This is a genomic window from Variovorax fucosicus, assembly GCF_030316825.1.
Classification (GTDB): domain Bacteria; phylum Pseudomonadota; class Gammaproteobacteria; order Burkholderiales; family Burkholderiaceae_C; genus Variovorax; species Variovorax fucosicus.
This window is the reverse complement of record NZ_JASZYU010000005.1, coordinates 120,001-345,627: the sequence shown is the minus strand read 5'-3', so window position 1 is coordinate 345,627 and position 225,627 is coordinate 120,001. Positions and strand designations below refer to the sequence as shown.

212 protein-coding genes, 2 tRNA genes, 2 rRNA genes, 1 pseudogene and 2 riboswitches (2 of these 219 cut by a window edge) are annotated in these 225,627 nt (G+C 66.8%); of the genes and pseudogenes, 91 read left to right on the top strand and 126 right to left on the bottom strand.

Annotated elements, in window-relative coordinates; all coding sequences use genetic code 11:
• Both QTI05_RS26710 and argH read right to left on the bottom strand, forming a co-directional pair.
• Positions 1-786 carry the 5' portion of an amino acid ABC transporter permease gene (locus QTI05_RS26710; RefSeq protein ID WP_286621500.1) on the bottom strand. It extends 105 nt beyond the left edge of the window, so the window shows 786 of its 891 coding nt (coding positions 1-786); it begins with the start codon at positions 784-786; the stop codon falls past the left edge of the window.
• A complete protein-coding gene (gene argH / locus QTI05_RS26705; protein ID WP_286621498.1) occupies positions 783-2,240 on the bottom strand; it encodes an argininosuccinate lyase in 1,458 nt (485 codons plus the stop codon). The genes QTI05_RS26710 and argH overlap by 4 nt, the downstream gene beginning before the upstream one ends.
• A 97-nt stretch (positions 2,241-2,337) precedes the next feature.
• On the opposite strand from argH, the gene QTI05_RS26700 reads away from it, so the two are divergent.
• From QTI05_RS26700 to QTI05_RS26690, 3 genes are read left to right on the top strand one after another with little or no spacing between them, the layout of a single operon-like run.
• On the top strand, positions 2,338-3,312 hold the full coding sequence (locus QTI05_RS26700; RefSeq protein ID WP_286621495.1) for a LysR substrate-binding domain-containing protein: 975 nt from the start codon (positions 2,338-2,340) through the stop codon (positions 3,310-3,312).
• 38 nt (positions 3,313-3,350) lie between these two features.
• Complete coding sequence (gene lhpI / locus QTI05_RS26695) at positions 3,351-4,313, top strand: bifunctional Delta(1)-pyrroline-2-carboxylate/Delta(1)-piperideine-2-carboxylate reductase (RefSeq protein ID WP_286621494.1); 963 nt, start codon at positions 3,351-3,353, stop codon at positions 4,311-4,313.
• Positions 4,314-4,356: 43 nt separating this feature from the next.
• Entirely contained in the window at positions 4,357-5,034 is a 678-nt protein-coding gene (locus QTI05_RS26690; protein WP_286621491.1) for an FHA domain-containing protein, read from the top strand.
• 10 nt (positions 5,035-5,044) lie between these two features.
• Here the strand turns inward: QTI05_RS26690 and pcaF are convergent, their stop codons facing one another.
• Genes pcaF through QTI05_RS26675 form a run of 3 tightly spaced genes read right to left on the bottom strand, consistent with a single transcriptional unit; the run spans position 5,045 to position 7,628 of the window.
• Positions 5,045-6,250: a 3-oxoadipyl-CoA thiolase gene (pcaF, locus tag QTI05_RS26685; RefSeq protein WP_286621489.1), complete on the bottom strand. Its 1,206-nt coding sequence runs from the start codon at positions 6,248-6,250 to the stop codon at positions 5,045-5,047.
• A gap of 23 nt (positions 6,251-6,273) precedes the next feature.
• The gene (locus QTI05_RS26680; RefSeq protein ID WP_286539362.1) at positions 6,274-6,930 is read right to left on the bottom strand and encodes a 3-oxoacid CoA-transferase subunit B; all 657 of its coding nucleotides are present in this window, start codon (positions 6,928-6,930) and stop codon (positions 6,274-6,276) included.
• On the bottom strand, positions 6,927-7,628 hold the full coding sequence (locus tag QTI05_RS26675; protein WP_286539364.1) for a 3-oxoacid CoA-transferase subunit A: 702 nt from the start codon (positions 7,626-7,628) through the stop codon (positions 6,927-6,929). Before QTI05_RS26675 ends, QTI05_RS26680 begins: the two co-directional genes overlap by 4 nt.
• Positions 7,629-7,746: 118 nt before the next feature.
• Between QTI05_RS26675 and QTI05_RS26670 the strand changes: the two genes are divergently transcribed.
• Together QTI05_RS26670 and QTI05_RS26665 are read left to right on the top strand one after the other, a co-directional pair.
• A complete protein-coding gene (locus QTI05_RS26670; RefSeq protein ID WP_286621487.1) occupies positions 7,747-8,544 on the top strand; it encodes an IclR family transcriptional regulator in 798 nt (265 codons plus the stop codon).
• Positions 8,541-9,170, top strand: coding sequence for an ABC transporter ATP-binding protein (locus QTI05_RS26665; RefSeq protein ID WP_286621485.1), 630 nt, complete (start codon positions 8,541-8,543; stop codon positions 9,168-9,170). Before QTI05_RS26670 ends, QTI05_RS26665 begins: the two co-directional genes overlap by 4 nt.
• 21 nt (positions 9,171-9,191) lie before the next feature.
• Here QTI05_RS26665 and QTI05_RS26660 read toward each other — a convergent pair whose 3' ends face one another.
• Both QTI05_RS26660 and QTI05_RS26655 read right to left on the bottom strand, forming a co-directional pair.
• Positions 9,192-9,635, bottom strand: coding sequence for a type II 3-dehydroquinate dehydratase (locus QTI05_RS26660; protein WP_286621482.1), 444 nt, complete (start codon positions 9,633-9,635; stop codon positions 9,192-9,194).
• A 20-nt stretch (positions 9,636-9,655) separates the two neighbouring features.
• Positions 9,656-10,663 carry a TRAP transporter substrate-binding protein gene (locus QTI05_RS26655; protein ID WP_286621481.1) on the bottom strand — a complete coding sequence of 336 codons (1,008 nt, stop codon included), beginning with the start codon at positions 10,661-10,663 and terminating at the stop codon, positions 9,656-9,658.
• A 163-nt stretch (positions 10,664-10,826) separates the two neighbouring features.
• On the opposite strand from QTI05_RS26655, the gene QTI05_RS26650 reads away from it, so the two are divergent.
• Both QTI05_RS26650 and QTI05_RS26645 read left to right on the top strand, forming a co-directional pair.
• The gene (locus QTI05_RS26650) at positions 10,827-11,609 is read left to right on the top strand and encodes an IclR family transcriptional regulator (RefSeq protein ID WP_286621479.1); all 783 of its coding nucleotides are present in this window, start codon (positions 10,827-10,829) and stop codon (positions 11,607-11,609) included.
• Between the two features lie 2 nt (positions 11,610-11,611).
• Positions 11,612-12,073 carry a ribonuclease HI family protein gene (locus QTI05_RS26645; protein WP_286621477.1) on the top strand — a complete coding sequence of 154 codons (462 nt, stop codon included), beginning with the start codon at positions 11,612-11,614 and terminating at the stop codon, positions 12,071-12,073.
• Positions 12,074-12,088: 15 nt separating this feature from the next.
• Here the strand turns inward: QTI05_RS26645 and QTI05_RS26640 are convergent, their stop codons facing one another.
• The 5 genes from QTI05_RS26640 to QTI05_RS26620 form a co-directional block, all read right to left on the bottom strand.
• Positions 12,089-12,481 carry a RidA family protein gene (locus QTI05_RS26640; protein WP_286621475.1) on the bottom strand — a complete coding sequence of 131 codons (393 nt, stop codon included), beginning with the start codon at positions 12,479-12,481 and terminating at the stop codon, positions 12,089-12,091.
• Positions 12,482-12,568: 87 nt separating this feature from the next.
• Entirely contained in the window at positions 12,569-13,300 is a 732-nt protein-coding gene (locus QTI05_RS26635) for a ribonuclease activity regulator RraA (RefSeq protein WP_286621474.1), read from the bottom strand.
• Between the two features lie 4 nt (positions 13,301-13,304).
• A complete protein-coding gene (locus tag QTI05_RS26630) occupies positions 13,305-14,303 on the bottom strand; it encodes a Bug family tripartite tricarboxylate transporter substrate binding protein (protein ID WP_444812968.1) in 999 nt (332 codons plus the stop codon).
• A gap of 14 nt (positions 14,304-14,317) precedes the next feature.
• A complete protein-coding gene (araD, locus tag QTI05_RS26625; protein ID WP_286621472.1) occupies positions 14,318-16,060 on the bottom strand; it encodes an L-arabinonate dehydratase in 1,743 nt (580 codons plus the stop codon).
• Positions 16,061-16,306: 246 nt separating this feature from the next.
• On the bottom strand, positions 16,307-17,338 hold the full coding sequence (locus tag QTI05_RS26620; protein ID WP_286621469.1) for a LacI family DNA-binding transcriptional regulator: 1,032 nt from the start codon (positions 17,336-17,338) through the stop codon (positions 16,307-16,309).
• 87 nt (positions 17,339-17,425) lie between these two features.
• Between QTI05_RS26620 and QTI05_RS26615 the strand changes: the two genes are divergently transcribed.
• The 10 genes from QTI05_RS26615 to QTI05_RS26570 all read left to right on the top strand — a co-directional run bounded on the left by QTI05_RS26615 (position 17,426) and on the right by QTI05_RS26570 (position 26,734).
• On the top strand, positions 17,426-17,860 hold the full coding sequence (locus QTI05_RS26615) for a DUF1841 family protein (protein WP_286621467.1): 435 nt from the start codon (positions 17,426-17,428) through the stop codon (positions 17,858-17,860).
• Positions 17,861-17,966: 106 nt separating this feature from the next.
• Positions 17,967-18,887, top strand: a complete 921-nt coding sequence (locus QTI05_RS26610) for a MurR/RpiR family transcriptional regulator (RefSeq protein WP_286621465.1) — start codon at positions 17,967-17,969, stop codon at positions 18,885-18,887.
• A 244-nt stretch (positions 18,888-19,131) separates the two neighbouring features.
• Complete coding sequence (locus tag QTI05_RS26605) at positions 19,132-19,587, top strand: hypothetical protein (protein WP_286621463.1); 456 nt, start codon at positions 19,132-19,134, stop codon at positions 19,585-19,587.
• A gap of 81 nt (positions 19,588-19,668) precedes the next feature.
• Positions 19,669-20,451 carry an enoyl-CoA hydratase/isomerase family protein gene (locus tag QTI05_RS26600; protein WP_286621462.1) on the top strand — a complete coding sequence of 261 codons (783 nt, stop codon included), beginning with the start codon at positions 19,669-19,671 and terminating at the stop codon, positions 20,449-20,451.
• Between the two features lie 2 nt (positions 20,452-20,453).
• Complete coding sequence (locus QTI05_RS26595; protein WP_286621461.1) at positions 20,454-22,643, top strand: acetate--CoA ligase family protein; 2,190 nt, start codon at positions 20,454-20,456, stop codon at positions 22,641-22,643.
• A 22-nt stretch (positions 22,644-22,665) separates the two neighbouring features.
• Positions 22,666-23,481, top strand: coding sequence for an enoyl-CoA hydratase-related protein (locus QTI05_RS26590; protein ID WP_286621459.1), 816 nt, complete (start codon positions 22,666-22,668; stop codon positions 23,479-23,481).
• A gap of 79 nt (positions 23,482-23,560) precedes the next feature.
• Positions 23,561-24,007, top strand: coding sequence for a MaoC family dehydratase (locus QTI05_RS26585; RefSeq protein ID WP_286621457.1), 447 nt, complete (start codon positions 23,561-23,563; stop codon positions 24,005-24,007).
• A 23-nt stretch (positions 24,008-24,030) separates the two neighbouring features.
• On the top strand, positions 24,031-25,335 hold the full coding sequence (locus tag QTI05_RS26580) for a dicarboxylate/amino acid:cation symporter (protein WP_286621456.1): 1,305 nt from the start codon (positions 24,031-24,033) through the stop codon (positions 25,333-25,335).
• 1 nt (position 25,336) lies between these two features.
• Positions 25,337-26,239 (top strand): amino acid ABC transporter substrate-binding protein, encoded by a 903-nt coding sequence (locus tag QTI05_RS26575; RefSeq protein ID WP_286621453.1) that lies wholly within the window; start codon positions 25,337-25,339, stop codon positions 26,237-26,239.
• Positions 26,240-26,302: 63 nt separating this feature from the next.
• Entirely contained in the window at positions 26,303-26,734 is a 432-nt protein-coding gene (locus tag QTI05_RS26570; protein ID WP_286621451.1) for a cupin domain-containing protein, read from the top strand.
• A 53-nt stretch (positions 26,735-26,787) separates the two neighbouring features.
• Here the strand turns inward: QTI05_RS26570 and QTI05_RS26565 are convergent, their stop codons facing one another.
• The 8 genes from QTI05_RS26565 to QTI05_RS26530 all read right to left on the bottom strand — a co-directional run bounded on the left by QTI05_RS26565 (position 26,788) and on the right by QTI05_RS26530 (position 34,116).
• The gene (locus QTI05_RS26565; RefSeq protein ID WP_286621448.1) at positions 26,788-27,759 is read right to left on the bottom strand and encodes a MurR/RpiR family transcriptional regulator; all 972 of its coding nucleotides are present in this window, start codon (positions 27,757-27,759) and stop codon (positions 26,788-26,790) included.
• A complete protein-coding gene (locus QTI05_RS26560; protein WP_286621446.1) occupies positions 27,719-28,777 on the bottom strand; it encodes a C45 family autoproteolytic acyltransferase/hydrolase in 1,059 nt (352 codons plus the stop codon). Before QTI05_RS26560 ends, QTI05_RS26565 begins: the two co-directional genes overlap by 41 nt.
• Position 28,778: 1 nt before the next feature.
• Positions 28,779-29,507: a glutamine ABC transporter ATP-binding protein GlnQ gene (glnQ, locus tag QTI05_RS26555; protein ID WP_286621444.1), complete on the bottom strand. Its 729-nt coding sequence runs from the start codon at positions 29,505-29,507 to the stop codon at positions 28,779-28,781.
• Positions 29,504-30,160, bottom strand: a complete 657-nt coding sequence (gene glnP / locus QTI05_RS26550; RefSeq protein WP_286621443.1) for a glutamine ABC transporter permease GlnP — start codon at positions 30,158-30,160, stop codon at positions 29,504-29,506. The genes glnQ and glnP overlap by 4 nt, the downstream gene beginning before the upstream one ends.
• Before the next feature lie 22 nt (positions 30,161-30,182).
• Entirely contained in the window at positions 30,183-30,932 is a 750-nt protein-coding gene (gene glnH, locus QTI05_RS26545; RefSeq protein ID WP_286621442.1) for a glutamine ABC transporter substrate-binding protein GlnH, read from the bottom strand.
• 221 nt (positions 30,933-31,153) lie between these two features.
• Positions 31,154-31,795, bottom strand: a complete 642-nt coding sequence (locus QTI05_RS26540; protein WP_286621440.1) for an aspartate/glutamate racemase family protein — start codon at positions 31,793-31,795, stop codon at positions 31,154-31,156.
• A gap of 17 nt (positions 31,796-31,812) precedes the next feature.
• Positions 31,813-32,718: a transporter substrate-binding domain-containing protein gene (locus tag QTI05_RS26535; RefSeq protein WP_286621438.1), complete on the bottom strand. Its 906-nt coding sequence runs from the start codon at positions 32,716-32,718 to the stop codon at positions 31,813-31,815.
• A 57-nt stretch (positions 32,719-32,775) separates the two neighbouring features.
• Positions 32,776-34,116, bottom strand: a complete 1,341-nt coding sequence (locus tag QTI05_RS26530) for an aspartate aminotransferase family protein (RefSeq protein ID WP_286621435.1) — start codon at positions 34,114-34,116, stop codon at positions 32,776-32,778.
• A gap of 123 nt (positions 34,117-34,239) precedes the next feature.
• Between QTI05_RS26530 and QTI05_RS26525 the strand changes: the two genes are divergently transcribed.
• Positions 34,240-35,109: a MurR/RpiR family transcriptional regulator gene (locus QTI05_RS26525; RefSeq protein WP_286621433.1), complete on the top strand. Its 870-nt coding sequence runs from the start codon at positions 34,240-34,242 to the stop codon at positions 35,107-35,109.
• Positions 35,110-35,179: 70 nt separating this feature from the next.
• Here the strand turns inward: QTI05_RS26525 and QTI05_RS26520 are convergent, their stop codons facing one another.
• Complete coding sequence (locus tag QTI05_RS26520) at positions 35,180-36,157, bottom strand: LysR substrate-binding domain-containing protein (protein WP_286621430.1); 978 nt, start codon at positions 36,155-36,157, stop codon at positions 35,180-35,182.
• A 115-nt stretch (positions 36,158-36,272) separates the two neighbouring features.
• Between QTI05_RS26520 and pcaH the strand changes: the two genes are divergently transcribed.
• Positions 36,273-36,998 (top strand): protocatechuate 3,4-dioxygenase subunit beta, encoded by a 726-nt coding sequence (gene pcaH / locus QTI05_RS26515; protein WP_286621428.1) that lies wholly within the window; start codon positions 36,273-36,275, stop codon positions 36,996-36,998.
• 11 nt (positions 36,999-37,009) lie between these two features.
• A complete protein-coding gene (gene pcaG, locus QTI05_RS26510; RefSeq protein ID WP_286622390.1) occupies positions 37,010-37,618 on the top strand; it encodes a protocatechuate 3,4-dioxygenase subunit alpha in 609 nt (202 codons plus the stop codon).
• A 72-nt stretch (positions 37,619-37,690) separates the two neighbouring features.
• Here pcaG and QTI05_RS26505 read toward each other — a convergent pair whose 3' ends face one another.
• Complete coding sequence (locus QTI05_RS26505) at positions 37,691-38,371, bottom strand: c-type cytochrome (RefSeq protein WP_286539382.1); 681 nt, start codon at positions 38,369-38,371, stop codon at positions 37,691-37,693.
• A gap of 149 nt (positions 38,372-38,520) precedes the next feature.
• Here QTI05_RS26505 and QTI05_RS26500 point away from each other — a divergent pair, with 149 nt between their 5' ends.
• From QTI05_RS26500 to QTI05_RS26470, 7 genes are all read left to right on the top strand, one after another.
• A complete protein-coding gene (locus QTI05_RS26500; RefSeq protein ID WP_286539383.1) occupies positions 38,521-39,375 on the top strand; it encodes an AAA family ATPase in 855 nt (284 codons plus the stop codon).
• Positions 39,376-39,386: 11 nt separating this feature from the next.
• The gene (locus tag QTI05_RS26495) at positions 39,387-39,629 is read left to right on the top strand and encodes a hypothetical protein (protein WP_286539386.1); all 243 of its coding nucleotides are present in this window, start codon (positions 39,387-39,389) and stop codon (positions 39,627-39,629) included.
• 2 nt (positions 39,630-39,631) lie between these two features.
• The gene (locus QTI05_RS26490; protein WP_286621425.1) at positions 39,632-40,237 is read left to right on the top strand and encodes a GNAT family N-acetyltransferase; all 606 of its coding nucleotides are present in this window, start codon (positions 39,632-39,634) and stop codon (positions 40,235-40,237) included.
• Positions 40,238-40,243: 6 nt separating this feature from the next.
• Positions 40,244-41,431, top strand: coding sequence for a vWA domain-containing protein (locus QTI05_RS26485; RefSeq protein ID WP_286621424.1), 1,188 nt, complete (start codon positions 40,244-40,246; stop codon positions 41,429-41,431).
• A gap of 167 nt (positions 41,432-41,598) precedes the next feature.
• Entirely contained in the window at positions 41,599-42,453 is an 855-nt protein-coding gene (locus tag QTI05_RS26480) for a 2OG-Fe(II) oxygenase (RefSeq protein WP_286621421.1), read from the top strand.
• 63 nt (positions 42,454-42,516) lie between these two features.
• The gene (locus QTI05_RS26475) at positions 42,517-44,415 is read left to right on the top strand and encodes an autotransporter assembly complex protein TamA (protein ID WP_286621419.1); all 1,899 of its coding nucleotides are present in this window, start codon (positions 42,517-42,519) and stop codon (positions 44,413-44,415) included.
• Between the two features lie 8 nt (positions 44,416-44,423).
• Positions 44,424-48,491, top strand: coding sequence for a translocation/assembly module TamB domain-containing protein (locus QTI05_RS26470; protein ID WP_286621416.1), 4,068 nt, complete (start codon positions 44,424-44,426; stop codon positions 48,489-48,491).
• Between the two features lie 28 nt (positions 48,492-48,519).
• On the opposite strand, the gene QTI05_RS26465 is transcribed toward QTI05_RS26470, so the two are convergent.
• Positions 48,520-49,617 carry an acyltransferase family protein gene (locus QTI05_RS26465; RefSeq protein WP_286621414.1) on the bottom strand — a complete coding sequence of 366 codons (1,098 nt, stop codon included), beginning with the start codon at positions 49,615-49,617 and terminating at the stop codon, positions 48,520-48,522.
• Positions 49,618-49,784: 167 nt separating this feature from the next.
• On the opposite strand from QTI05_RS26465, the gene QTI05_RS26460 reads away from it, so the two are divergent.
• A tRNA-Arg gene (locus tag QTI05_RS26460) sits at positions 49,785-49,859 on the top strand.
• Positions 49,860-49,905: 46 nt separating this feature from the next.
• On the opposite strand, the gene QTI05_RS26455 is transcribed toward QTI05_RS26460, so the two are convergent.
• From QTI05_RS26455 to QTI05_RS26435, 5 genes are all read right to left on the bottom strand, one after another.
• Positions 49,906-51,558 carry a tannase/feruloyl esterase family alpha/beta hydrolase gene (locus QTI05_RS26455; protein WP_286621412.1) on the bottom strand — a complete coding sequence of 551 codons (1,653 nt, stop codon included), beginning with the start codon at positions 51,556-51,558 and terminating at the stop codon, positions 49,906-49,908.
• Between the two features lie 162 nt (positions 51,559-51,720).
• Entirely contained in the window at positions 51,721-52,401 is a 681-nt protein-coding gene (locus tag QTI05_RS26450) for a Crp/Fnr family transcriptional regulator (RefSeq protein WP_286539395.1), read from the bottom strand.
• A 98-nt stretch (positions 52,402-52,499) separates the two neighbouring features.
• Complete coding sequence (locus QTI05_RS26445) at positions 52,500-55,595, bottom strand: efflux RND transporter permease subunit (protein WP_286621411.1); 3,096 nt, start codon at positions 55,593-55,595, stop codon at positions 52,500-52,502.
• Positions 55,592-56,707, bottom strand: coding sequence for an efflux RND transporter periplasmic adaptor subunit (locus QTI05_RS26440; RefSeq protein WP_286621409.1), 1,116 nt, complete (start codon positions 56,705-56,707; stop codon positions 55,592-55,594). The genes QTI05_RS26445 and QTI05_RS26440 overlap by 4 nt, the downstream gene beginning before the upstream one ends.
• 85 nt (positions 56,708-56,792) lie before the next feature.
• Positions 56,793-57,410, bottom strand: coding sequence for a TetR/AcrR family transcriptional regulator (locus QTI05_RS26435; RefSeq protein WP_286621407.1), 618 nt, complete (start codon positions 57,408-57,410; stop codon positions 56,793-56,795).
• 107 nt (positions 57,411-57,517) lie between these two features.
• Between QTI05_RS26435 and QTI05_RS26430 the strand changes: the two genes are divergently transcribed.
• The 4 genes from QTI05_RS26430 to QTI05_RS26415 all read left to right on the top strand — a co-directional run bounded on the left by QTI05_RS26430 (position 57,518) and on the right by QTI05_RS26415 (position 61,197).
• The gene (locus QTI05_RS26430; protein ID WP_286622388.1) at positions 57,518-58,981 is read left to right on the top strand and encodes an efflux transporter outer membrane subunit; all 1,464 of its coding nucleotides are present in this window, start codon (positions 57,518-57,520) and stop codon (positions 58,979-58,981) included.
• A gap of 209 nt (positions 58,982-59,190) precedes the next feature.
• The gene (locus tag QTI05_RS26425; protein WP_286539400.1) at positions 59,191-59,652 is read left to right on the top strand and encodes a hypothetical protein; all 462 of its coding nucleotides are present in this window, start codon (positions 59,191-59,193) and stop codon (positions 59,650-59,652) included.
• Positions 59,653-59,678: 26 nt separating this feature from the next.
• The gene (locus QTI05_RS26420; protein WP_353505973.1) at positions 59,679-60,038 is read left to right on the top strand and encodes a DUF4124 domain-containing protein; all 360 of its coding nucleotides are present in this window, start codon (positions 59,679-59,681) and stop codon (positions 60,036-60,038) included.
• 142 nt (positions 60,039-60,180) lie between these two features.
• Positions 60,181-61,197 carry an exostosin domain-containing protein gene (locus QTI05_RS26415; protein ID WP_286621405.1) on the top strand — a complete coding sequence of 339 codons (1,017 nt, stop codon included), beginning with the start codon at positions 60,181-60,183 and terminating at the stop codon, positions 61,195-61,197.
• Here QTI05_RS26415 and QTI05_RS26410 read toward each other — a convergent pair.
• The 8 genes from QTI05_RS26410 to QTI05_RS26375 are packed head-to-tail and all read right to left on the bottom strand — an operon-like array spanning position 61,189 to position 68,106.
• Positions 61,189-62,475 carry an MSMEG_0569 family flavin-dependent oxidoreductase gene (locus tag QTI05_RS26410; RefSeq protein ID WP_286539405.1) on the bottom strand — a complete coding sequence of 429 codons (1,287 nt, stop codon included), beginning with the start codon at positions 62,473-62,475 and terminating at the stop codon, positions 61,189-61,191. The two genes, QTI05_RS26415 and QTI05_RS26410, sit on opposite strands and share 9 nt — an antisense overlap.
• A 26-nt stretch (positions 62,476-62,501) precedes the next feature.
• On the bottom strand, positions 62,502-62,786 hold the full coding sequence (locus QTI05_RS26405; protein ID WP_286539407.1) for an MSMEG_0570 family nitrogen starvation response protein: 285 nt from the start codon (positions 62,784-62,786) through the stop codon (positions 62,502-62,504).
• A gap of 23 nt (positions 62,787-62,809) precedes the next feature.
• Positions 62,810-64,006, bottom strand: a complete 1,197-nt coding sequence (locus QTI05_RS26400; RefSeq protein WP_286621404.1) for an MSMEG_0565 family glycosyltransferase — start codon at positions 64,004-64,006, stop codon at positions 62,810-62,812.
• Positions 63,999-64,985, bottom strand: coding sequence for a sll0787 family AIR synthase-like protein (locus QTI05_RS26395; RefSeq protein WP_286539409.1), 987 nt, complete (start codon positions 64,983-64,985; stop codon positions 63,999-64,001). Before QTI05_RS26395 ends, QTI05_RS26400 begins: the two co-directional genes overlap by 8 nt.
• Complete coding sequence (locus QTI05_RS26390; RefSeq protein ID WP_286539411.1) at positions 64,982-65,539, bottom strand: MSMEG_0567/Sll0786 family nitrogen starvation N-acetyltransferase; 558 nt, start codon at positions 65,537-65,539, stop codon at positions 64,982-64,984. Before QTI05_RS26390 ends, QTI05_RS26395 begins: the two co-directional genes overlap by 4 nt.
• 3 nt (positions 65,540-65,542) lie before the next feature.
• Complete coding sequence (locus QTI05_RS26385) at positions 65,543-66,613, bottom strand: MSMEG_0568 family radical SAM protein (protein ID WP_286541391.1); 1,071 nt, start codon at positions 66,611-66,613, stop codon at positions 65,543-65,545.
• Positions 66,576-67,622 carry a Nit6803 family nitrilase gene (locus QTI05_RS26380; protein WP_286539412.1) on the bottom strand — a complete coding sequence of 349 codons (1,047 nt, stop codon included), beginning with the start codon at positions 67,620-67,622 and terminating at the stop codon, positions 66,576-66,578. The genes QTI05_RS26385 and QTI05_RS26380 overlap by 38 nt, the downstream gene beginning before the upstream one ends.
• 1 nt (position 67,623) lies before the next feature.
• On the bottom strand, positions 67,624-68,106 hold the full coding sequence (locus tag QTI05_RS26375) for an MSMEG_0572/Sll0783 family nitrogen starvation response protein (protein ID WP_286539414.1): 483 nt from the start codon (positions 68,104-68,106) through the stop codon (positions 67,624-67,626).
• A gap of 314 nt (positions 68,107-68,420) precedes the next feature.
• On the opposite strand from QTI05_RS26375, the gene QTI05_RS26370 reads away from it, so the two are divergent.
• On the top strand, positions 68,421-69,842 hold the full coding sequence (locus QTI05_RS26370) for an aminotransferase-like domain-containing protein (protein WP_286539417.1): 1,422 nt from the start codon (positions 68,421-68,423) through the stop codon (positions 69,840-69,842).
• A 261-nt stretch (positions 69,843-70,103) separates the two neighbouring features.
• Here the strand turns inward: QTI05_RS26370 and QTI05_RS26365 are convergent, their stop codons facing one another.
• From QTI05_RS26365 to QTI05_RS26340, 6 genes are read right to left on the bottom strand one after another with little or no spacing between them, the layout of a single operon-like run.
• Positions 70,104-70,850, bottom strand: coding sequence for a lysophospholipid acyltransferase family protein (locus tag QTI05_RS26365; RefSeq protein ID WP_286621400.1), 747 nt, complete (start codon positions 70,848-70,850; stop codon positions 70,104-70,106).
• Positions 70,851-70,856: 6 nt separating this feature from the next.
• Positions 70,857-72,131 (bottom strand): dihydroorotase, encoded by a 1,275-nt coding sequence (locus QTI05_RS26360; RefSeq protein ID WP_286621399.1) that lies wholly within the window; start codon positions 72,129-72,131, stop codon positions 70,857-70,859.
• Positions 72,128-73,090 (bottom strand): aspartate carbamoyltransferase catalytic subunit, encoded by a 963-nt coding sequence (locus QTI05_RS26355; protein WP_286621394.1) that lies wholly within the window; start codon positions 73,088-73,090, stop codon positions 72,128-72,130. The genes QTI05_RS26360 and QTI05_RS26355 overlap by 4 nt, the downstream gene beginning before the upstream one ends.
• Positions 73,090-73,587, bottom strand: coding sequence for a bifunctional pyr operon transcriptional regulator/uracil phosphoribosyltransferase PyrR (gene pyrR, locus QTI05_RS26350; protein ID WP_286539423.1), 498 nt, complete (start codon positions 73,585-73,587; stop codon positions 73,090-73,092). Before pyrR ends, QTI05_RS26355 begins: the two co-directional genes overlap by 1 nt.
• On the bottom strand, positions 73,584-74,015 hold the full coding sequence (ruvX, locus tag QTI05_RS26345; protein WP_286539424.1) for a Holliday junction resolvase RuvX: 432 nt from the start codon (positions 74,013-74,015) through the stop codon (positions 73,584-73,586). Before ruvX ends, pyrR begins: the two co-directional genes overlap by 4 nt.
• 31 nt (positions 74,016-74,046) lie before the next feature.
• On the bottom strand, positions 74,047-74,646 hold the full coding sequence (locus tag QTI05_RS26340; protein WP_286539425.1) for a YqgE/AlgH family protein: 600 nt from the start codon (positions 74,644-74,646) through the stop codon (positions 74,047-74,049).
• Here QTI05_RS26340 and QTI05_RS26335 point away from each other — a divergent pair.
• Positions 74,645-76,144 carry a cryptochrome/photolyase family protein gene (locus QTI05_RS26335; RefSeq protein WP_286621392.1) on the top strand — a complete coding sequence of 500 codons (1,500 nt, stop codon included), beginning with the start codon at positions 74,645-74,647 and terminating at the stop codon, positions 76,142-76,144. The genes QTI05_RS26340 and QTI05_RS26335 overlap by 2 nt on opposite strands.
• A gap of 33 nt (positions 76,145-76,177) precedes the next feature.
• Here QTI05_RS26335 and QTI05_RS26330 read toward each other — a convergent pair whose 3' ends face one another.
• The 6 genes from QTI05_RS26330 to QTI05_RS26305 form a co-directional block, all read right to left on the bottom strand.
• The gene (locus tag QTI05_RS26330) at positions 76,178-82,261 is read right to left on the bottom strand and encodes a FimL-related protein (protein ID WP_286621390.1); all 6,084 of its coding nucleotides are present in this window, start codon (positions 82,259-82,261) and stop codon (positions 76,178-76,180) included.
• Positions 82,262-82,283: 22 nt separating this feature from the next.
• On the bottom strand, positions 82,284-84,350 hold the full coding sequence (locus tag QTI05_RS26325) for a methyl-accepting chemotaxis protein (protein WP_444812971.1): 2,067 nt from the start codon (positions 84,348-84,350) through the stop codon (positions 82,284-82,286).
• A 280-nt stretch (positions 84,351-84,630) separates the two neighbouring features.
• Positions 84,631-85,194: a chemotaxis protein CheW gene (locus QTI05_RS26320; protein ID WP_286621387.1), complete on the bottom strand. Its 564-nt coding sequence runs from the start codon at positions 85,192-85,194 to the stop codon at positions 84,631-84,633.
• A 2-nt stretch (positions 85,195-85,196) separates the two neighbouring features.
• Entirely contained in the window at positions 85,197-85,562 is a 366-nt protein-coding gene (locus QTI05_RS26315) for a response regulator transcription factor (protein ID WP_286539431.1), read from the bottom strand.
• Positions 85,562-85,960 (bottom strand): response regulator, encoded by a 399-nt coding sequence (locus tag QTI05_RS26310; RefSeq protein ID WP_286539432.1) that lies wholly within the window; start codon positions 85,958-85,960, stop codon positions 85,562-85,564. The genes QTI05_RS26315 and QTI05_RS26310 overlap by 1 nt, the downstream gene beginning before the upstream one ends.
• A gap of 83 nt (positions 85,961-86,043) precedes the next feature.
• The gene (locus tag QTI05_RS26305; protein ID WP_262073550.1) at positions 86,044-86,214 is read right to left on the bottom strand and encodes a rubredoxin; all 171 of its coding nucleotides are present in this window, start codon (positions 86,212-86,214) and stop codon (positions 86,044-86,046) included.
• Between the two features lie 111 nt (positions 86,215-86,325).
• Here QTI05_RS26305 and thiD point away from each other — a divergent pair, with 111 nt between their 5' ends.
• The gene (thiD, locus tag QTI05_RS26300) at positions 86,326-87,291 is read left to right on the top strand and encodes a bifunctional hydroxymethylpyrimidine kinase/phosphomethylpyrimidine kinase (RefSeq protein ID WP_286621385.1); all 966 of its coding nucleotides are present in this window, start codon (positions 86,326-86,328) and stop codon (positions 87,289-87,291) included.
• A gap of 124 nt (positions 87,292-87,415) precedes the next feature.
• Positions 87,416-88,702, top strand: coding sequence for a glutamate-1-semialdehyde 2,1-aminomutase (gene hemL / locus QTI05_RS26295; protein WP_286621383.1), 1,287 nt, complete (start codon positions 87,416-87,418; stop codon positions 88,700-88,702).
• 112 nt (positions 88,703-88,814) lie between these two features.
• Here the strand turns inward: hemL and purH are convergent, their stop codons facing one another.
• The 3 genes from purH to dusB are packed head-to-tail and all read right to left on the bottom strand — an operon-like array spanning position 88,815 to position 91,727.
• Positions 88,815-90,401 carry a bifunctional phosphoribosylaminoimidazolecarboxamide formyltransferase/IMP cyclohydrolase gene (gene purH / locus QTI05_RS26290; RefSeq protein ID WP_286621382.1) on the bottom strand — a complete coding sequence of 529 codons (1,587 nt, stop codon included), beginning with the start codon at positions 90,399-90,401 and terminating at the stop codon, positions 88,815-88,817.
• Positions 90,402-90,411: 10 nt separating this feature from the next.
• The gene (locus tag QTI05_RS26285; RefSeq protein ID WP_056577757.1) at positions 90,412-90,648 is read right to left on the bottom strand and encodes a Fis family transcriptional regulator; all 237 of its coding nucleotides are present in this window, start codon (positions 90,646-90,648) and stop codon (positions 90,412-90,414) included.
• 26 nt (positions 90,649-90,674) lie between these two features.
• Positions 90,675-91,727, bottom strand: coding sequence for a tRNA dihydrouridine synthase DusB (gene dusB / locus QTI05_RS26280; protein WP_286621380.1), 1,053 nt, complete (start codon positions 91,725-91,727; stop codon positions 90,675-90,677).
• 188 nt (positions 91,728-91,915) lie between these two features.
• Here dusB and QTI05_RS26275 point away from each other — a divergent pair, with 188 nt between their 5' ends.
• Positions 91,916-92,386 (top strand): YqaA family protein, encoded by a 471-nt coding sequence (locus QTI05_RS26275; RefSeq protein ID WP_286539443.1) that lies wholly within the window; start codon positions 91,916-91,918, stop codon positions 92,384-92,386.
• Between the two features lies 1 nt (position 92,387).
• Here the strand turns inward: QTI05_RS26275 and QTI05_RS26270 are convergent, their stop codons facing one another.
• The gene (locus QTI05_RS26270) at positions 92,388-93,062 is read right to left on the bottom strand and encodes a glutathione S-transferase (RefSeq protein WP_286621379.1); all 675 of its coding nucleotides are present in this window, start codon (positions 93,060-93,062) and stop codon (positions 92,388-92,390) included.
• Positions 93,063-93,204: 142 nt separating this feature from the next.
• Positions 93,205-94,296: a redox-regulated ATPase YchF gene (ychF, locus tag QTI05_RS26265; RefSeq protein WP_286621378.1), complete on the bottom strand. Its 1,092-nt coding sequence runs from the start codon at positions 94,294-94,296 to the stop codon at positions 93,205-93,207.
• 189 nt (positions 94,297-94,485) lie between these two features.
• Here ychF and QTI05_RS26260 point away from each other — a divergent pair, with 189 nt between their 5' ends.
• From QTI05_RS26260 to rbsD, 6 genes are all read left to right on the top strand, one after another.
• Positions 94,486-95,439 (top strand): sugar ABC transporter substrate-binding protein, encoded by a 954-nt coding sequence (locus QTI05_RS26260; RefSeq protein WP_286621377.1) that lies wholly within the window; start codon positions 94,486-94,488, stop codon positions 95,437-95,439.
• Between the two features lie 118 nt (positions 95,440-95,557).
• Positions 95,558-97,141, top strand: a complete 1,584-nt coding sequence (locus tag QTI05_RS26255) for a sugar ABC transporter ATP-binding protein (RefSeq protein ID WP_286621376.1) — start codon at positions 95,558-95,560, stop codon at positions 97,139-97,141.
• A 21-nt stretch (positions 97,142-97,162) separates the two neighbouring features.
• Complete coding sequence (locus tag QTI05_RS26250; protein WP_286621374.1) at positions 97,163-98,155, top strand: ABC transporter permease; 993 nt, start codon at positions 97,163-97,165, stop codon at positions 98,153-98,155.
• 1 nt (position 98,156) lies between these two features.
• Entirely contained in the window at positions 98,157-99,173 is a 1,017-nt protein-coding gene (locus tag QTI05_RS26245) for a LacI family DNA-binding transcriptional regulator (protein ID WP_286621372.1), read from the top strand.
• Between the two features lie 5 nt (positions 99,174-99,178).
• On the top strand, positions 99,179-100,123 hold the full coding sequence (rbsK, locus tag QTI05_RS26240) for a ribokinase (protein ID WP_444812970.1): 945 nt from the start codon (positions 99,179-99,181) through the stop codon (positions 100,121-100,123).
• Positions 100,120-100,518, top strand: a complete 399-nt coding sequence (gene rbsD, locus QTI05_RS26235; protein WP_286539453.1) for a D-ribose pyranase — start codon at positions 100,120-100,122, stop codon at positions 100,516-100,518. Before rbsK ends, rbsD begins: the two co-directional genes overlap by 4 nt.
• 22 nt (positions 100,519-100,540) lie before the next feature.
• Here the strand turns inward: rbsD and QTI05_RS26230 are convergent, their stop codons facing one another.
• The gene (locus tag QTI05_RS26230) at positions 100,541-101,422 is read right to left on the bottom strand and encodes an MOSC domain-containing protein (RefSeq protein WP_286621369.1); all 882 of its coding nucleotides are present in this window, start codon (positions 101,420-101,422) and stop codon (positions 100,541-100,543) included.
• Between the two features lie 76 nt (positions 101,423-101,498).
• On the opposite strand from QTI05_RS26230, the gene QTI05_RS26225 reads away from it, so the two are divergent.
• Genes QTI05_RS26225 through QTI05_RS26215 form a run of 3 tightly spaced genes read left to right on the top strand, consistent with a single transcriptional unit; the run spans position 101,499 to position 105,197 of the window.
• Complete coding sequence (locus tag QTI05_RS26225; protein ID WP_286621367.1) at positions 101,499-102,617, top strand: FAD-dependent monooxygenase; 1,119 nt, start codon at positions 101,499-101,501, stop codon at positions 102,615-102,617.
• 25 nt (positions 102,618-102,642) lie between these two features.
• Complete coding sequence (locus QTI05_RS26220; RefSeq protein ID WP_286621365.1) at positions 102,643-103,368, top strand: DsbC family protein; 726 nt, start codon at positions 102,643-102,645, stop codon at positions 103,366-103,368.
• Complete coding sequence (locus tag QTI05_RS26215) at positions 103,368-105,197, top strand: M61 family metallopeptidase (protein ID WP_286621363.1); 1,830 nt, start codon at positions 103,368-103,370, stop codon at positions 105,195-105,197. Before QTI05_RS26220 ends, QTI05_RS26215 begins: the two co-directional genes overlap by 1 nt.
• On the opposite strand, the gene QTI05_RS26210 is transcribed toward QTI05_RS26215, so the two are convergent.
• On the bottom strand, positions 105,198-105,662 hold the full coding sequence (locus QTI05_RS26210) for a CopD family protein (protein ID WP_286621362.1): 465 nt from the start codon (positions 105,660-105,662) through the stop codon (positions 105,198-105,200).
• A gap of 98 nt (positions 105,663-105,760) precedes the next feature.
• On the opposite strand from QTI05_RS26210, the gene QTI05_RS26205 reads away from it, so the two are divergent.
• Entirely contained in the window at positions 105,761-106,540 is a 780-nt protein-coding gene (locus tag QTI05_RS26205; protein WP_286621360.1) for an enoyl-CoA hydratase, read from the top strand.
• A gap of 5 nt (positions 106,541-106,545) precedes the next feature.
• On the opposite strand, the gene QTI05_RS26200 is transcribed toward QTI05_RS26205, so the two are convergent.
• Positions 106,546-107,775, bottom strand: coding sequence for a hypothetical protein (locus tag QTI05_RS26200; RefSeq protein WP_286621358.1), 1,230 nt, complete (start codon positions 107,773-107,775; stop codon positions 106,546-106,548).
• On the bottom strand, positions 107,772-108,425 hold the full coding sequence (locus QTI05_RS26195) for a sigma-70 family RNA polymerase sigma factor (RefSeq protein ID WP_286621356.1): 654 nt from the start codon (positions 108,423-108,425) through the stop codon (positions 107,772-107,774). The genes QTI05_RS26200 and QTI05_RS26195 overlap by 4 nt, the downstream gene beginning before the upstream one ends.
• 125 nt (positions 108,426-108,550) lie before the next feature.
• On the opposite strand from QTI05_RS26195, the gene QTI05_RS26190 reads away from it, so the two are divergent.
• Positions 108,551-108,627 (top strand) — tRNA-Met (locus QTI05_RS26190).
• 54 nt (positions 108,628-108,681) lie between these two features.
• Here the strand turns inward: QTI05_RS26190 and QTI05_RS26185 are convergent.
• Positions 108,682-109,920: an FRG domain-containing protein gene (locus tag QTI05_RS26185; RefSeq protein WP_286621354.1), complete on the bottom strand. Its 1,239-nt coding sequence runs from the start codon at positions 109,918-109,920 to the stop codon at positions 108,682-108,684.
• A 109-nt stretch (positions 109,921-110,029) separates the two neighbouring features.
• Positions 110,030-110,896: a UDP-2,3-diacylglucosamine diphosphatase gene (locus QTI05_RS26180; protein WP_286539465.1), complete on the bottom strand. Its 867-nt coding sequence runs from the start codon at positions 110,894-110,896 to the stop codon at positions 110,030-110,032.
• A 94-nt stretch (positions 110,897-110,990) separates the two neighbouring features.
• On the opposite strand from QTI05_RS26180, the pseudogene QTI05_RS26175 reads away from it, so the two are divergent.
• Positions 110,991-112,697: pseudogene (locus QTI05_RS26175) on the top strand (lysoplasmalogenase family protein); the annotation flags it as partial.
• Here the strand turns inward: QTI05_RS26175 and dmeF are convergent.
• The 3 genes from dmeF to ruvB form a co-directional block, all read right to left on the bottom strand.
• Positions 112,650-113,660 carry a CDF family Co(II)/Ni(II) efflux transporter DmeF gene (dmeF, locus tag QTI05_RS26170; protein WP_286621352.1) on the bottom strand — a complete coding sequence of 337 codons (1,011 nt, stop codon included), beginning with the start codon at positions 113,658-113,660 and terminating at the stop codon, positions 112,650-112,652. The pseudogene QTI05_RS26175 and the gene dmeF sit on opposite strands and share 48 nt — an antisense overlap.
• Positions 113,661-113,712: 52 nt before the next feature.
• Positions 113,713-114,204 (bottom strand): hypothetical protein, encoded by a 492-nt coding sequence (locus tag QTI05_RS26165; protein WP_286621350.1) that lies wholly within the window; start codon positions 114,202-114,204, stop codon positions 113,713-113,715.
• Positions 114,205-114,314: 110 nt separating this feature from the next.
• On the bottom strand, positions 114,315-115,370 hold the full coding sequence (ruvB, locus tag QTI05_RS26160; protein ID WP_286621348.1) for a Holliday junction branch migration DNA helicase RuvB: 1,056 nt from the start codon (positions 115,368-115,370) through the stop codon (positions 114,315-114,317).
• Between the two features lie 82 nt (positions 115,371-115,452).
• Between ruvB and QTI05_RS26155 the strand changes: the two genes are divergently transcribed.
• The 7 genes from QTI05_RS26155 to QTI05_RS26125 are packed head-to-tail and all read left to right on the top strand — an operon-like array spanning position 115,453 to position 121,955.
• Positions 115,453-116,073, top strand: coding sequence for a CDP-alcohol phosphatidyltransferase family protein (locus QTI05_RS26155; protein ID WP_286621346.1), 621 nt, complete (start codon positions 115,453-115,455; stop codon positions 116,071-116,073).
• A gap of 55 nt (positions 116,074-116,128) precedes the next feature.
• A complete protein-coding gene (locus tag QTI05_RS26150) occupies positions 116,129-117,889 on the top strand; it encodes a bifunctional alpha/beta hydrolase/class I SAM-dependent methyltransferase (RefSeq protein WP_286621345.1) in 1,761 nt (586 codons plus the stop codon).
• On the top strand, positions 117,886-119,223 hold the full coding sequence (locus tag QTI05_RS26145) for a phosphatase PAP2/dual specificity phosphatase family protein (RefSeq protein ID WP_286621344.1): 1,338 nt from the start codon (positions 117,886-117,888) through the stop codon (positions 119,221-119,223). The genes QTI05_RS26150 and QTI05_RS26145 overlap by 4 nt, the downstream gene beginning before the upstream one ends.
• Positions 119,216-119,650 carry a hypothetical protein gene (locus QTI05_RS26140; RefSeq protein WP_286621343.1) on the top strand — a complete coding sequence of 145 codons (435 nt, stop codon included), beginning with the start codon at positions 119,216-119,218 and terminating at the stop codon, positions 119,648-119,650. The genes QTI05_RS26145 and QTI05_RS26140 overlap by 8 nt, the downstream gene beginning before the upstream one ends.
• A gap of 31 nt (positions 119,651-119,681) precedes the next feature.
• Entirely contained in the window at positions 119,682-120,371 is a 690-nt protein-coding gene (locus QTI05_RS26135; RefSeq protein WP_286621342.1) for a lysophospholipid acyltransferase family protein, read from the top strand.
• 10 nt (positions 120,372-120,381) lie between these two features.
• On the top strand, positions 120,382-121,335 hold the full coding sequence (locus QTI05_RS26130; RefSeq protein ID WP_286621341.1) for a phosphatidate cytidylyltransferase: 954 nt from the start codon (positions 120,382-120,384) through the stop codon (positions 121,333-121,335).
• Complete coding sequence (locus QTI05_RS26125; RefSeq protein WP_444812967.1) at positions 121,323-121,955, top strand: YdeI/OmpD-associated family protein; 633 nt, start codon at positions 121,323-121,325, stop codon at positions 121,953-121,955. The genes QTI05_RS26130 and QTI05_RS26125 overlap by 13 nt, the downstream gene beginning before the upstream one ends.
• Before the next feature lie 14 nt (positions 121,956-121,969).
• On the opposite strand, the gene ruvA is transcribed toward QTI05_RS26125, so the two are convergent.
• Positions 121,970-122,542: a Holliday junction branch migration protein RuvA gene (gene ruvA / locus QTI05_RS26120; protein WP_286539482.1), complete on the bottom strand. Its 573-nt coding sequence runs from the start codon at positions 122,540-122,542 to the stop codon at positions 121,970-121,972.
• A gap of 39 nt (positions 122,543-122,581) precedes the next feature.
• Positions 122,582-124,570 carry a serine protease gene (locus QTI05_RS26115; protein ID WP_286621338.1) on the bottom strand — a complete coding sequence of 663 codons (1,989 nt, stop codon included), beginning with the start codon at positions 124,568-124,570 and terminating at the stop codon, positions 122,582-122,584.
• A gap of 195 nt (positions 124,571-124,765) precedes the next feature.
• Here QTI05_RS26115 and QTI05_RS26110 point away from each other — a divergent pair, with 195 nt between their 5' ends.
• Positions 124,766-125,713 carry a PhoH family protein gene (locus tag QTI05_RS26110; RefSeq protein ID WP_286621337.1) on the top strand — a complete coding sequence of 316 codons (948 nt, stop codon included), beginning with the start codon at positions 124,766-124,768 and terminating at the stop codon, positions 125,711-125,713.
• An 8-nt stretch (positions 125,714-125,721) separates the two neighbouring features.
• Positions 125,722-126,171, top strand: a complete 450-nt coding sequence (gene ybeY / locus QTI05_RS26105; RefSeq protein WP_286621336.1) for an rRNA maturation RNase YbeY — start codon at positions 125,722-125,724, stop codon at positions 126,169-126,171.
• 4 nt (positions 126,172-126,175) lie between these two features.
• Here ybeY and dtd read toward each other — a convergent pair whose 3' ends face one another.
• Together dtd and QTI05_RS26095 are read right to left on the bottom strand one after the other, a co-directional pair.
• Positions 126,176-126,613, bottom strand: a complete 438-nt coding sequence (dtd, locus tag QTI05_RS26100) for a D-aminoacyl-tRNA deacylase (RefSeq protein ID WP_286621335.1) — start codon at positions 126,611-126,613, stop codon at positions 126,176-126,178.
• Entirely contained in the window at positions 126,610-127,560 is a 951-nt protein-coding gene (locus QTI05_RS26095) for a cation diffusion facilitator family transporter (RefSeq protein WP_286621333.1), read from the bottom strand. Before QTI05_RS26095 ends, dtd begins: the two co-directional genes overlap by 4 nt.
• An 84-nt stretch (positions 127,561-127,644) precedes the next feature.
• Here QTI05_RS26095 and QTI05_RS26090 point away from each other — a divergent pair, with 84 nt between their 5' ends.
• Positions 127,645-128,130, top strand: a complete 486-nt coding sequence (locus tag QTI05_RS26090; protein WP_286621331.1) for a FecR family protein — start codon at positions 127,645-127,647, stop codon at positions 128,128-128,130.
• On the top strand, positions 128,127-128,735 hold the full coding sequence (locus tag QTI05_RS26085) for an OmpA family protein (protein WP_286621330.1): 609 nt from the start codon (positions 128,127-128,129) through the stop codon (positions 128,733-128,735). The genes QTI05_RS26090 and QTI05_RS26085 overlap by 4 nt, the downstream gene beginning before the upstream one ends.
• An 18-nt stretch (positions 128,736-128,753) precedes the next feature.
• Here QTI05_RS26085 and tyrS read toward each other — a convergent pair whose 3' ends face one another.
• Positions 128,754-129,986, bottom strand: a complete 1,233-nt coding sequence (tyrS, locus tag QTI05_RS26080) for a tyrosine--tRNA ligase (RefSeq protein WP_286621329.1) — start codon at positions 129,984-129,986, stop codon at positions 128,754-128,756.
• Between the two features lie 158 nt (positions 129,987-130,144).
• Between tyrS and QTI05_RS26075 the strand changes: the two genes are divergently transcribed.
• Complete coding sequence (locus tag QTI05_RS26075) at positions 130,145-131,494, top strand: M23 family metallopeptidase (RefSeq protein WP_286539497.1); 1,350 nt, start codon at positions 130,145-130,147, stop codon at positions 131,492-131,494.
• Between the two features lie 23 nt (positions 131,495-131,517).
• Positions 131,518-132,645 (top strand): anhydro-N-acetylmuramic acid kinase, encoded by a 1,128-nt coding sequence (locus QTI05_RS26070; protein ID WP_286621328.1) that lies wholly within the window; start codon positions 131,518-131,520, stop codon positions 132,643-132,645.
• An 84-nt stretch (positions 132,646-132,729) separates the two neighbouring features.
• On the opposite strand, the gene erpA is transcribed toward QTI05_RS26070, so the two are convergent.
• From erpA to rplM, 3 genes are all read right to left on the bottom strand, one after another.
• The gene (erpA, locus tag QTI05_RS26065; RefSeq protein ID WP_213957393.1) at positions 132,730-133,095 is read right to left on the bottom strand and encodes an iron-sulfur cluster insertion protein ErpA; all 366 of its coding nucleotides are present in this window, start codon (positions 133,093-133,095) and stop codon (positions 132,730-132,732) included.
• Between the two features lie 115 nt (positions 133,096-133,210).
• Positions 133,211-133,603: a 30S ribosomal protein S9 gene (rpsI, locus tag QTI05_RS26060; RefSeq protein WP_286539500.1), complete on the bottom strand. Its 393-nt coding sequence runs from the start codon at positions 133,601-133,603 to the stop codon at positions 133,211-133,213.
• A complete protein-coding gene (gene rplM, locus QTI05_RS26055; RefSeq protein ID WP_286539501.1) occupies positions 133,600-134,070 on the bottom strand; it encodes a 50S ribosomal protein L13 in 471 nt (156 codons plus the stop codon). Before rplM ends, rpsI begins: the two co-directional genes overlap by 4 nt.
• A 185-nt stretch (positions 134,071-134,255) precedes the next feature.
• Between rplM and QTI05_RS26050 the strand changes: the two genes are divergently transcribed.
• Positions 134,256-135,203 (top strand): 23S rRNA (adenine(2030)-N(6))-methyltransferase RlmJ, encoded by a 948-nt coding sequence (locus QTI05_RS26050; protein WP_286621327.1) that lies wholly within the window; start codon positions 134,256-134,258, stop codon positions 135,201-135,203.
• A 1-nt stretch (position 135,204) separates the two neighbouring features.
• On the opposite strand, the gene QTI05_RS26045 is transcribed toward QTI05_RS26050, so the two are convergent.
• From QTI05_RS26045 to ahcY, 4 genes are read right to left on the bottom strand one after another with little or no spacing between them, the layout of a single operon-like run.
• On the bottom strand, positions 135,205-135,888 hold the full coding sequence (locus tag QTI05_RS26045) for a septal ring lytic transglycosylase RlpA family protein (protein WP_286621326.1): 684 nt from the start codon (positions 135,886-135,888) through the stop codon (positions 135,205-135,207).
• Positions 135,885-136,709 carry a methylenetetrahydrofolate reductase [NAD(P)H] gene (metF, locus tag QTI05_RS26040; RefSeq protein WP_286539504.1) on the bottom strand — a complete coding sequence of 275 codons (825 nt, stop codon included), beginning with the start codon at positions 136,707-136,709 and terminating at the stop codon, positions 135,885-135,887. The genes QTI05_RS26045 and metF overlap by 4 nt, the downstream gene beginning before the upstream one ends.
• Positions 136,687-137,502 (bottom strand): TlyA family RNA methyltransferase, encoded by an 816-nt coding sequence (locus tag QTI05_RS26035; RefSeq protein ID WP_286539505.1) that lies wholly within the window; start codon positions 137,500-137,502, stop codon positions 136,687-136,689. The genes metF and QTI05_RS26035 overlap by 23 nt, the downstream gene beginning before the upstream one ends.
• Positions 137,503-137,512: 10 nt before the next feature.
• Complete coding sequence (ahcY, locus tag QTI05_RS26030) at positions 137,513-138,952, bottom strand: adenosylhomocysteinase (protein ID WP_286539506.1); 1,440 nt, start codon at positions 138,950-138,952, stop codon at positions 137,513-137,515.
• 80 nt (positions 138,953-139,032) lie between these two features.
• Positions 139,033-139,100: riboswitch (S-adenosyl-L-homocysteine riboswitch) on the bottom strand.
• Positions 139,101-139,255: 155 nt separating this feature from the next.
• On the opposite strand from ahcY, the gene QTI05_RS26025 reads away from it, so the two are divergent.
• From QTI05_RS26025 to QTI05_RS26015, 3 genes are all read left to right on the top strand, one after another.
• Positions 139,256-140,455 carry a hypothetical protein gene (locus QTI05_RS26025; protein WP_286539507.1) on the top strand — a complete coding sequence of 400 codons (1,200 nt, stop codon included), beginning with the start codon at positions 139,256-139,258 and terminating at the stop codon, positions 140,453-140,455.
• Positions 140,456-140,549: 94 nt separating this feature from the next.
• Positions 140,550-142,178, top strand: a complete 1,629-nt coding sequence (locus QTI05_RS26020) for a peptide chain release factor 3 (protein ID WP_286621325.1) — start codon at positions 140,550-140,552, stop codon at positions 142,176-142,178.
• A gap of 171 nt (positions 142,179-142,349) precedes the next feature.
• Complete coding sequence (locus tag QTI05_RS26015) at positions 142,350-143,138, top strand: HAD family hydrolase (RefSeq protein ID WP_286622387.1); 789 nt, start codon at positions 142,350-142,352, stop codon at positions 143,136-143,138.
• Positions 143,139-143,151: 13 nt separating this feature from the next.
• Here the strand turns inward: QTI05_RS26015 and QTI05_RS26010 are convergent, their stop codons facing one another.
• The 3 genes from QTI05_RS26010 to uvrA form a co-directional block, all read right to left on the bottom strand.
• On the bottom strand, positions 143,152-144,123 hold the full coding sequence (locus QTI05_RS26010) for a tripartite tricarboxylate transporter substrate binding protein (RefSeq protein ID WP_286621323.1): 972 nt from the start codon (positions 144,121-144,123) through the stop codon (positions 143,152-143,154).
• 90 nt (positions 144,124-144,213) lie between these two features.
• Entirely contained in the window at positions 144,214-145,257 is a 1,044-nt protein-coding gene (locus tag QTI05_RS26005; protein WP_286621322.1) for a histone deacetylase family protein, read from the bottom strand.
• A gap of 47 nt (positions 145,258-145,304) precedes the next feature.
• Positions 145,305-151,109 (bottom strand): excinuclease ABC subunit UvrA, encoded by a 5,805-nt coding sequence (uvrA, locus tag QTI05_RS26000; RefSeq protein WP_286622386.1) that lies wholly within the window; start codon positions 151,107-151,109, stop codon positions 145,305-145,307.
• 188 nt (positions 151,110-151,297) lie between these two features.
• On the opposite strand from uvrA, the gene QTI05_RS25995 reads away from it, so the two are divergent.
• Positions 151,298-152,410 (top strand): ABC transporter substrate-binding protein, encoded by a 1,113-nt coding sequence (locus QTI05_RS25995; protein WP_286539514.1) that lies wholly within the window; start codon positions 151,298-151,300, stop codon positions 152,408-152,410.
• Positions 152,411-152,441: 31 nt separating this feature from the next.
• Here QTI05_RS25995 and QTI05_RS25990 read toward each other — a convergent pair whose 3' ends face one another.
• From QTI05_RS25990 to QTI05_RS25920, 15 genes are all read right to left on the bottom strand, one after another.
• Positions 152,442-152,597, bottom strand: a complete 156-nt coding sequence (locus QTI05_RS25990; RefSeq protein ID WP_286621321.1) for a hypothetical protein — start codon at positions 152,595-152,597, stop codon at positions 152,442-152,444.
• 159 nt (positions 152,598-152,756) lie between these two features.
• Positions 152,757-154,451: an MFS transporter gene (locus QTI05_RS25985; RefSeq protein WP_286539517.1), complete on the bottom strand. Its 1,695-nt coding sequence runs from the start codon at positions 154,449-154,451 to the stop codon at positions 152,757-152,759.
• 153 nt (positions 154,452-154,604) lie between these two features.
• Positions 154,605-155,246 carry a 2-hydroxychromene-2-carboxylate isomerase gene (locus tag QTI05_RS25980; protein WP_286539518.1) on the bottom strand — a complete coding sequence of 214 codons (642 nt, stop codon included), beginning with the start codon at positions 155,244-155,246 and terminating at the stop codon, positions 154,605-154,607.
• Positions 155,243-155,476: a DUF1289 domain-containing protein gene (locus QTI05_RS25975; RefSeq protein ID WP_286621319.1), complete on the bottom strand. Its 234-nt coding sequence runs from the start codon at positions 155,474-155,476 to the stop codon at positions 155,243-155,245. The genes QTI05_RS25980 and QTI05_RS25975 overlap by 4 nt, the downstream gene beginning before the upstream one ends.
• Before the next feature lie 14 nt (positions 155,477-155,490).
• A complete protein-coding gene (locus tag QTI05_RS25970; protein ID WP_286539520.1) occupies positions 155,491-155,979 on the bottom strand; it encodes a YbaK/EbsC family protein in 489 nt (162 codons plus the stop codon).
• Entirely contained in the window at positions 155,979-156,899 is a 921-nt protein-coding gene (locus QTI05_RS25965; protein ID WP_286621317.1) for a hydroxymethylglutaryl-CoA lyase, read from the bottom strand. The genes QTI05_RS25970 and QTI05_RS25965 overlap by 1 nt, the downstream gene beginning before the upstream one ends.
• Before the next feature lie 21 nt (positions 156,900-156,920).
• Entirely contained in the window at positions 156,921-157,847 is a 927-nt protein-coding gene (locus QTI05_RS25960; RefSeq protein ID WP_286621314.1) for a 2-hydroxyacid dehydrogenase, read from the bottom strand.
• 21 nt (positions 157,848-157,868) lie between these two features.
• Positions 157,869-159,872, bottom strand: coding sequence for an acetyl/propionyl/methylcrotonyl-CoA carboxylase subunit alpha (locus QTI05_RS25955; protein ID WP_286621313.1), 2,004 nt, complete (start codon positions 159,870-159,872; stop codon positions 157,869-157,871).
• Positions 159,865-160,536, bottom strand: coding sequence for a DUF4126 domain-containing protein (locus QTI05_RS25950; RefSeq protein WP_286621312.1), 672 nt, complete (start codon positions 160,534-160,536; stop codon positions 159,865-159,867). The genes QTI05_RS25955 and QTI05_RS25950 overlap by 8 nt, the downstream gene beginning before the upstream one ends.
• Positions 160,533-161,327: an enoyl-CoA hydratase/isomerase family protein gene (locus tag QTI05_RS25945; protein ID WP_286539527.1), complete on the bottom strand. Its 795-nt coding sequence runs from the start codon at positions 161,325-161,327 to the stop codon at positions 160,533-160,535. The genes QTI05_RS25950 and QTI05_RS25945 overlap by 4 nt, the downstream gene beginning before the upstream one ends.
• Positions 161,324-162,490 (bottom strand): hypothetical protein, encoded by a 1,167-nt coding sequence (locus QTI05_RS25940; protein WP_286621310.1) that lies wholly within the window; start codon positions 162,488-162,490, stop codon positions 161,324-161,326. The genes QTI05_RS25945 and QTI05_RS25940 overlap by 4 nt, the downstream gene beginning before the upstream one ends.
• Positions 162,487-163,584: a dienelactone hydrolase family protein gene (locus tag QTI05_RS25935; protein ID WP_286539529.1), complete on the bottom strand. Its 1,098-nt coding sequence runs from the start codon at positions 163,582-163,584 to the stop codon at positions 162,487-162,489. The genes QTI05_RS25940 and QTI05_RS25935 overlap by 4 nt, the downstream gene beginning before the upstream one ends.
• A 62-nt stretch (positions 163,585-163,646) precedes the next feature.
• Complete coding sequence (locus tag QTI05_RS25930; protein WP_286621308.1) at positions 163,647-165,266, bottom strand: carboxyl transferase domain-containing protein; 1,620 nt, start codon at positions 165,264-165,266, stop codon at positions 163,647-163,649.
• An 82-nt stretch (positions 165,267-165,348) separates the two neighbouring features.
• Positions 165,349-167,013: an AMP-binding protein gene (locus tag QTI05_RS25925; protein WP_286621306.1), complete on the bottom strand. Its 1,665-nt coding sequence runs from the start codon at positions 167,011-167,013 to the stop codon at positions 165,349-165,351.
• Positions 167,014-167,023: 10 nt separating this feature from the next.
• A complete protein-coding gene (locus QTI05_RS25920; RefSeq protein ID WP_286621304.1) occupies positions 167,024-168,196 on the bottom strand; it encodes an isovaleryl-CoA dehydrogenase in 1,173 nt (390 codons plus the stop codon).
• 129 nt (positions 168,197-168,325) lie between these two features.
• On the opposite strand from QTI05_RS25920, the gene QTI05_RS25915 reads away from it, so the two are divergent.
• Positions 168,326-169,390 (top strand): AraC family transcriptional regulator, encoded by a 1,065-nt coding sequence (locus QTI05_RS25915; protein WP_286621302.1) that lies wholly within the window; start codon positions 168,326-168,328, stop codon positions 169,388-169,390.
• Here QTI05_RS25915 and QTI05_RS25910 read toward each other — a convergent pair.
• From QTI05_RS25910 to QTI05_RS25895, 4 genes are all read right to left on the bottom strand, one after another.
• On the bottom strand, positions 169,345-169,821 hold the full coding sequence (locus tag QTI05_RS25910) for a phage tail protein (protein WP_286621300.1): 477 nt from the start codon (positions 169,819-169,821) through the stop codon (positions 169,345-169,347). The two genes, QTI05_RS25915 and QTI05_RS25910, sit on opposite strands and share 46 nt — an antisense overlap.
• Positions 169,818-170,267: a phage tail protein gene (locus tag QTI05_RS25905; protein WP_286539541.1), complete on the bottom strand. Its 450-nt coding sequence runs from the start codon at positions 170,265-170,267 to the stop codon at positions 169,818-169,820. The genes QTI05_RS25910 and QTI05_RS25905 overlap by 4 nt, the downstream gene beginning before the upstream one ends.
• An 81-nt stretch (positions 170,268-170,348) precedes the next feature.
• Positions 170,349-171,197 (bottom strand): PA4780 family RIO1-like protein kinase, encoded by an 849-nt coding sequence (locus QTI05_RS25900; protein WP_286621298.1) that lies wholly within the window; start codon positions 171,195-171,197, stop codon positions 170,349-170,351.
• A gap of 34 nt (positions 171,198-171,231) precedes the next feature.
• Positions 171,232-171,876, bottom strand: a complete 645-nt coding sequence (locus tag QTI05_RS25895) for a hypothetical protein (RefSeq protein WP_286621296.1) — start codon at positions 171,874-171,876, stop codon at positions 171,232-171,234.
• Positions 171,877-172,047: 171 nt separating this feature from the next.
• Here QTI05_RS25895 and QTI05_RS25890 point away from each other — a divergent pair, with 171 nt between their 5' ends.
• On the top strand, positions 172,048-172,305 hold the full coding sequence (locus QTI05_RS25890) for a hypothetical protein (protein WP_286539547.1): 258 nt from the start codon (positions 172,048-172,050) through the stop codon (positions 172,303-172,305).
• 25 nt (positions 172,306-172,330) lie between these two features.
• Here QTI05_RS25890 and thiC read toward each other — a convergent pair whose 3' ends face one another.
• From thiC to QTI05_RS25830, 12 genes are all read right to left on the bottom strand, one after another.
• Positions 172,331-174,214 (bottom strand): phosphomethylpyrimidine synthase ThiC, encoded by a 1,884-nt coding sequence (gene thiC, locus QTI05_RS25885; protein WP_286621294.1) that lies wholly within the window; start codon positions 174,212-174,214, stop codon positions 172,331-172,333.
• Positions 174,215-174,286: 72 nt separating this feature from the next.
• Positions 174,287-174,399: riboswitch (TPP riboswitch) on the bottom strand.
• A 29-nt stretch (positions 174,400-174,428) separates the two neighbouring features.
• Positions 174,429-175,130 (bottom strand): HAD family hydrolase, encoded by a 702-nt coding sequence (locus tag QTI05_RS25880; RefSeq protein ID WP_286621293.1) that lies wholly within the window; start codon positions 175,128-175,130, stop codon positions 174,429-174,431.
• A 21-nt stretch (positions 175,131-175,151) separates the two neighbouring features.
• Entirely contained in the window at positions 175,152-176,102 is a 951-nt protein-coding gene (locus QTI05_RS25875; RefSeq protein WP_286621292.1) for a rhodanese-like domain-containing protein, read from the bottom strand.
• Between the two features lie 23 nt (positions 176,103-176,125).
• The gene (locus tag QTI05_RS25870; RefSeq protein WP_286621291.1) at positions 176,126-176,920 is read right to left on the bottom strand and encodes a DUF3047 domain-containing protein; all 795 of its coding nucleotides are present in this window, start codon (positions 176,918-176,920) and stop codon (positions 176,126-176,128) included.
• A 156-nt stretch (positions 176,921-177,076) separates the two neighbouring features.
• Positions 177,077-177,499, bottom strand: a complete 423-nt coding sequence (locus QTI05_RS25865; protein WP_286539556.1) for a YchJ family protein — start codon at positions 177,497-177,499, stop codon at positions 177,077-177,079.
• A gap of 8 nt (positions 177,500-177,507) precedes the next feature.
• Positions 177,508-178,638, bottom strand: a complete 1,131-nt coding sequence (locus tag QTI05_RS25860; protein WP_286539557.1) for an acyl-CoA dehydrogenase family protein — start codon at positions 178,636-178,638, stop codon at positions 177,508-177,510.
• 19 nt (positions 178,639-178,657) lie between these two features.
• Complete coding sequence (locus QTI05_RS25855; RefSeq protein WP_286539558.1) at positions 178,658-179,287, bottom strand: pyridoxamine 5'-phosphate oxidase family protein; 630 nt, start codon at positions 179,285-179,287, stop codon at positions 178,658-178,660.
• Complete coding sequence (locus tag QTI05_RS25850) at positions 179,284-180,534, bottom strand: glutamate carboxypeptidase (RefSeq protein WP_286621289.1); 1,251 nt, start codon at positions 180,532-180,534, stop codon at positions 179,284-179,286. Before QTI05_RS25850 ends, QTI05_RS25855 begins: the two co-directional genes overlap by 4 nt.
• Positions 180,535-180,557: 23 nt before the next feature.
• Complete coding sequence (locus QTI05_RS25845; RefSeq protein ID WP_286621287.1) at positions 180,558-181,742, bottom strand: acetyl-CoA C-acyltransferase; 1,185 nt, start codon at positions 181,740-181,742, stop codon at positions 180,558-180,560.
• Positions 181,743-181,765: 23 nt separating this feature from the next.
• The gene (aceK, locus tag QTI05_RS25840) at positions 181,766-183,586 is read right to left on the bottom strand and encodes a bifunctional isocitrate dehydrogenase kinase/phosphatase (RefSeq protein WP_286621285.1); all 1,821 of its coding nucleotides are present in this window, start codon (positions 183,584-183,586) and stop codon (positions 181,766-181,768) included.
• 18 nt (positions 183,587-183,604) lie between these two features.
• Complete coding sequence (can, locus tag QTI05_RS25835; protein ID WP_286539565.1) at positions 183,605-184,333, bottom strand: carbonate dehydratase; 729 nt, start codon at positions 184,331-184,333, stop codon at positions 183,605-183,607.
• 41 nt (positions 184,334-184,374) lie between these two features.
• Positions 184,375-184,779 carry a MerR family transcriptional regulator gene (locus tag QTI05_RS25830; RefSeq protein WP_286539567.1) on the bottom strand — a complete coding sequence of 135 codons (405 nt, stop codon included), beginning with the start codon at positions 184,777-184,779 and terminating at the stop codon, positions 184,375-184,377.
• A gap of 103 nt (positions 184,780-184,882) precedes the next feature.
• Here QTI05_RS25830 and QTI05_RS25825 point away from each other — a divergent pair, with 103 nt between their 5' ends.
• Together QTI05_RS25825 and QTI05_RS25820 are read left to right on the top strand one after the other, a co-directional pair.
• Positions 184,883-185,947, top strand: coding sequence for an MBL fold metallo-hydrolase (locus tag QTI05_RS25825; protein ID WP_286621284.1), 1,065 nt, complete (start codon positions 184,883-184,885; stop codon positions 185,945-185,947).
• 9 nt (positions 185,948-185,956) lie between these two features.
• Complete coding sequence (locus QTI05_RS25820; RefSeq protein WP_286621283.1) at positions 185,957-187,270, top strand: leucine-rich repeat-containing protein kinase family protein; 1,314 nt, start codon at positions 185,957-185,959, stop codon at positions 187,268-187,270.
• A gap of 24 nt (positions 187,271-187,294) precedes the next feature.
• On the opposite strand, the gene QTI05_RS25815 is transcribed toward QTI05_RS25820, so the two are convergent.
• The gene (locus QTI05_RS25815; RefSeq protein ID WP_286539571.1) at positions 187,295-187,999 is read right to left on the bottom strand and encodes a GNAT family N-acetyltransferase; all 705 of its coding nucleotides are present in this window, start codon (positions 187,997-187,999) and stop codon (positions 187,295-187,297) included.
• Between the two features lie 125 nt (positions 188,000-188,124).
• Here QTI05_RS25815 and QTI05_RS25810 point away from each other — a divergent pair, with 125 nt between their 5' ends.
• Genes QTI05_RS25810 through QTI05_RS25800 form a run of 3 tightly spaced genes read left to right on the top strand, consistent with a single transcriptional unit; the run spans position 188,125 to position 192,168 of the window.
• On the top strand, positions 188,125-188,754 hold the full coding sequence (locus tag QTI05_RS25810; protein ID WP_286539572.1) for a response regulator: 630 nt from the start codon (positions 188,125-188,127) through the stop codon (positions 188,752-188,754).
• On the top strand, positions 188,747-190,573 hold the full coding sequence (locus tag QTI05_RS25805; RefSeq protein WP_286539573.1) for an ATP-binding response regulator: 1,827 nt from the start codon (positions 188,747-188,749) through the stop codon (positions 190,571-190,573). Before QTI05_RS25810 ends, QTI05_RS25805 begins: the two co-directional genes overlap by 8 nt.
• 38 nt (positions 190,574-190,611) lie before the next feature.
• Positions 190,612-192,168 (top strand): phospholipase D family protein, encoded by a 1,557-nt coding sequence (locus QTI05_RS25800; RefSeq protein WP_286622385.1) that lies wholly within the window; start codon positions 190,612-190,614, stop codon positions 192,166-192,168.
• On the opposite strand, the gene QTI05_RS25795 is transcribed toward QTI05_RS25800, so the two are convergent.
• From QTI05_RS25795 to QTI05_RS25785, 3 genes are read right to left on the bottom strand one after another with little or no spacing between them, the layout of a single operon-like run.
• Positions 192,169-192,813: a YceI family protein gene (locus QTI05_RS25795; protein WP_286621281.1), complete on the bottom strand. Its 645-nt coding sequence runs from the start codon at positions 192,811-192,813 to the stop codon at positions 192,169-192,171. It abuts the gene before it with no gap.
• 31 nt (positions 192,814-192,844) lie between these two features.
• The gene (locus QTI05_RS25790; protein ID WP_286621279.1) at positions 192,845-193,426 is read right to left on the bottom strand and encodes a YceI family protein; all 582 of its coding nucleotides are present in this window, start codon (positions 193,424-193,426) and stop codon (positions 192,845-192,847) included.
• Complete coding sequence (locus tag QTI05_RS25785) at positions 193,423-194,013, bottom strand: cytochrome b (protein WP_286622384.1); 591 nt, start codon at positions 194,011-194,013, stop codon at positions 193,423-193,425. Before QTI05_RS25785 ends, QTI05_RS25790 begins: the two co-directional genes overlap by 4 nt.
• Before the next feature lie 58 nt (positions 194,014-194,071).
• Here QTI05_RS25785 and QTI05_RS25780 point away from each other — a divergent pair, with 58 nt between their 5' ends.
• Positions 194,072-194,998 carry a LysR family transcriptional regulator gene (locus QTI05_RS25780; protein WP_286621277.1) on the top strand — a complete coding sequence of 309 codons (927 nt, stop codon included), beginning with the start codon at positions 194,072-194,074 and terminating at the stop codon, positions 194,996-194,998.
• On the opposite strand, the gene cuyB is transcribed toward QTI05_RS25780, so the two are convergent.
• On the bottom strand, positions 194,995-195,744 hold the full coding sequence (gene cuyB / locus QTI05_RS25775; protein ID WP_286621275.1) for a cysteate racemase: 750 nt from the start codon (positions 195,742-195,744) through the stop codon (positions 194,995-194,997). The two genes, QTI05_RS25780 and cuyB, sit on opposite strands and share 4 nt — an antisense overlap.
• A 5-nt stretch (positions 195,745-195,749) precedes the next feature.
• Positions 195,750-196,658, bottom strand: a complete 909-nt coding sequence (locus tag QTI05_RS25770) for an amino acid ABC transporter substrate-binding protein (RefSeq protein ID WP_353505972.1) — start codon at positions 196,656-196,658, stop codon at positions 195,750-195,752.
• A 180-nt stretch (positions 196,659-196,838) separates the two neighbouring features.
• Here QTI05_RS25770 and QTI05_RS25765 point away from each other — a divergent pair, with 180 nt between their 5' ends.
• A complete protein-coding gene (locus tag QTI05_RS25765; RefSeq protein WP_286621274.1) occupies positions 196,839-197,609 on the top strand; it encodes an SDR family oxidoreductase in 771 nt (256 codons plus the stop codon).
• A gap of 3 nt (positions 197,610-197,612) precedes the next feature.
• On the opposite strand, the gene QTI05_RS25760 is transcribed toward QTI05_RS25765, so the two are convergent.
• The 5 genes from QTI05_RS25760 to glyQ are packed head-to-tail and all read right to left on the bottom strand — an operon-like array spanning position 197,613 to position 202,932.
• Positions 197,613-198,533, bottom strand: a complete 921-nt coding sequence (locus QTI05_RS25760; protein WP_286621272.1) for a M48 family metallopeptidase — start codon at positions 198,531-198,533, stop codon at positions 197,613-197,615.
• A gap of 11 nt (positions 198,534-198,544) precedes the next feature.
• Positions 198,545-199,279 (bottom strand): lysophospholipid acyltransferase family protein, encoded by a 735-nt coding sequence (locus tag QTI05_RS25755; protein WP_286539585.1) that lies wholly within the window; start codon positions 199,277-199,279, stop codon positions 198,545-198,547.
• Between the two features lie 4 nt (positions 199,280-199,283).
• A complete protein-coding gene (gene gmhB / locus QTI05_RS25750; protein ID WP_286539586.1) occupies positions 199,284-199,868 on the bottom strand; it encodes a D-glycero-beta-D-manno-heptose 1,7-bisphosphate 7-phosphatase in 585 nt (194 codons plus the stop codon).
• 13 nt (positions 199,869-199,881) lie between these two features.
• On the bottom strand, positions 199,882-202,014 hold the full coding sequence (glyS, locus tag QTI05_RS25745) for a glycine--tRNA ligase subunit beta (protein WP_286622382.1): 2,133 nt from the start codon (positions 202,012-202,014) through the stop codon (positions 199,882-199,884).
• Positions 202,015-202,023: 9 nt separating this feature from the next.
• Positions 202,024-202,932, bottom strand: a complete 909-nt coding sequence (glyQ, locus tag QTI05_RS25740; RefSeq protein WP_286539588.1) for a glycine--tRNA ligase subunit alpha — start codon at positions 202,930-202,932, stop codon at positions 202,024-202,026.
• Positions 202,933-203,194: 262 nt separating this feature from the next.
• Between glyQ and QTI05_RS25735 the strand changes: the two genes are divergently transcribed.
• Genes QTI05_RS25735 through QTI05_RS25725 form a run of 3 tightly spaced genes read left to right on the top strand, consistent with a single transcriptional unit; the run spans position 203,195 to position 205,798 of the window.
• Positions 203,195-204,154 carry a diacylglycerol/lipid kinase family protein gene (locus QTI05_RS25735; RefSeq protein WP_286621270.1) on the top strand — a complete coding sequence of 320 codons (960 nt, stop codon included), beginning with the start codon at positions 203,195-203,197 and terminating at the stop codon, positions 204,152-204,154.
• Positions 204,151-204,987, top strand: coding sequence for a metallophosphoesterase family protein (locus tag QTI05_RS25730; RefSeq protein ID WP_286621269.1), 837 nt, complete (start codon positions 204,151-204,153; stop codon positions 204,985-204,987). Before QTI05_RS25735 ends, QTI05_RS25730 begins: the two co-directional genes overlap by 4 nt.
• Positions 204,977-205,798 carry a phosphatase PAP2 family protein gene (locus QTI05_RS25725; protein WP_286621267.1) on the top strand — a complete coding sequence of 274 codons (822 nt, stop codon included), beginning with the start codon at positions 204,977-204,979 and terminating at the stop codon, positions 205,796-205,798. Before QTI05_RS25730 ends, QTI05_RS25725 begins: the two co-directional genes overlap by 11 nt.
• A 6-nt stretch (positions 205,799-205,804) precedes the next feature.
• Here the strand turns inward: QTI05_RS25725 and QTI05_RS25720 are convergent, their stop codons facing one another.
• Complete coding sequence (locus QTI05_RS25720; RefSeq protein WP_286621265.1) at positions 205,805-206,872, bottom strand: asparaginase; 1,068 nt, start codon at positions 206,870-206,872, stop codon at positions 205,805-205,807.
• 158 nt (positions 206,873-207,030) lie between these two features.
• Here QTI05_RS25720 and QTI05_RS25715 point away from each other — a divergent pair, with 158 nt between their 5' ends.
• From QTI05_RS25715 to QTI05_RS25675, 9 genes are all read left to right on the top strand, one after another.
• The gene (locus tag QTI05_RS25715) at positions 207,031-207,714 is read left to right on the top strand and encodes a TetR family transcriptional regulator C-terminal domain-containing protein (RefSeq protein WP_286621264.1); all 684 of its coding nucleotides are present in this window, start codon (positions 207,031-207,033) and stop codon (positions 207,712-207,714) included.
• Between the two features lie 141 nt (positions 207,715-207,855).
• Positions 207,856-208,443 carry an NAD(P)H-dependent oxidoreductase gene (locus tag QTI05_RS25710; RefSeq protein ID WP_286539597.1) on the top strand — a complete coding sequence of 196 codons (588 nt, stop codon included), beginning with the start codon at positions 207,856-207,858 and terminating at the stop codon, positions 208,441-208,443.
• Between the two features lie 356 nt (positions 208,444-208,799).
• Entirely contained in the window at positions 208,800-210,056 is a 1,257-nt protein-coding gene (locus QTI05_RS25705) for an amidohydrolase family protein (RefSeq protein ID WP_286621262.1), read from the top strand.
• A gap of 16 nt (positions 210,057-210,072) precedes the next feature.
• Positions 210,073-210,951, top strand: coding sequence for a creatininase family protein (locus QTI05_RS25700; RefSeq protein WP_286621260.1), 879 nt, complete (start codon positions 210,073-210,075; stop codon positions 210,949-210,951).
• A gap of 77 nt (positions 210,952-211,028) precedes the next feature.
• Entirely contained in the window at positions 211,029-212,033 is a 1,005-nt protein-coding gene (locus QTI05_RS25695) for an ABC transporter substrate-binding protein (RefSeq protein ID WP_286621258.1), read from the top strand.
• A gap of 13 nt (positions 212,034-212,046) precedes the next feature.
• On the top strand, positions 212,047-212,877 hold the full coding sequence (locus QTI05_RS25690; RefSeq protein ID WP_286621256.1) for an ABC transporter ATP-binding protein: 831 nt from the start codon (positions 212,047-212,049) through the stop codon (positions 212,875-212,877).
• Positions 212,874-213,677, top strand: coding sequence for an ABC transporter permease (locus tag QTI05_RS25685; protein WP_286539604.1), 804 nt, complete (start codon positions 212,874-212,876; stop codon positions 213,675-213,677). The genes QTI05_RS25690 and QTI05_RS25685 overlap by 4 nt, the downstream gene beginning before the upstream one ends.
• 10 nt (positions 213,678-213,687) lie before the next feature.
• Positions 213,688-215,049 (top strand): FAD-binding oxidoreductase, encoded by a 1,362-nt coding sequence (locus QTI05_RS25680; RefSeq protein ID WP_286621255.1) that lies wholly within the window; start codon positions 213,688-213,690, stop codon positions 215,047-215,049.
• On the top strand, positions 215,046-215,507 hold the full coding sequence (locus tag QTI05_RS25675) for a RidA family protein (protein WP_286621252.1): 462 nt from the start codon (positions 215,046-215,048) through the stop codon (positions 215,505-215,507). Before QTI05_RS25680 ends, QTI05_RS25675 begins: the two co-directional genes overlap by 4 nt.
• On the opposite strand, the gene lnt is transcribed toward QTI05_RS25675, so the two are convergent.
• From lnt to QTI05_RS25655, 4 genes are all read right to left on the bottom strand, one after another.
• Positions 215,492-217,066, bottom strand: coding sequence for an apolipoprotein N-acyltransferase (gene lnt / locus QTI05_RS25670; protein WP_286621251.1), 1,575 nt, complete (start codon positions 217,064-217,066; stop codon positions 215,492-215,494). The genes QTI05_RS25675 and lnt overlap by 16 nt on opposite strands.
• Complete coding sequence (locus QTI05_RS25665; RefSeq protein ID WP_286539609.1) at positions 217,063-217,941, bottom strand: CorC family transporter; 879 nt, start codon at positions 217,939-217,941, stop codon at positions 217,063-217,065. The genes lnt and QTI05_RS25665 overlap by 4 nt, the downstream gene beginning before the upstream one ends.
• Before the next feature lie 69 nt (positions 217,942-218,010).
• Entirely contained in the window at positions 218,011-218,739 is a 729-nt protein-coding gene (locus tag QTI05_RS25660) for a GNAT family N-acetyltransferase (protein ID WP_286539610.1), read from the bottom strand.
• Between the two features lie 113 nt (positions 218,740-218,852).
• Positions 218,853-219,326 (bottom strand): Lrp/AsnC family transcriptional regulator, encoded by a 474-nt coding sequence (locus tag QTI05_RS25655; RefSeq protein WP_286539611.1) that lies wholly within the window; start codon positions 219,324-219,326, stop codon positions 218,853-218,855.
• 166 nt (positions 219,327-219,492) lie between these two features.
• On the opposite strand from QTI05_RS25655, the gene QTI05_RS25650 reads away from it, so the two are divergent.
• The 3 genes from QTI05_RS25650 to QTI05_RS25640 all read left to right on the top strand — a co-directional run bounded on the left by QTI05_RS25650 (position 219,493) and on the right by QTI05_RS25640 (position 223,101).
• Positions 219,493-220,281: a transporter substrate-binding domain-containing protein gene (locus QTI05_RS25650; protein WP_286539614.1), complete on the top strand. Its 789-nt coding sequence runs from the start codon at positions 219,493-219,495 to the stop codon at positions 220,279-220,281.
• A 208-nt stretch (positions 220,282-220,489) separates the two neighbouring features.
• Complete coding sequence (locus QTI05_RS25645) at positions 220,490-222,181, top strand: AMP-binding protein (protein WP_286621249.1); 1,692 nt, start codon at positions 220,490-220,492, stop codon at positions 222,179-222,181.
• A gap of 50 nt (positions 222,182-222,231) precedes the next feature.
• Positions 222,232-223,101, top strand: a complete 870-nt coding sequence (locus tag QTI05_RS25640; RefSeq protein ID WP_286621247.1) for an MBL fold metallo-hydrolase — start codon at positions 222,232-222,234, stop codon at positions 223,099-223,101.
• Positions 223,102-223,172: 71 nt separating this feature from the next.
• Here QTI05_RS25640 and rrf read toward each other — a convergent pair.
• Both rrf and QTI05_RS25630 read right to left on the bottom strand, forming a co-directional pair.
• A 5S ribosomal RNA gene (gene rrf / locus QTI05_RS25635) occupies positions 223,173-223,285 on the bottom strand.
• A 142-nt stretch (positions 223,286-223,427) separates the two neighbouring features.
• Positions 223,428-225,627: ribosomal RNA gene (locus QTI05_RS25630) — 23S ribosomal RNA — on the bottom strand (it continues 673 nt past the right edge of the window).

Below are 225,627 nucleotides of genomic sequence, written 5' to 3'. Positions count from 1 at the left end.
CCCAAGGCTCAGCAGGGTGACCACGCCGAGGTACCAGAAGCTCGCCACCAGCAGCAGCTCGATCACCAGGCCGTTGGCGTAGTAGACGGTCTGGGCGTTGCGCAGGATGTCGGGGTACTGGATCACGCTGGCCATCGAGGTCAGCTTGACCATGCTGACCACCTCGTTGCCGATCGGCGGGATGATCACGCGCATGGCCTGTGGCAGCACGATGCGGCGCAGCGTGGTGAGGCGCGTCATGCCGACCGCCTTGGCCGCCTCGGTCTGCCCGAGGTCGATCGAGAGGATGCCGCCGCGCACCACCTCGGCCGTGTAGGCGCCCTGGTTCAGGCCCAGGCCGAGCAAGGTGGCGACGAACGGCGTCATCACGTCGACCGTGCGCCACGACAGGCCCGGAATGCCCGGAATCCCCAGTGTCGGGAACACGAGCGCGAGGTTGAACCACAGCAGCAGCTGCAGCAGCAACGGCGTGCCGCGGAAGATCCAGATGTAGAACTCCGCCACGCCGCGCAGCACCGGGTTGGGCGACATCTTCATCACCGCGAACAGCACGCCGCTGCCGATGCCCACCAGCATCGCCAGCACCGTCATGACCAGCGTGAAGCCCAGGCCGGTGAGGATGGACTGCGCCGTGAGGAAGCGGCCCACCACCGCCCAATTGATCTGCCCGAGCGCGAAGGCGCGCACCACCAGGCCCAGCAGCAGCACGATCGCGGCGGCGGCGAGCCAGCGGCCGATGTGATGGCGCCGCACCCGCGGCAGGGTCGATGCGTCGGGCGTCGTCATGGTGCGTTCTCCGGTGCGCTGCTGTTGCTGCCGCCCTCGGCCCAATGCCTCTGCGCCGCGACCTTGGCCTGCAGGCGCGCCAGTTGTTCGGCCACGCGCCCGGGGGCCGTGCCGCCCCAGGCGCTGCGTGCGGCCACCGCGCGTTCGAGCGAGATGTGCGGCAGCAGTTCTGGCGTGAGGCGCGCGTCGATCGCGGCCAGGTCATCGGCCGTGAGCGCTTCGAGCTCCGTGCCGCGTCGCTCGCAGTACAGAACGGCGGCACCGGCCACTTCGTGCGCGCTCGCGAACGGCGTGCCCTGGCGCGCGAGCCAGTCGGCGATTTCGGTGGCGAGCGTGAAACCCTCGCCGGCCTGGCTGCGCATGCGCGCGGTATCGGCGCGCCAGGTGCGCACCATGCCCGCCATCGCCGGCAGGCACAGGGTGAGGCCGTCGATGCTGTCGAACACCGCGTGCTTGTCGGCGAAGAGGTCGCGGTTGTACGCCAGGGGCAGTGACTTGCATGTGGCGAGCAGACCGGTGAGGTTGCCGATGAGCCGGCCGGAGATGCCGCGCGTGAGCTCGGCGATGTCCGGATTCTTCTTCTGCGGCATGATCGAAGAGCCGGTCGAGAAGCCGTCGTCCAGCTTGAGCCAGCCGAACTGCCGGCTGCACCAGAGGCAGATTTCCTCGCACAGGCGCGACAGGTCGACGCCGATCTGCGCCGCGACGAACAGGAACTCGTTGACGTGATCGCGGCTGGCCACCGCGTCGATCGAGTTGTCGCAGGCGCCGAGGTAGCCCATCTCCTGCGCCGCCAGTTCCGGGTGCATCGCGATGGCCGAGCCGGCCAGCGCGGCCGCGCCGAGCGGCGAGCGGGCCGAGCGCCAATCCCAGTCGTGCAGCCGGTCCACGTCGCGGCTCAGCGCCTGCGCATGGGCGAGCAACTGGTGGCCCCAGACGATCGGCTGCGCCGGCTGCAGGTGGGTGAAGCCCGGCGCCAGCGTGGTCTTGTGCAGGTCGGCCTGGGCGATCAGTGCGTTCACCACGTCGAGCACCATCGCCCCGAGGCCCCGTGCCTGTTCGCGCAGGTACAGGCGCAAGTCGTTGGCCGTCTGGTCGTTGCGCGAGCGGCCGGCGCGCAGCTTGCCGCCGAGCGCCCCGAGGCGCTCGGTCAACAGGCGCTCGATGAAGGTGTGCACATCCTCGTCGCGCGGCTGCGGCTGGGAGCGGCCGGTGGCGATGTCGGCCTCGACCTCGTCCAGCGCCGACAGCATGCGCACCGTTTCGCCCGCATCGAGCAGGCCGGCGCGCTCCAGTTCACGGGCATGGGCGCGGCAACCGCGCAGGTCTTGTGGCGCGAGGCGGAAATAGGACGGCGGCGAGGTCGACAGGCGCATCAGCGCCGCATCGGGGCCGCTTTCAAAGCGACCGCCCCAGAGCAGGCCGCCCTCGGGCGTGGGGCTGCCGGCGGTCATCGGGGGGTTGCCGGCGAGCCGGCGTGGCGTGCATATTGCATCGGCGTATTGGACGGGCGGCCCCTGGGCTGCACAATCCATTAAATCTCATCGACCCATGACCACCACTCATGCGCCCGGCGCTAACGGGCCCGATGCCGTCTCGCCGAGCCGGCTGCTGCCACCCCTGGCGGCGCTCCGCTGCTTTGCAGTGGCGGCGCGCACCGGCAGCTTCACGCGGGCGGCCGAAGAGTTGTGCGTCACCCAGGGTGCGGTCAGCCGGCAGGTGCTGCTACTGGAGGAGTTCTACGGCCAGGCGCTGTTCCTGCGCCAGGCGCGCGGGCTGGTGCTGACCGACGCCGGCCAACTGCTGGCCAGCACGGCGCGCTCCGCGCTCGACCAGATCGCCCAGACCACGCGCGTGCTGCGACGCCGCATGGAGGCGCCCGAGCTGCGCTTCATGGTGCCCACCTGCGCCATGTTGTGGGCCATGCCGCTGCTGATGCGCTTCCAGGGCCGGCACCCCGGGTTCCGCATCGCAGTCAGTACCACGATGTCGCATCACCTGGACGATGATCGCTTCGACGCCGGCATCGTGTACGACCGGCTCGACGACCCGGCTCCACACCAGCGGCTGCTGTTCGCCGAGCGTCTCACGCCGGTGTGCTCGCCCCGTCTCACCCAGGGCGCGCAGGCGCTGCGACGGCCGAAGGATCTGGCGCGCAGCGTACTGCTGCATGCGCGCACCGACCACGAAGACTGGCGCCAGTGGCTCGAAGCCGCGCAACTGCACGAGATCGATCCCGCCCTGGGACTGGACTTCCAGACGCTCGACCTGTCGAACTCCGCGGCCGCGGAAGGCTACGGCGTCGCGCTCGGGGATCGCGTGATCGGGCAACCCGCCATCGACAGCGGCCGGCTCTGTGCGCCCTTCGATTTCGAGGTCGCGACCGGCCACGGCTACTTCCTGCGCTGGCAAGAGGCCCATGCCGAACGCGCCGAGATCGCGCACCTGGCCGAGCTGTTCGGCGACGCGTTGCGCGAGCAGTTGGACGGCGCCCCGCCGCAGGCCTCGCTGCTGCGCAAAGACTGACAGACAGGGCACGGGCCGGCGCGCCATACTCGGCCGCCATGAAAACCTTCGACGCCGCCGCCACGCGCGCCGCACTGACCTTCGAGCGCCTGGTGCCCGCTTTGCGCGAGGCCTTTGCCGGCGATGCCACCGTGCCGCCGCGCCATGTGCACAGCATCGGCGAAGGCGCAGGGCGCGGCACGGTGCTGATCATGCCGGCCTGGAGCGACGCGGGCTACCTGGGCATCAAGACCATCAACATCTTTCCAGGCAACAGCGCACGCGGCCTGCCTGGCCTGCACGCGACCTACGTGCTGTACGACGCCCAGACCGGCGTGCCGCTGGCGCAGATGGACGGCAACGAGATCACGGCGCACCGCACCGCCGCCGCCGCGGCGCTCGGTGCATCTTTTCTGGCGCGCGACGATGCGGCCAACCTGCTGGTGCTTGGCACCGGCCGCGTGGCGAAGCTGCTGCCCGCCGCACACGCGAGCGTGCGCCCGATCCGCGAAGTGCATGTGTGGAACCACCGGCCCGAAGGCGCGCGGGCGCTGGCGGCCGAATGGCGTTCCGACGGCTGGAACGCGCATGCGGTGGCCGACCAACCCGACGCTTTGGCGCTGGCCGTGCGCGCTGCCGACATCGTGAGCTGCGCCACCCTGGCCACCGCGCCGCTGGTGCGCGGCGAGTGGCTCACGCCGGGCACGCACCTCGACCTGATCGGCAGCTTCACGCCCGCCATGAAGGAGGCCGACCCGGCCTGCTTCGGCCACGGCGCGCGCGTGTTCGTCGACACCGACGAAGCGCTGCTGAAGGCGGGCGACCTGCTCGACGCGATCGCAGCCGGCGCGCTCGCCGCCACGGATGTCCAGGCGACGCTGGCGCAGCTGTGCAGGGGCGAGCGCGAGGGCCGCACCTCGGGCGGCGAACGCACGGTGTTCAAGGCCGTGGGGACGGCGCTGGAAGACCTGACGGCGGCGACGCTGGTGTGGCGCGACGCAGACGGTCAACGGTTGGCATGAAGCTTGCGCCGTGCCAGCATCGCGGTGAGCGAAACACGCAATCATGGCCAGCTTGATCTTGTCGATGGAAGGCCGGGTCGTCCGGATCGTGCGCCTGCGCGAGGGCGAGACGCTGGTCGGCCGCAGCCCGCGCAACCATCTGGTGCTGGAGCGTCCCACTGTCAGCAATTCTCACGCGATGTTCGTCTCCCGGGCGGACGTGGTGGCCGTTCGCGATCTGCACAGCACGAACGGCACCTCGGTAAACGGGGAGCCGGTGGCTGCGACCTATCTGCTGCACGGCGATCTCGTTCGCATCGCCGATGTGGAGATGCAGTTCTCCCGGAAAAGTCTCTACAACGCGGAAGACCTGCCGGAACCGCCGAGCCTTCCTGCGGATTCGCAGCCGGCCAGCGCCGCAACGGTTCCGGGCGCGCTCGAGCCCGCCCCGTTGGCGCGCAGTGCGCAGGGCAACCGCATCGGCGGCTCGGCCGGCGCCCAGTGGTTCGGAGACGGCGTCTCCTTCGCGCTTGCGGCGCGCGGGCGGGAGATTCCGGCGTACATCACCGCGGATGCGCTGCATTCACACTTCGCGGCCAGGATCGACGGCCCGGACGGCCCCGCCAGAGCCGTCGCGGCCTACGAGGAACACCACGTGGCAATCAACGTGGTGGCCTGGGCGCGCTTTGCCGAGACCGAGCGCGAACCGATCTGGGTCCGCACCGCTGATTTCGAGATGTGAGCCGGGCCGCTCAGACGCGCTCGAGGATCACGGCAATGCCCTGCCCCACGCCGATGCACATGGTGCACAGGGCGTAGCGCCCGCCCTGCTTGTGCAGCTGGTTCACCGCCGTGGTTGCGAGACGTGCACCGCTGGCGCCGAGGGGATGACCGAGCGCGATGGCGCCGCCGTTGATGTTGACGCGCGCGTCGTCGTCCTTCAGGCCCAGCATGCGCAGCACCGCGAGGCCTTGCGCCGCGAAGGCTTCGTTGAGTTCGATCACGTCGATCTGGTCGAGCGAAATGCCGGTGAGCGCCAGCACCTTCAGCGTTGCCGGCGCCGGGCCGATGCCCATCACGCGCGGCGCCACGCCGGCAGTGGCCATGCCTACCACGCGGGCGCGCGGGGTCAGCCCGTATTTGGCAGCGCTCGCTTCGTCGGCCAGCAACAGCGCACAGGCGCCGTCGTTCACGCCGCTGGCGTTGCCGGCCGTCACGCTGCCGTCGGGCCGCACCACGCCCTTGAGTTTGGCCAGCACTTCGAGGGTGGTGTCGCGCGGGTGCTCGTCCTTGCCGACGACGATGGCGTCGCCCTTCTTCTGCGGCACGGTCACGGGCGTGATCTCGGCGTCGAAAAAGCCGGACTTCTGCGAGGCCACGGCGCGTTGCTGCGAGGCGAGTGCCATGCGGTCTTGCGCTTCGCGCTCGATCTTGTGGTCGGTGGCGACGTTCTCGGCGGTCTCGGGCATCGAGTCGACGCCGTAGAGCTCCTTCATCTTCTTGTTGACGAAGCGCCAGCCGATGGTGGTGTCGTACACCGCGTTGGCGCGGCTGAAGGCCGACTCGGCCTTGGGCATCACGAAGGGCGCGCGGCTCATGCTCTCGACGCCGCCCGCGATCATCAGGCCCGCTTCGCCGGCCTTGATGGCGCGCGCGGCCGTGCCGACCGCGTCCAGCCCGGAGCCGCACAGGCGGTTGACGGTGGAGCCGCCGAGTTCGAGCGGCAGGCCGGCCAGCAGCGCCGACATGCGCGCCACGTTGCGGTTGTCTTCGCCGGCCTGGTTGGCGCAGCCGTAGATCACGTCGCTGACGGCCTGCCAGTCGACCTTGGGGTTGCGCGCCATCAGCGCCTTGAGCGGCACGGCGCCCAGGTCGTCGGTGCGCACGCTGCTGAGGGCGCCGCCGTAGCGGCCGAAGGGGGTGCGGATGGCGTCGCAGATGAAAGCTTGGTTCGTCATGTGTTGTCTCGTGTGGAAGTTGTTCAGGCGGCGATCGGCAGGCCCACCAGCTTTTCGAGCTCGGCATGGTCGAGGCCGTCGACCTTGTCGACCAGCCTGAGGCCGTCGGGCGTGCACTCCAGCGTAGCGAGGTCGGAGTACACGCGCTTGACGCAGCCGATGCCGGTCAGCGGATAGGTGCATTGCTTGACCAGCTTGCTCACGCCCTGCTTGGTCAGCAAGTCCATCATCACCCAGGTCTGCTTGGCGCCGATGGCAAGGTCCATCGCGCCGCCGACGGCCGGGATCGCGTCTTTCTCGCCGGTGTGCCAGTTGGCCAGGTCGCCCGTGGCCGACACCTGGAACGCGCCGAGCACGCAGATGTCGAGGTGGCCGCCGCGCATCATCGCGAAGCTGTCGGCATGGTGAAAGAACGAGCCGCCCGGCAGCAGGGTGACGGGCTGCTTGCCGGCGTTGATGAGGTCGTAGTCTTCCTCGCCCGCGGCCGGCGCCGGGCCCATGCCGAGGATGCCGTTCTCGCTTTGCAGGATGACCTCGCGGCCGGCCGGCAGATGGTTGGCCACCAGCGTCGGCTGGCCGATGCCGAGGTTGACGACGGCGCCGTCGAAGATGTCCTGCGCGACGCGCGCGGCGAGCTGGTCCTTGGTGCGGCGTTGGTAGGTTGTAGTGCTCATGGTCATGCTGCCTTCTTGAAGCCGCCGGCTTGCGTCGCCACGCGATCGATCTGGACGACCTGGTGCACGAAGATGCCCGGGGTCACGATGGTTTCGGGGTCGAGCGTGCCGAGCTCGGCAATCTCGTGCACGGTCGCGATGGTCTTCTTCGCGGCCATGGCCATCACCGGGCCGAAGTTGCGCGCAGCCTTGCGATAGACCAGGTTGCCCCAGCGGTCGCCGCGCTCGGCCTTGATGAGCGCCACGTCGCCGTGGATCGGGTACTCGAGCACGTAGTGCACGCCGCCGATGACGCGCGTTTCGCGGTCGCCTGAGAGCTGCGTGCCGTAGCCCGTGGGGCAGAAGAAGCCGCCGATGCCGGCGCCCGCAGCGCGGATGCGCTCGGCCAGGTTGCCCTGCGGCACCAGCTCGAGCTCGAGCTTGCCGGCGCGGTAGAGGCCGTCGAACACCTGGCTGTCGGCCTGGCGCGGAAAGCTGCAGATGATCTTGCGCACGCGCCCGGCCTTCAACAGGGCGGCCAGGCCGACTTCGGCGTTGCCGGCGTTGTTGTTGACGACCGTGAGGTCTTTGGCGCCCTGCTCGATCAGGCCGTCGATCAGTTCGTTGGGAATGCCGGCGGTGCCGAAGCCGCCGATCAGCACGGTCGAGCCGTCCTGGATGTCGGCCATGGCATCGGCGACCGAGCGCGCGATCTTGTCGATCATGGGATTTGTCTCCTGCGGGATTGAGGATTGAGGGAAACCACTGAACAAATCGCCGCATCACATTGTTCGCATGTCGAACGTTTGTTCTTATAATGAATTCTAGGAGATTTGACGCACCATGGCAACCACCCCCAAACCGAGCCCCATCGCCGAGGCGCCGCCCCGCCCCGGCGACAGCTACGTGCAGTCGTTCGCGCGCGGCCTCGAGGTGATCCGGTCGTTCAGCGCCCAGGCACCCCGGCAGACGCTCAGCCAGGTCGCCGCGGCGAGCGGCCTCACGCGCGCCGGCGCGCGCCGCATCCTGCTGACGCTGCAGACTCTCGGCTATGTGGAAACCGATGGCAAGCTGTTCAGCCTGACGCCGCGCATCCTCGACCTCGGCTTTGCCTACCTGTCGTCGATGCCGATCTGGAACCGCGCCGAGCCGGTGATGGAGGCGCTGGTGCAGCAGGTGCAGGAGTCTTGCTCGGCCGCGGTGCTCGACGCGACCGACATCGTCTACGTGATGCGCGTGCCCACCCACAAGATCATGAGCATCAGCCTCGGCGTGGGGTCGCGGCTGCCGGCGTATTGCACCTCGATGGGCCGGCTGCTGCTGGCCGGCCTGGACGAAGACGACCTGCGCGCACGGCTGGCTGCATCCGCGCCAGAACCGCTGACCAAACACACGGTGACCGACATCGATGCCCTGCTCTCGAAGATCGCGCAGGCACGCCGCCAGCGCTGGTGCCTGGTCAACCAGGAACTGGAAGAAGGCCTGATCTCGATTGCCGCTCCGGTCGTCAACCGCGCCGGCCGCACCGTGGCCGCGCTCAACATCAGCGGGCAGGCCAACCGCACCAGCGCCAAGGTGATGCAGGAGACGATGCTTCCAGCGCTGCTGGCGGCGGCACAGAAGATTTCGGGAATGCTGTGAGCCGGGTCCTGCACATCGAGGGCCTGCGCTTCGCATACCCCGGGCAGGCGCCGCTGGCCGACGGCTGGTCGGCGGGCATCGGCGCCGGGGTCACCCTTCTGTACGGCGACACCGGCAGCGGCAAGTCGACCCTGCTGCGGGTGCTGGCGGGCGTGCTGCCTGCGGACGGCCGGCTCACGCTGGCTGGCGCGCGCCTCGACGCCGCACCGGACGCCTACCGCCGCAACGTTTTCTTCTGCGACCCGGCCACCGAGAAATTCGACGAGATGACCGTGCACGCATGCACGGCGGCGCTGCGTGCCGATGACCCGCGCTTCGACGATGCCCTCTGGCGCGCACTGGTCGAAGGCTTCGCCCTGGCGCCGCACATCGACAAGAAGCTGTACATGCTCTCGACCGGTTCGAGGCGCAAGGTCTATCTGGCCGCAGCCCTCGCATCGGGCCGCGCCCTGACCCTGCTCGACGACCCAGCCGGCGCGCTCGACGCAGCGTCGATCCGCTGCCTGTGGCGCACCCTGGCCGACTTCGCGGCCCCGCAACAACCTGGACGCGCCATCGTCGTCGCCAGCAGCGAGGCGATCGACGCGGTGCCGCTCGCGGCCACGATCGAATTGCCGCCGGATTGACACCGCTTGCCGCGGCCGTCCTCAGGCCTCGGCGTCTTGCTGCATCTCAACCAGCGCGCGCAACCCGGCCAGGTAAGACTGCGGGCCCAGGCCCTGGATCGTCCCCTTGACCGCTGGCGAGATGATCGAGTGCGCGCGCCACGCCTCTCGCGCGGCGATGTTCGACAGGTGGATCTCCAGCGTCGGGAACGGCATGGCCTTGATCGCGTCGTGCAGCGGCACGCCGTGCTGCGTCAGGCCGGCCGGGTTGACCAGCGCGCCCTGGGCCTCGTCGATGTTCTTGTGCAGGAAGTCGATGAGGTCGCCTTCGTGGTTGGACTGGATCGTGTCGAGCGTGACGCCGAGCTCCGCCGCCAGCTTGCTGAGCCGCGCGTTGATTTCCGCCAGCGTGGTGTGGCCGTAGATGTGCGGCTCCCTGCGACCGAAGAGATTCAGGTTGGGCCCGTGGAGAACGAGGATTTTCATGATCGGCTTCGGTTCGCCGCTCACTTGCGGATGCGGGCCAGTTCGTCGTTGTAGAGCTTGACGGTGGCCGGGTCGTAGCTCGCCGAGAAGCGCTCGATCACCGGCTTGGCGATCTGGCGCATGCGTGCCTGCTCGGCCGGCGCCACCTCGTTGAACTGCATGCCCTTGCTCTGCAACTCGCCGACCGCCTTCTGGGCCGCGGCCCGGCTGACCTGCCGCTGGTAGCCACGCGCTTCGTTGGCCGATTCGCGCATCCACTTCTGCTCGGTGGGCGTGAGCTGATCCCAGAACTTCTTGCTGACCAGCATGATGTTGGCCGCGTAGACGTGGTTCGTGGCGCTCACGAACTTCTGCACCTCGAAGAACTTGTTCGACTGGATCACGGCGAACGGATTTTCCTGACCGTCCACGGCTTTCGCTTCGAGCGCGCCGTAGAGCTCGGCGAACGGCATCGGCACCGGATTGGCCTTGAAGGCCTTGAAGGTTTCCAGGAACACCGGGTTCGGAATCACGCGGATCTTGAGCCCGTCCAGATCCTCGGCCTTGGTGATCGGCCGCTTGCTGTTGGTGACGTTGCGGAATCCAAGATCCCAGTAGCCCAGGGCGACCAGGCCCTTCTCGGGCAACTTGGCAAGCAGCGTCTGGCCGAGCGGGCCGTCGAGCAGCGCGTCGGCCTGCGCGAAGGTGCTGACCGAGAACGGGAAGTCGAGCAGGCCGAACTCCCTGACGATACCGGCCAGCGAGGTGGTGGCAGGTGCCGACATCTGCTGCACGCCACCCTGCAACGCGGACTGCTGCTGCATCTCGTTCCCGAGCTGCGAGGCAGGATATTCCTGAACCTTCATCTTGCCGCCGCTCTTGGTGGCCAGCAGCTCGGCGAAGCGCTTGACGCCGAAGCTCACCGGATGGTCGGCATTGTTGAGGTGCCCGAAGCGAATGACCCGTTCCTGGCCCTCTTGGGCCAAGGCGGTGGCCGTCAGGCCGATGGAAATGCCGGCGGCAGCCAGCAGGCGAAGCAGTGATTTCAAAGCAGTCTCCAGGAGAGTTGTGAAGGTCGCGCCATGTGCGCGCGTTGCCGGGGAAGGTGCAATCTGGCGCGATCATAATCATTTGTGGAAAATATTTCCATATGGAAAACACTTGGCCAAATCCATTACAGTGAGACCTGGCAACGGTTCCGGACTGAAAGAAATGAGCGCAATCCTCGAGAGAAGCTTCAAGGTGATGGAGCATCTGGCCTTGCACCCCGAAGGGCGGCCCCTGTCGGCCGTGGCGGCCGACCTGGCCATGCCCCTGAGCGCCACGCACCGTCTGCTGACGGAGCTGATCCGCTGCGGCTATGTGCGCCAGGATCAGAGCCATGGCGACTACATGCTCACCATCAAGATGGTGTCGCTCGGGCTCAGCTTCCTGAGTAACAGCGGCATCGTGGACGTGGCGCAGCCGCTGCTCGACGCATTGGCCGCGCAGTCGGGCGAACTGGTTCGGCTGGCGGTGGTCGATGGCGACGAGCTGACCTTCGTGGCCAAGGCCCAGGGCGCCAGAACGGGTTTGCGCTACGACCCCGACATGGGCCTGTCCGTCAATCTCTCGTGCAGTTCGGCCGGCCATGCCTGGCTCTCGACCATGACCGACGAGCAGGCGCTGGAACTGGTTGCACGCCAGGGCTTCGGCAACCCGAAGGACTTCGGCCCCCGGGCGCCGACCACGGTCAAGGCGCTGCTGGCTTACCTGCGCGCCGCACGCAAGCGCGGCTTCAGCATGATCAACGAAGTGTTCGCGCCGGCCATGACGGCCATGGCGGCGCCGGTGCGCGCCAACAACGGCGCAGTGATCGGCGTCATCACGATCGCCGGCCCGCTGGTGCGGCTGTCGGAAGAGCGCATGCTGGCACTCGGGCCGGTGCTGCTGGCCACGGCCGACGACCTGGCGCGGGCCAGCGGTGCATCGGCGCTGTTCAAGCGCCGCGCCTGACGATGGGCATTCTTGCCGCGGGCGGCGCGCAGAGCTGGCTCGTCCATTGCGACGGCAGCGCCATGCCGAACCCGGGCCGCATGGGCCTCGGCGCGGTCATCGTCGCGCCCGACGGCACGACGCACACGTTGTCGCAGGCCACGAGCGAGCGCGGCTGCAACAACGAGGCTGAGTTGCGTGCGCTGATGGCTGCGCTGCGCGAGGCCCGCTCCCTCGGTGCAACGACAGTCCGCGCCTGCACCGACAACAGCATCCTGGTCGAGCAGCTCGGCGATGCGGCGGCCAAACCAGTCGAGCGCCTGGCGCCGCTGTTCGATGAGGCGCGCGCGTTGCTGCGGTCGTTCGACGCCGTGACGCTGACGTGGATCCCGCGCCATCGCAACGGCGCGGCCGATGCACTGGCCCGTGCGGCGCTGGGGTTTCCGCCCAAGCGCGCGGCGGCCCGCACAAAACGGCGTCGCTAGCGGGCCCGGCGCGCCTCAGGTCGCTTCGACGCCCGCCACGCACTCGATCTCGAGCAGCATGCGCGGATCGGGCAGCGCCGCCACCACGCAGGTCGTGCGTGCCGGGTACGGCGCCGGCCCGAACGCCTCGGCATAGCGCCGGTTCATCTCGGCCACGTCTTCGGCGCGGGTGAGCAGCATGTTCACCTTGACCAGCGAGCGCATCGAAGCGCCGCCGCGCACCAGCACCTCGCGCAGCGCGGCCACGGCCTGGTCGAACTGCGCGCCGAAGTCGCCTTCGTCAATGCGCCCATCGGGGTAGTAGCCGGGCGTGCCCGACACGAAGAGCAGATTGCCGATGCGGGCCGCCGCCGAGAGCGGCGGGGTCTTGAAGGTGCCGGCGGAGGGGATGTGTTGGACGGTCGTCATTGGGACTCCTTGCGAGTGCGCCGAGTCTAGAAGCCAGCCGCCTGGCCGTCACGGCGGGAATCACCTGCCGCGACCTCGGCCCACTGATCAGATCCCCCTGGCCTTGCGCCACACCTCGAAAGCCGCCTTGGTGTCTGCGTTCGGCGGGTAGGTGCCGGCCAGCTTCGCGCCGCCCTCGATGCGTTCGAGCACGAAGGCTTCCATCTTTTCCTGCTCGGTGGCGTCGCGCGCGACCTCTTCGGCCAAATGCGCCGGGATGACCACCACGCCTTCGTCGTCGCCCACGATCACGTCGCCCGGGTACACCGGCACGCCACCGCAGCCGATCGGCACGTTGAGATCGATCGCGTGATGGTGGATCAGGTTGAGCGGCGCGCTGCCGCCGGCGCAGTACACCGGAAAGTCCATCTGCGAGATCGGGCCGCTGTCGCGCACCGGCCCGTCCGATACCAGCCCCGCGGCGCCGCGCACCTTGAGCCGCGTCGTGAGGATCTGGCCGCCCGAAGCCACGCGTGTTTCGCCTCGGCAGTCGATCACCAGCACATGGCCTTCGGGCACGCTCTCGATGCCTTTGCGCTGCGGATGGTTCGGGTCGTCGAAGGCGCTGATCTGGTCCAGGTCTTCGCGCGCCGGAATGTTGCGCATGGTGAAGGCCGGCCCGACCAGGTTGCCGCCGCTCGGGCTGGTGAGCCGGCCGACGCCCTGCAGGTAGACGTTGCGAAAGCCGCGCTTGAAGAGCTGTGTGCACAGCGTGGCGACGCTGACATGGCGCAGCAGTTCGCGCGCTTCGCTCGAAAGGGGGGAGTTGCCTTGGGTCATGTTTTCAATCTGCCTTTGCGCCGGACTTGCGGACGAGTTCGCCCCAGCGGGGGATCTCTTTCTGCATCAATGCGGCGAGGTCGGCCGGCGAGCCGCCCACCACGTCCATGCCGAGCTGGTTGGTGAGCTTGTCTTTCACTTCGGGCGTCTGGAGGATCTTCGTGATCTCTTTTGACAGCCTTTGCGCGATCGGCGCCGGCAGGCCCTTCGGCGCGTACACCGCCTGCCACGACGCCATCTCGAAGCCCTGGACACCGGCCTCCTGCATCGTCGGCAGCTGCGGCGCGAGCGCCATGCGTTTCGCGGTGGTCACGGCCAGCAGCTTGAGCTTGCCAGCCTGCACCAGCGGCAGTGCGGCCGTGACCTGGTCGAACATGAAAGTGACCTGGCCCGACGATACGTCGAGCATCGCGGGCGGCGTGCCCTTGTACGGAATGTGCGTGAGCTTGATGCCGATCATGTCGGCCAGCATCTCGCCGGCCAGGTGGGTCGAGGTGCCGGCACCGGACGACGCGAAGGTGCGCCGCGCCGGGTCTTTCTTCAGCAGCGCGATCAGGTCGGCGACCGAGTTCACGCCCAGCGCCGGGTCGACGATCAGCACGTTCGGCAGGAATGCCACGAGCGAGATCGGCTCGAAGTCCTTCACCGGGTCGTAGGGCAGGTTCTTGTAGAGGCTCGCATTGATCGCGTGCGTGCTGATGGTGCCGCCGAACAGCGTGTACCCGTCGGGCTTGGCCTTGGCGACATAGCCCGCGCCGACCGCACCCGCGGCACCCGGCTTGTTGTCGACCACGACGGGCTGACCCAGCGCCTCGCCGAGTTTCTGCGCGATGACCCGGCCGATCACGTCGGTCGAGCCGCCGGGCGTGAAGGGCACGACGTAGGTGATGGGCCTGGCGGGCCAGGCGTCGCCCTGCGCCATCGCGAGCAACGGGGTCGGCAGCAGCAAAGCTGCGCCGGCGCGCAGCACGGCGCGGCGATCGGGGTCGGTGAATGAAGTCATGGTTTGTCTCCGGGTCAGTGAATCTCGGGCTCGTCCTTGCCGGCCTGCTCTTGGGCATAGTCCGGCGCGAGAAAGTCGAAGTCGCAGCCGGTGTCGGCCTGCTGCACGTGCTTGAGGAACATCACGCCGTAGCCGCGGCCGAACTTGGGAATCGGCTTTTTCCATTCGGCGCGGCGCCGGGCGATCTCTTCGTCGCTCACTTCCATGTCGATGCGGCGCGCGTCGACGTCGAGCGTGACGAGGTCGCCATCGCGCACCAGTGCGAGCGGCCCGCCCACATGCGACTCGGGCGTGACGTGCAGCACGCAGGCGCCGTAGCTGGTGCCACTCATGCGGGCGTCGCTGATGCGCACCATGTCGCGCACGCCCTCTTTCAGCAGCTTCTGCGGGATCGGCAGCTGGCCCCACTCGGGCATGCCCGGCGCGCCCTGCGGGCCGGCGCTCTGCAGCACGATCACGCTGTCCTTCGTCACCGGCAGGTCGGGCAAGTCGATCCGCGCGGCGAGGTCGTCGTAGTTCCTGAACACCAGCGCCGGTCCGGTGTGGCGGCGCAGGTGCTGCTCCATCGCGGCCGGTTTGATCACGGCGCCGTCGGGCGCCAGGTTGCCGCGCAGCACCGCCAGGCCACCGCTCTCCAGCAGTGCCTGCCCGCGCGGGCGGATCACGTCGGCGTTATAGACCTCGGCACCGGCGATGTTGTCGCCGAGCGTCTTGCCGTTGCAGGTCATCTGGCTGCCATCGATGAGGCTGCCCATCTCGGCCAGGAAGGCACGCAGGCCGCCCGCGTAGAAGAAGTCTTCCATCAGGTACTTGCCGCCGGGGCGCAGGTTGGCGATCACCGGCGTGCTGCGCGCCAATTCGTCGAAGCGGGCCAGGTCGAGTGGCACGCCGGCACGGCGCGCCATGGCGATCAGATGCACGATCGCATTGGTCGAGCCGCCGAGGCCGAGCACCGCGGTGACGGCGTTGTCGAACGACGCGGGCGTGAGGAAGTCGAGCGGCTTCAGGTCTTCCCACACCATCTCGACGATGCGCTTGCCGGTGTGCGTGGCCATCATTGCGTGGCGCGAGTCCGGCGCCGGAATCGACGACGCACCCGGCAGCGTGAGGCCCAGCACCTCGGCCGCGCTGGTCATGGTGCTGGCCGTGCCCATGGTCATGCAGGTGCCGGGCGAACGGGCGATGCCGTCTTCCACCTCCTGCCAGTCGTCTTCGGTGATGTTGCCGGCGCGCAGCTCGGCCCAGTACTTCCAGGTGTCGGAACCGGAGCCGAGATAAGTGCCCTTGTAGTCGCCGCGCAGCATCGGGCCGGCCGGCACGAAGATGGTCGGCAGGTTCATGGCCAGCGCGCCCATCACGAGACCCGGGGTGGTCTTGTCGCAACCGCCCATGAGCACAACGCCATCGGCCGGGTAGGAGCGGATCAGCTCTTCCGCCTCCATCGCGAGCAGGTTGCGGTAGAGCATCGTGGTCGGCTTCTGGAACGCCTCGCCGAGGCTCATCGCGGGAATCTCGACCGGGAAGCCCCCGGCCTGCCAGACCCCGCGCTTGACCTCCTCCACCCGCTGCTTGAAGTGGGTGTGGCAGGAGTTCATGTCGCTCCAGGTGTTGAGGATTGCGATCACCGGCTTGCCGAGGTAGTCGTCGCGGCTGAAACCCATCTGCGCCGTGCGCGAGCGGTGGCCGAAGCTGCGCAGATCCTTGACGCCATACCAGCGGTGCGAGCGGAGGTCTTCAGGCTTTTTTCGTTCAGTCATGGCTTGTCTCGATGGCGCCTTGAATGTTAGCGCTGTCATTCAATCATAGGCGCCCGACCCAACCCCGGTCAACCGGGAAACCAGCACGTTACAAGATGGAAAGGCCGTCCAAGATCGGAAGGCGGGTTCCGCGCGCGGCCCAGCCCAGAAACACCGCAGAACCGGCTCCGCCGGTCTGCCGGTGTTGCCCCCGGCAGGGGGAAGGAGAAGCGACACGCAGTGCGCGCAGCCTGGGGGCGAGCCTACTCAGGCGCTTTCGCGCTCGATGAGCGAGAAGCCGAGGTCGAGCACCTTGTGCTCGACCGGCCGCCCTTCGGCGCGGTCGACGATGAAGCGCGCGGCCTGGCGGCCGATGGCGGTGCCGTCGATGCGCACGGTGGTGATGGCCGGATGCGCATGCCGGGCGAAGGCCAGATCGCCGAAGCCGATCACGCCGACGTCCTGCGGCACGCGCAGGCCGCGCGCCTGCGCTTCGGTGATGACGCCGTGCGCCAGGGCATCGGAGCTGCAGGCCACCACGTCGGTGGCCGGGTCGGCCGCGAGCAACTCGGACAGCGCCGCACGGCCGCTGCCCAGCGTGGTTGGCGCCGGCACGGCGTGCACCGGCACCGCGCCGCCGCCGAGCGCCCGCCAGGCCTGCTCGAAACCGCCGCGCCGCAGGTTGGCGCGGTGGTCGTCGCCGGTGACGATGGCCGGCCGGCGGTAGCCCTTGCGGTGCAGGAATTGCGCCGTTGCAACGCCGGCTTTCTCGTGCGAGAAGCCGACCAACATGTCGACCGGCGTGGGCGTCAGATCCCAGGTTTCGACCACCGGAATCCCCGAGGCCAGCAGGCGGCGCCGGCCCTCGGCCGAGCGCATGATCCCGGTCAGCACGATACCGTCGGGGCGACGTCCCACGATGGCGTCGATCAGCGCGTCTTCGCGCGAGTTGTTGTAGCCGCTCTGGCCCAGCATGAGCTGGTAGCCCTTGTCGGCCAGCGCCTCGGTCAGCGCCTGGATGGTTTCGAGGAACACCGGCCCGGCGATGGTCGGCACCAGCGCGGCAACAAGGCGGCTGCGGTTGGAAGCGAGTCCGCCGGCCAGCAGGTTGGGCACGTAGCCGGTGCGCTCGACCGCGAGCCGTACCTTCTCGCGCGTTTCAGGCGACACGAGATCGGGCGTGTTGAGCGCACGCGAAACGGTGATGGCCGACACCCCCGCGAGCTTGGACACGTCGCTCAGCGTGATGCCGCCGCTGCCCCGGCGCGCGCTGCGGCCGGGCGTGTTTTGCTGGGTCAAGAATGGACTCCGGATGGTAACGCTAACGTCTGCGTGAGACGCTCCGGCGGATTATCGGCGAGCCGGGCCCGGTGCTACGCTTGCCGCATGTTCAATCCTTCTCCCGAGGACGTGCGCCGCTTCTTCTGCGGCGTCTACGCCAAGAGCCGCCAGGGCCTGCCGATGGAGGCGCTGGAAACCATCGCCGCCGGCTGGATCGACCAGCACCCCGAATACCACGCCGACCTGGCCGATGCCGATGCCGCCGTGGCCCGCATCTACGACGGCCAGGACGGCCGCGAGAACCCGTTCCTGCATTTGTCGATGCACCTGTCGATCAGCGAGCAATGCTCGATCGACCAGCCGCGCGGCATCCGCCAGGCCGTCGAGTTGCTGGCCGCGCGGCGCGATTCGCTGCTCGAAGCGCACCACGAGGCGATGGAATGCCTGGGACGGATGATGTGGGAGAGCCAGCGCGCCGGCCGGCCGCCGGACGGCGAGGCGTACATCGCGTGCGTCCAGCGGCGGGCCACCCGGGACTAGAACGATCGTCGCTCAGCGCAAGTCAGATTTGCGCTGCGGTAGACCAGGCCGATGCACCTGGCGAGGTAGCATTCGGATCCTTCCGACGCGACGTGTTTCATCTCCCATGCAGGCCCAAGAACGGATCCTCGCGCAGTTCCCCGCGCTCAGCCCCAAGCTGCAGGCGGCGGCCCGCTTCGTGGTGGATCATCCGAACGATGTGGTAATCGCGTCGATGCGCTCGCTGGCCGAGCGCGCGGGCGCGCAGCCGGCCACGCTGGTGCGGCTGGCGCAGCAGCTCGGCTATGCCGGCTGGCCGGAACTGAAGACGGCGTTCGCACAGGATCTCGGCCTGCACTCGCAGCGCTACGGGCAGCGCGCAAAAAGCCTTGCAGTGCGGGGGCAGGATGCAGGCCTGCTCGGCGAGATGTTCAGCATGCTGCAGCAGAACCTCGCCGCCACGGAAACTCAGTCCGCCCGTGCATTGCATGAGACCTCCAGGTCGCTGAAGGCCGCGCGCGCCGTCCACATCGCTGGCTTCAGGGCCAGCCTGCCCATCGCCTACGCCCTGTTCTATGGCTACCGCCTGTTCCGCGACACGGTTCACATGATCGACGGGCAGAACGGCGGCATCGAGATCCAGTTGCGTCCCATCGACGCGCGCGACGTGGTGGTGGTCATCAGCTTCGCTCCCTACTCGCGGGATGCATTGATGGTGATCGACGCAGCCCGATCCGCGGGCGCACGCGTCATCGCACTCACCGACAGCAGCGCCTCGCCGCTGGCGCTGGCCGCGGATCAGACCGTGCTGTTCGCGGTAGACAGCCCGTCCTTCTTTCCCTCCGTGGCCGCCGGCGTCGCCGTGTCCGAAGCCCTGCTGGAACTACTGGTGGCCGCCGGCGGCAACACGGTGGCGGAACAGATCGGCCGCGCCGAGCAGCGGCTGTTCGACTCGGGCGCCTACCTGAACGCGTCCGACAAGCGCACGCCGCGGCGGCCGGATGCGCACCCCGCTACGGCCCACAAGCCGCGCCGCAGCGCCAGCTAGCAGCGTCCGCGCCCGTCCAGCCGGCACCGGCCGCTGCGTCATGCATCCGCGCGCGCCTCCGGAACATACGTTCCATTTACTTGACGAAGCGGCACACATCCGGCTATATTGCAACAAACGTTGCTCAATTAGTTTTTAAGCAACATATGATTCATTCTTGCAAAGCCCGGGAATCCAGATGCCCCACAACGGTGTTCACTCGCTTCACGACTCGACAGATCCGGCCCATGCCAGTCGGCATGCGATGGCACCCGCGGTGCTGCTGCAGCGCTTCCTGAGCAACCCGCAGGCCGATCCGGAGATCCTGAAATGGCTGAACAAGGGCTTTACGGCCTGGTGGCGCTCGGGCGGCACCGTGCCGCTGACGGCCTGCCTGCACCTGCCCGCCACCAGCGCCGCCTGCGCGCGCACCGTGAGGGACACCTGGCTCCGCGCGGCGGCGTATTCCCTGCCGGCACGCTCCCGCGCCGAGACGCTCATGCGCGAGATCGAGCGCTTCCGCCAGGCCCCCGAAACGAGCACCGTGCACCAGTACCTCGCGCTGGCCGAGGTCTCCGGCGTCGCCATCCCGAGCTCTGTGCGACAGGTGCGGAACATCCTGTCGGAAACGCCCGCGGGATTCGATTTCCAAAGCTTGCCAAGCGCCGCGCTCAACTTTTTAATCCACCTCCATCCGGGAAGCCCGCCGCCGCATCAGTAGCGCCGGCCTGTGGCCCAGACGCCGCCAGAGCGCCCCTCGTTTTTTCAAGCACGACGATCGATCCACATTCAAGGAGACCCGATGAGCTACGAGACGATTCTCTATTCCCTGCAGAACGGTGTCGCCGAAATCCGGCTCAACCGACCGCACCGCATGAACGCGGTGACGCAGCAGCTTTATGACGAACTCGACGCAGCGCTCGGCGAGGCGGAAGCCGACAAGGATGCACGCGTCGTGCTGCTGACCGGCGAAGGCCGTGCCTTTTGCGTGGGCGCCGACCTGAAAGAACACAAGGCCGGCCGCACGGCCTTCGACCGCCGCCAGTACCTGCAGGGCGAGCAGACCGTCTGCAAGCGGCTCATGCAGCTGAAGCGGCCGGTGGTCGCGGCCGTCAACGGCTATGCGCTGGGCGCCGGCGCCGAGCTCGCGATCGCATCCGACTTCCTGCTGATGGCCGAGAGCGCGCAGATCGGCCTGCCCGAGATCAGCATCGGCAACTTCCTCGGCGGTGGCGTCACGGTGCTGCTGCCTCGGCTGGTGGGCCTGGCCAAGGCGCGCGAGCTGGTGTTTCTCGGCGAGCGCATCAAGGGCGAAGAGGCGGTGCGCATCGGATTAGCCAACCGCAGCTTCCCGGACGACGGCTTCCTCGACGCAGCACGCGAGTTCGCGAAGCGCGTCGCCACCAAGGCGCCCTTCTCGATGCAACTGGCCAAGGAGCAGTTGAACTTCGCCGCCGAAAGCACGATGGACGCCGCGCTGCGCGCCGAGCTCGAAGGCATGGTCTTCGTCGGCACGACAAAGGATTGGCAGGAAGGCGTCGATGCCTTCGCCGAGAAGCGCACGCCGGTGTTCAAAGGGGAATGAAGATGAATGCATTGCATCCGATCTTCTATCCCGATTCGATTGCCGTCATCGGCGCCTCGAAAGACCAGACCAAGCGCGGCTTCCGCTCGATCCAGAAGCTCGTCGAAGACGGTTTCAAGGGCGCGATCTATCCGGTCAACCCCAAGGAGGCCTCCATCCTCGGCAGGGTGGCCTACCCCTCGCTGGCGCAGATCCCCGGCAAGGTTGACCTGGCGCTCATTTGCACTCCCGCCAAGACGCTGCCCGACGTGATCGCCCAATGCGGCGCGAAGGGCGTGAAGGGTGTCGTGGTGCTGGCCGGAGGCTTCGCGGAAGCCGGCGAGGAAGGCCGGGCACTGCAGGACAGGATGGTGGCCGAGGCGAAGAAGCACGGTGTACGCATCATTGGCCCCAACACCTCGGGCATCTTCAACACCCATGCGCTGGCAAACATCGTCGGCTTCTCCCATTTGAAGCCGGGCGGGATCGCGCTGCTGTCGCAGTCCGGGAACATGGCCCTCTCGCTGGTGACCGAGGCACAGGCCAACGGATACGTAGGCCTGTCGACCTATGTGGGCATTGGCAACGAGTCGGACATCCGCTTCCACGAGTATTTGGAGTACCTGCGCGGCGACAAGAACACGAAGGCAGTGATCGCATACATCGAGGGCATGAAAGATGGACGCGCCTTCGTCGACACGTTGCAGCGCGTGACGCGCGAGAAACCGGTAGTGATCTACAAGTCAGGCCGCACCAGCGCAGGCCGCAGCTCGGCGCAGTCGCACACCGGTGCCCTGGCCGGCGACTACGCCGTGAGCGAGGGCGTGCTGAAGCAGGCCGGCGCGATTCTGGCGCGAAAGTCGGACGAGATCTTGTCCTTGGCAGAAGCCTTGTCCTTGCTTGAGCCCATGGTTTCGCGCCGCGTCGCGGTGCTGGCCGATGGCGGGGGCCACGCTACCATCGCAGCGGATACGCTGTCTGAGCGCGGGTTGCAGATTGCACCGTTGAGCGACAGCACGAAGCAGGCGCTGGCCGCGATCCTTCCGCCGTCGGCCGCGGTCGCCAACCCGGTAGACGTGGCCGGCGGCACAGATTCCAACCCGGCCGTGTTCGCCGACTGCGCGCGCATCCTGCTGGCCGACCCGGGCGTTGATGCGCTGCTGATCACCGGGCTGTTCGGCGGCTACGGCGTGCGCTTCTCGCAGACGTTGACCGAGGTCGAGATCGAGACCTCCGAACGCATCGCCACGCTGCACCAGGAATTCGGCAAGCCAGTGCTGGTGCACAGCCTGTACGGCAGCCTCTATGCCGACCTTCGGCCCAAGCCGCTGGCGCTGATCCGCGAACGCGGCATTCCGGTCTACGACTCGCTGGAACTGGCGGTGCGCTGCCTAGAGGCGCTGGCCGACTTTGGCGAGGCGCGCCGCCGTCCGCTGCCGGCGATCGACACGCGCCGGTTGCGCTCGAAGCAGTTCGAGAGTGTGATCGCGAAATGCCGGCACGAGGGCCGCACTGTGGTGCTGGAGCACGAGGCGCGCGAAGCGCTCGAGAGCGCCGGTGTCGACATGCTGGCGCCCGCGCTCGTGGCAGGCACGCCCGATGAGGCGGTGAGGGCCTTTCACACCCTGGGCGGGGTGCCGGTGGCGATCAAGGTCGTCTCGCGCGACATCATCCACAAGACCGATGCCGGCGGCGTGAAGCTGGGCCTGGCCGACGAGGCCGGCGTGCGCAAGGCTTTCGCGGAGATCGTCGAGGGCGGCACCCGCTACACCCGGACGCACGAAGGCCGTGATCCCGACATCACTGGCCTGCTGGTGACACCGATGGCACCCAAGGGCGGTATCGAGATCATCATCGGCGTGGTGCGCGACCCGAGCTACGGCCCGGTGCTGATGTTCGGCCTGGGCGGCGTGCTGGTCGAGGTGCTGAAGGACGTGGTGTTCCGCTCGCTGCCGCTGACCGAGGCCGATGCGCGCTCGATGCTCGGCGAAATCCGCGCGGCACAGATTCTGGAGGGTGTGCGCGGCGCCAAGCCCACCGACAAGGATGCGCTGGTCAAGCTGATGCTGGGCATCTCGCAGCTGTGCACGGCTTTTCCCGAGATCGCCGAACTCGACCTGAATCCGGTGCTGGCCTACCCACAGGGCGTCGGCATCCTGGACGCCCGCATCCTGCTGGAAGACGAAGCCAGCGTCGCCGCCCTCGCCCACTAGCCCTCTTCAACCCGGAATTCCCATGACCACACCACCCGAACTGGTCGACGCGCTGCTGACGATCGAGAACCGCGTCGCCACCCTGACCTTCAACCGCGACGACGTGCGCAACGAACTCACCGGCACCAAGCTGGTCGACGACATCGAGCGCACCGTTGCCTGGATCAATGCGGAAGAGGCGATCGCCGCGCTGATCATCACCGGCGCCGGCAAGGCCTTCTCGTCGGGCGGCAACGTCAAACACATGTTGGCCCGCGAGGGCAGCTTTGGCGGCGACGTGTACGAGGTGCAGAAGCGCTACCGCGAGGGTATTCAGCGAATTCCGCTGGCGCTGCACCAGCTCGACGTGCCGACCATCGCCGCCATCAACGGGCCGGCCATCGGCGCGGGCTTCGACCTGGCCTGCATGTGCGACATCCGCCTGGCCGCCGGCGGCGCGCTGATGGCCGAGAGCTTCGTCAACGTCGGCATCATCCCCGGCGACGGCGGCGCCTGGTTCCTGCAGCGCCTGGTGGGCTACCAGCGCGCCGCTGAACTGACCTTCTCCGGCCGCACGCTGACGGCCAGCGAAGCCAAGGACTTGGGCATCGTGCTCGACGTGGTGCCGGGCGTGGTGCTGCTCGAGCGCGCGGCCGAACTGGCGGCCAGCTTCGCCTCCAAACCGCCGCAGGCGCTGCGCCTGACCAAGCGGCTCATGAAGTCGGCCCAGCGTATGGAGTTGCGCGACTTCCTCGATCACTGCGCGGTGTTCCAGGGCATCTGCCACAACACGGGCGATCACCTCGAGGCAGTCTCGGCCATGCTCGAAAAGCGCGCACCTTCGTTCGCAGGCCGCTAGGTCCGCACCCCAACTCCAAGGTCTGAGCCTCCGCCTGCGGGGGATCCAGTGCCGACACATGCCCCTACCGGAGACACGCATGAACGCATTGCAGGGTCACGACATCGAGGATCTGAGCGTCGGTATGAGTGCGACGTTTTCCAAGACCATCACCGAAGCCGACATCGTGCTCTTCGCCGGTGTCTCGGGCGACAACAACGCCGTCCACATCAACGCCGAGTTCGCTGCGACCACGCCCTTCAAGGGCCGCATCGCACACGGGATGCTGTCCGCCAGCGTGATCTCTGCGGCCATCGCGAACAAGCTTCCAGGCCCCGGCACGGTCTACCTCTCGCAATCGCTGCAGTTCAGGGCGCCCGTGCGGCCTGGTGACACCGTGCGGGCAGTGGTCACTGTTACCGAAGTGCTGCACGGCAAACGCCGGGCGCGCCTCAGCACCCAGTGCCGGGTTGGCGAGCTGCTTGTCATTGACGGCGAAGCGCTGGTGATGACCACTGCGCGTGCCACGCCAACCCCGGCGCCATAAGAAAACCAACGACTGGAGACACCATGAAATTCAAACTCACGACCTGGATCCTGATCGGCATGCTGACGGGCATCGCCGTTGGCTATGCCTGCCACTCCGTGTTCCCCGACGCACAGGAGGCCAAGGCCATCGGCGGCTATTTCTCGCTCATCACCGACCTGTTCCTGCGGCTGATCAAGATGATTGTTGCGCCCTTGGTCATCTCCACGCTGGTGGTGGGCGTCGCCAAGATGGGAGACATCGGTGCCATCGGCCGCATCGGTGCCAAGACGCTCGGCTGGTTCATCGGCGCATCGTTCGTCTCGCTGGTGCTGGGCGCGCTGTTGGCCAATTGGTGGAAACCGGGCCTGGGACTGAATTTGCCGCTGCCCGACGCATCGGCTTCTTCGGGGCTGAAGGTCAGCTCGTTGTCGCTCAAGGAATTCGTGACCCATCTGGTTCCCAAGAGCATCGTCGAGGCGATGGCCACCAACGAGATTCTGCAGATCGTCGTGTTCTCGGCCTTTTTCAGCATCGCGATCGCTTCACTCGGCAAGAAGGCAGACGGCGTGGTGCATTTCCTCGACGAGGTGGCGCACATCATGCTCAAGGTGACAGGCTACGTGATGAAAGTGGCTCCGCTGGCGGTCTTCGCCGCGATGGCCAACGTCGTCACGACCCAGGGCCTTGGCGTGCTCGTAACCTACGGCACTTTCATGGGTGAGTTCTACCTCGGCCTTGTGGGGCTCTGGCTGCTGCTGATTCTGGCCGGCTTCCTGGTGCTCGGCCCGCGCGTGTTCAGCCTAGTCAAGCTGGTGCGCACACCGATGTTGCTGGCCTTCAGCACCGCCAGCAGCGAATCGGCCTATCCGAAGACGCTGGAACAGCTGGAGCGCTTCGGCGTGCCGAACAAGATCGGCAGCTTCGTGTTGCCGATGGGCTACTCGTTCAATCTCGACGGCTCAATGATGTATTGCACCTTCGCGTCGCTGTTCATCGCGCAGGCCTACGGCGTGGACCTCAGCCTTGGCCAGCAGCTCACGATGCTGGCGATCCTGATGCTCACCAGCAAGGGCATGGCGGCCGTGCCGCGAGCGTCGCTGGTGGTGATCGCCGCGACGCTGGGGCAATTCAACATTCCCGAGGCTGGGCTGTTGCTGATCATGGGCGTCGACCAGTTCCTCGACATGGGCCGCACGGCCACCAACGTGCTGGGCAACAGTATCGCCACCTCTGTGGTGGCCAAGTGGGAGGGCGAGCTCGGCGAGCAGGTCAGCGACGACGTACCGGCAGACGCACTGATCACCCGGCGCACCCCCGAGGCGTCGGACACCCTGCAGAATGCCTGAGATGCGGCCCCTTGCAAGCCAGCTGCGCCTCGTCCCGCTGCTCGCGCTGGCGCTGGCCTGCGCCGCGCACGCGCAGAGCTTCGATGCGCTGAGCGGCACGCTGAAGAAGGTGAAGGAGTCCGGCACGATCACGCTGGGCGTGCGTGAGGCATCTTTCCCCTTCTCGTACACGAGCAGGACGGGTCGGCCGATCGGCTACTCGATCGATCTCTGCGAACGTATCGTCGAGGGCATCCGCAGCGCGATCGACGCGCCGGAGTTGCAGGTACGCCACGAATTGCTGCGCTCGGAAGAACGGCTGCCCGCGGTGAAGAGCGGGCGCGTCGACCTCGAATGCGGCTCGACCACCAACACCCAATTGCGCCAGCAGGAGGTCGCCTTCTCGCCCGTGATCTTCGTGACGGGCACCAAGCTGCTGGTGCGGCGCGGCGCCGGCATTGCGTCCTTCCACCAGATGAAGGGCAAGACCGTGGTCGTCAGTACTGGTACGACCAACGAGGCCGCGATCCGCTCGCTCTCGGCCAAGCAGGCCTTGAACCTGACGATCCTCGTGCGCCCCGACCTGCAGCAGGCTTTCGACGCGTTCCAGGCCGGCCAGGCCGATGCCTTCGCGACCGATGACGTGTTGCAGTACGGCTTCGTCGCCCGGGCCAAGGCGCCGCGCGGCCTATCCGTCGTAGGCGACTACCTGAGCTTCGAGCCGTACGGCATCGTCTATCGCAAAGACGACCCGCAGCTCGCGCAGGTGGTGAATCAGACCTTTGGCGATCTCGCGAAAAGTCGCGAGATCAGCTGGATCTACGACAAGTGGTTCGTCCGCCGGCTACCCGACGGCGAGCGCCTGGGCATGCCCATGAACCCGCAGCTCACAACGATCTTCGAGGCCCTGGGCCTGCCGCCCTGAGCACTGCTCTGGCAGGGCACCCCAGCGCCGCCTTTTTTCCACCACCGCCTCTCAACGCATCCCATGAGCAACTCTTCCGGACCCAGCCTTACCCAGTTTTCGCACGTCAAGCCCGGCGACACACCCTGGCGCGGCGACGGCCTGCGCGACTTCTTCCAGTACCGGGACCTCGGCATTGCCGCCGCCACCAACGGCCGCGTGATCGCGCACCTGGTTCGGGCCGACAAGGCGCCGGAGGCAGGCACTGGCTGGCATCGGCACGAAGCCGAGTTCCAGATCGTACTGATGACGAAGGGCTGGGCCAAGTTCATGTACGAGGACAAGGTGACTCTGGTCGAGGCCGGCGACTGCGTGCATCAGCGCCCTGGCATCCGGCATTTCCTGTTCGACTACTCGTCAGACATGGAGTACCTGGAGATCGTCGGCCCAGCCGACTTCAAGTCGATCGGCGTGGACGCGGTGTGCGAGGTGCCGAAGCCGACGCCCTGGAAATAGGAGGTCAGGCCGACGCGGTACCGTATCGGGCATAGCCCGTCTCACGTCGTGGGCTATTCAATCCGCAGGTCAGCGATGAAGCGTTCACGCCGCTCGAGCGCCTTCAGGGCCTTCTTCCCGAGGTCGGTGGCAACAAGGTTCAGCAGCCCTTCGCAGAAGATCACATAGGCACCCATCGAGTTGCTGAAGAAGGTGCTGCCGTGAGGCACGAAGAACGCATGCTTCGCAAAGGTCGCGAGCGGCGAGGCGCGGTGATCGGTGATGGCGATCACGACCATGCCGGCCTTTGAGGCTGCGGCCGCAGCCTCGGCAATGCTGCGCGTGTAGGGCTCCACGCTCGTCACCACCACCAAGTCGCCGGGCTGCAACTGGGCCAGCCCTTCGGCTACGCCCAGCCCGTGCGGATCGAGCAACGCCACGTCACCGCGCACCATGGCAAGGCCATAGCTTAGGAAACTCGCCAGCGCGCTGAACTGCCGCAGCCCATGCACGCGAACCCGAGGCGCCGTGGCGAGCAGGCGGGCCGCCTGCTTAAGTTCGTCGGCGGAGAGCTGCGCGAGGAAGCTTTCGATGTTGGCGATCGAATCCTTGGCGATCTGCACCATGGTGTCGATCTCTGGACGCTCGCTGACGGATTCAGCCTGCGAGCGCTCGGAGGCATGCGCGACCAGCCGGCCGGCCTGCTCGCTGTAGAAATGGCGATGCCTTGATGCCAGGCCGTCGCGAAACACCGTCTGGAAATCCACGAAGCCCGCATAGCCGAGCCGGGTAGCCAGGCGTGTCAGCGTCGACGCGTTCACGCCCAGCGATTCGGCCAGCTCGGTGATGGTGCGCACCGCCACCTCTTCCGGACGCTCGACCAGGCGCGCCAGCACGCTGTGCGCCTTGCCGCCCATCGAGATCACCGCATCGCCTCGGCCCACGCGCACCGTCAGCGCGCGCAACGCCTCGACCGTTCGCGGAGGCGAGGCGTCGGCCTGCGTATCAGGTGGAGTGACGCCGCCGGCTCTTTTGATTGCTTGCATGGCCGTCGATCATATGGAATCGCGGCGGCTGCATCGGATGCTCATGCACCTGCCATTCGATGTGCGACGAACCGACGAGGATGTCGACCGTTGCCATCGTGTTCTCGCCGTCGCTGTCGGCCGGGTCGGTACGAAGGATCGGGAACGCCGCGTCGCCGTGGTCGGCAAGCACGTGCAAGGGGTCGGCGGCGCCAGGGCCGTCGCCAGCCAGCAAGGCGTCGCCGCGCTGCTGCCGGTGCCGCGACGAGCCGGTGACGATCTGCGGCAAATCGCGCAGCGGCGCATGCCGCGCGTGGTTGGCATGCAGCGCCCGACCCGAGATCTCGACGACTGAGAACGCTTGCGAACTGAACTCGACACTGAGCAATTCGGGTGCATTGCGATGGGCGAGCGTCAGGTGGAAGCCGCCTGCGCGTTCGGTCGAACGAAGCACTTGGAGTGCTTCATCCAGGCTCGTCGCCTCGAGCAGCGCCCGTGTCAGCACCATTCGCGGGACGCCGGGTCGCACGTTCAGGCAACGCAGGTTGTTCACCGCCATCGCCAGGCCGTCCTCGGTCACCGCGAAGGTGTGGCCCGGCAACGATCCGGGATAGACGAAAGACGCGAAGGCTGCGCCGCCTTCCACGTCGATGGCCGCAATGGCGCAACATCCGGCAAAGGCCGGATCGCCGTCCTCGTTGTGCGTGATGCGGCGCACGCCGCCTCCTTCCTGAACGGTGGTGCATCCGTCGGGCGCCATGGCCCACAGGTCGCCGCGGCAGTTCCACAGGAACACGTCTTCGAACGGCAGTTCGAGGCCCGCGGCCAGTCCCTGCAGTTCGTCCCACACACGCGGGAAACGCGTGCGCGCCAGGGCGGCCATCTGCTCGGCCAGCGGCGTACCGCGATGGTGCAGAACACTCGCCCAGGCAGGTGATTGCCGCGCGTACCCGTGCATCGCCGCAGCGCCGAATCGGCCCAATGCACGGCCGGTCTCGAAGGGAGCGCCTTGAATTTCGAAGTAAGTCAGTTCGGGCATGTCATTCCACGTGTTGCAGGAAATCCCGCAGGCGCTGGTTCGGCGGGTTGTCCAGAAGTTCGGCAGGCGGCCCGTCGACCGTGATGTGGCCGTGCTCCATGAAGATGAGCCGCGTGCCCACCTTGCGAGCGAACTGCATCTCGTGAGTCACGACGACCATCGTCATGCCCTCCTCGGCCAGCGACTGCATTACGCGCAGCACTTCTTGGCGCAGTTCGGGGTCGAGCGCGGAGGTCGGCTCGTCGAACAGCATCAGCTTGGGTCTGATGGCCAGCGCGCGGGCGATGGCCACGCGCTGCTGCTGCCCGCCGGAAAGCTCGCTCGGGTAGTGGTGCATCCGTTCGGCCAGGCCGACCTTGCCGAGCAGTTCCTTCGCCTGGGCCTGCGCCTGCGCCTTGGAGGCACCACGCACCTGGCGCGGCCCGAAGGCCACGTTCTCCAGCGCCGTCATCTGCGGGAACAGGTTGAACTGCTGGAACACCATGCCCGCCTCCTGGCGGATCTCGCGCGCCACAGCATTGCCGCCACGCACGCTCAGCCCGCCGACCAGCAGGTCGCCGCCATTGATCTGCTCTAGCGCGTTGATGCAACGCAACAGCGTCGACTTGCCCGAGCCCGAGGGACCGATCAGCACGACCACCTCGCCCTGGCCGATCTGCAGGTTCACGCGGTTGAGCACCACGTTGGCGCCGAAGCGTTTCTCGACGTCCTTGAATTCGACGATGTTCATAGGATGCGCATCCTTCGTTCGACGGTTCGCAGACCCAGCGTCAGCATGCCGATCAGCAGGAGATAGATCACCGCGACGGCGGTCCAGATCTCGATGGCGCGGAAGTTGGCCGCCATGATCTCCTGCCCCTGGCGGGTCAACTCGCCGACACCGATGACGATGAAGAGCGAGGTGTCCTTCAGGCTCACGATGAACTGGTTGCCCAGCGCCGGCGTCATGCGCCGGAACGCGACGGGGCCGACGACGAAGGCCAGCACGCGCCACCGTGGCAGCCCCATCGCCAGGCCGGCTTCGCTCAGGCCCTTTGGCACCGAAAGGAAAGCGCCGCGCACGATCTCGGCGATGTAGGCGCCGGAGTTGATGACGATCGAGGAAATGGCCGCGGTCATGGGGTCGACGCGCACGCCCAGCAGCCCGGGCAGCGCGAAGTAGATGAACATGACCTGCACCACGATGGGCGTGCCGCGCACCAGCCCGACGTAGGCGAAGCCGAGGCTGCTGACGAAGCTGTTGCCGTAGGCGCGCATCAGGCCGAACAGCACGCCCAGCAAGGTGCCACCCACCAGTCCAGCCACGGTGATGAGCACCGTGAGCCGGGCTCCCTTCAGCAACGCCGGCAACGCACCGGCGATCACCGACCACTCGAAATCCATGGTTCGCTCCCTGGACGATCGATCAGGACTTGGGCGGTTCGGTCTTGAACCACTTCCGGTAGATGGCCGCGTAGCGGCCGTCCGCCTTGATCTTCGCCAGCGCGCCGTTCACCCGCGCCACCAGAGGACTGCCCTTCGGGAAGCCGATGCCGTACTGCTGAGCCAGCATCTGCGGGCCGACCGCCTTCGCCTTTCCTGCACCGGCGGTGGCGATGTAGTAAAGGACGTTGGGCGTGTCGTGCATGGCGGCATCCACGCGGCCGGTCATGAGTTCGAGGTAGGCGTTGTCGATGTTCGGAAACTGGCGCAACTCCGTGCCGGTGAAGTTGGCCTTGGCATAGTCGGCGGCGGAGGTGCCCGTCTTGATGGCCAGGGTCTTGCCCTTCAGATCCGCGACGCCGGCGATCTTGCTGGCGGTGGGCACCATGAGGAGGAAGCCGCTGTCGTAGTAGCCGTCCGAGAAGTCGATGACTTTCTTGCGCTCTTCCTTGATGGTGATGCCTGCCAGTGCGACGTCGACATTTTTGGTCTGCAACGCGGGCAGGATGCCGTTGAAGTCCATCGGCTGCAGCTTGTAGTCGAGCTTGAGATCCTTCGCGATCGCGTCCCATAAGTCGATGTCGAAGCCCACGTACTTGTCGCCCTCCTTGAATTCAAAGGGGACGAAGGCCGTATCTACGGCGACGAGCAAGGGCTCGGCCGCGAGGGCCGGGGCGACGAGCGACGTGGCGAGCGTTGCGGCTGCGAGCAGTTTGAGAACGAGTTTCTTCATGACAAGCCTTCCATAGCGATGGGTTCACCGAATTGGTGCAAATGCATTTGCATAAACAAATAATGAGCAAATGTATTTGCATAATGTGTGCCATATCCGGTGTGCGTCACAAGCCCGGGTTTGCCCGGAGCAGCCGTGGAATCGCCAGCTGTCGCCATGCCAACGACTGCGCCCGGCACATGGCCGGGCGCAGTCGTGTAGAAAAGAAGGAAAAAGGCGCGTCAGCCCAGCCGGCGACGCAGCGCGCGCACCGCGCTGTCGACCGTGGTGAGCACGCTCAGGCCCGACGCCCGCTCGCAGGCCGCGCGTGCGCGCGCCATGCTGAACTGCGCCAGCGCGATCCGGGTGCAGCCTTGCTCGCGCAGGCGCTGCGCCTCGGCGGCGATCAGCGCATCGTGGCGAGCACCGTCACCGTCGTTGAGCGCCTCCAGCGCACCGTCGGCCAGCGCCAGCAAGAGTTCCGCGTCGGCGCCGAACTCCGGTGGCATCGACACCAGCGTTGGAGCGAAGGTCGCGATGAGGCCGAGCCGGCCGGGCTCCTGTAGCGCCTCGGCGACCATCGCCTCGTTCGGCTTCAGCACCGGGATGTCGGAGTAGCGCGCGGTCACCGCGTCGATGCAAGGCCCGAAGGCCGAGCATGTGAACAGGATGCCCTGCGCGCCCGTCGACGCCGCATAGGCCGCGAGCGCCTGGAAACGCAGGTGCATCGCCTCATTCAGCCCCCTCCCGTCGCGCGCCAGGTCGGCCGACAGGCTGTCGTCCAGCAAATTCATGCGAACGGCCTCCGGCCAGTCGCGTGCGAAGGCGTCGTTGATCGGCGCCACCGAGTGGCTCAGGGCATGGATGAGTGCGATGCGGGTCATGGCGGCCTGGCGTTCTCTCAGATGCCCTTGGACGACGGGTTCGCGAAGCCTTCCTTCGTCTCGGCGTTCAGCGGGTAGTTGATATTGATGCCCTTCGGCGGGATCGGCGACATGAACCACTTGTTGTACAGCTTCTCCATCTCGCCCGACTTCATCATGCCGCCGACCACGCGGTCGACCACCGCCTTGAACTGCGGGTCGTCCTTGCGGTACATCAGCGCCTGGTTCTCGGTGCGCAGGCTCTCGCCGGTGATGAGGTAGTCCTTCGGGTTCTTGGCGTTGGCGATCTGGCCTGCGAGCAGGATGTCGTCGAGCACGAAGGCCGCGGCCCGACCGCTCTCCACCAGCAGGAAGGAGTCCGAATGATCCTTGCCGGAGAGCTGCGTCACGTCAAGATTTTTCCCCTTGTCGGCTTCGCGCAAGAGGCGGAAGGATGTGGTGCCTGTCGTAGTGACCACGCTCTTGCCCTGCAGGTCGGCGATGGTCTTGATACCCGAGCTCGCCTTGACGGCCATGCGCACGTTGTAGCGAAAGATGTCGGGCGAGAAGGCCACGTCCTTCTGGCGCTCGACCAGGTTGGTGGTGGAGCCGCACTCGATGTCGACCGTGCCGTTGCTCACCAGCGGAATGCGGTTCTGCGAGGTCACAGCCTGGTACTTGACCTCGATCTTCGGCAGCTTCAGTTCGGTCTTGATCGCATCGACGATCTTCATGCAGATGTCGATGCTGTAGCCCACCGGCGCGCCGCTGCCGTCGTTGTACGAGAAGCCGAAGGAGGACTCGCGGTTGCCGATGGTAATAACACCGGAATCCTTGATCTTCTTCAAGGTACCCGCTTCCTGCGCGTGGGCGGCGCCCAGCGGGAGAAGGGTGACCACGAAGGCCAGCGCAGCGCCGGCAACGGAATGTCGAGGGAAGCTCATGGGAAGTCCTTGAAAGGAGGGTTGAGGGAACAGGGAACGAGAAAACGGGAATTCGCGTCAGGCCGCGACGCCTGCGGCCCGCGTGACCGCGTCGATCGATGCCGCCAGCAGGCGGGTGATCTCCTGCAGGTCGTCGCGGCTGGCGATGAAGGGCGGCGCCAGCAGCACGTGGTCACCGTTGACGCCGTCGACCGTGCCACCGAAGGGGTAGCACAAGAGACCGCGGGCCATCGCGTCGCTCTTGATCGTCGCGTTGACCTTGAGTGCGGGCGCGAAAGGCCGCTTGTCGCCACGGTCGGCCACGAGTTCGATGCCCCAGAAAAAGCCACGACCGCGGATGTCACCCACATGCGGGTGCTCGCCGAGCGCGTCGCGCAGCATCGCGCCGAAGGCCTGGCCGTCTTCCCTTACCTTGGTGAGCAGACCGTCGCGGTGGATTACCGTCTGCACTGCGAGTGCCGCGGCGCAGGCGACCGGGTGGCCTAGGTAAGTGTGGCCGTGCTGAAAGAAGCCGCTGCCCTTGGACATCGCATCGACGATCTTCTTCTGCGCCAGTACCGCACCGACCGGCTGGTAGCCGCCGCCAAGACCCTTGGCGATGGTCACGAGGTCGGGCACCACACCTTCCTGCTCGCTCGCGTACAAGGTGCCGGTGCGGCCCATGCCGCACATCACCTCGTCGAGGATCAGCAGCACGCCGTGCTTGTCGCAGACTTCGCGCACGGCCTTGAAGTAGCCGGGCACCGGCGTCAGCACGCCGGCCGTGGCGCCGCCGACCGTTTCGGCCACGAAGGCGATCACGCGATCCGTGCCCTGCGCCACGATGGCGGCGTCGAGTTCGGCCGCGAGCCGCAAGCCGTACTGCTCCAGCGTCTCGTCCGCACGCTGCTCGCGATAGGGATAGCACGGCGCCACGTGCGTGGCCGGCACCAGGATCGGCGCGAACGGCGCGCGGCGCCATTCGTTGCCGCCCACGGCCAACGCGCCGAGCGTGTTGCCGTGGTAGCTCTGGCGGCGCGCGATGAAGTGCGTGCGCTGCGGCTGGCCGATCTCGACGAAGTACTGGCGCGCCATCTTGAGCGCCGACTCCACCGCCTCCGACCCGCCACTCACCAAGTAGACATGGCTCATGCCTTCCGGCGCAGTGCGGATCAGTTCGTCCGCCAGTTGTTCCGCCACTTCAGTCGTGAAGAAGCTGGTGTGCGCATAGGGCAGCCGGTCTATCTGGGCATGCATGGCCGCCAGCACGTCCGGATGGCCGTGGCCCAGCGAAGAAACGGCAGCGCCACCCGAAGCATCGAGATAGGAACGCCCGGCAGCGTCCTGGATACGCATGCCGCTTGCGGAAGCGGCGACCGGCGGCGTCGTGCGTAGATGGCGATGGAAGACGTGCGTCATGGAAAACCTCTGTCTGGAACTAATGTATTGATCGTATTATTTTATGGAACATTTGTTCCGTCAAGCGGATTTCAAGGCCGGGCGGTATCCTTTCGGAACGTTTGTTCCATAGAAAGCAGATCCATGCCTGTAAAAGATGAGTTGCGACAACGCTTTGCGACGCTGAGTCCGGCGTTGCAGCAGATCGCCAAGTACGTTCTCGACCATCCGAACGAGGTCGTGACGAGTTCGATGCGCACCGTTGGCGCGCATGCCGGTACGCCGCCCTCCACTCTGGTGCGCTTCGCGCAGCACTTGGGCTACGAGGGGTGGCCGCAGTTCAAGCAGGCAATGGCACAGGAGATGGGCCTCGGCTCCGAGGCCTATGGCGAGCGCGCGCGCTCGCTGCTAGGCCGGGGCAGCGACAAGACGCTGGCAGACGAGATCTTCCAGGTGCACCATGCCAACCTCGACGCGACCGAGCGCCACAGCTCGAGCGGGCTCAGCAAGGTCGCCGCCTTGCTGGAGAAGGCCAACGCGGTGCATGCCGCGGGCTTTCGGGCCTGTTTTCCGATCGCGTTCTCGTTCGTGTACGTCTACCGGTTGTTCCGCAACAGCGTCCATCTGGTCGACGGCCAGGGCGGATCGCTCGAGATGCAGCAGCGCGCGATGGTCAAGGGTGATGCGCTGGTGGTCATCAGCTTCGCTCCATACTCCCGGGAGGCGCTGCAGGTAGCGGAGGCTGCCAAGGCTGCCGGCTGCAAGGTGGTGGCGTTGACCGACAGCGCGGCGTCGCCACTGTCGCTGCTCGCCGACGCGACACTGCTGTTCTCGATCCACAGCCCCTCCTTCTTCCCGTCGATCACCTCGGGCATGGCGCTGATCGAATCGCTGCTGGAGCTCTTGGCGAGTCAGGCCGGCAAGTCAGTGGTCAAGCGCATCGAGAACGCCGAGGCGCAGTTGTTCGAATCAGGCGCCTACCTGGAGGTCGTTGGCAAGCGCGGTGCATTGTGATGTCGGATTGCCTGGATCGGCTCGCGCGGCACTTGCCACATCGTGGAGACGGGAAACGAGAGCTGCAACCTCACACAGGTTTCCGGCCGGGCCGCGGCTGGCTCTGGCGCGCCGCTTCCCGCAGCAAGCCCACCATCGTCGTGCAGGCCGCGGAGCTGCGCGCCTCACTGCGCAGCAGCAAACCGACCGGCTCTTCGGTGCCGGGCGTGTCGATGCGCAGCCGCACCAGCGCGCCGGCCTGCAGGTCGGCGCGCACGGCGCCCAGCGGCGTGACCCAGACGGCGTCCGACGCCGCGACCAACGCGCGCGCCACCATCAAGTCCAGTGTCTGCAGCGCGTTCGGCGGCAATGCAAGGCCGCGCGCCCCGAAAAAGCTCTCGGTGTTGTGGCGCGGAATGGTGCCCTCGGCATAGACCACCAGCGGATGGGCCAGCACCGCCTGCACCGCCGCGGCGCGCTGGGCCAGCGGATGACCGCTGCGCGCCACGAACACCAGCGGCTCGGTGTAGAGCAGTTCGAAGCTCAGGCCCGTCATCAGGCGCGGATCGCTCATGCGCCCGGCCACCAGGTCGAGTTCGCCGGCGCGCAGTTCGTCGAGCAGCACGGCGTTGGCGGCGCTCTTCACGACGATCTGAAGGGCCGGCCAATGGCTGCGCAGCCGGGCCAGCGCCTGCGGCAGCAAGGCCGGTGCCACGCTCGGCAACGCGCCGATGCGCAGCCGCTCGAGCCGTTCACCCGCGGCGGGCGCGATCGCCTCGGCGCTGGCGTCGATCGCTTCGAGCACGCGCAGCGCGTGGCCGAGCAACTGCTCGCCGGTCGGCGTCAGGCCCTGCACGCCGCGCCGGCCGGCGCTGCTGCGCTCGACCAGGCGCGTGCCGGCGAGCGTCTCGAGTTCGACCAGCGTCTTGGAGATGGCTGGCTGGCTCAGCGCCAGGCGCTCGGCCGCGCGCGCAAGATGGCGCTCCTGCGCAATGGCGACGAAGCAACGCAGGTGCCGCAATTGCACGTTGCGGGCGAAGGCAAGCGATGGCGCAGGCGGGGCTTTCAAGGTGAAGCTTTCAATTACCAATGCTTATTGAAATTCATCGAATCTTCAATTTACATCATTGGATGGCGCCTCTAAAGTCAGGACTTCCCACGTGCCCTTCCCCAGGAGACAACACATGCTCGACCGCACCAAGCAACCCCTCGCGACGCTCGCGCCGCGCGACTGGGCCAGCCACCCCTCTTACATCTACCCCGGCTACAAGTCGACCGTGAAGCGCGGCCCGCAACAGCCGCTCATTCCACTCAAGGCCTCGCTCGGCGAACTGCAGCAACCGGTGTACGGCCACAGCAGCATCGGCGAGTTCGACCATGACCTCACGCGCAACGCGCGCCGCAACGGCGAGCCGCTGGGCGAACGCATGATCCTCACCGGCCAGGTGCTCGACGAGCGCAAGCGCCCGCTGCGCAACACGCTGGTGGAACTCTGGCAAGCCAACGCGGCCGGCCGCTACGTGCACAAGGTCGACCAGCACGATGCACCACTCGACCCCAACTTTCTCGGCGCCGGCCGCTGCATGACCGACGACGAAGGCCGCTACCGCTTCCTGACGATCAAGCCCGGCGCGTACCCCTGGGGCAACCACCCGAATGCCTGGCGTCCGCAGCACATCCACCTGTCGCTGTTCGGCGAGCACTTCGCAAGCCGGCTGATCACGCAGATGTACTTCCCGGGCGACCCGCTGCTGCAATACGACCCGATGGTGACCGGCACGCCCGAGAAATACCGCAACCGCCTGGTGGCCGACTTCAGCCTCGACATCACCGAGCCTGACTACGCCCTGGGCTACCAGTTCGACATCGTGCTGCGCGGTGCCGACGAAACGCCTTTCGAGAACCGCTGAGGAGCACCCCGATCATGATGAGCGCACTCGAAACCAACTTCGGCCAGACCCCTTCGCAGACGGTCGGCCCCTACTTCGCCTACGGCCTCACGGCCACCCAGTACGGCTACGACTTCGACCAGCCGTTCGATTCGGCCGTGGCACTCGACGGCGCCACCGGCGAGCGCATCCGGCTCGAAGGCCGGGTGATCGACGGCGACGGCAACCCGATCTTCGACGCCATGATCGAGATCAGCCAGCCCGACGGCGACGGTCGCTACCCGCAATCGGTGGAAGAAGCGCAGCAGCGCGGCTTTCGCGGCTTCGGCCGCTGCGGCACCGGCACCGACGCGCAGAAGCGCTTCGTGTTCCACACGGTCAAGCCGGGCGCCGAGGCGCCGGGCGAGGCCCCGCATATCAACGTGATCGTCACGATGCGCGGTCTGCTCCTGCACGCGTTCACGCGCATCTATTTCAGCGACGAGGCTGAGGCCAACGCCGCCGATGCGGTGCTGCAAAGCGTGCCGGCACAGCGCCGCAAGACGCTGGTCGCCGAGCGCAGCGAACAGGGCGGCGCGGTGGTCTACCGCTTCGACATCCACATGCAGGGCCCGGACGAGACGGCGTTCTTCGACGTCTGAGCGGCTGCCGCCATCCGGCAAAAAGCAAAAAGCCCGCGGTCAGCGGGCTTTTTTACGCAGCGCGGAAGGCGCTTACTTCGCGTGATGGAAGCGCGATTCCGGCACCGTCTTGAGTTCGCCCGGCAGCGAGCTGATGTAGCTGGCCAGTTGCTTCATTTCGACGGGCGAGAAGTTCTTGGCCTGGCCGCCCATGATGGCGTTGGAACGGCCGCTCATCGGATGCTGTGCCTTGTACGACTTCAGCGCCACCAGCAGGTAGTCGGCGTGCTGGCCGGCCAGCTTGGGCACGGTGCCGTCATTCGGCGTGTTGAAGTTGGCACCGTGGCACTTGGTGCAGTTGTTGTCCTTGTCGCGCGCGATGAGCGCCTGCACCGTTTCGCTTGGCGCCTTGGCGGCTGCGGCCGGCGGGGCATCGCCTTCCTGCACGCCGAGCTGGGCGTAGTAGGCGGAGAGATCGGCGATGTCCTGCTCGGTGAGCGAATCCGCAATGGCGCGCATGGTCGGGTGCTTGCGGTCGCCGCCCTTGTAGGCGTTGAGCGCGGCCGTGATGTAGGTGGCGCTCTGGCCCGCGATCTTGGGCACCTTGTGAATTTCGGGGAAGCTGGCCTGGTAGCCGATGATGCCGTGGCAACCCACGCACATGGCGATCTTCTTGCCCCCGTTTTCGGCGTTGCCGGTCACCTTCTGGGCCTGTGCCGAGAGCGTCACGCAAGCGACACCAAGGGCAAACATCGTGGTCAACAGCTTGTTCATTTTGCGCGCACAATCTCGTGGAGATACAGTTTTCAGATCAACATTTGATTATATGCGGGGGCTCATTGCGGCCCTGTGCCGAACGCGCAGAGCGCTTCGCAACGCAGATCGGATGTGTTCTTTTTCATCCACCCAGCTCCACCTGACTCATGAAATTCAAGGGCTCCGACAACTACGTCGCCACACAGGATCTGATGCTCGCGGTCAACGCCGCCATCACGCTGAAGCGCCCGCTGCTGGTCAAGGGCGAACCCGGTACCGGCAAGACGATGCTGGCCGAGGAAGTCGCCGAGGCGCTCAAGCTGCCGCTGCTGCAATGGCACATCAAGTCGACCACCAAGGCGCAGCAGGGCCTCTATGAATACGATGCGGTGAGCCGGCTGCGCGATTCGCAGCTGTCCGGCGTGGACGGCGGCGAGCGCGTCAAGGACATCCACAACTACATCGTCAAGGGCGTGCTCTGGCAGGCCTTCACGTCCGATGAGCCGGTGGCGCTGCTGATCGACGAGATCGACAAGGCCGACATCGAATTTCCGAACGACCTGCTGCGCGAAATCGACCGCATGGAGTTCTACTGCTACGAAACGCGCGAACTCATTCGCGCGAAGCACCGACCGGTGGTGTTCATCACCTCGAACAACGAGAAGGAACTGCCCGACGCATTCCTGCGCCGCTGCTTCTTCCACTACATCAAGTTCCCCGATGCGGCCACGATGAAGCAGATCATCGACGTGCACTTCCCCGACCTCAAGCAGCAGCTGCTGACGGCCGCGATGAAGACCTTCTACGACGTGCGCAACCTGCCCGGCCTCAAGAAGAAGCCTTCGACGTCCGAACTCCTCGACTGGCTCAAGCTGCTGGTGGCCGAAGACATTCCGGTCGAAGCGCTGCAAAGCAAGGACGACAAGGTCGCGGTGCCGCCGCTTGTGGGCGCGCTGCTCAAGAACGAACAGGATGTGACGCTGTTCGAAAAGCTCGTGTTCATGCAGCGCAACAACCGCTGAGCCCCCAAAAAATGAGCGCAACTCCGCATCCGACGAAGCAACTGCTGCTGCTTGGCGTGGCACAGGCCGCACTGTTCCTGGGCGGCGCGCTGCTCGGCCGCTGGGTCGGGCTGATGCTCGGCCTCGATGCGCTGGGCGCCGGCTACGGCAACAGCACGATCTTCGGCATCCTGCTGATCGGCATCGGTGGCGGCGCCGGCGTGCAGATTGCCCGCGCCCTGTACAAACGCAAATACGGCGACCCGAGGAGTTGAGATTGGCGCTTGTCGAACCCGTGACGCTCTCTTCGCGCGGCATTGCGCTGGTGCCGCTGGCACTGGCGCATGAAGAAGGCCTGCGCGCCGCAGCCGCCGATGGCGAGCTCTGGCAGATTCGCGTGACCTCGGTGCCCGAGCCGCAGGACACGCGGAGCTACATCGAGACCGCGTTGCAGATGCGGGAGGCCGGCAACCGTTTCGCCTTTGCCGTCACCGACGAAGCCACGGGCACGGTACTCGGCAGCACCAGCTACCACGACATCCTTCCGGCCGTGAAGCGGGTCGAGGTCGGCTACACCTGGTATGCCAAACGCTGCCAGCGCACCCACGTCAACACCACCTGCAAACTGCTGATGCTCACGCATGCGTTCGACACGCTCGGCTGCAACGTGGTGGGCTGGCGCACCGACAACTTCAACCATGCCTCGCAGCGTGCGATCGAGCGGCTCGGCGCCCGCAAGGACGGCGTGATCCGCAGCCATGCACTGCGTCGCGACGGCACCATCCGGGACACGGTGATGTACAGCGTGACCGCCGGCGAATGGCCTGAAATCAAGGCCCAGCTGCTGTATCTGCTGAACAAGCCCCGCCCTGAAAAGGAGTGATGCGCCATGCTGATCGACTTCTTCTACACCCTGCGCTCGGCCAAGCTGCCGGTGTCCGTCAAGGAGTATCTGGTGCTGCTGGAGGCGTTGCAGGCCAACGTGGTCGGCCCCGATTCCGACGGCGCATTCGCGCTCGATGACTTCTACTACCTGAGCCGCACTTCGCTGGTGAAGGACGAGAAGCACTACGACAAGTTCGACCGCGCCTTCGCGGCCTACTTCAAGGGCGTGGAGATGCTGGCCGACTTCACCAAGGAAGTGCCGCTCGACTGGCTGCGCAAGACGCTGGAGCGCGAGTTCACCGCCGAAGAAAAAGCCAAGATCGAGAAGATGGGCTGGGACGAGCTCATGGAAACGCTGAAGAAGCGCTTCGAAGAGCAGAAGGAGCGCCACGAAGGCGGCAACAAGTGGATCGGCACCGGCGGCACTTCGCCCTTCGGCCATGGCGGCTACAACCCGCAGGGCATCCGCATCGGCGGCGCCGGCAAGAACAAGAGCGCCGTGAAGGTGTGGGACCAGCGCGCCTACAAGGACTACGACGACAGCCAGGAGCTCGGCACGCGCAACATCAAGGTCGCACTGCGGCGGCTGCGCAAGTTCGCACGCGAAGGCCACGAGGAAGAGCTCGACCTGGATCACACCATCCAGTCGACCGCCGCCAACGCCGGCTACCTCGACATCAAGATGCGGCCAGAGCGCCACAACAACGTCAAGGTGCTGCTGCTGATGGACGTGGGCGGCACGATGGACGAGCACATCCAGCGCGTCGAAGAACTGTTCTCGGCCGTCAAGACCGAGTTCAAGCACCTCGAGTTCTATTACTTCCACAACTGCGTGTACGACTTCATGTGGAAGAACAACAAGCGCCGCTTCTCCGAGAAGTTCGCGACCTGGGACATCCTGCGCAAGTACAACAAGGACTACAAGCTCATCTTCGTCGGCGACGCGACCATGAGCCCCTACGAGATCCTGCAGCCCGGCGGCAGCGTCGAATACAACAACGAAGAGGCCGGCGCCGAGTGGATCCAGCGCCTGACCCACGCCTTCCCCAAGTTCGCCTGGATCAACCCCGAGCCCCAGGGCGTCTGGCAGTACCGGCAGAGCATTGCGGTAATGCAACAACTTGTATCGCATCGTATGTTTCCGCTGACACTCAAGGGCCTCGAAGAGGCCATGCGCCTGCTCTCGAAGTAGGCAATCGCGCGAATACCCCCTTTCAGGGGATGTTATAGGCCGTTTGGTGGCTTGTTACGGTAGAGACTTGTCGTTACATTAGTACTTTCTAATCACACCTCGACGGGACTTCGCCGCCCCCTACCAACGTGTACATATCGCCTCAAGAAACCATAGCCGTCGGTTCGGTGCTCCAGCCCAGCGCGTTGCTGGAGGCCGACTCCGTCACCATCCGCGGCGTCCGCCTGCCTCTGCATGAACTTGTCGATCGACAGTTCTTCGAGCCTGAGCGCCGACAGGCGCTGCGGGACCAATTGCAGGCCGGCAAACCGTTTCCGCACCTGGTGATCGAGGGTCTTTTCAACCCGCGCCTGCTAGAACTTGTGGTCGAGGAATTCGAAGCGCTGCCGGGTGCCGAGTGGGCCGACGTCAAGAGCCACTACGAATCGACCCGGCGCTCGGTGCTGGGCGCGCACCTCGGGCCGGCCTCGCAGCTGTATTTCGATGTGGTCAATTCGGGCTGGTTCACCGAATGGGTGTCGTCGATCATCAGCGTGCCCTACCTGCTGCCCGACCCCAAGCTGTTCGGCGGCGGCCTGCATGAGAGCCGCCCCGGCGCCACCTTCGCGGTGCACCGCGACTTCAACCTGCACCGCCACCTCGGACTGAAGAACGAGATGGTGTTCATCACCTACCTCAACAAGGGCTGGCAGCCCGAATGGGGCGCGTCGCTCGAACTCTGGGATGCCCAACGCGAGCAATGCGTCACCCGCGTGCTGCCCGAGTTCGGCCACACGCTGCTGATGCCGCACAGCACGGTCAGCTACCACGGTCATCCCGATCCGATGCAGCCGCCCGACGGTCGGCCGCGCCGCTCGATCACCGCTTACTACTACACCAGTCCCGACGCCGGCAAGACGCGCGAAGACCAGGTGTCTTCGGTGTTCCTCAAGATCCGCCGCTTTGACAAGGTCAAGCGCGTGGCGCAGATGGTGGCGCCACCGGTGCTCTGGTCGGCCGCGCGCAAGCTCGCCAAGCGCTGAGGCAGCTTCCCGCCATGCCCGCGCGTTGCAGGCGGGCAGCCGCATGCTGTCAGAATCGGGCGGATGCGCAGGGTGGCCCCCTTCATCACGCCGGCATGGATGCCGGCGTTTCTTTTTGCGAGTGCCCTTGCGTTGCAAGGGTGCAGCCTTCTGCCGGGCCGGCCGGAAGCACCGGCATCGGTCGCGCGCCCCGTCGGCGACGCGGGCGGTGAGGAGAAGGCGGCCAAGGCACGCGACGCATTCAGCGTCGAGGTCAAGGCACCCGACGCGGTGCGCGACCACCTGATCCGCCACCTCGAACTGCAGCGCTACCGCCAGATCGACGACCTCGGCAGCGCCGAGCTTTCGCGCCTCATGGTCGCGGCCGAGGCCAATGCGCGCGAGCTGCTCGGCACCCTCGGCTACTTCGCGCCGACCCTCACGCTGGAGCTGCGCGAAACACCCGACGCCGCCGCCCCGCGCGAGGTGCTGATCACCGTCGAACCCGGCGAGCCCGCCCGTGTGAACCAGGTCCAGATCGGCTTCGCCGGCCCGGTGGCCGATGACGCCGGCGCCGAGGGCCAGCGCAACACGGTGCGCGCAGGCTGGACGCTGCGGCCGGGCCAGCCCTTCAGCCAGCAAGCGTGGGACAACGCCAAGTCGACCGGGCTGCGCGCGCTGACGGCCAGGCGGTTCGCCACGGCCAGCATCCGCAGCAGCCGGGCCGACATCGATGCCGACAGCGCCAGCGCCCGCCTGGAAGTCGGGTACGACTCGGGCCCGGCCTACCGCTTCGGCCCGCTGCAGGTTCGCGGCAACGAGCGCTACGACCCCGACGGCGCCCGCCGCATCGCGCGCGTGCCCACGGGCAGCGACTACGACCAGCAGAAGCTGCTCGACGCGCAGCAGCGCCTGGCGAGCAGCGGCTACTACGACTCGGTCTTCCTCACGCTCGACACCGACGGCACCGACCCGCTCACCGCGCCCGTGATCGCGCAGGTGCGCGAGGCGCCGCTGCAGAAGGTGGTGGCCGGCGTCGGCTTCACCACCGACAGCGGCGCCAGGCTCAGCGTCGACCACATCCACAACCGCATGCCGCTGCTCGGCTGGCGCGCCGTGTCCAAGCTGCTGATCGACCAGAAAACCAAATCGCTCGGCACCGAGTGGAACGCGATCCCCGACGACAAAGGCTGGCGCTGGTTCAGCGGCGGCGAACTCAAGCGCGACACCTCCGGCGACTACGAAGTCGATAGCGGCCGCCTGCGCGGCGGCCGAAGCAAGGCCAGCGACCACATCGACCGCAGCTATTTCCTGCAGTACGACTACGCCCAGAACAAGGGCGTGGGTGCGCCGCCGTCGGCCTCGGCAGTCAGCGTCAACTGGAGCTGGACGGGTCGCTACTTCGACAATCCCGCCGCACCTTCGCGCGGGCAGGGTCTCGCGGTCGAACTCGGCACCGGCTACACGCTGACCGGACAGCAGTTGCCGTTCGTGCGCAGCTACGTGCGCTGGCTCGGCATCGTGCCGCTCGGCACGGTACAGGCGGCCGACGGCACCGAGTCGCGCCGCAGCCGGCTCGCACTGCGTGCCGAGGCCGGCGCCGTGATGGCGAGCGACGCAGCGCAGATCCCCAGCACGCTGCAATTTCTGACCGGCGGCGACACCACCGTGCGCGGCTACAGCTACCGGCAGATCGGCACCGTCAACGCCAGTGGCCAGACCGTGGCCGGCCGTTACCTTGGCGTGGCCAGCGTCGAATGGCAGCGTCCGTTCGTCTACCAGGGAAAAATGACCGACTGGGAGAGCACGATGTTCGTCGACGCCGGCGCGGTGGCCGACAAGGTCGGCCTGCTCAAGGCCAAGGTCGGCGTCGGGGTCGGCGCGCGCTGGAAGAGCCCGGTCGGCCCGGTGCAGGCCGACGTTGCCTACGGCGTGGACACGAAGAAGCTGAGGCTGCATCTGCGGCTCGGCTTCAACTTCTGAACCGGCCGATGCAGTCCGAAGCGCCCGACGCAACGTCGTCCCTGCCTGCCACGCTGCGCCGCTCGCGCGCGCGGCGGGCATTGCGTGCCGCAGCCTGGACGTTCGGCTGCATGCTGGCCCTGCTCGTGGTGCTGGTCGCCACCGCCTGGTGGTGGATCGGCTCGAGCCAGTCGCTCGCCTTCACGCTGGTCCGGGCCGCGCGCTACCTGCCGGCGGATCAGTCGCTCGAGAGCCGCGAGGTCAGCGGCTCGGTGCGCAACGGTGGCCGCATCGGCTTTCTGCGCTGGCAGAGCCCGACGCTTGCGGTCGAGGTGCACCAGGCCACGATCGGCTGGAGCCTGCGCCCGCTGCTGAGCCGCCAGTTCAAGCTCGGCGAAGTGCATGCCGCGCTGATCACCGCGGAGCGGCGCGGCCCGCCCGACGACAAACCGGCCGAGCCGCTCGAGCAGCTTGCGCTGCCGATCGACATCGACCTGCCGTTTCGCATCGATACGCTGCGCTGGAACGGCCCGCCGCCGCTGCAGGCCGACCAGCTCTCCGGCCACTACCGCTACACCGGCGCACAGCACGATCTGCAGCTCGATGGCGTCGACATTGCCGACGGCCATTACAGCGGCAAGCTCAAGTTGCAGGGGCCGGCGCCGATGGCGATCGAAGCGGCGCTCGATGGCCGTGTGCGCGCACCGCTCGACGCGGCGCGCAACATCGACGTGCTGGCCAGCGCCAGCATCCGGGGCACGTTGGCCGGCCGCGATGCGCGCCTGGCCGTCGCCGCCGACCTGAAACCCGCCACGCAGGACGGGGCCAAGCCGATGCAGGCGCAACTGGTCGCCAACCTCGCGCCCTGGCTGCCGCAACCCGTGATCGACGCCAAGGCCGATCTTCAGAACGTCGACCTGGCACGCCTGTGGCCCGAAGCGCCGACGACCTTGCTGAGCGGCGAACTGATCGCCGGGCCCGATGCGGCCGCCGGCCCGAACGGCTGGCAAGGCACGGTCAACATTCGCAACGCCGAACCCGGCCCATGGGATCTGGGCAAGCTGCCGGTCGAACAGGTCGAAGCCAAAGCCGGCTTCGACGGCAGCCGCTGGACGATCCCGCAAGCCACGGTGCGCGCCGGCAGAGGCCGCATCGACGCCGAAGGCCGCTGGAGCCCCGCGCCCGAACCCTGGCAGATCAAGGCCACGGTACAGGACGTGCGCCCCGGCGAGCTGCACACCCAGCTGGCCGGCGCGCGCATCGACGGCCGCCTGAGCGCCGAGCAGCGTGGCGAAGCGTTGCTGTTCGACCTGGCGCTGAACGCCGATGGCGGCGCCGGTGCGGCCGGCGCGCTGCAGGGCCTGCGGCTCGACCGCGCCGTAGCCCAGGGCCAGTGGCAAGACCAGGTGCTCGACCTGCGCACCTTGCGCATCGACGCACTGCGCACCCATATCGACGGCAGGTTGCAGTTGCGCGTGGCCGAGCAGGCCGGCAGCGGCAAGCTGCAGATGACACTGCCCGGTGGGAGCGCCGAGATCGATGGCCGCATCGCGCCGACCCAGGGCGCGGGCGAACTCAAGGCCCAGGTCGACGACGCGGCCATGCTGCAGAAATGGATCGAGCAGTTGCCCGGCCTGGCCAATGCGTTTGCCGGCACCACGGTCGCAGGCAACGCAAAGCTCGACGCACGCTGGCAAGGCGGCTGGCAGGCCGTACAGCGCCGCCTGCAGAACATCGAACAGCCGGCCGCAACGCGCGCCGCCGAGCCGACGCTGCAGGCCACGCTGGCCGCGCCGCGGCTGGATCTGAAGTTGCCGCCGCCCGCCACGGGGCCGGCCACGGCGGTTCAGTTGCGCGGCCTGCATGCCGAACTGGCCGGCAGCCTGGCGCAGGCCACGCTGTCGCTGCAGGGGGAAGCAGGCAGCGGCACACGCAAGTTCACGCTCGACACGCGCGCCAGCGGCGGCCTGGTGCGGGCCAACCAGTGGCAGGCTGCGCTCGCGAGCCTCAAGCTGCAGGCGCAGGACAGCACGCTCCCCGGCCCCTGGACGATGGAACTCGGCCGCCCGGTCAGCGCCACGGTACGCACCGGCAGCGACAAGCTCGACATCGAAGCCACGGCCGGCAGCGCCACCTTGCGCGGCCCGGCACCGGGCACCGTACGGCTCGACTGGCAGCCGGTGCGCTTCAGCCAGAGTGGCGCAGCACCGAACCGCGCGACCCGTGCCTATCGCCTGCAGTCGCAGGGCAAGCTGCAAGGGCTGCCGATGGCATGGGCCGAGGCGCTCGGCGGCAACAGCGCGCTGGCCGAGCTGGGCGTGAGCGGCGACCTGCTGTTCGACGGCGACTGGGACATCGATGCCGGCGACACGCTGCGCGCGCGCGCCCGGCTCGCGCGCCAGAGCGGCGACATCCGCGTGCAGGCCGGCGAGGCCGCGCTGATACGCCGTCTGCGCAGCACCGGCACCGGAACGGCGAGCGAGATCACCACCGACTCGGCCGGTGCCGGCCCGAGCACACCGGCGGGCCTGCGCCGCGCCGAAGTGAGCCTCGATGCTCAAGGAGACACGGTCAAGGCACAGCTGGCCTGGGACAGCGAACGCGCCGGCCAGATCAACGCCGAAGCCAGCACGCGGGTGCAGCAGCGCGCCGGCGGCTGGCAGTGGGCAGAAGACGCACCGCTGGCCGGCAAGGTCACGGCCCGGCTGCCGAACCTCGGCGTGTGGTCGATGCTGGCGCCGCCGGGCTGGCGCATCGCGGGCACGCTCGATGCCGACGCTACCCTGTCCGGCCACCGCGCCGCGCCGCGCTGGAACGGCATGCTCGGTGCCGACAAGCTGGCCTTGCGTGCGCAGGTCGAAGGGCTGGACTTGCGCGACGGCCGCCTGCGCGCCAACCTCACCGGCGACCGGCTCGAGTTGACCGAGTTCACGCTGCGGGGCGGCCCCGGCAGCAGCACCCGCATCCCGGGCCAGGGCGGCAACCGCAGCACCGCGGCCAGCGAGGCTGCCAGCGACGGCGGCACGCTCTCCGCGCGCGGCACGGTGAGCTGGGGCGCGGCGACGCCATCGGCCTCGGGCATCCGCATGGCGATGCAGGCCCAGCTCAAGTCGCTGCGCCTGCTGGTGCGCACCGACCGCCAGGTCACCGTCTCCGGCGACCTGCAGGCGCGGCTCGAAACCGGCCAGATCACCGTGCGCGGCGACCTCAAGACCGACCGTGCCGTGATCATCCTGCCCGACGAAACCGCGCCCAGCCTGGGCAGCGACGTGGTGGTGCGCTCGGCCGCGAAAGACCGCGAGGCGGCCGAAGCCGCCAAGATTGCGCAACAGAAGGCAGCACGCGAAGAAGCCCGCCCGGCCGCAGCGCAAACCGCGAAACCGCCGGACATCGCCGTCAACTTCGACCTCGGCAACGACTTCGCGGTACAGGGCCGCGGCATCACCACGCGGCTCGAAGGCAAGCTCGACATCCGCAGCGCCGGCATGGGCACGCCGCCGCGCATCACCGGCGAGGTGAAAACGGTCAAGGGCCAGTACCGCGCCTACGGCCAGCAGATGGACGTGGAAACCGGCATCGCGCGCTTCAACGGCCCGTTCGACAACCCGGCACTCGACATCCTCGCGATCCGCCCCAACATCACGCAGCGGGCCGGCGTGCAGATCACCGGCACCGCGCAGTCGCCGCGCGTGCGCCTTTACTCCGAGCCCACGCTGTCGGACGCGGAGACCTTGTCATGGGTTGTGCTCGGCCGCGCGTCGGCCAGCAGCGGCGGCGAGGCGATGCTGATGCAGCAGGCTGCCCTGGCATTGCTGAGCGGCATCGGCAAGGGCGGCAGCGGCGGCGGCATCGCCAACCGCTTCGGGCTCGATGAGATCGGCTTCAAGGGCCCGGGCAGCAGCGGCGACCTGAAGGGCTCGGCCATCACGCTCGGCAAGCGCCTGTCGCAGGACTTCTACGTGACCTACGAGCGCAGCCTGGCCGGCACGCTCGGCACGCTGTACATCTTCTACGACCTCACCAAGCGCCTGACACTGCGCGGCCAGGCGGGTGTGCAGAGCGGCGTCGACCTGATCTACACGGTGCAGTACGACTGAGCCAATGCCACCCTCCTGCACGCTGGCGCTAGGCGATCCGACGCGACGGCAGTCTCAGCCGCTTGATCCAGCGGCGCGCACCATTGGAGAGCGGGCGGTCGATAAGACGGTAAATCAACGAACCTGCCGCCAAGGCGCATGCGACCGTGAAGATCGCGGTGAAGATATTCTTTTCGACACCCGTCCTTGCAAAAAGGATTCGCTCGACGACTCCAACCACAAACATGTGCGAGAGGTAGGTGGCGTAGCTCGCATCGCCGAGATGGACGAGGGCCCGCAGAACGGACGCACGCAAGGTCTTGAGGGCGCCCTCCAGCTGGAGTGCAAAAAGCACGATGAAAGCGCTCGGGATACCCGCAACAAGGAAGCGGTCGGCTCGGCCTTCAAACAGGGCCAGCAGCGCAAAAAACGACACGAGCGCAGCACAGATGACCTTCTTGGGGATCCGCCACACCCTCACCTTTTCATGGATCGCGTGGCAGAGCATGCCGAGGATGAACTCGAGCCAGAGCGTCGTATGAAAGAACGTGCGCGCCAGGCTTTTGGCTTGATCCTGGCTCTCGGGTTGATCCGGGCTCTCGGGTTGATCCGGGCTCTCGGGTTGATCCAGGCTCTTGAGTTCATCCAGGGAACCGAGAAAGAAATACGCGAGCAGCACTGCACTGACCGACCAGAAGAAAGCAAGCTTGCCGACGCAAAGGACGCCCAGGATCGTGAGGTAGAAGAGCATCTCGTAGTTGAGAGTCCAGCCCGGCATCAACATGGGAACCATGATCCCGTCAGCCCGAAGATAGGGAATGAACAGGAGGGACTTCAAATAGTCCCCGAGGTTGGCAACCGTGGTCCCCATCAGCTGCGGCGCCAGCCAGGCGACGAGCAGCACCATCGTGGTCACGGCCCAGTACAGGGGCACAATCCGCGCAACGCGCGCGGCAAGAAAGCTCGCAGGGGTCGTGTCCGGGCGCTGCACGATCATGTACATCACGAAGCCGCTGATGACGAAGAACAGGTCGACCCCAAAAGAGCCGAATTGCGGCGCGGTGAAGGTGTGTGCATAGACCACGCTTGCCGCCGCCACGGCCCGCAGGATCTGAAGCGAATAGATCTGCTCGGAAGCTTGATTCACGTGCATGCTCACAAGAGGGTCGCACCACTGGATGCTCGGCAGCACTACGATAAGGCAAATTTGATACTTTTGTTAACTTTTTAAATGGTAGACCCCAGCAACGCTCAGGGTTGACCCTCGGACGAAAGCAGCACCTAGAATCCTCGGGGGTCCAGTTGCGGCCCTTCGTCTTCGTAGTTCAATGGATAGAACGGGGTCCTCCTAAGACTCAGATACAGGTTCGATTCCTGTCGAAGGCACCACGGGATCGAATCGCAGCACGTTTCCCCAGCGTAGCGCAGCCGCAGCTCAGGAGGTGCAGGTGTAGTTGGCAGCCAACTTCAAGGCTTCTGCATCATTGGCAGGACCTGTGTACCGCGGATACTGCGGGTATTGGCAGAGAGGCCGGCTAAGGACAACCGCTCCTCCCGCATCGCGCTTCTCCGCAACCAAGGTGGAAGGGGCTTTGCTTTTCGTCACCCATTGGTCAAGAGCTGTCAGCAGATCTGACGAATCCGCACCCGGTCCTCCGGCGCAGTGGTTCACCCCCGGCGCAACATAGAAGCGCGTTGATGCGTCAGCAGCCGCGCTGCCCACCGAGCCGCGCATATTCCCGTAGTACTCAGAGGTCGATTTCACGCTGAGAGCGGAATCATTCCCGCCGTGCCACAGGATCAACTTGCCGCCGCTGTTGATGAACGGGCGAATGTCTGTGTTGGTCGCGTCATTGAGCGCGGCCATCGCATAGAGTGCATTCTGATTCTGATCCCAGGGCGTGTAGGCCAGCGAATCGACCGTCCGGTCGCGGGCGAGGTAGTTCTTGACGGTCGTGTCCTGAAACAGAAACTGCAGCGCCATGGCGACATTGCCGTCGCCCGTGAGCCAGGTCCGCCAGGCGCCCGGGTCGTCCTCGTTGCCGGTCAGGTTCCAGCCCGCATTGCGGAAAGTGGTGCTGCCCGTGAAGGTGGCTTCGGTGGTCCACGAAGTCACCACTTCGAGCTGCGCGTCCGACAGGCAGCTGTCGCCGGTATCGGCTCCGCCGGCGCAGCGCAGCGCCGCAACATTGACTACCGCCGGCGTGCATGCGGCCTGGTTCGACACAACGCCGTCGGTGACTCCGTCGAGCCCGTCGCAAGCGTCTCGCACCTGCTTGCTCAAAAGCGCAGTCTTCGCGGCGCTGAATGCACCGCCAGGCGCGGCAAGCGCCCGGGAATTTCGGTTGAAGGCACCCATGAAGCCGACCCAGTTGTAGGCGGGCGCGCGCGCAATGACGCCGTCGAAGAGGTTCGGTGAGCGCTGCACCGCCATCAGTGCTTCCCGTCCGCCATTCGAGCAGCCTTCGAAGTACGACTTTGCCGGTAACGCCCCATAGGCAGCCGCCAGGGTCTCGGTTGCCGTCGACATCACGGTGGGTACCGAGAGGCTGCCGAACAGTTGGGCCGCAAAGGTATCGGTCAACGCGAAGTCCGCGCTCAAGGCGTTGTCCTGATGCCCGGAGTCACTTGCAACGACCGCGTAGCCCTGGCCCAGCGCCGGTACCGAGGGCGGCGAAATGGCGCCGTTGTAGCCGCCTCCCCCTTGGTAGTAAAGCTTGCCGTTCCATGCCTCTGGCAGAGAGATCTGGAAGTTCAACGCGGGCGATATGGTGCCGGTCACCTTGCAGTACACGGGAACGTTGGTCGTCGCAGCCACCATCACGGCCGTGAGAGCGGCGCCTGCAACGGTTTTTCCGGTCAGGTCGTTGCAGGCCTTTTGAGCCGTCGCGATCGGTGCGGATGGAGGGCTTGCTGGTTGACCGGATGGAGGGTTCTGGGGTTGTGCAGTGGGAGGGCCTGAGAGTACCAAGGGGAGCGCGCCCTGGTTGTCGGAGCCGCCGCCGCAAGCTGTCAGCATCGCTACGCTGACGGCGGTAGCGTGGAGCTTCGCGCGAGCCAATGAGGCCTTTGAGGATAAGAAGTGCATGTCTCTATTCCTTTATCAGTTTTCAGCCTGCGCACCGCAACGAGATGGAGCGATGCTCAAGAGATTCTGAAAGGCGAGACCTTGGCCAACTGGTCCGAGACAGACATTCAGGCGACTAACTTCTAAGGAGTAACCCTCCGGTTTCGGCGCACGGCAGCCTCGTCATGGGTACCTGACAAGTGCCTGCCTGTCCATCACGGTGATGTAGCCGTAACCCCGCTGAATAAGGCCCGCAGTTTCCAGTTCGGTCAATGCGGCGTTGACGCGCTGGCGTGAGATGCCGACGAGCAAGCCGATTTCCTCCTGGTTGATTCGCAATGTGGAGTCGGTGTTCGGATAGAGCACCGGGTGGAAGAGGCTGGAAATGCCGCGCGCGACACGCGCCGTCGGTTCGAGCAGTCGATCGAACTTCACCATCGCGATGAATTGTCCAAGCCGCTCATTCAAATGCGAAAGCATGAAATGGTTGAACGGGATGCTTCGATCGAGCAACCACAAGAACGTGGTCCTTGGCAGATGGACCGTGATGGTCGGTCGCGTCGCCATGATCTCGTACCTGCGCTGCTCCGACTTCAGAAGCGATCCTTCACCGATCCACCCGCTGGATGCAACCCCGGTGAACATGATCAGGCGGCCATCCGCCGTGGTGTCCTGAACACGCAGGAAACCCTCTAGCACGCCAATCCAGCTGTCGGCGATCTCGTCACGTTGGCACACAAAGGAGTGCGCTTCATGATGACGAACGTACAGGGCCTCAAACGCTTTCGTTCGCTCTGCCTGCGTCAGGGCGCGCGGCCAAATACATCGTTCGAAGAAGGCATTGAGTTCCTTGTCGGGCAGCATGTGTCACCCCCAGGCGAATCCTATGGATCCAGGCTTGTCGAGTTTGTAGCGCGGATGACATTTGCGCTTTTGCACCTTCGGGACAAACCCTAACAACGTCAGTTCTGGTGCCCGATTCCGCAATCCTTGCCAGCTTTGACGCCTGGTTTGATCCTGAACCAGATGGAATACATGGCCGGCAGAAACACCAGCGTGAGGATCGTTCCGGCAAACGTGCCGCCGATCAGCGTGTACGCCAATGCGCCCCAGAACACCGAGTGCGTCAGCGGGATGAACGCGAGGATCGCCGCGAGCGCCGTCAGGATCACCGGGCGGGCACGCTGCACGGTCGCCTCGACGACCGCATGGAACGGGTCGAGCCCTTCCCCCTGGTTGTGGTGGATCTGCCCCAGCAAGATCAGCGTATTGCGCATCAGGATGCCCGACAGTGCGATGAGCCCCACAAGTGCGTTGATGCCGAAGGGCTGCTGGAACAGCAGCAAGGTCGGCACGACGCCGATCAGCCCCAGCGGACTCGTGAGGAACACCATGACCATCGCGGAGATCGAGCGCACCTGGAAGATGATGATGAGGAGCGTGATCGCCAGCATGATGGGGAACAACGGCAGCATTGCCTGCGTCGCCTTCTCCGATTCCTCGATGGAGCCGGCCTCGACGATGCGGTAGCCGGCCGGCAGCTTCTGCATCAGCGGCTGCAGCTGCGCAGTGATCGCGGTTGACACGTCGGGCGGCTGCAGCCCGTCGGCGATGTCGCCCTGCACCGTGATCGTGGGCATGCGGTCGCGTCGCCGCATGACCGGCTCTTCCATGCGCACCTCGACCTCGCCGACCTGCGACAGCGGAATGCGCTGGCCACCGGCGCCGGCAAGCGTGAAGTCCACGACCTTCGCGGGATCGAGCCGGGTGCCGCCGGCCGAACGGGCCACCACCTGCACGGTGCGGATGTCTTCGCGCACGGTGGTCACCGGCACGCCGCTCAATAAGAATTGCAGTTGCTGTGCCACGGAGCTGGAGGTCAGCCCGACGGCCTGCAGGCGGTCCTGCTTCAGCGTGAAGTGCAGCGTGGGCGTGCGAGTGCCCCAGTCGGTGCTGACGGTGCGCATCATCGGGCTGGCGTCCATCACCTGTTGCACGTTGGCCGCGATCTTGCGCAGCTCGTTCGCATCGGGCCCGGTGACACGGTAGGCGACCGGAAACGGCGAGTATGGGCCGAACACGAGTTGGGTCACGCGCACCCGCGCCTCGGACGCGAGGCCGTCTGCAATGGCATGACGCAACCGGTACTTCAAGGACTCGCGCTCCTCCTGGCTGGCCGTGCGCACCACGATCTTGGCGAACGAGGGATCGGGCAGCTCGGGCCCCATCGCGAAGTAGAAGCGGGGCGCACCCTGTCCGATGTAGGAGGTGACGATCTGCGCCTCCGGCTGCGTGGAAAGCCACGCCTCGACCTTGGCCGTGGCGTCGCTGGTCTGCGTGATCGAGGTGCCGTAGGGCATCTGCACTTCGACCAATACTTCGGGCCGGTCGGAGATCGGAAAGAACTGCTTCTTGACCACGGCCATGCCCAGAATCGAAACGACGAAGAGGCCCACCACAGCGCCCGCCACGAGCCACTTGCGTGCAATGACGCGCGCCAGCACGCGACGCAGCCGGTTGTAGCGTGGCGTGTCGTAGATCGCGGCGTGGCCGCCTTCGATCTTCTTGAAGTTGGGCAGCAGCTTGACGCCCAGGTAGGGAGTGAACACCACGGCGACCACCCAGGATGCGATGAGCGCGATGCCGACGATCCAGAACATGTTGCTGGTGTACTCACCCGCAGTCGAAGGCGCGAAGCCATTGGGCATGAACCCGACCGCAGTGACCAAGGTGCCCGAGAGCATCGGCGCCGCCGTGTGGCTCCAGGCATAGGCGGAAGCAGCCACATGGCTGTAGCCCTCCTCGATCTTCACGACCATCATTTCGATGGCGATGATCGCGTCGTCCACGAGAAGACCCAGCGCCAGGATCAAAGACCCGAGCGTGATTCGGTCGAAGTTCTTGCCTGTCGCGGCCATCACCACGAAGACCACGGCCAGCGTCAGCGGCACGGCCGCAGCGACCACGAGGCCCGCGCGCCAACCCATGCTCAGAAAGCTCACCAGCATCACAACCAGCAAGGCCGCGAAGAACTTGACCATGAACTCGTCGACCGACGCGCTGATGTTCACCGACTGGTCCGTGACCTTGGTCAGGCTCAGGCCCAGGGGCAACTCCGCGTTGATGGCGCGGGCTTCCACGTCCAGCGCCTTGCCCAGGTCGAGCCCGTTCCAGCCTTCCCGCATGACCAGGCCGATCAGCAATGCAGGCTCGCCGCCGTTGCGGATCATGAACGTGGCCGGGTCTTCGTAGCCGCGCTTGACCGTGGCAACGTCCGAGAGCTTCAAGGTGCGACCTTGAGCAATCACTGGCGTATCGCGAATCTTCTGTAGCGTGTCGAATGCACCGTCCAGCCGAATGAAGACTTGCGGCCCGCTGGATTCCACCGACCCAGACGGACTCAGCGCATTCTGGTTGTTGAGCGCGGCGAACACGTCTTGCGGGCTGATGCCCAATGTCGCCAGCCGGTCGTGCGCGAACTCGACATAGATTCGCTCCGACTGCTCCCCGGCGATGTTGACCTTCTTCACGCCCGGCACGTGCAGCAGCCGTTGACGCAGCGTTTCCGCATCGCGCACCAGCACGCGCTGCGGCTCTCCCTTGGCCTTGAGCGCGAACAGGGCGAAGGTCACGTCCGCGTACTCATCGTTGATCATCGGCCCGATCACACCAGTGGGCAGGTTACCCGCTTCATCGCCGACCTTCTTGCGCGCCTGATAGAACTGTTCCTGCACCTGTGCCGGCGGAGTACTGTCGAGCAATGTCAAGGTCGTGAACGCCAGACCGGGGCGCGTGTAGGTCTCTGCGCGATCGTAGTAACGCAACTCCTGCAAGCGCTTCTCGAGCTTCTCGGCGACCTGGTCCTGCATCTCCTGCGCCGTGGCGCCGGGCCAAGCCGTGATGATGGTCATCACCTTGACGGTGAAGGCGGGATCTTCCGCCCGGCCGAGCTTGAAGAACGCAACCAGGCCCGCCAGCGAGATCAGGCAGATCAAGAACAACGTGATGGCGCGTTCGCGGACGGCCAGCGCCGACAGGTTGAATCGGCCTTCGCTCATGGGTGGGCTCCACCCACCACCTGCTTTGCGGCCGAGGTCGCAACACGCACCTGCTCGCCTTCGCGCAGCAGGTGCGCGCCGAGCGCGACGACTTGATCCCCCTGCTTGAGCTGACCGGCCACCTGGGCACGGTCGAAGTCCAAAAGCTGGACAACCACCGGCTGCCAGCGCACCGTCGACGGATCGCCACCGATGACCCACACGCCCGTCGCCTTGCCCGTGTCGAACAAGGCGCCGATGGGCACCTGCACGCCACCTGCCTGGGCGGGCTTGCCGTCTGAAATGCGAACCGTGACCGTGGCACCCAGCGGAGCGTTGACCAGTTCGCCTTCGAGCACGTAGCGCGCCTCGAACGTGCGCGTGAGCTTGTCGGCCGCATCAGCGAGCTGCCTGAGCTTCACGGCCACGGCGACGCCTTCCTTGCCAAAGAGCGTGGCCTGCCCGCCGGAGCCAACGGCAGGGCGCATCGTTTCGGGCAACTGGACCACGGCCTCCCTGCGCCCGGACTGCGCCACACGAACCACCGGTTGGCCGGCATTGACGACCTGGCCGGGCTCGGCCAGCGTTTCGACCACCGTGCCATCGGAATCAGCAATGAGCTCTGAATAGCGGTTGGCATTGCGAGCGACATCGGACTGCGCTTCGGCCGCACTGAGCTGGGCTTGGGCGGCATCCGCCGCGGCCTTGACCTGGTCGTAGGCCGAGGCGGAGATTGCACCGGTGCCGCGCAGGTCGCGATAGCGCAACTCTTCGTCGCTCGCCTGCTTCGCGCGCGCTCGTGCAGCGGCCACGGCCTCCGACTGCGCACGCGCGGCGAGCTTCAGATCGACGGGGTCGATGCGCATGAGCAACTGCCCACGCTTGACTGTTTGCCCGGCGTCCACGAGCCGCTCCAGCACCTTCCCCGAGACTCGAAATCCCAGGTCGCTTTGCACACGTGCGGCTACGGTGCCGGTGAAAGAGCGCGATGCCGAAGCGGCTGCCTGGACGGTAGCGACGCGCACCAGCGGCACTTGGGTGCGCGGGTCTGGCGGTGCCTTGTCGTCGCAAGCGACCAACGCGAATGGCAAGGCGCAGAAAAGTGCGGATGTAACGAAGCGGCGCGGATGCATGAGGGTCCCATAGACGAATCGATCAGGACCCCTATTTTGATAAAAGTGACCAATTCAGTCAATGGTCACAAGCGAATTTATTTTTCTATGGCGACAAGCTGCGCAGCACCAAGCCGGACAGCTGCGCTGGCGCATGGTCCGTGTGATCGAAGCTGTGCCGCAGGATCAGGGGGTTGATATAGGGGTGCACGACCAGGTAGATCGCCGCCGCCGTCTCGTCGATCGGCGTTTTGCGCTCGAAGTCGCCGGAGTCTCGCCCCTGCTTCAGTACCTCGACGAGCAGTTGCCGGATGCACGCCTCGTGAGCGATGGCCGACTGCCAGCGTTCGCTGGCTGCCGAGGTGGCAATCTCGTAGAGCTTGCGGTCCTGGAAGAACAGGCGAAGGCCCGAATCGACAATGGCCTTGAACATGCGGCGAAGCTTCTCCGGCGGGCGGTCAGTTCCGTCGATCGCCGCGCGGATGTCGGCCTCGATCTCGCCCAGGCAGTTCGAGCAGATCATTTCGCCGATCGCCTGCTTGGACTCGAAGAACTTGTAGATGTACGCCTTGGAGAAGCCGATGGCTTTGGCAAGGTCGGAAACCGTGGTCTTCTCATAACCGTACCGGCTGAAGTGCTCGGTTGCCGCGACGACGATCTGCGCGCGCACGTCGTGCTCGGCCGGCCCCCGCGGGGCAGGGGAAGAAGAGGTTGCATTGCTCATGGCGACAGCTTACCGCTCCGGCGAACAGATGACAACAAGTGACCAAAATGGATTATAGTCACATCACCTTGTTTGCCATTCCGATGTCACTCCTCCCGGAAAAAGCCATGTCTCAACGTACCCTTGCCATTCCCCTGCTCTTCAGCCTCCTCGCAGGTTGCGCTGTCGGGCCTGACTATGTCCGGCCAGCCATCACTTTGCCGGACCGCTTTGTCGGGGAGGCCGCCGTTGACCGGCGGGCGGCAATCGCGAATGTCGAGCTAGTGGCATGGTGGACCGCGTTCGGCGATGCGCAACTGGCCCGCTATGTCGAGAGCGCGCTGAAGCAGAACCTCGATCTTGCGCAAGCATCTGCCCGCGTGGCGCAGGCCCGCGCTGGACTCGGTGCGGCGAATGCAGCTTTGCTGCCCTCGGGCAACCTCAGCGGACAAGCCGCCCGGGCCTACCAGTCGGTGGAAACGCCGCTGGGCCGAGTTCTGAACTCGCAGCCAGGCTTCGATCGCTACGGCAACGCCTACGAAGCGAACCTTGGCGCAAGCTGGGAGCTGGACATTTTCGGCGGCCTGCGTCGGGGACGCGAAGCTGCGCTGGCCGACTACCAGGCATCGGAGGCCGGCGCAGCCGCCACGCGCCTGACCGTGGCAGCGCAGACCGCGGACATCTACATCACGCTGCGCGGACTGCAGGCCCGCCTCGACGTGGCACGCCGGCAAGTTGCCACACAGCAGGACCTGCTGTCGAAGATCGACCTGCTCTACGGCAAGGGGCTGGCCGCCGAACTCCAGTTGAGGCAGGTCGAAGGTGCGCTGGCGCAGGTCCGTGCGTCGGTACCAGTTCTGGAAGCGGGCGAGGCTGCGGCCATGAACGCGCTCGACGTGATGCTAGGCGCCGCCCCGGGCGCGCACCGCGCCGAACTCGCGGCAGCGGGCGCCATTCCTGTTGCGCCGCGCATCGGCGCCGCCGGCTCACCTGGCGAATTGCTGCGGCGTCGGCCCGACCTGATCGCCGCCGAGCGGCGCCTTGCCGCATCGAACGCGCGCATCGGCTTGGCCGTGGCCGAGTACTACCCGAAGCTGTCCTTGGGAGGAACGATCGGCAGCGCCACGTCCGTGGCCAGCGGCAATCTGTTCACCGGCGGCGCCAGTCAGGCTGCGGCCCTGCTCGGCCTGCGCTGGCGGCTTTTCGACTTCGGGCGCATCGATGCGCAGATCGAACTCGCCAAGGGGCAGGACGCGGAGTTGCTCGCAGCATTCCGGCTCGCTGCGCTGCGTGCGACAGAAGACGTGGAGAACGCCTTCTCCGCCCTGGTCAAGCGTGAAGAACAAGCCGCATTGCTCGCGCAGGGCGAGGCATCGCTCGGTCGTGTGCGAGGTGCCTCGTTCGCGGCTTATCAGCGCGGTGTTGTCAGCCTGATCGAGGTGCTGCAAGCGGACGAGAGCCTGCTGCGCGTGGCCGATGCGAGAGCGCAAGCGCAAACGGAGTCGGCGCGCGCGGCGGTCAGTGCATTCAAGGCGCTGGGCGGCGGCTGGCAGGCTGAGTCCGTTGAAGCGGTGGCAATCCGCTCGCATTGAGGTTCCGGGTACGACCCGGCGACCAACAAGGTCAGGACCGGGACTCGGCAAGCGCCGCTGGCTCACCGCACACCGCAGGCGGTTTCAGCGGCAAATGGGCCCACCTCCTACAAGCACGCAGGAGCGCCTGATGCAAGGTATTGCACCAGCTGGTCGTCGCAGCGCAGGTTCTCTGCGCGCAGCCATTTCGCTGCAGCACAGGAGGAGTCATGGAATCACCAGATCTCGGAACAGTCCAAAAGGCGCTGGCCCTGGTCGAGCAGGCCATCAGCGGGCGATCCCACGCCACGTCGGCCGTTCCCTATTTCGCGCCGACAGACATTGGCGGATTGCCGCCGGCCGCACAGGAAGCCGAGCTGCGGAACGAGGAAGAGATCGCCTACGGCAATCGCGTTCGCGCAGGTGTGCATATGAGCCTGGCCGCCGCAGCGGCTTCGCTTCGCGTGTGCGAGGCGCTCATGAAGGACTCTTCCCAGGTGCCATACAGCGAGCGTCAGCAGGAGTTGCAGCGTTGTGCGGAAGACGCCCAGGCCTCGAAAGATCTGGCCGACCACGCGATAGCGGTTCTCGCGGGCCGGGTGCCACCCAAATCGGATGCGATGACGGAAATCAGAAAAATCAAGGCTGCCGTCTATCAACGCTTTGGCCAGCTGTCTGGCGGCAAGCCATAGTCCGCCAGCCATAGTGCCGGGAGGCCATGTATTCAGCTATTGGCTATTGCGCACTCGCTGCGACGGCCTATCATCTGAGCATGAATACTTTACGCTTACTTACCTGCGTCGCAGTTTTCGGCGCGTTCGCCCCCGTCTTCGCCGACCCGGTGAATCAGTGCAGGGATGCGAGAGGCCGAATCATCATGACGGATCGCCCTTGCGGCAACCCTTCCGTTGAGCGACCGCCGGAGCGCCAGTCGCCGCTGATCGTCGTGGAACAGATCCAGGCAGAAGACATCTTCAGCGCCAGGACAAGGATCCGCGACGAGGGGGAGCCGATGTCGCGGGGGCTCCTGGAGCGGGCTGGCAAGGATCGGGATCAAGGCAAGGGCGACACGCTCTAGGCACTTTGTCGGCGGTCGCGCCGAAGGCGGTCGTCAAGCGATCGCGATCCGAACCTGCGGGTCTGGGGAAACCAGATCGGCACCCCACTCCATTGCACATCGGCAGCATGCTGCCTGCACCTTCCCTCACTCAGGATCCAGCATGAAACTCCACGTTGTATCTGCGTACCCTGAAGACGTATGGGGCAACTTTGCAGCCGATTGGCTGCGCGAGTCGGCCAAGCTCGACGTCCACGGGCAGCATACGATCACCGACGACCCCGACTCGGCCCACGCGATCCTGTTCATGGAAGGCCATCCGGGGCAGGACATGTTCATGGAGAGAGTCTTCTGGCATCCGCTGCGGCGGCGCCATCCCGAGAAGACCTATCTGTATCACGACTGGGACTACGCTTTTCCGCTCGTGCAAGGGGTCTACCCTTCCATTCGGGCGCCCCATCACAGGGCCGGACTGTCAGCGGGCGGCGTGTACCTGGCGCGCATCGAGGAAAACAAGGCAGTGACCCATGCCCGCGACCTGCGGGTGGAGCAGGATCTCCTCTATTCATTTGTCGGCGCCTACAACTGCGCGGTGCGCGATCGAATCCTGCACGCCAAGGTTCCGAACACGCAGGTGGTCGACACGGCCGGCCGCTACGCATGGCAGCTGGGGCCCGAGGAGCGCGCCCGCTACGAGACCGAGTACGTCGAAACCTGCGCACGCAGCCGCTTCATCCTCGCGCCCCGGGGTATTGGCCCGAGCACCTACCGCCTGTTCGAAGCGATGGAACTGGGGCGCTGCCCCGTGATCATTTCGGACGACTGGGTTGCGCCGCCCTTCATTCCCTGGGACACGTTCAGCATCCGGGTGAAAGAGAGCCAGCTCGACGAGCTTCCGCGAATACTGGCCGACAAACCCTATGCAGAACTTGGCCGCCGGGCACGCGAGGCCTGGGAGCAATATGTCGACCGGCCGCATGCCTTCCACTATCTGGTCGAGTCCATCCAGCTGATCCGCAACGAGAAGAAGCAGGGGGCGTCCCAACGAAACCCTTATCTCGCACTGATGGCGTCCGACCTGCGAAACCTCTATGTGCGAAACAAGTTGAGGGTCGCCAAGAGAAAGCTGAAGTCGCTTCTCAAAAAAGCCCCGGGCGCGGGCGCCCCTGCGTCAGGCTGAGGCGGCCGCCGCCTGGACCGCGACGACCGCAGCCGCGCCACCCGGGCGCCGCGCCGCAATCCGCTCCGCCAGATGGTCCGCATCCCGCGCCACGCCCGAGAAGCGACCCGAGCCCCAGGTGTGCAGCCACGGCAGACCGAGAAAATACAGGCCCGGCTCCCGCGTCACGCCGCGCAGATGCACCGGGTCGCCGCGGCCGTTGAAGACCGGGGCGTCGACCCAGGCGAAATCGGGCAGGAAGCCGATGCACCAGACCACGCTGGTGATGCCCGATGCGCGCAGGCTCAGTGTGGTGCGCTCTTCTTCCGGCTCCCATACCGGCATATAGGGCCCGCCGGGCGGTGCCTCGATGCCGTTCGCGGCGATGTACTTGTCGATCGACGCATTGATGCCATTGAAGATCTGATCCGCGTGATCGAGGTGCTCGCGCAGGTTGGGCTGAAACTGCAGCGCGTCGCCTTCCATGCCGGTCAGCAGGCCGAACAGTTCCATGCCTTCGAGCGCGAATCGGCGCAGGTCGATGTCGCGCCCACCGTCGCGGCCGGTCACGTAGTGGTTGGTGTTGTCGCGCACGCCTTCGCGCAGCGGGTGCGAGGTGACGGGCATGTCGTAGTAGTTCATGTCGGCCAGCCAGTCGACCACGTCCTTGCCGCGGTAGAAGCGCGCGCAGCGCGGCGCGTTGCCGGTCGCCAGGAACACCTTGCGGCCGGCCAGGTGCAGGTCTTCCGCAATCTGCGCGCCCGACTGGCCGCAGCCCACCACGAGCACCGCGCCCTCGGGCAGTTGCGCCGGATTGCGGTACTGGGCCGAGTGGTACTGCACGACCGTGGCCGGCAGCCGCTCGGCCATGCGCGGCACCACGGGCTTGTGATAGCCGCCCGAGGCCACGACCACCTGGCCGGCGGTGAAATGCCCGGCCGTGGTCTCGACCAGGAACATGTCGGCGGCGCCGGCGCGCGAAACCTTCTGCACCGTTACGCCTTCGAGCGCCGGTGCCTGCACCTGCTCGACGAAGCCAGCCAGCCAGGCGTTGATCTCGTCCTTGACCATGAAGCCGTGCGGATCGCTGCCGCTGTACGACCAGCCTGGCAGGTTGCACTGCCAGTTGGGCGTGACCAGGCAGAACGAGTCCCAGCGCTGGGTACGCCAGCTGTGAACCAGGCTGCGCTTTTCGATCACGAGATGGTCGATGCCGCGCTGCTGCAGGCAGTGGCTCAGGGACAGGCCGGACTGGCCGCCGCCGATGATGACGACGCTGTAGTGGGTGGTGGTGGACATGGAAGCCTCGGGAACAAGGGTGTGGATCAGTCGAACGCTGTCACGGTGACCTGCGCATCGGCCTGGCCGCCGAAGCGGCTGGCGATGTGCTCGATCTCCGCGAGCTGGCCGAGCGCCTGCGCGCAGGCGAAGCCGTACTTCGCGCGCACGCGTTCGGAAGCGATGCCGAGTGCGTCGCGCGTACGCTGGAGGAAATCGGGCAGCGGGTAGCTGGCACCGGGCGTGAGGTAGTCCGCCACCACCAGCGACGGCGAATAGCAGCGCGTTTCGCTCTGGTCGGGCCAGCGGACGTGGAAATGCATGACGGGCATGGCGACGGTCTCTGGTTGGTGGTTCAGCAGGCGGCAGTAGCCTGCCTTGGAAGCGTCGAGGCCAGGCCCTGGCGGTAGAGCAGCGCATGGCGCTCAGCGCTCGCGGCCCAGCTGAAGCGCCGGGCCAGGCGCGCAGCCGAACGCGCGACGGCCGCCGAATCGACGTGCAGCAGTGCGCGTTCGAGCGCTTCGGCGATGGAAGCGGCGTGCTGCGGGTCGGCCCATTCGCAATCGCCGTCTTCCAGGTACTCGGTGAACGGCGCAATGCGCGACACCACCACCGGCACGCCGCTCGCCAGCGCCTCCAGCACGACAAGTCCGAAGCCTTCGTTGAGCGAGGGCATCGCGACCACATCGGCGAGCCGGTAGAGGCCGGGCATGTCGGTATCGGCCAACGGGCCGGTCAGCAGCAGCGGCTGCTCGGGGCCCACGGCGATGCCGCTGGCCTGTGCGAATGCCTTGAACTCACGCGTGTAGCGCGCATGGTCGAGCAGGCTCGCGCCGCCGGCGATGACGAGCTGCGCATCGGGCCGCCGGCTGCGCAGCAGCACGAACGCCTGCAGCAGCCGTAGCGTGTTCTTGCGCTCCTCCACGCCGCCGACGGCGACGATGACGGGCGCATTGGTGCGCACGCCCAGGCGCTGCGCGAGCGCGGCGTCTTCCGGCTGCATCTGCGGGCTGAAGCGCCGGGTGTCGACGCCGTTTCCCACTTCGGCGGCATCGACGCCGTGCTGGCGCGCCAGGATGTCCTGCCACAGCCGGCTCACGCAGAACACCTGCCGTGCACGCCGGAATCCCCGCGCCTGCCAGAACATCAGTTGCGGCGAGTCGAACACCTCGAGGTGATGCACGGTGCGCACGAAGCCCTCGATGAGGCCGTCGTCCTGCAGGTTGGCCAGCGCGTTGCCGCCGATCGGATCGTGCGTGTGCAGTACGTCGAAACGCGTTTTGTCCAGCAGCGCCGACAGGTGCGCGGTGAAGGCCTCGATGCGCGTGCCCACCATCTCGACCATGTCGTGCGGCGTGCCGCCCACGGGGATCAGGTGCGTGGCGCAGCGCACCGGCCGGAAAAAGCGCTGCCCCGGCGCCGCCGGTGCCATCACCGTCACGTCGTGCCCCGCATCGTGCAGCGCGTGCGCGAGTTCAAGGGTGTGGACGACCCCGCCACGCGGGTTGACCGAGTGGGTGAGCAGGCCGATCTTCAGGGCGCGCTCAGGCATGGGCGGTCGCCTCGCCGATGAAAGCGTCGCGGTTCAGATCCCATAGCAGCGCGTGCTCGCCGCCCCGGCGCAGCACCAAGGTGCGCGAGTCGTCGACCTCGCCCACCGCGGCGCAGGCCAGGCCGCGCGCGATGAAACGCGAGCGCACGGCATCGACCTTGTCCGGACGCACGCTGAGCACGAAGCCGTAGCTCGGGAACGAGGTGAGCCAGCGCAGCAGCGGCACGCCGGCCGGCCGGGGCATGGCGTCGACGTCGATCACCGCGCCGGCCTGCGAGCATTCGAGCAGCATCAACGCGGTGCCGACGGCACCGGCCATGCTGATGTCCTTGGCCGCATCGCAGAGGCCAGCCTCGGCCAACGCGGGCAGCAGTTCCAGATCCGCCCTCAGCCGCGCCGCGGGCGCCGTGGTCGACGCATTCCAGTACGGAAACGGCTCCTGGTAGGCGCCGCGCAGGTCGACCGCCATCACGAGCCGGTCGCCGGGCCTTGCCGCGAAGCTGCTCAGCAGCCTCCGTGCACGGCCGAGGATCGCGACCGCAAGCTGCGGCCGCGCGCTCCTGTTGTTGCTGTGGCCGCCGACGATCGGCACGCCGTACTTCGCAGAGGCTTCGGCCATGCCCTTGAGCATCTCGCCGGCCGGATCCATGCCGGCGCTCCAGAGCGCATTGACCACCGCGGTCGGACGACCGCCCATCGCATAGATGTCGCTCACGTTGACCATCACACTGCTGTAGCCGGCGAACCAGGGCATGCGCTCGATGAAGTCCTCGACCAGGCCTTCGATGGCGAACAGCAGGTAGCCGCCCTGGCCGTCGGGGATGGCCGCACAGTCGTCGCCCACCGGCACCGCCTGCGCCAGCGCATCGATGCCGCCCGGCAGGGCCTGGCCGAGCGCGGAGACGATGTCGCTGATGTCGCGCTTGTGCGCAAAGCCCCGGCTCTCGCGCAAGGCCGACGTGAGTTGCGACAAGGTCACGCCGCGCTCCTGGCTCGCGAGACGAAGCCGCTGACGGCATCGTGGCACGGCGGGTAGCGGCCAAGATCGGCCTGCATTTCGGTGTGCGCCCGGCCGTGGATGGCCAGTTCGCCCAGCGAATGCCACCCGAGCTTGCGGAACAGCGGCACATTCTGCGACTGCACATGCGCCAGGAAGGTCTCGCAGCCTTGCGCATGTGCGCGCGACACCGCGAGCCGAATCAGCGTAGCCCCCAGATGCCCCTGGCTGCGGAACGCCGGGTGCACCGCCAGCCGCGACCCCCACCAGAGGCCCGGTGCCGGCGAATGGATGCGCACCGTGCCGACCACCTGATCCGGCATGCCGCCGATACACGACATCGCCACGAGCAACTGCGCCGTGTCATCGATCGCGTCGCGGTCGTCGCCCGTGAAGATGCCCTGTTCGATGCAGAACACGGCGCGGCGCAACACGTACGCACCGTCGCGCTCCCAGGCCTGCGCTGCCTCGCGCACGAGGAATTCGACGGGCGCGTACTGCACGACCGGCTCGACGGTGTCATCGATGCACGACATGGCTCAGTTCTCGTACACGGAGAGCGAAGAACACGCGCCGCATTTGCCGCAGCCGGCCTTGATGTCGCTCGACTTGAGTTGCGCGGCCGACAGGCTCTGGCCCAGCGGCTGCAGGATCGACTTCATGAACGCGGGCGACGGGGCCGGATGGTCTTCCAGCGGCGTGCCGCTGATCGGCACGAACGGCACCACGAACGGATACACGCCGAGTGCCAGCAACCTGTCGCAGATCTCGAGGATCGCTTCGGGCGTGTCGCCGAGCCCGGCCAGGATGTAGGTGCTGACCTGGCCGCGGCCGAACACGCCGACTGCTGCCTCGAAGGCGCTCATGTAGCGCGAGATCGGCACGCTGGCCTTGCCCGGCATGATGCGCTGGCGCACTTCGGGCGTGACCACTTCGAGGTGCATGCCGAGCGTGTCGATGCCGGCCGCGTGCATGCGGTGGAACCACTGGTCGTCATCGGGCGGCTCGCACTGGCCCTGGATGGGCAGGTCTACCGCGGCCTTGATCGCGAACGCGCTCTCGCACAGGATCTTCGCGCCGCGGTCGGTGGCGTTGGGCGTGCCGGTGGTCAGCACCATGTGCTTGACACCATCGAGCAGCACCGCGGCGCGCGCCACCTCGGCGAGCTGCTCGGGCGTCTTGCGCGCCACGGTGCGGCCGGCCGCGAGCGACTGGCCGATCGCGCAGAACTTGCAGGTCTTCTTGCGGCTCTCGTAGCGGATGCAGGTTTGCAGCACCGTGGTGGCGAGCACGTCGGCGCCGTGCAGCGTCGCGATGTGCGAATACGGCACGCCGTCGAAGGTCTGCATGCTATAGAAGCGCGGCTGCTTCGGAAAGCTGATGCTGGCAATCGGGATCGTGCCGCGCGTGATCGTGCTGACACCCATCGCATCCGGTGCCTGGGCCGTGAACGGCGAGTGCCAGGCGGTCGATGTGTGCACCGGCACCATGATCGTGTGGCCGTCGATGGTCACGGCCTTGTGGTCGGACGGCCCGGCGCCGCCTCGGCGGCTGGCAACCCCCGCGCCGGTGTCAGCGAGCCGCAACCCGAAGGACTGCAACTCGGTCATCAACTGGCGGCTCGACGGGTTGGTGGTCGTGGTCATGGTGGGTGCTCCCGGGGGAAGAGGTGGAAGAACAAAGAGGCGCGGCCGCCGGCATGGCGAAGGTCGTGGCCGCCGGCCGGTCGTTGATGGCCAGGCTCAGCAGCTCGGGCCGCGCGTAGTGGCCGACCGAATCCATCATGCGTTTGCGCTTGGTGATGAGCGCCATGTCGAGGTCGGCGACGACCATGCCCTCGCCTTCGGTGAGCGGCGTGGCCAGGTGCTTGCCTTCGGGCGAGACGATTGCGGTGTGGCAGCCGCCGCGCAGCGCCTTCTGCAGGCCCGCATCGGGCGTGATGGCGGTGATCTGCGCGTCGGTGAGCCAGCCCGTGGCGTTGACCACGAAGCAGCCCGACTCCAGCGCATGGTGGCGGATGGTCACTTCCATCTGCTCCGCGAAGATCGGGCCGACCAGCGAGCCGGGAAACTGCGCGCAGTGGATTTCTTCGTGCTGCGCCATCAGCGCATAGCGCGCGAGCGGGTTGTAGTGCTCCCAGCAGGCCAGCGCGCCGACGCGGCCGACCCGGGTGTCGACCACCTTGAGCCCGGCTGCGTCGCCCTGGCCCCAGATCATCCGCTCGTGGTACGTCGGCGTGATCTTGCGGCGCTTGAGCTGCAGGCTGCCGTCGGCGTCGAACACCAATTGCGTGTTGTAGAGGCTGCCGTGGTCCCGCTCGTTCACGCCGAGCACCACCACCATGCCCTGGGCGCGCGCCCGCTCGGCCACGGCCAGCGTCACCGGCCCCGGCACCACCACCGCGCGCTCCATCAGCCGGATGTGGGCCGGCCCCTGCAGCACGGGCGGCTGCACGAACGAGAAGTACGGGTAGTAGGGCAGGAAGGTCTCGGGGAACACGATGAGTTGCACGCCCCTGGACGCGGCCTGATCGATGGCCTCGCACACCTTGTGCAAGGTGCCGTCCTCGTTCTCCAGGTCGGGCGCGATCTGGACGGCAGCGGCGCGAACGATGGTCATCTCACAGCGTCCAGGTGTCGATGACGACCGCGCCGGCCTTCTTGTGCAGCAGCACGATGTCGAGCACGTCGAGCGGGCTGATCGGCGTGATGCCGGGAATCAGCGAGCCTTCGCCATGACCGTACAACGCCTGCAGCGCGAAGCGGCAGGCATAGACCTTGCCGCCCTCCTCCATGAACTTGACGATCTGCTTGTTGAAGTTCTGGTGGCCGGGAAAGGCTTCGTCGCCGAGCGTCGGAAAGCCGCGCTGCACGCCGAGCGTGACGCCCGGCCCGTAGAGCAGCACCGAGGTCTCGTAGCCCTTGCGCTTGAGGCGCGTGGCCTGCAGCAGGTTGACGAAGCCGATCGAGCCTTCGAAGGCCACGGTATGGAAGGTGACCAGGGCTTTCTCGCCGGGCTCGGCCTTGACGTCCTCGAAGACTTTTTCTTCGTAGTCGACAAGGTGTTCGCCGGCAACGTTCGGGGCTTTGGTGACTTTGGGCATGCGGTACTCCGTGGAATGAAACAGGTGAATGAGGTGTTGCGCGCCCCCACTTTCCGCACGCTCTGTGCCACCGAAAAACCGCATTCATGCGATCAATCTGCGATCAACCAGCAATGGCGCGCAATGCAGCCGCCGAAAATTTTTCGAGGACTGCGAAAGGCGCTGGAATGACGCTTCGACGGCCCCGCATGGCACGCTAATGAGGCGTTTTCGATGCAATCAATGCACCCGATCAATGGCGCGAAGCGCACTCGATCCATGCACAACCGGTCTATGGGTGAGGCACGGTTCCTGCATCGATGAATGACATCGCCATGCAATCAACTCATGCGATCAACTTCATGCCCCACAACCTCACCCAGCCCTGGCGCAAGCGCATCGATTCCAGCGACAAGCCGGCCTACCTGCTGCTGGCCGACCTGATTGCCGACGACATCCGCAGCGGCCGCCTCACCGCGCGCGACAAGCTGCCCACCTTGCGCGACCTGGCGCTGGCGCTCGACCTCAACTACACGACGGTGGCGCGCGGCTACGCCGAGGCACGCAAGCGAGGGCTGATCGATTCGCGCGCCGGCACCGGCACCTTCATCCGCGGCAGCAGCCCGAGCCTGCCGCTGCGCGGCGGCAGCGGCGCCGAGATGACGATGAACCTGCCGCCCGAGCCGCAGGACGCGGCGCTGCTGGAACGCATGCACGACAGCGCGAGCCACATCCTGGCCGACTGCGATCTGTACGACCTGCTGCGCTACCAGGACTTCGGCGGTACAGCGCGCGACCGCGAGGCCGGCATGCAGTGGATTCGCCCGCGCGTACCCGACTGCCGGCTCGACCAGATGCTGGTGTGCCCCGGCATCCACAGCGTGCTGGCCGCGCTGTTTTCGCAGCTGGCACGGCCGGGCGAGCTGATCTGCGTCGAAGCGCTGACCTACCCGGGCGTGAAGGCCATCGCCACGCAACTCGGCATCCAGCTGCACGCACTGCCGCTCGACGGCGAAGGGCCGATGGGCGAATCCTTCGAGCACGCCTGCAAGACGCTCAAGCCGAAGGCGCTGTACGTCAACCCGACGCTGAACAACCCCACCACGGCGACCATCTCGCGCGGGCGCCGCGAAGCGCTGGCCGACATCGCGCTGCGTTATGCCATTCCGATCATCGAGGACGACGCCTACGGCCTGTTGCCGCGCCAGATGCCGCCGACCATCGCGACGCTGGCGCCCGACCTCACCTACTACATCACGGGTTTCTCGAAGACGCTGGGCGCGGGCCTCCGCAGCGCGTATGTGCGCTCGCCGAGCGCGCGGCAGTCGCAGCGGCTGGCCGGCGCCCTGCGTGCCACCACCGTGATGGCTTCGCCGATCACCAATGCAATGGCCACGCTCTGGGTCGAGGACGGCACGGCCGAGGCGATGCTGCAGGCCGTGCGCAACGAGTCGGCAGCGCGCCAGGCGCTCGCCGCGCGGCATCTGGGTGCGCACGGCATCGAGGCGCAGCCCGAGGGCTTCCACCTGTGGCTGCCGCTGTCGTCGGCCTGGAGTACGGTCGAGTTCGCGTCGTACCTGCGCAGCCAGAACGTCGGCGTGGTGGCGAGTGCCGCATTCTCGACCGACGGCATGCCGCCCGAAGCGGTGCGCATCTGCCTGGGCGGGCCGATGTCGCGAGACGAATGCGACCACGCTCTGCGCCTGATCGCCGACACGCTGGCGCACCCGCTGCACCCGCACGCCACGGTGATGTGATGTAGGCACCCGCCGACGCGGGTGGATTGCATTGGCTGGCAGCGGCTGCGCGGGGTCGACCTAAGCTGCACTCACATCAACACACCGGAGACCTTCATGAAAAGCATCATCCTCTGGCTCTGCGGCGTGCCGATCGTCGTGATCATCGGCCTGAAGGTCTTCGGAATTCTCTGAGACAGAGAGCGCCCCAACAGATTCCTCCTCCCGGCGCATCACTGCGTCGTTACACAGCGCCCCTCGGGGCGCTGTTTTTTTGGCGGGTCACGACAGGGTTTCGCGCCGCAGCTGCTGGACATCCTCGTGCAGCGACCGGGCCCAGGCGCGGCGCTCGCGGCCCTGCGCGGACTGGGGTTCGCCAAAACGCACGATGGCCAGCAACGGCGGCGCCCGCAGCGTGCGCCAGAGCGAGGTTGCGAGACTGTCGTCGTCGATGTAGCGCGCCGCGGTGCTGCTCTCACCCGTGGCGGCATCGGCGAAACGCAAGGCCGCCGGCTGTACCGGCGTTCCCGACGAGATCGCGGCCTGCAAAAGGTTGGCGTGAAACGGCAGCAGCCCGTGACCGTCGCTGGTGGTGCCTTCGGGAAAGATCGCCACCAGGTCGCCGTTGCGCAGCGCCTCGGTCATGTGGTGTACCACGCGCACCGCGTCGCGACGCCGTTCGCGCTCGATGTAGAGCGTGCCGGCCCCGGTGGCAAGCGAGCCGATCAGCGGCCAGCGCCTGACTTCGGCCTTGGACACGAAGCGCACGTGTTGTGCCCCATGGATCGCAAGGATGTCGAGCCACGAGATGTGGTTGCACACCAGCAGCATCGGGCCCTGCGCTGCCGGCGTGCCCTGCACGACGAGCCGGATGCCGAGCACTTCGAGCATCTCGCGCGCCCAGCGCCGCACCCTTTCACCGCGCTGCTGCGGCGTCAGCCGGTCGAAGGTGCTGCGGATGATCCACCAGCCCGACAACGCATGCGCGATGGCACGCAACAGCTTCCAGCAGGCTGACAGATTACTCATTGGCGATCAGGCTTCGTGGACTACGCGGCCGCCCACGAGCGTGAAGCGCGCCCGGCCCCGCAGCGCATAGCCGGCGAACGGCGTGCTCTTGCCCTGGCTGCGCAGGGCTTCGGGTTGAACCTGCCATTCGTGATCGGCATCGAACACGCAGAGATCGGCCTTGCCGCCGGCCGCGAGCTGGCCGATGCCGGCCTTGCCGATCAGGCGGGCCGGCGCGCTGGTCACGACCTCGAGCGCACGGCGCAGGCCGGCGCCGCTGCGCTCGCCCCACTGCAGAGCGAGCGGCAGCAGCAGCTCGAGCCCGGTGGCGCCGGCTTCGCTTTCGGCGAACGGCAGCGTCTTGGCATCGGCCTCGACCGGCGTGTGGTCGGACACCAGCGCATCGATGGTGCCGTCGGCCAGCGCGGCCGACAGCGCATCGCGGTCGCGCTGCTGCCGCAGCGGCGGGTTCAGCCGGGCCTTGCTGTCGAAGAATCCGATGTCGACGTCGGTGAGGTGCAGCGAATTGATGCTGACGTCGACCGAGAGCGGCAGGCCGGCCGCCTTGGCCTCGCGCACCAGCTGCACGCCGGCCGCGCTCGAAAGCCGGCACACGTGAACGCGCGCGCCGGTGCTCTTCATGAGTTCGATGATGGTAAACAGCGCGATGGTTTCCGCCGCCACCGGCACACCGGCGAGGCCCAGCCGCGTGGCGAGCGGGCCGCTGGCAGCGACGCCCTTGCCGAGATCGCGATCCTGCGGGCGCAGCCAGACGGTGTGGCCGAAGGTGCTGGCGTAGAGCAAGGCACGCTGCAGCACCTGCGTGTCGGCCAGCGCGACGTCGGCCTGGCTGAAGCCGATGCAGCCGGCCTCGGTGAGCGCTGCCATTTCGGTCAGCACGTCGCCGGCCAGGCCGCGCGTGAGCGCGCCGAGCGGGAACAGGCGCGCGCCCTTCAGTTTTTCGGCGCGGAAGCGCAGCATCTCGATCAGGCCCGGCTCGTCGAGCACCGGATCGGTGTCGGGCGGGCACACCAGGCTGGTCACGCCACCCGCGACCGCCGCGGCCATCTCGCTGTCGAGCATGCCTTCGTGCTCGTAGCCGGGCTCGCGCAGGCGTGCGGCGAGATCGACCAGGCCCGGCGCGACGACGCAGCCGGACGCGTCGATCGTGCGCCCGGCCTTGAAATCACCTGGAATGTCGTCAATGGCCGCGATGGCGCCGTTGGCAATCGCGATCGACGCCTTTTTGTCGAAGCCCGAAGCCGGATCGACGACGCGGCCGTTGGTGATGAGGATGTTCATGCGTCTGTTCCCGCCACGATGCTCATCACGGCCATGCGCACCGCGATCCCGAAAGTGACCTGCGGCAGGATCACGCTCTGCTTGCCGTCGACCACGGCCGAATCGATCTCGACGCCGCGGTTGATCGGGCCCGGATGCATCACGATCGCGTCCGGCTTGGCCAGTTGCAGCTTCTCCTGCGTGAGCCCGTAGGTCTTGAAGAACTCCTGCGACGACGGCAGCAGCGCGCCGCTCATGCGCTCGTTCTGCAGGCGCAGCATGATGACCACGTCGCAGCCCTTGATGCCCTCTTCGAGCGTGTGGCAAACGCGCACGCCCATCTGTGCCATGTCGGCCGGCACCAGCGTCTTGGGGCCCACGACACGGACTTCCGCGCAGCCGAGCGTGGTGAGTGCATGGATGTCGGAGCGCGCCACGCGCGAGTGCAGCACGTCGCCGACGATCGCGACCGTGAGGTTCGCGAAGTCCTTCTTGTAGTGCCTGATCGTGTACATGTCGAGCAGCCCCTGCGTCGGGTGCGCGTGGCGCCCGTCGCCAGCGTTGACCACATGCACGTGGGGAGCGACATGCTGCGCGATCAGGTAGGGTGCGCCCGATTCGCTGTGCCGCACCACGAACAGGTCGGCCGCCATCGCGGAGAGATTGGCGATGGTGTCGAGCAGCGACTCGCCCTTGGTGGCCGAGGAGCGCGCGATGTCGAGGTTGATCACGTCGGCCGAGAGGCGCTTGGCCGCGATCTCGAAGGTGGTGCGCGTGCGCGTCGAGTTCTCGAAGAACAGGTTGAACACGCTCTTGCCGCGCAGCAGCGGCACCTTCTTGACCTCGCGGTCGCTCACGCTGGTGAAGTTGGCCGCGGTGTCGAGGATGTGCGTGACGATGTCTTTCGGCAGGCCTTCGATCGACAGCAGGTGCAGCAGCTCGCCGTTCTTGTTGAGCTGGGGGTTGCGCTTGTAGAGCATCAGGTGTTGTCCTCGACCTGGAGGCTGAAGGCGCCGCTCTCGCTGCGGGCGAGTGCGAGCAGTTGGGTGTCGGGCAGGGTCAGCTGCGTTGCGGCAAAGTCTGCAGCCACCGGCAGCTCGCGCCCGCCGCGGTCGACCAGCACCGCCAGCCGCACGCAGGCCGGCCGGCCGAAATCGAACAGCTCGTTGAGCACCGCGCGGATGGTGCGGCCGGTATACAGCACGTCGTCGAGCAGCAGCACGTCGGCGCCGTTCACGTCGAACGGCAGCGCGGTCTGCGCGCTGGCCGAGAGACCGCGCCGTGCGAAGTCGTCGCGGTGCATGGCCGACGAAATGATGCCGGGCGCACCGGCCAGGCCCAGGTCTTTCTGCAGCCGCTCGACCAGCCAGGCGCCGCCGGAGGTGATGCCGACCAGCCGGGTGTCGGCGCGCATCAGCGTTTTCACGCCGGACAGCAGCGCGGTGTAGAGCGCCTCGGCGTCGGGAATCTTGCTCACGGGAGGTTCCTCAAAAATTGCTCCAGGATGATGCAGGCCGAGGCGGCGTCGGCATCGCGCGCGCCCGAGGCGATCGCCTCGGTGGTGCTGTAGCGCTCGTCGACTTCGTACACCGGCAGCTTGAAGCGGCCGTGCAGCTGGCGAGCGAAACGCTGCGCCTTGTCGGTGTTCTCGTGGCGCGCGCCATCGGGGTGATAGGGCACGCCGACCACCAGCGCATCGGGTTGCCATTCGCGGATGCGGGCTTCGACCTGGGCGAAGCGCGCATCACCCTCGGCCTTGATGGTGGCTTGTGGCGATGCGGTCTTGAGCAGGCGGTTGCCACTGGCGACGCCGGTGCGCTTCTGGCCATAGTCGAAGGCCAGGAAACTCTGGAAGTGGGAAGGAACGGAAACGGCAGCCTTTTCAGGCGTTGCCGGACTGCTCATTGATCCACCCGCTGAGGAGTGCGAGCAACCACTACGCATGCCCCGCATGGGGGGTGAGCTTCCACGCTTCCAGGCCGAGCAGCATGAGCGCGCGGTCGTAGCGCTGCTCGACCGGCGTGTCGAAGATCACCGCCGGGTCGGCGCCCACGGTAAGCCAGCTGTTCTCGGCCAGCTCCGACTCGAGCTGGCCCTGCTCCCAGGCCGAGTAGCCGAGCGAGACCAGCACCTTGCGCGGGCCCGAGCCGGTGGCCAGGGCCTCGAGCACGTCTTTGGAGGTGGTCATTTCAAGGCCGCCCGGAATCGTCATGGTCGATGCGTAGACCAGCTCCTTGCTGTCCGGTGCGTTGGCGACCACCGGCTCGTGCAGCACGAAGCCGCGCTCGGTCTGCACCGGGCCGCCCTGGAACACCGGCGCCTCGCCGAACTCGGGGCGCGACAGATGCAGTTCGACCTTTTCGAACAGCACCTTGAGGTTGATGTCGCTGGGCTTGTTGATCACCAGGCCGAGCGCGCCGCGCTCGCTGTGCTCGCAGAGATAGATCACGCTGCGCGCGAAGGTCTCGTCTTGCAGCCCCGGCATCGCGATCAGGAAGTGATGCGTCAGGTTCATCGGGGCAGAATCGGAGCTCATGCCGCCGATTTTACTTGCCGTCGACAAGATCTATCCCAAGGGGCTGATGTGGTTTCGCCGCGACCTGCGGATCGATGACAACGCGGCGCTCTATCACGCGCTGCGTGCCTGCCGCCAGGTGGTGTGCGTGTTCGTGTTCGACCGCGCGATCCTCGACCCCCTGCCGAGGGTCGACCGGCGCGTGGAGTTCATCCGCGAATCGCTGGTCGAGCTCGACGCCGAGCTGCGCCGGCTCGGCGGCGGGCTGATCGTGCGGCATGCGGTGGCCGAGGAAGAGATCGCACAGCTGGCCCGTTCGCTCGACGTGCAGGCGGTGTTCGCGAACCGCGACGACGAGCCGGCCGCCCTGGCGCGCGATGCCCAGGTGCTGGGCGCGCTGGCCAACGCCGGCGTGGCTTTCCACACCTACAAGGACCAGGCGATCTTCGAGCGCGACGAGTTGCTCACCAAAACCGGCCAGCCCTACACCGTCTTCACGCCCTACAAGCGCGCCTGGCTCGCCACGGTGGACGCGTTCTACCTCAAGCCCTACCCCTCGCGCGGTTATGCCGATGCGCTGGTGGCACCGCCCGACGCGCTGCGCATGCCGGTGCCGACGCTTCAGGACATCGGTTTCGCACCCAGCAACCTGGCCCAGCTCGATATCCCGACGGGAGCGCAGGGCGGCGCAGCACTGTTCGACGACTTCTTCCAGCGCATCGACCGCTACCAGGCCGCGCGCGACTACCCCGCGGTGCGCGGCCCGAGCTACCTGGGTGTGCACCTGCGCTTTGGCACCGTGTCGATCCGGCAGATGGCCGGCGTGGCGCACCAGCTCTCGCTCCAGGCCGACAGCGGCGCCGCGACCTGGCTGGGCGAGCTGATCTGGCGCGATTTCTACTTTCAGGTGCTGGCGCACCACCCGCAGGTGGCAGCGGGCAAGAGCTTCCGGCCCGCGTACGACAAGATCGTCTGGCACCACGGCAAGCATGCCGATGCGCTGTTCGACGCCTGGTGCCAGGGCCGAACCGGCTACCCGCTGGTCGACGCGGCCATGCTGCAGATCCAGCAGAGCGGGTACATGCACAACCGCCTGCGCATGGTGGTGGCCAGCTTTCTCTGCAAGGATCTGGGGCTGGACTGGCGCCGTGGCGAAGCGTACTTTGCCGAACACCTGAACGACTTCGAGCTCTCGTCGAACAACGGCGGCTGGCAATGGGCGAGTTCCAGCGGTTGCGATGCGCAGCCCTACTTCCGCATCTTCAACCCGGTGACGCAGAGCGAGCGCTTCGACCCCGAGGGCAAGTTCATCCGGCGCTATTTGCCGCAACTCGCCGGGCTCTCGAACGCCGAGATCCATGCGCCCTGGACGGCACGCCCGCTCGAGCTGCAGGCGGCCGGCGTCACGCTCGGCGAGAACTATCCCAAGCCGGTGGTCGACCACGCCGAGGCGCGCGAGCGCACCTTGCTGCGCTATGGGGTGGTGCGCAACACGGCAACGGGCGCGCCGCCAAAATAGCAGCTGCCCGCTCCCGCTTCCGGGCGCTGCAGATCAGGCCGCCGCAGCGAACGCCGCCGTCTCTTCGGTGAAGCTGCGCACCAGCCGCAGCAGTTCCTCTTCCGAATAGGGCTTGCCGAGGTAGTGGTTCACGCCCAGCTGCTTGGCATGCTCGCGGTGCTTCTCGGCGATGCGCGAGGTGATCATGATGATCGGCAGGCCGGCCAGCGATGCATCGGCGCGGATGTTCCGTGCCAGGTCGAAGCCATCCATGCGCGGCATTTCGATGTCGGACAACACCACCGCCGGACGCTCCTGCTGCAGGCGTTCGAGCGCCTGCAGGCCGTCGGCCGCGAGCGACACACGGTAGCCTTCGCGCTGCAGCAGACGCTGCGTCACGCGCCGCACCGTGATCGAGTCGTCCACCACGAGCACCAGTGGTACCACCGGCGGCGTTTGCGATTCGACCTCCACGGGCAGGTTGACCTGGGCATCCGCACGCGGCGCCGCGCCGGGGGCGGCCGTGCCCTGCAGGCTGCGCGCCTGATCGCCATGCACCGCGGCCAACGCCACCGGGTTGTAGATCAGCGCAACCGCGCCGGACGCCAGCACCGAGATGCCGGCCATGCCGGGCAGCCGTGAGAGTTGCGGGCCGAGGTTCTTGACCACCACTTCCTGGTTGCCAAGCACTTCGTCCACGTGCAGCGCCACGCGTTGGGCCGCGCTGCGCACGACCACCACCACGTTGGTCTTGCTGGTACTGCGCTCGCTGCGCGTACTCGCCTGCAGCAAGGCACCGGCCCAGAAGAACGGCACCTGCTCGCCGCCGAACGGAAAGCTCTGGTTGAGGTAGGCCGACTCGAGATCCGATGCGCCGGTGCGCTGCACCAGCTCGACCAGACTCGACGGCACGCCGATCGAGACGTTCCCTGCGCGCAGCATCACCACGTGCGTCACGGCGGTGGTCAGCGGCAGCACCAGCTTGAAGGTGGTGCCCTCTACCGCCGACGAATGGGTTTCGATGCGGCCGCCGAGCGCGGCCACCTCGGAGCGCACCACGTCCATGCCGATGCCGCGCCCGGCCAGTTCGGAAACCTGGGTCGCGGTCGAGAAGCCGGGCTGGAAGATGAACTCGGCCGCTTCCGCAGGCGTGGGCTGCCGGCCCGGCGCGATCAGGCCGAGGGCCACCGCGCGTTCGGTGATGCGTGGGTAGTCGAGTCCGCCGCCGTCGTCGCGGAAGCTCACCGACACGTCGTTGCCTTCGTGGTGCAGCTCGATGTTGATGAGGCCGCTCGGATCCTTGCCGGCCTTCTCGCGCAGGGCCGCCGATTCGATGCCGTGCGCAACGCAGTTGCGCAGCAGATGCTCGAACGCAGGCGTCATGCGATCCAGTACGCCGCGGTCCATTTCGATCCGGCCGCCGGTGATGTCGAGGCGCACCTGTTTGCCGGTGTCCTTCGAGGCTTGCCGCACCACGCGATAGAGGCGGTCGGACAAATCCTCGAACTCGACCATGCGCGTGCGTAGCAGGCCGCGCTGGAGTTCGCGGGTCTGGCGCGCCTGTGCGCTGAGATCGTCTTCCGTGGCCTGCACCGTACGTTGCAGCGTGCGTTGCACGGTCGCCACGTCGTTGACCGACTCGGCCATCATGCGGGTGAGTTCCTGCACGCGGGTGAAGCGGTCGAACTCGAGCGGGTCGAAGCCCTGCTGCGAATCCTTGGCCTGGGCCAGCCGCGACTGCATCTGGCTTTCGGCCTGCACTTCGATGTCGCGCAGTTGCTGGCGCAGACGGTCGAGGTTGCCGGTCAGATCCGACAGCGAACTGCGCAGCTGGCCGATCTCGGCTTCGAGCCGCGAGCGCGTGATGATGACTTCGCCGGCCTGGGCCACCAGACGGTCGAGCAAGTGGGTGCGGATGCGCACCGCATGGCTCGATGACTGGCGCAGGGGCGCGAGCACGGTGGGCGTCGGCAGCGCGGGCTTGTCGGCTCGCGCGGCAAGGTCGGCCGCGGTCGCATGGATCGGCTCGTTGGCCGGCTCGGTGCTGACCAGGGCGACAACCGCAGGCGCAGGCGTTTCGGCCGCCTTGCGTTTGGCCATGGCAGCTGCTTCGACTGCACGCTGTGCGATCTCGGCCTGGGTCGCATCGTCGGCGGCACGCAGGCCATCGAAGGTGGCTTGCAGCACGTCGAAGCGCGCCAGCAGCTGTTCGATCGAGGCGCGCTCGACGCCCTCCGAACCCAGCAATTCGATCTCGGATTCCATGCGGTGCGCACGCTCGCCGAGCCGCATGGCGCCGGCCAGACGGGCGCTGCCCTTGAGCGTGTGCAGCGTGCGCAGCGTGGACGCGCGCGGCGCGGAACTTTGCGGGTTTTCCTGCCATTCGCGCAGCGCGGTGCCGAGTTGCGGCAGCAGTTCGGCCGCCTCTTCCTCGAAGATCGGGAACAGGTCGGCATCGACCGCGTCGGCCAGGTCGATCTCGTCCTCGCTGTCGTCGTAGACCGCGGGCTCGGTGGCGATGGCAGGCATCGACACCACATCGCGGACTTCGGCGAGGTGAGGCACTTCGGCCTTCGGCTGAGACTCGACGGGCACCGCAACTGCAACGGGCTCGGCAACTTCAGCAACTTCGACTGGTGCGGCAGCTTCGACTGGTTCGGCTACTTCGACCGCTTCGACCTGTTCGACTTGTTCGACTTGTTCGACAACGGCGTCGGCGACCGACGGCTCACGCGCTTCGGCGGGCATCGGTGCCGCAGCCACATCGCGCAGCGCCTCCAGCGTTTCGGGTGCGGGCTCTTTCAGGAAACCGGCCGCAAACTGGTGCAACAGCCGGCGCAACTCGTCGGTTGCAGCGACCAGCACCGCGCCCTGCTCGGGCGTGCCACTGCCTTGCATGTGCAGATGCTGCAGCGCGGCTTCGAGCAGGCGCGCCATGCCCGACATGCTCTGGAACCCGACCGTGGCCGAACTGCCGGCGAGCGAGTGGGCCAACCCGACGGTTGAATCGGGCATGGGCAGATGCGATTCGAGCGCCCATTCGCCGACCTCGGTCGCGAGTTGGCGCGACCATTCGTCCGCCTCGTTCAGATAGACGTTGTAGAGCGCAATGCCGATGCGCAGCGGGCCGATCACCTTGATCTGGTCGTCGGCACCTGGAACGGCCGAGGACTCGGTCCCTGCTTCGGTGGCAGCAACCGCCAACTCGGGCTCGGGCTCGGGCTCGGTTTCCGGCGCAGGCTCGGCTTCCGCCGCAACCGGCACTGGTGCCTCGGCAACCGGTTCTTGCGTCAACGATTCGGGCTCGGCAGCTTCCTTGAGCAGCGGGGCAGGCATTTCACCGTCGAACGCCGGCGCGGATGCTTCCAACGCGGGGTGCGTGTCCAGGAGAAAGTCGATGCTCTCGGCGCCGACCAGCGGCTCGGCTTCTGCCTCGCGCAACACGGGCGGCTCCTCGAAATCGAGGAAATCGGTGGACGCAAAAGGTTCGTCGAAGTCCCCGTGGTCTTCTTCCCGGCGCGCTGACGGCTGTGCAGACGGCGCCGGCGCATCGAACGATGGCGGCTCGAAGGCGGTGGACGGAAAATCCAGGTTCGGCAAATCCGGCAGATCCAGCAGTTGCGGTGCCTGCGGCATTTGCGGCTCGGCAACGGGCTCGGCAACCGCCGGCGCCGAGGGCTCGTCGTCGGCGATGCGGCGCGCAGCGGCAGCGAGGGTGCCCGCATTGGCCACGGGCGCGGGGACGGCCATCGGTTCGCCATTGCGCAGCGCCTCGGCCACCCTGCGGAAGGGCTCGACCTGCCAGGCATGCGGCTCGCCCGCAGCGATGGCTTCGACCCAGTTCGCAAAGTCGCGCATCGCGTTGTCGGTGGCGTGCAGCAGTTCCGGCGTGGCGGGCCGCTGGTCGGCCAGCCAGGTATTGAGCACCTGCTCGAACGACCAGGCCGCTTCGCCGAAGTCCATGAGACCGACCATGCGCGAGCTGCCCTTGAGCGTATGGAAGGCGCGGCGCAGCACCGTCAGTGCGCCAATGTCGGTTCCGTCGCGCCGCAGCAGCGCAACGGCGGCCAGGCCACCGTGCAGCACGTCACGCGCTTCGTCGAGGAAGATGTTCTGCAGGTCTTCTTCTTCGAGTTCGGTGACCTCGGTGTCGGGCAGGCCGTCGAGCGGCGCGGGGCCGGTGATCTTGGACTTCCAGCCGTCCGCAGCGCGGCTGAACTCCTCGATGGGCGACACCTTCTTGCGCTGCGGCGCGGCGAGCGCGGCGAGACGCGCGGCAATCTGGGCGTCGACCTCCTCGACGCTGAGCACGGTGTCGGCGCCGGCCGGCGCGGTGGTCGAGGCCGATGCCACGGCGGCAGCACCGGCGGCAACCGGCACTGCGGCGTCGGCACCTTGCCGGCCCATCAGCGGCTTGAGCTCACCCGCAGCCTCGTCGAACACGAACAGGCGCTTGGCCAGCGCTGGCTGGTAGCCGAGCATGTCGATCAGGAAACCGAGCGCACCCAGATTGTTGCCAAGCGAATCGAAGACGCGTGATTCGTCGGCCGGCGCGGTGTCGGCCAACAGCTGATCGACGTGGTCGCGCATGCGCTGCACGGTTTGCGAGGCCTGGTCGAGGCCGAGCACCGAAAACACGCCGCGCATCTGCATCAGCTGGGTCGGCACGGTGCGCAGCAACCCCTTTTCGGTCGGGCGACGGAAGAACTGGTCGAGCGACTTCTCGAGTTCGCCGAGATGGCTGCGCAGCTCGCCGACCACGGTTCCCATGGTCTGACGGTCGCTCACGCGGCGGTACAGCTCCTCCATCCAGGGTTCGAGCGGCTCCGAACGGCCGCCTTCGCGCGCCCGTTCGATGCGGCCCGCCAACTGAACCGTGCGCGCCGTGAGTTGACGGTCTTGCGGATCGAGATCTTCAAATGCGGCCTCGAGGTACAGCACCGAGGTGGCGACTTCCATCGCGAGTTCGGTGGCCGGAGGCTGGCCGGACCTGAGCGACGCGTCGACCGCATTGGTGAGCGCCTGCGCCATCGGCAGGCTCGGCGGATGCAGCTTCTGCAACGATTCGCTGAGTTGCGCAAAGGTGTCGACCACCTGACGCAAGCGGCCGAGATCGCCGCCCGAGAGCGCCGACCACATTTCCTTGGCGGCCTCGATGCGCTTGCGCGCCTGGGTCAGCACCACCGGATCGAAGCGGCCGAACTGCTCGCTGGTGTAGTCGACCGGACGCTCGTCCGCAAGACTCCACGCCACGCGCACCGCGCGCAGCGTCTTGGCTTGGTCGCGCGAGCCGGGCACGGCCTGGGCACAGAAGAACAACAGATCCTGTGCAAGCCGATCCGACACGGTGTTGTCGCCGCGCGCAAGCGTGGCGTACTGCAGCAGCATGCGCGATGCGGCACGCTTGACGTAGACGTCGGCGGGCACCAATCCGAGGCCCAGCGCTTCAAAGAAGGCCGCGGCCACCGCCCAGAAACTTCCGACGCGCATGGTCGAGGCACCGCGCGCCAGGCCGATGCAGATTTCCTGCAGGCGGCGCGCAGCTTCGTCGTCGCCGGTCTTGACGACCTTGAGCACTTCGCGGTCGATGCGCGAACGCACGGCCGGGTCGTACACCAACGCGGGCTTGGTGTTGGGCAGCACGATTTCGACCCAGCGCCACGGCTTGTTCCACAGGTCGGCCGGGTGCACCCGTTCGTTGCCGACCAGTTCCAGCACGTCGCGGTACTGGGGAAACAGCGCGACCGGGGATATGGCCTTGCCGGTCAGCAGCGCATTCAGGAAATCGGAAACCGCAAAACCGGCGCGATCCATTTTCTGCACTGCAGCCTCGGTGCAGCGCGCGGGCTCCTGCACGAAGCCCTGAATGGCGAATTCCATCGCGCCGAGCACGAGCGCGGGTGCGGTCTGGCCGACCATCTGCAGCGCCCCGACGGCCTGGTGCAGCTGCTGGCGCGCGACGCGCAACGGCCCGATGTCCACGTCCAGCGTGGTCGCGGACTCGCGGGCAAAACGCCGCAACGACTTGCTGGTGGCGTCGACAGACTTCTGAATCTCTTCGAGCACCCAGGCCAATGGCCCCAGGTCTTCGGTAGCCGGCGCATTGCGGGCAGCGGGGGCGGGGGGAAGGATCGGCACGGTCTGGGCTCGGGACAGGGGGTCAGGCAATCTTGAAACGGGACACCGACTGGCGCAACTCTTCCGCCATGTGCGAGAGCTCGCGCACCTGTTGCGCGGTGGCGCGCGTACCGTCGCCGGTTTGCTCCGTCACGGCAAAAATGTGCTGGATGTTGGCGGCCACCACGTTGGCCGAATTGGCCTCGCGCGATGCGGACTGCGAAATCTGCTCGATCAGTTCGGCCAGACGGCGCGACACGCGGTCGATCTCGGACAGTGCGGTGCCGGCGTTGTCGGACAGCTTGGCCCCTTCGACCACACCCTGCGTGGAACGCTCCATGGCGCCCACCGCATCCTGCGTGTCGGTCTGAATCGCCTTCACCAGCGCCGAGATCTGGCGCGTTGCGTCTGCGGAGCGTTCCGCCAGTCGCTGCACTTCTTCCGCCACCACCGAGAAGCCTCGGCCGGCTTCACCGGCGGATGCGGCCTGGATGGCGGCGTTCAGGGCCAGCACGTTGGTCTGTTCGGTAATGTCCGAGATCAGTTCGGTGATTTCGCCGATCTCCTGCGAGGATTCGCCCAGGCGCTTGATGCGCTTGGAGGTTTCCTGGATCTGGTCGCGGATCGAGTTCATACCGCCGATGGCGTTCTGCACAGCGTGCAGGCCCGATGTCGCGGCTTCGAGCGACTGGCGCGCCACAGTGGCCGATTCCTGCGCTTGCGTGGACACGCCGTTGATCCGCTCCGCCATGGTCAGCACCGATTGGCCGGTTTCGCGAATTTCGCGCAGCTGTTCGGTCGATGCGGCCAGCAGCTCGGTCGAGGTGTTTTCCACCTGCGACGTGGTTTGCGCAACGCGGGTCGCCGTGTTCTGCACGTTGCCCACCAGCAGTCGCAGTTCTTCCACCGTGTAGTTCACCGAGTCGGCAATGGCGCCGGTGATGTCTTCGGTCACGGTGGCTTCCTGCGTCAAATCGCCTTCGGCCACGGTTTGCAGTTCGTTCATGAGGCGCAAGATGGCCGCCTGGTTCGCGCTGTTGATGCGGCTCACGTCTTCGCGTTGGCCTTCGGCAGCGATCCGATCCCGCTCGGCTGCAGCAGCCCGTTCGCGGCCTTCGCGCACCTGCACGTAACCAATGGCACCCGCCAGCGTCAGTGCGGCCAGCGAGAGCACCAGCAGCATCACCAGCGTACTGGCGCCGAGACCGGTGCGGGCCGACAGCTTGTCCTGCAGGTCGCCGAGCGAGGTGCGCAGCGCTTCGCTGTCGTTCAGGATCACCGTTTGCGCTTCACGTGCAGTGACCAGGCCCTGCAGGTTGCCCAGAATGGCGCCGGCTTGCGTGCGGGTCTGTTCGTAGGTCTTGAGGATGGCTTCAAGTTGCTGGCGCGTTTGCGCGTCGCGCGTGCCGGGCAGTCGCTGCTGGGCGTTGCCGTCGAGCAGGCCACGCGTGACTTCCTGGAACGTGTTCAAGTCCTTGCCGAGCAGGAACACCGCGTCGGGGCTCACGCCTTCCAGCGTCAGGAATTCGTTGGCCGACTTGCCGATGCGCTGGGTCAGCATCACGAGCTGGCCTGCGGCCGAAATTTCGGGAATGGTCGCGCTCTGCTGCATCTTGAGCGAGGCCACGGTCTCAGTCATTTCGAGCAGGTCGGACGACTGGCGGTTGATGCTGCGCAGCGCGGCGCCCACCTGCGTCAGGATCTGCTGCTGGCCCAGCACGGCCTTGGCGCTCGCATCGGCGCGCGCCACCATCGGCGTGATCTTGGAGAGTTCTTCGTCGTACTGGCCGCCGACGCGTTCCAGCTTGAGCGACTCGTCGCCGCTGGCGAGGCCCTGCACACGCCGCGACAAGTCGTCGGCGCTGTCTTTCACTTCCGCGAAGGCCGGCACGCTGCCCACCATCGCCTGCGACACCGACTTGGCCAGCCGCTGCGACTGCATCATCGACTGGCCGGTGGCCGCCACCTGTTGCGCCAGACGTTCGGCGCGCAAGATGGCCGAGCCTGCAATCAGCAACAAGAGCAGCACGACCGCGCCCAGCACGACCGCCAGGATGCGCTGCTGGCGCACGGAGCCGGAACGCGGCGGCTCGGCCGCCGCACCCGCCATCGCGACGTCCGGCTCGGCCGCAGGGGCGGCTTCGGCCATTTCGGGCGTCAGCGGGACGTCGACCGGCGCATCGTTGGCGGCCAGCATCGGCTCGGCCACGGGCGCCGGCTCTTCGGTATGTTCTTTACGTAGCAGCACGGTCTTCTCCTCGGGCGGTTGCAGCGTTTCGGCGTTGTCGAAGGCCAACGTAGCTGCACTGTCGGCACGAACCGTCACGCTGTCATCGCGGGCGGGCATTAGTTTCTTGAACTTGTCGGCGATCGAACTCACGGTCGGTCCTTCAGTTGATGTCGGGGTTCGGCAAGCCACCGGCGCCGATACTCAAAAATTGCGGTTGCTGCGAAAGCGCTTGCAGGTTGATCTCCTGCCACTGCACGCCCTCCGCATCGGTGTACGCATGGCCAAGCCACGCAGGCGCTTCGACGTCGGGCGCCTTGGCTGCCGTGAAAGCCTCGACGCCGCGCAGTCCGACCAGGCGGTCGATCAGCAGGGCGCAGTTGACTTCGAGCAGTTCGTTGAGCGCCACCAGTCGCGACTGCGCGCGCGCCGCTTCGGTCGCAGCCACGGGGCTGCGCTGGCCGGCGGCAAAGCCGGCAAGCTGGATCACGCCGAACAGCCCGCCACGCAGGTTGGCGACGCCGAGAAACCAGGGCGCCGTGTACGGCACAGGCTGCGGCGGCGTCCAGGGGAAAATTTCGCCGGCATGGCCGAGCGGAAACAGATACTTGGCATTGCCCGCCTCAACGGCCAGCCAGGAGGCCGACACGCTGCCGGCAGTGCGCACGGCCTGCAAGCGACCCGCAAGGCGGGACTGGAAAGCGCGCAACGCGTCGCGATTGGCCATGTTCAGGCAAGCGCGCTGATCTTCGCCATCAGTTCGGCGGCGTTGACCGGTTTGACGATGTAGTCGCGCGCACCTTGGCGCATGCCCCAGACGCGGTCGGTTTCCTGGTTCTTGCTGGTGCACAGGATGATCGGCACCTGCTCGTACTTCGGATTACGGGCGATCGCGCGGGTGAGCTGGAAGCCGTTCTGGCCCGGCATCACCACGTCCATCAGGATCAGGTCGGGCTGCTCCTCTTCGAGCCGGCGCATGGCGTCGTCGGCGTTTTCCGCCGTCTTCACGGCGAAGCCGTTTTTCTGGAGCAGTTCGGTCAGGAACAGCAACTCCGTCTTGGAGTCGTCAACCACGAGTACTTTATGAATGGCCATCAGGGGGCTTCCGTTTGAACGATGCCGAACTGCTGCACGGCTTGCAGCAGTTGGTCTTTGGTAAAAGGCTTGGTGAGATAGTCTTGCGAGCCGACCATGCGACCGCGCGCCTTGTCGAACACGCCATCCTTCGAGGAAAGCATGACGACAGGGACGCCCGAGAACTGGGCGTTGCGTTTGATGATGGCGCAGGTTTGGTAGCCGTCGAGACGCGGCATCAGGATGTCGCAGAAAATGAGATGCGGCTTGTGGTCGTTGACCTTCGACAGCGCATCGAATCCGTCTTCAGCCAGCAGCACTTCGTGGCCACCCTGCTTGAGAAAGATCTCAGCGCTGCGCCGAATAGTGTTGCTGTCGTCGATGACGAGCACTTTGTAACCGGATCCTGTGGTGCTCATGGGCACACGCTCCTGTATGGGACTTCGTTCAATACCGCACCGAACAGATCGGCGCATGATGAAGCGCAGCCCTATGCCATGCTTCAGATCTCAACCATCTCAAAATCTTCCTTGCGCGCTCCGCACTCGGGACACGTCCAGTTCATCGGGACGTCGGCCCAGGCCGTGTTGGGCGCAATGCCGTCTTCGGGCACTCCAACCGCTTCATCGTAGATCCACCCGCAAATCAGGCACATCCATGTTTTCGTGTTCATCGCAGCTTAAAGTCCCTGTACATAGAATGCAACGATTGTATCCAGACGTATCACAGTTGAACGTGACAAGCGTCTCACTTATGCCACCATCGCGGTGACCCACCACGGCGCATGAATACTTACTTACTACCCTCTGGCGCCGCACGTGATGCGGCCGATCTTACCGGTGCGTCGGACGACGAAACGTTGGCCGACGACGACGATCTCAACCCGCCCTGCGTGCTGGTCTTCAACGCCAGCGACCCGAGCGGCGCCGGCGGGCTTGGAGGCGACGCGCTGGCCATGGCGTCAGTGGGTGCGCACATGCTTGCGGTCGTGACCGGCGCGTACGCGCGCGACACGGCCGAGATTTTCGACCACTTTGCCTTCGATGAGGAAGCCGTTGCCGAACAGGCGCGCGCGATCCTGGAGGACGTGGAAGTGCGGCTGATCAAGGTCGGTTTCGTCGGCACGCCGGAGATCCTCAGCACCATCGCCGAGACCGCCAGCGACTACCCCGACGTTCCGCTGGTGGCCTACATGCCCAACCTGTCGTGGTGGGACGAAAACCAGATCGAGCCCTACCTCGATGCCTTCCGCGACCTGCTGCTGCCGCAGACCACGGTGCTGGTGGGCAACCACAGCACGCTCTGGCGCTGGCTGCTGCCCGACTGGTCCGGCGAGCGCAGCCCGACACCGCGCGACATCGCCCGCGCAGCCGGCGAGCACGGCGTGCCCTACACGCTCGTCACCGGCATCGTGCTGCCCGACCAGTTCTTCGACAACGTGCTGGCCTCGCCTCAGGCGGTGCTCGCCAGCGAGAAGTACGAGCGGCTCGAAGCCGTGTTCTCCGGTGCCGGCGACACGCTCTCGGCCGCGCTGGCGGCACTGCTCGCCAGCGGCACCGACCTCACCGCCGCCACCAGCGAGGCGCTGAGCTATATGGATCGCTGCCTCGATGCGGGTTTTCGCCCCGGCATGGGCCATGTGCTGCCCGACCGCCTGTTCTGGGCCCAGCCCGAAGAGGACGAAGACGACGTGGTCGAGGCGGCCGACCCCTCCGACTTTGCCCTGCCACCGCACGACACCCGCCACTGAAATGTTGCTCGCCCCCAGGCTGCGCGCACTGCGTGTCGCTTCTCCTTCCCCCTGCCGGGGGCGGGCCGGCCGCTTCGGGCGGCCGGGCGCGGCGGCCCCTTGCCTATAAGAATTTCTCCCCTCAATGACAAACGCTGACCGAAACGAACAACTCTTCGAGCGCGCCCGCGCCGTGATCCCCGGTGGCGTGAACTCGCCGGTTCGCGCCTTCAAGGCCGTCGGCGGCACGCCGCGCTTCGTGCAACGTGCCCAGGGCGCGTATTTCTGGGACGCGAACGACAAGCGCTACATCGACTACATCGGCTCCTGGGGGCCGATGATCCTGGGGCACGGGCACCCGGCCGTGGTCGAAGCGGTGCAGAAGGCCGTGCTGGAAGGCTTCTCGTACGGCGCGCCGACCGAGCGCGAGATCGAACTGGCCGAAGCCATCCTCGCGCTGGTGCCGTCGATGGAAATGGTGCGGCTCGTGAGCTCGGGCACCGAAGCCGCCATGAGCGCGCTGCGCCTGGCGCGCGGTGCCACCGGACGCAAATACATCATCAAGTTCGAGGGCTGCTACCACGGCCACGCCGATGCGCTGCTGGTCAAGGCCGGCTCCGGCCTCGCGACCTTCGGCAATCCGACCTCGGCCGGCGTGCCGCCCGAAGTCGTGCAGCACACGCTGGTGCTCGAGTACAACAACCTCGAGCAGCTCGAAGAGGCGTTCGCGCTGCACGGCAACGAACTCGCCTGCCTGATGATCGAGGCGATCGCTGGCAACATGAATTTCGTGCGCGCGACGCCCGCGTTCGCGAAGCGCTGCCGCGAACTCTGCACGCAGCACGGCGCACTGCTGGTGTTCGACGAAGTGATGACGGGCTTTCGCGTCGGCCTGCACGGGGCGCAGGGCGTGCTCGGCATCACGCCCGACCTCACGGTGCTCGGCAAGGTCATCGGCGGCGGCATGCCGCTGGCGGCCTTCGGCGGCCCGCGCGCGATCATGGAGCAGCTCGCCCCCCTGGGCCCGGTCTACCAGGCCGGCACGCTCTCGGGCAACCCGGTGGCCACGGCTTGCGGCCTCGCGACCTTGAAGGAAGTGGCCAAGCCCGGCTTCTATGAAGCGCTGGGCACCAGGACGCGTTTGTTGGTCGATGGCCTCAAGGCGGCGGCCGCTGCCGAAGGCGTGCCGTTCAGCGCCGACAGCGAAGGCGGCATGTTCGGCTTCTTCCTGTTCGACCAGTTGCCGCAGAACTACGCGACGGTGATGACCACCGACAACGCAAGGTTCAACACGCTGTTCCACGGCCTGCTGGACCGCGGGGTCTACATCGCGCCGGCGCTCTACGAAGCCGGCTTTGTCAGCGCCGCACACAGCGACGAAGACATCGCCGCAACGATCGAAGCCGCCCGCCAGATCTTCAGGAACCTCTAGGCGCGCCCAGCCCAGGAACACCGCGGAACCGGCTTTGCCGGGCCGCCGGTGTTGCCCCCCTGCAAGGGGGTTGGCGAAGCGACACGAAGTGCGCGAAGACTGGGGGTGGGATCTAGTGCCTGAAGTGACGCACGCCTGAGAGCACCATCACCACGCCGCGCTCGTCCGCCGCGTCGATCACTTCCTGGTCGCGCATCGAGCCGCCTGGCTGGATGACCGCGCTGGCGCCGGCATCGACCACCACGTCGAGCCCGTCGCGGAACGGAAAGAACGCATCGCTCGCGACCGCCGTGCCTTTCAGCGACAAGCCTGCATGCTCGGCCTTGATGCTCGCGATCCGCGCCGAATCGAGCCGGCTCATCTGGCCTGCGCCCACGCCCATGGTCATGCCGCCGGCGCAGAACACGATCGCGTTGCTCTTCACGTACTTCGCGACCTTCCAGGCGAACAGCAGGTCTTCCAGCTGTTCCGGCGTCGGTTGCTTCTTGCTCACCACCTTGAGCTCGCTCGCGGCCAGCACGCGGTTGTCGGCGGTCTGCATCAGAAGGCCCGAGCCGATGCGCTTGACGTCCATCATGTTGCGGCCGTTGTCCCAGTCGCTCGCGCCGCCCGGTGGCAGCGCGATCTCGAGAATGCGCACGTTCTGCCGGTTCCTGGTCGCCTGGAACAGCTCCAGTGCTTCGGGCGTGTAGCCGGGCGCCATCAGCACCTCGACAAACTGCTTGCTGATCTCTTGCGCCGTCGCACCATCGACAGTGCGGTTGAAGGCGATGATGCCGCCGAAGGCCGAGGTCGGATCGGTCTTGAAGGCCTTGCTGTAGGCCTCGTTCGCGTCCCTGCCCACGGCCACGCCGCAGGGGTTGGCGTGCTTGACGATCACGCAGGCCGGCACGTCGAAGCTCTTCACGCATTCCCACGCGGCGTCGGCATCGGCGATGTTGTTGTAGCTGAGCTCCTTGCCCTGCAGTTGCTTCGCGCTCACGAGCGAACCGGGCGCCGGATACAGGTCGCGGTAGAACGCGGCCTGCTGGTGCGGGTTCTCGCCGTAGCGCAAGTCCTGCAGCTTGACGAAGCGGCCATTGCTCTGCGCCGGAAACAGCGAGTGGCTGCCGTCTTCCCGCAGACCCGACAGGTAGTCGCTGATGGCGCCGTCGTATTGGCTGATGCGGTTGAAGGCGGCCACCGACAGCGCGAACTTCGTCTTGTCGCTGAGCTTGCCGTCGGCCTGGAGTTCGGCCAGCGCGCCCGCGTACTGCGATGCGTCGGTCAGCACGCCGACGTCCTTCCAGTTCTTGGCCGCGCTGCGCACCATGGCCGGGCCGCCGATGTCGATGTTCTCGATCGCGTCTTCGAGGGTGCAGCCGGGCTTGGCAACGGTGGCCTCGAACGGGTAGAGATTCACCACCAGCAGGTCGATGGTGTCGATGCCATGCGCCTCGATGGCGGCCACGTGCGCAGGCAGATCGCGCCGCGCCAGCAAGCCACCGTGGATCTTGGGGTGCAGCGTCTTCACGCGCCCGTCGAGCATTTCGGGAAAACCGGTGTGGTCGGCGACCTCGGTCACCGGCAGGCCGGCATCGGCCAGCAACTTCGCGGTGCCGCCGGTGGAAAGGAGCTTGATGCCGAGCGCGTTGAGCGCCTTCGCAAATTCGAGGATGCCGGTCTTGTCGGAAACGGAGAGCAGTGCGGTCAGGGCCATGAGTTTCTTTTTATTTCAACAATTTATGTTCGACGAGTTTCTTGCGCAGCGTGTTGCGGTTGAGCCCAAGCCATTGCGCGGCGCGCGACTGGTTGCCTTCGGCACGGGTCATCACCACGTCGAGCAAAGGTTTTTCGACCACGCGCACCAGCATCTCGTACATGCCGTCGGGTTCGGTGCCGCGCAGATCGCGGAAGTAGCTGTCCAGACTGCTGCGCACGCAGTCCTCGATGTGTTTTTTGCTCATGCTTGGTTTCTCTTCTTCTCTCTCTCTCATTCAGCGGCGGCAGCCGCTTCCATTTCCGGGGACAGATCTGCGTCTGCACCCGGGGACGGCATGCGGTCCATCAAGACCGCGATCCCGTCGAAAAAGTCGGCGACGGCACGCAGTTGCAGCGCGCAGTCGTCCAGGGTGTTCATCTGCGCGCGGAATGCTTCGCCGCCGGGCAATGAACGCAGATACCAGCCGATGTGCTTGCGCGCGGTGCGCACGCCGCTGAACTCGCCGTACAGCGCGTAGTGCGCCTCCAGATGCTCCAGCATCAGGCGTCGCACTTCGGCCACCAGCGGCGGCGCGAGCTCGGTGCCCGTGGCCAGGAAATGCGCGATCTCGCGAAAGATCCAGGGCCGGCCCTGCGCCGCGCGGCCGATCATCACGGCGTCCGCGCCAGTGAGCGCCAACACCTCGCGCGCTTTCTGCGGACTCGTGATGTCGCCGTTGGCCACCACCGGCACGCGCACCGCGGCCTTCACGGCGGCGATGGTGTCGTACTCGGCCGCGCCCTTGTAGCCTTGCTCGCGGGTGCGGCCGTGCACCGTCAACATCTGCACGCCGGCCGCTTCGAAGTCGCGCGCGAGCTTCACCGCATTGCGATGGTCCTGGCTCCAGCCGGTGCGCATCTTCAGCGTGACCGGCACGCTATGCGGCGCCGCAGCGTCAACCACGGCCTGCACGATCTGGAGCGCGAGCGGCTCGTCGCGCATCAGCGCCGAGCCCGCCCATTTGTTGCAGACCTTCTTGGCCGGGCAGCCCATGTTGATGTCGATGATCTGCGCGCCGCGGTCGATGTTGTAGTGCGCGGCCTCGGCCATCATGGCCGCATCGGTGCCGGCGATCTGCACCGCGATCGGACCGGGCTCGCCGTCGTGGTTGGCGCGGCGCGAGGTCTTGAGCGTGTTCCACAGCTCCTTGCGCGAGGTCACCATCTCGCTCACCGCGTAGCCCGCGCCGAGCGTGCGGCACAGCATGCGGAACGGGCGGTCCGTCACGCCGGCCATGGGCGCCACGAACAAGCGGTTTTCCAGCGCGATGGGGCCGATCTGCATGGTGAGGGAAGAGGAAATGAGCCGCGCGAAGCTGCTGAAAAATGAGGCACGATTGTAGCGGCGCGGCATTTCAGGGACTGAAACAGATTGCGCATTTGGATCGGGCTTTCGTGCTTGACTTGCGGCCCGGTTTGACGGCGCTTTCTCCCACGCCTTTCGATCACTCGGCTTTCTATACTCCGTTGCAGATGCAAGCCTGGCTCGACTCCCTCACGGCGCTGTTGGCGCTGCCGCAATACGGCCTCTCGACACTTTTTTTCGTCTCGTTCGTGTCGGCCACGCTGCTGCCGTTGGGTTCGGAGCCTGCGCTGTTCGGCCTGCTCAAGCTCAACCCCGAGATGTTCTGGCCGGCCGTGCTGGTGGCCACGGCGGGCAACACGCTCGGCGGCGCGGTCGACTGGTGGATGGGCTACGGCGCGCACAAGGTCGCCGACAAATATGCCCACTCGAAGCACCATGTGCGTGTGCTCACTTGGCTTGAAAAGCTCGGGCCCAAGGCCTGCCTGCTGAGTTGGCTGCCGCTGTTCGGCGACCCGCTGTGCGCCGTCGCCGGCTGGCTCAAGTTGTCGTTCTGGCCTTGCCTGCTTTACATGGCCATCGGCAAGTTCGCTCGCTACCTGACGATGACGGTGGCCCTGCTCTACATCTGGCCGAACTGAATCAGCTCAACAGGCCGTAGGGGCCGCCGCGCTCCAGCGCCTTTTGGTAAGCCGGCCGCGCATGGATGCGTGCGAGGTACGCCATCAGCTTCGGCCGTGAAGCATCGAGCCCGCCGCGCGCCTGTGCCGCCTCGACCGGAAAGCTCATCTGGATGTCGGCGCCGCTGAAGTCAGCGCCCGCAAACCATTCGCTCTTGCCCAGCTCGCCTTCCATGAAGTCGAGGTGCGTGGTGATGTTCGGCGTCACGAAACTGCTCTTGGCCTTGCCCGCGATCGCCCTGGCGATGGGTTTGGCGAAGAACGGCATCTTGCTCTTCTCGATCTTGTCGAACACCAGCTTGAGCAGCAGCGGCGGCATCGCCGAGCCTTCGGCGTAGTGCAGCCAGTAGCGGTAGCGCAGCGCCTCGGCCGAGCCTGCGGGCGGCGCGAGCCGGCCCTGGCCGAAGCGCTCGATGAGGGTCTCGATGATCGCGCCCGACTCGGCCAGCGCGAGGCCGTCGTCGGTCGTCACTACCGGCGACTTGCCCAGCGGGTGCACGCGGCGCAGCTCGGGCGGCGCCAGCATGGTCTTCGCGTCGCGCTGGTAGTGAACGATCTCATAGGGCAGCCCGAGTTCTTCGAGCAGCCAGAGCACGCGCTGCGAGCGCGAATTGTTGAGGTGGTGAACGGTGAGCATCGGAATCGTCTGTTGTGCTGAATGACGTCAAGGGCCCCTTCGCGAAACACCGCGGAACCGGCTTTGCCGGGCCGCTGGTGTTGCCCCCGGTAGGGGGTTGGCGAAGCGACACGAAGTGCGCGCAGCCTGGGGGCGAGCTTTACTACGAACTAAACAGGAAGTTCATCACGTCGCCATCCTTGACGACGTATTCCTTGCCTTCCGAACGCATCTTCCCAGCGTCCTTCGCGCCCTGCTCGCCCTTGAAGGCGATGTAGTCGGCGAAGGCGATGGTCTGGGCGCGGATGTAGCCCTTCTCGAAGTCGCCGTGGATCACGCCGGCGGCCTGCGGGCCGGTGTCGCCGATGTGGATGGTCCATGCGCGCACTTCCTTCACGCCGGCCGTGAAGTAGGTTTGCAGGCCCAGCAGCTTGAAGGCCGCGCGGATCAGGCGGTTCAGGCCGGGCTCTTCCTGGCCGATCTCGGCGAGGAACATCTTCTTGTCCTCGTCGTCCATGTCGGCCAGTTCGGCTTCGATCTTGGCGCAGATCGCGACCACGGGCGCGCCCTGCTTCGCGGCGTATTCGCGCAGGCGATCGAGATACGGGTTGTTCTCGAAGCCGTCTTCGGCCACGTTGCCGACGAACATCGCAGGCTTGGCCGTGATGAGCGTGAAGGACTTCACCAGCGGTTGCTCTTCCCGGGTGAACTCGAGCGCGCGCACCGGCGTGTTCTCGTTCAGTGCGGCCTGGCAGCGTTCGAGCAGCGCGACCAGCTTCTGTGCGTCCTTGTCGCCCGAGCGCGCGACCTTGGTGTGGCGGTGCAGCGCCTTCTCGACCGTGGCGAGGTCGGCCAGGCACAGCTCGGTCTGAATCACCTCGATGTCGGAGATCGGGTCGACCTTGCCGGCGACGTGGATCACGTTGTCGTCGTCGAAGCAGCGCACCACGTTCACCGTGGCGTCTGTTTCGCGGATGTGCGCGAGGAACTTGTTGCCCAGACCTTCGCCGGTGCTGGCGCCGGCCACCAGGCCCGCGATGTCGACGAACTCGACGATCGCAGGAACGATGCGCTCGGGCGAAATGATCCCGGCCAGCTGCGCCAGCCTCGGATCAGGCACCTCCACAACGCCGACGTTCGGCTCGATGGTGCAGAAGGGATAGTTCTCCGCTGCGATGCCGGCCTTGGTCAGCGCATTGAAAAGGGTGGATTTACCGACGTTGGGCAGGCCGACGATGCCGCATTGCAAACTCATGGATGTCCTCTGGAATCAACCAGCGATTTTACGGTGCGGACTTCAAGTTCCTCTTCAGGCCCGAACGATCCGCCGCTGCTGCCTCAGGGTAAAACCCGAGACGCAAACGTTTGCGCAAACGTTTGCTTTCGTTAGGATCGGGCCTCCGGCAGCAAGACCGGCACCCATCCAATCCCAGGAGACCTCTCAATGAAACTCACCCGCCGCACCGTGCAGAACACCGCCGCCCTCGCCCTGCTGGGCGCGCTTGCCGCCTCGCCCGCGCTCGCGCAGGACAAGCCGAAGGTTGCGCTTGTCATGAAATCGCTGGCCAACGAGTTCTTCCGCACCATGGAAGACGGCGCCAAGGCCCACCAGAAAGCCCACGCATCGCAGTACACGCTCGTGGCCAACGGCATCAAGGACGAGACCGACACCGCGGCCCAGATCAAGATGGTCGAGCAGATGGTGGCGCAAAAGATCAACGCGCTGGTGATCGCGCCGGCCGATTCGAAGGCGCTGGTTCCGGTGGTCAAGGCCGCCATCGACAAGGGCATCCTGGTCGTCAACATCGACAACCAGTTCGACGCCGCCGCGCTGAAGGAAAAGGCGATCCAGGTGCCGTTCGTCGGCCCCGACAACCGCGCCGGCGCCAAGCTGGTCGGCGACGAGCTCGCCAAGAGCCTGAAGGCCGGCGACAAGGTCGGCATCATCGAAGGCGTGTCGACCACGTTCAACGCCCAGCAGCGCACGCTCGGCTACCAGGACGCGATGAAGGCGGCCGGCGTGACGGTGGTCGGCGTGCAGTCGGGCCAGTGGGAAATCGACAAGGGCAACACGGTGGCGGCCGGCATGATGCGCGAGCACCCGGATCTGAAAGCGCTGCTCGCCGGCAACGACAGCATGGCACTCGGCGCGGTCGCGGCGGTCAAGGCCGCTGGCAAGACCGGCAAGGTGCTGGTGGTCGGCTACGACAACATCGGCGCGATCAAGCCGATGCTGGCCGACGGCCGGGTGCTCGCCACCGCCGATCAGTTCGCAGCCAAGCAGGCGGTGTTCGGCATCGAGACCGCACTGAAGGCGCTCGCCGACAAGAAGCCGCAGGCTTCGATGCCGGCCGAGATCAAGACTGACGTGGTGCTGGTCACCAAGGCCGCCAAGTAAATGTTGCTCGCCCCCAGGCTTTGCGCACTTCGTGTCGCTTCGCCACCCCCCACCGGGGGCAACACCAACGGCCCGGCAAAGCCGGTTCCGTGGTGTTTCTGGAACGAGGTTGCCATCGATGGCTGACAACAATCGCAGCGCGCCGGTGCTCTCGCTGAGCGCGCTCGGCAAGGACTACGCGGCGCCGGTGCTCGACGACGTCTCGATCGTGCTGAACGCCGGCGAAGTGCTCGCCCTCACGGGTGAGAACGGTGCCGGGAAGAGCACGCTGTCCAAGATCGTCTGCGGCCTGGTGCAGCCCACGCGCGGGCAGATGCTGCTGGACGGCCAGCCCTTCGCGCCCGGCTCGCGGCGCGAGGCCGAACACCAGGGCGTGCGCATGGTGATGCAGGAGCTGGGCCTCGTGTCGACCCTGTCCGTGGCCGAAAACCTTCTGCTCGACCGCCTGCCCCATCGCGCGGGCTGGCTGCGGCGCAGCGCGCTGCATGCGCTGGCCGCGCGCCAGCTCGCCAAGATCGGCATGCAGGGCATCGACCCCGCCACGCCGGTGGCACGGCTGGGCATCGGGCAGCAGCAGATGGTCGAGATCGCGCGCAACCTGCAGGACGACACGCGCGTGCTGGTGCTCGACGAACCCACGGCGATGCTCACGCCGCGCGAGACTTCGCACCTGTTCGAGCAGATCGAGTTGCTGAAGGCGCGCGGCGTGGCCATCGTCTATGTGTCGCACCGGCTCGAGGAGCTGCAGCGCATCGCCGACCGCGTGGCGGTGCTGCGCGACGGCCGGCTGGTCGATCTGCGGCCGATGGCGGGCGTGCGCGAATCGGAACTGGTGCAGCGCATGGTCGGCCGCGCGGTGCACGAACACGAGAACCGCCCGCGCCGCCGTGCCGGCCCGGTGCTGCTGCGGGCCACCGGCCTCGGCCGGGACGAGGCGGTGCGCGATGTCGATCTGGCGCTCCACGCGGGCGAAGTGATGGGGCTGGCCGGCCTGGTCGGCTCCGGCCGGACCGAGCTGGTGCGGCTGCTGTTCGGCGCGGACCGTGCTGATCGCGGCGAGATCGCGCTGTATGCCGGCACCTCCGATGGTGCGGGCGCCGCGCCGACGCGGCGCATCCAGCGTGGCTGGCGCTCGCCGATGCAGGCGATCCGTGCCGGCATCGGGCTGGTCACCGAAGACCGCAAATCGCAGGGGCTGCTGTTGCCGCAGCCGATCCGCGTCAACACCACCTTGAGCGACCTCGGTGCCGTGTCGCGCGCCGGCTGGCTGCAGCGCGCCAAGGAGAAAGCCATTGCGCGGCGGCTGGTCGAGGTGCTGCGCATCCGCTCGCGCAGCATCGAGCAGGCCGCAGCCACATTGAGCGGCGGCAATCAGCAGAAGGTGGTGTTCGCACGCTGGCTGCACCGCGAGTGCAATGTGCTGCTGCTCGACGAGCCGACGCGCGGCGTCGACGTGGGCGCGCGCGCGGACCTGTACGCCGAACTCGACCGCATGACCGACGCCGGCCGCGCGCTGCTCATGGTGTCGAGCGACCTGCGCGAACTGATGGCGATGTGCGACCGCATCGGCGTCATGAGCGGGGGTCGGCTGGTCGCCGTGTTCGAGCGCGGCGAATGGAGCGAGCAGTCCCTGCTTGCAGCAGCCTTCAGCGACGCAGCCGGCGCACCCGCCGCGCCTGCACCTTCTTCCCTGCCGGCCTGAACCGGCCCATTCCGATACGACATGAATCCGTCCGATACGCCCCCCGCGACCTCCGCTGCGCGCGCCGCACTCCAGGGCCAGCTCGCCACCTATCTCGGCCTTGCCGCGGTGCTGGCCGGCATGGTCGCGCTGTTCGCGAGCCAGAGCGAGTACTTCCTGACGCGCGAAACCTTCGTCACCATCGCCAATGAGATTCCGGCACTGGCCGTGATGGCGGTCGGCATGACCTTCGTGCTGATCATCGCGGGCATCGACCTGTCGGTCGGCTCGGTGCTGGCGCTCAGCGCCGCCGCCACCGCCGCCGCGATCCTGCAGTGGCAATGGAGCGTGCCGGCCGCGGCGGCGCTCGGGCTGGCCACCGGCCTCGCCTGCGGCGCCGTCACCGGCGCGGTTTCGGTGGCCTGGCGGCTGCCCTCCTTCATCGTGTCGCTCGGCATGCTCGAGGCAGTGCGCGGTGGCGCCTACCTCGTCACCGATTCGCGTACCCAGTACGTGGGCGACGCCATCTCCGGTCTCGCCGCACCATGGATCGGCGGTATCTCGGCCGCCTTCGTGCTCGCCGTGGTGCTGGTGGTGATCGGCCAGGCGATCCTCACGCGCACCGTGTTCGGCCGCCATGTGGTCGGCATCGGCACCAACGAAGAGGCCATGCGGCTGGCCGGCATCGACCCGCGGCCGATCCGCATCATCGTGTTCGCACTGACCGGCCTGCTGGCCGGACTCGCCGGGCTGATGCAGTCGGCCCGGCTCGAAGCCGCCGACCCGAACGCCGGCGTCGGCATCGAGCTGCAGGTGATCGCCGCCGTGGTGATCGGCGGCACCAGCCTGATGGGCGGTCGCGGCTCGGTGGTCAACACCTTCTTCGGCGTGCTCATCATCGCGGTGCTCGAAGCGGGCCTGGCGCAGATCGGTGCCAGCGAGCCGAGCAAGCGCATCATCACCGGCTGCGTGATCGTGGTCGCGGTGATCATCGACACGCTGCGGCAACGGCGCGCCGAACGGGGAGTCCACTGACATGGCCACCATCAAGGATGTCGCGCTGCGCGCCGGCGTGTCCGTCACCACCGTGTCGCATGTGGTGAACGACACGCGCCACGTGAGCGCGCAGGGGCGCGAACGCGTGGAGCTCGCGATCCGCGAGCTCGGCTACGTGCCGAGCGCCGTTGCACGCAGCCTCAAGAGCAACACCACGTCCACGCTGGGCATGTTGATTCCCAACAGCTCCAACCCCTACTTCGCGGAGATCGTGCGCGTGGTCGAAGACCGCTGTTTCGGCGCCGGCTACACGCTGATCCTGTGCAACACCGACGACGAGCCGCGGCGCCAGAGCGTCTACCTGAAGGTGCTGGCCGAGCGCCGCATCGACGGCCTGATCGTGGTGTCGACCGGCAACGACGACTCGCTGGTCACCCAGTTGCACGGCCTCAAGGTGCCGACCGTGCTGGTCGACCGCGAGATCGCCGACCCGAGCTGCGACCTGGTCGAGACGGCACACATGCAGGGCGGGCTGCTGGCGGTGCGGCATCTGCTGTCGCTTGGGCACCGGCGCATCGCCTGCATCGGCGGCCCGGCCGGCGTGACGCCGAGCGAGCAGCGCATCGAAGGCTGGCGCATGGCGCTGGCCGAAAGCGGTGCGACGCCGAATGCGGATGCGCTCCTGTGGCGCGGCGGCTTCACCAGCCAGGGCGGCTACGAGGCGATGCACGCGATCCTGCGCACCGAGGAGGCGCCCTCCGCCGTGTTCGTCTGCAACGACCTGATGGCGATCGGTGCGCTGCGCGCGGCGCACGAAACCGGCGTGCACGTGCCCGACGAGCTGTCGATCGTCGGCTTCGACGACATCGAACTCTCGGCCTACACCAGCCCGCCGCTGACCACCGTGGCCCAGCCCAAGGAGCGCATCGGCGCACTGGCGGTGGACATGCTGCTCGAGCGCGTCAGCAAGCGCCGCCACGAGCCCCACAAGGTGGTGCTGCAGCCTGAGCTGCGCGTGCGCGCATCGACCGCCCGATTTCCCTCCGACCGCGCATGAACCCGATGCTTTCCAGCGAAGCGCCGCGCATCGTGGTGCTGGGCAGCCTGAACATGGACCTGGTGGTGCGGGTCCCGCACGCGCCGGCCGCTGGCGAAACCCTGCAGGGCCATTCGATCCACAGCATTCCCGGCGGCAAGGGCGGCAACCAGGCGGTGAGTTGCGCGCGCCAGGGCGCGCAGGTGAGCCTGCTCGGCTGCGTCGGTGCCGACGCGCACGGCGAGGCGCTGCGGCAGGCTCTGCAGCAGGACGGCATCGACACCACTGCGGTGCAGATCGACCCAGCAGCGCCCACCGGCACGGCGCTCGTCATGGTCGAGGACTCGGGGCAGAACCGCATCGTGGTGATCGCGGGCGCAAATGCTCGCGTCGAGATCGACGACGCGGCGCTGGCCGCCCGGCTCGACCGCGCCGCATTCCTCGTCGCGCAGTTCGAAAGTCCGTTGGTGCAAGTGGCGCGCGCCATGAACGCGGCCGTCCGCGCCGGCTGCAAGGTACTGCTCAACCCGTCGCCGGTGCAGGCCGTCGACGCCGCGCTCTGGCCGCTGATTGACACGCTGGTGGTGAACGAAGTCGAGGCGCGGACGCTGGCCGGCCAACCCGCCGAGGAGCCGCGCGATGCCGCAGCGGCCGGCGCGGTACTGCGCGCGCGCGGCGTCGCACGCGTGGTCGTCACGCTGGGCGCCGGTGGCGCCGTGGCCATCGATGCCGATGGCGCGCGACACCATCCGGCGCCGCGTGTCCAGGCGGTCGACACCACGGCCGCGGGCGACACCTTTCTCGGCGCGCTGGCGGTGACGCTCGCCTGCGGCGGATCGCTCGACGAAGCCGTGCGCCTGGGCATTCGCGCCGCGGCGCTGTGCATCACGCAGCCCGGCGCCCAACCTTCCATTCCGCTGCGCGATGCCGTCCTGCGCAGCCCCCTCCCGCCCGACTGGACACCGCTTTGAAACGCACTCTCCTGCTCCATGCCGACTTGTCGCAGGTGATTGCCACGCTGGGCCACGGCGACATGATCGTGCTCGGCGACGCCGGCCTGCCGATTCCCGATGGCCCGCGCCGCATCGACCTGGCGGTCACGCCGGGGGTTCCGCGGCTCGCCGACGTGCTCAGGGCGGTGTTGTCCGAGATGCAGGTCGAGCGCGCCATGCTGGCCCGCGAGGCGCTCGACCCCGCCGATGGCAACGCGCTGCCAGCCTGGTGCGCGGGCCAGCTCGCCGTCACGCCCGAAACCATCTCGCACGAGGAACTGAAGCGGCTCAGCGCGCGCGCCAGGGCCGTGGTGCGCACCGGCGAATGCACGCCTTACGCCAACATCGTCCTCTGCGCAGGCGTGACGTTCTGAGCCGGCCGGCGCCGCGGCCGCATCACTCGAACCGGTAGTTCGCGCCGACCGGCTGCCCAACCTTGAGCATGTGCTCCACGCCCTCGATCACGATGGCGTTCATGCCGAAGGTGATGGCGCCATCGACCCGGGCGTTCTGGCGCCAGGTGCGCAGCATGTCGCCCACCTCCGGCGTCGCCACGCCGGTGGCCGGGTCGATGTCCGGGATCGGGCAGCGCGAGCACGGCTTGACAGGCTGCAACCGGGCCTCGCCCTCACCGGTGGCGATGTGCATGGTCTCGAGCCGGTCTTCGTCCTGCGCCTCGATGCCGGCCAGCACGATGTTGGGTCGGAAGCGCTCGATGCCGACCGCGGCGTGGCCGGCGGCCAGCAACTTTTCGTTGAGCTCGGCGAGCGAGGCCTCGCTCGCCACCAGCAGCGCAAAGCCGTCGGCAAACTGGTTCTGCGCCTCGATGCCGCCGGTCCATTGCAGGTTCGACAGGCGCTTGTGCTCCGGATCGAAGCGTGCCAGCCGCAGCTTCTGCGGGCGGCCCGGTTCCGACAGGAAGTCGCTGAACCATTGGGCCGCAATGTCGCCCATGTCGTAGGCTGCGACCTCGTCCTTCCACACCTTCACGCGCACCGGCTGCTCGACCCGGTCGAAGGCAATGTGCAGCGCCAGCATGCCGGGCGCGCGCAGCACCATTTCCATGTGCTTCAACTGCGGCCGTATCAGGGCCATGCGCGGCAGCTCGCGCTGGGTGACGAACTCGTTGTTGGCGTCGACCACCATCCAGGCGCGATCGAATTCGAGCCCGGTTTCGGTCAGCAGGGCCTCGGGCAGCTCGACCCCGGCGCAGGACTTGACGGGGTAGACAAACAGGCGGGCGATGGTGGCCTGGAGATCGAAGGCGGCAGCAGTCACGAAACGGTTCCTTGGGGCGAATGGTGCGATTGTCCCGCAGGCCGCGCCACGAAGCGCCAACTCCTACAATCCGCCCATGGCCCTTCCCCCCGAGGTTTGCATTCGCGGTGCCGGCATCGTCGGCCGGACACTGGCGCTGCTGCTGGCGCGGGAACGCGTGCGCGTGGCGCTGGTGGCGCCATCGGCCCCATCGACGCATGAAGACGTGCGCGCCTACGCGCTCAACGCCGCCTCCCGCACCCTGCTCGAATCGCTGCGCGCCTGGCCCGATGCGGTGCACGCCACCGCGGTGCGCGAAATGCAGGTCAGCGGCGACGAGGGCGGGCGGGTGCAGTTCGATGCCCAGCGCCAGCGCGTCGACGCGCTGGCGTGGATCGTCGATGTGCCGGCGCTCGAGCGCCAGCTGGCCGATGCCGTGCGCTTCCAACCGTTGATCGAGGTGCGCGACACGCCGGTGCCAGCCGCGCTGACCGTGGTCTGCGAAGGCCGCGCCAGCGCCACACGCGAAATACTGGGCGTGCGCTATGAAGTGACGCGCTATCCGCAGCATGCGATCGCGGCGCGCCTCGAGGCCGAGCGGCCGCACGACGGCATCGCCCGCCAGTGGTTCAACGCGCAGGGCGAAGTGCTCGCGCTGCTGCCGCTGGGCGGCGCTGCCGGCCGCACGCTGGCGTTGGTGTGGTCGGTCGACCAGTTCCGCGCGCCCGAACTTTTGAAGCAGGACGCCGCCGCCTTCACCGCGGCGCTGCGCGAAGCCAGCGGCGATGCGCTGGGCGCCTTCACGCTCACCAGCGAACGCGCGGCGTGGCCGCTGCAGCGCGCCATGGCCGATCGCTGGGTCGGCCGCCTGGCGGATGGCAAGGCCTGGGCGCTGGCCGGCGACGCGGCGCACACGGTGCACCCGCTGGCCGGCCAGGGCCTGAACCTCGGCCTGGCCGACGCGGCCACGCTGGCTGAAGTGCTGAAAGAACGCGAGTACTGGCGCAGCGTGGGTGATGCCCGGCTGCTGCGCCGCTACGAACGCGCACGCCGCGCCGAGGTGCTGTCGATGAGCCTGGCCACCGATGGCCTCCAGCAGCTTTTTGCACACGATGCCGACCCCTTGCCGGCGCTGCGCAACTGGGGCATGCGCGGCTTCAACCAGACCCATCTTCTGAAGAACTGGATCGCGCGCCAGGCCATGGGCCTGCGCTGATTCCTGCAACCGACCACGACCGACCATGAAGTTCGCCCGCACCCTCCTCGCCGCATTGGCATTCGGCAGCACGCTGGCCACCACGTTCACGCACGCCGGTGAAGCCGAGATCCGCAAGAACCTGGCCGCGCGGATTCCGCAGTTCGCGAAGATTGACGAGATCACCAAGTCGCCGATGCCGGGCCTGTACGAGGTGCGCATCAACGGTTTCGAGATCTTCTACACCGACGCCGACGGCAACTACCTGCTGCAGGGCAACCTGATCGACGTGAAGGCACGCAGGAACCTGACCGAAGCGCGCGTCGAAAAGCTCAGCGAGGTCGCGTTCGACAAGCTGCCGGTGAACGACGCATTCAAGATCGTGCGCGGCAACGGCAAGCGCAAGCTGGCGGTGTTCGAAGACCCGAACTGCGGCTACTGCAAGCACTTCGAGCGCGACATGAAGAACGTCGACAACGTCACCGTCTACCTGTTCCTCTACCCGGTGCTCGGGCCCGATTCGAACGTCAAGTCGCGCAACATCTGGTGCAGCAAGGACAAGGCGAAGTCCTGGAACGACTGGATGGGCGGCGACGTCAAGCCCGAAACCGCCGCCGCAAGTTGCGATACAACGGCGCTGGACCGCAACATCGCGTTCGGCCGCAAGTACAACATCACCGGTACGCCCACGCTGATCTTTGCGGACGGCACGCGCGCGCCGGGCGCCATTCCCGCGGCCCAGGTCGAGAAGCAGCTCGCGTCGGCCAATTGATGGCCGCAGTTGCTGCCACCAAGCGCCGCAAGGCGCCGGCGCTGCACTACCGCGTCGAATGCGCGGACCGACATGCGCACCTCTTCGCCATCACGCTCACCATCGACCGGCCGGCCGCGCAGCAGCGCGTGTCGCTGCCGGTCTGGATTCCGGGCAGCTACCTGGTGCGCGAGTTCGCGAAGAACCTGCAGGGATTGAGCGCCACGCAGGCCCGGCGCAGCGTGGCGGTCGAACAGCGCGACAAGCACAGCTGGCAGATCGATTGCGCCGCCGGCAAGCCGCTGGTGCTGCGCTACGAGGTCTGTGCCTACGACCACTCGGTGCGCACCGCCTGGCTCGACGCCGACCGTGGCTTCTTCAACGGCACCAGCCTCTGCCTGCGCGTCGAAGGCCAGACCGGGCAGCCTCATGCGCTGGAGATTGCTGCGCCCGAATTGATCGCAGGCCGCGCCCGCTGGTCGTGCGCCACGGCCCTTTCGGGCCTGAAAGTCGATGCACAGGGTTTCGGCAGCTACTGGGCCGCCGACTACGACGAACTGGCCGACTCGCCGGTCGAGATGGGTGCTTTCTGGAGCGCCGAATTCCTGGCCTTCGGTGTGCCGCACCGCTTCGTGGTGGCAGGCGCCACCGCGTCCTTCGATGGCGACAGGTTGATCGCCGACACCAAGACCGTCTGCGAAGCCGAAATGCGCTTCTGGCACGGCGACAAGGTGGGCAAGAAGGGCGGGCCGAAGCCGCCACACGACCGCTACCTGTTCATGCTGAACGCCGTCGACGACGGCTACGGTGGGCTCGAGCACCGCCATTCGACAGCGCTGATCTGCACCCGCCGCGACCTGCCGCAGCGCGACGCCCGCAAGCAGCCCGAGGGCTACACCACGCTGCTGGGCCTGATCAGCCACGAGTACTTCCACACCTGGAACGTGAAGCGCCTGCGGCCCGCAGAGTTCGCGCGCTATGACTACGACCAGGAAAACTACACGCGGCTGCTCTGGCTGTTCGAGGGCTTCACCAGCTACTACGACGACCTGCTGCTGCGCCGCGCCGGCCGCATCGACGATGCGGCCTACCTGCGGCTGATCAACAAGACCATCAACGGCGTGCTGCAGGCACCGGGCCGCCTGGTGCAGTCGGTCGCCGAGGCCAGCTTCGACGCCTGGGTCAAGTACTACCGGCAGGACGAGCAGACACCCAACGGAACCATCAGCTACTACACCAAGGGCTCCCTGGTGGCGTTGTGCTTCGACCTCACGCTGCGGCAGGAAGGCAAGGGCTCGCTCGACGACGTGATGCGGCTGCTGTGGACGCGCAGCGAAGGCGGCCCGATCGGCGAGGCCGACTTTGCCGCGGCGATGGAGGCCGTGGGCGGCCGCTCGTACGCGAAAGAAATCGCAAGCTGGGTGCACTCCACCGACGAGTTGCCGCTGTCCGATCTGTTGCGCGCCCATGGTGTCGCCACGCTCGATGACCCGGCCCAGCGCGCACAGGAACTCGGCCTGCGCGTGACCGAAACCGGCGGCAGCGTGCAGGTCAAGGTGGTGCTGCGCGGCGGCGCGGCCGAGCAGGCCGGCTTTGCGGCCCACGACGAATGGATCGGCATCGAACTGCCGCCGGCCAGACGCGGCCAGCCGGTGCAGGCCTGGCGGATCACGAAGCTCGATGACCTCGCGCTCTATCTCGGCCCGCAAAAGAAGATGACGGCGATCGTCGCGCGCGACCGGCGCCTGCTGCGCCTGCCGCTCACGCTGCCGACCGGGGTGACGACCTGGCGGCTGTTTGCCAAGGACGCAGCGCTGCTGAGCCGCTGGCTTACGCCCGGCCCGGCTTGATCAGAGTGCGCGGCCGAGCACGGCCAGCGCGAACACCAGCACGCCGAGCGCCAGGTTGAAGGCCACCAGCCGGCGAACCAGGTTGAGCCGCCCGGCCGCGGCCGGCCACTCCCTGGCAACCACCGCACGCTGCAGCTTCGGATAGACGCCAAAGCGGATGTGCCCGTAGATCGCCATCATCACCAGCCCCAGCGCCAGCATCGCATGCACGCTCCAGTGCAGCTGCCGCATGCCGCCGGCCAGCATGATCATCGCGACGCCGGTGGCCAGCGACAGCCCGATCGACACGCTGACGCCCACGAAGAAGCGGCCCAGCGCCGCCGCCATGAAGGGCAGCCGCAACGGCGGCTCGAGCATGGCCACGGCCGCGGGCCGCACGGCGAAATGCATCACCGCCATGCCGCCGACCCAGAAGGCGGCAGCAAGCAGGTGCAGCAGAAGAAGAAAAGCGGGAACTAAGGTCATCGGGATTCCTGGTGAGGCCCGCAGTGTGCACCGGGCCGGCTCGCTATAGTCAGCCGAACCGCCGCTCCCCCATTCCACCATCCTCCACGGAGACACACATGCGCTACGAGAACATCGAAGTCCGCACCGAAGCCGGCAAGGTCGGCATCATCACGCTGAACCGGCCGAAGGCGCTCAACGCGCTCAACGATGCGCTCATGACGGAGCTCGGCACGGCGCTGAAGGCCTTCGATGCCGACGAGGCGATCGGCTGCATCATCGTGACCGGCAGCGAGCGGGCCTTTGCCGCCGGCGCCGACATCACCGCAATGGCGAAGTACAGCTTTGCCGACACCTACAAGGGCGACTACATCACGCGCAACTGGGAAACCATCCGCAGCGTCCGCAAACCGGTGATCGCCGCTGTCAGCGGCTTTGCGCTGGGCGGCGGCTGCGAGCTCGCAATGATGTGCGACTTCATCATCGCGGCCGACAACGCGAAGTTCGGTCAACCCGAAATCAAGCTCGGCGTGATCCCCGGTGCCGGCGGCACGCAGCGCCTGCCGCGCGCGGTGGGCAAGAGCAAGGCAATGGACATGGCACTCACCGGCCGCATGATGGACGCGACCGAAGCCGAGCGCGCCGGGCTGGTGAGCCGCGTGGTGCCGTTCGACAAGCTGGCCGACGAGGCGCTAGGCGCCGCGCTCGCCATTGCGGATTTCTCGCAGATTGCAGTGATGGCGGCGAAAGAGTCGGTCAACCGCGCCTTCGAGAGCGGCCTCTCCGACGGCGTGATGTTCGAGCGCCGGCTGTTCCACGCGCTGTTCGCGACGGCCGACCAGAAGGAAGGCATGGACGCCTTCGTCAACAAGCGCAAGGCCGACTTCACGCACCGGTAGGCGCGTCAGCGCGGCGCCCCGGGCTGCGGCTCGGCGGCGGCCGGGGCCGGCGGCGCGGTCACTTCGCGCAGGGCATCGCGCAGGCCGTCCAGCGCGCCCTCAGGCGGCTGGCCGGTGGCGGCTGGCGCGCCGTTCTCGCGCCAGCGCACCTCGCCCCGCGCGAGCTCGAACTGCGCCAGCGGCTTGCCGTCGCGCTCGAGCGTCACGCGCCATTCGACCTTGCTGCGCAGCGGCTGAGGGCTCACCGCCGAAAGCGCGGCCGAGCCGAGCAGCGTGCCGAGATCGCGCGCCTCGGCCCGGGTGAAGCTGCGGGTTGCACCATTGGCCGGGACGATGGTCATGCGCGTCCACTGGGACAGCGCCGCAAAGCTCGGCGGCTCGCTGGCTTCGGTGCGAACCGAGGATGACGACTTGGCCTGGTTGCCGGCGCCGGCAACAGCGCCGGCGGACGCCGCCGGGGGCGCCGCTTCTTCACGCATTCGTGCGGCCGCGCGACGATCGGGTGCGGCCGCCACGGCCGCGTCGTTCGCGATCGGCGGCGGGGCAGGCGCGGCGGCGATTGCTGGTGCCGGTGCCGACTGGCGTGCCAGCGGCGCGGCCCTGCGCTCAGCCTCCTCGGCCATCCCGCCACGCGCCTCGTTCTTCCTTGCACCGGCCGGTGGCGTCGTTTCGCCGCGCGACGGCGCAGGCGCCGCGGGCGGCGGAGGCGGAGGCGGCAGGGTCATCTGAAACGGCAGATCGGGCACCACCAGCGGCGTGCGCGGGCCCGGCAAGTTGGGCGCCTCGGTCACCGTCGGCGGCAGCGCGATGCGGGGGGCAGCAGCCGGCGCCGATGCTTCCGGCTGGGCCGGTTCAGGCGCGGCAGCGGGCGCCGCGGATTTGGCCGCAGCGGGCGCCTGGCTGTCCAATTGCGGGCCAGGCACCGGTTCGCGCTGCCACAGCACGGTGACCAGCACGCCGACCAGCACGCTGGCAAAGGCGGCGTTCCAGGGCATGCGGGTCTTGCCACCGCTGCCGAACAGCACACGGCGCCACCAGGGCTGCCCGTCCGGCAACATCGGCAACAAGTCCTGCGCGCCTTCATCGGGCGCCACCGCCTGGTGCGCCATGCGGCGGATTGCCTTGCCGATCCGGAAATCGGGCACGGCGCTGTGATCGGGCGCGTTCTCCAGCGCACGGCGCAGCGCCGGGTCGGGCTGGTCGTCGTCTTCGGGCGGCAGGAATTTGTCGTTCATGCCCGATGCTCCAGCGCCGACAGGTAGCGCTCCATGCAGACGCGCAGCTTCTGCAAGCCGTAGCGCAGCCGGCTGCGCACGGTTTCGAAGCCCACGTCGAGGCTTTGCGCAATGGCCTCGACCGTGAAATCCTCTTCCTGCTGCAGCAGGAACGCCGCACGCTGCTCGTCGGGCAGTTCGTCCAGGCAGGCGAGCAGGCGGCGGCCGGCGGCCCGCCAGAAGGCCAGCTCTTCGGCCGACGCATGGCTGGCCTCCGGACGCAGCAGGCCGCGGCTGAACAGCACCCCGGCCTCGAGCCCGTCGCCGTCTTCATCGTGTGCGTAGTACGAAACCTCGCGCCCGCTCTGGCGCAGCCGGTCCATCGCAAGGTTGTGCGCGATCGTGAACGCCCAGGTGCGCCAGCTCGCGCCCTGCGGCGAGAAGCTGGCCCGCGCCTTGATGATGCGTTCCCAGGTTTCCTGGAACACCTCGTCCACCTCGGCCGACAGCCGCACGCCCATCAGCCGCCGCACGAAGCGGAACAGGCCGCCCTCGTGGCGCGCATAGAGCAGATCGAACGCGGCCGTGTCGCCGCCGGCATAGGCAAGCATCAGCTGATCGTCGGACACGGCGGCGCTGTCGGCAGGGCTGTCGGGAGAGACCGGAGGCATGAAGGGATTTTCACCCGGGGTTGTACGGGCGACGGCGCCGATCGGGGTTAACGAATCCGGCCTTTGCACGTTGGCTCGCCTGGTGAAGATGACGGCGCCGGAGTCCGGGCTATAATCTCGGGCTCGGCTCTTTAGCTCAGTCGGTTAGAGCGATGGAATCATAATCCACAGGTCCGCGGTTCGAATCCGTGAAGAGCCACCAGATCGTTGTTCGCCGCTGCATCGGCGTTCGCAAAACCCGAAGCCCCTGCTGCTTTCAAAGCGCCAGGGGCTTTTTGTTGTCCTGCACTTCGGACAGCATTTGCTCCCAATACGCAGCGTAGCTGCCTTTGCCTTCTTTCCGGTAGAGCTCGGCGGCGAGCCTGACGAGTTCCGGATTGTGCTCTGCGATGTTGCGCGAGATGTTGGGCAGAAAGCCTTCGCGTGCCGCCTCGGTGGCTGTTGCTTCCGAAACGCGCACGGCGTACCAGTAGAGCATCTCCTGGAAACCTTCGACCCAACGAAGAAGGTGCACGCCCGAATGGGCTTCCCCCGAACGAACTGCCTTGGGTGCGCCAGCCGCCTCGAGCATCTTTTCCTGAAACTTGTTCAGCGCCGCGGGCTCCATGGCCTCGTGCACCGCGGCGCTGCCCAGGAATTTGGCGCACGCATCGCGCACCGCCTTGAACCAGTCGTCCTCGGGCAGGATGTCTACCTCCACGCCGCCACGCACGACCTGGAAACCTGCATCGTGCCGAAACTCGATCTTGAGGCGCCAGTCCTTCAAAAGCGCGAGTTGGGAGGGTTCGACGGAAAGAAACGCGCCGCGCTGCAAGTACAAACGGTTGACCAACGGAGGCGGCATCACGAGTGCGGCACCCTCGCGCAGGAACCCGTTCAGGTCATAGACGAACACTGCCGATCGCGTTTGCGGCTTGTCCGACATGCTTGCGAATCGAACCGCGACGGCCGGATCGCCGGTGATGTCCACCAGGTCGGTCAACGCCTGCTGATAGTGTTGAGCCGTCGCTTTTGCGCCGAGCGGCGGCAAGGCGATGCCGATGGTGCTCCATATCCAGGGTGCACCGAATGCGAGGGTGAACAACTCCAGCTTTCTTCGCTCAAGCTCCTGGTCGGTCGTCTTTCGGTGGAACGACGGTTCGACGTCGTAGACGGCATTGGCCTGCCCCCGGAACACCAGTTCCACAAAATACTCCGGCGTGCCGTTCGTCCGGCCGTCGACGTTGTGTGCGGCGCGCTGCAATATCTGCAGGAGCATCCAGGCGTGCCAGGGCGAATCCACAGGAACCACCTTGCCTGGGCTCCCTGACGACAAACTACCGACTGTGGCCTGGGCAAATTGCCGCATCGGCTCCGCAAAGTCCCTGAAGAGGGCGCTCATTCCTTCGCCCTGCGCGGGCGTCAGGCGCTCCAGATCCAGATAGGGGCCCAGATGGGGGATGTCGAGCGCATGAAACCTCGTGTAGTAGTCACGCGCCCAGTTGCTGCTCGCCATGGCTTGACTCCTGTCGATCTCACACCGCTCCCCGGAGCCCGAGCCTACTTCCGCTGGCGGCGCCTGTACATCGACTTCGAACACCTCGCCAAGGGCGCACGGCCCGGCCTCAAACCACTGCCGGCTCCCGCCGCCGCGACAACACCGGTGTGCGCGCCTCCACCGGCATGTGCTCGCCCCAGTGGATGATTTCGAGCGTGCCGTCGGCCTGCTCCGCAAGCGCGGTCAGGCTCTCGACCCAGTCGCCGTCGTTGCAATACAGGACGCCGTCGATATCGCGCATCTCGGCATGGTGGATGTGGCCGCAGACCACGCCCTGCACCCCGCGCTTGCGGGCTTCGCGTGCCACTGCCACCTCGAAATCGCCGACGTAACTCACGGCGCGCTTCACCTTCTGCTTGAGGTAGTTCGACAGCGACCAATAAGGCAGCCCCATGCGCGCGCGCAGCGAATTCAGGTGGCGGTTCAGCTTGAGCGTGAATTCGTAGAGCGAGTCGCCCACGTGGGCCAGCCACTTGGCGCACTGGATCACGCCGTCGAACAGGTCGCCGTGGATGATCCACAACTTGCGGCCGTCGGCGGTCTCGTGGATCCACTCCTCGGCCACTTCGATGCCGCCGAAATTGTGGTTGAGGTACTTGCGCGCAAACTCGTCGTGGTTGCCCGGAATGAAGATCACGCGGGTACCGTTGCGCGCCTTGCGCAGGAGCTTCTGCACCACGTCGTTGTGCGCCTGCGGCCAGTACCAGTGCCGCTTGAGCTGCCAGCCGTCGATGATGTCGCCGACCAGGAACAGCGTCTCGCACTCGGTGTGCTTCAGGAAGTCGAGCAGTGCGCGCGCCTGGCAGCCGGGCGTGCCCAGGTGCAGGTCGGAGATCCACAGCGTGCGAAAACGCTGCCGCGGCCGCGTTCCCTCGTCGGTATCGGGGCCGGCTGTGTCGCGCCATGCGCGGATGAAAGCATCGTCGCGTTGCATGGGAGGGTAGGCTCGCAGGGCCGCATGACGACGCCGTGGCAATGGGGTGACACCCGCGTGACCGTGGGCACGGCACCACATCACAATGCCGCTCATGCGCCCCGGCCAGATCATCGTCCTCGCCACGCCGGTCTTCCTGCTGCTGATCGCGATCGAGTTTGCGGTCGGCCGCGTGCGCGCGCGGCGCGGCACCGGGTCGGACACCTACAGGCTGGCCGATGCGCTCAACAGCATCGGCCTGGGCATGCTGAGCCAGATCAGCGCGGTGCTGACGCGGCTGCTGCGCGTGGGCATCTACACGGCGGTGTATTCCGCGGTGGCGCTGTTTCCCGACACCGACTTCTGGACGCGGTGGTACGGCTGGCTGCTGGCGCTGGTGTTCTACGACTTCTGCTACTACTGGCTGCACCGCATGGGCCACGAGTCGGCCATCCTCTGGGCCGCACACGTGGTGCATCACCAGAGCCAGCACTACAACCTGTCGACCGCCCTGCGCCAGACCTCGAGCGGCGCGCTGCTCGGATGGGTGTTCTACCTGCCGATGGCGGTGGCCGGCGTGCCGCCGCTGGTGTTCGGCGTGGTAGCGCTGGTCGACCTGCTCTACCAGTTCTGGGTGCACACCGAGCAGGTCGGCAAACTCGGCTGGTTCGACCGCTGGTTCTGCTCGCCATCGAACCACCGCGTCCACCACGCGGTGAACGACCGCTACCTGGATCGCAACTACGGCGGCATCCTGGTGGTGTGGGATCGCATGTTCGGCAGCTTCAAGGAGGAAGACGAGCGCTGTGTCTACGGCACGCGCAGCCCGCTCCAAAGCTGGGATCCGCTCTGGGCCAACGCCGAGGTCTACTGGTCGCTGGCCAAGGACTCGTGGCACGCGCGCCGCTGGGCCGACAAGGTGCGTGTGTGGTTCAAGCCGCCGGGCTGGCGGCCGGCCGACGTGGCGGCGCGGTTTCCGAAGGTGCCTTTCGACATCGCGCAGGCGCAGCAGCGCTACGAGCCGCCGGTCGGGCGCGGCGTGCAGTGGTTTGCCGCCGTTCAGTTCGTGCTGATGCTGGCCGGCGTGGCCGCTTTCCTCTGGCATGCCGACGACCTGCCGCTGGCGCAAAGCGCGGTGTGGCTGGCCGCGCTGACCGCCGCGCTCTGGGCGATCGGCGGCGTGCTGCAGGGGCGCCTGTCGGTACTGGAGGCGCTGTTCGTCGAGGCCGCAGCGCTGGCCACGGCAAGTGCGGCGCTCGGGTTGCCCGCGCTGCACTTCGTCTGCAAGCCGCTGGCGCTGGCAGTTGCGATCCTTTTTGCCGCTGTGCGCACCCGCAGGGCGGGCGCTCCGGGCCGATTCGGCCTTCTGTTGCTGGCCGCCCTCGTCGCTTCGCTGGCGGGCGATGTGCTGCTGATGTGGCCACGGCTCTTCGTGCCCGGCCTCGTGTGCTTTCTGCTGGCGCACCTGGCCTACATCGCGCTCTTTCGCATGGGTGTGGGCCTGTTTCCGCGGCGCGGCGCACTGGCCGCGACGCTCGCCATCGGCGCATCGATGTATGCGGTGCTGTGGTTCGGCGGGTTGCCCGCGGCGCTGCGCGTGCCGGTCGGACTCTACGTGGTGGTGATCGCCTGCATGGCGGCGCAGGCGCTGGGGCGTGCCGCCGTGCTCGGCGATGCGGGTGCGCGCTGGGTCGCGGTGGGCGCCTGCTTCTTCCTGCTCAGCGACACGCTGCTGGCAATCAACCGCTTCGTGACACCGCTGCCGCTGGCGTCGCTATGGGTGCTGGGAACCTACTACGTGGCGCAGATGCTCATCGTCCGGCATGCAGCGCTGGATCTCCACGGTGGAGTGCCGGATCTCCTCGTGCATCGAGAAGCAGGCCCGCACCTCGTCGGCGCTCAGCGTCGGTGAATGGGTGACGACGGTGACGGCGCACGCATAGGCGCCGCGGCCGACGCGCCACACGTGCAGGTCGGCCACGCGCGTTTCCGATGCCGCCAGCCCGCGCTCGATGCCGTCGCGGATCTCGTCGACGACCGGATGGTCCATTTCGCGGTCGAGCAGCACGCGGCCCGTCTGCACCAGCAGCCCCTTCGCCCAGACCGCCACGAGCACCGCACCGACGATCCCCATCGCCGGGTCGAGCCAGGCCCAACCGTAGAGCCAGCCGCCGGCCAGCGCGACGATCGCGAGCACCGAGGTGGCGGCGTCGGCCAGCACATGCATGTACGCGGACTTGAGGTTCAGGTCTTCGCCGTGCGCGTGCGAGGCGTCGTGTGAATGCGCATGGCCGTGGCCGTGCTCATGGTCATGATCGTGGCCATGCCCGTGCGCCGTGCCCAGGAGGCGGGCGCAGACCAGATTGACGACCAGCCCGAGCACGCCGACCGCCATCGCCTCACGGTAGTGGATCGGCGCCGGCGACCAGAGCCGTTCGAGCGAACCGACCACCATCAGCGCGGCCACGCCAAGCAGGAACAATGCGCTCGCGAAGCCGCCCAGCACCTCGATCTTCCAGGTGCCGAAGGCGAAGCGCGGGTCGTTCGCATAGCGGCGCGCCGCGGCGTACGCGAAGGCGCTGAGGCCGATCGCCACCGCGTGCGAGCTCATGTGCCAGCCGTCGGCCAGCAGCGCCATGGAGTTGAACCACCAGCCCGCGCCGATCTCGACCACCATGGTCACGGCGGTGATCCACATCACGAGCCGCGTGCTGCGCTCGGCGTGTTCGTTCGCTTCGCCGAAGCGATGTTCGTGGCGCCAGGGGGCGAGGTCGTGAGTGTGCATGGGTTCAGGTCGTCAGGTGGGTCGGCACGTCGGCGCGGCCACGCGGCAACGTTCAGCGCGGTATCCCGTAGGTGCTGTAGATGCCATTCAGTAGCCACGTGGCGGCATCCTGGAGGTACGCATCCGTGGCAATCGCCGGACAGTTGCTGCGCGAGTTCCAGGTGCCGCCTCCGCCAACGATGACATCCTCGCAGAACGCGACGCAGTTGTGCGGCAGCAGCCACCATGTCCAGGGTTTCGACATCAGTTCTTCCAGCACGAGCAGGGCACCGGCGGGGTTGGGGACGTCGACATCGCGCCGGACCAGTTCCGTTTTCCTGTTTTCACGCAGGAAGCGGGAATAGCCGTCGGACGTCATGTAGCGCGGGCAGGCATGGACACCCGCCACCTGGAAGTAGAGGAACTGGCGGCCCCGGCCCGCAGCGTGCAGCAGCAGATGCCCGCAGATGTTCGGGCCCGACCCGCTGACCGCGACAACCCGCGTGGTGGAAAAATCGATGTCAAGCACGCCGCAGGCGTTCAGGGGTTCGCCTTCGTAGGCCATGGAGCGCTCCTCGGGTTGGGCGCAACACACATGCCGCGCCGGGAAGCCCTTGTAAGCCCCACGCAGCCGCCCGCACATCCTATGGCCAGGGGATGCGGGCGCGGAAGGCCTCAGGCGCCGAACATGTCGCCGTCGCGGTTCGGTGGCGCAATTCCGAGATGGCGGTAGGCGGCCAACGTGGCGATGCGGCCGCGCGGCGTGCGCTGCAGGTAGCCCTGCTGGATCAGGTAGGGCTCGATCACGTCCTCGATGGTGTCGCGCTCCTCGCCGATGCTGGCCGCGATATTGTCGAGGCCGACCGGGCCGCCATCGAAGCGGTGGATCACGGCTTCGAGCAGCTTGCGGTCCATCAGGTCGAAGCCCTGCGGGTCGACGTCGAGCATCGCCAACGCCTTGTGCGCCACGTCTTCGGTGATGCGGCCATCGCCCTTGACCTCGGCATAGTCGCGCACCCGGCGCAGCAGCCGGTTGGCGATGCGCGGCGTGCCGCGCGAGCGGCGCGCGATCTCGAAGCCGCCGGCTTCGTCCATTGCGACTTTCAGCAGGCCCGCGCTGCGCCGCACGATGTGGGCCAGTTCGTCGGCCGTGTAGAACTCGAGCCGCGCGACGATACCGAAGCGGTCGCGCAGCGGGTTGGTCAGCATGCCGGCGCGCGTGGTGGCACCGACCAGCGTGAAGGGCTGCAGGTCGAGCTTGATGCTGCGCGCGGCCGGGCCCTCGCCGATCATGATGTCGATCTGGTAGTCCTCCAGCGCGGGGTAGAGGATTTCTTCGACCACCGGACTCAGGCGATGGATCTCGTCGATGAAGAGCACGTCATTGCGCTCGAGATTGGTCAGCAGCGCCGCCAGATCCTTCGGCTTCTCGAGCACCGGGCCCGAGGTCTGGCGCAGGTTGACGCCGAGTTCGGCCGCGATGATGTGCGAGAGCGTGGTCTTGCCGAGGCCGGGCGGACCGAACAGCAGCACGTGGTCGAGCGCTTCTTCGCGCTTGCGCGCCGCACCGATGAAGATCCCGAGTTGTTCGCGCACCTTGGCCTGCCCCACATACTCCTGCAGCAGCTTGGGGCGCAGCGCCCGCTCGATCGCTTCTTCATTCGGCGAAGCCGGGGCGGCGGAGACCACGCGTTGCGGGGCCGGGGCGAAGTCATCGGTCTGGATAGTCATAGGGCATAGGGCGAATGAGGCAGTTTAGCCATGTGCCCCACTGGCAGAATGCCGCACCGAAGAATGGCAAGAGGCCCGCAGCGTGTCGATCTACGAACTGAAACCGCGTTTCCAGGCCCTGTTGCGGCCGATGGTGGTGCGCCTGCACCGCCAGGGCGCAACGGCCAACCAAGTCACCATGGCGGCGTGCGTCATCTCGGTGGCGCTGGGCCTCTGGCTCTTCTTCGCGCTGCCGGCGCGGGCCGCCTTCGCGCTGATCCCGCTCTGGATGTTCCTGCGCATGGGCCTCAACGCCATCGACGGCATGCTGGCGCGCGAGTTCGGCCAGCAAAGCAGGCTCGGCGCCTTTCTGAACGAGCTGACCGACGTGGTGTCCGACGCGGCGCTGTACCTGCCGTTTGCGCTGGTGGCGCCGTTCAGCCCGTTTTGGGTCGGCGCGTTGATCGTGCTGGCCGGCCTGAGCGAGTTCGCTGGTGCACTGGGGCCGACGGTCGGCGCCTCGCGCCGCTACGACGGGCCGCTTGGCAAGAGCGACCGCGCCTTCGTGTTCGGCGCGCTCGGGCTCTACGTGGCGCTCGGGTGGCCGCTGCCGGCCTGGTCCGGCTGGCTCATGCCATTGCTGGCAGCGCTGGTGGCGTGGACCGTCGTCAACCGCGTTCGCCGCGCGCTGGACGAAGCCGCCGCCACACCGCAGAATTCATAAGAAACCGGCTTGCAGCGCCCGTCCTGCGGGCGCGAGAAGCTATCAAATTCATAGCATGAACACTTCCCGCATCGCGCACGAGCACCACTTCAGCACGCACGACGAGGTCGCGCTGTTCTATCGGCACTGGCCGGCCACCGGCGAAATCCGGCGCGGCGCCATCGTGCTGTTCCACCGCGGCCACGAACACGGCGCGCGCATGGCGCACCTGGTCGACGAGCTGGATCTGCCCGACTTCGACTTCTTCGCCTGGGACGCGCGCGGCCATGGCAAGTCGCCCGGCCGGCGCGGCTACAGCCCCGGCTTTGCGACCTCGGTGCGCGACGTGCAGACCTTCATCGACCACATCGGCACCACGCACGGCGTGCCGCCCGAAGACATTCACGTGATCGCGCAGAGCGTGGGTGCAGTGCTGATCGCAACCTGGGCGCACGACTACGCGCCCAGGGTGCGCGGCCTCACGCTGGCGTCGCCGGCCTTCAAGGTCAAGCTCTACGTGCCGTTCGCGCGGGCTGGCCTGGGCCTGATGCACAAGCTGCGCGGGCTGTTCTTCGTCAACAGCTACGTCAAGGCGAAGTTCCTCACGCACGATCCCGCGCGCATTGCAAGCTACGAGAGCGACCCGCTGATTTCGCGGCCGATCGCGGTCAACATCCTGCTCGGGCTCTACGAGGCGGCCGACCGCGTGGTGGCCGACGCCAACGCGATCACGTTGCCGACGCAGTTGCTGATCTCCGGCGCCGACTGGGTGGTGCACCACAAGCCGCAGCACCAGTTCTTCGAGCGGCTCGGCAGCGCGGTGAAGACCAAGATGGAGCTGCCCGGCTTCTTCCACGACACGCTCGGCGAGAAAGACCGCGCACCGGCCGTTGCCGCGATCCGCACCTTCGTGCTGCAACTGTTCGACGCGCCGCCGGTGCCGGTCGACCGGCGCAGCGCCCATCTGGACGGCGAAACGGCCGACGAGTCGCGCGCACTCGCCGTGCCGCTCTCGCCGCTCTCGCCGCGCGGCGCCTACTGGGCGATGACGCGCGGCGGACTGCGCTTCGGCGGGCTGCTGTCGCGCGGCGTCGCGCTCGGCCACGCAACCGGTTTCGATTCGGGCAGCACGCTCGACTATGTCTATCGCAACGAGCCGCAGGGCATGGGCCCGCTCGGCCGTTCGATCGACAAGACCTATCTCGGCTCGATCGGTTGGCGTGGCATTCGCCAGCGCAAGATTCATGTTGAAGAGCTGCTGTGCGAAGCGATGGAGCGGCTGGCCGAGCAGCACCGCGAAGTACGGCTGATGGACATCGCGGCCGGGCATGGCCGCTACGTGCTCGACGCAGTGCTCGCCAGCCCGGTCAAGGCCTCGTCGATCCTGCTGCGCGACTACAGTGAGATCAACGTGCGCGACGGTCGCAGGCTGATCGCCGAAAAGGGCCTCGAAGACGTGGCGCAATTCGTGCAGGCCGATGCCTTCGATCGCATGAGCCTCGCGAGCGTGGTGCCGCGGCCGACGCTGGCGGTGGTGTCGGGCCTGTACGAACTGTTCCCCGACAACGAGATGGTGAGCCGCTCGCTCGCGGGTGTCGGCGATGCGGTGGAAGACGGCGGCTACCTGGTCTACACCGGCCAGCCCTGGCATCCGCAACTCGAGATGATCGCGCGCGCGCTGACGAGCCACCGCCAGGGCGAGGCATGGGTGATGCGCCGGCGCACCCAGGCCGAGATGGATCAACTGGTCGAAGCCGCGGGCTTCCGCAAGATCGCGCAGCGCGTCGACGAGTGGGGCATCTTCACGGTATCGCTCGCGGTACGGGTCGAGGAATGATCGCTGCATGGTTCGCACAACGGCCGTGGAAGCGCGCAGCCGCCTGGCTCACGCTGCTGGGGCCGCTGTTCTATGCGACCTACGGTTTTGCGAACTGGTGGGCGACCACGCGCGCCCAGGTGCCGAGCGCGGCCTTCGAATGGGAACGGCAGATTCCGTTCTGGCCATGGACGATCTTTCCGTACTGGACGATCAACGTGTTCTATGCGCTGTCGCTGTTTCTGGTGCGCAGCAAGCACATGGTCGACCGACATGCCTTGCGCCTCGTCACGGCGACCGCGATTGCCGTCACCTGCTTCGTGCTGTGGCCGCTGCACTTCAGCTTCGGACAGCCACCGGTCGACGGCGCACCGGCGTTTCTGTTCAACGCGCTGCGCGGTTTCGACCAGCCCTACAACCAGGCGCCCTCGCTGCACATCGCGCTGGCCGTGATCCTGTGGGACTGGTACCGGCGGCTCGTCACGGCGCGCTGGGCGCGTGCGGTGATGCATGTGTGGGCGTTCGCGATCTGTGCGTCGGTGCTGACGACATGGCAGCACCATTTCATCGACATCCCGACCGGTGCCCTGCTCGGAATCGTCTGCGTCTGGCTCTGGCCGCTGGAGCGCGTGGTGGCCCTGCCGCGGGCCTGGAAGCTGGCGCGCGATCCGCAGCGCTGGAAGCTCGCCGGCTTCTATGCGGTCGGCGCGGCGCTCTGCCTGGCGCTGGCGCTTGCCGTCGGCGGCATCGCGCTCTGGCTGGCCTGGCCGGCGGCGTCGCTCGCCGCCGTGGCACTCAACTACATCGGCTTCGGTGCGCGCGGCTTCCAGATGGATGCGCGCGGCCGCATGGCCTGGTCGGCGCGCTGGCTGCTGGGGCCCTACCGTGCCGGCGCCGCGCTGAACGCCTGGCTCTGGACGCGCAAGCTGCCGGCTTCGGTCGAGGTGCTGCCGGGCCTGCGGCTGGGCCGCATTCCGAACGCCACCGAATGGCAGGCCGCCGGCCGGCCGCGGCTGCTGAGCCTGAGCGCCGAGCTGCAGTTGCCCCCGGTCGCCGGCGCGCGCTGCGTGCCGATGCTCGACCTGGTGGTGCCGCAGCCCGCGCGGCTGCGGCGCGCGGCCGCCGTGATCGAGGCGCAGCGCCGCAGCGGCGACGCCGTCTGGATCTGCTGCGCACTCGGCTTTTCGCGCAGCGCCGCAGCGTTGATCGGCTGGGTTGCGACGCATGGCGACGGTACGCCCGCGCTGGCCGATGCGGAGAAGCTGGTGCGGCAGGCACGCCCGCAGATCGTGCTGCGCCCGGCCTGGCACGCGGCGCTCGAACAAGCCACGCGAGGCGCACGACACCATGAATGACGACGACCGCGCCCTGTGCACCGGCACCGCGAGCCTGCTGCGCGCGAACGGCGTCATCGCCGCCTTCGGCTTCGTGCTGAGCGGCATCGCGCTCGGCGTGCTGGCGTTGACCGCGCGCTCGCTTCCGTTGACCTCGTGCCTGGCCTTCGGCGCGGTCGCGGTGCTCGGCGTGCTCGAGCGCTACCTGGCGCTGCGGCTGCAGTTCGACATCGGCCTCTTCGAAGGCCTGGCCAACGGCCGCATCGGCTCGCCGGGCCTGCTCGACAACGCGCTGCAGCGGCTCGGCATGCGCGACGCACCCGACCAGCCGCGCGCACTGGCCGATCGCGTGCTCGGCACGCGTCAACTGATGCAGCGCCACGCCATCGTGGTGGCCTGCCAGATCGCGGTGTTCGTGCTGGCCTTGCTGACAGAGGATTTGCGATGAACGAGAAAAGATTCAGGAGGAAGGCGTTGTCATGAGTGCATCCGTGCAAGGCGAAAGCCGCAAAGTGGCAGCCGTCATCGCGGCCGGGCTGATCGTCGGCGCCGCGAAGCTGCTGACCGGCGTGCGCGCCATCTGGAGCGGCACCCAGCCAAAGGCAGAGCAGACGCTCTACTTCGCCAACCACACGAGCCATGGCGACTTCGTATTGCTGTGGGCCACGCTGCCGGCCGACCTGCGCGCGCTGACGCGGCCGGTCGCCGGACAGGACTACTGGCTTGCGTCGAAGCTGCGCCGCTTCATCGGCGAAGAGGTGTTCAACGCGCTGATGATCAAGCGGGACGGCTCGACGGCAACCGGCGGCGGCGCCGAAGGTGCGGCTGCCAGCAATCCGGTGCAACAGATGGCCGACGCACTGCAGGCCGGCGACTCGCTCATCATGTTTCCCGAAGGCACGCGCAACATCGGCGACGAGGTGCTGCTGCCGCTGAAGAGCGGGCTCTATCACCTGGCGCGCGCCTGCCCCGACGTGCGGCTGGTGCCGGTGTGGATCGAGAACCTGAAGCGCGTTCTGCCCAAGGGCACGCTGGTGCCGATTCCGCTGGCCTGCACGGTGCGCTACGGCACGCCGATCGTGCTGGCCGAGGGCGAAGACAAGAACACCTTCATGGCGCGTGCCCGCGCCACGATGCTCGACTTGCGCCCCGAGTACGACAGAGCATGAGACCCACCACATGAACCTTTCTCCTTTCGCGTGGACCACTCTGCAGCTCTTCGGCGGCGTCTTCGGCGTGCTACTGCTGGCCTCGGCCATCGGCGCGCTGCTCAAGTGGCGCGTGGCGCAGGGCCAGCCGCATTCGGTGATCGACAACCTCAACTCGCGCGTGAATGCCTGGTGGGTGATGGTGGCGGTGATCGGGCTCGCCTTCGCGTTCGGCAAGGGCGGCGTGATCGTGCTGTTCTACCTGATCTCGTTCTATGCGCTGCGCGAGTTCATCAGCCTGGCCTACACGCGGCGCGGCGATCACCATGCGATTGCGCTTGCGTTCTTCGTGGCGCTGCCGGTGCAGTACTTCCTGATCTGGATCGACTGGTACGGGCTCTACTCGATCTTCATTCCTGTCTATGCGTTCCTGGTGCTGCCGATCCTCGCGGCCGTGGGCGGCGACACGCAGCGCTTTCTGGAGCGCACCTCGAAGATCCAGTGGGGACTGATGGTGTGCGTGTTCTGCATCAGCCATGTGCCGGCCCTGCTCACGCTGCAGATTCCCGGTTTCGAAGGGCGCAACCTGTTGCTGATCGCGTTCCTTGTGATCGTGGTGCAGGGCAGCGACGTGCTCCAGTACGTGTGGGGCAAGCTGTTCGGCAAACGCAAGGTCGCGCCCGAACTCTCGCCCTCCAAGACCTGGGAAGGCCTGATCGGCGGCGTGGCGAGCGCCACCGCGCTGGGCGCCGCGCTCTCGTGGGCCACGCCGTTCAACGCCTGGCAAGCCGCGCTGATGGCGCTCACGATCTGCCTCATGGGCTTCTTCGGCGGCCTCGTGATGTCGGCCATCAAACGCGACCGCGGCGTGAAAGACTGGGGCACCATGATCGAAGGCCATGGCGGCATGCTGGACCGGCTCGATTCGGTGATCTTCGCTGCGCCGATCTACTTTCACGCGCTGCGCTACTGGTGGGTGCCGTGAGCACGGGCAGCAACGCGCGCGCAAGAAAGCCCGCAGCCGCCGAGCGCGTTCCGCACGACACGCCGGTCGAATGCACCACCCCTGCGGCATGGGAGCGCTGGCTCAAGCGGCACCATGCCACCGCAGCCGGCGTATGGCTGCGCATGGCGAAGAAGGCGAGTGGCATCGCCTCCATCGACCACCCCGGGGCGCTCGAAGTCGCGTTGTGCTACGGCTGGATCGACGGCCAGCGCAAGAGCGACGACGCGCAGTATTTCCTGCAGCGCTTCACCCCGCGCACGCCACGCAGCACCTGGTCGCAGATCAACCGCGCCAAGGCGCTGAAGCTGATCGACGAAGGCCGCATGCAGCCGGCCGGTCTGGCCGAGGTGGAACGCGCCCGCACCGACGGCCGCTGGGAAGCGGCCTACGAAGCCGCGAGCGTTGCCACCGTGCCGCCCGACCTGCTGGCGGCGCTCAACGCCAACCGCAAGGCCGCGGCTTTCTTCGCCACGCTGGATTCGCGCAATCGCTTTGCCATCCTGTTCAGAACCCAGGGCGCGAAGAAGGCCGAGACACGGGCCAGGCGCATCGCGCAGTTCGTGGCGATGCTGGCGAAGGGTGAGAAGATCCATCCCTGATCGGGACGGCAGGCCTACTTCGCCAGTGCTCTCAGCGCCAGCTTGATGCCTTCACTCACCGTCGCGTCCTTGGGCAGCGACTTGAGCGCCAACGCGGCCTCCTTGTCGCTGTAGCCCAGCGCGACCAGCGCCTGCAGGATGTCGGCCTGAGCGTCGCTCGCCGCGTGTGTCGGCAGCGCGATGTCGGCGCCGAGCTTGCCCTTGAGTTCGAGCAGCAGCCGTTCGGCCGTCTTCTTGCCGATGCCGGGAATCTTGACCAGGCGCCCGGCGTCCTGCAGCGTGACCACCTGGGCCAACTCCGCCACGCTCAGGCCGGAGAGCACGCCGAGCGCCATGCGCGGGCCGACGCCGGAAATCTTGATGAGCTGCCGGAACGCCATGCGTTCTTCGGCGGTGCCGAAGCCGTAGAGGATCTGTGCGTCCTCGCGCACCACGAAATGCGTGAGCAGGGACACGCGTCCGCCGGTGGGCGGCAGGTTGTAGAAGGTGCTCATCGGCACGTCGACTTCGTAGCCGACCCCGTTGCAGTCCACCACCACTTGCGGTGGATTGCGTTCGGCCAGCGTGCCGGTGAGTTTGCCGATCATGACGGTCGGCCGCCGCAGAGAGTCCGGCTGCTCACGCCCTCATGGTGAAAGCCACGCGTAATAGCCAACGCCCTCATAGGAATACTGCGGGTAGCGCTGCCGGATGTTGTCGCGTTCTGCTTCATTGATCGTATAGAAATGAGTTTGCGTTGCCGTGTTGTAGAACCTATACATCGCAACCGCCTGATTTTGCGACGAGACGCTGGCAATCCAACTCATTCCTTCGTCCGAGTACCACGGTAGCGTGTTCTGGATATTCGCACGTTCGGTCGCGTTGATCGTGTAGAAGTGGACGCCGGTGCGCGTGTTGTAGAACCGGTAGACCGGGTCACTTGCGAGCCCGGTCGATGCGTACGCGTAGAAAGCGATGCCGTCGTAGCTGTACTCGGAAGATCTTTCCACCGTTCGATCGCGTTCTGCGGGATCGGGCGTGTAGAAGTGAGTTTGGGTACGTCTGTTGTAGAGACGGTAGATGGGTTCACGCACGTTGCCGGCCGGAGCACCCAACCACTGAGACAGCGCCGCCTGATACGCCTTGTCGAAACGGCCGTAGTAGTCGGTTCCAAAACGGTTCGAGCAGGACGCGTAGCCGCCATACAGCTGACCGACGAGATAGTCCTTGCCATTCATTTTCATGAACAAACCGGATCCGCTGCTCCCGCTTTCGGTCGTGCCGAGAGTCCACACCGCACGCAGGAAATTGGCACCCGACGTGAGGGATGACGAGCAGGCGCCATTGGCGCAAGAACCCTGCCCCATGAAATCGCCCGAACTGTACTTCTGCAAGTCGCCCTGCGGATGGGACACGCCGTAGACGTCGGCATACAGGTCAGGCGCAAAGGAACTCGATCCCGCATAGACCGCGCCCGCCGGAGGCATCGAATTCAGCCGCATGAACGAGGTGTCGGTTGCGGCACTCTGGTACAGCAGGGTCGCACCGGAGGTCATGGCCGCCAGCGCCGGACTGACTTGGGTGCTGTTGCAGGATGCCGACTTGTAGAACCAGAACGTGTAAAGCGTTGACGCCACGGTCTGGTTTGAAATGCAATGGTTCGCGCTCAGAAAGTACGGTATGCCAGAAGAAGTCCGATCATTCAGCAATGTGCCCGTACACACATAGGTTGAGCCGTTGACGGTGCCGTTGGTGCCGTCGCCGACGAAATCCATCATTGCCACGGACTTGCTGACCTCGCTGTAAGAGGCGCTGCAACTCACATCCAGCGTGCAGGAGCCGGCTTCACCAACCTTCTGGATCGAGTCGAGTTTTCGAACGTCCACGAGAACGTGCGACAGCCTGGGCACAGAAACCTGCACGCTGTCCGTCGTCGCACCGGGCGGAATGTCGACTTCGACCGTGATCGCCGCGCCACCCAGATTGGGCGACCAGTAGGTTCGGGCTGCACTGGTGGCGTCGCCCGCGTCGAGGTTTCTCTGGATCGTCGTCAGGATTTCCTGTGCCGGCACCACATAGGCCTTGTCGGCCCCATCGGCATAGAAGCGCACAACGCTGCCCAGGGGCAGGCTCTCGACCAGAAGACCTATCCGGACGCCCTCGGCGCCAGACGACTGGAATCGCATGGCCGCGACCTTGCCGCCAGTCGAAGTCGGCGACCAGCCCATCATTCCCGAGACTTTTGCAGTCGTCGCGGTCTCGCTCACTTCCCGCGCAACGCCGACCCTGGTGGGCGATCCCAGCATCGAGGGAGCGGCCTTCTGAACAGTGCGGCCCTCGGGCGGCAGTGATTGCAAAACCACCTGGCCTGGCACTGGCGCGTCCTTGACAGAACGTGCCTGGAACGGATCGACGTCCCGGTTGCTGCCCTGGCTGACCTTGGGTTCGATGACGATCGGGTCATTGTTCGCCGCAGCGGGCGCCGAAGTGGCCTGAAGCGGAGTGGAGCCTCCTGAGGTGCCGACGCCTGCAGCCGTGACACCGGTGCCGCTGCTGCCGCCCGAGCCGCCTCCGCAGCCTGCCACGAAAATCAGCAGCGCACTCCCCAGCATGCCGCATACGCGAGAAGCTCTCATCAATCTCTCCCTTATGTCCTGTATGTCCGCCAAACAAAAGGCGGAAACGGTGGCATTTTCCACCAGCCGATACGGCTGGCGAGACGAGTGTTGCAAATTCGGCGTCTCGCAGCGCGCATTACTTCACGCTCGCGGGCCATCCGGCCACGCGCCCTATGATTCCGGGTTCGTTCATTTCGCCCCAAGAGTACCCGCTTGATCATTCGCCACACCTTCAAGCCGCTGAACAACGCACGCCTTGGCCATCTCTGTGGCCCGCTCGACGAACATCTGCGTCGCATCGAAGAGGCGCTGGGCGTGGCGATCGCGCACCGGCACGAACAGTTCAAGGTCGAGGGGGCGAAGGCCAGGGCGCAGGAGGCCATGGACGTGCTGCAGGCGCTCTACGAAATTGCCGAGCGGCCGATCGACCCGGCTGTGGTGCAGCTCACGCTGGCCAGCGATTCCGGCATGACCGACGACGGAGAAGCCGGCCCGATGCTGGTCACGCGCCGGGCCGACCTGCGCGCCCGCACACCGACCCAGGCAGCCTACCTCGAGAACATCGCGAACCACGACATCACCTTCGGCATCGGCCCGGCCGGCACCGGCAAGACCTACCTCGCGGTGGCCTGCGCGGTCGATGCGCTGGAGCGCAGCGCGGTGCAGCGCATCGTGCTCACGCGGCCTGCAGTGGAGGCCGGCGAGCGGCTCGGCTTTCTGCCGGGCAACCTGTCTGAAAAAGTCGACCCCTACCTGCGTCCGCTTTATGACGCGCTCTATGACTTGATGGGCTTCGACAAAGTCCAGAAAGCCTTCGAACGCAACGCGCTGGAGATCGCGCCGCTGGCCTTCATGCGCGGCCGCACTCTCAACAACGCCTTCGTGATCCTCGACGAAGCGCAGAACACCACGCCCGAGCAGATGAAGATGTTCCTGACGCGGATCGGCTTCGGCGCCAAGGCGGTGGTGACGGGCGACGTGAGCCAGATCGATCTGCCCAAGCACCAGCTCAGCGGGCTGATCGACGCCGAGCGCGTGATGAAGCGCGTCCAGGGCATTGCGATCACGCGCTTCACGTCGGCCGACGTGGTGCGGCATCCGCTGGTGGCGCGCATCGTCGACGCCTACGACGGTCAGCGCAAGCGCGCGGACGCGCGGTGAGCCGGGCGATGCTGCCAACGCTCTCCCTGTCCCTGCAGTTCGGCCGCTTCAAGGGCGTGGAGCGTCATCGTGCGGCGCTGCCACGCCACAGCGTCACCCGCTGGATTCGCCATGCGCTGGAATGCGATGGCGAACTGACGGTGCGCATCGTCGACGCCGACGAGGGCCAGCGCCTGAACCGCGAATTCCGCGGCAAGGACTACCCGACCAACGTGCTGACCTTCGACTACGCACAAAGCCCGCTGGTGATGGCCGACCTGGTGCTGTGTGCACCGGTCATCGCGCGGGAGGCGAAGGAGCAGCGCAAGACGCTGGCCGCGCACTACGCGCACATGGTCGTGCACGGCACGCTGCATGCGCAGGGCTGGGACCACGAGACCGGCGAAGCGGATGCCGAAGCGATGGAAGCACGCGAGATCGCGATCCTCTTGGGGCTCGCCATCCGCAACCCCTACTGAACGGTCAGATCTGCAGTGCGATGGTGACCGGGCCGTCGTTCACCAGGTGCACCTGCATGTCGGCGCCGAACTCACCGGTCGCCACATCCGGATGTGCAGAGCGGGCCTGCGCCACAAAGTAGCCGTACAGCCGCCGCCCTTCGTCCGGGGGTGCCGCCTGAGTAAAGCTCGGCCGGTTGCCGCCGCTCACATCGGCCGCCAAAGTGAACTGGCTCACGATGAGCAGCCCGCCACCGACGTCCTGCACGCTGCGGTTCATCTTGCCGGCCGCATCGGAAAAGATGCGCAGCTTGAGGATCTTGGCAAGCAGCTTGTCGGCCGCCGCGTCGCTGTCGCCGCGCTCGGCACACACCAGCACCAGCAGCCCGGCGCCGATCCGGCCCACGGTCAGGCCGCCGATGTCGACGCGCGCTTCGCCCACGCGCTGCAGCACTGCCTTCATGCGGCCGGCTCCGAGATTTGCGTGGCGCGGGCTTCCATGCCGAGCGGCAGCAACTGGATCGTCACGCGCAGGCCGGGCACGGCGTCCATCAGCGATTGCTCGAGCGCGTCGCGCAGTGCCGCGGCGCGTTGCAGCGACCAGTCGCCGGGCACGTGCATGTGCAAGTCCGCAAAGCGGCGCTGGCCGGCGCTGCGCGTCACGATGTCGTCGAAGCGCAGCTGCGGGCCCTCGGGCACAGCGGCCTTGAAGCGGTCGAGCGTCGCGAGCAGCGCGGCTTGCGATTCGGCATCGAGCGCCGCGTCCATCAACCCTTGCGACGAGCGCCAGACCAGCCGCACGCCCTCGCGCGCGATGTTCAGCGCCACGCCGATCGCAAGCACCGGGTCGAGCCAGAGCCAGCCGGTGAAATGCACGGCAATGATGCCGAGCACCACGCCGACCGATGTCCAAACATCAGTGACCAGATGGCGCCCGTCGGCCTCGAGCGCAATCGAGCGGTGTTCCCGCGCTGCGCGGAACAGCGCCCAGGCCAGCGCGCCGTTGAAGACCGAACTCGCCACCGACAGCGCCAGACCCCAGCCCAACTGCTCGATCGGCTGCGGCGACAGCAGGCGTTGCACCGACACCCAGAGGATCGCGAGCGCCGCGCCGACGATCAGGATGCCCTCGAAGCCGGACGAAAAATACTCGGCCTTGTGATGGCCGTAGGGATGGTCTTCGTCGGCCGGGCGTGCCGCGATGGTCACCATCGCCAGCGCGAACATGGCGCTGGCGAGGTTGACGAAAGACTCCATCGCATCCGAAATGAGCCCCATCGAATTGGTCACATAGCCCGCCAGGCCCTTGAGCACGATGGTGAGCAGCGCGACCACGATCGACCAGCGCAGCCAGGCCTTGGGGCTCAGCGTGGCAGGCTTGCGGGGAACGTGGGAACGGGAAGGCGACACAAACGGCGGCACAAGGCCTCGGAACGGGGTCTGAATTATGGCCGGCGGCCTTGATGCGGCGTGGCCTCGCGTACCATCCGAGCCATGAGACTGAAGTTCTGGATGACCTTTGCCGGCTCCTTCTGGGTGGTCACGACCGCGCTGGCGCAGACACCCGTCGCCACGGCCGCCGGGGCGCCATCTGCAGAGCATGCGGGCTTTATCAAGATGGTGCGCGGCGACGTCCAGTTGCTCAACGCCGGCGGCGTGTTGCGGCCTGCCCGCGCGGGCGACGAAGTGGCGCCGATCGAGCGCCTCGTGACCGGCCCCGACGCAGCAGCCAGCGTCGTGCTGCGCGATGGCAGCACGCTGGTGGTCGGCCCTTCGTCGCGCGTCGACTTGAAAGAATTCAGCTTCGACGCAACCACACAGGACGGCAACATGCTGGTGGGCCTGCTGCGCGGCTCGCTGCGCATGATCACCGGCCTGATCGGCAAGAGGCACCCCGACGCGGTGCGCATCGAAACGCAAACCGCCACCATCGGCATCCGCGGTACCGATTTCATCGTGCAGGCGGACGCACAGCAGTGACCGCACGTCGCCTCGGTTTTTGCCTCGCTGCCGCCTGCGCAGTGTTGCTCGCTGCCTGCTCCACCCCCGCCACCCGCGTTGTCTTGCTGCCGCAGGAAGACGGCCGCCCTTCGGCTGTGGTGGTGCAGTCCAAAGGTGGCGAGCAGACGCTCTCCAAGCCCTATGCACGGGCCACGGCCGCCGTCGGCGCCAGCGGCGCGCCCGTCGTCGACCAGGCCGACCCGGCGCAAATCAGGAGAGACAACAAGGCGTTGTTCGAGCTCGCCCCGCCCCGCGCGCAGAACTATGCGCTGTACTTCGATGCCGGCGGCACGGCGCTCACCCCTGCCTCGGAGCAAACCCTGCAGGAGGTGATCGCCACGGCGCTCGCGCGCAGTGGCGGCGACATTGTCGTGACCGGCCACACCGACACCACCGGCACGCCGTCGCAAAACGACGAGCTGTCGCGCCGGCGCGCGCAGGAGATCCGGCAGATGCTGGTGACACGCGGCTTTCCGGCCGCGCGCATCGAGGCAGTCGGCCGCGGACTGCGCGAGCTGGCCGTGCCGACCGGCCCCGATGTGGACGAGCCGCAGAACCGGCGCGTGACTATCGAAGTCCGCTGAGACGCCCTGTCCTGAGCCTCAGGTCAGGGTGACCCGGGCGAACTTGCGCTTGCCGACCTGTAGCACGTAGATGCCGGCTGCAAGCTTCAGGCCCTTGTCGCTGACCACCACCGAATCGATTCGCACGCCGCCGCCATCGATGAGGCGGTTGCCCTCGCCGCTCGACTCCACCAGCCCGGCCTGCTTAAGCAGTTGCCCGATGCCCAGCGGGGCGCCTGCGACGGCGCGTTCGGGGATTTCATCCGGCACACCGCCCTTGCTGCGGTTGATGAAGTCCTGCTCGGCTGCGTCGGCCGCCGCCACGCTGTGGAAGCGGGCCGTGATTTCCCTGGCCAGCGCCACCTTGGCGTCCTTCGGGTTGCGCCCGGCCTCGACCTCGGCCTTGAGCGCCGCGATCTCTGCCAGCGACTTGAAGCTCAGCAGGGTGTACCAGCGCCACATCAGCACGTCGGAGATCGACAGCACCTTGGCAAACATGGTCGCGGGCGCCTCGCTGATGCCGATGTAGTTGTTCTTGCTCTTCGACATCTTTTCGACGCCGTCGAGCCCCTCCAGCAGAGGCATAGTGAGTATGCACTGCGGCTCCTGGCCATACTCCTGCTGGAGATGGCGGCCGACGAGCAGGTTGAACTTCTGGTCGGTGCCACCCAGTTCGAGGTCGCTTTTCAGTGCCACCGAGTCGTAGCCCTGCATCAGCGGATAGAGGAATTCGTGCACCGAGATCGACTGGCCGGCCTTGAAGCGCTTGCTGAAGTCGTCACGCTCCATCATGCGGGCCACCGTGTACTTGGCGGCCAGCTGGATCATTCCGCGGGCGCCGAGCGGGTCGCTCCACTCGGAGTTGTAGCGGATCTCGGTTCGTGCCGGATCCAGCACCAGGCTGGCCTGCCGGTAGTAGGTCTGGGCGTTGGCCTCGATCTGCTCGCGCGTCAGCGGCGGACGGGTGCTGTTGCGGCCCGAAGGGTCGCCAATGGTGGTCGTGAAGTCGCCGATCAGGAAGATCACCGTATGGCCGAGATCCTGCAACTGGCGCATCTTGTTCAGCACCACGGTGTGGCCGACATGGATGTCCGGCGCCGTCGGATCGAGCCCGAGCTTGATGCGCAAGGGCTGCCCGGTGGCCTCGGAGCGTTGCAGCTTCTTGACCCATTCGTCCTGGGGCAGCAACTCGTCAGCGCCCCGAAGCGATACTTCGAGAGCCTGTCCTACACCTTCGGACAGGGTTGCGGATGTAACAAAATCGGCATTCATTGGGCTTTTGGCTGGTTTTTCTATGGCCGAAGCTATACTCAAGGCCGACTTTTCAAGCGCCGGATTCTAATCGGCGCTTTTTTCCGCACCGCCCTGCCCGCCTTCACGCAAGGCCCTTGCAGCGCGGATTTGCCGAACCGATTTGGGAACCGACAGATTTGATTAACGGCATTCTCGCTGCCGAGGAGCTTCTTGCTTCCCGCGTAGCCTACACGTTCCGCACCTACCCGAAGCAGATCACCACCGCGATCGGCGCGTTGCTGCTGTTCGCAGGTGGCGGCGCCTTCGCCGTGGCCTCTCTGGGCCCCGATGCCGCCGATCTGCCGGTAAAGCAGGTTCTGGAAGCCGTCAGCCCGCTGCCGGTGGCCGCCCAGACCGATGCGCTGGACGCGTTCGGCTTCACGCTGTTCCGCAGCGACCTGACACGCTCCAGCGACACGGCCGAAGCGCTGCTCAAGCGCCTCGGCATCGCCGACGCAGGCGCTGCCGCCTTCGTGCGCACCAACGCCGAAGCTCGCGCCGCCCTGCTGAGCCGCCCCGGCCGCACCGTGACTGCCGAGGCCAGCCACGAAAACCAGCTGCAGAAGCTCAGCGCGCGCTGGATTCCGGACGGCGACGGCGGCTTCAAGCGCCTGGTGATCGTCAAGACACCCACCGGCTTTGCCGCGCGCTCCGAAACCGACACGCTGACCCCGGGCACGCGCCTGGCCAGCGGCGTGGTGCGCACTTCGCTGTTCGCGGCGACCGACGAGGCCCGCATTCCCGACGGCGTCGCCAGCCAGCTGGCCGACATCTTCTCGGGCGATGTCGACGTCCGCCAGCTGCGCAAGGGCGACCGCTTCGCCGTGGTCTACGAAACCTTTGAAGCCGACGGCCAGTCGCTGCGCAGCGGCCGCGTGCTTTCGGCAGAGTTCGAAAGCAACGGCAAGCTGCACCAGGCGCTGTGGTTCCAGGAACCCGGCCAGAAGGGCGCCTACTACCGCCCGACCGGCGACAGCCTGCGCAAGGCCTACCTGAGCTCGCCGGTCGAGTTCTCGCGCATTTCCAGCGGTTTCGCGATGCGCCTGCACCCGATCCTGAACAGCTGGCGCCAGCACAACGGCATCGATTTCGCAGCGCCCACCGGTACCGCCGTGCGCGCCGTGGGTGACGGCGTGGTCGAGTTTGCGGGCACCCAGAGCGGCTACGGCAACATCGTCATCGTCAAGCACCGCAACAACCAGAGCACCGCCTACGCGCATTTGAGCCGCATCGACGTCAAGGTCGGTCAGGCCGTCACGCAAAGCCAGTTCATCGGCGCGGTCGGCTCGACCGGCTGGGCCACCGGCCCGCACCTGCACTTCGAGTTCCGGGTCAATGGCGAGTACACCGACCCGAGCACCATCGCCCAGCAGGACGGCGGCGCGCCGATCGCAGCCGCTTCGCGGCCTGCCTTCGAGCGCATTGCCAAGGCCACCCGCACCGAGTTGGCAGCGGCCTTTTCGGTCGTTCAAGCCAGCGCCGATTGAATCCGCGGCCGGGCGGTTCAGCCATGGCTAGCGAGCTTTTCATCGGCCTGATGTCGGGCACCTCGCTCGACGGGGTGGATGGTGTGCTGGCCGATTTTTCGGGCGGCCGCATCGCGGTTCTGGCGCATGCGACAGCCCACTTCCCGGTGACGCTGCGCGCCGAACTGCTGGCCCTGAATACGCCGCACGGCGACAACGAGCTGCATCGCGCGGCTCTGGCCGGCAACGGCATTGCGCGCCTCTATGCAGACGTCACCCAGCAATTGCTCGCCGACACCCGCCTTGCCGCCAAGGCGGTGCGCGCCATCGGGGCCCATGGCCAGACCGTGCGGCACCGTCCCGGCGAGTTCGACGATGTCGGCTACACCCTGCAGATCAACAGCCCCGCTGCGCTGGCGGAATGGGCAGGCATCGACGTGGTGGCGGATTTCCGCAGCCGCGACCTCGCCGCGGGGGGCCAAGGCGCGCCCCTGGTGCCGGGATTCCACCGCGCACTGTTCGGCCAGGCCGACCGTGCGATCGCCGTCCTCAACCTCGGTGGCATCGCCAACCTGAGTTTGCTGCCCGCCAGCGGCGATGCCGATCCGGTCGTGCTGGGCTTCGATTGCGGCCCGGGCAACGGACTGATGGATCACTGGTGTCAGAGCCATGTCGGCGAACCATTCGATCGCAGCGGCGAATGGGCTGCCAGCGGTCGCGTGCTGCCCGAACTGCTGGCCAGGCTGCTGGCCAGCCCCTGGTTCACCAAGCCGCCGCCCAAGAGCACGGGCCGCGACCTGTTCAACCCCGCATGGCTCGCCTCCCATCTCGGCGCCGCCGGCGACGCGGCACCGGCCGATATTCAGGCCACGTTGGCCGAATTGACCGCCCGAGCCTGTGCAGAGGACGTGAAGCGCTATGGAATCAATAGCAAAGAGCTGATCGTTTGCGGTGGTGGCGCCCTGAACACCCATCTGATGGCACGGCTGCAGGCGTTATTGCCGGAACTCGCGGTCGTGTCTTCGGCCGAGCGTGGCCTACCGCCGCAGCAGGTCGAGGCCGCCGCGTTCGCCTGGCTGGCGCGCGCCACGGTACGGCGCGAGCACGGCAACCTGGCCAGCGTCACCGGGGCACAGGGCGGCCGGGTCCTTGGCGCGATCTACCCGGCCTGACGCAGGCCAAGGAAATGACGGGCAAGAAAAAACCGCCCGAAGGCGGTTTTTTTCGTGGGGCCGGTACGGCACCCAAGAGTGAGATCAGGCCGAGAAGCTCGAGCCGCAGCCGCAGGTGCTGGTGGCGTTCGGGTTCTTGATCACGAACTGGGCGCCCTGCAGATCTTCCTTGTAGTCAATCTCGGCACCAACCAGGTACTGGTAGCTCATCGCGTCGATCAGCAGCGAGACACCGTTCTTGGTCATGGTGGTGTCGTCTTCGTTGGTGATCTCGTCGAAGGTGAAACCGTACTGGAAGCCCGAGCACCCACCGCCCTGCACGAACACGCGCAGCTTGAGATCGGGATTGCCTTCCTCGGCAATCAGGTCGGCAACCTTGGCCGCCGCACTGTCGGTAAAGACGATCGGGGCAGGCATTTCGGTCTGGATTTGTTCGGCAACAGCGCTCATGGGGAAACTCCATTTGGGCCGAAGAAACGGCCAGTTGAGGGTCATGCTACTGCAAGCAGCAAAAAACCGCCCGAAGGCGGTTCTTTGTCGGTACGGGCAGTAAGCCCAAAACGCCTTAGCGCTTCGAGAACTGCTTGCGGCGGCGTGCAGAGTGCAAACCGACCTTTTTACGCTCGACTTCACGCGCATCGCGCGTCACGAAGCCGGCCTGGCTCAGCACCGGCTTGAGGGTCGCGTCGTAGTCCAGCAGCGCACGGGTGATGCCGTGGCGGGCAGCGCCTGCCTGGCCCGACTCGCCACCGCCAGCCACGTTGATCATGATGTCGAAGGTTTCGACATGGTTCGTCAAGAACAGCGGTTGCTTGGCGATCATGATCGACGTCTCGCGGCCGAAGTAAGCCTGGATGTCCTTGCCATTGACCGTGATCTTGCCGGTGCCCTTTTTCATGAACACACGGGCGACGCTCGATTTGCGACGGCCGGTGCCATTGTTCCATTCACCGATCATTTGGCGGCCTCTCGTTGGGCGTTGGTGGACAAGCCTGCAATTTCCAGCACCTTGGGTTGCTGGGCGGTATGCGGGTGCTCGGCGCCACCGTAAACCTTGAGTTTCTTGATCATCGCGTAACCGAGCGGGCCCTTGGGCAGCATGCCCTTGACGGCCTTTTCCAGGGCGCGGCCCGGGTGCTTGGCTTGCATGTCGCGGAAGTTGGTCGACGAGATACCGCCGGGGTAGCCCGAGTGACGGTAGTAGATCTTGTCGATCGGCTTGGCGCCGGTGACGCGCAGTTGCGATGCGTTGATGATGACGATGAAGTCACCGGTATCGACGTGAGGCGTGTAAATGGCCTTGTGTTTGCCGCGCAAACGGAGAGCAACTTCGCTGGCTACTCGTCCGAGGACCTTGTCGGTCGCGTCAATCACAAACCACTCGTGCGTCACGTCAGCGGGTTTGGCGCTGAACGTTTTGGTCATGAGTTTTCTCTTTTGTAAGAGGGTTTGGCGGGCCCTTTTCCACGGTCGGCGTTCCTCTGACGGGAATCTCTTAGGTGGGGTCTGACCCCCGCGCAAGCGGGTATCGTGCTTCGCCGCGGGGCCACAAAAACGCTGCGAAGCCTTCGATTATATAAAGAAATGGCCACAGCGGGTACCATTCCCGGATGTTCAGTTACCGCCACGCCTTCCACGCCGGCAACCACGCCGACGTGCTCAAGCACACGGTGCTGATTGCCACGCTCGACCATTTGCTCGAAAAAGAGGCAGCGCTGACGGTGGTCGACACCCACGCCGGCGCAGGACTCTACCGGCTCGACGGCGACTATGCGGGCACCAGCGGCGAGGCGGCCGAAGGCATTCTTCGGCTTCTGGCGCCAAAACCGGCTGCAGCAGCCGTGCCACCGGCTCAAGCTGCGCCCAAAAAGACAGCAAAACGGGTCGACGCCACGCTGGCGCCAGCGCTCCAGCGCTACCTTGACGTGGTGAAAGCCTTCAATCCGAATGGCGGCGCCCGCGTGTACCCGGGCTCGCCCTTCATCACCCAGCACCTGCTGCGCGAACACGACAAACTCAAGCTGTTCGAACTGCACCCGACCGACTCGCGCACGCTCAGCGCCAACATCGCGCAGCTCGAAGCCGGCCGCCAGATCGCGGTGCTGCACGAGGATGGCTTCGGCAGCGCCACCAAGTTCCTGCCGCCGCCGTCACGCCGCGCGCTGGTACTGATGGATCCCAGCTACGAGATCAAGAGCGACTACGCCCGCGTACTCGACTTCACGGCCGAGGCGCTTAAACGCTTCGCCACCGGCACCTACGCAATCTGGTATCCGATCATTCCGCGGCCGGAAGCGCACGACCTGCCGCGCCGGCTCAAGACCATGGCGACCAAGGCCGGCAAGTCATGGCTGCATGCCACGCTGACCGTCAAGTCGAGCAAGCTGCTGACCACGGACAGCGGTGAGACCAAGCGGCCGGGGCTGCCCGCCAGCGGCATGTTCCTGATCAACCCGCCTTACACCCTCAAGGCTTTGCTGCAGCCGGCCCTTGAACAGACCAAAGATCTGCTGGCACAAGACCGGCACGCGGCGTTTTCACTCGACAGCGGCGGCTGAGCTATCGCCGGCTGCGCGGGTTGACGACCGCCTTGCCGCGCCGCGCGCGAACCCGCTGCGGCGCCGGTTCCACGGCGGGCTCGGCTGCATCGAGATCGGCCGCCGCACCGCCGCAGCGTTGATCCTTGCGATCGATCACCGACAACGCGACCTGCTTGATGCCCATCGAGGTCAGGCCGATCGCATCGGCTGCGGCGCGGCTGAGGTCGATGATGCGGCCCTGCGCATAGGGGCCCCGGTCGTTGATGCGCACCAGCACTTCGCGGCCATTGACCAGGCTGCGCACGCAGACGCGGGTGTTGAAGGGCAGCGTCTTGTGGGCCGCCGTCATGGCGCCCATGTCGAAGCGCTCGCCGTTCGCGGTTTTTTTCTGGTGGAACTGAATGCCGTACCAGGACGCACCGCCGCGCTCGAAGATCTCGCGCGGGCTACCGTCACCGGGTGCGCCGTCGTCCGGGGGCAGGTTGCCGGCGCCGCCACTGCTGAGGCCGTAGTCGACGCCGGGAACCAGCGAGCGCGGCGCGGCGCCCGGCGGCACTGCCAGCGCCGGGGCGAGCGGCCGCAGGCGGGAGCGCGCCGCCGTGGTCGCGCCCTCCCCGGTGGCCTGCGTCGTCCCTTCCGGCGGCACGGCGCAGGCGGCCAGCATGCAACTGGCCACCAGCAGCGCGGCGCGCTGGACCTTCACCCGAGCCGCTCCAGCACCCCCAGGGTCGCTTGCGACTGGTTCATGGTGTAGAAGTGCAGCGCCGGTGCACCGCCATCGCGCAGGCGCGCGCAAAGGTCGGTCACCACGTCGAGGCCAAAGGCCTTGATCGATGCCGTGTCGTCGCCATAGGCCTGCAGCCGCAGCCGGATCCAGCGCGGGATCTCGGCCCCGCAGGCATCGGAAAAGCGCATCAGCTGCGTCGAGCTGATGATCGGCATGACACCCGGCACCACCGGTACGTCCAGCCCCAGCTTGCGGCTTTCGTCGACGAAGCGGAAGTACGCCTCGGGGCTGAAGAAATACTGCGTGATGGCCGAGTCTGCGCCCGCCCTCACTTTGGCGGCGTAGGCCTGCAGATCGGCTTCGGGCGAGCGGGCCTGCGGGTGCACTTCGGGGTAGCAGGCCACCTCGACGTGAAAATCGCGCCCGGTCTCTTCGCGGATGAAGGCCACCAGATCGCTCGCGTAGTGGAACTCGCCGCCGATGCCGTAGCCACTCGGCAGGTCGCCGCGCAAGGCCACCAGCCGCTTGACGCCCATTGCCTTGAGTTCTGCGAGTTGCGCCCGTACGGTCGCCCGGGTGGCGCCGATGCATGAAAAATGGCTGGCCGCATCGCAACCCTCGTCGAGAATCTCGCGCACTGCGTTGAAGGTACCGTCGTGCGTGGAACCACCGGCGCCATAGGTCACCGAGCAGAACTCGGGCTTGTGCACATACAGCTGCTGGCGCACCGCCCGCAGCTTGACCGCGCCTTCGGGCGTCTTGGTCGGGAAAAACTCAAAGCTGAGTGGCAGGCGCACGGCCGACTCCTGTTGCACCGCTCGTCTCCCGAACGGCATGAATGAAAAACTCGTGGTTGCCATCGCCGCCCTCGATCGGGCTGTCGAACCACTGCACGACGCGCAGCGAGAGTGCGGAGCAAGCCTCGCGCAGGCGCCGCTCGACCACCGCATACATGGCGTCGTCGCGCACGATGCCGCCCTTGCCGACCTGGCCTGGCTGCAGTTCGAACTGCGGCTTGACCAGCATGAGCAAGTGGCCGTCCGCAGCAAGAAAGGGCACCACGGCGGGCAGCACCAGCGTCTGCGAAATGAACGAAAGGTCGCCGACGACCAGGTCGAAGCACGGCTCGGGGTCGGTCTCTGCCTCGTCGGCCAGATCCGCAGCCACCAGGCCGCGCGCGTTGACCTTTTCGATCGCGGTCACGCGCTCGTCCTCGCGCAGCCGCGCGTGCAGTTGCCCGTGGCCGACGTCGACGCCGGTCACGTGCGCCGCGCCGTGCTGCAGGAGGCAATCGGTAAAGCCACCGGTCGACTGGCCGATATCGAGGCACTGCAGCCCCGTCGCATCGATGCCAGTGACGCGCAGCGCGCCTTCGAGCTTGAGCCCGCCGCGCGATACGTAGCGCGCCTCGGCCGCATCGGCCAATTCCAGTTCGGCCGTTTCGGGGAGGTCGTCGCGGTTCTTGCCGACGGCGCGCCAGGTACCCTGCGTCCCCGCGTCGCGCCAGCGCATACCGCCCGCAATCAGCCTGACGGCCTGCGAGCGTGACGCGGCCAGGCCGCGTTCGACAAGCAATTGATCGGCGCGCACAGCGCTGCGATCAATAGCGGTAGGTGTCCGCCTTGTACGGGCCGTTCTTGTCGACGCCGATGTAGGCGGCCTGCGCGTCCGTCAGTTCGGTCAGCATCGCGCCGACCTTCTTCAGGTGCAGGCGGGCGACCTTCTCGTCCAGGTGCTTGGGCAGCACGTAGACCTTGCCGGCTTCATAAGCGTCGGGCTTGGTGAAGAGTTCGATCTGCGCGATCGTCTGGTTGGCGAACGACGACGACATCACGAAGCTCGGGTGGCCGGTGCCGCAGCCCAGGTTCACCAGACGGCCCTTGGCCAGCAGGATGATCTTCTTGCCGTCGGGGAAGGTGATGTGGTCGACCTGCGGCTTGATCTCTTCCCATTCGTACTTCTCGATCGAGGCGACGTCGATCTCGTTGTCGAAGTGGCCGATGTTGCAGACGATGGCCTGGTCTTTCATCCTGGCCATGGTGTCGTGCGTGATCACGTCCTTGTTGCCGGTGGTCGTCACGAAGATGTCGGCCTTGTCGGCGGCGTACTCCATGGTCACGACCTTGTAGCCTTCCATTGCTGCTTGCAGGGCATTGATCGGGTCGATTTCCGTGACCCACACCTGGGCGCTCAGTGCGCGCAGCGCCTGAGCCGAGCCCTTGCCCACGTCGCCGTAGCCGGCCACGCAGGCAACCTTGCCGGCGATCATCACGTCGGTCGCGCGCTTGATGCCGTCGACCAGCGATTCGCGGCAGCCATAGAGGTTGTCGAACTTGCTCTTGGTGACCGAGTCGTTCACGTTGATGGCGCGGAACAGCAGCGTGCCCTTGGCCGACATCTCGTTCAGGCGGTGCACGCCAGTGGTGGTTTCCTCGGTCACGCCGATGATCTCGGCCGACTTGCGGGTGTACCAGGTGCCGTCGACGGCCAGCTTGGCCTTGATCGCGGCGTAGAGGATGCGTTCTTCCTCGCTGGTCGGGTTGGCGAGCACCGATTGATCCTTCTCGGCGCGCTGGCCCAAGTGCATCAGCAACGTGGCATCGCCGCCGTCGTCCAGGATCATGTTCGGGCCTTCGCCCTTCGAACCCTTGGGGCCGAAGTCGAAGATGGCGTGGGTGTAATCCCAGTAGTCGGTCAGCGACTCGCCCTTGATCGCGAACACCGGGGTGCCGGCGGCAGCGATGGCGGCAGCGGCATGGTCTTGCGTCGAGAAGATGTTGCACGAGGCCCAGCGCACGTCGGCGCCGAGGGCCTGCAGCGTCTCGATCAGCACGGCCGTCTGGATCGTCATGTGCAGCGAACCCGTGATGCGCGCGCCCTTGAGCGGCTGGCCCGTGGCGAATTCCTGGCGGATCGCCATCAGGCCGGGCATTTCGGTTTCCGCGATGCGGATTTCCTTGCGGCCCCAGGCGGCGAGGGACAGGTCGGCGATCGCCTGGTCGGCGGAAGTGACGGGGGTGGGCTTGAGAACAGCGCTCATGAGAACTCCAACAAAACAAGTTGTTTGAAAGGTGCCGCTGCGTTCGGGGGTCTGACGAGACAGAAACTCACCGCGAGAACAGCAGGTGAGCGTGGTTGCGAAGGTGTCCGAGCCTCACGCCTTTGGCGCTGCAACGCTCCTCGGAACGGAGATTTTAGCGCAGGCAAACGCCCGCTGGCCTGCAAGCACGCGCAACCGGCCAAGGGCATCGGATCGAAAGCGATCGTGAAGAACTTCACACGGTTGCTGGCGTGACATACCGTTACGATCGAATGCATACGAAAGCAAACGAAAAGAGATTGCATGAGAGTGGATCGAATTTTCGCGGCCTGGGTTGTTCTGGCCGCAACTACCCTGCTCGGTTGCGGCGGCGGCAGCCAGGGAGGCACCGGCGCCGCCGCGCCGACGGGCACCCAAGATCAGAGCGCTTCAGCTGTCGGCACACAAACCACTTCGGTTGCCGAACCCAAGCTCAAACACGAGAGTGGGCTTTCGGCAGACGCGCAGGGCGAGTTGGCCTTGCGCCCCCTTGCACTCAGCCCTCGGGTTCGCGACGAGCCTTATCGGGTGTTCGCGACCAACGGCAGCAGGCTCACGCTCAAGCTGGACATAGTTGCGAAAACCTATGAGATGACAGACGCTGCAGGCGATGTCGCGGCGGGCACGTTTGCTGAAGACCCTGCGGAACCGGGGACCTACGTCTTCACGAGTCCGCGCATCACGGCCATTACGAACACGGCGCGCTTCCGCATGGCGCAAGACACCATCGTCGGTGCGTTCCCATTCGTCGTGACCCAGTCGGCGACAACCGCCTATGGCGTCCAGCCTTTTGTCGCCTCGCGCGCACTGGAGCCGAGCCAGGTGGCGCTCGATGGCGTCTACAACCGCTTTGGCACGGATGTTTCTGCCACTACGGCGACTTCGAACATCTCGCAGTTCCAGATCTCGGGCGGCGGCATGACGCTCATCCGTTGCGTACACAACACGATCTACCGAATCGAAACCTGTCCGGGCGAGGCGCGGCAGACCTGGACGATATCGCCCGGCGCTGTCAACGGCCTCTGGACCATGACCGAAAACGCCAACCCGGCCAACTCCGCTTCGTTTGCGGTAGCCCGTCTCGGTGGTCAGAAAATCTTCCTGATCGCCGGCAAGCTCGCAACAGATGCGATGGCTTCGGTGTTCCGGATCGGCTTGTCGGAGAGCAGCGACTGGCCCAATGGCATCGGCTATGGAAGCAGCACCCCGGGCTCATGGGGTCGCGTACAGGTTCTTTCCACGGAATCCTCCAGGGACTCCGCCGCCAGCGACGGCACCACCTCCGCAGCGCACAACATCTTCGGGACGATGGGAACAATGGGGCCGCTGGGCATGCGCGCGATCACCAACGGCGCGCCGGCGGGCATGTATTACTTTGCGATGCAGGGCGCCAGGATCTTCGCGATCGTAGGGGCCAACAATCCCAACACCGGCGGCTATCTGCAGATCAACCTGATGGACTGAGAACGGGGCAGCGCCTGCATGCGCGGGTGGGCTCGCTAAAATCGCAGGCTTTGCCCAGCAGCCTGCGCCGTGATGCGCGCACCGCGCTCACCCCATGTCCTTCGTTGCCGAAACCCGCCGCCGTCGCACCTTCGCGATCATTTCCCACCCCGATGCCGGCAAGACCACGCTGACCGAGAAGCTGCTGCTGTTCTCGGGCGCGATCCAGATCGCCGGCTCGGTCAAGGCGCGCAAGGCGACGCGGCATGCCACGTCGGACTGGATGGAGATCGAAAAGCAGCGCGGCATCTCGGTGGCCTCTTCGGTCATGCAGATGCTCTACCGCGACCACGTGATCAACCTGCTCGACACGCCGGGCCACAAGGACTTCTCGGAAGACACCTACCGCGTGCTGACCGCCGTGGACTCGGCGCTGATGGTGATCGACGCGGCCAACGGCGTCGAAGCGCAGACGCGCCGCCTGATCGAGGTCTGCCGCCAGCGCGACACGCCCATCATCACCTTCGTCAACAAGATGGACCGCGAGGTGCGCGAGCCGCTCGACATCCTCGACGAGATCGAGCGCGAGCTCGGCATGCCCTGCGTGCCGATGACCTGGCCGGTCGGCCAGGGCAAGGTCTTCGGCGGCATCATGAACCTGCGCACGCAGACCATGACGGTGTTCGATTCGGGCAAGGAGCGGCTGCCGCAGGAGTTCGAGACCATCGCATTGAGCGACCGCGACACGCTGCTCAAGCGCTTCGGCCATGAGTTCGAGATCGCCGAGCAGAGCATGGAGCTTGCAGCCGGTGCCTCGCCCGCATGGGATCGCGCGGCCTTCCTCGCCGGCAAGCAGACGCCGGTGTTCTTCGGCTCGGGCGTCAACAATTTCGGCGTCATGGAAGTGCTCGACGCGCTGGTCGACCTCGCGCCCTCGCCGCAGTCGCGCACCAGCACCACGCTGGTCAATCGCCAGCCGGTCGTGAAAGAGATCCAGCCCGAAGACACCGACTTCGCCGGCGTGGTGTTCAAGGTGCAGGCCAACATGGACGCCAACCACCGCGACCGCATCGCCTTCGTGCGCATGGCCTCGGGCAAGTACACGCCGGGCATGCGGCTCAAGGTGCAGCGCACCGCCAAGGAGTTGCGTCCGACCAGCGTCGTCACCTTCATGAGCCAGCGCCGCGAGGCGGTGGAAGAGGCCTATGCCGGCGACATCGTGGGCTTCACCACGCATGGCGGCGTGCAGTTGGGCGACACCATCACCGACGGCGCCTCGCTGCAATTCACCGGCCTGCCCTTCTTCGCGCCCGAGCTGTTCATGACGGTGATCCTGAAGAATCCGCTGCGCACCAAGCAGTTGCAGCAAGGCCTGGCGCAACTCGGCGAAGAAGGTGCGATCCAGGTGTTCCGCCCCGAAATGGGCGGGCCGATGCTGCTCGGCGCGGTCGGGCAACTGCAGTTTGAAGTGGTGCAGCACCGCCTGAAGGCCGAGTACGACGCCGACGTGAAACTCGAAGGATGCCAGTACACCGGCGCCCGCTGGATCACGGCCGACACGCCGGCCGAGCTGCGCGAGTTCGTCAACGCCTACCCGGCGCGCATGGCGCTCGATGCGGCCAACACGCTGGCGTACCTGTGCACTTCGCCGTACGACGTGCGCCTCGCGCAGGAGCGCTTTCCGAAGATCCATTTCCATCCGCTGCGGGAGCACGCGGGGCTGGCGTTGCAGACGGCGGGGTGATGTGACCCCCACGCTCGGCACTGCCGTGTCCTCGCTGCCCCCCGAGGGGGCGCAGCCCGCCTTGGGGCGGCCCGGCGGCGGGCTGATGTGACCCCCACGCTCGGCACTGCCGTGTCCTCGCTGCCCCCAGAGGGGGCGCAGCCCGCCTTGGGGCGGCCCGGCGGCGGGGTGATGCTGCCGCTTGCGCAGTGGCCGCCAGAGGCCCGCGGCGGTCTGCTCGGCGTCTTCACCGACATCGACGACACGCTGACCACCGGCGGCGCGATCACGCCCGATGCGCTGCGGGCGCTGGCCGACCTGAAAGCCGCGGGCTTGCACGTCGTCGCCATCACCGGGCGCCCGGTCGGCTGGAGCGAACCCTTCGCGGCCGCTTGGCCGATCGATTCGATCGTCGCGGAGAACGGCGCGGTCGCACTGGTGCGGCAAAGCGACGGCACGCTCGCCAAGCGCTATCAGCAGGACGCCGTTGTGCGCGCCGCCAATTTCGCCCGCATGCAGGAGGTGCTGGCGCGCATCGAGCGCGAAGTGCCCGGCGCGGTGCGCGCCACCGACTCGCCTGGCCGTGAATGCGACATCTCGATCGACCACAGCGAGTTCACGCAGCTGAGCGACGCCCAGATCGACAAGGTCGTCATGCGCATGCGCGGCGAGGGCATGCATGCAACGGTGAGCAGCATCCACATCAACGGCTGGTATGGCGAGCACAACAAGCTCGAGGGCGCGCGCTGGATCGTCCGCGAGCTGTGGGGGCGAGACCTCGACCGGGAGATCGATCGCTGGGCCTATGTGGGCGACTCGACCAACGACCAGCTGATGTTCGACACCTTCGCGCACAGCATCGGCGTGGCGAACATCGCCCGGTTCGTGCCGCACCTGGCGCACCTGCCGCGCTATGTGACACAAGGCGAGCGCGGCGCCGGCTTTGCCGAAGTGGCGCGCGCGGTGCTCGACGCGCGCTGAGCGCGCCGGTGTGTCACTGGCCCTTGGCCAACCCCAGCTTCTCGATGATCACCTTCTCGCGTGCCACGGTGTCCTTGGCGAACTGGGAGTACTGCGCCGAGCTCTTGTAGTCGGGCAGCATGTCGTACTTGCCCAGCGCGGCGACGTAGCTGGGCTCTTCCATCGCCTGCTTGAAGGCGTCGTGCAGCTTCTTCACCACCTCGGGCGGCGTGCCCTTCGGCGCGCCGATGCCGAACGGCGAGTTCTGCACTATGTCGATGCCCAGCTCCTTCAGCGTCGGCGCGTCGGGGAACTTGGCCAGGCGCTTCTCGCCCCATGTGTTGAGCACGCGCAGCTTGCCGGCCTCGACCTGCGGTGCAAAGCCGGTGCTGTCGGCGGCCGCCATGAGCTGGCCGCTGAGCACCGCCAGCGACAGGTCGGCGCTGCCCTTGTAAGGCACGTGCTGCAGTTCGATGCCTGCCTTCTGTGCGATCAGCTCCGTGGTCAGGTGCGGGCTGGTCAGCGTGCCGGTGGAGCCGTAGGTGAGCTTGCCCGGGTTGGCCTTGGCATAGGCCACGAAGTCGGCCCAGTTCTTGAACGGGCTGTCGGCCGGCACCACGATGCCGAAGGCATAGCCGGTGACGTTGATGACGTAGCTGATGTCCTTGATCGGATCCCAGTTGATCTTCGTGGTGTAGCCGAGGCGGAACACGCCGAGCGGGATCTGGCCGATCGTGTAGCCGTCGGGCGCGGTGGTCTGCAGCGCCTGCGCGGGCAGCGTGCCGCCAGCGCCGGGCTTGTTGTCGATGATCACCGGCTGACCGAGGATCTTCGAGGCATTGTCGGCAAGCTGGCGCATCGTGATGTCGGTCGGCCCGCCGGCGGGGAAGGCGATCACCAGCTTGATCGGCTTGGCCGGAAAGGTTTGCGCCCACGCGGCGAGTGGCGCGGCAGCGGTCAAGGCGACGAGCATCGTGGCGCGCAGCAGCAGGGAGCGAGGAATCATTCAGAAGTCTCCAGGAAAGGTCACCGTCTATTGGGCCGGCTCAGATGGCGACCAGCAATCCGTGAAGTCCCGGGGCGGGTCGCCTGCGCGTCAGGCCGCCTGCTCGAAGCCTTCGAGCACGTTGACAGCATTCACGCCGACCTCGGCCACGGCATAGCCGCCTTCGAACACGAACACGGTCGGCAGCCCGGTGCGCGCCAGGTCTTCGCCGACCGCCAGGTAGTCGGCGCTTTGGAGGGTGAAGCCCGCAATCGGATCGTCCGCGAAAGTGTCGAGGCCGAGCGACACCACCAGGGCATCCGGCCGGAACGCGGCAATGCCTTGCAGTGCGGTCGCCAGCGCTTCGCGCCATGCGGCAAAGCCGGTGCCGCGCGGCAGCGGCAGGTTGCGGTTGCAACCCAGCCCGGCGCCGGCGCCCTGCTCGTCCGCATAGCCGAGGTAGTACGGGTACTCGGTGTGCGGATCGCCGTGCAGGCTGGTGAAATGCACGTCGGCTCGCTCCCAGAAGATCGCCTGCGTGCCGTTGCCGTGGTGGTAGTCGATGTCGAGCACTGCAACCCGCGCCATGCCCGCGTCGCGCAGGGTCTGCGCCGCGATCGCCGCGTTGTTCAGAAAGCAGTAGCCGCCGAAGAAGTCGGCGCCCGCATGGTGGCCGGGCGGGCGCGTCAGCGCAAAAGCGGCGCGGTCACCGGCCAGCAGGCGCTGCGCCGCGGCGATGGCACAGCCCGCGCCTGCATGCGCCGCAGCCCAGGTGCCGGAGGTCAGCGGCGAACCCGCGTCGTACGAGAACAGGCCCATGCGCGCCGCAAAGCTCGCCGGCAGCATGTCGCTGCGAAAGGTGCGGATCGGCCAGTACGAGGGAAACGCGTCGCGCCCGGCGTTGGCAGGATCCAGCGCCACCCACTCGGCCCAGGCGCCGCGCAGAAAGTCGACATAGCGCGGCGCATGCACCCGCGCGATGACCGCGTCGTCGAACGTGCCCGGCGTTTCGATCGCACCGAGTCCGCGTCGCTTCAGTTCCTGCAGCACGAAGTCGGCGCGCGCCGGCACTTCGAAGCATGGCACCAGTTCGCCGCGGAACATCTCGAGCTTGCCGTGGTGCAGGGTGTGCTGGTCGTTGTAGAGCGTGCGCATGCGGGGTGCCGGTCAAAGCAGCGCAGTTTATCGGCGCACGAATCGCATCACGCCCGCGCCAGCACCGGCCCGAGCGCCACCCCCGTGTGCGTGCCGATCCGCACCACTTCTTCGGGCGGCGCTGCCGCGACGATGCGGCCGCCGGCATTGCCGCCTTCGGGCCCGAGGTCGATGATCCAGTCGGCCTCGGCGATCACGTCGAGGTCGTGCTCGATCACCACCACGCTGTGGCCGCCGTTCACCAGGCGGTGCAGCACGTGGATGAGCTTCTCGACGTCGGCCATGTGCAGGCCCACCGTGGGCTCGTCCAGCACATAGAGCGTGTGCGGCGCCTTGTTGCCGCGGCGCGTGACGTCGTCGCGCACCTTGCTGAGTTCGGTCACCAGCTTGATGCGCTGCGCCTCGCCGCCGCTCAGCGTCGGTGACGGCTGGCCCAGCGTGAGGTAGCCCAGCCCGACGTCCTTCAGCAGTTGCAGCGGATGGCTGATGTTCGGCATGGCCGCGAAGAAGTCGACCGCCTCATCCACCTCCATCTGCAGCACCTCGCCGATGCTTTTCCCGCGCCAGCTCACGGCCAGCGTCTCGGGGTTGAAGCGTGCGCCGTGGCAGACCTCGCAGGGCACCTTCACGTCGGGCAAGAAGCTCATCGCGATGGTGCGGATGCCGGCGCCGTCGCAGCCCGGGCAGCGGCCTTCGCCGGTGTTGAAGCTGAAGCGCGCCGGGCCGTAGCCGCGTGCCCTGGCTTCGAGCGTGTCGGCGAACAGTTTGCGGATCGTGTCCCAGAAACCGATGTAGGTGGCGGGGCAACTGCGCGGTGTCTTGCCGATCGGCGTCTGGTCGACCTCGAGCACGCGGTCGATGGTTTCGTAGCCCTCGACCTTGGCGCTCCCTGACCAGGCCGGCCGCTTGCCCGCGGCATCGGCATCGCGCCCGGCCTTGGTCATGCGCTGGATCACGACCGCCTGCACGTTGGTCAGCAGCACGTCGCGCGCGAGCGTCGACTTGCCGGAACCGCTCACGCCCGTGATCGCGACCAGGCGGTGCAGCGGCAGGGTGGCCGTGATGTCCTGCAGGTTGTGCAGGTCGGCACCGCGCACCGTCAGCCAATCGGGCGCGCCCGGCTCGGGCGGCGGCACCAGGCGCCGCGGTTGCAGCGGATGCCTGATCGCATCGCGCAGGTAGCGCCCGGTCTGCGAATCGCCGGCCGCCTGGATGTCGGCCACCGAGCCCTCGGCCACCAGCCGGCCGCCGCGCTTGCCGGCGCTCGGGCCGATGTCAATGATGTGGTCGGCGCGACGGATGGTGTCTTCGTCGTGCTCCACCACCACCAGCGTGTTGCCCTTGTCACCGAGCTTGTGCAGCGCGTTCAGCAGGATCTGGTTGTCTCGCGCATGCAGGCCGATGGTCGGCTCGTCGAGCACGTAGCAGACGCCCTGCAGGTTGCTGCCGAGCTGGGCCGCCAGACGGATGCGCTGCGCTTCGCCGCCGCTCAAGGTCGGTGCGCCACGGTCGAGCGTGAGGTAGCCCAGGCCCACTTCTTCCAGGAACTCGAGCCGGCTCTTGATCTCGGGCACCAGATCGCGCGCGATCTCGGCATCGCGGCCGACCAGCGCCAGGCCTTCGAACCATTTGCGGATGTCGGTCACGCTCATGCGCGCGATCTCGGTGATGCCGACGCCGCCCATGCCGTCGGCGACCGATGCGCCGAATCCCACCGCACGTGCCGTCGCGTTCAGGCGCGTGCCTTCGCAGGTCGGGCACACGGTGTCGCCCACGTCTTCGGCCTCAGGCTCGGCAAAGGTCTGCTCGCGCCCCTTCTGGTCGTCGGCCAGCACCGAGTCGTCATACACCTTGCGCTGGTCCTTGGTGAGCTTGACGCCGGTGCCCACGCAGTCGGGGCACCAGCCGTGCTTGCTGTTGTAGCTGAACAGGCGCGGGTCGAGCTCCGCGTAGCTGGTGCTGCAGATCGGGCAGGCGCGCAGCGTGGAAAACACCTGCACGCGGCCGATGCCGGTGGTCGGCGCGCCGGCCATCATCGCGGCCTTGAGGCCGGTCAGCTCGCTCAGCACATGCACCACGCCCTTGCCGTGCTCGAGCGCGCGGGCCAGCGCCTCGCGCAGCGGCGTTTCGTTCTCGGGCAGCACATCGAGGCTGGCCACCGGCAGCTCGATGCTGTGTTCCTTGAAGCGGTCGATGCGCGGGAAATTGAGCGTCGGCAGGAAACCGCCGTCCACGCGCAGGTGCGTGTAGCCGCGCGGCCGGGCCCAGTCGGCCAGCTCGGTGTAGACGCCCTTGCGGTTGCTCACCAGCGGCGCGAGCAGGCCGATGTGCTGGCCCTTGAAGGTCTTGAGCAACTGCGCCGCGATGCTGTCCGGCGTTTGCGGCCGCACCGCCGCACCGTCGTGGACGCAGTGCTGGATGCCGAGCTTGACGTACAGCAGGCGCAGGAAATGCCACACCTCGGTGGTGGTGCCGACCGTGCTCTTGCGCCCGCCGCGCGAGAGGCGCTGCTCGATCGCCACCGTGGGCGGAATGCCGTAGACCGCATCGACTTCAGGCCGGCCGGCCGGCTGCACGATGCTGCGCGCGTACGCGTTGAGCGATTCAAGGTAGCGGCGCTGCCCTTCGTTGAACAGGATGTCGAAGGCCAGCGTCGACTTGCCGGAACCGCTGACGCCCGTGACCACGCTGAACTTGCCGCGCGGGATGTCAACGCTGAGGTTCTTGAGGTTGTGCTCGCGCGCATTCACGATCTGGATCGCGTCGCGCCCCATCGCCGGCAGCACGCGCGCGATCAGCCCTTCGGGCGTGCGCTCGCGCACTGCAAGGCGCGATGGCCCGAGCGCAAGCTCGTAGTCGCGCAGCGCGTCGCCGGTGAAGGAGCCCTCCAGCTCGCGCACATGCTCCGGCGTGCCTTCGGCCACCACCTGGCCACCGCCCTCGCCGCCTTCGGGCCCGAGGTCGATCAGCCAGTCGCTTGCGCGGATCACGTCGAGGTTGTGCTCGATCACCACCAGCGAATGGCCGGCGTCGAGCAGCTTGCGCAGCGCTCGCATCAGGCGCGCGATGTCGTCGAAATGCAGGCCCGTGGTCGGTTCGTCGAACAGGAACAGCGTGCCCTTGCGCGCCAGCGACTGCTTGCTGGCGCTGCCGTTCTTCGCGGCCTCCGCCAGGAAGCCCGCGAGCTTCAGGCGCTGCGCCTCGCCGCCCGACAGCGTCGGCACCGGCTGGCCGAGCTTCACGTAGTCGAGCCCGACATCGACGATCGGCTGCAGCACGCGCAGCACGTCGCGGTCGGCCGCGAACAACACGGCGGCCTCGGCCACCGTGAGGTCGAGCACGTCCGCCACATTGAGCGGGCGGCCCGCACGCTCAATGGCCACTTCCAGAATCTCCGGCCGGTAGCGCTTGCCGTCGCAGTCCGGACACCGCAGGTACACGTCGCTCAGGAACTGCATTTCCACATGCTCGAAGCCCGAGCCGCCGCAGGTGGCGCAGCGGCCATCGCCACTGTTGAAGCTGAACTTGCTCGCGGTGTAGCCGCGCTGGCGCGACAGCGGCGCGGTCGCGAAGATCTCGCGCACCGCGTCCCAGGCGCCGACATAGCTCGCGGGATTCGAGCGCGCAGTCTTGCCGATCGGCGACTGGTCGACGAACACCACGTCGCTCAGGTGATCGGCACCGAGCAACCGGTCGTGCGCGCCCGGTGTCTCGGTTGCCTTGCCGAAGTGGCGCATCAACGCCGGTGCCAGCACGTCCTGGATCAGCGTCGACTTGCCGGAACCGCTGACGCCGGTGATGACCACCAGCCGCTGCAGGGGGATCTCGACCGTCACGTTCTGCAGGTTGTGCTCGCGCGCGCCCTCCAGGATGAGCCGGTGCGTGTTCTCGCTCACGAGGCGCTTGAAGCCCATGCCGATCTGCTTGCGACCGCCCAGGTAGGCGCCGGTGAGCGTATCGGCATTGCGCAGCGCATCGACGCTGCCGTCGAACACGATCTGGCCGCCGCGAATGCCGGGGCCGGGGCCCATGTCGATCACGCGGTCGGCCGCCAGCATCACGGCCGGATCGTGCTCGACCACCACCAGCGTGTTGCCGGCATCGCGCAGGCGCAGCATCGCCTCGGTGATGCGGCTCATGTCGCGCGGATGCAGGCCGATGCTGGGCTCGTCGAGCACGAACAGGGTGTTGACCAGCGAGGTGCCGAGCGCCGTCGTGAGGTTGATGCGCTGCACCTCGCCGCCGCTCAGCGTGCGGCTCTGCCGGTCCAGCGTGAGGTAGCCGATGCCCACGTCGTGCAGGTAGCGCAGTCGCGTCGTGATTTCCTCGAACAGCAGCTTGAGCGCCTGCACGTCGCCTTCGTTCGCGGTCGAGCTGTTGCCATGGCTTTCGATGCCGTCGAAGAAACGCCGCAGCCGCTCGATCGGCAGCACCATCAGGTCGTGCAGGCACAGGCCCGGCAGCGCCTCGAGCTGCGCACGCGTCCAGTCGACGCCGACGGGCATGTAGCGCTTTTCCGGCGGCAGCACCGCGTCGGCGTCTTCCTTGCTGCCGATGCGCCACAGCAGGCTTTCGACCTTGAGCCGGGCACCAGCGCAGGTCGGGCAGGGCGTGTAGCTGCGGTATTTGGACAAGAGCACGCGGATGTGCATCTTGTAGGCCTTGCTCTCCAGATAGCCGAAGAAGCGCCGCACGCCATACCACTGCTGATTCCACTTGCCTTTCCAGTGGGGCGAGCCTTCGATGACCCAGTGCTTCTGCTCGGCCGTGAGCTTGGCCCAGGGCGTGTCGCGCGGAATGCCGGCCGCCTCGGCATGGCGCATCAGGTCGTCCTGCGCTTCTTTCCAGGCGGGCGTCTGGATGGTCTTGATGGCGCCGGCGCGCAGGGTGAGCTTGTCGTTGGGAATCACGAGGCCCAGGTCGACCCCGATCACGCGGCCGAAGCCGCGGCAGGTTTCGCAGGCGCCGACGGCCGAATTGAACGAGAACATCGACGGAATCGGATCGCCGTAGCGGATGTCGCTTTCCGGGCAGTGCAGGCCGGTGGAGAACTTCCAGATCTCGCCGGATGTGGCCCCCACGCTCCCCGAGGGGGCTGCCCCGCCTTGGGGCGGCCCGGCGGCGGGGCGGGCGCCCTCTTCCGCGCCCAGCGCGTAGACCGTGAGGCGCCCGGCGCCGCGCTTGAGCGCCGTTTCAATCGCCTCCAGCACCCGGACGCGCTCGGCGCCCGCGATGCGGAAACGGTCGGCCACCACATCCAGCACCTTGCGCGGCCCGGTCGGCGTGGCGACCTCGCGCTCGGCCTGCACCCGCGTGAAGCCGCTGGCCGAGAGCCACTGGGTCACCTCGTCGGCCGTGGTCGCGGCCGGCAGTTCCACCGGAAAGGTCAGCACCACGCGCGGGTCGCCGGCTGCGGCGGCCCGCTCGACCAGTGCCGCGTAGATCGAATCGGGGGAATCGTGCCGCACCGGCAGCGCGGTCTTGCGGTCGAACAGCTGGGCCGCGCGCGCAAACAACAACTTCAGATGGTCGTTCAGCTCGGTCATGGTGCCGACCGTGGAGCGCGAGGAGCGCACCGGGTTGGTCTGGTCGATCGCGATGGCGGGCGGCACGCCCTCGACCTTGTCGACCGCCGGCTTGTCCATGCGGTCGAGAAACTGGCGCGCATAGGCCGAGAAGGTCTCGACGTAGCGGCGTTGCCCTTCGGCATAGAGGGTGTCGAACACCAGGCTCGACTTGCCCGAGCCACTGGGGCCCGTGACCACCGTGAGCTCACCGGTACGGATGTCGAGGTCGAGGTTCTGGAGGTTGTGCTGGCGCGCGCCGCGGATCCGGATGGAGCCCTGTGTCATGAGTGCCTTGGGGGGTGGGGCAGACATTCTAGGAAGAGCGGGTGACGCATTCGTGCGATGCGTCACATGCTGGGTCGGCGGGCAGGGGTTTCCCCGGATGGGCTGAAAGCGCGACTCGGTAACAAATACTCACACTTGCGACGATCTAGTCTGTCGCCCCCCGAATTTCTCTTCCCAAAGGTTTCCCAATGAAGAAAATGCGCGTTCTCTGCGCGGCCGGATTACTGGGGCTCGGCGCCGTCAGCGCTGCCGCCCAGATCCTGATCGGCCAGACCGCCGCCATCACCGGCGCGGTGGCGGCCAACATGCAGGAAACCATCACCGGCGCGCAGCTGGCGATCGACCATGCCAATGCCCAGGGCGGCATCCACGGGGAGCAGATCGAGATCGTGCGCCTGGACGACGGTTTCGACGTCAAGCGTGCCGGTGAAAACGCCCGCGTGCTGATCGAGGAAAAGAAGGTCGTCGCACTCTTCCTGAGCCGCGGCACACCGCACACGCAGGCCATCATCCCCTGGCTCGACAAATACGGCGTGGCGCTGATCGGGCCGTCCACCGGCGCCATGGTGCTGCACAAGCCGGTGCAAAAGCATGTGTTCAACGTGCGCTCCACCTACCAGCGCGAAGCGGAAAAGGCTGTGACGCACCTGCACACCGTCGGCATCGAACGGATCGCCGTGGTGCACGCCTCCGATTCGTTCGGCAAGGACGGCCTCGATGGCGCCACCACCGGCTTCACCAAGGCCAAGAAGGAGCCGGTGGTCGTGGTGCCCGCGGATCGCGACAAGCCCGACTACGCCGCCATCGTGGGGGCCCTCACCAAGGCCAACCCGCAGGCCGTGCTGTGGATCGGTTCGGGCAGCGCGGTGGTCGACGGCATCAAGGCATTGCGCGCCGCCGGCTCGGCGGCGCAGGTCGTCACGCTGTCGAACAACGCCTCGACCGGCTTCATCAAGCAGCTCGGCGAGGCGAGCCGCGGCGTGATCGTGACGCAGGTGTTCCCCTCGGAGCGGGCCACGGCCCAACCGCTGGTCAAGGAGGCGACCGTGCTGGCGCAGGCCAAGGGGCAGACCGAACTGTCACCCGCCACGCTGGAAGGCTTCGCCGCCGGCAAGGTGCTGGTCGAGGCCCTGCGCCGCGCCGGCCCGAAGCCCACGCGCGCCAAGGTTCTCGCGGCGCTGGAAGGCATTCGGGGCTTCGATCTCGGCGGCGGCATGGAAATCAGCTACTCGCCGCAGGATCACTCCGGCATCGATTTCGCCGACCTGGCGATCATCAGCGACGGCCGCTTCAAGCGCTGAGCCGGGCGCTGCGGCGCCACCTATCTGCCAGCTACTTGGGCGCGCTGGGGGCCGGCGCAGGCTCGGGCGCGTGCGTTGCCTCGGTGCCGTGCTTTTCGCCCGACATGTCGATCTTGTCGCCGCCCTTGCTGATGACGAACAGTGCGATGGCGGCAAAGATGACGAAGCCGACGACGAGTTTCCACATGGGTCTTATCTCCTGGATGGTTCAAGAAAAAGGCCTCATGCAGGTGGCATGAAGCCTCTTTGTTCAACAGTCAGGTGAAGCGCGAGGGCTTCGCCAGAACACCGCGGAACCGGCTTTGCCGGCCCGCGGGTGTTGCCCCCTGTGAGGGGGAAGGGTCAGTTAGTCATTCGCGTAGATGTCGACGTCCTTGGTCTCGCGCACGAACAGCGTGCCGACCACCAGCGTCATGGCCGCGATGATGATCGGGTACCAGAGGCCGTTGAACATGTTGCCGGTGCTGGCCACGATGGCGAACGAGATGGGTGGCAGCAACCCGCCGAACCAGCCGTTGCCGATGTGGTACGGCAGGCTCATCGAGGTGTAGCGGATGCGTGTCGGGAACAGCTCGACCAGCATCGCAGCGATCGGGCCGTAGACCATCGTCACCAACAGCACCAGCCAGAACAGCAGCGCGACCATCATCCCCTTGTTCATCTTGGCCGGATCGGCCTTGGAGGGGTAGCCGGCAACCTTGAGGTCGTCACCAACCACCTTCTTGAAGGCGGCGATTTCCTTGACCGAGGCTTCGTCGAACTTGGAGTTCACCACGGTGCCGATCGGCGCTTCGACGGTCTTGTCGCCGATCTTGACGATCGCCTTGGAGCCCGGCGCACCCGCGATGTTCTCGTAGCTCACCGAGTTCTGCGACAGGTAGCGTTTCGCGATATCGCAGGAGCTGCGGAAGTCGATTTCACGCGCCACCGGGTTGCCCTGGAACGAGCAGCTCGCCGGGTCCGAGGTCACGGTCACCGCGGCCGTGGCCTGCGCCTTCATCAGATCCGGGTTGGCCGCCTCGGCCAGCATCTTGAACACCGGGAAGTACGTCACCACCGCCAGCAGGCAGCCGGCCATGATGATCGGCTTGCGGCCGATCTTGTCGGACAGCGTGCCGAATACGACGAAGAACGGCGTGCCGATCAGCAGCGAGGCCGCGATCATCAGGTTGGCCGTGGTGTTGTCGACCTTGAGCTGTTGCGTCAGGAAGAACAACGCATAGAACTGGCCCGAGTACCAGACCACGGCCTGGCCGGCGGTCAGGCCCACCAGCGCGAGGATGACGATCTTGAGGTTCTTCCACTGGCCGAACGATTCCGACAGCGGGGCCTTCGAGGTCTTGCCTTCGGCCTTCATTCTCTGGAACGCAGGCGATTCGCTCAGGCTCAACCGGATCCAGACCGAGATGCCGAGCAGCGCGATCGAGACGAGGAACGGAATGCGCCATGCCCAGTCGGCAAAGGCCACTTCGCCGAGCCCGATCCGCACGCCCAGGATCACCAGCAGGCTCAGGAACAGCCCGAGCGTGGCGGTGGTCTGGATCCACGAGGTGTAGGCCCCGCGCTTGCCATGCGGCGAATGCTCGGCCACGTAGGTGGCTGCACCGCCGTACTCGCCGCCGAGTGCCAGGCCCTGCAGCATGCGCAGCGCGATCAGGATCACCGGCGCCGCGACGCCGATGGTCGCGTAGCTGGGCAAGAGGCCGACGATGAAGGTCGACAAGCCCATGATCAGGATCGTGACCAGGAAGGTGTACTTGCGGCCGATCATGTCGCCCAGGCGGCCGAACACGATGGCGCCGAACGGGCGCACCAGGAAGCCGGCCGCAAACGCCAGCAGGGCGAAGATGAAGGCCGCGCCTGCATCCAGTCCGCTGAAGAACTGCTTGGCGATGATGGGTGCCAGCGAACCGTAGAGGTAGAAGTCGTACCACTCGAACACAGTGCCCAGCGAGGAAGCGAAGATGACCTTCTTTTCCTCCCTTGACATCGGTCGGGGCGCCGGATGCGGAACCCCCTTGGAATCCAGTGTGGCTGCCATTGCGTCGTCTCCTGTGGAAATGCGGGATGCCGGCCTCACCGCGAGACCGCCCCGCATTCTTGGAGCGACGACTGACCCGAGACTTTCGCCAAACTGACAGGCGCTTACAAACTAGGGTGAAACCCCCTCCGGCGATTTCAGGATGCAGGAAACTCAGCGATTGCTGCGCAGCAACGAAGGTCGCTCTGCCGCGGCGCGCCACTGCGGGCCATCGAACCAGGCGTCGCCCATGAGCGCTGCGCGCAGCATCGCAAGCCCGTCGAAACCCCAGATCTGGCGATCGTCGACGGCAAAGGCCGGCACGCCGAACACGCCGCGCGCGATCGCCTCGTCGGTGTTGGCCTTGAGCTGCGCCCTGACCGCATCGCTCCCGGGCTCGCGCTGCAAGGTGAGCCGGGCCTCGAGCGCCGCCAGCCGGCCGGCATCGGCGGCCTCGCCACCGCCACGCCAGACATCGCGAAAGATGGTCTCGGCCACATGGCGGCTGACCGTGCCATCGAGCGAGGTCGCGAGCGACAGCCGCAGGTGCGCGAGCGGGTTGTAGGGGTGCGACGCCGGCATCTCGATCGGGATGCCGTGCACATGGCCGAGCCACAGCACCTGCCGGTACGTCCATTCGCGCTTGGACGGGATCTCGGCCGGGCCGAGCTGGCCATGGTGCTTGAGCACCGCACCCAGCAACAACGGCTTGTAGGCCACGCTGTAGCTCAGGCCCTCGAGCGCTTCGGGCAGCCGCTCGAACGCGAGGTACGCGTAGGGCGAGATGAAATCCAGATAGAAAGTGACGTGCTTCATGCCGTGGTCTCCGCGACGCGCTGCGCAATGTGCAGCCATACCTGCCGCTTGTCCGCTTCGTCCATGCGGCTCCACCCGGCAATCTCGCCGAGCGTGCGAAAGCAGCCTTCGCACAGCGGGGGCGTCGCCGCGCTCATGCGGCACACCGAGCTGCAGGGCGACGGTATGGGTTCGGAGTCAAAGAGGCCCGCAGCGCCGATCCGGTGGGCGCGCGGAACGAGCTGGTCCACAGCGTCCTGCGTCGTCACACCACGTCCGCCACGGGGGCGCCGGTGAGGCGTTCGAGATCCTGCGGCGCGAGGCGCACCACCGCGTGCGGATGGCCGGCCGCAGCCCAGATGTCTTCGAAGCGGAACAGTTCGCGGTCGATCAGCGTCACCGGCGGCGTGGCATGCGCGAACGGCGACACGCCGCCGATCGAGAAGCCCGTCTTCGCCTTCACGAACTCGGCATCGGCACGGCCGGTCTTGCCGACGATGGCGTCCACCTTCTTCTCGTCGACGCGGCGGTCACCCGAGGTGATGACCAGCACCGCCGCATCGTCGCTCTTGCGTTTGAAGATGATGCTCTTGGCGATCTGCCCGACTGCAATGCCGAGCGCGTCGGCCGCCTGCTGCGCGGTGCGGCAGGCGTCGTCGAGCATTTGCGGGGCGTGGGGATGGCCGGCACCCTGCAGCAGGCGGGCCACGCGTTGAACGGTTTCAGGCAGCGAATGGAGTTCGGCGCCGCACATCAGCCGGCCCGCTTGGTTCTGATCGCCTTCGACGCGCGCGAGTTCGGCTCGCGCCCCAGCGCCTGGCTGATGTAGACGCCTGCGTCGATGAGGCGGTCGAGGTCGATGCCCGTCTCGATGCCCATGCCCTGCAGCATGTAGACCACGTCCTCGGTCGCGACGTTGCCGGTGGCGCCCTTGGCATACGGGCAGCCGCCGAGGCCGGCCGACGAGGTGTCGAACTGCCACACACCCATCTCGAGGCTGGCCAGTGTATTGCCCAGCGCCTGGCCGTAGGTGTCGTGGAAGTGGCCGGAGATGTCGTCGATGCCGTAGTGCGCCAGCGTGGCCTCGATGGCGCGCTGCACCTTGACCGGCGTGCCGGCGCCGATGGTGTCGGCCACGCCGACATGCTGCACGCCGATGCCCTTCATCAGGCCCGCGAGCCGGCCGACGGCTTCGGGGGCGACCTCGCCCTCGTACGGGCAGCCGACCGTGCACGACATCGCGCCGCGCACGTAGATGCCCTTTTCGCGCGCCGCCGCCACCACGGGCGCGAAGCGCTCGATGCTCTCGGCGATCGAGCAGTTGATGTTCTTCTGGCTGAAGGCCTCGGTGGCAGCGCCGAACACCACGATCTCGTCGGGCCATTCGTTGCGCGGCGCGGCAATGGCAGCCTCGAAGCCCTTCATGTTCGGCGTGAGCACCGAATAGCGCACGCCCGGCTTGCGCGTGATGCCGTGCATCACCTCAGCGTTGTCGGCCATCTGCGGCACCCACTTGGGGCTGACGAAACTGGTGACCTCGATCTCGCGCAGGCCGGCGTCCTGCAGGCGGTGCACGAGGCCGATCTTGATGTCGGCGGCCACCGGCTGCTTCTCGTTCTGCAGGCCGTCGCGCGGACCGACATCGACGATCTTGACTCTGGTGGGGAGCTTCATGGGTTGTCTCCGGAAGAGCGTTCAGTATCCGCGGTTGGCGTCGACGACGCCGGGCAACGCGTCAAAGTCCGCACCGGCCTCCACGGCACGGATCTTGGCCACGATCTGGGCGATCGATTCGTCGCGCAAGGTGCGGGCCGAGGCATGCGGCGTCACCGTGATCTTCGGGTGGCGCCAGAACGGGTGCTCGGGCGGCAGCGGCTCCACCTCGAACACGTCGAGCGTGGCGCCGGCCAGCCGGCCTTCGTCGAGCAAGGGGATCAGCTCGTCTTCGGCCAAGTGGCCGCCGCGCGCGACGTTGATCACATAGCCGCCAGGCAACAGCTTCGACAGCGTTTCGCGCCGCAGGATGTGGCGCGTGTCGGGCGTCAGCGGCAGCAGGCACACCAGCACGCGGCTGGCCGCCAGGAATTCGTCGAGGCCCGCCTCGCCCGCGAAGCAGCGGATGCCTTCGATCTGCTTGGGCGAGCGGCTCCAGCCGTTGACCGGAAACTCGAACTGCGCCACTGCTTTCGCCACCCGCTGACCCAGCACGCCCAGTCCCATGATGCCGACCGGAAAATCCCGCCGCAGGCGCGGTTTGCGAAAGCTCCAGCGGCCTTCGCCGGCGTCGGCCTGGTAGCCGTCGAGCTCGCGGAAGTGCCGGATCAGTGCGTGGCACACGTACTCGGCCATCTGCACCGACATGCCGGCATCGTCGAGCCGCACGATGCGGGTTGACGCGGGCACGCGCAGCTTGAGCAGCGCATCGACACCGGCACCGATGTTGAAGATGCCGCGCAACGCGGGCTGCTCGTCGATGAACTGCTGGGACGGTGCCCACACCACCGCATGGTCGGCCGGCGCGGCGCCAGGCTGCCAGGCTTCGATGTCGGCCTGCGGCAGTTCGCGGCGCAGGCCGGCAATCCAGGCGTCGGGGCGTTCGGGGATGGAAACGGTGATTCGCATGCCTGCGAGCTTAGCGATGACTCAGGCGGCGGGCGTCGCGATGCGCAGCAGCTCCGCGCCTTCGGTCACCTGGTCACCTGGTGCATAGAGCAACTCCTCGACCGTGCCGTCGGCCGGCGCGGCAATGGTGTGCTCCATCTTCATGGCCTCCATCACGGCCAGCGGCTGGCCCTTGGCGACCTTGTCGCCGGACTTGACCGCGAAGGACACCACCTTACCGGGCATCGGCGCGGTGAGGCGGCCGCCTTCGGCATGCGTGTCGCCGGCATGCGCCAGGCGGTCAATCGCGAGGATCTTGGTGGCCCCGTGCGCAGCAAAGACGTGCGCAACGGCCTCGTTGGCATACACATCCAGGGTGTGGCGGGCGCCGTTGAACGACACCTCGAACTGCCCGTCGGGCAGCCGCCCGATTTCAAGCAGCCCCGACACATCGCCTACGGCGAGCATCAGTGCGCCATCGTGCAGGTAGCGCAGCGTGGCGCTCTGCGGCGCGCCGCGGAATTCGAACGAAAAGATGCGCTGCGCGACACCCAGCGAGCGCCAGCCATCGCGGCGGCTGAACGGGTCGCCAGTGTTCGTTGCACGTTCGTCCAGCAGCGCGCGGGCAATCGATGCGGCTGCAGCCAGCGGCAGGCCGAGCGGTTCGCGGTCGAACAGTACAGCGCGCTCGCGCTCGATCAGCGCCGTGTCGAGATTCGCGTTGGCGAACGAATCGGTGGCGAGGATGCCGCGCAGGAACTGCACGTTGGTCGACACGCCCACGATGTGCACCTGCGCCAGCGCCGCGTCGAGCCGCGCCAGCGCCTCGGCGCGCGTGCTGCCGTGCACGATGAGCTTGGCGATCATCGAGTCGTAGAACGGCGATATCTCGCCGCCCTCGCGCACGCCGTCGTCGATGCGCACGCGGCTGCGCTGGAACGCGGTGTGCTGCGGCTTGCGATAGACGTGCAACGAGCCGGTGGCGGGCAGGAAGTTGTTGTCGGGGTTCTCGGCGCAGATGCGCGCCTCGATCGCGTGGCCGTGGATGCGGAGTTCGCCCTGCTGCAGCGGCAGCGGCTCGCCGAACGCGACGCGCAGCTGCCACTCGACCAGGTCAAGCCCGGTGATGGCTTCGGTGACGGGGTGCTCGACCTGCAGCCGCGTGTTCATCTCCATGAAGAAGAAGTTCATGGCACCGCCATCACGCTGCTCCACGATGAACTCGACCGTGCCGGCGCCCACGTACTTCACCGCCTTGGCAGCTGCCACCGCCGCGGCGCCCATCTCTTGCCGCATTGCCTCGGTCATGCCGGGCGCAGGCGCTTCTTCGAGCACCTTCTGGTGGCGCCGCTGCACCGAGCAGTCGCGCTCGAACAGGTAGACGCAGTTGCCGTGCGTGTCGCCGAACACCTGGATCTCGATGTGGCGCGGACGCTGCACGTACTTCTCGATCAGCACCGCATCGTCGCCGAAGCTGTTGATCGCTTCGCGCTGGCACGAAGCCAGCGCCGCCGCGAAGTCCGCGCTCTTGTCGACGGCACGCATGCCCTTGCCGCCGCCGCCTGCGCTGGCCTTGATGAGCACCGGGTAGCCGATGCGGTCGGCCTCACGCTGCAGCAGTGCCGGGTTCTGGTCGGCACCGTGGTAGCCCGGCACCAGCGGCACGCCGGCCTTTTCCATCAGCTGTTTCGATTCGGCCTTGAGGCCCATGTCCTTGATGGCCGAGGGCGGCGGCCCGATGAAGACAAGACCCGCATCCGCGCAGGCCTGTGCGAACTCTTCGTTCTCGCTGAGGAAACCGTAGCCCGGGTGGATCGCCTCGGCGCCGGTGGCCTTGGCCGCTTCGAGGATCTTTTCCCAGCGCAGGTAGCTGTCCTTGGGCGCGCTGCCGCCGAGATAGACCGACTCGTCGCAGGCGCGCACATGGTTGGCATGGGCGTCGGCATCGGAGTACACGGCCACGGTGCGGATCGCCATGCGGCGCGCGGTGGCCGCGACCCGACAGGCAATTTCCCCGCGATTCGCAATCAGGATCTTCTTAAACATGGGGGGTGTCTCCTGGAGAGGTCTTCTTGAGTTGGAACGCGGGCGTCACGCCCGGGTCGGGCTTGCCGCTGAAGATGCGCGTGACACGGCTGACCAGCCCGCGCAGGAAGCGCCAGCTCTTGCGGATCAGCCAGACGCTGAGCACCAGCACGATCACGAACAGCACGAAGAACACCAGCGGGTGTGCCACGGCGAGCCAGAGGCCGGCCGGCACCATGCTGTCTTCGACCAGCGACGCGCCGACATTGCTGAACGGCTCGGGCGAGGTGTTGATCGCAGCGCGCGTGGTGGCCTTGGCCGTGTGCGCGGTGGCGGCCAGGCCGCCGCCGATGAGCGCGGCCACCAGTGCCAGCGCCGTGTGGTCGGCGCCGAACACACCGGCCGCGAGCGCAGCGCCGGCCGGCACGCGGATCACCGTGTGCACCATGTCCCAGAGCGAATCGAGCCCCGGGATCTTGTCGGCGAAGAACTCGACGAACACCATGAAGCCGCTCGCTGCGATCACCACCGGGTGCGCCAGCATCTGCAGGCCACCGGGCAGCGGCACCCAGCCCAGATAGCCAGCCAGACCCGTCAGCAACACCACGAGGTAGAGCCGGATGCCGCTGGCCCAGCCGATCGCGCCGGCAAGCGCAAGCAGTTGGGGCATGTCGAGAGCATTCATTTCGGCAGCAGCCAGGAAGGCTTGCGCTTCTGCAGAAAGGATTGCAGGCCTTCGCGCGCCTCATCGGTGGCGCGGATGGCGGCGATGCGCCGCACCGTTTCGCGGGTGAGTTCTTCGGTGATCGGCTGGCCCGTCACGTCGCGCAGCAGCCGCTTGCATTCGCCAAGCGCCGCCGGCGCGGCGCCGGCCAGCGACTTGACGATGTCTTCCACCTTGGCGTCGAGCGCCTCGGCCGCCACCACCTCGTGCACGAGGCCGATGCGATGCGCCTCGGCCGCCGTGAAGCGCTCGGCCGTCAGGAAGTAACGCTGCGCCGCACGGGCGCCCATGGCGCGGATCACATAGGGGCTGATGGTCGCGGGGATCAGGCCGATCTTGACCTCGCTCAGGCAGTAGTTCGCGGTGTCGGCCGAGATGGCGATGTCGCACGCCGACACGATTCCCATGCCGCCCGCATACACATCGCCCTGGATGCGCGCGACCACCGGCTTGCTGCTGTGGTGCAGCGTCTGCAGCATCGTCGCGAGGCCGCCTGCGTCCTGCAGGTTCTGCGCCTCGGTGTACTCGGCCGCCTTGCGCATCCAGTTGAGGTTAGCGCCCGCGCAGAAGGCCGGGCCGCGCGCGCCCACCACCACCACGCGCACCTGCGGCGCCGCCTCGGCCTGCGCAAAGGCCGCCGACAGTTCGCCGATGAACACGTCGTCGATCGCGTTGCGCATCTCCGGCCGGTTGAGCCAGATGCGCGCCACCGCACCGTCGGCCTGGAACTCGAGCGTTTCGAAATGGCTCACGGCGTGCGTCCTTCCTGCTGGACTCTCGAGAGCTGGTTGACGCGACCGATGCGTTGCCGGAGATCGGTTTGCCACACAACACGATCGTCCACGGCGTAGAGCCAGCAGGTCTTTCCTTCGCGTTCGCAGGTGTTCAGGACGTCCGCCATCGCCGCGCTGCCGGAGGCGAAGGCCGCGCTGCCATCCGCTGCAATCGCATAGGCGCGCGGCATGGGCAAGGCGAGAAATTTGAAATACCCGTCGCGGTTCCTGTCTCCCACCGGCACCAGCGACGCGTCGTTGACGTCCGCAAAGTGGCTGTCGGCCGGCAATCTGTAGCGGCTGGCGACGGGGGCCGTGAAGGCCGCGCCCGCCTCGGGTGCATTCGCCATCGGCTTCCGGTAGACCACTGCATAGTCGACCGCATAGACACTGCACTCGCCCTGGCTGCGTTCGCGGCAGTACTCCAGCGCCCGCTGCGTGGGATCCGAAGGCCGGTTGATGTCCCGCGGCACCGCGCCGTCGGCCCACGCGAACCAGGAGCGATCACCGGCTTGCCTGATCACGAAGGCCCGCGGCGGCTTGCTCTGCAAGAACTTCTGATAGGCCGCGCGGCCGTCCGCGCTCAATCCGGGAACCGCATTGACGTCGTCGACCCCCGCAGCCCCCACCGCGCTGCCGCCATCGCCCCCGGCCAGGCCGCGCAGCTGCACCACCGCACTGCCGATGCCCGCATGGCATTCGTAGGCGCCGGGCGTCGGGAGCACCTGGTCGTCGTAGAAACTCTCGACCTGCGTCACGACGCGAACCCCGCGCGCGCGTGCCGCCGCCACCAGCGCGACCAGCGTATTGCGCATCGCCTCGCGGCAGGTTTCTTCGTCGCTGCGGATCACCGGCCGACCATCGGCCGTGCGTTGCGCCCTGGAATACGGACGCGCATAGCCCTCGACCGTGAGCACCTGGCCCGGCGGTACGTTGGCCTGCGGCGCATCCGCAAAACGCAGCTGCACGTCGTTGCCGAGCGCTTCGCGCGTGGCGGGCTGCTGCATCACCGGGTTGATGGGCAGCACCCACCGCGTGTCGCGTGCGAACGCGGGCATGGCTTGCGACACGAGGCAGAGCGCCAGGAGGCTTGCGGCCAGTCGGCCGGCTCGGAGGGGGTTTTGTGCGGTGCAACTGTTCATGGGTTGGGTTTCCAGACAACTTTGTCGTCGACAGCGTACAACCGGCACTCGCCTGCGGTGGCCTTTTTTGCGCAGTTCTCCATCGCCCGGCCCAGAGGATCGTCCCCTCCCCATCCGGAGCCCCAGCCACCCTGCGCATTGACGGCGAACGCACGTGGCAAGGCCTTGGTCAGAAAGATGCGGTAGCCATTGAGCGAGGCCGCACTTTGATCGGGCACGCGATCGACGGCGTCGATGGGTGCGAAGCCGCTCGCCGGCGGCGACACAGTCGCCGCATAGCGCGCGAACGCCGCCTGCGGCTGATCCGGCAGGCCGATCTCGCGCAGGAAGCTGGCCACCTCCGGCTGCCAGATGGGCGCACCCGCCGGCGATCCGAACATGGAATGCGAGTCGCCGCCGAAGGTGCCGAAGGCGACCAGCCGGGCCTTGGCGCCATGGGCCACGTAGCTCTCGTGCATGCCCTTCCATGCGAAAGGCGGAAAGTAGCTGTCGTTGTCGCCATAGAACCAGAGCGAGGGCGTGCGCGTCTCCTTGCCGTACGCGCCGGCCGCGCCGCTGAGGCCTTGCTGCCACGACACGCACTGCTCCTGCTTGAGGCCGCCCGCGAAGTCGATCAGGCCCTTGACGCCGGGATAACCCAGCGTGCCGAAGGCCAGCGTGGTCCAGCCGCCGTGCGACTGGCCCGCGACCACGATGCGCGTCTTGTCGGCCCAGGGCTGGGCGGTGACGTAGTTCAGCACCGCCTCCACATCGCCCGCCTGCTCGCGCCCGTTGCTCTCCACATTGCAGCCGCCGCCGATGTAGCTGCCCGTCGACTTGGAGAAGCCCTGCCGCATCGGCACGACCACCGCATAGCCGCGCTCCAGAAAGAAGCGGACGGCGATCAGCGGCCGGTAGCGATCCTGGAAACGGGGGTCTCCGCCGGCCTTGCCGTGATTGATCACCGCCACGGGAAACGGCCCCGCACCTTCGGGCACGAACAACGTGGTCTCTAGTTCGGTCGTGAACAGTCCCGACTTTTTCGGAACCATCACCACCGATTCCGGCAAGGCAGCGGCGAAGGCATGCATGCCGAGAGAAAGGGTGGCGAGCACTGCCAACACCTTCCTGGCGCGTGATCGGACAGCGTGAACAGCGTGCGAAAGCTGCATCGCAGTCACATGCGGAAGATGCCGAACTTCGGCTCGGGGATCGGCGCATTGCGCGCAGCGGCCAGGCCGAGTGCCAGCACGCGGCGCGTGTCGGCCGGGTCGATGATGCCGTCGTCCCACAGGCGCGCGGTGGCGTAGTAGGGGTGGCCCTGGTCTTCGTACTGCTGGCGGATCGGCGCCTTGAAGGCTTCTTCTTCGTCCTTGCTCCAGCTGCCGCCCTTGAGTTCGATGCCGTCGCGCTTCACCGTGGCCAGCACGCTGGCGGCCTGCTCGCCGCCCATCACGCTGATGCGCGCGTTGGGCCACATCCAGAGAAAGCGCGGGCTGTAGGCGCGGCCGCACATGCCGTAGTTGCCGGCGCCGAAGCTGCCGCCGATGATGATGGTGAACTTGGGCACGTTGGCGGTGGCCACGGCCGTCACCATCTTGGCGCCGTGGCGCGCGATGCCCTCGTTCTCGTACTTGCGCCCGACCATGAAGCCGGTGATGTTCTGCAGGAACACCAGCGGAATCTTGCGCTGGCAGCACAGCTCGATGAAGTGCGCGCCCTTCTGCGCCGACTCGCTGAACAGGATGCCGTTGTTGGCGATGATGCCCACCGGCATGCCCTCGATCTCGGCAAAGCCGCAGACCAGCGTGGCGCCGAAGCGCTGCTTGAACTCGTGGAACTCGCTGCCATCGACGATGCGGGCGATGATCTCGCGCACGTCGAAAGGCTTGCGCGTGTCGGTGGGGATCACGCCGTAGAGTTCCTCGGGCGGGAACGCGGGCGCCTGCCCCTCGGTGGCAGTGGCCGGCGCAGCCGTCGCGTTCAGGTTCGCCACCGCCGAGCGCGCCAGTGCCAGCGCGTGCAGGTCGTTCTGCGCCAGATGGTCGACCACGCCCGACAGCCGCGTGTGCACATCGCCACCGCCCAGGTCTTCGGCCGTGACGACCTCGCCGGTCGCTGCCTTCACCAGCGGCGGACCGCCCAGAAAAATCGTGCCCTGGTCCTTGACGATGATCGATTCGTCGCTCATCGCCGGCACATAGGCGCCGCCGGCCGTGCACGAGCCCATCACCACGGCGATCTGTGCGATGCCTTGCGCACTCATCTGCGCCTGGTTGTAGAAGATGCGGCCGAAGTGGTCGCGGTCCGGGAACACCTCGTCCTGGTTCGGCAGGTTCGCGCCGCCCGAGTCGACCAGGTAGATGCAGGGCAGGTGGTTCTGCTCGGCAATCTCCTGTGCGCGCAGGTGCTTCTTGACGGTGAGCGGGTAGTAGGTGCCGCCCTTCACCGTCGCGTCGTTGCACACGATCATGCAGTCGACGCCGCTCACGCGGCCGATGCCGGTGATCAGCCCGGCGCCGGGTGCGGACTCCGCGCCCTTGCCGTCGAGGTACATCGCATGCGCGGCCAGCGGCGCGATCTCGAGAAAGGGCGTTCCGGGGTCGAGCAGTTCGGCCACGCGGTCGCGCGGCAGCAGCTTGCCGCGTGCCACATGCTTGGCACGCGCCGCCTCGCCGCCGCCCTGCTCCACTTTCGCGAACTGCCGGTGCAGGTCATCGACCAGCGCGCGCATCGCGGCCGCATTGGCCTGGAAGTCCGCAGAGCGGGCATTCAACTTCGTCTCGAGTCTGCTCATTGAGCCCCCTTGTTCGGCACTGTCGTGTCCTCACTTCCCCGCACGGGGGAGCGAGCTTGCTGGAAGCGGTTCTGCGCGGCGCTCATGCGGTCTTTTCCTCGTTCAGCCCGAGCTGATCCTTCATCGCGTCGCGAATCTTGAATTTCTGGATCTTGCCGGTCACCGTCATCGGGAACTCGGTGACGAAGCGGATGTATTTCGGCACCTTGTAGTGCGCGATCTGGCCCTTGCAGAAATCGCGGATTTCGTCTTCGGTCGCGCTCTGGCCCGGCTTCGCGATGATCCAGGCGCACAGCTCCTCGCCGTAGCGCCTGTCGGGCAGGCCGACCACCTGAACGTCCTGCACCTTCGGATGGCGGTAGAGGAACTCCTCGATCTCGCGCGGGTAGATGTTCTCGCCGCCGCGGATCACCAGATCCTTGATGCGGCCGACGATGTTGACGTAGCCCTCGTCGTCCATCGTGGCCAGGTCGCCGGTGTGCATCCATTGCTCGGCGTCGATCGCCTCGCGGGTCTTCTCTTCGTCTTCCCAGTAGCCATGCATCACCGAATAGCCGCGCGTGAGGAATTCGCCTGAGCTGCCGCGCGGCACGGTGGCGCCGGTCTCGGGGTCGACGATCTTGATCTCTATGTGCGGCTGCACCGTGCCCACCGTCGACACGCGCTTGTCCTGCGGCGTGTCGGTGCTGCTCTGGCAGCTGACCGGGCTGGTTTCGGTCATTCCGTAGGCGATGGTGATCTCGCGCAGGTTCATCTGGTCGACCACGCGCTTCATCACCTCGGTCGGGCAGGGCGATCCGGCCATGATGCCGGTGCGCAGGGTCGACATGTCGAACTCCGCAAAGCGCGGATGGTCGAGTTCGGCGATGAACATGGTCGGCACGCCGTGCAGGCCGGTGCACTTCTCGGCCTGCACCGTTTCAAGCACCGTCAACGGGTCGAAGCCGTCGTTCGGGTACACGATCGCGGCGCCATGCGTGAGGCAGGCCAGGTTGCCCAGCACCATGCCGAAGCAGTGGTACAGCGGCACCGGAATGCAGAGCCTGTCTTCGGGCGTGAGCTTCATGCACTCGCCGATGAAGAAGCCGTTGTTCAGGATGTTGCGGTGCGTCAGCGTCGCGCCCTTCGGGAAGCCCGTGGTGCCGCTGGTGAACTGGACGTTGATGGGGTCGGTGGCCTTCAGCGTCCGGCCGATCTGCGCGATGCGCGCGTCGTCCGGGTCGCCGCTGGCGAGCAGGGCCGAGAAGCGCTGCATGCCGGGCTGGTCCGCATCTTCCGCCTTGTCGATCCACACGGTGTGCTGCAGCAGCGGCAGCCGCTTCGGCCCCAGCTCGCGCAGCATGCCGAGGTAGTCGCTGGTCTTGAAGCGCGCCATCGTCACGAGCGCCTTGACGCCGACCTTGTTGAGCGCGTACTCGAGCTCCGAGGTGCGGTACGCCGGGTTGATGTTGACGAGGATCAGCCCGACCTTGGCGGTTGCGATCTGCAGCAGCACCCAGGGCACGTTGTTGTGCGACCAGATGCCGACACGGTCGCCCGGCAGCAGGCCCAGGTTCAGCAGCGCGCTGGCGAGCCGGTTCGACTCGGTCTGCAGCGCACGGTAGCTGAAGCGCTGGCCTTCGTGGCGGCTCACGAGGGCCTCGCGATCCGACTGCTTCGCGACCATGTCGTCGAAGAAGGCGCCGATCGGCTGTTCGATCAGCGGGACGTCGGTGGCGCCTTTGGCGTAGCTCGGGGTCGGTGCCATGGCGCAGGCCTCAGGAGGTTTCGGCGAACAGCTCGCGGCCGATCAGCATGCGGCGCACCTCGCTGGTGCCGGCGCCGATCTCGTACAGCTTGGCATCGCGCCACAGCCGCTCGACCGGGAAATCCTTGGTGTAGCCCACGCCGCCCAGCGTCTGGATCGCCTCGCCGGCCATCCAGGTCGCCTTCTCGGCCGAATACAGGATGGCGCCGGCCGCGTCCTTGCGGAAGGTGCGCGCATGGTCGTTGCGGTCGCAGGCCTTGCCCACGGCGTACACATAGGCCCGCGTGGCCTGCCAGGTCGAGTACATGTCGGCCAGCTTGCCCTGCATCAGTTGGAACTCGCCGATGCTCTGGCCGAACTGCTTGCGCTCGTGGATGTACGGCAGCACCGCGTCCATGCAGGCGGCCATGATGCCGAGCGGGCCACCCGAAAGCACGGCACGCTCATAGTCGAGCCCGCTCATCAGCACCTTGGCGCCCATGCCTTCGCCGCCCAGCACGTTCTCTTCGGGCACTTCGCAGTTGTCGAAGAACAGCGGATAGGTGTTGCTGCCGCGCATGCCGAGCTTGTCGAGCTTGGTGCCGGCCGAGAAGCCCTTGAAATCCTTCTCGACGATGAAGGCCGTCATGCCGCGCGCGCCCATCTCGGGTTCGGTCTTGGCATAGATCACCAGGGTGTCGGCATCGCCGCCGTTGGTGATCCACATCTTGGCGCCGTTGAGCACGTAGCGGTCGCCCTTCTTCTCGGCCCTGAGCTTCATGCTCACGACGTCGGAGCCGGCGTTCGGCTCGCTCATGGCCAGTGCGCCGACGTGCTCGCCGCTCACCAGCTTGGGCAGGTATTTCTTCTTCTGGGCTGCGGTGCCGTTGCGGTGGATCTGGTTCACGCACAGGTTGGAGTGCGCGCCGTACGAGAGGCCGACCGAGGCCGAGGCCCGCGACACCTCTTCCATTGCCACGATGTGCGCGAGGTAGCCGAGCTCGGTGCCGCCGTATTCCTCCTTCACCGTCATGCCGTGCAGGCCGAGGTCGCCCAACTTTTTCCAGAGGTCGTGCGGGAACAGGTTGTCGCCGTCGACCGCGGCCGCGCGCGGCGCGATCTCGTTGGCGGCGAAATCCTGGATCGCGTCGCGCAGCGAATCGATGGTCTCGCCCAGGTCGAAGTTGAGTCCGGGATCGTGCATGGGGCTTGTCTCCTCTGAGGGGTCTGGCGCGGCGGGTAGTCCCGCGCGCAAAACCGCAGCTTACGCCCTGCCGCGCCGCATTTGGCGCCACAATGGTTGCAAATCGCGCCACCTGTGGCATCACGAACCATGGCCTCCTCCCCGCTTCTTCCATCCGGCCGCGCAGCCACGCCGATGGCCTTCGTACGAGCGATCGTCCTGGCCTATTCGCGCTATGGCGTGGACCCGAGAGAGGCCCTTCAGCAGGCACAGATTGCGCCGCGCGATGTGGCGCGGCCGCTGGCCCACGTGACCGCCGCGCAGTTCGAGGCATTGAACGCGCACGCCATGCAGGAGCTCGACGACGAGGCGCTTGGCTGGTTCGCGCGCAAGCTGCCGTGGGGCAGCTACGGCATGCTGTGCCGCGCCTCGCTGGGGTCACCCGATCTCGGCGTGGCCATCAAGCGCTGGTGCCGCCATCACCGCCTGCTGACCGACGACATCGTGCTCGATCTGCAGGTCGCGGCCGGCATCGCCACGGTGACGATCACCGAGCACCGGGCGCTCGGCGCCTTGCGCGAGTTCTGCCTGGTGTCGAGCCTGCGCTTCCTGCATGGCTACGCCTGCTGGGCGATCGACTCGCGCATCTCGCTGCGCGAAGCGCACTTTCCGTTTGCCGCGCCGCCCCACCGCGAGGCCTATCCGTTGATGTTCAGCGGCGCACTGCAGTTCGATGCCGCCCAGGCGGGCTTCAGCTTCGACGAGCGCTACCTGGCGCTGCCGCTGCAGCGCGACGAGCGCGCGCTGCGCACGATGCTCAAGCGTGCGCTGCCGCTCACGGTGCTGCAGTACCGGCGCGACCGGCTGCTGGGCCAGCGCGTGCGCGAGCTGCTGCGTGCGCGACCGGCAGAGGCCGCGAACGCCGACGCACTCGCAACGCTGCTGCACCTGTCGACCCGCACGCTGCATCGGCAGTTGCACGAGGAAGGCGTGTCGCTGCAGGCGCTCAAGGACGACGTGCGGCAGGCGCAGGCAGTCGACCAGCTGCGCCGCACCACGCGGCCGATCAAGCAGATCGCGCTGGCCGTGGGTTTTCGCAACGAGAAGAGCTTTTCGCGCGCGTTCCGCGCATGGACGGGCGCCACGCCGGGCGAGTTCCGGCGCAGCGCTCAGCCCATCTCCACCCTGTCGAAGGCCAGCGACAAGGTCTCGTAGAGCAGCCCCGGCACCTGCGCGTTGAGCGGCGAATAGGCCAAGCTCACCGGCGACGCCTTCAGGAAGCGCCAGCGCATCACGGTCACCGTCATGTCGGCGGCAAGCAACTCGACCGTGACCGTGCGCCGTGGCGGCGGCTTGCGGGCATCGCGCGCCAGCACCCACCACTGGTACAGGTCCAGCGCGCCGGTGGCGGCCCGGCGCAGCACCAGGTACGCAGGGGTCGGCGCGGCCAAGGCCGGGCCCGCCACCCGGTCCGCCGTCGGACCCGCCTCAGGGTGCGCGAGCATGAATTCCGGAAACACTACCTCGCAGAATCCGGCTTCCGGCGCGCGCGGGTCACCCATGCCGAGATCGACCAGGAAGTTGCCGCTGGTCAGCGGCCGCTGCAACGCGGCCCGGGTGTCCGGCCGCCGGGCCCTGGGGCTCATTCGAGTTCCAGGCGCTCGCAGGCCAGCACCATCTCCTCCATCGCCACGTCGCTCGACTGCGCGTTGAAGGGGCCGCTGGTGTGTTTGATGATGCGCGCACGCAGCAACCTCCAGGTTTGCACCGGCTCGTGCGCTTCGTTCAGCAGATGGACGACGACCGTGCGCGTCGCGTTGGCGTCGCCATTGCGGATCTGGTCGAGCCATTGGTAGAGCTGGAGCGAGCCCATCAGGCCGCGCCGGAAATGCACGTCGCCCACTTTGTTCAGCCCGGTCAGCTTGGTGACGCTGTTCTCTCGGGCGTTGCCGTTGCGGTATTCGATGACGGCCACTTCCGTCCCGATGCCGCTGACTTCCTGGAAACCGGCGGCCGGCCCACCGGTCTCGCCATCGCCGAGGTCGACCAGAAAATTGAACCCTGCATACGGTTTGTCGCGCAGTGTGGCCATGCGGTGCTCCTTGCGCCTGCCGGGAGGCGGCGAAAGGCGAGCGTAGCGAGGCGCCGCCCTTGCGGCGACATGTCTTGCGCCCTAGGCCGGTCGTACCAGTCGCAGGCGCCGCGCGGCCTCTTCGGCCCGTGCATCGTCTACTTCGCGCAGCACGCCGCCCACGTCCACCGGGCCGGCCGCACGCTCGAAGGCACCCGTCAGCGCCGTTTCGGGCGACAGGACGCCGCGCTCGTACAGGTGCCAGATCTCCTCGCCGAAGCGCGTGCGCAGCAGCTCGGGTGCGAACTGGCCGAAGAAGCCCTTGAGGTTGTCCACGTCGCGCAGCAGCATGCGCCGGGCGTGGTTGTTGCCCGCGGCGTCCACCGCCTGGGGCAGGTCGATGATGACCGGGCCGTCGGCCGCCAGCAGCACGTTGAACTCCGACAGGTCGCCGTGCACGACGCCGGCGCAGAGCATGCGCACCACTTCCCGGATCAGCGTGCCGTGGTGCCGGCGCGCATCGTCGGGCGAAAACACCACGTCGTTCAGGCGTGGCGCCGCATCGCCTTCGGCGTCGGTCACCAGTTCCATGAGCAGCACGCCGTCGCAGAAGTTGTGGGGCTCGGGCACGCGCACGCCGGCCGCAGCCAGGCGGTAGAGCGCATCGACCTCGGCGCTTTGCCAGGCGGCCTCGGTGGCCTGGCGGCCGAACTTCGTGCCCTTGGCCATGGCGCGCTGGAGGCGCGAGTTCTTGACCTTGCGGTTCTCGGTGTAGTCGACCGCCTGGCGAAAGCTGCGCTGCGTCGCTTCCTTGTAGATCTTGGCGCAGCGCGTCTCGTCGCCGCAGCGCACCACGTAGACCATCGCTTCCTTGCCGCTCATGAGCTGGCGCACCACGCTGTCGATCAGGCCCTCTTCGATCAGGGCCTGGAGTCTGGGGGGTGCTTTCATCGGCCCATTTTGCGCCGTGTCGGCCCGGGCGCCGCTACGCGCCGAATAACTTGCCGCCCAGTGCGAACGCCCCGCCGACCAGAACCGCCACGGCGCCGAGCACGCTCCACAGTTGCGTCGGCTTGAGCCCGGCGACCAGTTCGCCGACCGTCATCTCGGTGGGCGCCTTGGCCGTGGCGACCTTTTTCGATGGCTGCAGCATCTTCTGCTTCCAGCTGGCGAGCACGCCATTGAACTCCGTGGTCGCCAACGCCCCCGCTTCGGGCTTGACCCATTGCACGTACCAGTCGTTGCCGCGTTCCAGCAGGCCTTCGCTCCGGATGCCGGCCTCCACAACCACCAGCAGGGGATGACCGCGGCTGTAGGCCATCGCCGCCTCGATCTGGTTCCAGGGCGTGGGCAGCCGGATGTCGGCCAGTTCGGCCTGCTTCGGCCCGCCACGCTTGTCCAGCCCGGTGGCGAAATACGAACGCTCCAGCGCGATCACGACGGTGCCGGCGCACTTGTCGAGCAGCTCGGTCACGGCTTTCAGCGGTGCATCGGCGCTGAAGGCGTTCCGGCCGACCGTGTGCGGTATCAGGCCCTCGCTTCGAAGCCGGTCTTCGACGGCACGCACGAAGGCCTCCTGCTGGTCATTGGCGGTTCCGCCGACACTGACGAAGACATTGATCTCGTTCATGGAGGGCACCCGTGGCTGCATGCGCGCCGGCGCATGTGTTGGCGCTCCCTTGTTGGGGGCCGACTTTGCCTTGGCTTCGGGCCTTCGGCAAGTGTGGGTACGTGCCGCAGAGCACGGCCGGCCGCGCCAGAATGGTGGCTTCACCCTTTCTCCACCCCAGGAGGATTTGCGATGACCATCCGGATCGGCACGCTGTGCTACGTCGACAGCAGTTGCGAGGCGAGCCCCGCCACCCGCGACGCGGTCGGGCGCATCGTCGAGGTGGTGTCGGCCCCCTATGAGGCGCCCGATGAAAGTTACCTGCCCGGCACCTACTACGACGTGGCGTTCGAAGGCTGGACCTACTTCTGCCGCAGCGACAAGCTGCACCCGATTTCCGATCCAGGTGCAGATGTCGGCGAGTGGCAGGAAGAAGCGCTGAAAGCCTGAGCCCGCGTGGCGCCGCCCTGGCGGCTCAGGCCTGCGGCTGGATCGGGATGTAGATCTCGCCGCCGCCGGCCTTGAACTCGGCCGACTTGCCGACCATGCCCTGCGCCAGCGCCTCGCTTTCGGCCAGGCCCTTGGCCGCCGCGTACTCGCGCACCTCCTGCGTGATCTTCATCGAGCAGAACTTGGGGCCGCACATCGAGCAGAAGTGCGCCGTCTTGCTCGCGTCCTTGGGCAGGGTTTCGTCGTGGAAGTCGCGCGCGGTGTCCGGATCGAGGCCCAGGTTGAACTGGTCCTGCCAGCGGAACTCGAAACGCGCCTTGCTGAGCGCGTCGTCGCGCGAGCGCGCGCCGGGGTGGCCCTTGGCGACGTCGGCCGCATGGGCCGCGATCTTGTACGCGATGATGCCCTGCTTGACGTCGTCGCGGTCCGGCAGGCCCAGGTGTTCCTTCGGCGTGACGTAGCAGAGCATCGCGGTGCCGGCCCATCCGATCATCGCGGCGCCGATGGCGCTGGCGATGTGGTCGTAGCCCGGCGCGATGTCGATGGTCAGCGGGCCGAGCGTGTAGAACGGCGCCTCGTGGCAGGTCTTGATCTGCTCGTCCATGTTGGCCTGGATCATGTGCATCGGCACATGGCCAGGGCCTTCGATCATGGTCTGCACGTCATGCTTCCAGGCCACCTGCGTGAGTTCGCCCAGCGTGCGCAGCTCGGCGAACTGCGCCTCGTCGTTGGCATCGGCGCCGGAGCCCGGGCGCAGGCCGTCGCCGAGCGAAAAGCTCACGTCGTAGGCCTTCATGATGTCGCAGATGTCCTCGAAGTGCGTGTAGAGAAAGCTCTCCTGGTGGTGCGCGATGCACCACTTGGCCATGATCGAGCCGCCGCGCGAGACGATGCCGGTCATGCGGTTCGCGGTGAGGTGGATGAAGGGCAGGCGCAGCCCGGCATGGATGGTGAAGTAGTCGACGCCCTGCTCGGCCTGCTCGATCAGCGTGTCGCGGTAGATCGGCCAGGTGAGGTCTTCGGCCACACCGCCCACCTTCTCCAGCGCCTGGTAGATCGGCACCGTGCCGATGGGCACCGGCGAGTTGCGCACGATCCAGTCGCGCGTGGTGTGGATGTTCTTGCCGGTAGACAGGTCCATCACGTTGTCGGCGCCCCAGCGGATCGCCCACACCAGTTTTTCCACTTCTTCCTCGATGCTCGAGGTGACGGCCGAGTTGCCGATGTTGGCGTTGATCTTCACCCTGAAGTTGCGCCCGATAGCCATCGGCTCGACCTCTGGATGATTGATGTTGGCCGGAATGATGGCGCGGCCGCGTGCCACTTCGTCGCGCACGAACTCGGGCGTGATGATGCGCGGAATGCTGGCACCCATGGGGTTGCCGGCGACGCGCCGTGTGCGCTCCTCGTTGGCCAGGTACTCGGCCATCCACTCGCGCTTGCCGTTTTCGCGCAGCGCGACGTATTCCATCTCGGGCGTGACGATGCCGCGGCGCGCGTAGTGCATCTGCGTGACATTCGCGCCGCTTCTGGCGCGGCGTGGCGTGCGCTGCAGCGCGGCGGCCTCGGCACGCAACTGCGCGATGCGCTCGGCCTCGCGGTCTTCATTCTTGGCGCCATCGTCGAGCGCCGCGCGCAGGCGGCCTTCGTAGCTTTCGGTGTCGCCGCGTTCGGCGATCCAGGCGGCACGCACGTCCGGCAGGCCGCGCCGCACGTCGATTTCCACCGCGGCGTCGGTGTACGGCCCCGAGGTGTCGTAGAGCGAGACGACCTCACCGTTGGTCAGCGCCACGTCGCGTACCGGCACGCGCAGGTCGGGCCGGCTGCCGGCAATGGCGGACTTGGTGGAAGCAGGAAAGGGCTCGCGCGTCAGCGTGAGCAACGAGGCGAACTTGTCGATGGCATTCATGGGGCACTCCTGGTTTGAAAAGGGGTGCTCCGCAATCGCTCGACGGATCCCGGGCCTGAATGGACTCCCGGATCGGGGAACTGCAGCTCTTCTTCCGCCGGTACTAACCGGTTCAAGTTCGCGGGTTCGGCCTGGTGGATGGCCATCTCAGCACGCTGTCTTCGCGTGCACCCCGGAGCGAGGCGGATTCTAGTCCTGCTCCGGCGAATACCGGTCAGCCGACCTGCGGCACTGCACGCCAGGCTGCCAGCAGCGCCGGCAACTGCGCCATGTCGACGAACACCTCGCGCACGCCGATGGCGCGCAGTGCGTCGGCACTGCTGTGGCCGAGCCCGCCCGGGCTGTAGCCGAATACCGTGGCGCCGGCCGCAATGCCGGCGGTGGCGCCGGTGACCGTGTCTTCGACCACCGCGCAGCGCGCCGGGTCGACGCCGAGCGCCGCCGCCGCGGCCAGGTACACGTCCGGGAACGGCTTGCTGCGCGGCGTTTCGTGGCCGCTGAAGATGCGGCCCTCGAACGCATCGAGCAGGCCGATTTTTTCGAGCTGCAAGCGCACCTTGCCGCGGTCTGCGCCCGAGGCGCACGCGATGCGCCCGTCCAGCGTGGCATGCAAGGCCCGCACGGCGGCCGGCGCCCCGGGGATTTCGACCAGGTCGCGATCGAGCGCGGCATTGCGACGCGCCCAGAACCCCTGCAGCCAGTCTTGCGTGACCGCGACGCCGGTGCGTTGCGCGATCAGGGCGGCCTCGTCCTTGACCGCCTTGCCGACGAAGATGCGCATGCACTCGTCGCGCGTGAGCACCCAGCCGAGTTCTTCCAGCATGTCGCGCAGCACGCCGTTGGTGATGGGTTCGGAGTCGACCAGCACGCCGTCGCAGTCGAACAGCACGGCCTCGAAAGGGAAATGATGGGGCATCCGCCGATCGTAGCAACCGATCTAGGCCGCGACCGGGTCGGCGTCCGGCGACAGGGCGGCCTCCGCGGCCATCCAGGCGTCGAGCCCGCCCGCGAGCACACGCACGCGCGGCAGGCCGGCAGCCAGCAGAACGCGCGCCGCGGCGATCGCCGAGGCGTCATCGGGGCAGTCGCAGAACACCACGAGCTCGCGGCCATCGGCCAGCGCGCCCAGGTCTTTGGGCAGGCGCTTGAGTTCGATGCCGACGGCGCCCGGAATCGCGCGGTCGTCGAGGGCGCGCGACGCCGCACCGCGCACGTCGATCAGCGTGGGGCCGTTGCTGCCGGCCAGCGCCTCGCGCAGCACGTCGATGTCGATGTGCTCGATGTCGTCGGCGCGCAGCGCCATGCGGCGCATGTAGTAGCGCCACATCAGGAACAGCGCGAGCATCGCGGCACAGAACACCGCCGCCGTGAGTCCGATGTTCGACAGCACCGTGAGCACGTCATTGATGGCCGAATGGAAGATGCGGCCAACCAGCAGGAAGCCGAGCGTCCAGATCAGCGCCGCCGCCGTCTCGTACGACAGGAAGCGGGTGTTCGACATGCCGAGCGCACCGGCCATCGGCGGCGCCACCACCGAAACGCCCGGCACGAACTTGGCGGCGATCAGGGACAGCCCGCCCCAGCGGCCGAGGATCGCCTCGCTGCGCCGCACGCAGGAGTCGGCAGAGAGCGAAATGCGGCACAGCAGGCGCATCACGCGATAGCCCCAGCGCCGCCCGGCCAGGAACCAGACGCCGTCACCGAGGATGTTGCCGATCACGGCGGCCAGCACCGCCGCCGCGAACGACACCTGCCCGCCGACCGAAAGCCCGCCCGCCACGATCAGGAAAGGCACCGCCGGCACCGGCGCACCGAGGCGCGCCGCCAGCGTGGCGACGAACACCACGGCAGCGCCCTGATTGGCAAGAAGTGCGACGAGATCGTTCATGGGAAAAGCGTGTGGCCCGGCACTCACTCCGCCGTGGCAGCGGCCGCCGAAGGTGACGCAGAGGCATTCTGCGCGGGAGTGCCCGGGCGCAGGTCGAGGTCGGAGAAATAGGCCAGGCCGTGACCATGGGTGTTGTCTGCGTCGGCCGACACCGCGACCGCCACCACGTCGGGCACGGTGCTGCCGGCCTCCTGGCCGAACGCGCGCCGGTAGTCGGCCAGCAGGTTGCGGCGCTCGGACAGCCAGCCGCCCGGCACGGCGGTAGCGCCCGACTCGAGCACCACCATGCGCATGCGGTTGGTGAATGCGTTGACCAGCGAGGTGCCCTTGGGCTCCTTGTTGTCCCAGACGTAGCAGAGCACTTCACTCGGCACGTCCTCGCCGCTGGCAGCGCGGGCCAGCGTGAGTTTGGCGCGCTCGGCAAACGAGAGCCGGTCGGCCGGAAAGTCGAAAAACACGCAGAGCTTGGCCGCGCCGTCGTCGCCGGCCTTGGTGCGCAGGTCGGCGCCCTGCACGAACTGGTCGACCCGCCAACGCCAGGCCAGCGTCGGTTCGCTCTGCAGCGGCACCAGCGTGCGGTGCACCAGGTTGCCATACGACTGGTCGGCCTCGACCTTGAGCACCCGCTGGCTGCCCTGCTGCACGACTTCGAAGCGGGTCGGCGTCTTGTTCGGCAGGCTGGTGAAGTGCCAGGGTGCGGGCGGCTGCTCGCTCTTGGCATTGGAAAACGGGCGCAATGCCTCGGCCGAATCGGCCTGCGCGAGCGTACAGACCGCCATCGCGGCGGCGCAAAGGAAGGGTTGGATGCTGCTGGCCATGGCCAAGCGTCTTTCGGGTCGTGCTGTGTTGTGCTGTTTTAGCAGGCGCCTGCGGCGCCTGCATCGTCACTGGAAGGGAGTTTGCGCCTTGCGGCGGGCGGGATAAAGCCCCTGATTGGAATCAATATGTCTCTGCCTTGCAAACAATGCACTGGCTCAGAGCATCGCGCCGTCGAGGTAGTACCAGCGAACCAGGTCATCCGGCGCGCCGGCCTCGCGCACGAAGCGGCTGCGCTCATGCAACCGGCTGGCCCGGCCCGAGGCATCGCGCTGGCGTGCGACGAACTCGACTTCGGCATGCTCGCCGTCGCTCATGCTGCGTGAGCGTACTTCCAGGCCCAGCCAGCGCACGTCGGGATCGAAGCTCACTTGCGCGGGCCGCTGGCTCGCGTGCCAGGTCGCCAGCAGGTAGTCGGCACGCTCGCGCACGAAGGCCGTGTAGCGCGAACGCATCAGCGATTCGGCATCGGGCGCAGGCACCGTGTCGAAATGGTCGAGGTAGCGGCCACAGCACTGGCCGTAGGGCAATGGCCGGGCGCGCTGGTCGCTGCGGCCGCAAGGGCAGGAAGGGTCGGCCATCGGCGGGTTCAGGCCAGGGCGCGTTGAATCAGGAGTTTCTGGATGTCCGACGTGCCTTCGTAGATCTGGCACACACGCACGTCGCGGTAGATGCGCTCCAGCGGAAAGTCGTTGACGTAGCCATAGCCGCCCAGCGTCTGGATCGCGGCGCTACAGACCTTTTCGGCCATCTCGCTGGCGAACAGCTTGGCCATCGCCGCTTCTTTCAGGCACGGGCGACCGGCATCGCGCAGGCTCGCGGCGTGCCAGATCAGTTGGCGCGCAGCTTCGAGTTGCGTGGCGCATTCGGCAAGGCGAAAGCCCACGGCCTGCTGGTTGAAGATGCTGCCGCCGAACGCCTGGCGTTCCTTGGCATAGGCCAGCGCCACGTCGAACGCGCTGCGCGCCATGCCCACGCTCTGCGCGGCGATGCCGATGCGGCCGCCTTCGAGCGCGCCCAGCGCAATCTTGTAACCCTCGCCCTCCTGGCCGATCAGGTTCTCGGCGGGAACACGGCAGGCGTCGAAGTTGATCTGCGCCGTGTCGCTGCTGTGCTGTCCCAGCTTGTCTTCGAGCCGCGCCACGTTGTAGCCCGGCGCATCAGTGGGCACGAGGAAGGCGCTCATGCCCTTCTTGCCGGCCGCCTTGTCGGTCATCGCGATCACGATAGCGACCTGGCCGCTCTTGCCGCTGGTGATGAACTGCTTGACGCCGTCGATGACGTAGCCGTCGGCATCGCGCTTTGCGGTGGTGCGCAGGCTCGATGCATCGCTGCCGGCCTGCGGCTCGGTCAGGCAGAACGCGCCGAGCATCTGGCCCTGTGCGAGCGGCTGCAGCCACTGCTTTTTCTGCTGCGCATTGCCGTAGCGCATGAGGATCGCATTGACCGGGCAATTCGTGACGCTGATGGCTGTGCTGGTGCCGCCGTCGCCGGCCGCGATTTCTTCGAGCACCAGCGCAAGCGTGAGGTAGTCGAGCCCGGCGCCGCCGTCTTCCTCCGGCACGCAGATGCCGTAGGCGCCAAGTGCGGCGAGGCCCTGGTGCGCTTCTTTCGGAAAGCTGTGCTCGCGATCCCAGCGCGGCGCGTTCGGCCAGAGCTCGGCCTGGGCGAAATCGCGCACCGCATCGCGGATGGCTTCCTGGTCGGGGGTCAGCAGCATGGGGTTTCTTTCGGGAGGTTCAGGCGCCGGGCCGCTGCTCTTCGGCGAGCTGTGTGCGGTAGCGCGCGAGCATGTCGTCCTGCGATTCGGTGGCCGCCACGGCACCCATCTGGTCGCTGATCATCTGGTTCATCGTCGGCAAGGCTTCGCGTGCACCCCAACTGTCGGGCTGCCAGAGCTGCGAGCGCATGAAAGCCTTGGCGCAATGGAGGTAGGCCTCCTGCACCGCCACCTCGATGACCAGTTTCGGCCGTTGGCGCTCGTGCGCGAACAGGTCGATGAGGCCAGCCTCGTCGCGCAGCCGCGCGGTGCCGTTGACGCGCAGCGTCTCGTCCACGCCGGGGATCATGAAAAGCAGGCCGAGGCGCGGATCGGCCAGCAGGTTTTCCAGCGTGTCGAGCCGGTTGTTGCCGCCTGCATCGGGCAGCAGCAGGGTGTGGGCATCCGGCGATTTCACGAAACCCGGTGCGCCGCCGCGCGGCGACGCGTCGAGCAGTCCGCCGCCCTGCCCTGCGCTGGCGATCACGCAGAACGGCGCGAGCGCAACGAAGCGGCGGCAGTGCACATCAAGCTGCGCAAGCTGCTTGCGCAGCGCGCGCTCACCGGGTTGCGCATAGCGCGCACGCAATTGTTCGGGTGACGTGATCACTTGCCTTGGCCCAGCTCCATGATGAGGCGCGCCGCCATGTACAGACGGCGCGGGATCGCATCGATCAATATGTACTCGGCCTTGTCGGTGTGATAGCCGAAGCCCGGCAGGCCCAGGCCTTCGATCACCGGCTTGCCCGACAGCGATGCATACGCCGCGTCGGTGCCGCCGCCGGTGCGCTCCTCGACCTCGATGGTGCCACCGGCCTCCTTGTAGAAGCCCATGGCCTTTTCGATCAGCTTCTTGCCGCCCTCGCCCGCGTTGAAGGCCGGTCGGCCCCGCGTGACGACGATCGCGACTTCGGAACCCGGCACCTTTTTCTTCTGCGCGCGTTCTTCGAGCGTCTTCATGGCGGCCTCGAAGTCCTCGTTGCGCGCATAGCGCACGTCGGCGTTCACAGTGGCGCTGTCGGGAATGATGTTGTTGACGGCGCCACCCTTGACGATCGTCCAGTTGAAACGCAGCCCCTTGGACTTGTCGTCGATGTCCATGGTGCGCAGCACCAGGTCGGAAGCCTCGACCACCGCGTTGATGCCAAGCTCGGGCGCCGCGCCCGCATGCGAGGCCTTGCCCTTGATGTTGGCCTGCACGTAGGCAATGCCCGAGGTGCCGAGCGAGAACTTCTCGCTCTCGGCACCGGTCGGCTCGAACGAGAGGACGTAGTCGGCCTGCCTGGCTTCTTCCTGGATCAGGTCGCGCGAGCCGAACGAGCCTTTTTCCTCGTCGGTGTTGAACAGCACGGTGATGGTGCCGTAGTCGCGCACGCCATAGGTCTTGAGCAGCTTCAGCGTGTGCAGGATCACGGCGTTGCCGCCCTTGTCGTCGGCAATGCCGGGGCCATAGGCCTTGTTGCCTTCGATGCGGAACGGCGCCTTGGCCAGCGTGCCCTTGAGGTAGACGGTGTCCATGTGCGACATCAGGAGCAGGTTCTTGCCGCCCTTGCCCTTGAGCTTGCCGACGATGTTGTCGCCGACCACGAGGCCGGCCGACTTGCTGCGCGCGACGGTGAAGCCCAGTGCCTTGAGTTCCTCTTCGAGGTACTTGCCCGCGGCGGCCAGGCCCTCGGCGTCACCGGTACCGGTTTCGATGTTGACCAGCTTCTCGAGCGTCTTGATCACGGCCGGCTGCTCGGCCGTGGCCGCGTCGAACAGCGCGTTGTCGCGCTTCTGCTGGGCGAAGGCGGCCGGCGCCAGCAGGGCCGAGCCCAGCAGGGCGGCGATCAGGGCGCGGTGAAAAGGCAGGTGCATGAAATTCTCCGCAAGCGTTCAGATCAGATCAGTTCGAGCGCGACAGCCGTGCCTTCGCCCCCGCCGATGCACAGCGTGGCCACGCCACGCTTTAGCCCACGCGACTTCAGCGCGTGGATCAGCGTGACCATGATGCGCGCACCGCTGGCGCCGATCGGATGGCCCAGCGCGCAGGCCCCGCCATGCACGTTGACGATGTCGTGCGAAACCTTGAGCTCGTGCATCAGCGCCATCGGCACCACGGCAAACGCCTCGTTGACTTCCCACAGGTCGACGTCCTTCACGCCCCAGCCGGTCTTCTTGAACAGCTTGTCGACGGCACCGACCGGCGCGGTGGAAAACCACTCGGGCTGCTGCGCATGCGTGGCATGGCCGACCAGCCGGGCAATCGGCTTGGCGCCGATCTTCTTCGCGTGCGATTCGGTCATCATGACCAGCGCCGCCGCGCCGTCGTTGATCGACGAACTCGATGCGGCCGTGATGGTGCCGCCGTCTTTCTTGAACGCCGGCTTGAGCGTGGGAATCTTGTCGAGCTTGACCTTGCCCGGGCCTTCGTCGATCTCGATCACCGTGTCGCCGCTGCGGCCCTTGACGGTGACCGGCGCGATCTCGGCCTTGAAGGCGCCCGAGGCGGTGGCGGCCTTGGCGCGCTCGACACTGGCAATCGCAAACGCATCCTGCTGTTCGCGTGTGAACTTGTACTTGGCCGCGCAGTCCTCGCCGAAGGTGCCCATGGAACGGCCCGGCTGGTAGGCGTCTTCGAGGCCGTCGAGCATCATGTGGTCGAAGATGCGGTCGTGGCCCATGCGGTAGCCGCCGCGGCCCTTCAGCATGAGGTAGGGCGCGTTGGTCATGCTTTCCATGCCGCCCGCGACCATCACGTCGTGCGTGCCGGCCAGCAGCATGTCGTGCGCGAACATCGCGGCCTTCATGGCCGAGCCGCACATCTTGCTGAGCGTGACGGCGCCGGCACTGTCGGGCAGGCCGCCCTTGTAGGCCGCCTGCCGCGCCGGCGCCTGGCCCTGGCCGGCCATCAGGCAGTTGCCGAACAGCACCTCGCCGACGCTGTCGGGCGCAATGCCGGCGCGCTCGACCGCCGCCTTGATCGCGGCGCCGCCGAGGTCATGCGCCGCAAGGGAAGAAAAGTCGCCCTGGAAGCCGCCCATGGGGGTGCGGGCTGCGCCGACGATGACGATGGATTCGGACATGGGAATGGTCTCCTTCGGATTGTTCAGAAATACGGCGCATGGCCGTCGTGGTGAAAGCGCTGCGCCTCGTCATAGGGAAAGACGTCCAGCATCTGGCCGGCCTGGATGCGTTCCTTGTGGCTCTGCCAGAAGGTGGCTTCGAGCAGATCGGCATGGTGGGCCATGAAGGCCTCGCGCACATGGTCGTTGCCAAGCAGAAAGGGGCCGAAAGTCTCGGGGAACACGTCTTTCGGGCCGACCGTGTACCAGACCTCGCCGCTCATCTCTTCTTCCTCGTTGCGCGCCTCGGGCACCTTTCGGAAATTGCAGTCGGTGATGTACTCGATCTCGTCGTAGTCATAGAAGACGACCTTGCCATTGAGTGTGACGCCGAAGTTCTTCCACAGCATGTCGCCCGGGAAGATGTTGGCCGCCACCATGTCCTTGATCGCATTGCCGTACTCGACAACCGCGCGCTCGAGCTGTTCTTTTGCACGCCGGGCATGGGCCGCGTTGTCGGGCTGTGCCAGCTGGTCGAAGGCTTCCTGCAGGTAGATGTTGAGGGGGATCATGCGGCGCTCGATGTAGACGTGCTTGAGCACCACTTCCATTTCGCCGTTGCCGTCGCGGTCGCCGATTTCGAGCTGGCTCGGCGCGAACTTCTCGATCTCGGCGATCAGTTCGGGCTCGAAGCGGTCGAGCGGAAAGCCCACGTCGCTGTATTCCAGCGTGTCGGCCATGCGGCCGACGCGGTCGTGGTGCTTCACGAGCATGTACTTGCCCTGGATCTGCTCGCGCGTGGTGTCCTTCTGCGGCGGGTAGTAGTCCTTGATGACCTTGAACACGTAGGGGAACGACGGCAGGTCGAACACCAGCATCACCATGCCCTTGATGCCGGGCGCGATGCGGAAGCGGTCGCTGGAGTAGTTGAGGTGCGACAGGAAGTCGCGGTAGAACAGCGTCTTGCCCTGCTTGGCCAGGCCCAACGCGTTGTAGATCTCAGCGCGCGGCTTGCGCGGCATCAGCGAACGCAGGAACTGCACGAAGGCCGAGGGCACTTCCATGTCGACCATGAAGTAGGCACGCGCAAAGCTGAACAGCATCTGCAGGTCGTCTTCGCCGAACAGCGCGGCATCGACATAGAACTTGCCGGCCTTGTCGTGCAGGATCGGCAGCGCGAACGGCAGCTCGATGAAGCCGTTGATGATCTTGCCGACGAGGTAGGCGCCCTTGTTGCGGTAGAACAGGCCAGACAGCACCTGCAGCTGGAAGTTGGCGCGCAGCTTGACCTGGTGAAAGCGCCCGAGGATGGCCGCCGCCACGCGCTCGGCGTCGCGCCGGCGGTTGGCAAACGCACCCAGCAGGGCGTAGTCGTCGATCACACGCTCGATCGTGTCGGCCAGCGTCTCGTGCCTCGGGTAGTAGGCACGGTAGGTCGGTGCGCCGCGCGGCTCGATGTACTCGGTGCTGATGGCCGGCCGCACGAAGATGAAATCGTTCTGGAAGTAGGCGCGGTGCAGGATCTTGGTGGTCACCGAGTTGAAGAAACTCTCGGCCAGCTCGGGCTGGTGGTGGTTCACCAGCAGGCCGATGTAGTGCAGCTTGACCTGGTGCCACACATCCATCGGTTGGTCGTCGGCCTTGAATTCCTTCTCGAGCCGGGCCACGGCCTCGCTCACCCGCAGGTCGTAGAACTCGATGCGCTCACGCTGGGCCCGCTGCTGGCCGTGCCAGTCGGCGGTTTCGAAGCGGTGCTTGGCACGCGCCGACTCGGCCCGGAACAACCGGTAGTGCCGGTTGAAGCCATCCATCATCGCCTTCGCGATGTCGTAGGCAAGCGGCGAGTCAAGGCGTTGCGGGAACATGCGGCGATCGGTCGGCGATCAGTCGGCGGCGGGCTGGACGGCGGCAGGGTGGATGACCGCAGGGTGGTGGTGCACCGGCTCCTCGGGTGGCTTGCTCCACTTGTAGCGGATCCGCTGCACGGCGGCGCGGTAGAGCGTGTCGAGCGGCTGGCTGCCATTGACCGTCAGCCCCAGGTCCTGCAGCAGGCCATCGTGCACGCCGAAGGCCCAGCCGTGGATGCTCACCTCCTGGCCGCGGCTCCAGGCGTCGACCATGACCGTGCTGACCGCCACATTGACCACCTGCTCGGCGACGTTGAGTTCGCACAACGCGTCGGCGCGCATCGCTTCGGGAAAAGTCTTCAGCATGACCCGATGCCGGTCGCGCACGTCCTGGATGTGGCGGATCCAGTTGTCGGCCAGGCCGATGCGCGCACCTTCGAGGGCCGCCTGCACGCCCGAACAGCCATAGTGGCCCACCACCATGATGTGCTTGACCTTGAGCCGCTCCACCGCGAACTGGATCGCCGACAGCGCGTTCAGGTCGGAGTGCACCACGATGTTGGCCACGTTGCGGTGCACGAACACCTCGCCCGGCTCCAGTCCTGTGATCTGGTTGGCCGGCACGCGGCTGTCGGAGCAGCCGATCCACATGTATTGGGGCGTCTGCTGCTTCACCAGGCTGGTGAAGAAACCGGGGCGCTCGCGCTCCATTTGCGAGGCCCATGCACGGTTGTGCGCGAAGAGGTCTGGAAGTGTGTCTGACATGGCGGTATTGTCGATGAGCAATGGAATTGATGCGGCAGGGTTCAGCCCGCCCTTGGCTTGAGTGCGCGCGCCAGCGTGGCCTTGGTCTTTTTCTCCTGCGCGCGCACTTCGTCGAGGTTGGCCTGCAGTTCGGCGAGCCGGCCCTCGAGTGTGGCCCGGTGTGCGCCCAGAACCCCCAGAAAGCGCTGCAATTGCGCCACCGTGTCCTGCGGGCTGTCGTACATGTCGAGGATGTCTTTCGCCTCGGTCAGGCTCAGGCCGAGCCGCTTGGCGCGCAGCGTGAGCAGCAGGCGCGCCCGGTCGCGCGCCGCGTACACGCGCTGGCGCCCACCCGGGCCGGAGCGCGCGGGCGTGAGCAGGCCCATGTCCTCGTAGAAGCGGATCGCACGCGTGGTGAGATCGAACTCGCGGGCCAGTTCGCTGATGGTGAAGGTCTGCGGATCCATTCGGGTCGGTGGCGAGGGTCGTTGCGGGCGCGACAGCAGGTTCGGGCTGCAATCCCTACAATGAGCGCTCCACCCATGACGTTTACGTAAACGTCAATCCTACATGAACCTGCTCGAACGCGAACTGAACTACCCCCTCGGCGACCTGCTGCCCGAGCCGGGCACCACCCACGAAGTGCGCCCCGGCGTGCGCTGGATCCGCATGGCGCTGCCCTTCGCGCTCAACCACATCAACCTCTGGCTGCTGCGCGACACCCAGGACGGCATCGAGGGCTGGACGGTGGTCGACTGCTGCATCTCGCGGCCGGAGTCGAAGGCGCAGTGGGAGCAGATTTTCGCGACGCAACTCGAAGGCATGCCGATCCTGCGCGTGATCGTCACGCACATGCACCCCGACCACATCGGCCTGGCAAGCTGGCTCTGCGAGCGCTGGAACGCGCCGCTCTGGATCAGCGCCACCGACTACCACATGGCGCGGCTTCTGAGCAGCCCGAACGCCAGCGACAACCTGGCCGGAGGCGACGAGGCGGCCGCATTCTTCGCGGCGCACGGGTTGACCGACCCGGCCTCCATCGAAAAGATCCGCGGCCGCGGCAGCTATTACCGCGACATGGTGCCGGGCGTACCGGGCCAGTTCGTGCGCATGCTCGACGGCGATACCGTTCACATCGGCGGGCGCGACTGGCAATGCATCAGCGGCTACGGCCATGCGCCGGAGCACATCTCGCTGTATTGCGAGGAGCTGCATGCGCTGATCGGCGGCGACATGATGCTGCCCCGCATCTCCACCAATGTGAGCGTGCACGCGGGCGAGCCCGAGGCCAACCCGCTGCGCCTGTTCCTCGACAGCATCGAGCGCTTCCTGGCATTGCCCGAAGACACGCTGGGCCTGCCCTCGCACGGCAAGCCCTTCACCGGCGTGCACCGCCGCGTGGGGCAGTTGCAGGAACACCATCGCGACCGCCTGGCCGAGATGCTGGCGGCCTGCACCGAGCGGCCGCACACCGCGGCCGAGGCGCTGCCGATCATGTTCAAGCGCGAGCTCGACCTGCACCAGATGACCTTTGCAATGGGCGAAACAGTGGCGCATCTGCACCTGCTGTGGTTTGCCGGCCAGCTCCGGCGCACGGTCGATGCGGCGGGGGTCTACCGCTTCGGCGCCGCCTGAGGTTGCGCCGTGGGCCATACGCTCGCGCAGCTGCGCACCGGTGAGTTGGCAGGCCTGCGCCGGCTCGACCTCGGCTGCGGCCTGACCGAATTTCCGCACGAGATCTTCGACCTCTCCGATTCGCTGGAGGTGCTCAACCTCTCGGGCAATGCGCTCGACCGCCTGCCGGACGACATCGCGCGGCTGCACCGCCTGCGCGTGCTGTTCTGCTCCGACAACCAATTCACCGCGCTGCCCGCCTCACTGGGCGCGTGCCCCGCGCTGGAAATGATCGGCTTCAAGGCCAACCGCATTCACACGGTGCCGGCCGCCGCCCTGCCCGACCGCCTGCGCTGGCTGATCCTCACCGACAACGCGATCGACGCACTGCCCGCCGGTTGGGCCCGCTTTACCCGGTTGCAAAAGCTGATGCTGGCCGGCAACTGCCTGCGCGCACTGCCCGACGACCTGGCCGGCTGCCGCCGGCTCGAACTGCTGCGCATCGCCGCCAACCGCTTCGAATCGCTGCCGGACTGGCTGCTGCAGATGCCGCGGCTCGCATGGCTGGCCTGTGCCGGCAACCCGTTCAGCGATGCGAACGAGGCGGCCGCCTTGTCGGCGCAAACGGTGCCGCGGATCGACTGGTCGCAACTCACGCTGCAGCAACGCCTAGGAGAAGGCGCGTCGGGCGTGATCCACCAGGCCCTGTGGCGGCGCGGGCCGGGCGCGGGCGAACCGGTGGCGGTGAAACTGTTCAAGGGTGCAGTCACCAGCGACGGCTTGCCGCACAGCGAGATGGCGGCCTGCATGGCGGCCGGCGAGCACCCGGGGTTGATCCCGGTGCATGGCCGCGTCGGTGGCCATCCACAGGGCACGGACGGCCTGGTGCTGGCACTGGTGGCGCCGAGCTTCGGGAACCTGGCCGGCCCGCCGAGCCTGGAATCGTGCACGCGCGACATCTACGCCGACGACGCAGGCTGGCCGCTGCCGACAGCACTGGCGATGGCCCGCCGCATCGCTTCGGCCGCGCGCCAGCTGCATGCACGCGGCATCCTGCACGGCGACCTCTACGCCCACAACATCCTGCACGACGGCCAGGGGCAGGCGCTGCTCGGCGACTTCGGCGCGGCATCGTTCGTCGGCCTGGGCCCGCAGGCGGCAGCGCTCGAACGCATCGAGGCGCGTGCCTTCGGCTGCCTGCTGGAGGAACTGCTGGATCGGTGCACGGGAGTCGACCCCGGTACGCTTGCACCGTGGCGTGCATTGCAGCAGCGCTGCCTGGGCGAAGAAGTGGCGCTTCGACCCGGCTTCGAGGCGATTGAAGCCGCGCTGATGGCTGGCTGAAAGCCCACCCGGCGCGGAAAGGCGTCAGTACTGCGTCACGGGCGCCGGCCCGTTGTCGAGGCCGAGCCAGCGCTGCACCCAGCCGAACACCCTGACCGGCGGCGCCGGGCGCCAGGCGTTGAGCGCACGGGCCCGCGTTTCGGCGTGCACGATCGCCTGATCGCTGCGATCGACCGTGCAGCAGAAACGGCAGCGCCGCATCAACGCCAGCATGGGCTCGTTGTCGGCCATCAGATCGCAATGCAGCCAGGCCACTCCCGCCGCACCGGCTGCGCGGCTCAGCGCAAACATGGCCCAGGTTCCGATGCCGTTGCGCTGCCATTGGTCGTCCACCACCAGCGCGAACTCGGCGCTGTGGCCGTCCGGGTCGATCAGGAAGCGGGCCTCGGCCACCAGCCGCTCGCGGCCGTTTTCCTGGATACCGACGACCAGCGCCAGATGGCGGCGGTAGTCGATGCAGCTCAGGCTCGCCAGTTCGTCGGCCGAGGCCGGCTGCTGGGCGTTCGGAAAGCGCCGTGCACGCGAACGAACCGACAGCCGGTTGACCAGATCGGCCAGCAGCCGGTTGTCCTGCGGCAACACCGGCCGCAACGTGAGCCGCCGGCCGTCGCGAAGGGTGCGCACGTCGATCAGGCTGGTGGGGTAGTGGCTGATCAGATACGACTCAACCACGTCGGCCGGCCCCCGCGTTTGCGGTGCCAATGTCAGGATGTCAGTGCGCGCGTTCATGGCATGAAGCTTAAAAAGCTACGGGGGTTTTTGCCTCCCCCAAGGGTAGCGTTGACAGTAAGACCAAAGTATGAGCAGACGCCAACGGTGCCCGATCTGGTCAATACTCCACCCGAGAGGTAACCATGAACGTATTGATGGTCGACGACCATGTGATGTTTTTGCAGGGCATGAAGAACCTGCTGAACGTGTTGGTGCCCGAACTGCGCGTCGAAACCACCAGCGATATCAGCCATGCGGCGCAACTGGTGCAGCTGACCGAGTTCGACCTGGTGCTGCTCGACTGGCACCTGAACGACAGCGACGGGACGGAATCGATCCGCCGGCTGCGCGATGGCGGTTGCATGGCGCGCGTGGTGGTGTTGTCGGGCGAAACCAACGCCGCGCTGATCCGCCAGTCGGTCGAACTTGGCGCGGCCGGCTTCATTCCCAAGAAATACAGCTCCGAGATGATGGTGGCTGCGCTGCAGCATGTGCTGGCCGGCCGCATCTTTCTGCCGTCCGAGACGGCGCAGCCCCGCGACCAGCATGCCAGCGCCACCAGCGACCCCCGGCTGGCCGGGCTCACCGCGCGCCAGATGGACGTTTACCGCGCCGCCACCCGCGGCCTGCCCAACAAGCTGATCGCGCGCCAGCTCGACATTGCCGAATCCACCGTCAAGGCGCATCTGACCGCGGTCTACAGCGCGCTCGGCGTGCGCAACCGCACCGAGGCCGCCTACCAGGCCTCGCGCGAGGGGATGCGTGTTGACTGAAGCAACAAGCCCCCCCGCCGGGCCTGCCGAGCCCTCGCGCGAAGAGCGCGTCGAACGGCGCATTGCCGAGCGCCGCGTGACCCTGATGACGCTGTACTCACGCCGGCTGCCGGCCGTGTACCTGGGCTACATCATCATTGCGATCGTCGCGTGGCGGCAGGGGCTGCACATCTGGCCCTGGGTGTGGCTGGCCGCTACCGGTGCGGTGATGGTCTACCGCGTCCGGCTCGGGCGCGCGATCGAGAAGAAATCCGTCGACGAGCGCATCGCCGCGCTGCCGATGCTGGTGCTCGGCTTCACGCTCAACGGACTCACGACCGCGCCGATCGTGCCGCTGTCCTTCACCGCACCCGACAACGTCACGCCCCTGCTGATCGGCATCATGCTGACGGCCGGTTGCGCCGTGGGCGCCGCCTCGGTGGCCGGCTCGCAGCGCGCCTTCATGGGTTTTTGCAGCCTGACTTTTCTGCTCATGGCCGCGGGCTGGTTCTGGCGCGGCGAAACACTGGGCATCGCGCTGGGCATCGGCATCGTGACCATGTACCTGGTTCTGCTGGCGAGCGTGCGCGACCACGGCCGCAACCTCAAGGAGCTGATGGGCCTGGTCGAAGACAACGCGCAGCTGTCCGAATCGGTCGAACTCGAGCGGGACCGCGCCGAGGCCGCGAGCGAAGCCAAGACCCGTTTCTTCGCGGCCGCCAGCCATGACCTGCGGCAACCGCTGCATGCGCTGTCGATCAACGCGACCACCCTTGACATCCTCGCGCAGCGCGGCAGCGACACCTTGCTCAAGGAGGTCAGCCGCGGCATCGGCAGCGCGCTGCGCCAGAGCAGCGGCCTGCTCGACGGTCTGCTCGACATCTCGCGCCTCGACGCGCATTCGATCAAGGCGAATTTTGCGCCGCACGACATCGGCCTGCTGCTGCGCGCGGTGCGCGACGAGTACGCGGCCCTGGCGGCACAGCAGGGACTGTCGCTCGAGCTCGAGCTGCCGGCCGAACCGCTCTGGGCCCGGACCGACAGCGACCAGTTGATGCGCATCATCGGCAACCTGGTTAACAACGCGATCAAGTTCACGCAACGCGGCCGCATCACGCTGGTGGGCAGGCACGGGCCGGACGGACATGTGCTGGTGCAGGTGGTCGACACCGGCGCGGGGATCGCGGCGGATCAGCGCGAGCGCGTGTTCGAGGAGTTCTACCAGGTCGGCAACCCCTCGCGCGACCGCTCGCAGGGCCTCGGGCTCGGCCTGGCGATCGTGCGGCGCACGGCAGCGCTGCTGCACATCGCCCTGCGGCTCGAGAGTGAACCGGGCCGCGGCACCACCTTCGAACTGCAGATCGATCCGGCGCCGGCGCCGGCGCACGAAGTCGCGGGGAGTGCGATGCCACCGGCGCGCGCCGCCGACGGCCACCGGCTCGCGGTGTTGCTGGTCGACGACGAGGCCGAAGTGCTGTCGGCCCTGTGCACCTACCTCGACCAGCTCGGCTGGTCGGTCAAGGGCGTGACCAGCGGCGAGCAGGCCGAACGCGCATTGCTTGCCGGCTTCGTGCCCGACGTGATGGTGGTCGATTTCCGGCTGCGCGACGAAACCGGCCTCGACGTGATCGACCGGGTGCGCGAGCGGCAACCCGGCCTGCCGGCCGTGATCGTCACCGGCGAAACGGCACCCTCGCGCTTTGGCGAACTCTCGGGTGCGGCCGAACGCGTGCTGCACAAGCCGGTGGCCGGCGAGTTGTTGGCGCGCACGCTGCAAGAGGTGGTGATCGAGCTCGACGCGCAGCCCGCCGCACCCGCTGCTGCGGCGACTGCCTCCTGAAGGGGCCGACCTTGTTTCGCCGCTGGTTGCTACCGACGATGCTCTGGCTCGTGGCGTTGATCGCCACCGGGTGCGCCACCCTGCCCGACGGCCTGACCGGCCCACCCTCGAAGGCCCTGCGGGCCTCGGCCGACACCACGCTCGGCCGCATTGCCCAGGCGGCATCGCCCGATCCCGACCTGAGCGGCTTCCGGCTGATGCCGGGCGGAGATTTCGCACTCAATACGCGGCTCGAACTCGCGCGCCGCGCGGAGCGCACGCTCGACGTTCAGTACTACCACATCGAAAACGACGAGACCGGCCGCTACTTCCTGCGCACGCTGCGCGATGCGGCGCAACGCGGCGTGCGCGTGCGGCTGCTGATGGACGACCTCTACACCTCGGGCGAGGATGCGTTGCTGCTCGGCCTGGCCGCCACGCCCAACCTCGAGCTGCGGCTGTTCAACCCGTTTCCGGCCGGGCGCGGCAGCCTGCGCATGCGTTTCGCGGCGTCGCTCCTGCACTTCGACCGGGTGCAGCGGCGCATGCACAACAAGCTGTTCATCGCCGACGGCGCGATGGCCGTGGCCGGGGGCCGCAACATCGGCAACCAGTACTTCACGCGCACGGCGGGCCCGAACTTCCTCGACCTCGACACCTTCGTGACCGGTGCATTGCTGCCGCGGCTGGGCAACCTGTTCGACCAGTACTGGAACAGCGAGTACGTGCTGCCGCTGCATGCAATCGTGAAGAGCGACGCGACGCGCGAAGAACTGCAAGCCGGCTTCGAACGGATGACCGGCCCCGACAGCACCCCCCCGCCGCCCCGGCCGGCGCCCAACGACCTGCTCGGCTACGGGCCGATCGTCGAAGAACTCAACACGGGCCGGCTCGGCCTGATCTGGAGCCGTGCCGAGGCCTATGCCGATTCGCCCGACCGCGTGGTCGGCAAGACCGTGTCGTACGGCGGCGTGCCGCTGCTCGATGTGGACAGCGTCCGCTACAACGTGCTGGAGCAGATCCGCCGCGCACGCAGCGAGGTCAGCATCACCTCGCCGTATCTGATCCCCGGCAAGGGCGGCCTCGAGGTGATGCAGGAGGTGCACGGCCGCGGCGTCAAGATGAGCGTTGTCACCAACTCGCTTGCCGCCACCGACGAGCCGCTGGTGCACACCGCCTACCGGCGCTACCGGCCCGACATGCTGAGGCTCGGCATCGACCTGTACGAGCTGAGTTCGGTGCGAACGCGCGCCAGCGTGCGGCTCGGCCTGTTCGGCTCCTCGATCGGCCGGCTGCATGCCAAGTCGGCCGTAATCGACCGGCGCATCCTGTTCATCGGCTCGATGAACTTCGACCCGCGCTCCGACATGCTCAACACCGAGATCGGCCTGTTCATCCAGAGCTCCGAGATGGCGCAACAGGCGCTGAAACTGGTCGAGGTGCTCAAGCAGCAAGGCGCCTACCGGCTGCGCTTTGCCGAGGGCACGCAGAACATCGAGTGGGTCAGCGGCCCGGCCGGCGCGCAGGAAGTGCTGAGCGTGGAGCCCGACTCTGACTTCTGGAGCCGCACGGTGCTGGAGATCCTGGCGCCGCTGACGCCCGAGAGCTTTCTGTGATCAGGGCTTGAGGTTGATCGCCTCGACCTGAACCAGCAGCTTCACCTTGTCTTCGAAGCCGAAGTTGAGGCCCCACAGAATCCCCCACTGGCTGCGCTCGACCGTGGTTTCGAAGTCGCCGCCGCACACCTGGCGCTTGATCAGCGGGTTCAGGTAGCAGTTGAACCGGCTGGCCTTGAGCAGGATCGGCTTGGTCTGCCCCATCAGCGTGAGCGTGCCGCCGACCTCGGCGACCTTGTCGCCGGCGAAGGCGATCTTGTCGGCCTGGAACCGCGCGGTCGGGAATGCCGCCACGTTGAAGAAGTCCTTGCTCTGCACGTGCCGGTTCAGCAGGTCGACGCCGGTGTTGATGGAGGTCATGTCCATCGTGATGTCGATCTTGCCGTTGGCGCCGGCCGGGTCGATCTGCACCATGCCCTCGGTGGTGCTGAAGCGGCCGCGGTTGGTGGTGGTGCCGTAGTGGCCCATTTCGTAGTTGACGAAGGTGTGGGTCGGGTCGACCACATAGCTCGCACCCTTGGCCGGGCCGCCCGAGGGCTGCATGGCGACTGCCGGCGCGGTGAAGTCGGGCCCGAGCGGGGCCTGGGCCTGGGCCGCTGCGGCCAGCGCAAGCGCCGCTGCCATGGTGATGAGCTTGTGGGTCATTGACGTCTTTGCGATGTGGTGAGGCGGCGGTTTAAAGCGGGCCGAGTCCGGACAGCGTGAGCTTGAAGCGCACCTGGACGTCGTTGGCCACCATCGAGGTGTCTGTCCATTCGCCGTCGCCGACCTTGAACGCCAGGCGCTGGATGGTAAAGCTTCCACTCGCGACCGACTGGCCGTAGGCTTGAGTGATCGTCACGGGCACCACAAGTTCCTGTGCCTGCCCCTTGATCGTGAGCTTGCCCGCGATCTCGAAGCGCCCACCGCCCAGCCCCTTGATCGAACTCGACTTGAAGTTCGCCTGCGGAAACTTCAGGGCATCGAACCAGTCGGGCTTGGGCAGTTCGGCGTCGGTCTGCGGCACGCCGAGCGAAGCGCTGGCCATGTCGACCGACAACGCCACGCTGCCGCCTTCGGGCTTTTTCGGATCGAATGCAACCCGTGCCGCGAACTTGCCGAATGCACCCTCGACCGGCACACCCATCTGCTTGCTGACGAAGACGATCTGGCTCTTGTCGGCCACCAGTTGCGTGGCCGTCTCGGCGGTCGCCGCGCTGGCGCCGGCCAGCCAGCTGGCAACGGCAAGAACCAGGCTGGCGTAGCGGTTTGAAATCATGAGGTGTTCCTGGTGCGCCTTGCCGGCCACATGCGGTTGAGCAGGTCGTCGCGGTCGACGAAATGATGTTTCAACGCGCCGGCCGTGTGCACGATGACGAGGGTGGCGAGCAGAAAGGCGCTGCCGCGGTGCAGCGGCAGCAGAACGGCTTCGGCCAGCGCCTTGTCGACGGGCACGAAATCCGGCAGCGGCAGCACGCCGAACCAGACGATCGGGAAACCCAGCGCCGAACTATAGGCCCAGCCGAACAGCGGCACCGCGAAGAACAGCACGTAGAGCAGCCCGAGCGTGCGGTGGTGGACGAAGCGCTGCCAGCGCGGCATCGCGCACTCGATCGCATCGGGCAGCGGGGGTGGGCGGTGCGTGAGCCGCCACAACAGCCGCACCGCCGAAAGCGCGAGGATCGTAACGCCGGCCCATTTGTGCCAGTTGAACAGCCGGATGCGCTGCGGCGAGAACGGGAGATCGACCATGTAGAGCCCCACGCTGAACGAGCCCACGATCATCAGCGCCAGCAGCCAGTGCAGGGCCATCGCGACAGGGCCGTAACGGCCGGCGCCGGATTCCGCGGAAAACGCTTTGGACATGACGCTGACTCGGTGGACGGGAAGATCGGGCTCGGCAGCCATGCTACAGGCAAGAACGATGCCGCACCGCCGTGCTGTGCATTCATGCATCATCCGGCGCATGCGGCTCAAGCACATCGAGGTCTTCAACGCCATCATGCTGACCGGCACCGTGAGCGCCGCGGCGCGGCTGTTGCATGTCACGCAGCCGGCCGTCACGCAGACGCTCCAGCATGCCGAACTGCAGCTCGGCTACGCGCTGTTCACGCGGCAGCGCCGGCGGCTGGTGCCGACGCGCGAGGCGCAGGCGCTCTATCCGGAGGTGCAGCACCTGGTGTCGCAGCTCGAATCGGTGCGCCGCATCGCCCATGCGCTGCGCAGCGACGGCGAAGCGCAACTGCGCGTGCTGGTGGTGCCCTCGCTCGCGGTGCGCGCGCTGCCCGATGCGCTGCAGGCGTTCCGGGCCCGCCATCCGGCGATGCCGGTCGCGATCCGGGTGCTGCACTCGCGCGAGATTGCGCAGGCCATCGCGCTGCAGGAGGGCGATGTGGGCATCGTCTACGGCAGCGTGCGGCACCCGGCGGTGCACGAGGAACCGGTCGCCACCGGCCGGCTGGTCTGCGTCTCGCGCGTGGGCACGCCGGGCGCCGACCGGCGCAGCACGGTGGCGCTCGAGGATGTGCTGAAGGAGCCGTTCACCCGCATCGACGAACGCGACCCGATCGGCGCCATGCTGGCCGAACAGTTTTCACGCTCCGGCAACGCGCCGCGCGCCGACATCACGGTGCAGACGCATCACATCGCGATGGTGCTCGCGGAACAGGGTTTCGGCCCTGCCATCATCGATTCGTTCACCGCCCAGGCCAGCCGCAGCGACACGCTGCACGTGCGCACGGTGCTGCCGGAGGTGCCGGTCGAGGTGCGTGCGCTGCTGCCACAAGGCGTGCGGTCGCCGAAGCCGGTGGCCGATTTCATCAAGGCCTTTCGCGCGGCGGTCGGCGCTTAAGTCGCCAGCACGCCGGCAGCCCGTTGCCCGCGTGACCAGGCCACGCAGCGCTGCGCCAGCGCCGCGGTCGCGTCGATCGTCGGCACCGGCGAGCAGCCGTCGTCCAGCACCAGGGGGATCTCGGTGCAGCCCAGCACCAATGCCCGGGCACCGCGCGTGGCCAGCGCGGCGGCGGCGGCTCCGAGCAGCGCCGCGCCGCGCACCCGGTCGCCGGCCTTGACGGCTTCGATACCGGGCATCACCTGCTCGATCATTTCGCGCGCCGTTGGCAGCAGCCAGTGCAGGCCCGCGCCGGCCGGCGCCCGGTTCAGGTAAAGGCCCGAAGCGATGGTGGCGTCGGTGGCGAGCAGCCCCAGCGGCGCGCCGGCGCCGGTGCGCGCGATGGCCTGCTCGATGGCCGCGTCGACCAGATGCAGCATCGGCAGCCCGAGCGCCTGCTGCAACGGCTCGAACCAGAGGTGCGCGGTGTTGCACGGCATCACGATCAACCCGGCACCGGCATCGACCAGGCGACGGCCGCTCTCGATCATCGCGGGCAGCGGCGACGCACCTTCGCCGCGAAACGCCGCGGTGCGATCGGGCACCTGCGGGATCGAACTCACGAGCACCGGCACGTGCTCCTGGTCGCTTGCGGCCGGCGTGGCCGCCAGCAGCTTGTGCATGAAATCGAGCGTGGCCAGCGGCCCCATGCCGCCGAGAACGCCCAGCAGGCCGGGTGCGGCGCCGCCGGTCTTTGCCATGTCCATGGCGCTCACTCAGCCGGCTTGTCGGACAGCGCCTTGAGATTGGCGAGCAGCTCCTTGCTCATCGGCGCGTTGAGGTTGATGCCCTTGGGCGGGATCGGCGACTGGAACCACTTCTTGTAGAGCCGTTCGAATTCGCCGGTCCGGATGAGCGCGGCCAGGGTGTCGTCCACCAGCTTCTTGAAGACCGGGTCGTCGCGCCGCAGCATGATCGAGTAGGGCTCGACCTGCAATGCCTCGCCCACCACCGCAAGCTCGGCCGGGTTTGCCGCATTGGCGCGGATGCCGTAGAGCAGGATGTCGTCCATGGCAAACGCATCGGCGCGGTCGCTCTGCACCACGAGGGCCGATTCGGCATGGTCCTTGGCGCCGAACAGGTCGATGTCGAGGTTCTGCTCGCGACTGATCTTGCGCATCACCAGCATGTTGGTGGTGCCGGTGGTCGACACCACCTTGCGCCCCTTGAGATCGGCCAGCGACTTGACCGGCGAGCCGGCCTTCACGAGGAAGCGTGTGCCGGTGTAGAAGTAGTTGGTGGCAAAGGCCACCTGCTTGGCACGCTCGGCATTGTTGGTGGTCGAGCCGCATTCGATGTCGATGGTGCCGTTCTGCAGCAGCGGGATGCGGTTCTGCGAGGTCACCGCCTGGGTCTTGACCGCCAGGGTGGCGAGGCCGGTGGCCCGGCGAACCTCGTCGACGATGAGGCCGCAGATCTCCCAGCCGAAGCCGGTCGGCTGCCCGTTGCTGCCGAGGTAGGAAAACGGCAGCGACGCGTCGCGGTAGCCGACGCCGATGCTGCCGCCGGCCTTGACCTTGTCGAGCGTGCCGGTGGCGGTCTGGGCGGCGACGGGAACGGAACAGGCGGCGACAAGCACCGCGACGAGGGCGAACGGAATGCGCATGGCGTGGACTTTCATGAAGAGGCGGATGGGAAGAAGAACAGGGCAAGTCGATGCTAGGAGCGCACCCCACCGCCATGTCATCGCTTCTGCGGCCACTTCCATAAGGCTGGCTGATGGTCGCGGCTGGCGCCTTGGTGACGGCGCCCGGTGCCGCAGCGCACTAAGCTGCGCCGATATTCCAGGAGACACCCGCACATGGACACCACCCGACTCTTCTCGCTCGAGGGCCGCACGGCACTCATCACCGGCGGCTCGCGCGGCATCGGCCGCATGATTGCCGAGGGCTATCTGGCGCAGGGCGCACGCGTCTACATTTCGGCGCGCAAGGCCGCCGCCTGCGACCAGACCGCCAAGGAGCTTTCGGCCTTCGGCCACTGCGTCTCGCTGCCGGCCGACGTGTCGACGCTGGAAGGCGCGCAGGCGCTGGTCGCCGCCTACGGCAAGCACGAGAAGACGCTCGACATCCTCGTCAACAACGCCGGGGCCGCCTGGGGTGCGCCGTACCACGAGTTTCCGGAAAGCGGCTGGGACAAGGTGGTCGACCTGAACCTGAAAACCCCCTTCTTCCTGACCCAGGCGCTCACGCCGATGCTCAAGGCCGCCGCCACCGACCACCTGGCCAAGGTGATCAACATCGCGTCGATCGACGGCGTGTCGGTCAACCCGCAGGAAACCTACTCGTACGCGGCCAGCAAGGCCGGCCTGATCCACCTCACGCGCCGCATGGCGCTGCGGCTGGCGCAGGAGCGCATCGTGGTCAGCGCGATCGCACCCGGCGCGTTTGCCTCCGACATGAACAAGGACGCGCGCGACCACGGCGACGAAGTGAAGGGCCGCATTCCCGCGGGCCGCATCGGCACCCCCGAAGACATGGCCGGTGCCGCGATCTACCTGGCCTCGCGCGCCGGCGACTACGTGATGGGCTCGACCTTGATCGTCGACGGCGGCGTCACCTACGCGCGCTGAACCTCAGCTCCAGCGCGGTATCGATTCGTCCTTGAGTTGCTTGCGCAGGGTGCCGTAGTCCGGCACCACGCTCTCCACCGTTTCCCAGAAACGCGCGCTGTGGTCCATCACGCGCAGGTGGCTCAGTTCGTGCGCCACCACGTAGTCGATCACCGGCATGCGAAAGTGGATCAGCCGCCAGTGCAGGCGGATCGCACCGTCGGCACTTGCACTGCCCCAGCGCGTGGAGGCGTTCGACAGCGACAGCTTGTTCCAGCGCACGCCGAGCTGCGGCGCGAAATGGTCGAGCCGCTCGATGAAGATGCGCCGTGCCTGCCGCGTGAGCCACGCCTGTGCGGCGTCGCGGATCTGGGCCGGCGTGGCGTTGTTCGCGAGCGCCATGCGCAATACGCGTGGCGCGTCCGGGTCGGTTGTCTCGAGCACCGCGCCAACGCCCTTGAAGCCATGCTTCGGGTCAAGCCGCACCACCACGGGCTCGCCCAGAAACGGAAAGCTCACGCCGTCCCGCCACTCGATGCGCGTGGCTTCGAGCCTGGCGTGGCGCTGGTCCGCCTCGGCCAGCTTGCGCAGGATCCAGCCCGACTTTTCCTGCAGCGCCGCATCGACGTCGCGCAGCGCCACCCAGCGCGGCGCCCGCACCGACAGCCCTTCGGCGCCCACCACGAAGCCGATGGTGCGGCGCTGCCCGCGTGTGAACTCGTAGGCGACGCGGGCGTTGCCCAACTGCACCTCGCGACTCGCGCGCGGATGGGCGAAACGTGCGGGAGTCAACGCGTCGGTCAGCGACAGCGCCGGGTCTGCCGGCAGAACGGGCGCTGAAGGTCGATCCGGCTTGAACTTCTCGCTGGACGGAACGGGCGTCTCGGGTGCATCTGCCGACAACCCGTCGAACAGGTCGAGCGTGAATTGCAGCAGGCCGCGCATGGTCGTGCTCTCTACGCGTACGCCTCGGGATCGAGCCGCCGCATCTCGGCTTCGATCCAGGCTTCGACCTCGCGCATCAATTCGTCCGGCTTGCGCCCGATGCTCGGAATCGCCGGGCCGATCGACACGTCGACGATGCCGGGCCGCTTGATGAATGCCTTGCGCGGCCAGACCTTGGCGGACGTGACGGCGATCGGGATCACCGGCGCGCCGGTTTCGCAGGCAAGCCGCGTGCCGCCCGACTTGTAGGTGCCCTTCTGGCCGCGCGGGATGCGCGTGCCTTCGGGAAACATGATGATCCAGATGCCTTGCGCCAGCAGCAGCTTGCCCTGGGCCACCACCTTGTTGAACGCCTGCGCCTTCTGGCTGCGGTCGATGTGGATCATGTCGAGCCGCGCCATCGCCCAGCCGAAGAACGGCACGTAGATCAGCTCCCGCTTGAACACGTAGGCCAGCGGATGCGGCATCAGCGTTGGCATCAGGAAGGTTTCGTAGGTCGACTGGTGCTTGACCAGCAGGATCGCGCCGGCCTTCTTCTCGGTCGGCAGGTTCTCCATGCCGGTGACGCGCGTCTGGATGCCCAGGATCAGCCGCGCCCCGCCGATGGCCCAGCTCAGCCAGCGCTCGGCCATCCAGTAGAGCGGAATGCCGCGCTTCCAGAGCGAGCTGACGACCATGATGATTCCCCAGGGAATCACGGTGACGAGCATCCACAGTGCATGGATGACGGAGCGGATCAGGGCCATGGGTTCAAGCTTCTTCTTTGGCTTCCAGCGCCAGCCGCTCCTCGCGCGCGAGCACGAAGTCGACAAAGGCGGCAAGGTTCTCGTGCACGCGCGTGCCGGGCGGATATTCCGGGGGCAGCGGATCGACGTTGCGGCAGGCCTCGCCCATGCCGGTCAGCAACAGGTGCGGCTCGCAGCCGGCGGCGGCGCTTGCCAGCGTATCGCGCAGGCTGTCGCCCGCAGTGGGCACGCCGGCCAGGTCGATGCCGTAGCGCTCCCCGATCTGGTGGAACAGGCCCGGGCGCGGCTTGCGGCATTCGCAGTCCTCGTCGGGGCTGTGCGGGCAATAGAACACCGCATCGACGCGCCCACCCACCGCGGCCAGCATCTTGTGCATCTTGGCGTGCATCGCGTTGAGCGAGGCCACGTCGAACAGGCCGCGGCCGAGCCCCGACTGGTTCGATGCAACCACCACATGCCAGCCGGCGTGGTTGAGCCGCGCGATGGCCTCGAGCGCGCCGGGCAGTGGCGTCCATTCGACATCGCTCTTGACGAAGTCTTCGCGGTGCACGTTGACGGTGCCGTTGCGGTCGAGGATGACGAGTTTCATGGTGGTGAAGACCTCAGGTTGCGAGCCGCTCCAGCTGGGCCACGCGGTTCATGGCTTCGTGCAGGGATTTGAGCAGGCCCAGACGGTTCAAGCGCAGGTCGAGCTGCTCGGCATTGACCATCACGCCGTCGAAGAACGCGTCGACCGGTGCGCGCAGCGCGGCCAGGCTTTGCAGCGAGGCGGTGTAGTCGCCCGCATCGAACCGGGCGTCGGCAGCGGGCACGACCTGCTGCATCGCCGCGAACAGCGCCTTTTCGGCCGGCTCCTGCAGCAGCACCTCGCTCACGTGGGCGTCGGCTGCTTCGGGCGACTTCTTGAGGATGTTGCCGATGCGCTTGTTGGCCGCGGCGAGCGCGGGCGCCTCGGGCAATGCGGCGAAGGCGCGCACGGCAGTCAGCCGCTTCGGCAGGCTCGACCATTCGGTGAGCTTGCGGGCGTAGACCGCCGCATCGACTTCCGACACCGAGTGGCCGGTGTCCTTCAGATAACCCTTGAGCCGCTCGACCAGGAACTCGTCGAGCTCGACCGACGGATCCTTGGCCAGCAACGGCCCGAAGGCCTCGAACGCCAGCCGGGTTAGTTCGTAGTAATGGAGCGGCAGCGCGCGCTCCACCAGCATGCGCACCACGCCGAGCGCATGGCGCCGCAGCGCGAACGGGTCGCGGTCGCCGGTCGGCAGGTTGCCGATGCCGAACATGCCGACCAGCGTCTCGAGCTTGTCGGCCAGCGCCACCACGACGCCGACCTCGCCGCGCGGCAGCGTGTCGCCGGCGAAGCGGGGTTTGTAGTGGTCTTCGATGGCGTCGGCCACCGCCGCGTCGAGGCCGTCGTGCAGCGCGTAGTAGCGGCCCATCGTGCCCTGCAGCTCGGGGAACTCGCCGACCATGTCGGTCACCAGATCGGCCTTGGCCAGTTGCGCGGCCTGGGTGGCCTGCGCCGCGAGCTTCGCGTCGCCGAGCTTCTCGGCGATGGCGCGCGCGATGTCCATCACGCGCGTCACGCGCTCGCCCTGCGTGCCGAGCTTGTTGTGATAGACCACCTTGCCGAGCGACTCGACGCGCGAAGCCAGCGACTTCTTGCGATCCTGGTCGAAGAAGAACTTGGCATCGGCCAGGCGCGGGCGCACCACGCGCTCGTTGCCTTCGATCACCGCGCTCGCATCGTCGGGGGTGATGTTGCTCACCACCAAGAACCGGTTGGTGAGCTTGTCCTGCGCGTCGACCAGCGGAAAGTACTTCTGGTTGGCCTTCATCGTGAGGATCAGGCATTCCTGTGGCACCGCCAGGAACTCGGATTCGAAGGCGCAGGTCAGCACGTTCGGGCGTTCGACCAGCGCCGTCACCTCGTCGAGCAGCGCATCGTCCTCGATCGGCCTGGCACCACCGCCGACCTTCGCGGCGGCCGCGGCCAGCTGGCGCGCGATCTCGCTGCGGCGCATACCGAAGCCGGCGATCACCGCGCCTTCGTCGGCGAGTTGCTGCGCATAGCTGTCGGCGTCGCGCAGCACCACCGGATCGAGCTTGGCTTCGAAGCGGTGGCCGTGTGTGTCGCGGCCCGACTTGAGGCCGAGCGCTTCGACCGCGATCACGTCGCTGCCATGCAGCGCGACCAGGCCATGCGCCGGTCGCACGAAGCTCACGCTGCTCCAGCCCGGCAACTCGCAATTGGTCTCGAGCTGGTAGCTCATGACCTTGGGGATCGGCAGTTTCGCGATGGCCTCGGCCAGCGCCTTCTGCAGGCCTTCGGCCAGCGTCGCACCGGTGACGGTGCTTTCGTAGAACAGCGCTTCGGCCTTGCCATCGGGCGCACGCTTGAGGCCGGCAACGGCCGAGGCGTCGGCGCCCAGCGCGCCGAGCTTCTTGAGCAGCGCGGGCGTGGCGTTGCCCGCCGCATCGAGCCCCACCGCCACCGGCATGAGCTTTTGCGAGACGGCCTTGTCGGCGGCCTGCACCGCGACATTGGTCAGGTGCGCAGCGAGGCGGCGCGGCGAAGCGAAAGCGGTCAGCACCGAGGCTGCATCGGCCAGGCCTTGCGCGACCAGTTGGTCACGCAGCACGCCGGCGAAGGCGTCGCCAAGCTTCTTCAGTGCCTTTGGCGGCAGTTCCTCGACGAACAGTTCGACCAACAGGTTCTTGTTGTTGTGCATGCTCATCGCTCAGGCTGCTTTCTTCTGCGGGATCTGGGCCACCCACTCACGCGGTGCCATCGGGAAGCCGAGCCGCTCGCGGCTCTCGTAGTAGCTTTGCGCGACGCTGCGCGCGAGGTTGCGGATGCGGCCGATGTAGGCGGCACGTTCGGTCACGCTGATGGCGCCGCGCGCGTCCAGCAGGTTGAAGCTGTGTGCGGCCTTGAGCACCTGCTCGTAGGCCGGCAGTGCAAGCTGCACTTCCATCAGGTGCTTGGCCTGCTTCTCGTGTGCGTTGAACGCGGTGAAGAGGAACTCGGCATCGGAATGCTCGAAGTTGTAGGTCGACTGTTCGACCTCGTTCTGGTGGTACACGTCGCCATAGGTGACGCCGGGCGCCCATTCCAGTTCGTAGATGCTTTCCTTCGCCTGCAGGTACATCGCGAGGCGTTCCAGCCCGTAGGTGATCTCGCCGGTGATCGGCTTGCAGTCGATGCCGCCAACCTGCTGGAAGTAGGTGAACTGCGTCACCTCCATGCCGTTGAGCCAGACCTCCCAGCCCAGGCCCCAGGCGCCGAGCGTGGGGTTCTCCCAGTCGTCTTCCACGAAGCGGATGTCGTTCTTCTTCAGGTCGAAGCCCAGCGCTTCGAGGCTGCCGAGGTACAGCTCGAGGATGTTCGACGGTGCCGGCTTCAGCACCACCTGGTACTGGTAGTAGTGCTGCAGGCGGTTCGGGTTCTCGCCGTAGCGGCCGTCCTTGGGCCGGCGGCTCGGCTGCACGTAGGCGGCCTTCCACGGTTCCGGGCCCAGCGCGCGCAGGAACGTGGCCGTGTGCGAAGTGCCTGCCCCCACCTCCATGTCGTAGGGTTGAAGCAATGCGCAGCCCTGGTCGGCCCAGTACGACTGCAATTTGAGAATGATTTGCTGAAAGTTCAACATGAGGCTGGCCGGCGTGGCCGGGCATGGAGCGGGAGCACGGGCGTCGCCCGCGAAGGGGGTGATTTTACGGGGGTGGCCACACCGGCCCGACGGCCAGGCTGCCCATCATGCCGAGACACCGGTGCGCATGGGGCGCCGAGGGCCCCCAGCGGTTGGCAGCGGGGCAACTCTCCGACACGCGGTTGCGCCATTGCCCGCCGCAACGGGGCCGGCGACGCTGCGATAAACAGCGGCTTTGACAGCGCCTTTGACGCACCCGCCCATGACGCCGCTCACCATGGCCCCCCACCCTCCGTTGCTGATCGTGCTGAACGCCGGCTCGGGCAGCGGCGTGGCTTCCGACGCGCGGCTGGCCATCGAAGCAGGGTGCGCGGCCGCGGGCCGCGAGTACCGCCTCTACCAGGTGGACGCGCCCGGCCGGCTGCAGGCATTGGCACGCGAGGCGGTCGCCCGCGCCCGCGAGTTGCGGGGCGTGGTCGTCGCCGCGGGGGGCGACGGCACCATCAACGCCGTGGCCCAGGCCACGCTCGGCAGCGGCTGCGCGTTCGGTGTGCTGCCGCAGGGCACCTTCAATTACTTCAGCCGCACGCATGGCATTCCGTCGGACACGGCCGAGGCGCTGCAGGTGTTGCTGAACGAAGCGCCCTGCGCGGTGCAGGTCGGCCTTGTAAACGACCGTGTGTTCCTGGTCAATGCGAGCATGGGCCTCTACGCCAAGCTGCTGGAAGACCGCGAAGCCTTCAAGGCGCAGTACGGCCGGCACCGCTGGGTGGCCTTGTGGTCGGCCCTTGTCACCGTGCTGCGCGGCGAGCGACCCTGGCATCTGCACATGGCGTGGCACGGGCGGCAGCGCGAGATCCGCACGCAGACCCTGGTCGTGGCCAACAACGCCTTGCAGATGCACCAGGTCGGCCTGGCCGAAGCGGACGCGCCGGAGCAGGGGCAACTGGCGGCCATTGCGCTGAAGCCACGCAGCGCGTTCACAATGCTCGGGCTCGTGGCGCGCGGCGCGCTGGGCCGGCTCGGCGAGGCCGAGAGCGTCGAGAGCTTTTCTTTCGAGGCGTTGACGGTGCAGCCCATGCGCAACCGCCGCCGCGTGAAGGTCGCGACCGACGGCGAAATCGGCTGGATGCAGATGCCGCTGCACTTCAGGGTCTCGACAGAACCGCTCTGGCTGGTGCGCCCGGACGTCGCTCCCGAACTGGAGGCCGCGCGCCAATGAACCCGGTATTGCTGCAGATTTCCGACCCGCACTTCGGCACCGAACAGGCGCCGGTGGTGCAGGCACTCGCGCGGCTGGCGCACGCTGAGGCGCCCGAGCTGGTGGTGCTCTCGGGCGACATCACGCAGCGCGCCACGCGCGCGCAATTCAGCGCGGCGCGCGCCTTTGTCGATTCGCTCGGCGCGCCGGCCGTGCTGGCCTTGCCGGGCAATCACGACATTCCGCTGTTCGCCCTCGGCACGCGGCTGCTTGACCCCTACGGACGCTACTGCGAAGCCTTCGGCGCCGAACTGGAGCCGGTGTTCGAATCGGCCGGGTGCCTGGCCATCGCGGTCAACACCACGCGCTGGTACCGCCACGAAGACGGCGAGGTGTCGGCCGCGCAGATCGAGCGCGTCGCGGCGCGCCTCATGCGTGCCACGCCGCAGCAACTGCGCGTGGTGGTGGTGCACCAGCCGCTGGCGGTGACGCTGCCCGAGGACGCATCGAATCGCCTGCACGGGCGCGCGGCGGCGGCGGCGCGCTGGGCCGCAGCGGGGGCCGACCTCGTGCTGGGAGGGCACATCCATCTACCCTTCGTGTCGCCCCTTCACGAGACGTTTCCGGACTGCGCGCGCGCGCTGTGGGCCGTGCAGGCCGGCACAGCCGTTTCGACGCGGGTGCGCGCCGGCGCGCCGAATTCGGTGAACCTCATCCGCTATGCGAGCGGTGCGGCGGCGCGCCATTGCACGGTCGAGCGCTGGGACTGCGCGCGAGGCGCCGAGCGTTTCGAGCAGGTGGCCTCGCACACGCTGCCGCTGGCCGACATGGCCACGATCCCGCATGCCGGCTGAGGCAGCACCGGTGGTCGGGTTCGCGCAGCAAATGGGCGAACATGCGCTGCCCGCGTTCCTTGCGACGGTGGCCGTCGCAGTGGCGCTGGCCGGCCTGGCCGGTTGGCTGCTGCACCGGCGCCGCACCCGCCGCAGCGCGGCCGAGGATGCCCCACCGCCCACTCTCGTGCGGCTGGCCGTGGCGTTTGCCGCCGGCTTCGCGCTGATCGTCTGTGCGGCCAGCCTGTTCGCCGCCATCGCCCGCCGGCTCGGCCCCGACAACACCATGGGGCTGGCCGATCAGGCACTGGCCGACGCGATCGCGCAGCACACGCCTGCGACCGCCTTGCGCGTGTTCGCGCTGCTCACGCACCTGGGCGACCCACCGGTGCTGGCCGTGCTCGGCGTGGTCGTGGCTGGGTGGTTGTGGCGCAAACGCGCGCGCCTGCTGGCCATCGGCTGGCTGCTGGCGCTGGGCGGAAACGCAGTGCTGAACCCGGTGCTCAAAGGTGTGTTCGAACGCACCCGGCCGCTGCACGACCATGGGCTGGCGCAAGCCACCGGCTTCAGTTTCCCGAGCGGCCACAGCTCGGGGGCCATGGTGGCCGGCGGCATGCTGCTCTACGTGGCGCTGCGCATGCTGCCGGCACGCTGGCATGCGGCAGCGGCGATGGCCGCCGTGGCGCTGGTGTTGGGCATCGCCTGCAGCCGCGTATTCCTGCGGGTGCACTTTGCGAGCGACGTGGCCGCCGGCCTGCTCTCGGGCCTTGCATGGGCCGGCGTGTGCGTGGCCGGCCTCGAGTTCGCACGGCACCGGCAAGGCCGGCGCTGACCAGACTCAATACTCCCAGAAGATCCGCTGGAGTTCCTTGGTGTCGTTGGTCTTGGTGAGCGCCACCATCGCCAGGATGCGCGCCTTCTGCGGACGCAGGTCGTGCGCCACCACCCAGTCGTACTTGTCGTCGGGCTGCTCGGCATTGCGGATCACGAAGCCGTCCGGCACGCGCGAGGAGCGGATCACCACGATGCCGTCGGCGCGCACCTTCTGCAGGCTGGGCACGATGCGGTCGGCAACCGAGCCGTTGCCCGGGCCGCCGTGGATCAGTGCCTTGATGCCGCTCTTGCCGAGCGCATCGATCGCGGTGGAGGCCACGCCTTCGTAGCCCATCGCGATTTCGACCGGCGGCAATGCCGTGATCTTGTCGATGTCGAACTCGGAATTCATGGTGTGGCGCTTGACCGGTGCACGGAACCAGTAGTTCTTGCCTTCCACCACCATGCCGAGCGAGCCCCACTGGCTGACGAATGCACTGGGCTTGATGTTGAAGTTCTTGGTGACGTCGCGGCCGCTCTCGATGCTGTCGTTCATGGTCAGAAGCACGCCCTTGCCCATCGCGTCCTTGCTGCCGGCCACGCTGACCGCGTCGTACAGGTTGAGTGCGCCGTCGGCCGACAGCGCAGTGCCCGGACGCATCGAGGCGACCATCACGATCGGCTTGTTGGTGTGAACCGTGAGCGTCAGGAAGTAGGCGGTTTCTTCCACGGTGTCGGTGCCGTGGGTGATGACGATGCCGTCGACGTCGGGTTGCTTCGCCAGGGCCGACACGCGCTTGGCCAACGTGAGGAGGTTGTCGTTGGTGAGGCTTTCCGAGGCGACCTGGAACACCTGCTCGCCGCGCACGTTGGCGACCTTCGAGAGCTCGGGCAGACCGGCGATCAGCTTCTCGACGCCGACCTTGGCGGCCGCGTAGGTGGCGCTGTTGACCGCCGAAGCGCCAGCGCCGGCGATGGTGCCGCCGGTGGCAAGAATCACCACGTTGGGCAGCGACTGGGCATGCGCCAGCGCACCGGCGGCCAGCAGTGCGGCCCCTGCTGCGAATGCACGGAAACGGGGAGAAAGGTACATAAAAGCTCCTGTGAATGTGTTCTAAATGTGTCGAGCGCCCGGGAAGATACAGGAACCGTGCCGCGATGCGCCTGCCTTCAATGCCAAGCGCACATGCGGCCATGCCGCCGCGGAATCGGGAGGGATTACCATCGTCTGCGCTCTCTCTGAACCGCACCATGAACGTCGACACCGCCTCCACCCCCGCGATCAGCGCGCAGCAGATGCCTGCGCCCGACGGCCCGCTCTCGCGCGCGCGGCCGGGGCGCGAGCGCATCCTCGCAGCGATCCGCGATGCGGCGGTGACGGAGTTCAGCCTGCACGGGCTCAAGGGCACCTCGACCCAGGCGATCGCGGCGCGGGCCGGGCTGACCAAGCCCCAGTTGCACTACTACATCGCTGGCAAGGAAGAGCTCTACGAAGAGTTGCTGATGCAGGTGCTGCACGACTGGAAGGTGGTGTTCGCGTTCGAAGACCATGCCAAGGATCCCGGCCTGGTGCTCGGCGACTACATCCGAAAGAAGCTGGATCACGCGTTCGACAACCCCGAGATCTCGCGCATCTTCACGCGCGAGGTGCTCGATGGCGGCCGCAACCTCGACCGCTACTGGCCCAACGCGCGGGCCTGGACGCAGAAGAAGGTCGACATCATCAACGGCTGGATCGCGCGCGGCCAGATGCGCCCGCTCGATGCCCGGCTGCTGCTGATGCACATCTGGGCCATGACCCAGAGCTACGCCGACTACGCGCTGCAGACGCGGGTGATGCTGGGCCTGCCCTCCGACGCGCCGCTTGACCGCGAGCCGATCGCGCGCGAGTTGGTGGCGTTCGTGCTCGCCGGCGCCGGTATTCCGCAGGCCTGACGGTTTCGCGCTGAACACCACGAGCGTGCCCTGACACGCGCCCCCCCGCCGCCGCAGCAATTCCCCGATCCGGTGCACAGGCGCTGGCACGCACTTTGCGTAAACCTGACCACTTGCTCTGATTAAGTGGTCAAACACACCATGCGCGTGCTCGTCGTCTACTGCCACCCGGTCGAAACCAGCTTCCATGCGGCCCTGCACCAGGAGGTGCTGAAGAACCTGCGCGCAGGCGGGCACGAGGTGGACGACTGCGACCTGTACGCCGAAGGCTTCAACCCGGTGATGTCGCGCGAGGAGCGGCTCGGCTACCACGACGTGCCCGCCAACCGCACGCCGGTGCAGGGCTACATCGATCGCCTGCAGTGGGCCGAGGGCATCGTGTTCTGCTTTCCGACCTGGTGCTTCGGCCTGCCGGCCATGCTCAAGGGCTACTTCGACCGGTTGCTGATGCCGGGCGTGGCCTTCGACATCAGCGACCCGGCCAAGGTGAAGCCGATGCTCACCAACATCCAGCGCATCAGCGCCGTCGTCACCTACGGGCGGCCGCGCTGGATGGCCTGGTACATGGGCGACCCGCCGCGCAAGATGGTCACGCGCTACATGAAGCGGTTGACCGCGCACAAGGCGCGCGTGGACTACCACGCCCACTACCACATGAACGTGGCGACCGAGCCCCAGCTCAAGCGCTTCATGACGCGAGTCGGTCAGGCCATGGCACGGTTTGCCTAGGATGAAAGCGAACGCTTTGATTCGATGCGGGCTGTGTGGCTTGGGGCGTTCGGGGCGCTATGGCTCTGGGCGGGATCACGCCGACGGCGTACTCTGCTCCGCGAATGTCCCCCGGCCTGCGGCCTCCTCCTTTATTTCGCTGCGCAGAGCACACCATCGGCCTGATCCGTCAGAGCGGTGGTTGATCGACGAATACAACGCAGCGTGTCCCGTGCCGAGGGTATCGGGTGCCTCCCGCAGCGAAATAAAGGAGGAGGCGAAGCCGGGGGACATTCGCGGAGGGAGGTACCCGATGCCCTCGGCACGCGCCCCGAATGCAGGCCACCGCCAACACAACGCACGGCGGAGCAACTGAGATGCAGCAGCCCCCGCACCTGCTGAACGACGCACGGCTGCCGCGCTGGCTGTTGCCGTCCGACTGGCCGACCTCCGGCGGCGCGCCCATGCTGGCGCGGATCGTCCTGCAGGGTGGGCGAGTTCAATCTGTGGCGCCAGCCGACACGCCGGTGCCAGGCGGCTGGAACCTCGGCGGCGCACTGGTGCTGCCGGGCTTCGTCGATGCGCACACACACCTCGACAAGGCCTTCACGCTGCCGCGCATGAGGAACGTGCAGCCCGGCCTGCTAGGCGCGATCGACGCGATGCTGCACGACCGCGCCGGCTGGAGCACAGACGACGTGCGCGAGCGCGCCGGGCGTGGCCTGCAGTGGGCCTGGGAAAGCGGCAGCCGCTGGTTGCGCACCCATGTCGACTGGTGGGAGCCCGACGCAGTGCCGCTGGCCTGGCCGGTGATGGCCGAACTTGCGCAGGAGTGGGCCGGCCGCGTGCGGCTGGAACAGGTTGCCCTGATCAAGCTCACCCTGTTCGAGGACGCCGACCAGGCCCTGCGGCTGGCCCGCCTCGTCGCGTCGACCGGGCCGTATGCGCTGCTCGGCGGCTTCGTGCACTCGACCAACTGGAGCGAGCGGGCGCTGCGCAACCTGCTGCTCGCCGCGCAGGTCTGCGACCTCGATGTCGACCTGCATGTCGATGAAGAACTGAACGCCGGGGCGGTCGGCCTCGCGACCACGGCGCGCATCCTGCAAGAGATCGGCTTCGAAGGGCGCGTGGTCTGCGGCCACACCTGCGCGCTGGCAGCCCAGCCCGAGGCGCAGGCGCTGGACACGCTCGACGCGGTGGCGCAGGTGCCGATCACCATGGTGTCGCTGCCCGCCACCAACCTGCTGCTGCAGGACGCCGTTACCGGCCGCACGCCGCGCCAGCGCGGCATCACGCTGGTGAAGGAGGCGCGCGCGCGCGGCATTCCGCTGCTGTTCGCGAGCGACAACGTGCAGGATCCGTTCTGCCGGCTCGGCAGCTTCGACCCTGTAGACGCCCTCGCCACCGCGACGCTCGCGGCGCAGCTCGACGACCCGTTCGACACCTGGTCGGAAACGCTGTGCCGCGGCGACTGGCTGCAGCGCGGCACTGCGGGCCTGCCCACGCTGGTCGGCGCGCCCGCCGACCTGGTGCTCTTCACCGAGGCCGACATTCACGGCTGGCCCTCGCGCGCCGCCGCGCGCGTGGTGCTGCGCGACGGCGTCTGCGTGCGCGGCCAGCCAGCTTTTCACTGACCTGAAGGAACACCCCATGCTGCACGGCTACATACCGCCCCATCGCTTTCTGCCCTACCTGAGCTGGACGGAAATCAACGCGCTGCCCGACCGCGAGAGCACGGTGATCGTGCTGCCCTGCGGCGCCATCGAACAGCACGGCCCGCACCTGCCCTGTTCGGTCGACAGCGTCATCTCGTCGGGCGTGATGGGCCGTGCGCTCGACAAGCTGCCCGCCGAGGTGCGCGCCTTCGCGCTGCCGACCATCACCTACGGCAAGTCGGAAGAGCACCTGCACTTTCCCGGCACGATGACGCTGTCCGGCCCGACCCTGCTGGCCACCGTGATCGAGATCGGCGAATCGGTCTACCGCTCGGGCTTTCGCAAGCTGTTGTTCGCCAACGGCCACGGCGGCCAGCCGCAGGTGCTGGAGATGGCAGCGCGCGAACTGCGCCTGCGCCATGGCGACTTCGTGGTGGTGCCGCATGGCGTCTCGCGCCTGCCCAATGCATCGAGCAAGCAGGTGAGCGATCAGGAAAAGCGCCTGTCGATGCATGCCGGCCATTCCGAGACCGCGCTGATGCTCGCGCTGGCGCCCGACACCGTGCACATGGAGCATGCCGCGGCCAACTACCCGCCACCGTTTCCGATCAAGCTGCTGTCGCCCGACGGCCGGCCGGCCTGCGCATGGTCGGCGCGCGACTTCGGCCCGAGCGGCGTGATCGGCGACCCCACCAGCGCCACGCGCGAACAGGGCATCGAGATTCTCGAGACGCTGTCCGACAGCTGGGTGCAGGCGCTGACCGAGCTGTATGCGCTGCGCTGGGTGGTGCGCGAGGAAGCGACCTGGGGCCTCGGGCACCAGAGCGGCTTCATCCAGTCCTCGCCGCCGCTGGCCGCGGTGGCGGCGCTCTGAGGCGCGCTCCTTGCATTGACCCGCCCGTCCGTTCCTTCTTGCTTTTCTTCCTTCCTCCTGCCCGAAAGGTCCACACCATGCGCAAGCACCTCGCCTTCCGTCCCGCATCGCTCGCCGGCGCCGCCGCGCTGGCCGTCTCTGCTCTCGCCATGCCCGCGCATGCGCAGGCGACAGAACCCTTCACCTACATGACCAACTGGTACGCGCAGGCCGAGCACGGCGGCTTCTACCAGGCGGTGGCCCAGGGCATCTACAAGAAGCACGGCCTCGACGTGACCATCAAGATGGGCGGCCCGCAGGTCAACATCACGCAGATGATGGCGGCCGGCCAGGCCGACTGCATCATGGGTTCGAGCGACATCCAGATGATGCAGACGCGCGAAGGCGGCGTGCCGGTGGTCAACGTGGCAGCCTTCTTCCAGAAAGACCCGCAGGTGCTGATCGCGCACGACGACGTCAAGAAGTTCGAAGACCTCAAGGGCAAGACCATCCTGATCGGCGCGCAGGCCAACCGCGGCTACTGGCCGTGGCTCAAAGCCAAGTTCGGCTTCACCGACGAGCAGACCCGGCCCTACACCTTCAACATCCAGCCCTTCGTGGCCGACAAGAACGCGGCCCAGCAGGGCTACCTGACCTCGGAGCCCTATGCCATCCAGAAGGCCGGCGTGAAGAGCACGGTGCTGATGTTCAGCGACCACGGTTTCCCGGCCTACGCGACCACGGTGTCGTGCATGGAGAAGACCGTGAAGGATCGCAGCAAGGCGGTGGCCGCGTTCGTCAAGGCCTCGGCCGAAGGCTGGAAGAGCTACCTGGCGGATCCGGCGCCGGCCAATGCGCTGATCAAGAAGGACAACCCCAACATGACCGACGACCAGCTCGCCTACAGTGTGTCCAAGCTCAAGGAGATGGGCATGGTCACCGGGGGCGATGCGGCCACGATGGGCATCGGCGTGATGACCGACGCGCGCGCCAAGGCGAGCTACGACTTCCTCGTGGGCGCCAAGCTGCTCGACCCGGCCAAGGTGGCCCTGGCCAAGACCTACACCACCGACTTCGTGAAGGACGCCAAGGTTCTGCCTTGAGCTTTTCTTCTCCATGAACCGCATCGAACCCCACACCCTTGCACCGCCAGCGGCGCCTGCCGTGCCCGCGGTGGAAGTGCTCTCGGCCGAGAAGACCTATCCCAACGGCACACAGGCGCTGCTGCCGGTGGATCTGTCGATCGCAGAAGGCGAGTTCGTCACGCTGCTCGGCCCCTCGGGCTGCGGCAAGAGCACGCTGCTGAAGATGGTGGCGGGCATGCTCGAGCCGAGCGACGGCCGCCTGCTGGTGTGGCGCAGGCCCGTGGCGCAGATTCACAGTTGCCCGCACAAGCTGTCCTTCGTGTTCCAGTCTCCCACGTTGATGCCGTGGGCCAGCGTGCAGGCCAATGTGCGGCTGCCGCTCGACCTCGCAGGCGTGCCGCGCAAGGAGGCCGATGCGCGGGTGACGGAATCGCTCGCGCTGGTGGGGCTCGAGAAGTTCGCCGATGCGCTGCCGCGCGCGCTCTCGGGCGGCATGCAGATGCGCGTGTCGATCGCGCGCGGCCTCGTGACGCAACCCGACCTGCTGCTGATGGACGAGCCCTTCGGCGCGCTCGACGAGATCACGCGGCACCGGCTCGACGCCGACCTGCTCGACCTGTGGCAAAAGAAAAAGCTCACCGTGATCTTCGTGACCCACTCGATCCACGAGGCGGTGTTCCTGTCGAACCGCGTGATCATGATGGCGGCGCGGCCGGGCCGCGTGGTCGAGCAGTTCGTGATCGACGAGCCCTACCCGCGCAGCCCCGACTTCATGGTGTCGCCGGAGTTCGCCCGCCATGCAAAGCGGCTGCAGGACAGCCTGCTGCGCGCCAGCAGTGCCGACGGAGCGTACGCGCGATGAAGGCCGGCCCCTTGCTGAACCAGCCGCGCGTGCAACGCGTGCTGTATCCGGTGCTGATCGGCGTGGTGCTGGTGGCGCTGTGGCAATGGATGGTGGTGGCGATGGAACTGCCGCCCTACCTCGTGCCGTCGCCCTATCTGATGATGCAGACGCTGGTGACCGACTGGGTGCCGCTGGGCAATGCGCTGCTGGTCACGCTCAAGATCACTGTGCTGTCGTTTGCGCTTGCAACGGTGGCGGGCGTGCTGATCTCCTTCCTGTTCGTGCAAAGCAAGCGCATCGAGACGGCACTGTTCCCGTATGCCGTGCTGCTGCAGGTGACGCCCATCGTCGCGGTGGCGCCGCTGATCATCATCTGGGTCAAGAACCCGACCGCGGCGATGACGGTGTGCGCGGCGCTGGTGGCGCTGTTCCCGATCATCAGCAACACCACGCTTGGCCTGCGCAGCATCGACCCGGATCTGCAGAGCTACTTCAAGCTGAACCGCGCCACGCGCTGGCAGCAGCTGGTGCGGCTGCGCATTCCGAGCGCGCTGCCGTATTTCTTCGGCGGACTGCGCATCTCGAGCGGGCTGGCGCTGATCGGGGCGGTGGTGGCCGAGTTCGTGGCCGGCACCGGCGGCTCGGGCGCAGGCCTGGCCTACCAGATCCTGCAGGCCGGCTTCCAGCTCAACATCCCGCGCATGTTCGCGGCCCTGTTGCTCATCTCGCTCACCGGCGTCGCGCTGTTCGTGCTGATGGCCTGGCTCAGCAAGCTGGCGCTGGGCTCGTGGCATGCGAGCGAACTTTCCAACGATTGACTTGACGACCATGAACGCGCCCACCTCCGCCATCGAACAACTTCTGCTCGAGCTGCCCGACCTCGACTGGATCACCGACGAGAGCCGCGTCGCGCGCCTGTCGCAGGACTTCGCCTGGTTCAGCCCGGTGCTGAACCGCCAGCTCAAGGACAAGCGCGCCGACGCGGTGGTGCGACCGCGCACCGAAGACGAGATCCGCGCGCTGGTGAGCGCCTGCGTGAAGCGCAAGGTGCCGATCACGATCCGTGGCAGCGGCACCGGAAACTACGGCCAGACCACGCCGCTCGCAGGTGGCGTGGTGCTCGACATGACCGGCTACAACGCACTGCAGTGGGTACGCCCCGGCGTGGCCCGCGCGCAGGCCGGCATCCGGCTCGGCGAGCTCGAGAAACAGACGAAGCCGACCGGGCAGGAACTGCGCTGCATGCCCTCGACCTACCGCAGCGCCACGCTCGGCGGCCTGTTCGGCGGTGGCTTCGGCGGCGTCGGCTCGATCAACTTCGGGCCGCTCGGTGCGCCCGGCAATGTGCTCGGCCTTCGCGCGATGACGATCGAGGCCGAGCCGCAGGTGGTTGAACTGCGCGGCGCAGAGGCGATGCGCATGCACCACCTCTGGGGCACCAACGGGCTGGTGCTGGAACTCGAAGTCGGTCTCGCCCCGGTGCATCCCTGGCTCGAGACGCTGGTGACCTTCGGCGATTTCGACCAGGCGCTCGCATTCGGCGACGCGCTGGCCCACGCGCCCGGCATCGTGAAGCGCGAGGTCGCGTTCTTCGCGAGTCCGGTGCCCGATCATCTGGCGCAACTCGCCAACCACCTGCCGGCGGGCTGTCATGCGGTGCTGTCGCTGGTCGCCGAATCCTGCGAAGAACCGATGCTGGAACTGGCCGCCCTGCACGGCGGCTCGGTGAGCTACCGCAAGACGTCGGCCGAGGTGCACAAGAGCAACCGCACGCTGATGGAATTCACCTGGAACCACACCACGCTGCATGCGCTGAAGGTCGACAAGACACTGACCTACCTGCAGAGCAGCTTCGTGCCAGGGCAGCACGTGCAGCAGATCACCGAAATGGAACGGCTGCTGGGCGGCGAGGTGCTGATGCATGTCGAGTTCCTGCGCAACCTCGAGGGCCTCCTCACCTGCAGCGCGCTGCAGCTGGTGCGCTTCACCAGCGAGGAGCGGCTCGACGAGATCATCCGCATTCACCGCGAGCACGGTGTGCGCATCAACAACCCGCACACCTTCATCGTCGAAGACGGCAAGGCCGGCGGCGCGCTGCCGCCCGAGATCGTTGCGATGAAGCAGCGCTTCGACCCGCACGGGCTGCTCAATCCGGGCAAGCTGCGCGATTGGCCGGTGGCAGCGACATGAGCGCCGCGCCCGGCCAGCCGATGGCGAACTACGCGGCCTCCAAGCGCGTGGGCGATTTCCTGCTCCTGAGCGGCGTGGTCGCGGTCGACCCGGCACGGCGCGCGGTGCTCGACCGCTATGAAGATCTGCCCGACACCGCGCGCGCGGCGCTGGGCGGGCTGGGCTATGTCACGGGGCAGCTCAGCGTCGACGTGTTCGAGGCGCCGATCGTGGCGCAAAGCTGGTTCGTGCTCGAACGCATTCGCCAACTGGCGGCGGAGCACGGCGGCACGATGGACGACGTGGTCAAGCTGGTGCAGTACTTTCGCGATCTGCGGCACTACCCGGCCTACAACCGTGTGCGCGGCCTTTTCTATCCGGGCGAGCCGCCGGTCAGCACGGTGGTCGAGGTGTCGCGTTTCCTGCCGGGCGACGGCGCGCTGATCGAGGTCGAGGCGACCGTTTACCTGCCGCGCTGACGCCGGCGCAGCAGTACGGTGGCCGCGACCACCGCCAGCGCCGTGATCCACAAGGGCCAGAGCCCCAGGTGGGAAACCCAGCGCGCATAGGGCGTGAGGCCGTGTCGGCCCTCGACCTCTGCCATCAGCACACCGCGCGTCAGGCGCGGCAGCGATTGCGTCACATGCCCGCGGTGATCGATCACCACCGTGGCGCCGGTGTTGGTGGCCCGCACCATGGGCCGCTGGAACTCGAGCGCGCGCATGCGCGAGATGGCCAGGTGCTGGTCGATCGCCACGGAGTCGCCGAACCAGGCGATGTTGCTGACGTTGAGCAGGATGGTCGGGGCCGTTGCCTCGTCGCGGAAGTTGGCGCCGATCTCCTCGCCGAATAAATCCTCGTAGCAGATGTTGGGAGCGATGCGCTGGCCCTGCCAGTCGAACGCCGGCTGCGCCAGGCCGCCGCTGCGGAAATCCGCCAGCGGGATGTTCATCATGGCGGTGAACCAGCGAAACAGCCCGGGCACGAACTCGCCGAATGGCACCAGGTGGTGCTTGTCGTAGCGGTAGGCGTCCGGCGCGCCGGGCTTGAAACCGAGCACGGTGTTGGTGTAGCCGCGCCGGTCACCCATCGGCAAACCGACGATGGCCGCCTGATTGCCCTGGCCGTAGCGCGCAGCGACGGACTCGAGATAACCGGGCGGCAGTTGTATCGGCAACAACGGCAAGGCGGTTTCGGGCGTGACGACGAGGGACGCTGTGGCGTCGCGCAGCTGCGTGCCGTACCAGTCGAGCGCCGTGGCGATGCCGCCGCCGGGAATGAACTTTTCGTCCTGCGGGATGTTGCCCTGGAGCAGCGCCATCCGCAGCCGCGGCGGGGGCGGTACCAGGTCGGAAACAGCGGGGTCGGCGCTGTCGACGGAAGCCAGCCCGAGGCCGGCCACCATGGCTGCCGGCGCCAGCCATGCCAGCTTATGGCGGTGGTAGTCGAGCCGCAGGCACTGGGCCAGCGCCACCGCGACCAGCGCGGCCACCGCGCCGATGCCATAGACACCGACCAGCGGGGCAAACAGCGCCAGCGGCCCGTCGACGTGCGCGTAGCCACCGGCGCCCCACGGAAAGCCGGTGAACCAGCTGCCGCGAACCAGCTCGGCCGTTGTCCAGAGTGCTGCGAAGAACAAGGCGCGCCATGCCCAGCGGGCGGGCGCAAAGGCCACGAAAAATGCACAAGCTGCCGCGTAGTAGAGGCCCAGCGCGGCCGCCAGTGCGAACACGGCAACGGCGGCCAATGGCGCTGCCAGCCCGCCATAGGTGTGCATCGAAATGAACAGCCACCAGAAAGTGCCGCAAAGCCAGGCGGTGGAAAAGATCCAGCCGAACAGGAAGCCGCTGCGCCATGCACGAGGGTGGCCGCCGAGGCGCAGGGCGTCGAGTTGCCAGACCAGTGCCGCCAGCGACAGCAGTTGCAGCCACCAGAGCGGTTGCCCACCGAAGTGGCCCGCGAACGGCCAGGCGATCGACGCGGCCTGGGCCAGCCCCGCAAGCCCGAAGCCCAGCGCGCGAACGAGCGCCGTCTTCAATCGGATGCGTCGTCGCCGCGGGCCGGCGAGACCTTGAACCAACGCACGGCACCACCCTTTGTGTGCAGCACGACAAAGTCGAAACCGCCCAATGCATGGTGCTCACCGCGCTTGGGCACGTGGCCCATCTCGTGCGCCACGAGTCCGCCGATGGTGTCGAAATCTTCGCTCAGGGCCTCGTCGTCGAAGGTGATGCCGAAAGCTTCGGCCACGCGCTCGATCGGGGTGTCGCCCGAGACACGGTAGGTGTGGTCGGCCAGGCCAAAGATGTCGCCCTCGTCTTCGGGGATGTCGAACTCGTCTTCGATCTCGCCGACGATCTGCTCCAGGACGTCTTCGATGGTGATGAGCCCGGCGACACGACCGAACTCGTCGATGGTGATGGCCAAGTGGTTGCGGTTGCCGCGAAACTCGCGCAGCAGATCGTTCAGGCCCTTGCTCTCGGGCACGAAGGTGGCGGGACGCAGCAGCGCGCGGATGTTGAGACCCGGCGCACGCTGCAGCTTGAGCAGATCCTTCGCCAGCAGGATGCCGATGATGTTTTCCTTCTCGCCCTCGTACACCGGAAAGCGCGAGTGCGCGGTGTCGATCACCAGATTGATCAACGCGTCGAGCGGTGCGTCGATGTCGAGCAGATCCATGCGCGGGGCAGCGACCATCACGTCACCCGCCGTCATGTCGGCCATGCGCAGCACCCCCTCGAGCATCACGCGCGACTCGGCGCCGATCACGTGGTTGTCTTCGGCATCGGCCAGCGTCTCGATCAGTTCGTCGCGCGAGTCGGGACCGGGGTGGATGAATTCGGCCAGCTTCTGGAGAAAGCTGCGCTTGTCTTCCCGTTCAACGGGGATGCGCTCGGAGTGAGGTTCGGCCACTGCGGGAGGGCGGAGTTGGGGAAGCGCAAGGATACCGGAAAGGGCGTCGCCCTCCGGGAAAGCGGAGGCCTATTGCGCCGACTTGTCGCGCGCGGCACGCACGCCGCTTCGCACTTCCTGCACGCTGGCCAGGAACGACCAGAACTGCTTGGCGCGGGTCTTCAGCTGGAAGTCGACCTCGGCGAAGTGATCCAGCGCGATCTCGCTCATCCGGCTGTCGAAGGTGGCCTGCGGCAGTTGCAGATGCGCCTCGGATTCGGAACCGCTGCGCACCACGGTGGCGCCGGCCTTGCGTGCGATCTTGAGCATGGCGGCGTTCTCGCTCAGCGCGTGAATGAACAGCATGCCGACACCTTCGTTGCGCGCGGTGACGACCGCGCGCTCGAACAAGCGGGCACCGTAGCCACGGCCACGGGCGTGCTTGGCCACCGAAACGCCGAACTCGGCGCAGTCGTTGGGCTGGTCGGCCGGCGCGAAGGCGACGTGCGCCATGGCGATGAGCTCGAGCCGGCGGTTGTAGATGCCGAACATTTCGTCGCGGTCGAAGTCGAGCGCGTCGACATAGCGCTGAACCTGCTCGTCCGAAGCCGAGTAGCCGAAGCGCAGATAGCGGTCATGAACGTCGAGATCGAGCAGATGGCGCGCGATCCGTTCGCGTTCGCCGGGCCCGATCGAGCGGATCGGCACCAGCACCGGTTGCTGCGCCGGTTCGCCGGGCGGACGCGACTCAAGCATCGGCGCCTTCAGGAAGGAGCCGGCACCGAGCGAGGCCTTGAGGATGGAACTTGCATAGAGCATGCATACAATGTAAGGGTTTTCCCTTAATGTGCAAGTCAGCCAACGCCGATAACCCGGTCTGGAGTGACGGATTACCGGTAACTGTGGCGCGCATACAAACGCAGGCGGTCGTTTTACACAGGCACTGCCGTGGTGGTCTTGACCCGATCCAGCACGAAGCTGGTCTTGCAGTCTTCAACGCTGGGGTGCTTGAGCAGGGTGTCCATGATGAAACGGCTGTAATGCGACATGTCTGCCACCACAACGCGCAGCAAATAGTCCATTTCACCGGTCAACGCCGCACATTCGACCACTTCTGGCCAGGTTTGCACACTGGCGCGGAACAAATCCATCGGATTGCGCTTGTGGCTCTCGGTGTGCTTTTCAAGCCGGACGTTGAGGTAGGCGGTCAGCCCGAGTCCTACGGCCTCGGGTTTTACCAAGGCAACGTAGCGGTCAATGACACGATTTTCCTCAAGCCGCTTGACCCGGCGCAATACCGCGCTGGGCGACAGACTGACCTGCTCCGCAAGCTGCTCATAGGTAGCGCGGCCATCTGCTTGCAGCGTGCGCAGAATCAAACGATCGAGCTTGTCGAGTGCATCCATTTATCCATTTTCACAGCTTTGTTGCGCGGGGGCATTTTCTTTCCCCCGAGAACGCTGAAAAACTGAAGCGCTCTGCGCCTACATTGCAACTCTGGCGCGGCGGCGTATCGAGCGCCGCACAATAAGAATCCCTCATCCCTTTCTTCACTACTGTCTGGAGCCTTGCATGCGGAACGCGCTTTCGATTTCTTCCATCCTGGCATCGGCCGCCGTGCTCGGTGGCTGCGCCATCGCGCCGGCGGTGGCCCCGGTATCGCATCTGGACACGGTGCAGAAGGCGGCCACGCTGCGCATCTGCACGCCGGGCGACTACAAACCCTTCAGCTTCCAGAAGCCGGATGCCAACTACGAGGGCATCGACGTCGACCTCATGGCGAGCTTCAGCGCCAGTCTCGGCGCGAAGCCCGAGTGGGTGAAGACAACCTGGGCCAACCTGCTGCCCGACCTCACGGCCGGCAAGTGCGACATTGCGGTGGGCGGTGTCTCGGTCACGACCGAGCGGCAGAAGCGCGCCTTTTTCAGCGCCCCGTACATGGTGAACGGCAAGACGCCGATCGCACGCTGCGCCGATGTGGCCAAGTACCAGAGCGTGGCGGCCATCGACCAGCCCGCAGTGCGCGTGATCTTCAATCCGGGCGGCAGCAACGAGCGCTTTGCGCGCACCAGCTTCAAGCAGGCCAAGCTCACGATGCATGGCGAGAACGTGACCATCTTCGACGAGATCCTGGCCAACCGCGCCGATGTCTTCGTTACCGAATCGGCCGAGGCCATCACGCAGCAAAAGCTCAAGCCCGGCCTGTGCGCCATCAACCCAGACAAGCCGCTGCAATACGGGGAAATGGGCTGGATGCTGCCGCGCGACGACGTTGCCTTCAAGGCGTACGTCGACCAGTGGCTGCACCTGTCGCAGGCCGGCGGCGAGTTCCAGCGCGTGATGGATCGCTGGCTCAAGTAGCCGCAACGGAGTTGCCGTGCATGGCGACTCCCACCCGCCCACGGCGTTGCGGCTGTGCAGTTGCCGGCGCCGGCCTGCCGCCGTCGCCCGGCGAGACCAACCTCCGCAGGAACTGCGGCGCTATCGCCGTGGCGACAGGCCTTACTAGGACAAGCCCGCTGGCGGCGGGCACCGATGCGCTCCGACAATCCGCGCCACAGGAGATTGCATGCAGACATCGGCGCCCATTCAGAACTATCCGGCCAACGTGCCACGCGACATCGACCCGGGGCAATACCGCTCGCTCGGGCAGATGTTCGACGAATCCTTTCAGCGCTACGCTGCACGGCCGTTTTCGGTCTGCATGGAGAGCTGGATGTCCTATGGCGAACTCGATCAACAGTCGAAGGCGCTCGGCGCCTGGCTGCAATCGCTCGGGCTGGAGCCCGGCGCGCGGGTTGCGATCATGCTGCCCAATGTGCCGCAGTTCGCGGTGACGATGAGCGGAATCCTCCGCGCGGGCTACACCTGCGTCAACGTCAATCCGCTCTACACCGCGCGCGAACTCGAGCATCAGCTCAAGGACTCGGGCGCGACCGCGATCATCATTCTCGAAAACTTCGCTGCCACGCTCGAGAAAGTCATCGACCGCACACCCGTCAAGCATGTGGTGGTGACCGCGATCGGCGACATGCTTGGCGGGCTCAAAGGCACGTTGACCACGCTGGCCGTCAGGCACCTCAAGAAGCTGGTGCCGCCTTACAAGCTGCCGCTCGACAACGGTCGCACGGTGACACCGTTCGCCCGCGTATTGAGCGAGGGCCGCGGGCGCAAGCTGGGGCCGGACACGTCCACCCTGGACTCGATCGCGTTCCTTCAATACACCGGCGGAACCACGGGCCTGTCGAAAGGCGCCGTGCTGAGCCATCGCAACATCATCGCAGCCACGCTTCAGGCCGAAGCTTGGTTCACGCCCGCATTGGCACGCGCCGGCGATCTCGCCAAGGTCAACAGCATTGCGGCGCTGCCGCTGTATCACATCTTCGCGCTCACTCTGTGCCTGCTCGCCATCCGCCAGGGCTCGCACCTGACGCTGATTCCGAACCCGCGCGATTTCGACGGCTTCATCGCCACGCTCAAGAAGCGCCCATTCCACATGCTGCCGGCTGTCAACACGCTGTTCAACGCGCTCCTGGTGCACCCGCAGTTCAAAACCGTCGACTTCTCGACGCTCTTTGTGTCCCAGGCCGGCGGCATGGCGGCTTCGGAAGGCACGGCGAAGAAATGGTTTGAGGTGACCGGGTGCCCGATGATCGAAGGCTGGGGTATGAGCGAAACATGCGCGATCGGCACCAACAATCCTGTCATGAACACCGCATTTACCGGGACCATCGGTTTGCCGTTGCCGAGCATTGAGATCGCGATCAAAGACGATGACGGCAATTCGTTGCCAAATGGTGAATCTGGCGAGCTCTGTATCAAAGGGCCCAATGTGATGGTGGGCTACTACAACCAGCCGGCCGAAACGGCCGAAGCCTTTACCGCGGACGGTTTCATGCGCACTGGCGACATCGCCATCCAGCTTCCGGATGGCACCAGCAAGATCGTGGATCGCAAGAAGGACATGATTCTTGTGAGTGGATTCAACGTTTTTCCGAATGAGCTGGAAAACGTGATCTCGCTCTGCCCCGGTGTCCTGGAATGCGCAGCCATCGGCGTGGCAGACAACAAACAGGGCGAGGCGATCAAGGTGTTTGTGGTGCGAAAGGATCCCTCACTGAGTGAGGCGTCGGTGTTGCGCTTCTGCGAGGACCAGTTGACCGGCTACAAGCGCCCGAAATTCATCGAATTCCGCGACTCGCTGCCCAAGACGAACGTCGGAAAGATCTTGCGTCGCGAACTGCGAACCGCCGCACATTGAAGAGGTTGCAAGAACCACCCCCGAACCTCCAGGTTCTGGAGCGCGGGTGGTTGTCTGCGAACAACATCCTCCTGATCGGGTCGGATGACAGCGCGCTGATCGACAGCGGTTACTGCACGCATTCGGAGCAGACCGTCTCGTTGGTGAGTGCGGCACTCGGCGCGCGTGCACTCGACACCCTGTTGAACACGCATTTGCACAGCGATCACTGCGGAGGAAACGCTGCGCTTCAGCTGAGATTTCCGGAACTGCGAACACACATCCCGCCTGGAGAAGCAGCAGCGGTAAGACGCTGGGACGAAGACGCCCTCAGCTACCGCGCAACCGGTCAGCAGTGTCCACGCTTTGAATTTCAGAATGTGCTGGAGCCCGGCAGCGAGAAATATCTGGGTGACTTGCTTTGGCAGGTGTTTGCTGCGCCTGGCCATGACCCGCACTCGGTGATCCTGTTCAATCCAGAGTCACGCACATTGATCTCAGCGGATGCATTGTGGGAAAAAGGCTTCGGCGTGGTGTTCCCGGAGCTGGTCGGTGAACCTTCTTTCGGCGACGTTGCCGCTACATTCGATCTGATTGAAAGTCTCGCGCCGCAGACAGTGATCCCTGGACACGGATCCGCGTTTCACGACGTCCGTCGCGCGCTGGCAGGAGCACGGGAGCGGCTCGATCGCCAGGCGGCAAATCCATCGAAACATGCGCGGCATGCACTGAAGGTTCTCATCAAGTTCAAGCTGCTCGAGACCCAGTCAATCTTGACCGAGGACCTGTGCGAATGGGCGCGCAATACGCCCTATTTCGAGCTGGTTCGGGCGCGCTTTTTTGTCGATGAGAGTTTGAGCGCGATCACCCGGGAATTGCTCGATGAGCTCGTGCATTCGGGTGCAGCGGCTATTTCGGGAACCAGCATTGTCGACCGCTGAACTGCAGCGATCGACATGCTTTCACCTAAAAAGAAAGCCCAACCGATTGGTTGGGCTTTCTGGCTGTAAGAGCCTGACGATGACCTACTTTCACACGGGAACCCGCACTATCATCGGCGCTGACGCGTTTCACTGTCCTGTTCGGGATGGGAAGGAGTGGTACCACGTCGCTATGGTCATCAGGCATAACTTGTTGTCTGACTGATCACATGATCAATCAAACGAATTCATAGAGTTTGGAATCAGCACGCAATGACTGCGCTGCTTGAATGTATTTTGAATGCGTCAACTTGGCATAACACCTTGATCTGATTGATCAAAGTTATAGGGTCAAGCCGCACGAGCAATTAGTATCAGTTAGCTTAACGCATTACTGCGCTTCCACACCTGACCTATCAACGTCCTGGTCTTGAACGACTCTTTAGGGGGCTCAAGGCCCCGGCAGATCTCATCTTGAAACGAGTTTCCCGCTTAGATGCTTTCAGCGGTTATCTCTTCCACACTTAGCTACTCGGCAATGCCACTGGCGTGACAACCGATACACCAGAGGTGTGTCCACTCCGGTCCTCTCGTACTAGGAGCAGGCTTCCTCAAATCTGCAGCGCCCACGGAAGATAGGGACCAAACTGTCTCACGACGTTTTAAACCCAGCTCACGTACCTCTTTAAATGGCGAACAGCCATACCCTTGGGACCGGCTACAGCCCCAGGATGAGATGAGCCGACATCGAGGTGCCAAACACCGCCGTCGATATGAACTCTTGGGCGGTATCAGCCTGTTATCCCCAGAGTACCTTTTATCCGTTGAGCGATGGCCCTTCCATACAGAACCACCGGATCACTATGTCCTGCTTTCGCATCTGCTCGACTTGTCAGTCTCGCAGTTAAGCACGCTTATGCCATTGCACTATCGTCACGATGTCCGACCGTAACTAGCGTACCTTCGAACTCCTCCGTTACGCTTTGGGAGGAGACCGCCCCAGTCAAACTGCCTACCATGCACTGTCCCCGATCCAGATAATGGACCTAGGTTAGAACCTCAAACACACCAGGGTGGTATTTCAACGTTGGCTCCACAAGATCTAGCGACCCTGCTTCAAAGCCTCCCACCTATCCTACACAGATCTGTTCAAAGTCCAATACAAAGCTACAGTAAAGGTTCATGGGGTCTTTCCGTCTTTCCGCGGGGAGATTGCATCATCACAAACATTTCAACTTCGCTGAGTCTCAGGAGGAGACAGTGTGGCCATCGTTACGCCATTCGTGCAGGTCGGAACTTACCCGACAAGGAATTTCGCTACCTTAGGACCGTTATAGTTACGGCCGCCGTTTACTGGGACTTCAATCAAGAGCTTGCACCCCATCATTTAATCTTCCAGCACCGGGCAGGCGTCACACCCTATACGTCCACTTTCGTGTTTGCAGAGTGCTGTGTTTTTAATAAACAGTCGCAGCCACCGATTTTTTGCAACCCATTCATGCTTCGTTGTTCACTACACACTAATAGGGCACACCTTCTTCCGAAGTTACGGTGTCAATTTGCCGAGTTCCTTCTCCTGAGTTCTCTCAAGCGCCTTAGAATACTCATCTCGCGCACCAGTGTCGGTTTGCGGTACGGTCGTATATAGCTGAAGCTTAGTGGCTTTTCCTGGAACCTCGTTCAGTCACTTCACCAGCAAGCTGGCTCGATCATTGGCCTCGGTATATGTGCACCGGATTTGCCTAGTGCACGCCTACATCCAACTAAACCGGGATATCCAACACCCGGATGACCTATTAAGATCCGTCCCCACATCGCACTATATATCGGTACAGGAATATTGACCTGTTTCCCATCAGCTACGCATCTCTGCCTCGCCTTAGGGGCCGACTCACTCTACGCCGATGAACGTTGCGTAGAAAACCTTGCGCTTACGGCGAGGGGGCTTTTCACCCCCTTTAACGCTACTCATGTCAGCATTCGCACTTCTGATACCTCCAGCACGCTTTACAACGCACCTTCACAGGCTTACAGAACGCTCTCCTACCACTTGCAATAAATTGCAAATCCGCAGCTTCGGTAACTGGCTTAGCCCCGTTACATCTTCCGCGCAGGACGACTCGATCAGTGAGCTATTACGCTTTCTTTAAATGATGGCTGCTTCTAAGCCAACATCCTGACTGTTTTAGCCTTCCCACTTCGTTTCCCACTTAGCCAATTTTAGGGACCTTAGCTGGCGGTCTGGGTTGTTTCCCTCTTGAGTCCGGACGTTAGCACCCGGTGCTCTGTCTCCCAAGCTGTACTCATCGGTATTCGGAGTTTGCCTTGGTTTGGTAAGTCGCCATGACCCCCTAGCCAAAACAGTGCTCTACCCCCGATGGTAATACTTGAGGCACTACCTAAATAGTTTTCGGAGAGAACCAGCTATTTCCAAGTTTGTTTAGCCTTTCACCCCTATCCACAGCTCATCCGCTAGTTTTGCAACACTAGTCGGTTCGGACCTCCAGTACCTGTTACGGCACCTTCATCCTGGCCATGGATAGATCA

Coding starts and splice junctions, on each gene's coding strand:
- argH (WP_286621498.1), bottom strand. CDS start 2,240: ATGACCGCCGGCAGCCCCACGCCCGAGGGCGGCCTGCTCTGGGGCGGT.
- QTI05_RS26700 (WP_286621495.1), top strand. CDS start 2,338: ATGACCACCACTCATGCGCCCGGCGCTAACGGGCCCGATGCCGTCTCG.
- lhpI (WP_286621494.1), top strand. CDS start 3,351: ATGAAAACCTTCGACGCCGCCGCCACGCGCGCCGCACTGACCTTCGAG.
- QTI05_RS26690 (WP_286621491.1), top strand. CDS start 4,357: ATGGCCAGCTTGATCTTGTCGATGGAAGGCCGGGTCGTCCGGATCGTG.
- pcaF (WP_286621489.1), bottom strand. CDS start 6,250: ATGACGAACCAAGCTTTCATCTGCGACGCCATCCGCACCCCCTTCGGC.
- QTI05_RS26680 (WP_286539362.1), bottom strand. CDS start 6,930: ATGACCATGAGCACTACAACCTACCAACGCCGCACCAAGGACCAGCTC.
- QTI05_RS26675 (WP_286539364.1), bottom strand. CDS start 7,628: ATGATCGACAAGATCGCGCGCTCGGTCGCCGATGCCATGGCCGACATC.
- QTI05_RS26670 (WP_286621487.1), top strand. CDS start 7,747: ATGGCAACCACCCCCAAACCGAGCCCCATCGCCGAGGCGCCGCCCCGC.
- QTI05_RS26660 (WP_286621482.1), bottom strand. CDS start 9,635: ATGAAAATCCTCGTTCTCCACGGGCCCAACCTGAATCTCTTCGGTCGC.
- QTI05_RS26650 (WP_286621479.1), top strand. CDS start 10,827: ATGAGCGCAATCCTCGAGAGAAGCTTCAAGGTGATGGAGCATCTGGCC.
- QTI05_RS26645 (WP_286621477.1), top strand. CDS start 11,612: ATGGGCATTCTTGCCGCGGGCGGCGCGCAGAGCTGGCTCGTCCATTGC.
- QTI05_RS26640 (WP_286621475.1), bottom strand. CDS start 12,481: ATGACGACCGTCCAACACATCCCCTCCGCCGGCACCTTCAAGACCCCG.
- QTI05_RS26635 (WP_286621474.1), bottom strand. CDS start 13,300: ATGACCCAAGGCAACTCCCCCCTTTCGAGCGAAGCGCGCGAACTGCTG.
- QTI05_RS26630 (WP_444812968.1), bottom strand. CDS start 14,303: ATGACTTCATTCACCGACCCCGATCGCCGCGCCGTGCTGCGCGCCGGC.
- araD (WP_286621472.1), bottom strand. CDS start 16,060: ATGACTGAACGAAAAAAGCCTGAAGACCTCCGCTCGCACCGCTGGTAT.
- QTI05_RS26615 (WP_286621467.1), top strand. CDS start 17,426: ATGTTCAATCCTTCTCCCGAGGACGTGCGCCGCTTCTTCTGCGGCGTC.
- QTI05_RS26610 (WP_286621465.1), top strand. CDS start 17,967: ATGCAGGCCCAAGAACGGATCCTCGCGCAGTTCCCCGCGCTCAGCCCC.
- QTI05_RS26605 (WP_286621463.1), top strand. CDS start 19,132: ATGGCACCCGCGGTGCTGCTGCAGCGCTTCCTGAGCAACCCGCAGGCC.
- QTI05_RS26600 (WP_286621462.1), top strand. CDS start 19,669: ATGAGCTACGAGACGATTCTCTATTCCCTGCAGAACGGTGTCGCCGAA.
- QTI05_RS26595 (WP_286621461.1), top strand. CDS start 20,454: ATGAATGCATTGCATCCGATCTTCTATCCCGATTCGATTGCCGTCATC.
- QTI05_RS26590 (WP_286621459.1), top strand. CDS start 22,666: ATGACCACACCACCCGAACTGGTCGACGCGCTGCTGACGATCGAGAAC.
- QTI05_RS26585 (WP_286621457.1), top strand. CDS start 23,561: ATGAACGCATTGCAGGGTCACGACATCGAGGATCTGAGCGTCGGTATG.
- QTI05_RS26580 (WP_286621456.1), top strand. CDS start 24,031: ATGAAATTCAAACTCACGACCTGGATCCTGATCGGCATGCTGACGGGC.
- QTI05_RS26575 (WP_286621453.1), top strand. CDS start 25,337: ATGCGGCCCCTTGCAAGCCAGCTGCGCCTCGTCCCGCTGCTCGCGCTG.
- QTI05_RS26570 (WP_286621451.1), top strand. CDS start 26,303: ATGAGCAACTCTTCCGGACCCAGCCTTACCCAGTTTTCGCACGTCAAG.
- QTI05_RS26565 (WP_286621448.1), bottom strand. CDS start 27,759: ATGCAAGCAATCAAAAGAGCCGGCGGCGTCACTCCACCTGATACGCAG.
- QTI05_RS26560 (WP_286621446.1), bottom strand. CDS start 28,777: ATGCCCGAACTGACTTACTTCGAAATTCAAGGCGCTCCCTTCGAGACC.
- glnQ (WP_286621444.1), bottom strand. CDS start 29,507: ATGAACATCGTCGAATTCAAGGACGTCGAGAAACGCTTCGGCGCCAAC.
- glnP (WP_286621443.1), bottom strand. CDS start 30,160: ATGGATTTCGAGTGGTCGGTGATCGCCGGTGCGTTGCCGGCGTTGCTG.
- glnH (WP_286621442.1), bottom strand. CDS start 30,932: ATGAAGAAACTCGTTCTCAAACTGCTCGCAGCCGCAACGCTCGCCACG.
- QTI05_RS26540 (WP_286621440.1), bottom strand. CDS start 31,795: ATGACCCGCATCGCACTCATCCATGCCCTGAGCCACTCGGTGGCGCCG.
- QTI05_RS26535 (WP_286621438.1), bottom strand. CDS start 32,718: ATGAGCTTCCCTCGACATTCCGTTGCCGGCGCTGCGCTGGCCTTCGTG.
- QTI05_RS26530 (WP_286621435.1), bottom strand. CDS start 34,116: ATGACGCACGTCTTCCATCGCCATCTACGCACGACGCCGCCGGTCGCC.
- QTI05_RS26525 (WP_286621433.1), top strand. CDS start 34,240: ATGCCTGTAAAAGATGAGTTGCGACAACGCTTTGCGACGCTGAGTCCG.
- pcaH (WP_286621428.1), top strand. CDS start 36,273: ATGCTCGACCGCACCAAGCAACCCCTCGCGACGCTCGCGCCGCGCGAC.
- QTI05_RS26505 (WP_286539382.1), bottom strand. CDS start 38,371: ATGAACAAGCTGTTGACCACGATGTTTGCCCTTGGTGTCGCTTGCGTG.
- QTI05_RS26500 (WP_286539383.1), top strand. CDS start 38,521: ATGAAATTCAAGGGCTCCGACAACTACGTCGCCACACAGGATCTGATG.
- QTI05_RS26495 (WP_286539386.1), top strand. CDS start 39,387: ATGAGCGCAACTCCGCATCCGACGAAGCAACTGCTGCTGCTTGGCGTG.
- QTI05_RS26485 (WP_286621424.1), top strand. CDS start 40,244: ATGCTGATCGACTTCTTCTACACCCTGCGCTCGGCCAAGCTGCCGGTG.
- QTI05_RS26475 (WP_286621419.1), top strand. CDS start 42,517: ATGCGCAGGGTGGCCCCCTTCATCACGCCGGCATGGATGCCGGCGTTT.
- QTI05_RS26470 (WP_286621416.1), top strand. CDS start 44,424: ATGCAGTCCGAAGCGCCCGACGCAACGTCGTCCCTGCCTGCCACGCTG.
- QTI05_RS26455 (WP_286621412.1), bottom strand. CDS start 51,558: ATGCACTTCTTATCCTCAAAGGCCTCATTGGCTCGCGCGAAGCTCCAC.
- QTI05_RS26450 (WP_286539395.1), bottom strand. CDS start 52,401: ATGCTGCCCGACAAGGAACTCAATGCCTTCTTCGAACGATGTATTTGG.
- QTI05_RS26445 (WP_286621411.1), bottom strand. CDS start 55,595: ATGAGCGAAGGCCGATTCAACCTGTCGGCGCTGGCCGTCCGCGAACGC.
- QTI05_RS26440 (WP_286621409.1), bottom strand. CDS start 56,707: ATGCATCCGCGCCGCTTCGTTACATCCGCACTTTTCTGCGCCTTGCCA.
- QTI05_RS26435 (WP_286621407.1), bottom strand. CDS start 57,410: ATGAGCAATGCAACCTCTTCTTCCCCTGCCCCGCGGGGGCCGGCCGAG.
- QTI05_RS26430 (WP_286622388.1), top strand. CDS start 57,518: ATGTCTCAACGTACCCTTGCCATTCCCCTGCTCTTCAGCCTCCTCGCA.
- QTI05_RS26425 (WP_286539400.1), top strand. CDS start 59,191: ATGGAATCACCAGATCTCGGAACAGTCCAAAAGGCGCTGGCCCTGGTC.
- QTI05_RS26420 (WP_353505973.1), top strand. CDS start 59,679: ATGTATTCAGCTATTGGCTATTGCGCACTCGCTGCGACGGCCTATCAT.
- QTI05_RS26415 (WP_286621405.1), top strand. CDS start 60,181: ATGAAACTCCACGTTGTATCTGCGTACCCTGAAGACGTATGGGGCAAC.
- QTI05_RS26410 (WP_286539405.1), bottom strand. CDS start 62,475: ATGTCCACCACCACCCACTACAGCGTCGTCATCATCGGCGGCGGCCAG.
- QTI05_RS26405 (WP_286539407.1), bottom strand. CDS start 62,786: ATGCCCGTCATGCATTTCCACGTCCGCTGGCCCGACCAGAGCGAAACG.
- QTI05_RS26400 (WP_286621404.1), bottom strand. CDS start 64,006: ATGCCTGAGCGCGCCCTGAAGATCGGCCTGCTCACCCACTCGGTCAAC.
- QTI05_RS26390 (WP_286539411.1), bottom strand. CDS start 65,539: ATGTCGTGCATCGATGACACCGTCGAGCCGGTCGTGCAGTACGCGCCC.
- QTI05_RS26385 (WP_286541391.1), bottom strand. CDS start 66,613: ATGACCGAGTTGCAGTCCTTCGGGTTGCGGCTCGCTGACACCGGCGCG.
- QTI05_RS26380 (WP_286539412.1), bottom strand. CDS start 67,622: ATGACCATCGTTCGCGCCGCTGCCGTCCAGATCGCGCCCGACCTGGAG.
- QTI05_RS26375 (WP_286539414.1), bottom strand. CDS start 68,106: ATGCCCAAAGTCACCAAAGCCCCGAACGTTGCCGGCGAACACCTTGTC.
- QTI05_RS26370 (WP_286539417.1), top strand. CDS start 68,421: ATGCAATCAACTCATGCGATCAACTTCATGCCCCACAACCTCACCCAG.
- QTI05_RS26365 (WP_286621400.1), bottom strand. CDS start 70,850: ATGAGTAATCTGTCAGCCTGCTGGAAGCTGTTGCGTGCCATCGCGCAT.
- QTI05_RS26360 (WP_286621399.1), bottom strand. CDS start 72,131: ATGAACATCCTCATCACCAACGGCCGCGTCGTCGATCCGGCTTCGGGC.
- QTI05_RS26355 (WP_286621394.1), bottom strand. CDS start 73,090: ATGCTCTACAAGCGCAACCCCCAGCTCAACAAGAACGGCGAGCTGCTG.
- ruvX (WP_286539424.1), bottom strand. CDS start 74,015: ATGAGCAGTCCGGCAACGCCTGAAAAGGCTGCCGTTTCCGTTCCTTCC.
- QTI05_RS26335 (WP_286621392.1), top strand. CDS start 74,645: ATGCCGCCGATTTTACTTGCCGTCGACAAGATCTATCCCAAGGGGCTG.
- QTI05_RS26340 (WP_286539425.1), bottom strand. CDS start 74,646: ATGAGCTCCGATTCTGCCCCGATGAACCTGACGCATCACTTCCTGATC.
- QTI05_RS26325 (WP_444812971.1), bottom strand. CDS start 84,350: ATGGCGGGTGCGGCGGCCGAGCCGCCGCGTTCCGGCTCCGTGCGCCAG.
- QTI05_RS26320 (WP_286621387.1), bottom strand. CDS start 85,194: ATGGCCAATCGCGACGCGTTGCGCGCTTTCCAGTCCCGCCTTGCGGGT.
- QTI05_RS26315 (WP_286539431.1), bottom strand. CDS start 85,562: ATGGCCATTCATAAAGTACTCGTGGTTGACGACTCCAAGACGGAGTTG.
- QTI05_RS26310 (WP_286539432.1), bottom strand. CDS start 85,960: ATGAGCACCACAGGATCCGGTTACAAAGTGCTCGTCATCGACGACAGC.
- QTI05_RS26305 (WP_262073550.1), bottom strand. CDS start 86,214: ATGAACACGAAAACATGGATGTGCCTGATTTGCGGGTGGATCTACGAT.
- thiD (WP_286621385.1), top strand. CDS start 86,326: ATGAATACTTACTTACTACCCTCTGGCGCCGCACGTGATGCGGCCGAT.
- hemL (WP_286621383.1), top strand. CDS start 87,416: ATGACAAACGCTGACCGAAACGAACAACTCTTCGAGCGCGCCCGCGCC.
- purH (WP_286621382.1), bottom strand. CDS start 90,401: ATGGCCCTGACCGCACTGCTCTCCGTTTCCGACAAGACCGGCATCCTC.
- QTI05_RS26285 (WP_056577757.1), bottom strand. CDS start 90,648: ATGAGCAAAAAACACATCGAGGACTGCGTGCGCAGCAGTCTGGACAGC.
- dusB (WP_286621380.1), bottom strand. CDS start 91,727: ATGCAGATCGGCCCCATCGCGCTGGAAAACCGCTTGTTCGTGGCGCCC.
- QTI05_RS26275 (WP_286539443.1), top strand. CDS start 91,916: ATGCAAGCCTGGCTCGACTCCCTCACGGCGCTGTTGGCGCTGCCGCAA.
- QTI05_RS26270 (WP_286621379.1), bottom strand. CDS start 93,062: ATGCTCACCGTTCACCACCTCAACAATTCGCGCTCGCAGCGCGTGCTC.
- ychF (WP_286621378.1), bottom strand. CDS start 94,296: ATGAGTTTGCAATGCGGCATCGTCGGCCTGCCCAACGTCGGTAAATCC.
- QTI05_RS26260 (WP_286621377.1), top strand. CDS start 94,486: ATGAAACTCACCCGCCGCACCGTGCAGAACACCGCCGCCCTCGCCCTG.
- QTI05_RS26255 (WP_286621376.1), top strand. CDS start 95,558: ATGGCTGACAACAATCGCAGCGCGCCGGTGCTCTCGCTGAGCGCGCTC.
- QTI05_RS26250 (WP_286621374.1), top strand. CDS start 97,163: ATGAATCCGTCCGATACGCCCCCCGCGACCTCCGCTGCGCGCGCCGCA.
- QTI05_RS26245 (WP_286621372.1), top strand. CDS start 98,157: ATGGCCACCATCAAGGATGTCGCGCTGCGCGCCGGCGTGTCCGTCACC.
- rbsK (WP_444812970.1), top strand. CDS start 99,179: ATGCTTTCCAGCGAAGCGCCGCGCATCGTGGTGCTGGGCAGCCTGAAC.
- QTI05_RS26225 (WP_286621367.1), top strand. CDS start 101,499: ATGGCCCTTCCCCCCGAGGTTTGCATTCGCGGTGCCGGCATCGTCGGC.
- QTI05_RS26220 (WP_286621365.1), top strand. CDS start 102,643: ATGAAGTTCGCCCGCACCCTCCTCGCCGCATTGGCATTCGGCAGCACG.
- QTI05_RS26215 (WP_286621363.1), top strand. CDS start 103,368: ATGGCCGCAGTTGCTGCCACCAAGCGCCGCAAGGCGCCGGCGCTGCAC.
- QTI05_RS26210 (WP_286621362.1), bottom strand. CDS start 105,662: ATGACCTTAGTTCCCGCTTTTCTTCTTCTGCTGCACCTGCTTGCTGCC.
- QTI05_RS26205 (WP_286621360.1), top strand. CDS start 105,761: ATGCGCTACGAGAACATCGAAGTCCGCACCGAAGCCGGCAAGGTCGGC.
- QTI05_RS26200 (WP_286621358.1), bottom strand. CDS start 107,775: ATGAACGACAAATTCCTGCCGCCCGAAGACGACGACCAGCCCGACCCG.
- QTI05_RS26195 (WP_286621356.1), bottom strand. CDS start 108,425: ATGCCTCCGGTCTCTCCCGACAGCCCTGCCGACAGCGCCGCCGTGTCC.
- QTI05_RS26185 (WP_286621354.1), bottom strand. CDS start 109,920: ATGGCGAGCAGCAACTGGGCGCGTGACTACTACACGAGGTTTCATGCG.
- QTI05_RS26180 (WP_286539465.1), bottom strand. CDS start 110,896: ATGCAACGCGACGATGCTTTCATCCGCGCATGGCGCGACACAGCCGGC.
- dmeF (WP_286621352.1), bottom strand. CDS start 113,660: ATGCACACTCACGACCTCGCCCCCTGGCGCCACGAACATCGCTTCGGC.
- QTI05_RS26165 (WP_286621350.1), bottom strand. CDS start 114,204: ATGGCCTACGAAGGCGAACCCCTGAACGCCTGCGGCGTGCTTGACATC.
- ruvB (WP_286621348.1), bottom strand. CDS start 115,370: ATGACTATCCAGACCGATGACTTCGCCCCGGCCCCGCAACGCGTGGTC.
- QTI05_RS26150 (WP_286621345.1), top strand. CDS start 116,129: ATGAACACTTCCCGCATCGCGCACGAGCACCACTTCAGCACGCACGAC.
- QTI05_RS26145 (WP_286621344.1), top strand. CDS start 117,886: ATGATCGCTGCATGGTTCGCACAACGGCCGTGGAAGCGCGCAGCCGCC.
- QTI05_RS26140 (WP_286621343.1), top strand. CDS start 119,216: ATGAATGACGACGACCGCGCCCTGTGCACCGGCACCGCGAGCCTGCTG.
- QTI05_RS26135 (WP_286621342.1), top strand. CDS start 119,682: ATGAGTGCATCCGTGCAAGGCGAAAGCCGCAAAGTGGCAGCCGTCATC.
- QTI05_RS26130 (WP_286621341.1), top strand. CDS start 120,382: ATGAACCTTTCTCCTTTCGCGTGGACCACTCTGCAGCTCTTCGGCGGC.
- ruvA (WP_286539482.1), bottom strand. CDS start 122,542: ATGATCGGCAAACTCACCGGCACGCTGGCCGAACGCAATCCACCGCAA.
- QTI05_RS26115 (WP_286621338.1), bottom strand. CDS start 124,570: ATGAGAGCTTCTCGCGTATGCGGCATGCTGGGGAGTGCGCTGCTGATT.
- ybeY (WP_286621336.1), top strand. CDS start 125,722: ATGCTGCCAACGCTCTCCCTGTCCCTGCAGTTCGGCCGCTTCAAGGGC.
- dtd (WP_286621335.1), bottom strand. CDS start 126,613: ATGAAGGCAGTGCTGCAGCGCGTGGGCGAAGCGCGCGTCGACATCGGC.
- QTI05_RS26090 (WP_286621331.1), top strand. CDS start 127,645: ATGAGACTGAAGTTCTGGATGACCTTTGCCGGCTCCTTCTGGGTGGTC.
- tyrS (WP_286621329.1), bottom strand. CDS start 129,986: ATGAATGCCGATTTTGTTACATCCGCAACCCTGTCCGAAGGTGTAGGA.
- QTI05_RS26070 (WP_286621328.1), top strand. CDS start 131,518: ATGGCTAGCGAGCTTTTCATCGGCCTGATGTCGGGCACCTCGCTCGAC.
- erpA (WP_213957393.1), bottom strand. CDS start 133,095: ATGAGCGCTGTTGCCGAACAAATCCAGACCGAAATGCCTGCCCCGATC.
- rpsI (WP_286539500.1), bottom strand. CDS start 133,603: ATGATCGGTGAATGGAACAATGGCACCGGCCGTCGCAAATCGAGCGTC.
- rplM (WP_286539501.1), bottom strand. CDS start 134,070: ATGACCAAAACGTTCAGCGCCAAACCCGCTGACGTGACGCACGAGTGG.
- QTI05_RS26050 (WP_286621327.1), top strand. CDS start 134,256: ATGTTCAGTTACCGCCACGCCTTCCACGCCGGCAACCACGCCGACGTG.
- ahcY (WP_286539506.1), bottom strand. CDS start 138,952: ATGAGCGCTGTTCTCAAGCCCACCCCCGTCACTTCCGCCGACCAGGCG.
- QTI05_RS26025 (WP_286539507.1), top strand. CDS start 139,256: ATGAGAGTGGATCGAATTTTCGCGGCCTGGGTTGTTCTGGCCGCAACT.
- QTI05_RS26020 (WP_286621325.1), top strand. CDS start 140,550: ATGTCCTTCGTTGCCGAAACCCGCCGCCGTCGCACCTTCGCGATCATT.
- QTI05_RS26015 (WP_286622387.1), top strand. CDS start 142,350: ATGCTGCCGCTTGCGCAGTGGCCGCCAGAGGCCCGCGGCGGTCTGCTC.
- QTI05_RS26010 (WP_286621323.1), bottom strand. CDS start 144,123: ATGATTCCTCGCTCCCTGCTGCTGCGCGCCACGATGCTCGTCGCCTTG.
- QTI05_RS26005 (WP_286621322.1), bottom strand. CDS start 145,257: ATGCGCACGCTCTACAACGACCAGCACACCCTGCACCACGGCAAGCTC.
- uvrA (WP_286622386.1), bottom strand. CDS start 151,109: ATGACACAGGGCTCCATCCGGATCCGCGGCGCGCGCCAGCACAACCTC.
- QTI05_RS25995 (WP_286539514.1), top strand. CDS start 151,298: ATGAAGAAAATGCGCGTTCTCTGCGCGGCCGGATTACTGGGGCTCGGC.
- QTI05_RS25990 (WP_286621321.1), bottom strand. CDS start 152,597: ATGTGGAAACTCGTCGTCGGCTTCGTCATCTTTGCCGCCATCGCACTG.
- QTI05_RS25985 (WP_286539517.1), bottom strand. CDS start 154,451: ATGGCAGCCACACTGGATTCCAAGGGGGTTCCGCATCCGGCGCCCCGA.
- QTI05_RS25980 (WP_286539518.1), bottom strand. CDS start 155,246: ATGAAGCACGTCACTTTCTATCTGGATTTCATCTCGCCCTACGCGTAC.
- QTI05_RS25970 (WP_286539520.1), bottom strand. CDS start 155,979: ATGTGCGGCGCCGAACTCCATTCGCTGCCTGAAACCGTTCAACGCGTG.
- QTI05_RS25965 (WP_286621317.1), bottom strand. CDS start 156,899: ATGAAGCTCCCCACCAGAGTCAAGATCGTCGATGTCGGTCCGCGCGAC.
- QTI05_RS25960 (WP_286621314.1), bottom strand. CDS start 157,847: ATGCGAATCACCGTTTCCATCCCCGAACGCCCCGACGCCTGGATTGCC.
- QTI05_RS25955 (WP_286621313.1), bottom strand. CDS start 159,872: ATGTTTAAGAAGATCCTGATTGCGAATCGCGGGGAAATTGCCTGTCGG.
- QTI05_RS25950 (WP_286621312.1), bottom strand. CDS start 160,536: ATGAATGCTCTCGACATGCCCCAACTGCTTGCGCTTGCCGGCGCGATC.
- QTI05_RS25940 (WP_286621310.1), bottom strand. CDS start 162,490: ATGAACAGTTGCACCGCACAAAACCCCCTCCGAGCCGGCCGACTGGCC.
- QTI05_RS25930 (WP_286621308.1), bottom strand. CDS start 165,266: ATGAGCAGACTCGAGACGAAGTTGAATGCCCGCTCTGCGGACTTCCAG.
- QTI05_RS25925 (WP_286621306.1), bottom strand. CDS start 167,013: ATGGCACCGACCCCGAGCTACGCCAAAGGCGCCACCGACGTCCCGCTG.
- QTI05_RS25920 (WP_286621304.1), bottom strand. CDS start 168,196: ATGCACGATCCCGGACTCAACTTCGACCTGGGCGAGACCATCGATTCG.
- QTI05_RS25915 (WP_286621302.1), top strand. CDS start 168,326: ATGGCCTCCTCCCCGCTTCTTCCATCCGGCCGCGCAGCCACGCCGATG.
- QTI05_RS25910 (WP_286621300.1), bottom strand. CDS start 169,821: ATGAGCCCCAGGGCCCGGCGGCCGGACACCCGGGCCGCGTTGCAGCGG.
- QTI05_RS25905 (WP_286539541.1), bottom strand. CDS start 170,267: ATGGCCACACTGCGCGACAAACCGTATGCAGGGTTCAATTTTCTGGTC.
- QTI05_RS25900 (WP_286621298.1), bottom strand. CDS start 171,197: ATGAAAGCACCCCCCAGACTCCAGGCCCTGATCGAAGAGGGCCTGATC.
- QTI05_RS25895 (WP_286621296.1), bottom strand. CDS start 171,876: ATGAACGAGATCAATGTCTTCGTCAGTGTCGGCGGAACCGCCAATGAC.
- QTI05_RS25890 (WP_286539547.1), top strand. CDS start 172,048: ATGACCATCCGGATCGGCACGCTGTGCTACGTCGACAGCAGTTGCGAG.
- thiC (WP_286621294.1), bottom strand. CDS start 174,214: ATGAATGCCATCGACAAGTTCGCCTCGTTGCTCACGCTGACGCGCGAG.
- QTI05_RS25880 (WP_286621293.1), bottom strand. CDS start 175,130: ATGCCCCATCATTTCCCTTTCGAGGCCGTGCTGTTCGACTGCGACGGC.
- QTI05_RS25875 (WP_286621292.1), bottom strand. CDS start 176,102: ATGAACGATCTCGTCGCACTTCTTGCCAATCAGGGCGCTGCCGTGGTG.
- QTI05_RS25870 (WP_286621291.1), bottom strand. CDS start 176,920: ATGGCCAGCAGCATCCAACCCTTCCTTTGCGCCGCCGCGATGGCGGTC.
- QTI05_RS25865 (WP_286539556.1), bottom strand. CDS start 177,499: ATGGCCGACCCTTCCTGCCCTTGCGGCCGCAGCGACCAGCGCGCCCGG.
- QTI05_RS25860 (WP_286539557.1), bottom strand. CDS start 178,638: ATGCTGCTGACCCCCGACCAGGAAGCCATCCGCGATGCGGTGCGCGAT.
- QTI05_RS25850 (WP_286621289.1), bottom strand. CDS start 180,534: ATGCACCTGCCTTTTCACCGCGCCCTGATCGCCGCCCTGCTGGGCTCG.
- QTI05_RS25845 (WP_286621287.1), bottom strand. CDS start 181,742: ATGTCCGAATCCATCGTCATCGTCGGCGCAGCCCGCACCCCCATGGGC.
- aceK (WP_286621285.1), bottom strand. CDS start 183,586: ATGTTCCCGCAACGCCTTGACTCGCCGCTTGCCTACGACATCGCGAAG.
- can (WP_286539565.1), bottom strand. CDS start 184,333: ATGTCAGACACACTTCCAGACCTCTTCGCGCACAACCGTGCATGGGCC.
- QTI05_RS25830 (WP_286539567.1), bottom strand. CDS start 184,779: ATGGATCCGCAGACCTTCACCATCAGCGAACTGGCCCGCGAGTTCGAT.
- QTI05_RS25825 (WP_286621284.1), top strand. CDS start 184,883: ATGAACCTGCTCGAACGCGAACTGAACTACCCCCTCGGCGACCTGCTG.
- QTI05_RS25815 (WP_286539571.1), bottom strand. CDS start 187,999: ATGAACGCGCGCACTGACATCCTGACATTGGCACCGCAAACGCGGGGG.
- QTI05_RS25810 (WP_286539572.1), top strand. CDS start 188,125: ATGAACGTATTGATGGTCGACGACCATGTGATGTTTTTGCAGGGCATG.
- QTI05_RS25800 (WP_286622385.1), top strand. CDS start 190,612: ATGCTCTGGCTCGTGGCGTTGATCGCCACCGGGTGCGCCACCCTGCCC.
- QTI05_RS25795 (WP_286621281.1), bottom strand. CDS start 192,813: ATGACCCACAAGCTCATCACCATGGCAGCGGCGCTTGCGCTGGCCGCA.
- QTI05_RS25790 (WP_286621279.1), bottom strand. CDS start 193,426: ATGATTTCAAACCGCTACGCCAGCCTGGTTCTTGCCGTTGCCAGCTGG.
- QTI05_RS25785 (WP_286622384.1), bottom strand. CDS start 194,013: ATGTCCAAAGCGTTTTCCGCGGAATCCGGCGCCGGCCGTTACGGCCCT.
- QTI05_RS25780 (WP_286621277.1), top strand. CDS start 194,072: ATGCCGCACCGCCGTGCTGTGCATTCATGCATCATCCGGCGCATGCGG.
- cuyB (WP_286621275.1), bottom strand. CDS start 195,744: ATGGACATGGCAAAGACCGGCGGCGCCGCACCCGGCCTGCTGGGCGTT.
- QTI05_RS25770 (WP_353505972.1), bottom strand. CDS start 196,658: ATGAAAGTCCACGCCATGCGCATTCCGTTCGCCCTCGTCGCGGTGCTT.
- QTI05_RS25765 (WP_286621274.1), top strand. CDS start 196,839: ATGGACACCACCCGACTCTTCTCGCTCGAGGGCCGCACGGCACTCATC.
- QTI05_RS25760 (WP_286621272.1), bottom strand. CDS start 198,533: ATGCGCGGCCTGCTGCAATTCACGCTCGACCTGTTCGACGGGTTGTCG.
- QTI05_RS25755 (WP_286539585.1), bottom strand. CDS start 199,279: ATGGCCCTGATCCGCTCCGTCATCCATGCACTGTGGATGCTCGTCACC.
- gmhB (WP_286539586.1), bottom strand. CDS start 199,868: ATGAAACTCGTCATCCTCGACCGCAACGGCACCGTCAACGTGCACCGC.
- glyS (WP_286622382.1), bottom strand. CDS start 202,014: ATGCACAACAACAAGAACCTGTTGGTCGAACTGTTCGTCGAGGAACTG.
- glyQ (WP_286539588.1), bottom strand. CDS start 202,932: ATGTTGAACTTTCAGCAAATCATTCTCAAATTGCAGTCGTACTGGGCC.
- QTI05_RS25735 (WP_286621270.1), top strand. CDS start 203,195: ATGACGCCGCTCACCATGGCCCCCCACCCTCCGTTGCTGATCGTGCTG.
- QTI05_RS25730 (WP_286621269.1), top strand. CDS start 204,151: ATGAACCCGGTATTGCTGCAGATTTCCGACCCGCACTTCGGCACCGAA.
- QTI05_RS25725 (WP_286621267.1), top strand. CDS start 204,977: ATGCCGGCTGAGGCAGCACCGGTGGTCGGGTTCGCGCAGCAAATGGGC.
- QTI05_RS25720 (WP_286621265.1), bottom strand. CDS start 206,872: ATGTACCTTTCTCCCCGTTTCCGTGCATTCGCAGCAGGGGCCGCACTG.
- QTI05_RS25715 (WP_286621264.1), top strand. CDS start 207,031: ATGAACGTCGACACCGCCTCCACCCCCGCGATCAGCGCGCAGCAGATG.
- QTI05_RS25710 (WP_286539597.1), top strand. CDS start 207,856: ATGCGCGTGCTCGTCGTCTACTGCCACCCGGTCGAAACCAGCTTCCAT.
- QTI05_RS25705 (WP_286621262.1), top strand. CDS start 208,800: ATGCAGCAGCCCCCGCACCTGCTGAACGACGCACGGCTGCCGCGCTGG.
- QTI05_RS25700 (WP_286621260.1), top strand. CDS start 210,073: ATGCTGCACGGCTACATACCGCCCCATCGCTTTCTGCCCTACCTGAGC.
- QTI05_RS25695 (WP_286621258.1), top strand. CDS start 211,029: ATGCGCAAGCACCTCGCCTTCCGTCCCGCATCGCTCGCCGGCGCCGCC.
- QTI05_RS25690 (WP_286621256.1), top strand. CDS start 212,047: ATGAACCGCATCGAACCCCACACCCTTGCACCGCCAGCGGCGCCTGCC.
- QTI05_RS25685 (WP_286539604.1), top strand. CDS start 212,874: ATGAAGGCCGGCCCCTTGCTGAACCAGCCGCGCGTGCAACGCGTGCTG.
- QTI05_RS25680 (WP_286621255.1), top strand. CDS start 213,688: ATGAACGCGCCCACCTCCGCCATCGAACAACTTCTGCTCGAGCTGCCC.
- QTI05_RS25675 (WP_286621252.1), top strand. CDS start 215,046: ATGAGCGCCGCGCCCGGCCAGCCGATGGCGAACTACGCGGCCTCCAAG.
- QTI05_RS25660 (WP_286539610.1), bottom strand. CDS start 218,739: ATGCTCTATGCAAGTTCCATCCTCAAGGCCTCGCTCGGTGCCGGCTCC.
- QTI05_RS25655 (WP_286539611.1), bottom strand. CDS start 219,326: ATGGATGCACTCGACAAGCTCGATCGTTTGATTCTGCGCACGCTGCAA.
- QTI05_RS25650 (WP_286539614.1), top strand. CDS start 219,493: ATGCGGAACGCGCTTTCGATTTCTTCCATCCTGGCATCGGCCGCCGTG.
- QTI05_RS25645 (WP_286621249.1), top strand. CDS start 220,490: ATGCAGACATCGGCGCCCATTCAGAACTATCCGGCCAACGTGCCACGC.